Raw genomic sequence first — 229,081 nt, forward strand, 5'->3', positions numbered from 1 at the left:
AAACGCTTGTAGCGCAGCGAATGCTCGCTGACGCCGTGATTGATGTGGACGATTGTGCGGGCTGGCCCAGCCGCTGGTGAAAAACGCAAAGCGAGCGCTGCGCCTGCGGCTGTCTTTACCAGTTCTACGTCGTCAAATGGCATCCGGTGCCTCCCGTTGCAATTGAAAGGGTGACGCACGATTAGTCAATGCGGAAAAAATTCGGTTTGAATCCGCCTAAATTGTTCTGGCTCTGCACAATAAATAATCATGTAGCCATCAATGCAATTTTATTTTGCAAAACCTCTTGCAAACGGCAAAAACATGCCGCAGAACTTCATTCCGAAAGAGATTGGATGCTGGTGCTCCTACCCCAATTGCCACAACTGTGTACGCGTGACGCGAGCGTTTGATGCAGAGGATGTAGCAAGGGAACTGACCGCGTGTATCCAGACCTTGCCAGTTACATGGCCGTTCAAGGGAGAAGAGGACGCTCCCCCAATGCGGCACCAGAGGGGAAACCGGGTGACGGAAATATCCGCGCCCGGTTTCGCTCGTTTTGGGGGCCAAGTGCCAGAAATCGCAAGAGAGGGATCGTTTCGCGATGATCTCGCCGTGGTTGAAAAGCACCTTCCTCTTCGTCATCCTCGGGCTTGACCCCAGGACCCACGGCCGAGAAGGACTGAGATATCACGGCACGCAACGCATTCCAGCAAAGTGAAATTCCCAATGGCCGTTTGCGTTGACGGTTTCGTTCCCTGGATCGCGTCGGGATGGTGGATAAATTCTCGCCCTTTGCTTGGGTCCTCGGGTCAAGCCGGAGAGGGAGCCACCCTGCGATTATTGGAGAAGAAGGTGCCTGTCGACCCTTGCACGATCTCACCGCGCGCAAAATAATGCTGCCAACTTATCCAACACCTGCAAACCTCGTTTATCCTAACCCCGTCCTTTCCATGGGGAGCTGCTTCCGGAGCCGTTCGAAAGTGGGGGAGGACGGCGTGTCGATGTGCGGGCAACGGACCCGGGCAGCGGCCGACCTGTTCGTCTTCGGAGGTCAATCTGCCTGACACACAGATATTGCCTGCGTTGTTGATGCCGACGCCAATTGTGCGGACACTGCACCGACGGCGACGATGGGCCCGGACTCCAGGCGCTCATCCACTCGCCCCGCGGAACAGGCAGAAGCCGGCCGGCAGGGGGAAACGTCAGCGGGCGGTCTTCGGATCGCATATACCTTCTACCAAGACGCGCTTCGGCGACCGCCCGTCTTCCCTAACCACTCAATGGCCAGACTCAGAGAATGAGGGCGTGGCGGGGGGAGCGCTCACCGTGCGGAATGTCCGAAATAACCAGCTATGCATTGCCACCTGCGCCCCTTTCGCCTACATACGGCGCAAATTTATGTCCCTAAAATCCCGAACATCGGAGTGACGCGCGTTATGGCACGCCAATTCATTTATCATATGGCCGGCCTGAACAAGGCATACGGAACCAAGAAGGTTCTTGAAAATATTCACCTTTCCTTCTACCCCGACGCCAAGATCGGTATCCTCGGGCCGAACGGTGCCGGTAAGTCGACGATCCTCAAGATCATGGCTGGCATGGACAAGGAATATACCGGTGAGGCCTGGCTCGCCGATGGTGCGACCGTTGGTTACCTCGCGCAGGAGCCTGTTCTCGATCCGACCAAGGACGTGATGGGCAACGTCATGGATGGAGTTGCCGACAAGAAGGCAATCCTCGACCGCTACAATGAACTGATGATGAATTATTCCGACGAAACCGCCGATGAAGGCGCCAAGTTGCAGGATATCATCGACCACAAGAACCTGTGGGATCTGGAATCCCAGGTCGAAATGGCGATGGAAGCGCTTCGCTGTCCTCCAGGTGACAGCGAAGTGACCAATCTCTCCGGTGGTGAGCGCCGCCGTGTGGCGCTGTGCCGTCTGTTGCTGTCGCAGCCCGATCTTTTGCTTCTCGATGAGCCGACCAACCACCTTGATGCGGAAACCACAGCGTGGCTGGAAAAGCACCTGCGCGAATATCCGGGCTCTGTCCTCCTGATCACGCACGATCGATACTTCCTCGACAATGTGACGGGCTGGATTCTCGAGCTCGATCGCGGCCGCGGCATTCCATATGAAGGCAACTATTCAGCCTATCTCGGCGCCAAGGCCAAGCGCATGCTGCAGGAGGGCCGCGAGGATGACTCGCGCCAGAAGGCACTTGAACGCGAGCGCGAGTGGATTTCCGCCAGCCCCAAGGCCCGCCAGGCAAAGTCGAAGGCGCGCATCAAGGCCTATGACGCGCTGGTCGATGCCGCTAACGATCAGCGTCCGGGCGATGCTCAGATACTCATTCCGGCGGGCGAGCGCCTTGGTCAGGTCGTGATCGAGGCAGAGAACCTTACCAAATCCTTTGGCGATCGCGTTCTTATCGAAAACCTCACCTTCAAACTGCCCCCCGGCGGCATTGTCGGCATTATCGGCCCTAACGGTGCCGGTAAGACTACCCTGTTCAAGATGATCACCGGTCAGGAAAAGCCTGATTCCGGCTCCATTCGCGTCGGTGACACGGTGCATCTCGGCTATGTCGACCAGAGCCGGGATCATCTGAAGGCTGACAAGAACGTCTGGGAAGAAATTTCCGGCGGCAATGAAATCATCAAGCTCGGCAAGCACGAAATGAATTCGCGTGCCTATGTCTCGGCGTTCAACTTCAAGGGCGGCGACCAGCAGCAGAAGGTCGGCAACCTCTCGGGCGGTCAGCGCAATCGCGTGCATCTCGCCAAAATGTTGCAGGCCGGCGGCAATGTTCTGCTGCTCGACGAACCGACTAACGATCTCGACACCGAAACATTGGCGGCGCTTGAAGATGCCTTGGAAAAATATGCGGGCTGCGCCGTGATCATCAGCCACGATCGCATGTTCCTCGACCGTCTGGCGACGCACATCCTCGCATTCGAAGGCGACAGTCACGTCGAGTGGTTCGAAGGCAATTTCGAAGACTACGAGAATGACAAGATCCGCCGCCTCGGACCGGACAGCGTCAATCCAAAGCGTCCGACATACAAGCCTTTGACGCGCTGATCTTCCTGGGAGGGTGGAAACGCCCTCCCATCATCATTTTTGACGGATCCATCAGTCATATTTGCTGGTTTTCGCGGTCGATTTTTTTAAAGTACGGCGAGTTTCACGGAGCGCGCAATGACCGACCTGTTTGCAACAAAGACCGGGATTCTACCCTCCCGCAAGATCGGTGGACGGGTTAGCGGCCTGTTCGAGGCGCTTGCAGGAGATTTCGTCACGACGCCGGCAAGCTCGCTCGAACTGACTTTTGACGGGATTGTAGGCGATTACCACGCCGGTGCCACCCGTAAGTCCGGCGGGCGTGAACCCTGGTATCCGCGCGGCACGGAGATGCGTAATGAACGCCAGCTTTCCATTCTCGCATCGGATGAGTTGAGGGAAGTCGCCAACGGCATGGGGTTGGCGGAACTCAGGCCGGAATGGATCGGTGGCAATATGGTTATCGACGGTGTTCCATCGCTGTCGATGCTGCCACCACGCACCCTGCTGTTCTTCGAAGGCGGCGTGACCCTGAGGGTTGACGGTCAAAATGCGCCTTGCAAGGTGGCTGGGCGCTCCATCGGCGAGCATGCCGCTACGGCGGACCATACCACCACGGCGCTGGATTTTGTCCGGGTGTCGCGGCGTTTGCGAGGGATCGTGGCCTGGGTGGAGAAGCCCGGCACCGTTCGCGCTGGCGAAAAGGTCGATGTGCGTGTGCCCGAGCAATGGATTTATCAGCCCTGAGGCTTGCGCCAGAGAGTTTTCTGTGGCGAATGGTTTGAAGGTCCGGTGCCTGCCGATTGAACAGATCGCGGGAGAATCGGGAAGCCGGTGAAAGTCCGGCACGTGCCCAACGCTGTAAAGGGGATGGGCCGCGCAAATGCCACGGATGTGTCCGGAAGGCGCGCGGTTCAGATGAACCTCAGTCAGAAGACCGGCCGGACCTTATAGCCCAAACCGCGCGGACGGCGGGAAGGGTTTTCAAGCGTTGTTGGGAGCAAACAATGCACGACATATCCTGTGGTCCAGTCACCGCGGCCGGCTTTTCCGATGAGGAGCGCGCCGCGGTCTACAAAGCCATCTATACCCGCCGCGATGTGCGCGACCAATTTCTGTCGCGGCCGATCCATGACGAAGTGCTGACGCGGCTCTTGGATGCCGCTCACCATGCGCCGTCGGTCGGCTTCATGCAGCCGTGGAACTTCATCGTCATTCGAGACGAAGCGCGAAAAGCGGAGGTGCACCGTGCCTTCACCCGCGCCAATGAGGAAGCGAAAGCGCTGTTCGCCGATGAACGGCAGGCGCTCTACGCGTCGTTGAAGCTCGAAGGCATCCTGAAAGCGCCGATCAATCTTTGCATCACCTGCGACCGGACGCGCGGTGGCAAGGTAGTGCTTGGCCGCACGCATAACCGGCAGATGGACATTTACAGCACCGTCTGCGCCGTACAGAACCTCTGGCTTGCGGCTCGTGCTGAAGGCATCGGTATCGGCTGGGTCAGCATCTATCACGATCGGGACCTCCGTAACATTCTAGGCATTCCAGACCATGTTGAGATCGTTGCCTATCTGTGCATGGGCTACGCCGATGAGCTTTATGATGCGCCGGAACTGGAAAAACGCGGGTGGCGGCGAAGGGTGCCGCTGGAAGACCTGATTTTCGACGAAGAATGGCAGGGGGAACCCACTATCAACTCGGGTCTTCTTCGTCCGGATCCAGCAAGCGGGTCGCGCGCCACTCGGTCAGCTTCCGATTGATCGCATCAAGTACGAAGTAGCGGGCAGAATCCTTGTCATAGCCCTCGTCACGCAAGGCGTCATAATCCGTGTGCTGGTGGCGGACATGGGCCACCGCCGCCAGCCATACAGCGATTGGCGGTGGCAGCGTCCTCATATGCGGCGCGCCTGCCGCAGCGCGTATCGGCTCTGAATCCGAATAGGGAACAGCCGGGAGAAGCAGCGTCAGCGCCTTGTTGATGGCGCGCTGGCGATTTGTTCCTGTGCTCATGCGTCTTCCTTTGCGGCGATTCTCGCGGCTATTTCAGACGCGGCAAATTTTGTCGTCAATGGCAAAAACTAACTTGCCAAAACCTTATTTCTCACATAAACATATCTTTATGTCTTTTGAGGTGAATGATGGACAAGCGTAATCTCAATCTTGATCTGATGGTCGATACGCTGAAAGCAGCGGCGGAGCCAAGCCGGCTGCGGATCCTGGCGCTGTTGTCGCGGGGCGATCTGACCGTTTCGGACCTCACTTCCATTCTCGGCCAATCGCAGCCGCGCGTTTCGCGCCACCTCAAGCTGCTGTTTGAAGCAAGCCTGATCAATCGGTATCAGGAAGGTTCGTGGGCCTATTTCCGTCTGGCAGATTCCCTTATCGTCGGCGATATAGCCCGTTCGCTGCTGGATCGCCTTGATTACGCTGATCCTCTGCTGGAACGCGACCTTGAGCGCCTCTCCTCGGTGAAATTGCAGCGTCGCGAGCGGGCTGCCGCTTACTTCAGCGCCAATGCGACAAGCTGGGATGTGATCCGCTCTTTGCATGTACCAGATGGCGCCGTGGAAGACGCTCTTTTGAAGATTGTCGGCCGCAAGCCATTCCAGGCCATGCTTGATGTCGGCACGGGCACAGGACGCCTGCTCGAGCTGTTCTCGCCGCTTTATGTGCGCGGCGTCGGTATCGACATCAATCGCGACATGCTGACCATTGCCCGCTCCAATCTGGACAAGGATGGCATTACCAATGCGCAAGTGCGCCATGGCGACGTTTATTCACTGCCGGTTGATCGTGAATCCTTCGATTTAGTGACCATTCACCAGGTCCTCCATTTCCTTGATAATCCGGCCGAAGCAATTCGCGAGGCGGCACGTGCACTGCGCGCAGGAGGGCGAATGTTGATTGTCGATTTCGCCCCGCACGAACTTGAGTTTCTGCGCGACAGCCATGCGCATGTGCGTCTGGGCTTCAGCGATACGCATATGCGTGACTGGCTTACCGAAGCCGGTCTGATGCTCGAGGAAAGTCTGGAACTTGAGCCGAAAGACAAAGACAAACTGACTGTCAAATTGTGGCTGGCACGCGACCCGCGCTTGCTGATTGCCGATCCCGCTTTAACCTCCCGCGTCACGGAGAGCGTATAATGAGTTTTTTCCGCCAGTCCCGCCGTCCCGATCTCGGAACCAATATCCGGGTTTCCTTTGAATTTTTTCCGCCCAAGACCGAGGTCATGGAAGAGCGGCTTTGGGAAACAGTGACGCGCCTTGCGCCACTCACCCCGGAATTCGTCTCGGTAACTTACGGCGCGGGTGGCTCAACGCGTGAACGCACTGCCCGCACGATCAAACGCATATTGACGGAAACCGACGTCAATGCCGCAGCACACCTCACTTGTGTCGATGCGACGAAGGAAGAAGTGGATACGGTCGTGCGCGAGTTTGCCGCCATGGGCGTGAAACGTTTTGTCGCGCTGCGCGGGGATCCCGCAAACGGTGTCGGTGCCAATTACAAGCCAACGCCCGGTGGGTATGAAAATGGTGCCGATCTGGTCGCTGGTCTGAAGGCTTTCGCCGATTTTGACATCTCCGTTTCCGCCTATCCGGAAAAGCACCCTGAGAGCCCGGACTTTGCCACTGACATCGATATGTTGAAGCGAAAAGTAGATAATGGCGCCACGCGGGCGATTACGCAGTTCTTCTTCGAGAACGATCTCTATGAGCGGTACGTCGAGAAAGTACGTCGCGCCGGCATCTATATTCCCATTCTCCCGGGAATCCTTCCGATCCACAATTTTACGCAAGTGACGAATTTCTGCTCGCGGGCGGGCACGCATATTCCAGGCTGGCTTACGGAACGATTTGACGGGCTGGAAAACGATCCGCAGACCCACCAGCTGGTTGCTTCGGCCGTTGCCGCCGAACAGGTGCTCGACCTGGTTGAGCGGGGCGTGCAGGATTTCCATTTCTACACGATGAACCGCGCCGATCTTGCTTTTGCAATCTGCCATCTGATCGGCATACGTCCAGGGAGCGGCGCGTTAGAGGGCGCCTTGGCTGGGGCCGCCGCTTGAGGTGAGGGATAAAACGGGAAGCGGCCCGGTTGCTATAACCGGGCCGTTCCATTTTGTTTCACTTTACTAACGGTCAGAGACCATCTCCGTCGCGCTCTTGTTTGACCTTAGGGTATCAGTCCTACGACCATTGCACCAATAAATGCGAACGCTGCACAGATCATAAGGACATTCATCGATCGAGTTAGTCCCATCGTTTGTCTCCTGCAGTTAACCGATTTAACATAGCGCAAATTTGCCACAGAAAAAGCCTAATTATTGCGAACTCGTGACAATGCGTGTAGAATTTTTTTGCCTAGGAACCATAAGTTTTTGAAATAAAACAGATTTATAGTAGCAAAAAAATTCTAAATTCACGATAAAATGTTCCAGAAACGGGTATATTTTTGCACTGCACAAGAATCTGCCATGGCTGCGGAATTTACCATATTTTGCCGCAATCCTGCCAGGATTAAGCCACGCATTTTGAGCTGTGCGATAAGAGGTTTATTGAAAACTTTAGGCTTTTTGCTGTTTTTGCCAAGCAGTCTGAAGCCGTCCATCGATAATCAGCAGACCTGATGCGATCAGCGCCATGCCAAGGAAATCGTGAGCCGCGAGACGCTCTCCGAGAAAAATTGTTCCAAGCAATATCGCGCTGACCGGGACGATCAATGTCACGAGCGACGCATTTGTGGCGCCTGCCGCCCGCACAATAGAGAAATACAGAATGTAGGCGAAGGCGGTTGAGAGAAGGCCGAGGCCGAGAATGGCCAGCCAGACGCCGGTGTCTATTCTTGCCACATCGGGAACGCCATCATACGCAAGCACGACGGGGAATCATGATTAGCGTCGAAGCGGTCATTTGCCCGGTCGACGTGATTGTTGGTGGCACCCCCTTGAAGCGCTTGGCGAGAATGCCAGCAAATGCATAGGAGAGGGTTGCCCCAATTACAGCTATCTCCGCCCAAAGTGGTCCGCCCAAGCCGGTCAGAACGCCGGGTCCTATCATGACAACAAGTCCGAATATGCCCAGAAGAATCCCCGCCAGTTTGTTCACCGTGACCTTTTCGTCCACCGTCAAGACCGCAGCGACGACGACCGTCCAGATTGGTGTGGTGGCATTGAGGATGGATTCGACACCGGCGCCGAGCACCGTCTGGCCAATGAAGAGCAGCGAGAAGGGGATGACGTTCATGAGCAGTCCCAACCCGGCAAATTCAAGCGCATGCTGTTTGTAGTCCCAAAATCGGACGCCGCGGCTGAGCAGGTAGAGGTGCAGCGCCAATGCCGCTACCAATACGCGAAACAGAACGAGGGTCAGCGGCGGAACGACCTGGACCGCGACACGCGCAAAGAAGAAGGATCCACCCCAGATGGCGCCAAGCAAAAGCAATTGCAGCCAGGCAAAACCGGTCATGGCGAGGGGATTCGATGTCGTCGTTTCGGCCGTAGACACAATCACAATCCTTTAGGAAAAAAATGCGGCTCAACAACCTCTTACCGTCTGAAAGATATAAAGCCACCCGATTCCTGCCGAAAGAAACCGACTTTCGTCTGTCATCCGTCCTTGATAAGAGTTTTCCATGACGCAGAACAAAACGATGCAACGATTCGCCTCGGCCCGTGAAGCAGCGCTCACCCTGCGGCCGGATCAGCCCGTTTATTGCTTTCGACCGCAAGTCCTGGTTGAGGACGCGCACCAGTTCAGACAAATGTTTCCGGGCGAGACGGCCTATGCGGTCAAGACCAACGGTGAACACCTCGTACTCGATACGCTGGCGCGCAATGGCATCAACATATTCGATGTTGCATCACCAGGGGAATTCGAAGCGGTGCGCAAGGTCGCTCCGAAAGCGCAGATGCTCTATATGCATCCGATCAAGGCGCAGTCCGATATACGCCTCGCTCTAGAAACCTATGGCATTCGCGTGATGGCCGTCGACCATGAGGACGAGATCGCCAAGGTGACACGCATCGTGCGGGCGCTGGACATCGATCCTGCCAGCGTTACCCTCTATGTACGGTTGCAAACCAAGGGGCATGCAGCCTACGAATTGTCCAAGAAGTTTGGTGCAGCTCCCGCTCACGCGGTCGAGCTTCTGCAGCGCGCGCATAAGATTGGCTACAACGTTGGCCTGTGTTTTCATGTGGGCAGCCAGATCGAGGACCCCGACACCTATGAGCGTGCGCTGAGTTCGGCAGACTGGGTGCGCAATCGTGCGGGTGTACCGCTGGCCGGCCTTGATGTCGGTGGTGGTTTTCCCGCCGAGTATGGGCATGACCCCAAGCGCAAGCATGTGGAAATGCCTTCGCTGGGTCAGCTGATGTCGCGGTTGCGCGGCGACATCAAGGAGTACGGCTTTGGCGATTTGCCGCTGGTGGCGGAGCCAGGGCGCGTCATCGTCGCCAGAGCCTTCTCGCTTATCGTGCGCGTCCTGTTGCGCAAGGGCAGGCGGCTTTACATCAATGACGGTATCTGGGCCTCATTGTCCGATTCGTGGACCGGCAAGATAACGCTGCCTGCCCGGTTCATCCCGGATCCTGCCAAGAAGCACCGCAATGGCGATCCAAAGGCGATTGTGCCGTTCAAGGTTTGCGGGGCGACGTGCGACTCCGTCGATATCCTGTCGCGCCCGTTCTGGCTGCCGGAAACGGTCGACACGGGGGACTGGATCGAGATCGGTCATATAGGTGCCTATTCGCTATCGTTGCGCACCCGCTTTAACGGTTTCTATCCCGACACTTTTGTCGAGGTAGAGACACCATTCGACGCGGGCGATCGGCCCGAGGGTTTTGCCTCGCTCGAGACGATGGCCTACACAGAGCTTTAGAGCCTTTCATCAAAATGCGCCGTCGTGAATAGTGGCGAAATATATCTGTCACAAAAGGATTGTATCGACATCAATATTCTGAATTGAGAGATATATTGATGAGAATTGTTATTAATACTTTAGTCTTACTTATCTTTGCGGCAATGATTTCCGCATGTAACGGCAGTGATCCAGCCGCGCCAAAGAATGATGGATCCGACAGTACGTTTTCCGGCAAGAGCGAATTGCCGAAGGTGACAGTCCTCCCACCAGCGGTTGCACCGTCAAACGAGACAGTCGTATTGCCGCCGCAGACCACCACTGCACTGAAAGACCTCGGGCCAATCGTGTGGCCCTTGCCCTTGCCCGAAGCGCAGCCCACCGCCGCGCCACAGGCCGTACAGGTCGGTACCAGGCCTTACTATCTGGTCGATAGCATGAGCGATGGGCCATTGAAGACCAAGCTCAAATCCTGCGCTAACGGGCCTTTCAAACGGACGGATTTCGCCATCGCCCACCGCGGCGCGCCTTTGGAATTTCCCGAACACACAAAGGAAGGCTATGAGGCGGCCATCCGCATGGGTGCGGGCATCCTTGAGTGCGATGTGACCCTTACCAAGGACAAGCAGCTCGTTTGCCGTCATAGTCAATGTGATCTTGCTCAAACGACAGATGTCCTGTCCAACAAGGAGCTGGCGGCAAAATGCTCTGTGCCTTTCAAGCCTGCGGATGGCTCGAAAAAGGCTTCTGTTTCCTGCTGCACATATGATTTTACCTTGGCTGAGTTCGAGACACTGAAGGGAAAACTGGCAGGGTCCAACCCCGATGCGACGAAACCAGGCGAATATCTGAAGAACGTAGCTGATTGGCGCACTGGCCTCTACACACGCGGCACCGTGATGAGCCACGCCCAATCGATTGCCTTGTTCGACGCGGCTGGTGTCAAGATGGCCCCCGAGCTTAAGAAAATCACCCTGCCCCCAGGTTACACCCGCGACAATTTCAGGCAGCAGCTTGTTGACGAGTACAAGGCCGCCAAGATCGAACCGTCCAGGGTGAGCATACAATCGGACAATCTTGACGATTTGCTGTATCTGATCGCGCATGAACCGGAGTTCGGCAAGGGCGCGTCTTATCTCTGGTCACCATCGTCTACAGTTTCCGACGACAGGCTGGCAACCCTATACAGTCAAGGTATCAGGACCATATCGTCAGCCGTGGGAAATCTTTACGATACCGAGAAAACCACCAATAAGCTTATCCCATCAGCGGCAGCTACCAAGGCAAAGAAAGCCGGATTTGAGCTTGTCGGCTGGACGATGGAGCATGACGACGATGTCCCCGGTGAAAATGGTGATGATGTCTACGGTTTGATGGATGTGCTTGCCAAGGACGTTGGCGTGAAGGGCGTGTTTTCAGATTGGGTGCGGACCACGAGCTATTATGCGAGCTGCATGGGTTTGAAGTAGGCCAGAAATGATTGTCGGCGGGGCCGTCGAGCCGAGGGTTTTTTTCCTCGTTCAAAATCAATGCCCCTTGGAGCATTGCCGACGAAATATATCTGTCACAAAAGGATTGTATCGACATCAATATTCTGAATTGAGAGATATGTTGATGAGAATTGTTATTAATACTTTAGTCTTACTTATCTTTGCGGTAATGATTACCGCGTGTAACGGAAGTGATCCAGCCGCGCCAAAGAATGATGGATCCGACAGTACGTTTTCCGGCAAGAACGAATTGCCGAAGGTGACAGTCCTCCCACCAGCGGTTGCACCGTCAAACGAGACAGTCGTATTGCCGCCGCAGGCAACTACTGCACCAAAAGACCTTGGACCGATCGTGTGGCCTCTGCCATTGCCCGAAGCCCAGTCGGCCGCTACGCCTCAGGCCGTGCAGGTGGGCGTCAGGCCCTACTTTCTGGTCGATGACATGAGCGAGGGGGAGTTGAAGACCAAGCTCAAATCCTGTGCCGATGGTCCGTTCAAACGGACGGATTTTGCCATCGCCCATCGCGGCGCGCCTTTGCAGTTTCCCGAACATACCAAGGAGGGTTACCTGGCTGCGATCCGCATGGGTGCCGGCATTCTCGAATGCGATGTTACTTTCACCAAGGACAAACAACTCGTCTGCCGCCACGCGCAATGCGATCTTAATGATACAACGAATATTCAGGCCACAGCGCTCAAAGGCAAATGCACAGGCGGTAGATGCTGCACATCGGACATTACCCTTGCCGAATTCAAGACGCTTCGGGGAATGATGGAGGCACCTACAAAGGATTGGCGCACCGATCTTTATGCCAACCGGAGCGGCACCTTGATGTCCCATGCGGAGTCGATTGCGCTGTTCGATGCGGCGGGCGTCAAAATGACGCCGGAGCTGAAGAATATGGACAGGTCAATAGCAGGCTATAGTCTCGATGATTACAGACAGCAGGTTGTCGATGAGTACAAAGCGGCCAAGATCGATCCGTCCAGCGTGAGCATACAATCCTTCAATCTTCCTGACATACTCTATTGGATCAAGAATGAGCCGGAATTCGGCAAGGGCGCGTCTTATCTTATCAAGTTTCTTCCAGATCCGACCAGTCTTGCCGGCCTTTATGCACAAGGCGTCAGGACGATATCGTCCAGCCTGGATGGTCTTGCGCCATTAGTGGGTGAAAAATATGTCCCGACGGCAGCTGCTCTTGCCGCAAAGAAAGCCGGATTTGAGCTTGTCGGCTATACCATGGAGCGCGATGGAATGCCCGGCAATACGGGTGATATGACTTATGGAAGGATGGATGTGCTTGCCAAGGAGGTTGGCGTGAAAGGCGTGTTTTCCGATTGGGTGGGGACGACAAGCTATTATGCCAGCTGCATGGGTTTGAAATAATATTAGTCAATAACTTCGCAGTGACGGAGGATCGTTGATCCTCCGTCATCACAAGATCGGGATCAAAGCTTGCCAAGGAGTTCCGGCGTTGGCCATGAATCGGCAGGCAGCCCAAGCCGAATCTGCTCCTCACGGACCGCATCACGCGTGAGAATGCCGAAAACGCCATCGATCTTGGGGCCCATATCGTGGCCGCGCGCCACAAGCTTGTTCTGCAATTCCTTCATCTGTTCCGGATTGAGACCAGGTTCAGGATTGGTCGGCTCCAGCGGACCGGCACCTGCCAGCCGCGTGGCGAAATAGGCTGCGGTGGTTGCGTAAATGATGGACTTGTTCCACTCGACGAAGATGTCGAAGTTCGCGTAGGACAGGAATGCCGGCCCCTTGCGGCCCATCGGCAGCAGCAGCGATGCATCGCCATCGTCGGGACCGAGCGGTCCCTTCATGCCGGTCACGCCCCATTCGGCCCATTTGGAGTGGGGCAGGCGATTGGTGCGGATGGCGTTTTCCCAAGGCAGTTCCTGTGTGAGCTTTACTTCCTCAAGCCATGGCTGGCCTTTGCGCCAGCCAAGATCGCGCATGACGCGTGCAGCGGTCATGATCGCGTCGGGGGCGCTGTGTTTCAGGTCGACCTTTTCATCGCCATCGCCATCGACACCGCGCTCCAGATAGTCTGAGGGCAGCATCTGCATCTGGCCGATCTCGCCGGCCCAGGCACCGGTCGTCTTGGCGTCCACGACACCGCTGTCGAAAAGCTTCAAGAGAGCAATCAACTGCGGCCGGAAGAGCTCCGGCCTGCGGCAATCGAAAGACAGGGTGAGGAGAGCATTGAGCGTGTCAAAATCGCCCTGGACCGCGCCGAAATCGGTTTCCAGCCCCCAGAAAGCGGCGATAACAGGGCCGGGAATGCCATATTCGGCTTCGGCCCGGGCAAAGGTGTCGGCATATTTCTTGAGGTTTGCGGCGCCCTGCTTCAAGCGGTAGTCGGATACCATGCGCGATGAGAACGTCAGGAAGGTCTGGTTGAAAACGCCTTGGGCGCGGTCGCGCTCAAGCACCTTGTCGTCCATCGACGCTTTGAACAGTTCGCTAATGCCCTTGTCGGTGACCCCAGCGGCCTTTGCCTCATTGATCAGACCGTTGAACCATGGTTCAAGTTCCCCACCGCAAGCAGGCTTTGCGACTACCGGCTGCGGAGGTGCCACCTGATCAAGCGCATTGGCGGCGCTGGATATGACTAAAAGGCTGGCGGCAATGGCAATCGATACTTTGTTCATCAGGGAATCTCGTTAATACGAGCGTACTTCAAGGTACGCGAAACTTTCCCTGCTAATGCACGAATATGCGAGGGAGGTGAAGTCAAAGAATTGAGAGAAAGGCAGGACGCCAACCTTTATCGCACTTTGTTGCGGACCAGCCACTGTTTCCAGGCGCTTTCGTTGCCCGCAAAAACATTAATATCCGCATCGCCGCGAATTCCGGGGACTGCCCCGGTTCCGGTATATTGCCAGAACGTCCAGGGATGGGGGCCATACCTCTCGTCGGGATGACCGGCGACGGAGCGCAGCCAGAACGGATAACCGTCAAGTTGCCGCAGATCATTGTCATCGAAGAAATCGATGGTGGTATAGATGATCGGGCGTTTGCCGTAGTGGCGCTCCAGAATATCCATGAAGGTGCGCATCTCACTGCGGACAATCGCGGCATTAGGTCTGAGCTTGCATGTAGGAGAGGCCGCGTTCCACTCCATGTCGAGAACCGGCGGCAGCGCCCCCGGGTCGTTCGGCACGTGACTTATAAACCAGCGGGCCTGATCCTTTGCGCTCCGGCAGAAATAGTAAAAATGATATGCACCGCGTGGTATGCCAGCGGCCCGGGCAGCTGACCAGTTTGCGGCGAAGCGGTCATCAAAGCGATCGCCGCCCTCCGTCGCCTTGATGAAGACAAAGGAAATTCGGTTTTGGCGAAGAGTCTGCCAATCGATTGTCGATTGATACTTTGAAACGTCGGTTCCATGGATCGGATAACGCCAGGGCGTCCTGCCATTCCATTCGTGCGGGTCACGGTCGCCAAAGCGCGGCGCGCTAACGTTGCCAGATGGCGCTGCCATCTGCTGGAGGGAAGAGGGCCGTTTCGCTTCCGAAAAGTCGTAATCAACTGTCGTGCAGCCGCAAAGTAGAAGAGTGAGCAAACCTGCTGCAAGACGTTTCATGAATTGTGGTCCGTATTTTTAATCGTGGCGGGGCATTGGGTGCATGCATACTGATGCGTCATTATGCTTAATAAATTGCGTGTGCTAGCTCATGGCTACAAACTTTTGTCCCAGATTTGTATCCATATGTATGTGCTACCAACATCGGTTATTCTTCACCAGCTTTACCAGACAGGGGAGGAATGACGATGAAGACGATCATCCTAGCGGCGTTGTCCCTGGCAGGCTTGCCGTTCATGACGCCGTTGCATGCGCTCGACCTGAATGCGCCGATTGATCCTGCGCGCTGCCAGCACGCATTGGACCGCTTCGAACGAGCTCGGCATAACTTTGCTGCAGCGAAGTTCGCCCTGGACAGGGCGATTCAGCTGCTCGGTTCGGCGCGCTTTGCCAGCCGAGTCGGGATGAACATCGATCTGGCAAGCAGGCAAACCGATGTCGACGCCGCGCTTTCCCCATATATCGAATCGATTGGCCCGGCATATGGCGCCATTGAGCTTCTGAACGCCAATTGCAATGCCGATGCGGTCAAGCAGATGGTGCGAGTTCCGTCCAGTGCAAAATTCAAGGACAAAGTGGACGAGAATATCTCGAACCTCTTTGGTGCCGGCGCCGACAAACTCGCCGACGATCAAATGACCGACATCAAGCGATTGTTCGACTCCATGAAGGCGGAACGGAAATGAGTAGTCTCAACGTTTGCTGACCGACGGCTCCTTGGCTCGCTGCGATTTTTTGTTAGCTGCACGAATTCGTGACCCGTGTTAAGCGTGCGGATGTGATCGATCGGGGGAAACGGAATGATCCGAAGACTTGGCCTGCTGGTTCTGTTCGTTGGCTTGATCGGTCTGGCAAATGCTTTTCTCGCTTCCTGGGTGACAATCAATCGGGACGACCTCGGCATATCAGTCAGCCAATCGGGAAATTGCGTGCGGCCGGCAATTCCGAGCTTCTGGCGGAACTATCGCGGCTTTCCCGATTATGACAATGAGCTGATTGCCGATTATTTTGGCGTTTATGCAGCTTACGCGTCGAATGCTTACCGCCCCATTCCGCGTGAGCGATTCAATCTCAAGCCGGATTATTTCGGCTGGGTGCCGCAAGGCGAACCAATCGCAAAGCCAGGCGGTTTCTATGCCGAACTCTACTACCGGAAAAACTCCGATCGCCTGTCGGTGATGATGGTCTTCAGGGGGAAGGATAAATTCACAAGCATCACCGATCTCATGAGTGAAAGCACCTATTTCACACAAATGATCAATCCCTGGGATCAATACCGGACGGCGCGCAAGGAATTTGCAAAGGTGCGAAAGGAAACTCAGGCTAGCGCGGGAGGGTTACCGATCGAATATATCATGGTCGGCCATGGACTGGGCGGCGGACTTGCCCGCCACATGGCAGCGTCGTTTCCATGCACGGCCGCAATCACCTTCAACTCGACCTTTGTGTCCAATAACCGGCGTCTCGCGGAACCCTATGACGGACAGGTGGTGGATCTCTTCGCCGACAACGATCTGACTTCAAGAATTGCGATCTTGCCCAATCCGCGCGCTTTTTTCCGCATTTCGCGCCAGCATCAGTGGTATCGCGTTCGCAATGCCGGTAATTTTGCCGGTCAACAAGGCATGCTCCGGGCGGCTGTTGCTACGGCCCGTATACCTGTTATGTGCCTGCTTCGCGCCGATTGCGAATTGAATAAGAGTGTCAGCGGCGACACGGCCGAGCCCAATCCGCAACGCATGCGATCGGCGGCGGACATGTCAACGCTCTATTGCCTCGCAGGTCCAAACTCTGAGGGTTCCAAGAACGATCTGTGTAAATAGTGGTTCCGGTCAATGCGGCGAATGACAGAAATCCATGCGAACCCACGATAAAGACGATGAGCCTCAGTTTCGGTTTCAGTCTCGACCGCAATCGCATCGGCCACGTCGAACAGATCATTGCGCGGCGCCACGTGGTACCACGCCAGCCATTTGTAGAGCGCGGTTCTCGTGAAGCCCGGCAGGTCTTTCAAGTCGCCGAAATCGACTACGTGCAGGGCTCCGCCGGGCGTGAGATGGCTCACGGCTTCACGCATCACTGCTTGCCATTGCGGGATCATCGACACTGCATAGGAGATGAAAATCCGGTCGAACTGGCGTCGTCCGAAAAGTGCTGCGGGACTAAAGTCAGCGGCATCGGCATAGGCAAGGTTCGTCCGCTGACCAAGGCCCGCCGCGCCGATCTTCTTGCGCGCGGTGGCGAGCATTTCATTCGATATGTCAATGCCGTAAAGCGAAGTCTTGGGATAAGCCTCTCCGGCTAGAACAAGATTGCGGCCGGTGCCACAGCCGATCTCCAGAATGCTGCCTCTTTCCGGCGGATTGAGGCCCGCGATCATCGGATCGCGGCCGAGGAGATAATACTTGCGGGTGGCATCGTAGAAGTGCCGTTGATGCCGGTAGACCCGATCCATCAATGGTCCGTGTTCAATCTTGGCAAACATTAGATCAGTCCTTAAGCGAATACAGATGAAACCCGCCATAGATCGACGACCGGTCGCGCGCGTGCAGTGCCAGCGATTGTTCTTCGTCGTAGGACCAGCGATCCAGTACCGCATCGTCGATGCGGCCCGGAAGTATGGTTGGTTCGGCCGCGGTACGGAATATGACACGGGCGCCTGGGGCGGCGGTACGGCTGATTTCGCTCCAGAGTTCATTGAGCTGGGTATCGTTCATCCAGTCCTGCGCATCCAGAAGAACGTAGCGGTCGACCGATGCGTCCGGCTTGGCGGCAAGAAACTCCGTCAGGGAGGCATTAACGACGCTCATTCGCCCGGCGCGTGCACGCACGGTAGCAAAATTGCTGCGCGACAGGTAAGGGGGCAAGGGGCCAGTTTCGGCATTGTCGCTGTAGCCCCGGCCGAACGCTTGCCAGGCGAAATAGTTTTCCGAGAGCGGAAACCCGCAGGCAAGCTTCTCGAGCCGGCCGCGCAGAACTTGCGCCATGTTTCCATTTCCGGCGGTTGCCAAAGCATCATATTGCTGCGGCGGGATACCAAGGCCAAACAACGAGGATTTGCGCTTCGTTGCCCAACGGATCATTCGTTTGTCGAACAGCGGGGCAAGCGCGCGATCGAAATAGGCGCGCTGCTCTTCCATGGTCGATGCTTTTAGGATGTCGCGCGGATCGATGCCATAAAGTTTTGCCACGCGGTGCCCCATGCCTATAAAAACGCCGAGCAGGCCGTGACGATAAAGGTCGCGCGAGAAAATCGTGATGCGGCGCCGACCGGACAGCATGCGCTTTTCCCAATAGGCGCGGCTGCTCGCATCCAGATGTGGCTGGATGAAGCGCTCATACGCCGCAAGATTTGTCTTGTCGTCGGCCGTGCCATAGAAGCGATAGAAGGCATCGTAATTGGGCAGGTTGGCAATCGCCGCCAGTTTGAGCCGGTTGAAGGCGACATGGGCCGTATTGAGGTCGACGGCCTCGACGCTGGCCGGATCCGCAGTCAGATAAGACATGGCGTTGCAGCCGCCGGATGCTATGGTGACGACGCGGTGACCGGCCCGAATCTGCAGCGCTTCCATGTCCACTTCCGGGTCTTCCCAGATTTGGGGATAGACCAGTCCCTTGAAGACATGAGCGAAAAGCCGCTCGGACAACCCGGCCCGCGACAGAAGCCGGTTTTGACGAACCGCCCTGTTGAGCTTCTCGTTGCGCGGAAGAGGGGCACTTCTGGATTGTCTAGCAAGCGGCATCTAATCGAATCCCCTTCGTTGGAAATTCCTACCCGCCTAGCATTCTGATGTAACAAACCAGTGACGCTTTCACGACGCCCCGCCGAGTTCAGTTCTGACCACGACGGACATCCCAGGCGCCAGTGACTTTGCAAGTTGCTGATCCGGGTCCACTGCTATGCGTACTGAAATGCGTTGAGCTACCTTGGTGAAATTGCCGGTGGCGTTGTCCGGTTTCAGGACGCTGAATTCCGAACCTGCGGCAGGTGAAAAGCGTTCGACGTGACCCCGCAAGCTCTGGCGGTTCAACGCATCGACCGTGAAGGTCACCGGCTGACCGGGCGCGATGTTGCTGAGCTGGGTTTCCTTGAAATTGGCGATGACCCATACGTCCTGCGGTACGATGGCCATCAACTGCGTGCCAGCACTGACATACTGCCCAAGCTTCACACCAACTTCGCCAACAGTCCCATCGCGCGGCGCGACAATGCTGGTATTGGCCAGATCGATTTCCGCAAGCTTCACTGCAGCCTGCGCACCGGCAACGGCGGCTTCGAGCGACCCTCGGCTCACCTTTATCGTTTCCAGGTCCTGCCGGGATACTTCCAGTGCCGCCTTCGCCTGTGTGACTGAGGACTGCGCCTGTTGCAGCGTTGTCTCGCTTTGTTCTGCATCGCTTTTTGTCATCACACCCTGATGGGCGAGGGGCTCAATCCTGGACCAATTGGCCTGGGATCGTTTGAGGCCGGCGGCGGCGCTATCGAGCTGTGCCTGGCTCGAACCGATCCGTGCTTCCGCTACACGCTGCTGTTGCGTGGAATTGTCGAGCGCGGCCTGTGACGCCGCCAGCGTAGCCTTCGCCTGGTCGAGCTTCTGTGCAAAAATCCTGTCGTCAATCTTCGCCAGAAGCTGACCCGCCTTGACGTGGTTGTAGTCCTGAACCGGCACATCCACGATATAGCCGCTGAGTTGCGGGCTGATCAGAGTCACATAGCCTTTTACATAGGCGTTCTCGGTTGTCTCGATCTTGCTGTGAAAAGGCGGCAGCCTCCATGCGTAGAGTACCAGCACGAGGCCGGCAATACCGGCGAGGACTGCAACAAGGGTTGCGGAATGGCGAAGATATCTGGACATGATTTCAATCAACTTGCTTGGATAGCTGCAGGTATCGCGCGGGAGCGCAAATGCCCTCCGATGGCGACGTGCATGAGAAGGGCAATAAGTGCGCAGAGAGAGATGGCGGCGATAAGCAGGAAGGCATCATTATAGGCGAGTATATTGGCCTCGCGGGTTACCTGCGATGAGAGCAAGGCAACGCCCTCGGCGTTGAGCAACACCTTGTCGCCGATCACTCGGCCATAGGTATCCGCCAGTTGTGCCGTACGCTGGGCGACAAGCGGGTCGGACATGATGATGTGCTCGGCGAGAATATTGGAGTGGTATTTTTCGCGGATCGTGATGAACGAGCCGAATGCCGCCTGGCCGAGAAGGCCACCCAGACTCTGCGTCGACAGGAACACGATAATGAAACTCAATAAATAGTTCGGACCGCGCTTCAAGGCTGACGTCAGGCCGACAGCCATCGCCGGCGGCAGGAACAGTGCAGTTGCCCCGGCAATGAATGCTTGGCTGATATACATGTTCGAAGGACGGGTGAGGTTGGTCGACTGACTATCCATATATGAGCCGATGATCAGGAAAATCAAAGCAGTGGCGTGAATGGCGGGAACGCGCTCGGGTGACATGACAGCGGCGCAGCACAGGCCCGCGACGATCATCGACAGCATAACGATGATATACAGCAGCGATATCTGGTCGTTCTGAAGTCCGAGATTCTGAAAGAAGTTGTTGGCAACGGAAGATTGCTCAGAAACGGCAAGCCGGAAGAGGAGAATGGTCCCGGCGAAATGCACGATCTCTTTACTGGCAATCCATCGTATATCAAGGAGGGGTTTTTCGCGATTGAGCTCGATCACCACAGCTGTTGTCACGGTAACAATCGCAATGATCAGCAGAACGCCAAGCCAGGACGCTTCCCGCCACCAGTAGAGCCGGCCGGTCATCAGGACGATAGCTGTGCAGCCGAAACCAATGGCGATCAACAGGTAGCTTACAACGTCGAGTTTCTCGATCACCTTGACCCGCGGCATGGGTGTTAACGGCAGAACGTAGATGACACCAAAGGCAATCAGTGCGAGCGCCACTTCAAACATGTAAAGGCCCGGCCACTGGCCGATGTCGAGCAAAGCCGGTGAGAGCAATCGCGCCAGCGGGGAGGCAAGAGAGATATTGGTGAGGACGAGGCAGATGCCGATCGTCATCTTCCGCGCCGGGGTGAAGGCCTCCAGCATATATAGGAAGGCGAGGCTCGATAGCGGCGCTGCCGCCACGCCGGCGACGAAGCGTATCATGATGGCCGACTGCAGATCCGAGACAAACAAATGCAGGAGCGAGACCAATACGAATACGGCGATGCTCAGCTCGGCGAAATTGCGAAGACCATATTGGTTGCGGATCTTTATCAGCGCGATCGAAAGGCTGACATTTGGCGCCATATAGGCGGCTAGCAGCCACGTGGCTTCCGTGTTCGTGGCACCAAGATAGCCTTGAATTTGTGGGATGTTCGTCGCGATGAGGTTCATCCCGAGACCCTGCGTCATCGATAGCAGCGTCGAGGCAGCAATATAGGCGGCCGACCGGAGCGGGTGCATAGGTGAGGGCGCTGCCGCAGGAGCAGTGACCTGCTCTGGCACCGGCGCCTTTCCAGTGGGATCGTGGCCGACAAATTCTGCCTCGGGGATCATTGATCTATCCCCGCTCGATCAAGTCGCCGAGTTTGATATTGACTGCGCGCAAGACATCAATGGTCTTCGCCAGGTCCTTGTCGTCAATGTTGCTTAGGAATTCTGCACGCAGCTCCTGAGCCAGGTGATTGACGTCCGTGGCGAGATTGGCACCGTGCTTCGTCATGACGATCTGCTTCACACGCCGGTCGCCTTCCAGTGCGCGACGTTCGATAAAGCCTTGCTTTTCGAGGCCATCGAGCAATCGTACCATGGTTGGCGTTTCGATCTCGAGTTCTTCCGCCAGTTCTTTCTGGTTGAGAACGCCCCGCCGGTCGAGCAGCATGAGCGTTCTTGCTCGCGCAAGGGTCAGGCCGAGCTTCTTGACGCGGGCATCGAACAGCGTGCGAAGTTTGCGGCTGGCTTTGCTCAATTCATCGACAAATTGAAAATGTGGAGTTTGATGGGGCATCCGGTAGCCATATAATGAGTAGTGTACTAACTATTATCATGCGATATAACTTCAACCGGTCTGCTTTTCAAGATGCCGCCGATTATTTTTCGTTATTGATAGTCAGCGGAGGTCGAGCCGCAACAACTCATCGTCGTAAGATTGGCCGTTCACGCGCAACGAGTCTTTTTCGAAGCCGTAGACAGTAAAACCGAGGCCGAGGTAGAGCGTTCGAGCTGATACATTCGCGGCGGCAACTATCGCTTTCAGCGTGTCGACGTGAAGGCGGGCATAATCGATGACAGTCTGTGTCAGCCGTTTTCCGAGGTCATGACCGCGCCACTCAGGATCGACAAAAACGCCCCAGAGCGACCCCTTATGTCTTTCCTTGAGCGCGGTACTAACCGCGAATCCAGCCACGCCGACGAGCTTGCCTTCCACAAAAGCACCGAATACGGCGTTCGGCCGAGCCTCCAGCCGCTGCCGCACCTCCTCTATGCTACGATCCACTTCTTCTTCATGGCTTGAACCGAATGCCTCGGGGACCGTACGCAGGCCGAACAGACGGAATGCCTGGAAGGATTCGGCGTCGCTGGCCCGCAGCATTCGGATAGGAATGGTGGTTTTCATCTGATCGAGCTCTGGTGATATGCGATCCCGACCGTTGGGAAACTCCCAATCATATCGGTAAAGGTGCCGCGATCGATCCAGAAATCCCATTTGCCGTTCATATCCGTTTCCATTCTAAGCGATCGGGTGATTCGCAAACTTTGGCGCATAATTTCCTGTCGAGATTAAGCAGGACGCAAGACGAGGGCAATCAACGGAAGAATTCACGCCAGGTTATCCGCGAAGTTGTTGATATCCACCTGAAAATTAACCCAAAACAAAAACAAAACCCATCTCCGCCCCATATTGGGTAATGTGGATATTGAGGGGCCACTTTAATATTATGGAGAGGAAAACCATGAAAAATAAATTCGCTGTTTCCCTGGCAGCAGTCTCGCTTCTGGCGCTCGCTGCCTGTGGCGAAAGTGAGCAGAAATCGGAACAGGCTCCAGCAACCACGGAACAACCAGCTCCAGCAGCAACGCCTGCGCCAGCTCCGGCTCCGGCTGAACCAGCAAAAACAGAAGCGCCCGCAGCCCCGGCTGCACCCATGAATGCGCAGGACACGCTGAACAAGCTGAAAGAGCAGGCTGCAACAATGACAGCTGAACAGAAGCAGGCGGCTGTCGCAACTGCGCGCAAAGCCGCGGAGGATGCTGCAAAGGCCGCAGGCCAGACCGAAGACCAGATTAAGACCGCTGCTGATGCGGCGGAAAAGGCCATCAAGGACGCACTGGGCGTCCAGTAATGCTTTGATGTTTCGAAGAAACGGCCAGCCATCCGGCTGGCCGTTTCCTTTTGAACAACGGTGCGTCAACCGGTCCTTCCCGGCAGCTGCTTCCGCTCATTATCGCTCTCGCAATTGCGAAAGAATTTGAATAAAACGAATTCATGTCGATTTGGCGCCGCATCAGCGATTTCATCACCAGCACAGCGATCGATGCTTTTTCCAGCATCATCGAAGCGGTGCGTACCGCTTTCGAAGGAGATCCGGAAACGCGGCGTCGCGTTGCATTTTCGATCGCGATGATTGCGCTGTCGGCAAAGATGGCCAAGGCTGATGGCATCGTAACGCAAGCTGAGGTCAATGCCTTCCACGAGATTTTCCACGTGCCACCGCAATATCAGGATCAGGTGTCCCGTCTTTATAATCTCGCCAAGCAGGACGTGGCGGGCTACGAGGCCTACGCAACGCAACTGGCTTCGCTGTGCGGCACTGGAAAACCCAATTGCAAGATGCTGGAAGACATTCTCGACGGGCTGTTTCATATTGCCAAAGCGGATGGTGCCCTTCATGACCAGGAATTGATTTTCCTCGGCACCGTTGCGGAAATCTTTGCACTCGATGAGGATAAGTTTGATCGTATTCTGGCGCGGCACGTCAATCGCGGTCAAGCCGATCCTTTCCTCGTATTGGGGATTTCTCGAGACGCCAGCTTTGAAGAAGCGCGCAAGCAATATCGGGCGCTTGTTCGCGAGAATCATCCGGATATGCTGATTGCACGAGGTGTCCCGGAAGAATTCATCGCTATCGCCAATCAGCGTATCGCTGCAATCAACGCGGCCTGGGAAAAAGTCGAAAAAGACCTGAAGGCATATGAGAGCGTTTGAACCTGATCATTTGCGCGCCGATGTTCATTCCTCGCCGAATTCGGGACCACGCAAGGATGGCAAACGTGTGTCTTTCCTGGTCCTGCACTACACCGGCATGGAAACCGGTGAAGCGGCGGAAAGCTGGCTTACCAATCCGCAAAGTGAAGTCTCGGCACACTATATCGTTCATGAAGATGGCCGCATCGTTCAGATGGTACCTGAGAGCGAGCGAGCCTGGCATGCCGGCCAGAGCTCCTGGAAGGGTGAGACGGACATCAATTCAAGTTCGATTGGCATTGAGATTGTCAATGGCGGACCACTGTTCGATTTTCCTGGGTTTGCTGAACCGCAAATCGATGCGCTGATCGACCTGTGCAAGGGCATTGTCTCACGCCATGGCATCCGGCCCGAAGCCGTCCTGGCGCATTCGGATATCGCGCCTGCGCGCAAGATCGATCCAGGTGAGAAATTTCCTTGGCGGATACTCCATGATGCGGGCGTTGGCCATTGGGTCAGCCCCTCGCCGATACGGGGCGGGCGTTTTTTCTCCTTGGGCGATCAGGGCCAGCCAGTTGAAGCTCTCCAGTCCATGTTGGCGCTCTATGGCTATTGTGTCCCTATTGATGGTGTGTTTGGAACTACGACCGAATTGGGCATTTTGGCGTTCCAGCGCCACTTTCGTCCCGCCAAGGTCGATGGAGTCGCGGACATGTCAACTATCGAAACCCTGCATAGACTACTTTCTGCATTACCAGCGCTGACTGTGTAAGTTGTTGAGCTAGAAGGCCTTTTTCAGTCCTATTTGTGCGTCGCAGCATATATATTTCAATGGGTTACACAAAGTTATTTGGCCGATCAATATTCGGCTGCATTGGATCGTCACATCCTTGGCCAGTGTTCTGGCTCTGCTCCTTTGATTTTTGGGCGACGGAACGATCCCGGCGCGTACGCTCGTGCGGCCCAAGCATCTAGACGGAAAACGATGACAAAAAAATTTGGTATGATTTTCGCCCTTCTTGGGGCGATGGCCTTCTATGGCTCGAATTCAGCGCTCAGCAGCCCAGCGGAGACTACAAACCTCGCCGATTTCATCAAGGCGAAACGAGTCGAGGAAGCCAAAGAAAAGGTCAGCGGCAAATCCACGAAGGCTGTCCCATCAAAGGACAAGGGCAAACTGAGCGCTGCCAAGGCGCCCGTTGCTAAGAAAAGTGCAGCAAAGGCACCTGTCGTTAAGAAAAGTGCAGCAAGCGCAACTGTTGTTAAGAAAAGTGCAGCAAGAGCGGCTGCAGTCAAAAAAAGCGCTGGCACGCCGGAGCAGGTTACCAAGAAACCTGCTGCCTACAAGCGCCCTGCCGTACATGCCAGGGCTCGCATGAAGACGGTCGTGCGCAACGAAACGATCGACTCCGTGACGACCGGGAGCATCGCCACTACCCCCTCGACGGGTTCGACGAAATATTCGACGATCATCAATTCCTATGCGGCTTCGTACGGCGTGCCGGTGGCTTTGGCGAATGCGGTCATCCGCGTCGAAAGCAACTATCAACCCAATACGACGGGAAGTGCCGGCGAAATCGGTTTGATGCAGATCAAGTTCGAGACGGCCCGTGGTCTCGGCTATACCGGTTCGCGCCAGGCGCTTTACGATCCCGATACGAATATCCGCTGGGGTATGAAGTATCTCGCCGGTGCCCACAAGCTCGGCAACGGCACGACTTGCGGCACGATCCTTCGCTACAATGCCGGCCACGGTGCAACTCGCATGAATCCTGTCTCGGCCAATTACTGCGCCAAGGTGAAAGTGCAGATGGCTTCCATGTAAGCTTTTGCATGATCCTGGTTCGCATCAAGAAGCCGGTGGATCGCTCCACCGGCTTTTTCATTTGCGTTTTTCTTCCAGAACGCATTTATACGGATCGCCAGCTGGCCGGGCAGCCGCGCATGTCATAAGCCGAAAGGCGGCATGTGAGGAAAGTCCGGGCTCCAGGGAAACACGGTGCCGGATAACGTCCGGCGGGGGCGACCCCAGGGAAAGTGCCACAGAAAGGAAACCGCCCCGTCTTTCGTTGCGCCGGATCCGGATTGGATCAGACGCAAGGAATGACGGGGTAAGGGTGAAAGGGTGGGGTAAGAGCCCACCGCGCAACTGGTAACAGGGGCGGCATGGCAAACCCCACCGGGAGCAAAACCGAATAGGGACGGCGTGCCGGACGAAAGTCCGGCGATCAGTTTCCGGGTCAGTCGTCCGGGTAGGTTGCAGGAGGCGGGTGGTAACATCCGTCCAAGATGAATGGCTGCCGCGCCGGACGAAAGTCCGGCCATACAGAACCCGGCTTACAGGCCAGCTGGCATTTCAGTTTCTATCGCGGGAAGCGCGGGATTGTCGCTTCCTGAACGCGCGGTACCTCGCATGCCTTGCGTTCCTGCCAGAGTCCTAACCCTTCATTAAGCTTAATGAGCGATAAATTCAGAATCGCCGGAAGTGTGCCGGAATCACGGTTGATTCCCATCACGTGTCCTCTAGTCCCATTGACGCCCATAGTGCCCCATGATATCGATCGATCTCATCAGTAGCGTTCAGTCGACACGGTGTTTCCCGACAGATTTGGCATGCCGAGCATGGCATCCGGCCCACCTTGCCGGTGCCTGGACGACTGTTGATGGGGCTTACGCATCGAAGCGATCGATGGGTGTAGCAGGGGTTGAAATAATCGAGGCCCTCAGGGCGGAAACGGCGGAGTTGCGTTTTGAACCGGTTCCTCGGACATGTGACGAACAGGATCGATGCGAAGGGGCGGGTCTCCGTGCCGGCGCAGTTTCGTTCGATCATCCAGAAGGCCGGGCACATCGAACTCTATGCGCTGCGATCTCTGCATCTTCCTGCGCTCGATGTGGGTGGACCGGAACTGCTGATGCGGTTCGACCAGCGTCTGGAGCAGGAGGATCCCTTTGCGGAAACGGCGGACGATATGTCGTTCTATCTGCACGCGGACGGCGGTTTCCTGAAGCTGGATGGGGATGGGCGGATCACAGTTACGGACTTCATTCGCGAACATACGGGCATATCGGCAGATGTGACCTTTGCGGGCGCGAACACCCATTTTCAGATGTGGCATCCGGACAGGTTCGAAGCGCATCGGACAAGGGTGCGGGAGCGGCTGGCGGAAAAGCGCCGCCAGGAAAACCTGCGCATTCCCGTGGGGACCAGCTGATGCCCGGTTCCCGCAGCAATGCCACGGAGGCAGGCGAAGATGGCCGTCACGTCCCGGTTTTGCTTGACGAAGTGATTGCGGCGCTGCAGCCGGCAAAAAATCAGCTGATCATCGATGGCACGTTTGGAGCAGGTGGCTACACCAAACGCATTCTTGAAACTGGCGCTTCCGTTACCGCGGTCGATCGTGATCCGTCGGCCATCGAGGCTGGCCGCGCCATGGAAAAGGAATATGCTGGCCGTTTAACCCTCGTTCAAGGCACATTCTCCACACTCGATCAGGTGGCTATTCTCGGTGCTCCGGACGGCATCGTCCTCGACATTGGCGTTTCGTCGATGCAGATCGATGAGGCGGAGCGTGGGTTTTCCTTCCAGAAAGACGGACCGCTCGACATGCGAATGTCAAGTTCGGGTCCCAGTGCCGCTGATGTCGTCAATCGTTTGAAAACCGGTGACCTTGCCCGCATCTTCAACTTTCTCGGCGAGGAGCGCCATGCGGGCCGTATTGCCCGCATGATTGACAAGCGCCGTTCGATGGAACCTTTCACACGCACTCGAGACCTGGCCAATGCGATCGAGGCGCTCGTCGGCAGAAATCCAAAAGTGCCGATCCACCCGGCAACACGTGTGTTCCAGGCTCTGCGCATATTCGTCAATGACGAATTGGGTGAATTGGTGCGCGCACTTCACGCCGCCGAGCGCGTCCTGAAACCTGGCGGTCGCCTTGTCGTCGTAACATTCCATTCGTTGGAAGACCGCATCGTCAAGCGCTTCTTTTCCGACCGCTCGGGCGCCGGCGGCGGTTCGCGTCATCTGCCCCAACTGGAACAGCGTCTCGCCAGTTTCACACCGGTCGGCAAAGGTATTGTTACACCGTCTGTGGACGAAGCCGCACGCAACCCGAGGGCGCGTTCGGCCAAGCTGCGCGCCGGCATCCGCACAGAAAACCCGCCACTTGCCGAGGATCATTCGATCTACGGCTTGCCGAACCTGCCCACATTCCATGAAACAGCGAGGAGCTGATCCGTGCTGCGTACCTTCGACATCATTTTGATTGGACTGATGATCGCGGCGGCGTCCGTGACGTACAAGATCAAACACGACGCTGAAAAACAGATGGCGCAAGTGAACAAGCTGGAACGGATGATTACGGATGAGAAGGATACGATTGACCTGCTCAAGGCCGATTGGAGTCTGTTGACGCAGCCAAATCGGCTGCAGAAGCTGGTGGAATCTTTCCAGGGGCAACTCGATCTGCAGCAAGTCGAAGCGCAACAGATCGTCAATATCAATGAGCTGCCCCAGCCTAAGCCTGTTTCTGAAGGCTTCGATGATGTTGCCAATATCATCACGGAAGCAAATGCGGGGAAGACCGCAAAACCAGACACGACTACGACCGGCAGCATCGCCAGACCAAAGGCAGCTCCGAAGCCCGTCAAACGAATTGTTCAGAATGCAACGCCAAAGCCAGTGGGGCTCTATTAATGGCTGTGATGTGGATCAAACGGAAGAAGGCCGAGCTGGCGGCGGGTATTGCGCCCGCGTTCGAACTGGATTCCAAGAAAAAGAAGTCGGGTAACCGCGCACGTAATCGCATTGTCATGGCCATAGCCTGCTTCATGGGCATTTACGGGATTATCGGCGGCCGGCTCGTCTATTACGGCATGCAGGAAGACACCACGGGCTATAATGGCCCGACCGGAGCGGTACTTGCGGCACGTCCAGATATCCTGGACCGCAATGGGGAAGTGCTGGCAACCGATATCAAGACCGCTTCGCTTTATGCGGAGCCTCGCAAGATCATCGATCCAGACGAAGCGATCGAACTGCTTTCCACAGTGTTACCCGATCTCAATTTCGAACAAACGTATAGCCGCCTGAAGAGCGGCTCAGGCTTTGCATGGCTCAAGCGCGGACTGACGCCGCAGCAGAAAAGTCAAATCATGGCCCTTGGAATTCCGGGCATTGGCTTTCGAACGGAGAAATCCCGCTTCTATCCCGGTGGACCCACCGCATCGCACATCCTTGGCCTCGTCAATATCGACAACCAGGGAATTGCTGGCATGGAAAAATACATCGACGAACAAGGGTTGTCGGACCTGCGCGATGTCGGTCTTGCCGATAGCCGCTCTCTTGAGCCGGTGCGATTGTCAATCGACTTGCGTGTCCAGCACGTCGTGCGCGATGTGGTCGTCACCGCGATGCAACGTTATCGCGCTATTGCGGCAGGGGCGGTTGTGCTCAATGTTCGAACGGGTGAAGTGCTTGCCATGGCATCGGCACCCGATTTCGATCCGAACAATCCGTTCAATGCCCTGGATAAAGATCGCCTCAACCGCATGTCTGCGGGCACCTTTGAGATGGGCTCGACCATCAAGAGCTTTACGACCGCGATGGCGCTCGATTCCGGCAAGGTCAGTCTGAGCAGCACGTTCGACGCCAGCCGCCCGATCACCATCGGGCACCAGACGATCCGCGATTTTCACGGCAAGCACCGCGTATTGAGCTTGCCGGAGGTGTTTATCTACTCCTCCAATATCGGTTCGGCGAAGGAAGCTGATGTTGTCGGTATTGAGGGCCACCGCGAATTCCTGCATCGCCTGGGGCTTCTGGATCGAATGACCACGGAACTGCCGGAAGTCGCACGTCCGATGGAGCCAAAAGTGTGGAAGAAGGTTCACTCCATCACCATAGCCTTCGGTCACGGAATGGCGACGACGCCGCTGCAAACCGCCGTTGGTGCTGCTGCACTGATGAATGGCGGCAAACTCATAGAGCCGACCTTCCTGCCACGCACGATCGAAGAGGCCGACAAGGTGGCAAAGCAGGTGGTAAGTGAAAAGACCAGCGAGGACATGCGTTATCTTTATCGCCTGAACGCTGAGAAAGGCTCCGGTGGTTCTGGCAATAGGGCAACAGTTCCTGGCTATCGCGTCGGTGGCAAGACAGGTACCGCGGAAAAGGTCATCAATGGCCGTTATTCAAGCGATGTCCGGTTCAACGCCTTCGTTGCGGCCTTTCCTATCGACAATCCTGAATATGTTGTCTTGACGATCATCGACGAGCCGAAGGCCGAGGAAGGTAAGGTTGGTGCCACGGCTGGCTTCAATGCAGCTCCGATGGTAGCCGATATTATCCGCCGTTCCGCCTCTTTTCTCGGCGTGAAACCAGACTTCGGGGAAGAACAAGAATCTGCTCCAATGATGGTTACGTTTGAGTAGTGCCGCAGATTCGACTCAAAACGGTGCGCATTGCGAGCAGACTCGATGAGTTGATGAAGAATAACGTTTGAAAAATGGGTTCCAGTCCGGCCATGAAACTGAAAGATCTGAATGGCATTCCTGCCTTGGCTATCTCCGAACTCGGAGAGAAGACGATCAATGGCTTGACGTCAGACTCCCGGCAGGTGGAGCGCGGTTTTTTGTTCGCAGCACTCAAGGGCTCCAAGGCTGACGGCGTCGCTTATGCGACCGATGCCGTCGCACGAGGCGCGACCGTTATTATTACCTCCAAGGGGGCGAAACTCGGCAAGATCCCGGTTCCAATCATTTACGTCGATGATCCTCGCCGCACATTGGCATTGGTCGCCGCGAGCTTCTACAAGCTCCAGCCGGATGTCATGGTGGCCATCACCGGCACCAGTGGCAAGACATCGGTTGCTTCGTTTACACGCCAGATCTGGGCGCAGGCCGGTTTCGCTTCGGCGAGCATTGGTACCACCGGCGTCGTTTCGCCCAAGCGTGAGGATTACGGTTCACTGACCACGCCGGACCCGGTCGAGCTGCATAAATTGCTTGGCGAGCTCGTTGATGAAGGCGTGACTCATGCTGCTATGGAAGCCTCGTCCCATGGTCTCGACCAGCGCCGCCTCGACGGCGTCAGATTGTCTGCCGGTGCCTTCACCAATCTCGGCCGCGATCACATGGATTACCATGCAACCGTCGAAGAATATCACGCCGCCAAGCTGCGGCTCTTTACTGAATTGCTGCCGAAGGGCGCACCGGCGGTCATTTTCGCGGATGATCCATTCTCCAAGCCCACGATTGCTGCTGCCACCGAAGCCGGTTGCACGGTTCTGACTGTTGGCCGCAAGGGAGATTTCATTACACTGAAACGCGTTGAACACGAGCGGTTCCGCCAGCATGTGGAAGTGCATATTGCCGGTGAAATCTACGAAATTACCCTGCCACTGGCCGGTGATTTTCAGGTAGCGAACGGGCTCGTCGCCGCTGGCCTTGCCATTGCGACGGGCGTTCCGGCCGCTGCCGCGATGCGGGGTCTGGAGCGTTTGAAGGGTGCGCCCGGTCGGCTTGACCTTGTCGGCGCGACAGAGGACGGCGCACCCGCCTATGTCGACTACGCCCACAAACCTGATGCCCTGGAAAATGTCCTCGCCTCGGTTCGGCCATTCACAACGGGTCGGGTTATCGTGGTTTTCGGTTGCGGTGGTGATCGTGACAAGGGCAAACGCCCGATGATGGGCGAAATCGCTACCCGACTTGCTGACGTCGTCATAGTGACCGACGACAATCCCCGTTCAGAAGTTGCTGCGACGATTCGGTCCGAGATTCTCGCCGCAGCGCCAGGTGCCCGCGAGATCCCGGACCGGCGGGAGGCGATCCGCGAAGCTGTCGCGATGATGAAATCGGGTGATACGCTGATCGTCGCTGGTAAAGGTCATGAAGAAGGCCAGACCGTGGGTGACGTGGTATTGCCGTTCTCCGACCACGTCGAGGTCGGACAAGCGCTCAAGGACCGGCTCGCGCGCCAGGGCACTCGGGAGACCGGTGCATGAGCCTGCTTTGGACTTCTGATGCGATGATCGAAGCCATGAACGGCCGGCCCGTCGGCAAACTGCCGGATGGAATTACCGGCATTTCGATCGACACGCGCACCTTGCGCAAGGGGGAGGCGTTCTTTGCCATCAAGGGCGATGCGCTGGACGGCCACGATTATGCGACAGCAGCTGTTGCAGCTGGCGCAGCGCTTCTTGTTGTGGCGGAAGCAAAATTGCCCGCGCTCGGTAAGTTGAAAGCACCGATGATTGTCGTTGATGACGTGCTGGCGGCGATGACACGGCTGGGCCTCGCATCGCGACAACGTTCACACGCCCAAATCATCGCAGTTACCGGCTCAGTCGGCAAGACAACGACCAAGGAAGCGTTGCGGCACGTACTTGCCGAAGCGGGTAAGGTTCATGCATCGGTTGCGTCGTTCAACAATCATTGGGGTGTGCCGCTGACCCTTGCCCGCATGCCTGCGGACACCGACTACGGTGTGTTTGAAATCGGCATGAACCACGTCGATGAAATTCGCCCTCTGGTCAAAATGGTCAGGCCGCATGTTGCGCTGGTTACCCTGATTGCGCCGGCGCATCTCGGCCACTTCAAGAATCTCCAGGAAATAGCTGCCGCCAAGGCAGAAATTTTCGAAGGGTTGCTGCCAGGCGGGTATGCCCTGCTCAACCGTGACGACAAGCATTTCAAATTGCTCGAAAAGCTGGCACGAGAGGCCGGCGTCGAGCACATCAAGACCTTTGGCGAAAATGCGCGAGCGGATTACCGTTTGATCAAGCTCAAGCTGCACGGTGAATGCTCCTGCATGACAGCGCGTCTCGCCGGCGAAGAAGTCGTTGCCAAGATCGGTGCACCAGGCAGGCATATCGTTCAGAATGTTCTCGCAGTCCTCGGCGCCGCGCATCTGACGGGTGCGGACATGGCCAAGGTGACTTTGGCGCTTGCCTCATTGCGGCCGGAAAGTGGCCGCGGTGCCCGCCATATTCTCGAAGTAGCCAACGGTACAATCACGCTGATTGATGAGAGTTATAATGCCAACCCGGCATCGATGCGCGCTGCGATAGAACTCCTGGCTGCAGCCACACCTTCCGGTAAGGGGCGCAGGATCGCGGTTCTCGGCGACATGCTGGAACTCGGAAAGCAGGCTCCGAAGCTGCATGCAGACCTGTCGTCAGTGATTGTCGCCAATCATATCAACATGGTTTTTCTCGGCGGACCGGAGATGGCAGCGCTCAAAGCGGCCATGCCGGTTGAATTTCACGCCGAATACAGGCAGAGCGTAGACGAATTGCAACCGCAATTGCTGAACACGATCAGGGCCGGTGACGTGATTATGATCAAGTCATCCAAGGGGACTGGGTTCTCTCAGATCGTGAAAACGCTCTTGCAAAAATACAACACCGTGGAACCTCTCGGCCCTGCCGAGTAATCCTGCGGTTATGGGGAAATAGCTGATGCTTTACTATCTCGCCGGTCTGGCGGAACATATCCAGTTTCTAAACGTGTTCCGCTACATCACGTTCCGGACCGGCGGTGCGCTGATCACATCTGCGTTGATTGTCTTCCTTTTTGGTCCGCGCATCATAGACTCGCTGCGCATTCGCCAAGGCCGCGGCCAGCCCATCCGGGCTGACGGCCCCCAGACCCACTTCAAGAAAGCCGGTACACCGACGATGGGCGGCCTGATGATCATGACGGGAATCCTGCTCTCGTCTCTGCTCTGGGCAAATTGGTCGAATGTCTATGTCTGGATCGTACTGCTGGTGGCCCTGTTCTTTGGTGCCATCGGTTTTTATGATGACTATCTGAAAGTGAGCAAGCAGACGTTCAAGGGCTTTTCTGCCCGAGCGCGCCTTGGTATTGAATTTCTGGTCGCTGCCATAGCGGGCATTGCCATTATGTGGGCAGGGCAGGAACCCTTTTCCTCGTCACTGACTTTCCCGTTCGCCAAGCAACTCATTCTCAATCTGGGCATATTTTTCATTCCGTTTGCCGCCTTCGTCATGGTTGGCGCCGGCAATGCTGTGAATTTCACCGATGGCCTGGATGGCCTGGCGACGGTTCCAGTCATGATTGCGGCGGCTTCGTTTGGTGTCATTGCCTACCTTTCGGGTAATGCGATCTTCGCCGATTACCTGCAGATCCACTTTACACCGGGCACGGGTGAACTCGCTGTCGTGCTCGGTTCGGTTATCGGTGCCGGACTGGGCTTTCTCTGGTTCAATGCACCGCCTGCGGCCATTTTCATGGGCGATACGGGATCACTCGCGCTCGGCGGGCTCATAGGCGCTGTAGCTGTTGCCACGAAACACGAAATCGTCCTCGCCATCATCGGCGGCGTCTTCGTCATGGAAGCCATGTCTGTCATTATCCAGGTGGCATCGTTCAAGATGACCGGCAAACGCGTGTTCCTCATGGCGCCGATCCATCATCATTTCGAAAAGAAGGGCTGGACGGAGAGCCAGGTCGTGATCCGCTTCTGGATCATCGCCGTGATCCTCGCACTGATCGGCCTTTCTACACTCAAGCTCAGATAAGGCTTCTTGCATGATTGCTGCCCGCTCCATGAAGGACATGACCGTCGCGCTCTTTGGCCTCGGCGGTTCGGGCATTGCAACGGCGCAAGCTATTCTTGCGGGTGGCGCCACGATCATCGCCTGGGACGACAATCCCGATAGCGTTGCGCGGGCGCAACGCGCGGGGATCGAGACTGGTGATTTACGGCGAGCAGACTGGAAACGGTTTTCTTCTTTCGTACTGTCGCCGGGCGTGCCCCTGACGCATCCGCGACCACACTGGACGGTGGATCTCGCGAGAGCCGCCGGAGTGGAGATCGTCGGCGATGTTGAGCTGTTCGTGCGCGAGCGCAATCTTGCATGCAAGAACGCCCCCTTCATCGCAATCACCGGCACCAACGGTAAATCGACGACGACGGCACTGATCGCGCACATGATCAACGCTTCCGGTCGCGACATGCAGCTTGGCGGCAACATCGGAACCGCCGTAATGACCCTGCAGCCGCCGGCTGACGAACGCTACTATGTCGTCGAGTGTTCTTCCTACCAGATTGACCTGGCGCCTTCGCTCAACCCCACGGCGGGCATCCTCTTGAACCTGACGCCCGATCACCTCGACCGGCATGGAACGATGCAACACTACGCCGAAATCAAGGAACGCCTTGTTGCTGGCAGTGATACGGCGATTGTCGGTGTCGATGACAGCTATTGCGCTGCGATTGCCGATCGGCTGGAACGCACCGGCAAAGCCGTAATTCGCATTTCCAAGCGCATGCCCATCCGTGATGGATATTTCGCGGAAGACGCAAATCTCATTCATGCCAAGGACGGTGAGCGAAATGTCGTCGCGTCACTCGCAGGCATCGGCTCTTTGCGCGGCGAACACAACGCGCAGAATGCGTTGGCTGCATTCGCCGCCTGCCGCGCCGTTGGTCTTTCAGTGGAGGAGATCAACACCGGATTGAAGACCTTTCCCGGTCTCGCCCATCGCATGGAACAGGTCGCACGGCTCGGAAGGACGCTTTTCGTCAATGATTCCAAGGCAACAAATGCGGAAGCCGCGGCACCTGCACTGTCCTCGTTCCCTCGCATTTACTGGATTGCCGGAGGGCTGCCCAAAGAGGGCGGCATCGCTTCGCTATCCGGGTTTTTCTCGCGCATCGCCAAAGCTTACCTGATTGGGGAAGCCGCGCCGCAATTTGCAGCAACGCTCGGCGAGGCCGCCCCTTACGAGATATCCGGCACGATAGAAGCTGCAGTGGAACACGCTGCAAGCGACGCGGCCAAGGATGGTTCTACGGAACCCGTGGTCCTGCTGTCGCCTGCCTGTGCCAGTTTCGATCAGTTCCAGAATTTCGAGAAACGCGGCGAGGCATTCCGCTCCGCCGTCCTTGCGCTTGAAGGCGCAGCACCTATCATGGGAGCTAGAAGCTAATGGTTAGTCGTGTTGACCGTGGTCCCGTAGCCGACTGGTGGTGGACAATCGATCGTTTTCTCCTGGCAGCCTGTCTTGCCCTGATGGGCCTTGGAATTCTGCTGTCCTTCGCGGCTAGCCCCGCCGTTGCCGAGCGCATCGGGCTCGACAGTTTTCATTTTGTCAAACGGCAGGCGTTGTTCATGGTGCCTGCGGTCATCGTCATGTTTGCTGTATCTTTCATGGCGCCTCGGACTATTCGCCGTTTCGCCATGATCATGCTCGGTATATCGCTCGTAGCGATGGTCGGTGCCTTGTTCTTCGGTATCGAAGTCAAGGGCGCGCGGCGCTGGGTTTCGCTTGCGGGTGTTTCGATTCAGCCGTCGGAATTCATGAAGCCGGCCTTCGTCATTGTGTGCGCCTGGCTGTTTGCGGAGAATGAGCGGCGCAAGGATATTCCGGGAAACTTCTTCTCGATGGTGCTGTTCTGTGTGGTTGCAGCGCTGCTCGTCGCCCAGCCCGATCTCGGCCAGACCATACTGACCGCGGTCACCTGGGGCGCAATGTTCTTCATGGCTGGGGTGCCGTGGCTTTGGATCATCGGGCTCGGCATTCTGGCGGTGGGCGGCTTCTTTGGTGCCTATACGGTGTTTCCGCACGTGGCGGGCCGTATCGACCGGTTTCTTACGGGCGAGGGCGACACATTCCAGGTGGACACCGGGCGTGAAGCGATTATCCGCGGCGGCTGGTTGGGCCAGGGACCGGGAGAGGGCACGATCAAGCGAATTATTCCTGATAGTCACACCGACTTCATCTTTTCGGTAACGGCGGAAGAATACGGCATTGCGCTTTGCCTGCTAATTGTCCTGATATTCGCTTTTATCGTTATTCGCGGCTTGTCGATCGCGCTGAAGGAACGTGACGATTTCACCCGGCTATCAGTCTCGGGGCTGGTGATCCTTTTCGGGTTCCAGTCCATCATCAATATGTCGGTCAATCTGCATTTGATGCCTGCCAAGGGTATGACTCTTCCGTTCATTTCCTACGGCGGTTCGTCGCTCATTGCGGTTGCAATCTCGACGGGGCTCCTGCTCGCGCTGACGCGGCGCCGGCCCGAAGCGCGCCGTTCGGCGACGCTGGCCGATTCGAAGACGCGTTCGATGGTAGGCGCAGTCTGAGTGGCCATGTCGAAAGGTGTCATATTTCTGGCCGCCGGCGGTACCGGCGGTCACCTTTTTCCGGCCGAGGCGCTGGCACACGAATTGATGGCGCGCGATTGGGAAATCCACCTCGCCACCGACGATCGCGCCCAGCGCTTCACGGGTGCATTTCCTGCCCGGCAGATACATATAGTGCGATCCGCCACGATTGCCGGACGCAATCCATTTTCCTTGGCGAAAACCTTCTGGACGCTTTGGCAGGGAAATCTCGATTCTCGCAAACTCTTCCGACAGACGAAACCAAAACTCGTCGCTGGATTTGGCGGCTACCCCACGCTGCCGCCGCTCTACGCCGCGAGCGGCATGAAAATACCAACGCTTGTCCATGAGCAGAATGCCGTTATGGGCCGTGCCAACAAGGCTTTGGCGACCCGTGTCAACGCGATCGCCGGCGGATTTTTGCCGAACATTGGCGGACCCTTTACGGACAAGACCATCGTCACTGGCAATCCGGTTCGCCCAGCAGTTCTCGCTGAAGTCGGCAAGCCCTACCACCCCTCGCAACCACATCAACCCTTCCATTTCCTCGTGTTTGGCGGCAGTCAGGGCGCGCAATATTTTTCATCCGCCATTCCCGCTGCGATCAAGCTGCTTGCCCAGGAAGATCAGGATCGGCTCATCTTGACGCAGCAGGCACGTGCCGAGGACGAGGCCCAAGTGCGTTCCGCCTACCAATCGCTCGGGATCAAGGCAGAGGTCGCGCCGTTCTTCAAGGATATGCCACGGCGCATCGCCGACGCACATTTCATTTTTTCGCGATCCGGAGCGTCGACCGTTTCAGAGATCGCCGCCATCGGGCGGCCCGCCATCCTCGTGCCGTTTCCGCATGCGCTCGACCATGACCAGGCAGCGAATGCTGCGGCATTGCAAGCGGCTGGCGGTGCAGATGTTATCAAACAGCCCGAGCTTTCGCCCGAACGTATAGCAAAGATCTTGACGAGCGCGATGAATGAGCCCTCCCGGCTGGCATTTGTTGCGGAAAAAGCCCGCAGCACTGGCAAGCCTGACGCTGCAAGGTTGCTTGCGGACCTCGCAGAGGCTATTGCGTCCGGTCAAACCATCACGGAATTCAAAAAAGGAGTGCGTCCATGAAGATGCCGCTCAACATTGGCCTTGTTCATTTTATCGGTATCGGCGGTATTGGCATGAGCGGCATTGCCGAAGTCCTGCACAACCTCGGCTACAAGGTACAGGGCTCCGACCAGGCAGACAGCGCCAATGTGCAGCGACTGCGGGAAAAGGGCATTGAGATATTCGTTGGCCACAAGGCCGAAAACGTCGGTGATGCCGAAGTCGTTGTTGTTTCGACCGCCATCAAGAAGTCCAATCCGGAACTGATTGCCGCGCGGGAAAAGTTACTGCCGGTCGTCCGCCGTGCGGAAATGCTGGCCGAACTGATGCGCTTCCGCAAAGCTGTCGCCATTGGCGGGACGCATGGGAAGACGACAACGACATCGATGGTCGCCACATTGCTCGACGCCGGCAATCTCGATCCTACAGTGATCAATGGCGGGATCATTAATGCTTATGGCACCAACGCACGCATGGGTGAGGGCGACTGGATGGTCGTGGAAGCGGATGAGAGCGACGGTACGTTTCTCAAGCTCCCTGCCGATGTGGCGGTGATCACCAATATCGATCCGGAGCATCTCGATCACTACGGCACATTCGACCGTGTTCGCGAAGCATTCCGGCAATTCGTTGAGAACGTTCCGTTCTATGGCTTTGGCGTCATGTGCCTGGACCATCCCGAGGTGCAGTCGCTGGTATCGCGCATAGAGGATCGCCGGGTTATCACCTACGGCGAGAACCCCCAGGCGGATGTGCGCTTCATCAATCTTGTGGTCGATGGCGCGAGTTCCCGCTTTGATGTGCAGATTGCAAAACGCAAGACTGGCGAAATAACCGAGATCACTGGCCTTCGCCTGCCGATGCCCGGCCGCCATAATGTCTCCAATGCCACTGCGGCAATTGCGGTTGCACTTGAGCTCGGCATTTCCGCTGAAGACATCAAGAAGGGGCTATCCTCCTTCGGTGGGGTCAAGCGACGGTTCACACACACCGGAACGTGGAACGGTGTCGAGATTTTCGACGATTACGGCCACCATCCTGTTGAGATCAAGGCTGTGTTGAAGGCGGCGCGCGATTCCGCCAAGGGCCGCGTCATCGCCATCGTCCAGCCGCATCGTTTCACGCGCCTTGCCAGCCTGTTCGACGAATTTGCTGCCTGCTTCAACGATGCCGACACGGTTATTATCGCTCCGGTATATACGGCGGGCGAGGATCCGATTGAGGGTGTTACGTCGGAGGCTCTGGTTTCACGCATCCGGACTGCCGCGCACCGCGATGCCCGCTACATTGGCGGGCCGCAAGAGGTTGCGCCTCTGGTCGCTGAAATCGCCAAGCCGGAAGATTTCGTGATTTTTCTGGGCGCAGGCAGCATTACCGGGTGGGCCTACGCCTTGCCAAAGGAACTCGCGGCGCTCTAGATTTGGCGGTTGCCCCGACAATTGCCGACGGGGGCGAAACTGCTGGAAGGATAATATGTCTTCACTGATTGATGGCGAAGCCCTGCTGAAAAAGCTGGGGAACCGATTTTCGGGGTTGCGAGGGCGTTTGACGCCCAATATGGGAATGGAAAAAGTTACGTGGTTTCGTGCGGGTGGCCCTGCCGAGGTCATGTTTCAGCCGGCTGATGAGGAAGACCTGTCAGCCTTCCTGAAGGCTGTTCCAGACGAATATCCGATTCTCCCGGTCGGCATCGGTTCCAACCTTCTGGTGCGCGACGGCGGCATTCCAGGGTTTGTCGTGCGCTTGTCCGCCAAGGGATTTGGCGAGGTAGAGCGCGTCGGGGATTCGCAGCTTCGGGCAGGTGCCGCGACGCCCGACAAGCGCGTAGCAGCGGTGGCGCTGGAGGCAGGCATAGCCGGCTTTCATTTCTATCATGGTATCCCCGGTGGCATCGGTGGCGCTTTGCGCATGAACGCCGGCGCCAATGGTGTCGAAACCCGGGAGCGGGTGGTCGAAGTGCGAGCCCTCGATCGCAAGGGAAAGCTGCATGTGCTCTCCAATGCCGATATGGGCTATGCCTATCGCCATTCTGGGGCCGCGCATGACCTGATCTTCACCTCGGCGCTCTTCGAAGGAACGCACGGTGACAAACGCGACATCCAGGAGGCGATGGACGCGGTGCAGCAGCATCGCGAGACTGTGCAGCCCATTCGCGAGAAAACCGGCGGTTCAACCTTCAAGAACCCGGAAGGCTCATCTGCATGGAAGGAAATCGACAAGGCCGGCGGGCGAGGCCTGATGATCGGCGGCGCTCAAATGTCGCCCATGCATTGCAACTTCATGATCAACACGGGCACTGCCTCCGGATACGACCTTGAAACGCTGGGCGAGACCATAAGGTCCCGCGTGCTGGAAAAATCCGGCATCAGGCTGCATTGGGAAATAAAGCGCCTCGGGTTGTTCCGAGCCAATCATGAAGTGCACGAGTTCATGGGGCAGTTGCTCTAGCACGTCGAAAGCTGTGATCCTGCACGACGCCGCTTTCGACCCGGAAGCACATTTTTTTACACGAAATTTCATTGTTGAATCATTGGGGACTTGTCAGCGAATCAACTCTCTGATTCTTTAGGGGTAAGCGTTAACTGATTTGAGTCGGCTGGTTTTCACCAGTCTCGGGTGTCTGCGGTCCCTGGCCGCCGGATGTGCGCCGACTCATGCCTTTTTTCGCTTCTGATGGGGAAGTGTTCGAGGGGTTGCCTTGATGGCGAAAAAGCATGTTGCGGTGCTAATGGGTGGCTTTTCATCGGAGCGTCCGGTGAGTTTGTCCTCCGGCAATTCTTGCGCCGATGCTTTGGAGGCGGAGGGTTACCCGGTCACCCGGGTTGACGTCACCCGCGACATTGCCAGTGTGCTTCGTGAGTTGAAGCCCGATGTGGCGTTCAATGCGTTGCATGGTCCGTTCGGCGAGGACGGGACCATCCAGGGCATCCTCGAATATCTTGAAATTCCCTATACCCATTCCGGCGTTCTCGCCTCCGCTCTGGCCATGAACAAGGAGCAGGCGAAGATCGTTGCCAAGGCGGCCGGCATTCCGGTGGCCGAGGCGAAAGTCATGAACCGGATGAGCTTTTCTTCGAAGCATCCGATGAAGCCGCCCTATGTCGTCAAGCCGGTGAATGAGGGGTCCAGTTTCGGCGTCGTGATCGTCAAGGAGGATCAGTCGCATCCGCCGCAGGTCATCACCTCGGGTGATTGGAAATATGGTGATATCGTCATGGTCGAGCGCTACATTCACGGGCGCGAATTGACCTGCGCAGTGATGGGGGATGTCGCCATCGGCGTGTGCGAAATCATCCCCGTGGGCCATCAGTTCTACGATTATGATTCAAAATATGTTGCAGGTGGATCAAATCATGTGGTTCCCGCTAAAATTTCACTAAAAATTTACCAAAAAATACAAACACTGTCACTCAAGGCGCATCAGGCAATTGGATGTAAAGGGATTACCCGGTCGGACTTCCGTTACGATGACCGTTTTTCCGAGGATGGCGAGCTTATCTGGCTGGAAGTTAACACTCAGCCGGGCATGACTCCCACCTCTCTCGTGCCTGATATCGCCAAAGCTGCGGGGCATACCTTCGGTGAATTGTTGAGTTGGATGGTGGAGGACGCATCGTGTTTGCGTTGAAGGGCAAAAATGCGCACCCGCGGGGTGTCAAGCCGGTGTCTTCGGGCAGCGCGGCTGTTTTGGGCCGTTTCCGCATCGTCCTGCCGAAATTCCTGCGTAAACCGGTGCGCGTGTTTTCGCGTATGGTTGAGGGCGAAGTTTCGATCCCCAACCATGTGGGCACAATCGGTGCCGTTGCCTTTCTGGCTTTAACCGGTGCGTATGGCGCAATTCTGGGTGGTCACGCGCCGGAAGTGGTTAAGGTCACGACCTCAACTTTCGGTTTCGCCATTGAAGACGTGAAGGTCGTCGGTAACAAGGAAACCTCTGAGATCGATGTGCTGGGTGCGCTCGGTCTTGATGGTGAAACCTCTTTGGTTGGTTTGAGTGCTGCCGATGCGCAGAAGGCTGTCGCAGGGCTGCCCTGGGTCGAAACCGTCGATGTGTTCAAGGTCTATCCGAACACGATCCAGATTTCGATTCATGAGCGGACAGCCGTCGCCGTTTGGCAAAATGGCAGCGAACTTTCGGTAATCGACGCAGATGGTCGCGTCATCGTTCCGTTCTCTGGCGGTCGCAGTGCTGCGTTGCCGCTGATCATCGGTGCAGGGGCTGACAAGCAGGCGAAACTGCTTTTGGCGCAAATGGCAGCCTTTCCGCAAATAGCAGGTGAGGTGAAGGCGTATGCGCGGGTCGGTGACCGGCGCTGGGACCTCCTTCTGAAAAATGGCGTGACCCTGATGCTGCCGGAATACAGGATCGACGAGGCGCTTGCTGACATTGCCGGCATGGACCGCAAGGCGGGGCTTCTGTCGCGCGATATCGCATCGGTCGATATGCGTCTGACAGATCGCGTGGTCGTCAAGCTGACACCAGATGCGATGGTACAGCGCGTTGAGTATTTGAAGGCGCGGGACAAGGCGCCAAAGCGTTCGGAGAAGCGTATATGAGTATTCTGAACGGAAAGGGCACGTCGAATGGAGCGCCATCCGCAAAACGGACGCGCTCCTTGACAGTTCTTGACATTGGTTCGAGCAAGGTATGCTGCATCATTGCGCGGCTGCGTCCGCGCGAGGAAAGTGCGCACCTGCCGGGCCGCACCCATCGCATCGAGGTGCTTGGTATCGGGCATCAGAAGTCGCGTGGCATCAAGTCCGGCGTGATCGTCAATCTGGACGCTGCCGAGCAGGCGATCCGCCTGGCAGTCGATGCGGCCGAGCGGATGGCTGGGCTGACCGTCGACTCGATGATCGTCAATATTTCCGCGGGTCGCCTCAAGAGCGAGAGCTTCTCGGCCAGCATCAATCTTGGCGGGCATGAGGTCGATCAGGCGGATATTCGCCGTGTGCTTGCAGCCGGAGCCAAGCAGGCACTGGCAACGGAGCGCCATCTCGTTCATTCGCTGCCCATCGCCTATGGTCTCGACGGCGAGCGCGGCATTCGCGATCCGCTGGGCATGATCGGCGATACGCTCGGCGTTGAAATGCATGTGCTGACAGCCGATGCCGCGCCGCTGCGCAACCTCGAGCTTTGCGTCAACCGTTGCCACCTGTCGGTCGAAGCGATGATTGCCACACCCTATGCCAGCGGTCTGTCTGCGCTTGTCGACGACGAGGCCGAGATGGGCGCTGCCTGCATCGACATGGGTGGCGGTACGACGACGATTTCGGTTTTCTCCGAAGGAAAGTTCATTCATGCGGATGCGATCGCCATTGGCGGCAATCACGTGACGATGGATGTTGCGCGCGGCCTCTCTGCCCACATGGACGATGCGGAGCGGCTCAAGGTCATGCATGGCTCGGCACTGCCCAGCGCTGCCGATGATCGCGACCTGATCAGTGTCTCACCTCTTGGCAATGACGGGCGTGATGTCCCCAACCAATATCCGCGTGCCGTCCTGACGCGCATTATTCGTGCTCGCGTCGAGGAGACGCTGGAACTGGCGCGCGATCGGCTCAATCAGTCCGGCTATGGCCAGATTGTTGGCAAGCGGGTCGTCCTGACAGGCGGAGCCAGTCAGTTGGCAGGGCTGCCCGAAGTGGCCCGCCGCATCCTGGCGCGCAATGTGCGAATCGGCCGTCCCCTTGGTGTTACGGGGCTTCCCGAAGCAGCCAAGGGACCGGCTTTCTCTGCAGCGGTTGGTCTTCTGATCTATCCGCAAGTCGCAGGAATTGAGGAGCGTTCTGTAAAGGCCGGTTCATCATCGCTGATGACAGGTACGGGTGGGCGTTTTCAGCGTATCGGCCAGTGGCTGAGAGAGAGTTTTTGATCAATCGGGGAAACCCAAAAAAATACCGCAGCGGCGAGGCGGTAAAGACGAAAAGGAACGGAACACATGAGCATCAATCTGCAAAAGCCGGATATTACCGAGCTTAAGCCCCGGATCACCGTTTTCGGTGTTGGCGGTGGCGGTGGCAATGCGGTCAATAACATGATCAATGCCGGTTTGCGCGGTGTTGAATTTGTTGTGGCCAATACCGACGCGCAAGCGCTGTCGCAATCCAAGGCTGAACGTCTGATTCAGCTCGGTGCCGCAGTGACGGAGGGCCTCGGTGCAGGTTCGCAGCCGGAAGTTGGCCGCGCAGCTGCTGAGGAATGCATCGACGAGATCAACGATCACCTGTCGGGCACGCACATGTGCTTCGTCACCGCTGGCATGGGCGGCGGCACCGGCACTGGCGCCGCTCCTGTTGTCGCCCGCGCGGCGCGCGAAAAGGGCATCCTCACCGTTGGCGTCGTGACCAAGCCTTTCCATTTCGAGGGTCAGCGCCGCATGCGCACCGCCGATATGGGAATTACCGATCTGCAGAAGAACGTCGATACTCTTATCGTCATTCCGAACCAGAACCTCTTCCGCATTGCCAATGACAAGACGACCTTTGCCGATGCATTCGCAATGGCCGATCAGGTTCTCTACTCGGGTGTTGCCTGCATCACCGACTTGATGGTGAAGGAAGGTCTGATCAATCTCGATTTCGCTGACGTTCGTTCGGTCATGCGCGAGATGGGCAAGGCGATGATGGGCACCGGCGAAGCGTCCGGTGATGGCCGCGCAATGGCTGCCGCCGAGGCCGCGATTGCCAATCCTCTGCTCGATGAAACCTCCATGCGTGGCGCCAAGGGCCTGCTGATCTCGATCACTGGCGGCCGCGACATGACGCTGTTTGAAGTTGACGAGGCTGCGACGCGTATTCGTGAAGAAGTAGACCAGGATGCCAATATCATCCTCGGCGCAACCTTCGACGAAAGCCTCGAAGGCATCATCCGCGTTTCCGTCGTTGCAACTGGCATTGACAAGCAGATTGGGGAGTCGGCGCCTGCGCCGATCGAATTTCGCCAGCCTCTGAAGCCAATTGCCAAACCTGCTCCGCAGGTCGCGGCAAGGGTTGAGACAGTTGCCCGTCCGGTTGTCCAACAGCCGGCCGCTCGCGTGGCAGATCCGGTAGCGGACGCTATTCGCGCTGCCGAGCAGGACATGCCGCAGCGTGCGCCGCAGCCTGCTGAACAGGAATTCCGTCCACAGAGCCGCATTTTCCAGGCTCCGGCACCGGAAGTCTTCGACGCGCCCGTTGCCGCCGCTCCGCAACAGCCTGTTCAGCCAGCACCTCAGCCGCAAATGCAGGCAGCACCTGCACCGCAGCCGGCTGCCCCGCGCATGCCGAACGTGGCTGATTTCCCACCGGTCGTGCAGGCGGAGCTCAATGCCCGCGACATGGGAACGCGTGACAACGGTCGTGATCAGGCTGCCTATGAAAGCCACGAGGATCGTGGCCCTATGGGACTGCTGAAGCGTCTCACCGCTGGCCTGACCCGCCGCGAAGATGAGACGGCCCGGCTGGAACCGGCGCAGCCGCGGGAACCCGCCATGCGTCCGGCCGAACCGCGCCGCCCGCTTTCACAGGATGCGTCAATCTATGCGCCGCGTCGCGGACAGCTTGACGAACAGGGCCGGGTCCAGCCGCAGACACGCCAGCCTTCCGAGGATGATCAGCTCGAAATCCCGGCGTTCCTTCGCCGGCAGGCAAACTGATCCGGTCACGGAATATTAACGAACATGAATTCCGCCATTGTATCAGTGGCGGAATTTTTCTTTCAAACTATTGAAATGACATGGGAACGACTTAGCTGGTGGTATAGCGCTTTCGTTACAAACGTCTCGAAAGCGTGATTTTGCATCATGCAGTGCCAACTGTATCTTGCGCTGCAACATGAGCGCGATGTTGATTCTGACGCATACGTCGTTGCGAGGTTAAGTATCAGATGCCGGATAAAGCTATCTGGCTCGCGGTTCACGGGCACGAGGTTTCAATTGCACGATTTCCAGACAACGATTGCAGAGCGTATCTCGCTTTCCGGCGCAGGCGTGCACAGTGGTGCGCCAGTGACGATATCGTTTGTGCCCGCCGACCCGGATACCGGTATTGTTTTCCACAGGCTCGATGGATCTGGCGATAGCCACGAAATTCGAGCGCTCGTGTCCGAAGTCGGTACGACAGATCTGTCAACGACGCTTGCCAGCCGGGCGGGGATTAGCATCAGCACTGTCGAGCATGTCATGGCGGCGATTGCCGGTGCTGGTATCGACAACATGATTATCGAGATCGATGGTCCGGAAGTGCCTATCCTTGACGGGACATCATCCGCGTTTTTGGACGCCTTCGAACAAGCCTGTTTTGTGCACCAGGCGGCGAAGCGCCGGTTTATCCGAGTGCTCAAGACGTCGCGTATCGAGGCGGGAGCTTCATGGGCGGAATTTTGTCCCTATGAAGGCACGCGCTATGAGGTAGAGATTGATTTCGAGACGCCGGTCATTGGCCGGCAGAAATTCGCCAGCGATATGAACGCGGCAATCTTCCGTAAGGAAATTTCGCGGGCGCGTACCTTCGGCTTCATGCGCGACGTGGAAAAACTCTGGGCCGCCGGCTTGGCGCTTGGCTCATCGCTCGACAATTCCCTGGTCATCGGCGACGACAATTCCGTCATCAATCCTGGCGGCCTGCGCTACGAGGATGAGTTCGTGCGCCACAAGACTCTTGATGCCATTGGCGACCTGGCGCTAGCCGGAGCTCCATTCATTGGCTGTTTCCGCTCCTATCGTGGCGGCCACCGTCTCAACGCTGCCGCCCTGCGTGCACTTCTTTCAGATCATACCGCATTCGAGATTGTGGAAATGGCGGGCAAACGCGGACAGTCGCGAGGCGCGTCGCTCGTTGCTGTAAACGCTCCTGTCTTTGCGCCTTGGGCCATCTGACAACGGTCAGAAGCCTGGTATCTCCTTGTGCACCGCCTGCAGCATGATTGCTGCCAGGCGCGCCGTCGCGGGTTCGGATTGCGCTTCCGCGCGATGAAGGACCAATCCGAGAGACGGCAGGGCGGGTAATCCACCATCCGCTGGAACCAGAGGTTGTACGCTAGCAGGAAGTCCAATCGGGGTACGGATCGTGACTCCCAGCCCTGCTGCGGTTGCCGCCCACAAGCCCGCCAGACTTGGGCTGGTAAATGCCAGCCGCCATGGAATTCCCGCGCGGTCGAGCGCGTTCGTTGCCGCGGTTCGCAAGAGGCACGGCGCTTCCAATGCGGCCAGCGGCAGCGATTCGTCTGCCGACGCCATCCAATCCTTTGGCTCCCTGGCCGGGCCAACCCAGCACATCGGTACATCCATGACGCGTTGGCAGTGGGGGGTAACCGCTCCAGCGCTCCAGGCGAGAGCCAGATCGAGACGCCCGGATGTAACGCGATCGATCAGTTCCGCATTGCGAGCCACGCGCGCCTCAATCCTCACCTTTGGATGAGCACGCGCAAATTGCCCAAGCACTTCCGGAAGAATGGTCTCGCCAAAATCCTCCTGCAGGCCGAGCCTTACCCAGCCCTCAAGCCCGGTTCCGTGGATCGCCGTGGCAGCTTCATCGTTGAGATCGAGTAGACGGCGTGCGTAGGCAAGCATGGTTTCCCCTGCATCGGTGAGTGCCAAGCCGCGTCCTGCTTTTATAAAAATCGGAGTTTCCGCCTGCTGTTCCAGTTTCTTTAATTGTGCGCTTACCGCCGAGGTGGAGCGCCCTAGCCTGTCAGCTGCCTTGGCAAAGCTGCCAAGCTCCATGCCGGTGGCAAAGGTTCTCAACACATCGAGATCGAAAGTGATCCGTCGCATTTTAATTATCCTGTTTTTCAGGATCATAAGTCCTGTATTTTCTGATTTTCAGGATGAATATGCCCGTCTATGAATCCAGCGTCAAGTTTATCGAGTTGCTACTCAGGCTGTATAGAAAGGATCAATTCCATGCCTTTTACCCGAATCTCGCTTCTTGAGGGTAAATCACCCGAATACCTGAAAGCGCTCTCAGACAGCCTTCATCAGGCGATGGTGGAGACTTTCAACGTACCCGCGGATGACCGTTTCCAGGCCATCCATCAGCATCGCCCCGGAGAACTGATCTTCGATCGCAATTACTTCGGCGGACCGCGCTCGGATGAATTTGTTGTTTTCTCCATTACCACGGGCAAACCGCGCGACACGGCGACAAAAAAGGCGTTCTACAAGCGGCTGGTCGCGTTGCTGGAAGATGCGCCCGGTATCAGGCCGGAGGATGTCATGATCATTATCAGCACATCGAGCCGGGATGAGTGGTCCTTCAGTAATGGCGAAGCACAGATGCTGGACGCCGTATGACCTGATTGCATGGAAAGGAATCGTGGCCATGATTGCCATGCAGTACAGTTTTTCTTTGCCGGCCGACTACGACATGTCGGTCATCGACCGGCGTATCGCGGAAAAAGGGCATCTGCTCGACAATTTTCCCAACCTGAAATTGAAGGCCTATCTGACGGCGCGACGGGACGATGAAACCCGAAGCCAGGAGAATCTCTATGCGCCGTTTTACCTCTGGAACCACGAGGAGGGTCTGAATGATTTTCTTTGCGGGGAAGGTTTTGTCGGGCTCACGCGGTCGTTCGGCTGGCCGCAGGTCAAGACCTGGTTCGTCTGGCAGGCGCACATGTCACCGGCGATCCGCGAGGCAACGTTTGCTACGCGCGAAATCCTGGTAACGCCAGGTCATGTTTCGCTCGCTGAATTGCGCAAGCGTGAAAGCGAGGAAGCCTTCCATGACGTCGAGAAAGGTGGTGCACTTGCCGCTATTTCTGCATTCGAACCCACAAACTGGACGCGGATTCGCATTCAACTATGGGGCGAGCCACAGTATATAGTTCCGCAAGATGGCACCCAGGCCTATAAAATCGGGCATCTTTCGCTGCCAAAATCGGATTAACGGGGGTCTTTGCCACTCATTTTCCGGTCCGCCACAAAATTGGACGATTACATGGCAATAAGATTGCTGATTCTCGTCGCTTGTGGTTTATGAACGCCCAACCGACGGTAAGATTGACTATGCCTAGAGCATGAGCCGCAAACGTGATATCGGGTTTGCGATCAATGCTCTTAAATTATTATGTGGGGCCGGAGACAGCATGGCGAATTGCAGAATGTCGATGAAAACAGGGTTTGGCAACAAGGCCCGGATGGCCCTTCTGCTCGTTCCAATTGCCAGCGCTATAGCCATTTCCGGTTGCGCCTCGAAAGACGACGATCTGGATCTGAATGCCTATGTCGACACGATCGAACCTGCTGACGTTCTCTACAACCAGGCGCTTGCCAACCTGAATTCCGGTCGCCTCGACGAGGCTGCCAAGAAGTTCGACGCTGTTGACCGGCAGCATCCCTATTCGGAATTTGCCCGCAAGTCACTGGTGATGGGCGCATTTGCCAACTATCGTGCCGGCAAGTATGACGATGCGCTTGCCATGACCAAGCGTTACGTTGCCCTCTATCCGACGCAGCCAGAAGCTGCCTACGCTTATTACATCACTGGCCTTTGCTACTACCGCCAGATTCCGGATGTCACGCGTGAACAGAGCATGACACGACGCTCTATTGCCGCCTTCAGTGAAGTGGTCGAACGCTATCCTGATTCCGAATATGTTGAAGATTCCAAGGCGAAGATCCGTTTCGGCCGCGACCAGCTCGCCGGCAAGGAAATGCAGGTCGGCCGTTACTATCTTGAGCGCAAGGACTATGTCGCAGCGATCAAACGCTTCCGCGGCGTTGTCGAACAGTATTCGAACACGCGTCATGTCGAAGAGGCCTTGGCCCGGCTCACGGAAGCCTATTACGCCATGGGCATCACCAATGAGGCACAGGCTGCGGCGGCAGTTCTTGGTCAGAACTATCCGGACAGCGAATGGTACAAGGATAGCTACAAACTTCTGCAGAGCGGTGGCCTGGAGCCGCGTGAAAGCACGGGTTCATGGCTGTCCAAGGCCGCATCGGCTATCACTGGTGGCAAAGACGGCGTCTAGTTTAAACACCCTAACCTGAGCGATCATGCTTTCGCATCTGTCGATCCGCGATATTGTTCTGATTGAACGGCTCGACATCGAGTTTCGCGAAGGCTTGTCGGTGCTGACCGGCGAGACCGGTGCCGGTAAATCCATCCTGCTTGACGCGTTGTCGCTTGCCCTCGGAGCACGCGGCGACGCCTCCCTCGTGCGCCATGGCGCGGAGCAGGGGCAGGTTACGGCAGTCTTTGATGTGGTGGGCAGCCACCCGGCCCGCACGCTGTTGCGTGAAAACGATATCGACGACGACGGCGATATCATCCTGCGCCGGGTGCAAACCGCCGATGGCCGCAGCCGTGTCTTCATCAACGATCAGGCGGCTAGCGTCACGCTGCTCAAGGAGCTTGGCCGCAGGCTCGTCGAAATCCACGGCCAGCATGATGACCGCGCATTGATAGACATCGATATCCACCGCACACTGCTGGACGCTTTCGGCGCTTTGGAAACCAAGGCTGCACTGGTCCGGGCACTGCACAAGACGTGGCGCGATACGGAGCACGCGCTGGTTCGCCACCGGGCCAAGGTGGAAGCGGCAACACGCGAAGCCGATTACCTGCGCGCCTCGGTCGAGGAGCTTGCCAAGCTCGATCCAGAACCGCAGGAAGAGGAGACGCTGGCAATCAAGCGCACGGACATGATGCGCTCCGAAAAGATCGCAGGCGATGTCAACGATGCCAACGAGGTCCTGTCCGGCAATGCGTCGCCCGTGCCCTCGCTCGCCAGCCTGGTTCGGAGGCTTGAGCGCAAGGTGCCGGAAGCGCCGCAATTGCTGGAGCCGGTCGTCAAGGCGATCGACGAAGCCCTGAACGCACTGGCCGAGGCGCAAAATGGTATCGAACAGGCCATTCGCGCCATCGACTTCGACCCGCGTGTGCTCGAACAGACGGAAGAACGGCTGTTCGCACTTCGCGCCGCCGCGCGGAAGTACTCGGTTGCGGTCGATGATCTTCCAGCTCTACGCGACAGGATGGACGCCGACCTTGCCGATATCGACGCCGGTGCAGAACGCCTTGCTGCATTGGAAAAGGAAGCCGTGGCGGCGCGCGAGGCCTATGATCAGGCAGCCATGGCACTTTCGGTGGACCGCCGCGAAACCGCCGGCCATCTGAAACAGGCCGTCATGGCCGAGCTTCCCGCACTGAAACTCGAGCGGGCGGAATTCATTGTCGAGATGGCAACCGATCCGCAGAACCGCACATCCGATGGTATCGATACGGTCGAGTATTGGGTGCGGACCAATCCCGGCACCCGTGCCGGCCCCATGATGAAAGTCGCGTCCGGCGGCGAGCTTTCACGTTTCCTGCTGGCGCTGAAAGTGGCGCTTGCCGATCGCGGCTCAGCGCCGACGCTGGTGTTCGACGAAATCGATACGGGGGTAGGCGGCGCCGTTGCCGATGCCATTGGCCAGCGGCTGCGGCGTCTCGCCGGACAGGTCCAGGTGCTATCGGTAACCCATGCGCCGCAGGTTGCCGCACGGGCGCAGACGCATTTCCTCATTGCGAAGGCTGCCGCCGGGAATGACCGTGTGGCGACGTCGATCCGCGCTATGGAAACGGGCGACCGGCAGGAGGAAATCGCCCGCATGCTCGCCGGTGCCAGTGTCACTGACGAAGCGCGCGCCGCGGCTGTGCGCCTTTTACGCGAAAACGCTGCCGCCGTTTCCTGAGCGACCGGGTCCCGTGAACGCGCGGTATTGACGGTATTCCCGGCGTCTCTATCAGCTAACTTATCCACGCTCTCTTTCACCGCCGTATCCTTGTCTCAACGCAACGGGACGAGACACGATGAACGTTCTCAATTCACTGGAATACCGCAAGGCCTTTGGTAACTATCTGCGCCGGGGAACTCCCATACACCTGTCGCTCAAGGCGGAAGATCTCGGTTATCCAACGACTCATTATATCTGGCGCACACGCGGCGACCCACAGGTCCGCCCTTCTCACATTGAAAATAACGGCAAGGTATTTGCCTGGGATAATCCGCCGGAAACCGGCCATCCGGGAGGAGACTATAATTGCCGCTGCACAGCCGAACCCTATGAACGAGGGGACAGCGAATATGCCTATCAGACTGTTATCAGCGACATCAAGGACAATCCAAAACAGTGGAATACGTGGAACTTTATCGATCATTTCAGAAATGGTGGTGGTAGGCCCGTTACACTGTCTGAGACAGGCAATTTGGCGGGCCTGATTTTCCAATATTTTTATCCCGCTTTGGTGATCGATCGCATTAACGCGCAGATCATCGACGCTGCCAGGAGGGTGAAATCTGGTCCGGTCTCCTACGATTTCGACGGATCGTATCAATTTATCAACTATGTTATTGCGTTCGGGGGCGGTGTCGTCGGCGGGCAATTTACAGGATCGGTCAAAACCGAAAACGGCATGATGTATATAGAAGGTGAAATCGTCTACCAATACTCGGACACATTTACGGATACTGCAGACTTGCGGGAAATCGCGACTGGTTCCTCTGCCTTGACACCGGATTCGTGGCAATGGACAGAATTCGGAGGAACAGCGTACTCGATTACAGCTACATGGACCACACGTTTCACAAGCGAAGCGAAAATCAATGCGGAAGATAGCATGTACCGATGGCCGGAATGAGTGTCTATTTCCCATAAACGACGCGATGCGTCAAAAGTATGTAGTCCCCAAACGCATAGAAAAAAAACATAAGCGATAGAACGAGCAATGCGGCAACAAGTGGAGAAGTTAAGAGGATAAACATATTGCTTATCAAGTTCTTCCTGCAAAATATCGGCCTTTTGGGATGAAGCCAGATGCGCCGGATAATTTCGAAGGCCGCAGCATATCCGACACTTGTTGTCCAGAAAAAATAAAAATACAGGTCGCGGACTTCCACCGCACGGTACTTTTGCGTGGTGCAATCGAAACGCATGGCTTCAAGTTCACCGGAGGGGATGCGGGCGAGGCATTCGGCATAGACTTCGGTTGCAACCCGTTCATCGAATGCGGCCACCAGTTTGCCAAGCAAGACGGCCAGGGCAACAGCGCCGACCAATCGCGCCATCGTGAGCCAGTCATTTTCCTGTGGTCTTGCGCTAAGTACCAAGGCTGGAGGTACAACAACAAAAAGCCAGAACCAAAAATTCATGAGGGCGCTTGGGCCACTTTCTCTTTCACAACGGGCTCGCTAACGTTACACACATGACGAAGCACAACAATTAGACGATAGTTATGGCAGACATTCCCGTAGAACACTTGAGCGAGGCGGAAGCCGCCGAGGAACTTGGCCGCCTCGCAGCCGAGATTGCCCAGCACGACTACCGCTACAATACCGAAGATGCACCGATCATCTCAGACGCGGCATATGACGCGCTGCGGCGGCGGAACCTCGCCATCGAGCAGCGTTTCCCGCATTTGAGGCGCGAGGATTCGCCCTCGAACAAGGTGGGCGCCAGCGTCTCGGAAAAGTTCGGCAAGGTCACTCACGTCGTGCCGATGCTCTCACTGGACAATGCATTCCACGATAGTGACGTCGAGGACTTCGTCGGCCGTATCCGCCGATTTCTCAAACTTGCTTCGGATGCGAAAATCGGAATCACGGCGGAACCCAAGATCGATGGCCTGTCGCTCTCACTGCGCTATGAACTGGGGCGGCTGGTAACGGCCGCGACGCGCGGCGATGGCACGACCGGCGAGAACGTCACGCTTAACGCCCGCACGGTGGCGAGCATCCCCAATGTGCTGGGTGACAATCCGCCCGATGTGCTCGAGGTACGCGGCGAGGTCTATATGAGCCATGCGGATTTTGCCGCGCTCAATGAGCGGCAAGCCAAAGAGGGCAAGCAGATATTCGCCAATCCGCGCAACGCGGCGGCGGGCTCGCTGCGCCAGCTCGATGCAACGATCACCGCCTCGCGCCCGCTGCAATTCTTCGCCTACGCCTGGGGTGAGGTCAGCGAGATGCCGGCCAAGACGCAGATGGGCATGGTCGAAGCATTCCGATCCTATGGCTTCCGCGTCAATCCGCTGATGCAGCGTTTCGAAACGGTGGAAGCTCTGGTGAAGCATTATCACCAGATTGAAGAACAGCGTGCCTTGCTCGGCTACGACATCGATGGTGTGGTCTATAAGGTCGATGATCTGGCACTGCAGCAGCGGCTCGGTTTTGTCTCGCGCAGTCCGCGCTGGGCGATTGCGCACAAGTTCCCGGCCGAACAGGCGATGACGATCCTCAGGGGCATCGATATTCAGGTTGGCCGCACCGGCGCGCTGACGCCGGTGGCGCGGCTTGAGCCGGTCACGGTCGGGGGCGTCGTCGTCACCAACGTGACGCTGCACAATGAGGACTACATCAAGGGCATCGGCCAAAATGGCCAGCCGATCCGCGAGGGCCGGGACCTCCGCGTTGGCGATACGGTCGTGGTGCAGCGCGCCGGCGATGTCATTCCGCAGATCGTCGACATCGTTGCGGACAAGCCGCGCGGGCCGTCGGCCTATGTCTTCCCGGACATGTGCCCGGCCTGCGGTTCGCACGCGGTGCGCGAGGAAGGCGAGGCGGTGCGCCGCTGCACCGGCGGGCTGATCTGCCCGGCGCAGGCGGTGGAGCGCATCCGCCATTTTGTTTCGCGCAATGCCTTCGACATCGAGGGCCTTGGCGAGAAACAGGTCGAATTCTTCTTCAAGTCCGATGATCCGGCGCTGCACATAGGCACGCCCGCCGATATATTCACGTTGAAGAAGCGCCAGGCCAACTCCCTCACCAAGCTTGAAAACATTGATGGTTTTGGTGCGACTTCGGTGAAGAAGCTTTATGACGCGATCGACGACCGGCGCGAAATCACGCTCAGCCGCTTCATTTATGCTCTCGGCATCCGCCACGTTGGCGAGGTCAATGCCAAGCGGCTGGCAAGAGCCTATCGCTCCTATGAAGCACTTGCCAATGCTGCAATGGCGGCGGTGCCGCCCAAGGACAGGGCCGACAAGGGCAATGATGCATGGCGCGAGCTGAACGAGGTCGAAGGCATCGGCAGCATTGTCGCCGAAGCATTGGTCGACTTCTATGCGGAAGAACACAATCGCGAGGCACTTGCAGCGCTTCTGGCGGAGGTGACGCCTCTCGATGAGGAAGTGAAAACGGTGGGTAACTCGCCGGTTGCCGGCAAGACCATTGTCTTCACCGGTTCGCTTGAACGCATGTCGCGCGACGAGGCCAAGGCCATGGCCGAGCGTTACGGCGCCAAGACGGCTGGTTCCGTTTCCAAGAAAACCGACCTTGTCGTGGCCGGTCCTGGCGCTGGATCAAAGCTGACGCAGGCGCAAAGTCTTGGCATCGAAGTCATCGATGAGGATGGCTGGTTCACACTGGTGGGCGCATGAGCGAGATTGTATTTAAAGGCTTTGGTGACAAGGCGCTGCCGTTTCTGAAGGCACTGGATTTCCATCAGAACCGCGAATGGTTTCTGGAAAACAAGGATTTGTTCGAAGCGCATCTTTATGAACCGCTCGGCGATCTGGTTGAGGATCTGCTGGTGCGTTTCGAGAAGGCAGGCCTGCCTTTCCGGGGCGACAGGAAGAAATCGCAATTCCGCATTAAACGCGATACGCGCTTTTCCAAGGACAAGAGCCCCTATAACCGGCATCTGTCCGCGCTGTTGTCGCCCGACGGCAATAAATGGGTGGAGAGCGGCTGCTTCTATGTCTGTATCGGCCTTGAGGATTATCGTGGGTGCTATGCCGCCATCGCCTGGTGGCAACCGAAGCCGGAACTTCTGCTGGCCATGCGCAAGGCTATCGTCGAGAAGCCGGAAAAGTACCGTGCAATGGTCAAGGCGCTTGCCAAGAACGGGCTCGAACTGAACGACACCAATCGTTTGAAGCGAACGCCGCGCGGGTTTGAAACTGTCACTGATCCAGATCTCATTGAAGCGCTGCGCAACCGGAACTTCGTCGTCCGCTTCCCGATTGACCCCTCCGGCATCACCTCGCCAGGGCTTGCCGACGATCTTCTCGACTTTGCCGTGCGCGCAAAGCCGTTAATTGACTGGGGCAGGGCGATTGAAGGGACGCTGGTCGTCTGAGCGCAGCTACTCGAGCCACTCCGTCACGAAAACATCGTTGGCGTGAATATCGATCGTCTCGAGCGTGCCGGGGCCCAGATTCTCGAATTTATGCGGTGTATCGGCGGGTGAGACGACGATCTGACCCTCATGGGCGTCGATGATTTCGCCACCCACCGTAAAGCGGGCATGGCCCTTACGGATGATGAATGTCTCGGTGTAGGGATGTTTGTGCAGGCGCGGACCGGCGCCGATGCGTTCCTGGCAATTAAAGATGATCGATACATTGGTGCCATAGGGCTTGCCGGTGACTTCTCCCCGCCAAAGCTCCGGATGATGCGCCCAGACGTCGCGATCGATGACATGCGCCATGGTTTTTCTCCCTTTGAACGCTCTCGAGCCGAACCTACCTACAGGGCAATGCGGTGACAAGAAGGGGCGGCAGTCCCTTATTGCAGCAACATTGATGGTATCGATCAACAAATCTCACGTGACAGCCTGACCATCCTGGCCTAGAGCAGACCCATGGACGAGCAAATATATCAACGGGACACCGCCACGGCCGAACCCACGAGTTCCCGGTCGCAATTCTGGGAGGGCTTCGCCAAGGGCTTGCCCATCATGATCGCCTCGGCCCCGTTCGGCCTGTTGTTTGGCGCACTTGCTGTCGATAACGGCTTTAGCGTGTCCGAAGCGGTGCTGATGAGCGCCGCGATCTACGGCGGTGCCAGCCAGATGGTTGGTATCGAGCTCTTCGGCCACAACATACCTGCTTGGCTGATCGTCTTTTCGATTTTCGCGGTCAATTTCCGCCACGTCCTCTATTCGGCCGCCGTGGGCCGGCGCATCGGCCATTTCAAGGCGGTGCAGAGCGCGCTCAGCTATTTCCTGTTGACCGACCCGCAATATGCGGAAACTGAGAAGCGAGCGGAATCCGGGAAACCGGTGACATTTATCTGGTATCTCGGCGTGGCCACGCCGATCTATGTGATGTGGGTATTCGAAGCGTGGATCGGCGGTCTGTTCGGCAACCTCATTTCCGATCCGCATGCACTCGGTATCGACATGCTGTTGCCGATCTATTTCCTCGGACTGGTCATGGGCTTTCGCAAGCGCGACAACTGGGCTCCGATCGTCATTGCCAGCGCCATAGCCTCGATCATTGCATACAAGACAGTCGGTTCGCCATGGCATGTCAGTATCGGCGCCTTGGCCGGTATTCTGGTGGCCGTGATCGTTGCCAAGCCGGAAAAAGCACAAGGGAAACGCTGATGTCTTCGATATTCTGGATCATTGTCGCCGGCGCAATCCTGACATTCCTGACGCGTATTGGCGGTCACCTGGTATTGTCACGCTTTGAACGCATTCATCCGCGTGTCGAAGTGGCGTTGAATGCGGTGCCGGCTGCAGTCCTGACGACGCTGGTCGCGCCCGCGGCTGCTACCGCCGATTGGCGCGGTCTGGTGGCGCTGGCCTTTGCCGGGCTGATTTCACTGCGCTTCAATGCCCTGACAATGTTTCTTGCCGGCGCAGCAATGATTATCCTGCTGCGCCAGCTCTCCTGATCAACCTTTCAGTTCGTGGCCGAACGGCTCGGTCGCCGCGATAAGCCATTCGCGTGCCGGGCCGGTCGTGTGCGGGAGCAGAGCCTCGCGAACGCGCGCATGATAGGCATCAAGCCAGATCAGTTCTTCCCGCACCAGCAGGCTGGTGTCGATCAAACGCTTGTCGATGGGGCAGAGTGTGATCGTCTCAAAGCCCATCATCGGAATGTCTCCGCCTTCCGGCACTTCCGGTTCGGTGACGATCAGCAGGTTCTCCGTGCGGATACCATAGCCACCAGGACCGGGTTTGTAGTAGCCGGGCTCGTTGGAAAGGATCATGCCCGGCAGCAGTTCCTGCACGCCCCGCTTCGAGATGCTTTGCGGCCCTTCATGCACCGAGAGAAAAGAGCCGACGCCGTGGCCAGTTCCATGCCCGTAATCATAACCCTGCTTCCACAGCGCAATGCGGGCGAGAGCGTCGATATCCATGCCACGCGTGCCCTTGGGGAAGCGTGCGGTCGTGATGGCGATCATACCTTTCAGCACCAGTGTGAACTTGCGCTTCATATCGTCGGTCGGCTTACCCACCGGCAGCGTGCGGGTGATGTCGGTCGTGCCGTCGCGGTACTGGCCGCCGCTGTCGATCAGGTAGAGTTCGCCGTCTCCCAACGTGCGGTTCGACGCGGTACTGACCCGGTAGTGCGCGAAGGCGCCATTTGGCCCCGCACCGGAGATGCTGTCGAAGGAAAGGTTTTCGAGCGGCATCTGAAAACCCTCTGCCACCGTACGGCGCGTTTCTTCCAGTTTCGTCGCGGCGATGATCTCGTCGATGGTCCCGGGCGCTTGTTCATCGATCCACGATAGGAAAGATACCATGGCCACGCCATCGCGCTCGTGTGATTTGCGCGCGCCTTGAAGCTCGGCGGCGTTTTTGACGGCGCGTGGCAAGCGGGCCGGATCAAGGCCGTCGGCGACCTTTCCGCCAGCCTGTTCAATGATCAGTCGAAGCTTCTCGGCTGCCAGCGCTGGATCGAGCATCACCGTCTTGCCTTCGGCGGCGAAAGCCGAAATATCTCCCTCCAATGCCGAGGGCGGGCGCAATGTCGAAAGCTGTGTAAGGTACGCCTCGGCTTCGATTGGCAGTTTGCGCTTGTCTATAAAGAGTAGCGGCTCTCCCGATGCGGGAAGCAGCGCGAAAGCCAACGGCAGAGGTGTGTTGCTGACGTCATTGCCGCGAATATTGAACGCCCAGGCAATTGACGAAGGATCCGTCAGGATCGTCGCATCGGCTTTTGCCTTGGCAACTGTCTCGGCCAGTTCGTGCAACTTCTCGCTGGCAAGCTTGCCCGCATATTTTTCCGGCTGGATGGTGACGGCTTCGAGCGGCGGGGCTGGCTGATCGTCCCATATCATGTCAACCAGATTGTCTTTGACTGCAACGAGACTGCCACCGTTCTTTTCGAGTGCCTCCCGCAGGGCCTTGGTTTCGCTGATCGTGTGCAGCCAGGGATCAAAGCCGATGGTGAATTTCTTTTCGGCATTGCGCAGCCATACCGGTGGCGGAGTATCGACCAGACTTTCAATCGTGAAGATTTCTGGATCCGTCTGTTCGGCGGCCTGCAACGTATAGCGACCGTCAACGAACAGATAGGCTTTGCTTTTCAGGATCAAGGCAACGCCGGCCGAGCCGGTAAACCCGGTCAACCAGGCCAGACGGCGGGCGCGGGCGGGTACATATTCGCCCTGGTGCTCATCGGCGCGCGGGACGAGAAAACCGTCAAGGCCAAGGGTCTCGAGTTCGGCACGCAGCCTGGCGACGCGCGGCGCGGCGGTGGCTGGATTGCTTGCGACCTCAAACGACTGAAACATGATGATTGGAACCTCTGCTTTGTTAGAGGTCGAAACCTATCTCCCTGCCTTCACGCGTGCAATGGAGGAGTGGACTTAGCAACGGGATTCTGCCGTTAAAGCCTCAGTCAATCACAGTTGCATTGCACAATTATATCCTCGCAGTGCACAATATACATGGCTGCCATGCGCACACGGCGCTGGTTCGGAGCCACCCAAATCAACTACCCTTTGCAATGGGAGGATCGGTTGCCACCATATGATCATGGAGATGAGAGATGGCATACAAGATCCGTGGATTTTTCAAGACAGCGCTCGAAAATCTGATCGCCTGTCGTACAGCCCAGATGCAAAGGTATGTGGTGCGGTCAATCGACGGGACACGCGAAAGAACAAGACACCGCAACTATTACGTCTAAGCCGCTTTGCGTGCCGCGTTGGCCTTGAGGTGCAAGGTCACCCAGCCCTCCCGGCGCAGTGTTTTTTGATGGAATAATCCCTGCACGCGGTAAGCGGCGAGGACTTTGTCGCGCTGTGTTTCCAGAATGCCTGAAAGGATGAGCGAACCGCCCCAGGCGAGGTGTCTGCGCATCTCGGGTGCCAGCTGCATGAGCGGCCGTGCCAGAATATTGGCAACGATCAGATCGAACGGCGCGGCGAAGCGCATTGCCGGATGGTGAAACCCTGTCGCGGTTTCAGTCCGCACCCGTGCGGCAACGCCGTTCTTCACGACGTTTTCCTGCGCCACCGCAACGGCGACCGGATCGATGTCCGTCGCCAGGACGGGGATGGGGGCGAGCTTGGCAATGCCGATGGCGAGCACTGCACTGCCGGTGCCGAGATCGAGCGCATTGCGCGGATGTTCTCGCCGGATGACCTCGCCGATCATGTCGAGGCAGCCGGATGTAGTTCCGTGATGACCGGTGCCGAAAGCTTGTCCTGCATCGATCTCGATGCCGAGGTCATTGACTCGCCGCTTGTCACGGTCATGCGAGCCGTGCACGAAGAACCGCCCGGCGCGCACAGGCGTCAGCCCTTCCAGCGAATGCGCGACCCAATCGATATCTGGTACCTCTTCGCGCTTGAGTTCCAGGCCAAAGGCATCGCTGCCGAGAACATCCCTGATACGAGGCTCGATCTCGTCCGGCTCGAATGTATAAACGGAAACCTCGAATATCTCGCGATCCTCATCGACTTCGCAGGTCGAGATCGGCAAGCCATCCTCCTCGAATGCGCGTTCAAGCATGGAGAAGACGCGGTCGGCTTCGATCTTGCCGGCAGTGAGGAAAAGTCGGGTCTGGGTGGTCATCAGGAAACAGGCTTTCGGATATTCGGTCAGCTCTTGGCGAGACGTTTCAATTTCTCGACAGCCGTATCAGGATTTTCGCCATAGGCAATGGTGCCAAAAAAACCGCCCTTGCTGTCCAGAAGAAAGATCGAGGCGGTATGGTCCATGCTGTAGTCATTGCCTTCCCCGGGAACCTTGCGCGCGTAAACACTGTAACCCTTCAGCATCGCCGCCATCTTGTCTGGCTCGCCGGTGACGCCAACGATCCGGGTGGATACATTGCTGACATAGGCCTTCAGCGTCTCAGCGTTATCGCGCTCAGGGTCCACTGTGACGAAATAGGCGTTAATGTCCTTTCCTTCCGGTCCGAGCTTCTTGAGCCAGCCGTCGAGCTCGAACAGGGTGGTCGGGCAAACGTCCGGGCAATGGGTAAAGCCGAAAAATATGGCTGAAGGCTTCTGACGGAAAGCAGCTTCCGTGATGGGCTCACCATTCATCGTTGTAAGCTGGAACGCCGTGCCGAACGGTCCTTGATTGCCGCTGGCCGACTGGCGCGAGGTCTGGAACGTGATCCATCCGGCCGCGGCAGCAAGAAGCGTGATCGCTACGATCAAAAGTGGCAACAGGCGTTTGTTCATGGATAATGACTCTGGAACTGCGACGCGATTACATGCACCACGCCAGTCCCGCATTGATGAGGGAAAGGAAAATGGAATCGCCCTGATTGAACCATGCGGCGAAAGTCAGCCCGGATGCTGCTGCGGCGCCGAGTGCGAGCACTGCATAAAGCACAATTCTCGGTGCGCTGATGGAGGATGACGTTCTCATGGTGCGAATATAGGATTTCGGCGCCATTTATGCAAAGCAAAGATGGAGACCGATACTCCATACAACAACCCCTGTCCTGACCTGGAGATTTGGAGCTGGCTGCGAATCCGGCTCCCGCATATTTCCTGAAAGCACAAGCGCGGATAAACATTTTAAATCTGGCATGATATACTTGTTCCGACTTCAATCGGGGGGAAGCGGAAATGAGAAACATTACCTTGGCGGTTGTTACCGCCACGATTGCACTTGGCGGCTGTGTATTACCCAAAGTATCCGGAACGCCGTTGGTTGCGCCGGACACGATCTACGAGGCACCACCTGTTCGACTAACTGAAAAAGGTGCGTTCTTGCGGAAAGACAACAGGTCGGCCTATTGCCGTTCCGAGGCCGCCGGACTGTATGGGACGCGTTCGCAATACGTCAAAACCATGCCTCTGGCCGTTGGGACTGATGGCTCGATGACGATCGACGGAAGCGTTGATAAAGGCAGCGAGGGGACCAAGAAGTTCCAGTGCCGGTACAATTCCAAGGGCGCATTAATTGGTGCCAAAGCGCTGTAGATTGTGGTGCCCATCCGATGGCGTTTCTGATCGTCCGCGCCGGCAGGCGTGACGTGTCGCATGATCGATATCATTTTAATTGGACCTTGTTTTCATTGGGGCAAATTGCCATTCCATTAGTTTCTATGCAAAGGAATTGCCCAAACATCATTTGAGAAAATTCATGGCCGGCACAGACGATCCACGCTTCCAGAACGACCAGCCGCGCATTCATCCAAGCGCGCAGCTGAAGGGTGTAAAGCTCGGCAAATATACCGAGGTCGGCGAGCGAGTCGTTTTGCGTGATGTGACGGCTGGTGATTTTACCTACTTCGAGCGCCATAGCGAGGGCATCTATGCCGATATCGGGCGCTTCTGTTCGATTGCAGCGAATGTCCGCATCAATGCGCTCGAACATCCGATGGAACGGCTGACGACGCATAAAATCAGTTACCGGCCAAATGAATTCTTCCGCTATCAGGGAATTGACGGCGCATTCCGTGCCCGCCGTCAGGCCAAGCGAGTAGCCATCGGCCATGACGTGTGGATGGGCCACGGCGCGGTGATCATGCCCGCTGTCAAGATAGGCCACGGTGCGGTCATTGGCGCGAATGCTGTGGTCACCAAGGACGTGGCGTCCTATACGATTGTTGCGGGCAACCCCGCGCGGCTGATCCGCCCTCGCTTTCAGGAAGAAATTGCCAACCGCTTGCTGCAGCTTGCGTGGTGGGATTGGCCCTCAGGGACAATCTTCGAAGCCATTCCCGATATACAATCGCTCAGCATTGAGGATTTTCTGGCCAAATGGGAACGTTAGTTGCCACTGCCATTCCGCTTGCAATCTTCCAGCCCAGTATCCAACTGTGTCTGGAACCTGTTCGCAACTTCAGGAGATTTTCGATGAGACGCACACTCGCTGCACTGGCCATTCTCGGCGCCGCAATCCTGCCTGCCCAGGCTGAAGAAGTCGGCAAGGTCGGCGTCGACTGGTTCGGCAATGACATTGTCATCGATGCGGTCAGTGATCCGAAAGTCCAGGGGGTTACCTGTCATCTTGCCTCATTTTCGCGGGGCATGATCGACCGGCTGCAGAAGGGGAACTGGTTCGAGGATCCTTCCAACGCCTCGATCTCCTGTCAGCAAACCGGCCCGATCACTATTGACGATATCAAGCTGGGCGAGGGGGGCGAGCGCGTGTTTTCCGAACGCACCAGTCTCATCTGGAAGAAACTCATTATCACGCGGATCTATGACAGCGCGAATAACTCGCTCATTTATCTGGCCCACGCCAGTCAGGTCCAGGATGGTTCCGCCAAGACATCGATCTCGACAATCCCGCTCTTCGCAGGGAACGTGACCTGGACAAAGGGCAAACCGGAATAATTTCGACGGACACGATGCCGCCGGTTTATCCGGCGGTATTTCATACTATTTGCCAATATCATTTCGATTTTTCATGATGCAGAATAATCAAGCTTTTTCAAAGGTTTGATGATGAATTTTCGCATAAAGAATCATAGGCTCGGTGCCGCTTCCACGTCCAATGTGAGTTTTGTCCGCTCGCCCAATACCGGCGGCGAGCTGAAACCCAAATTCCTGATCATTCACTACACGGCAAGCGGACCTGACGCCGATATTGCCAGATACTTCTCGCAGAAATCCACCCTTGTCTCGGCCCACCTTGTCATCCGCCGTGATGGGTCCATCACCCAGTGCGTCCCATTCAACCTGGTTGCCTGGCACGCGGGTAAGAGCCAGTGGATCGGCAAGGATGGCGCGTATTCGGGCCTGAACAGCAATGCCATCGGCATCGAGATCGAAAATTGGGGACCGCTCGCCAAGAGTTCGGCGGGCTGGGTGTCATGGACCGGCGCCCCGGTGGATGGTTTGAAGGTCATCGAAGCCCGCCATAAATTCGGCGTGCCCGATTGCGGATGGGAAGTGTTTGCGGCAGCTCAGATCGAGACCGCGATCGCCGCCGCACGGGCCATCTGCAGCGAATATCCGATCGAGGACATCATGGGCCACGACGATATTGCGCCCGGCCGAAAATCCGATCCCGGTCCTGCCTGGGACATGGCGACGTTCAAGGCAAAGGTCAGGGGCGAGGCAGAAAATGGCGGCGCCGTCATGGTGGTTCGCTCCAGCAGCGGGCTGAATATCCGTGCAGGCGCTGGAGCTTCCTACCCCACGGTCAAGCCAGCAGCCTTGCCTGACGGGACGAGAGTGCTGGTGCACGAAGCCAGTGGAAAATGGCGTTATGTCTCGGTGTTGACGCGGGCGGGCCAGCCGGATTTTTCCGGCTGGGTGCATGGCGATTGGTTGTTTGAGGGGTAGGCAGAACGGGCCGGAGAGAGCCGCTCAAATCCCTTTGACGAAACTGTCCAGCACCCGCTTTTGCCCGGCCTTGTCGAAATCGATCGTCAGTTTGTTGCCTTCGATTGACGAGACGTTGCCATTGCCGAACTTGATGTGGAACACGCGATCGCCGACATCGAAATTCGAAGGCGTTTCGCTGACGGATTTCGCCACCAGTTCGCCATCGATGGTGCGGCCCTTGACAGAGCCGCGACCGGCGCCATGGCCGGAATCCGTCTCGCCATAGCCGATGCGCTCGACCCGCGCGCCGGAACGTGAGCCCCAATTGTTGCGTGTCGCGTCGGAGCGGTTCGCTTGCGCCCTTTGCCAGCCCGGCGTTGAATAGGTGTTCTCGAACGGATCGGCACGATCGAAACGCGATTGGCCGTAGCCACCCCCGCCACCATAACCGCCGTAGGAATTGCCGGTCGCTACCACTTCCACATGCGCTTCCGGCAATTCTTCCAGGAAGCGGGAAGGAATCGTCGATTGCCATAAGCCATGGATACGCCGGTTGGAAACGAACCAGATGTGCAGGTTTTTCTTGGCGCGCGTCAGACCGACATAAGCGAGGCGGCGTTCTTCTTCGAGGCCGGAACGGCCGCCTTCGTCGAGCGCACGCTGGTGCGGGAAGAGCCCTTCCTCCCAGCCGGGCAGGAACACCGTCTCGAATTCGAGGCCCTTTGCCGAGTGCAGCGTCATGATGTTGACGGCATCGAGATTTTCGTTCTGCTCGGCGTCCATAACCAGCGCGACATGTTCGAGGAAAGAGCGCAATGACTCATATTCCTCCATGGAACGGATTAACTCTTTCAGGTTTTCCAGCCGGCCCGGCGCTTCGGCTGAGCGATCCGCCTGCCACATCGCCGTATATCCGGATTCGTCGAGGATTTTCTCGGCGAGCTCCGTATGCGGTGTGGAATCGATCGATAATTGCCAGCGTTTGACGTTCTCCACCACCTCGCGCATGGCCGAGCGTGGCTTGGGCTTCAACTCTTCCGTCTCGATGAGGTCCATTGCCGCGTCGAGCATGCTGATATCGCGTGCCCGCGCATAATCATGCACCTGGCGGATCGCTGCCTCGCCGAGGCCACGCTTCGGCGTGTTGATGATCCGTTCCAGCGCCAGATCGTCCGAGCCTTGCGCGACAACGCGGAAATAGGCGAGCGCATCGCGGATTTCGAGGCGCTCATAGAACCGCGGACCACCAAATACCCGATAGTTCAGGCCGAGCATTGCAAAGCGGTCTTCGAATTCACGCATCTGGAACGAGGCGCGCACCATTATCGCCATATCATTGAGATTATGGCCCTTGCGCTGTGCCTGCTCGATTTCCTCGCCGACGGCGCGCGCTTCCTCTTCGGAATCCCAGGCGGCGTGCACATTGACCTTGGCGTCTTCCGGGGTCGCGGCATCGGTGAACAGCGTTTTGCCGAGGCGGCCTTCATTGTGCGAGATGAGGAAGGAGGCGGTGCCGAGAATATGCGCTGTCGAGCGATAATTGCGCTCGAGGCGAATCACGACCGCGCCGGGAAAATCCTTCTCGAACCGCAGGATGTTGTCCACTTCCGCGCCGCGCCAGCCATAGATCGACTGGTCGTCATCACCAACGCAGCAAACATTCTTCGAGCCCTGCGCGATCAGGCGCAGCCACATGTATTGGGCGGTATTGGTGTCCTGATACTCGTCAACCAGGATATAGCGGAACTTGGCGTGATACTCCTTCAGCACATCCGGATAGGCGCGGAACATGCGGATTGGATGGCAGAGAAGATCACCAAAATCGCAGGCATTGAGCGTCTTCAGCCGGTTCTGGTAGGCGGTGTAGAGCTCGCGCCCCTTGCCATTGGCGAAGGAACGCGCATCGCCCTCAGCGATCTCCGACGGGCCGAGTCCCTTGTTTTTCCAGCCGTCTATCATCAGCGCGAACTGCTTCGCGGGCCAGCGCTTGTCGTCCAAACCTTCGGCCTGGATGATCTGCTTGATCAGGCGGATGACGTCATCCGTATCGAGGATGGTGAAATCGGACTTGAGACCGACCAGTTCCGCATGACGCCGCAAGAGCTTGACGCCGATGGAGTGGAACGTCCCGAGCCAGGGCATGCCTTCCACGGCGCCGCCAACCAGAACGCCAATGCGCTCCTTCATTTCGCGGGCCGCTTTATTGGTGAAGGTCACAGCCAGGATCTGGCTCGGATAGGCCTTGCCGAGCGACAGGATATGGGCGATGCGGGAGGTCAGGACGCGGGTCTTGCCAGTACCGGCACCTGCAAGAACCAGAACCGGGCCTTCCGTCGTTTCAACTGCAAGGCGTTGCTCGGGATTGAGGCCATTAAGATAGGGCGGTGCACCACGCGCTTGCATGGCACGCGCGGCGATACCCGAAGGCTGCCGAGGCAGATCAGGTTCGTCGAAAAATGGAATATCGTCAGGCAATCCGGACATTTGACCCCAATGTAGTGATTCGGCACCGAAAAACCAGATAAATGCGATACAAAAAGAGAACGGCCAATCTTGGGCGGGCGCCTTTCCCCCGAAACCTGCAGTTGAAATATTCAAGCGCCGATATTGCGTCGTCCTGTTTTAAGGCTTACCCATTTTGATCAGAGAAGATTGTGGCAACCGCCGGCGCGTTCGCAGCCGCATGCCAGCGCATTCGATCCTGATTGAGCTTGGAAAAGGACTCCTACCCCATGGCAATCACTCTGACGGCTCTCATAATTTTCCTTGTCGGTGCGGCGCTTGGTGTTGGTGGTGTCTGGCTCGCCGTACTTGGCGGCAGTTGGTACTACATCTTCGCCGCACTCGCTTTCCTGATTACCGCCGCTCTTCTCTTTCGGAAGCGGCCTTCTTCCTTGCTCGTCTATGCGCTCCTGGTAATTGGCACGCTTGGCTGGGCAATCTGGGAAATTGGCTTCGACTGGTGGCAGCTCGCGCCACGTGGCGGCGTCATCATGCTGTTTGGGCTCTGGCTGCTCACACCATGGATACGAGGTGGGCTTAACGAGGAAGAAGGGCGCTCGCGTTCAGCGTGGGGCCCGGCAATTCCGCTGGCGATCACGGTACTCGCGGCCCTCGGCATTGCCGGCTATTCGATGACGCAGGATCCGCAACAGATCGCCGGAGAACTCAGCAAGGAAGTTATTATCCCGACGCCCGATCTTGGCGGTAACATGCCAGAAGGCGACTGGCATCAGTATGGCCGGACGCCCTATGGCCAGCGCTATTCGCCGCTGAAACAGATCACGCCGGAAAATGTGGGAACGTTGCAGCTTGCCTGGCAGTACCAGACCGGCGACGTGAAGCTGCCAGAAGATATCGGGGAAACCACTTATCAGGTGACCCCGCTGAAGGTGCGTGACACGCTCTATCTTTGCACGCCGCACAATTGGGCGATCGCGCTCGATGCGGCAACCGGCAAGGAAAAGTGGAAGTACGATCCGAATGTCGGCCTCAATCCGGATCGCCAGCATCAGACCTGCCGCGGCGTCTCCTACTACGCCGACCCAACATTGACTGCAGGGCAACCATGCGCGGAGCGGGTCTACCTGCCGACTTCTGACGCGCGCCTGATCGCGCTCGACGCAGCCAACGGTCAGATTTGTCCATCCTTTGCCGACAAGGGCACGCTTCATCTCGAAAAAGGCATGCCCTATAACCCGGCGGGCTATTATTATTCGACATCGCCGCCCGTTATTGCCGCGGGCAAGATCATTGTCGGCGGCGCGGTCAATGACAACTACTCAATCCATGAACAGTCGGGTGTCATCCGCGCCTTCGATATCAACACCGGTGCGCTGGTGTGGAACTGGGATTCGGGCAATCCCGATGTAACGACGCCGCTGCCGGAAGGGCAGACTTACACGCATAATTCACCCAATAGCTGGTCTGTCTCCAGTGCCGACGAAAAGCTTGGTCTGCTCTACGTGCCGCTTGGCAACCAGACACCGGACCAGCTCGGGGCAGGGCGCAGCGCCAATGTCGAAAAATTCTCGTCGTCGATCGTCGCGCTTGATCTGAACTCCGGCCAGGTGCGCTGGGTTCGCCAGACCGTCCATCACGACCTTTGGGACATGGATGTGCCTGCACAACCGACCCTTGTGGATATCAACACTGCCACCGGCGCGGTTCCAGCACTCGTCGGACCAACCAAGCAAGGCGATATCTATGTCCTCAACCGGCTTACCGGCGAGCCGATCCTTCCAATCGAGGAAGTGCCGGCGCCGGCGGGCGCTATCGAAGGTGATTTCACCTCACCGACCCAGCCGGTTTCGGGTCTGACCTTCATGCCAAAGCCGTTGACCGGCAAGGACATGTGGGGCGTTTCGATGTTCGATCAGCTGGCTTGCCGCATCGAGTTCCTCAAGTTGCGTTATGAGGGACGCTACACGCCGCCGTCCCTCCAGGGATCGTTGATCTATCCGGGTAATTTTGGCGTATTCAATTGGGGCAGCGTCGCAGTGGACCCGGCGCGTCAGATCATGTTCGGTATGCCGACCTATCTGGCGTTCACGTCAAGGCTTGTTCCTCGAGCTGACGTTCCCCCGCCTGGCGCTGGCACAAAGGGCAGCGAACAGGGCCTCAATCGCAATGAGGGGGCACCCTATGCGGTCATCTTGGCACCGTTCGTATCGCCGCTTGGCCTGCCCTGCCAGGCGCCGCCATGGGGCTATGTGGCGGGCGCTGACCTGCGCACCGGCAAGATTACATGGATGCATCGAAACGGCACCGTCCGCGATTCCTCGCCCTTGCCCTTACCATTCAAAGTTGGCGTTCCCGGCATTGGCGGTCCGATCATCACCGCCGGTGGTGTGGCATTTCTGGGTGCTGCGGTAGACGATTATCTTCGCGCGTATGACGTGACCAGTGGTAAGCAGCTGTGGGAAGCACGGCTCCCTGCTGGCGGTCAATCGACGCCGATGTCTTTCGCCTTGGCTGATGGCAAGCAATATGTGGTCATCGTCGCCGGTGGTCACGGGTCAGTCGGGACGAAACCCGGCGACTACGTCCTCGCCTATACCTTGCCGAAATAGGAATGGAAGAAAATCATTTTCCCGGTCTCGCCCCCGGGAGGTTTTCTTGAGTGCTTTTCTCCAGTTGACGATCGCTTGAACTGCGAATATCCATGGCAGCGGCAGATACAGCCGGCCGCTCGCGGGCCTTTGGCCGAGGTGAATGTATCGATTGAAGCTTCGTTTCATCCTTTGAATGATGAACGGGTCGGCAATGCGGGCACTGACTTTCCTCGTTCATCAGACGCGAAGGATTGACCATGCGCACATTCAATGACGCCAAGGCGATTGCCAAATCGCTGCGCCAGGCGCTCAAGCAAAAGAACATCGAAATCTCCCACAGCGAGGGTCTGGAACTCGTTGCTGCCGGTTTCGGTTTCGACGATTGGAACGTGCTTTCAGCGAAAATCGAAACCGTAGAGCATGCAAGGCAAGGAGCAGTTTCATTTGGACCGGCCAACCCGATCCTGCGAATTTTCGACGTTGCGAAGGCGAAGGAATTCTATCTCGATTATCTCGGTTTCACGCTCGACTGGGAACATCGTTTCGGCGACAATTTCCCGCTTTATTGCCAGGTATCCCGCTCTGGCCTGACGCTGCATCTCAGCGAGCATTCCGGCGATGCCAGCCCGGGCGCTCGGGTTTTCGTGCGTATCCAGGGCATCGACGCGCTACACAAAGAACTCCACGCCAAAGACTATCGCTTCATGAAACCGGGGATCGAGGTGCAGCCTTGGGGTCGAGAGGTGATGGTCATTGATCCGTTCAGCAATCGCATCTCGTTCTGCGAGCAATGATGGAGCGCGCCGGGTCTCTCCGCTCTAACGTTGCGGCAATTTCAGCGGAGCCCCCGTTTTCACGGCCCGGATAGCAAAATTGGAGCGTATATCCGCGACTCCGGGTAGCATGAGAAGCTTTTCTGTCAGAAACCGCTCATAGGCGCTGAGATCCTCGACGACCACCTCCGCAAGGAAATCCGCTGTCCCCGAGATCATGAAACAAGCTGTTATTTCCGGAAGGGCAAGCAGCGCCGTGTGCTGCGCCTCGGCATTCTCGCGGCTGTGCTGTCCAACTTTGATTTCCACGAACACGGTCAGACCGAGGCCAACCTCCTTGCGGTCGATATCCACCCTATAGCCACGAATGACTCCGGATTTTTCCAGATTTCGGATACGGCGCAGACAGGGTGAGGGAGACAGGTTGACCCGCTCGGCAATCTCCACATTGGTTGCCCTTGCATCCTCTTGGAGCGCTTCGAGGATGCCGATATCGAATTTATCGAGATTTGGCATAAATCACCTGTTTGAAAATTTAATCTTCTCGGAAATTGCTGAAATGATATCTGGAATGGCATTAACTTGCAAGGACATGCTCATGCCATCGGAGATATGATTGTCTCAACCGAAATCATTCGGGCAGATTTGAGAGGAAACTCCGATGGTTGCTCTTGCTCAGGACTACAAGAAGTCAAATTCGCTCGGCGCAGGATATGCCGGCGCGCTGGTTACCGTCTTCATCTGGGCCACATGGATCATAGCCACTCGTCACAGCAGCGGCACGCATCTCGGCACAATCGATCTCGGCCTTATCCGCTATGGCGTTCCAGCGCTGGTGCTGGCTCCGGTCTGGCTCAGGACCGGCCTGTTCCCACGGGATGTTCCGCTCGCCTTGCTGGCAATCATGGTCTGTGGTGCCGGTGCGGTGTTTTTCCAGTTCACGACCTTCGCCATTCATTCGACGCCCGCCTCGGCCGTCGGCGTACTCCTCGGTGGCTCCATGCCGCTTGCCGCCACGCTGATCGGTGTGTTGGTATTTGGCGAGCGCCCCGATCTTGCCCGCTGCCTTGGTCTTGCAGCGATCGTCGCGGGTCTTGCCATTCTGCTGGTGCTGGCGCTGGGCAATCATGCGATCTCCTGGATCAGCTTCGTCTTCCTGCCGCTCGGTGCACTGCTTTGGGCTGGCTATACCCATGCCTTCAAGCGTTCCGGTCTGACTGCACTGCAGGGCGGCGCGCTCATTGCCATCTGGTCATTCCTCATCCATGTTGGCCTTGCACTCACCTTTGGTACGACGATCTTCGAAGTTTCGCTGCCCGAGATCGGCTTGCAATTCCTCAGCCAGGGCATTCTTTCCGGATTGGCTGCCATGTTGGCCTATGGCATCGCCGTCCGTTCACTTGGTGGCAGCCAGGCCGCAGCATTCAGTGCGCTTACTCCGGTACTTGCTGCCTTTGGCGGCGCCTTCTTCCTTGACGAGCCGGTCGGCGTCTGGGAAATTGCAGCAGCAGTGATCACCGGACTTGGCGTTGCCCTTTCCACCGGTATCCTTTCCCATCGCCTCAAAGGGTGATGCGAACGGTCCAGCGCCTCGTCAATCCACGGGATCAAAGGAGGCAATGATGAACGAGCAGAAAATTACTCCGAGAATCACTCAGGCAATGGTCGAAGCCTATGATGAATATACCCATCTGACACTTGACCGCCGCTCATTCATGGACAAGTTGACCAAACTGGCGGGCTCTGGTGCTGCTGCCGCAATGATCGCACCGATGCTCGCGGCAAATTCGGCACGGGCCGCGATTGTTGCAGCGGACGACAAGAGGCTTCGCACCAAGGATGTCGTCTACCCGGGAGCGACGGGTGAGATCAAAGGCTACAGGGCAAGTCCCGCTGAAGCATCCGGCAGGCTTCCAGCGGTTATCGTCATTCATGAAAATCGCGGTTTGAACGACCATATTCGCGATGTTGCGCGGCGCATGGCCCTTGAAGGCTTTGTCGCCCTTGCGCCCGATCTGCTGTCTGTGGCCGGCGGTACCCCGTCCGATGAGGAAAAGGCGCGTGAAATGATCGGCGCACTTGACTCAAAAACGGCGATTGCCGAGGGGGTGGCAACGATAGAATACCTCCGGAACGACAAGGCAACCAATGGCAAGGTTGGGGTCGTAGGCTTTTGCTGGGGCGGTGGCCTCGTTAATGATCTGGCAGTCAACGCGCCTGATCTTGGTGCAGGGGTCGCCTATTACGGGCGCCAGGCCAAGGCTGACGACGTGGCGAAGATCAAGGCGCCATTGTTGTTGCAATATGCCGGATTGGATACGCGCATAAATGCAGGCATCGACGCCTACAAGAAGGCGCTGGAGGAGAATGGGAAAACGTTCGAGATCCATGTCTATGAGGGCGCGAACCACGCTTTCAATAACGATACGTCGGAGGCCCGCTACGACAAGAAGGCCGCGGACCTTGCCTGGAGCCGGACAGTAGAGTTTTTCAAGAAGAACCTGAGCTAAGGCCCGCGTCGCAAAAACGAAATACAAAACCAATCGCTTGCCGGATCGTGCTGCGGCTACTACCTCTTGTGCTTCAGAATGCGACAAGGAAAGCACCAATGCGATTTGTCACCCTCTACCTGAGTGTTTTGCTGTTCATGCTCGTTGGCATCCAGTCGGGTTCTGCTCAAGAAAAAGTCTTCCCCGGCGGGTCAGGGGTGGGCCTTGTGCCTCCTTCCGGATTGGTTCTTTCCACCAGTTTCAGCGGATTTGAGGATGCCGCCAAGGGTACCTCCATCGTCGTGACGGAATTGCCCGTCGAGGCCTATGCGCCGATCGCGGCGAAATTCAACCCTGAAGGATTGCGCGAAACCGGTATCGAGGCTGCCGGACCTCCCCAAGACTGGCCCGTCGAAGGTGCTGTCGTGTCTAAGCTTATTCGCGGTAGTCAGACAGCCGCGGGCATCAAGTACCGCAAATGGATCGTTCTGGTCGGTGCAAAAGCCACCACTGCTATGGTGACGGTACAAATTCCGGATGGCGTGGCGGGGGGCTTGTCGGACGCAGATGTGGAGAACGCTTTGCGCACTATCGCGGTCCGTACGCCGCCCAGTCTGGAGGAGCAGATCGCGGCGCTGCCGTTCAAACTCGCCGATACGGCCGGCTTCCGGCCCGTTCGTGTAATTGCGGGCGCAACGTATCTCCTGACCGAGGGACCGAATGATGTTGCGGCCAATTCATCCCAGCCCATGGTCATCATCGCCTCAAACCTCAACACTGCCCCGGAACCCGCGGCGCGGATGGATTTTGCCAAGCAGGCCTTCGCTTCGTTGACGGGGATCAAGGACGTGCGATCCGACAATGAGACGAGCTCGCAGGCGGATGGGGCGGAATGGGTGGAGATTGATGGCAGTGCGAAGGATTCTGCAAGCGATGATCCGCTCTACGTCGCACAGATTGCGCGTTTCGAAACCAGCCGGTATGTCCGGGCGATCCTGATTGTGCGGGACAGCGAGAAGGACAAATTTTCGGACCGTTTCCGAAAACTAGCCAAATCCATGACGATCAATTAAAATTGGCTATGGAGAAAAGCTACCGACTCACCGAGAGCGAGATACGGCCACTGATCCGCAACTATGGTGGCTGCATTGCAACGGATACGATCACGATCGATGGTTATCCGGTACGCTTCATGTACCGTGAGGATCCTGACAACGAGTTTGACAGTGGCTGGCGCTTTCTTTCCGGCTTCGAAAGCGACGATTATATGGAAGATCCGGAAAACAGCGGCATATTTGAAGTCAACACCATAGCCAACTACGATCCCAGCATCATTCCGCTTCTCGATTCTCCCGTCGGCAGCGTTTTTGAAAAGACCGGCGAACAGGAACGCTTCGTTGCCGTCACTGATTGGCAGCCCGGCGAGGACGATGACGAAGACGAAGATTGAGCCTGCGCTTTCTTCGCCTTGAGCCTGTCAAACTTCACACAGAGTTACAACTGGACAAGTCGCGTGCATTCTCCGAAAATGCATTCGTAAAAGACGATCTTGAGTAGAAGGTGGATACGGGAATGGCATTGGCAGACGCAGGAGCATTGCTGCGCAACGAGAATGGAATCGCGACCGTTGTTTCCATTCTTAAAAAACGCTTCGGTGATAACGCGCAGACCGGCAAATCTATCCGCGAGCAGCATGCTCATACAACCAGTTATGTGCCGAACCAGGCGCCGGATCTGGTCGTCTTCGCTGAATCGGCAGAAGACGTTCAGGAAGTTGTGCGGCTTTGCGGTGAATGGCAGGTGCCGGTTATTCCATTCGGAACGGGTACGTCCCTGGAAGGACAGGTGAATGCACCTGCAGGTGGTGTGTCCATTGACCTTTCACGCATGAACCGCATTCTCAAGGTCTATAGCGAAGATCTGAATGTTGTCATCGAACCAGGTGTTACCCGCAAGGAGCTCAACGAATATCTGCGTGATACCGGGCTGTTTTTCCCCATCGATCCAGGCGCCAATGCGAGCTTGGGTGGAATGGCGGCCACGCGCGCTTCAGGCACGAATGCCGTGCGCTATGGCACGATGCGTGAAAACGTGCTGGCGTTGAAATCCGTCATGCCGGATGGCCGCCTGATCACCACCTCGAAGCGGGTGAAGAAAACCTCCGCCGGTTATGACCTGACGCGCCTGCTGATCGGTTCAGAAGGGACGCTCGGCATCATTACGGAATTGACGCTGAAACTCTATGGCATACCGCAGGCGATTTCTGGCGGTATCTGCGCGTTCCCTGATCTTGAGAGCGCCTGCAATGCGGTGATCGAAACGATCCAGATGGGTATTCCCGTCGCGCGTATCGAACTGGTCAATCAGCTGGAAATGCAGGCGATGATCGCCTATTCGAAACTTGATTACGAACCGGCACCCTATCTCTTCCTGGAGTTCCACGGCAGCGAGACCAGCGTTGCGGAACAGGCGGAGCTTTTTGGCGAAATCGCAGCCGCCAATGGCGGTGGCGAATTCAAGTGGACGGCCAATGCCGAAGAGCGGGAAAAGCTCTGGTCGGCGCGGCACAATTCCTATTTTGCCTGCATGACGCTGGCACCTGGAAAGCAGTCGCTATCAACGGATGTATGCGTGCCGATTTCGCGGCTTGCCGAATGCATCGTCGCAACCGAGAAGGACATCGAGAAGAGCGGCCTCATCGCGCCCATCGTGGGTCATGCCGGTGACGGGAATTTTCACGTGCTGGTGCTGTTCGATGAGAAGGACGCAAACGAAATCGAGAAGGTGGAGGCTTTTGTTGAGCGCCTCAATCTCCGGGCGATCGCGATGGACGGAACCTGCACCGGTGAACATGGCATAGGCCAGGGCAAGATAAAGTTTCTGCGGGCCGAGCTCGGCGGTGCTGTTGATGTGATGGAAGCGATCAAACGTGCCATTGATCCGGGAAATATCATGAATCCCGGCAAGATCTTACGGCTATAGGTTCGCAGAATGATTCCAGGCGCTAAACCATTGTCTAAGCGTTGCAAATCAATGAGAAAGACTATCATGTCATTTCGCCGCCCAAAACCGGTCGTTGTGGTACCCGGCGCGAATTGATTGGAGCAAGATACTGGCACGCCTGTTTGTTTTCATCGGTGGATTACTGGTACTGGTGCTGACGGCGGCGCTGGTTGTGCCGTATTTTGTCGATTGGGCAGGCTATCGATCCTCTTTCGAGCGCGAAGCCTCGGCTCTGCTCGGCCGTCCCGTCACAGTCGCTGGCAGTGCCAGTGCGCGGCTCCTCCCATTCCCATCGGTGACATTTTCCGATGTGAAGGTTGGCGATCCTGGTTCCGAACCGGTAATGACGATCGAAAAGTTTTCGATGGATGCGGAACTTGCGCCGTTCATACGTGGTGAGATCCTGATCTTCGACATGCGGCTCGAAAAGCCGAGGGCGACAGTCCGGATCGACAGAGATGGTGTCGTCGATTGGGCCATCCGCCCGCGTACGCCGTTTCATTCGGCGCAAGTCAGACTTGAGAACATGCTGATCACCGATGGTGCTGTGATCATCCGCGACGCATCAACATCGACCACGCGTAACATCTCGAACCTTGATGCCAAACTCTCGGCGACGGACCTTTCCGGGCCGTGGAGCTTTGATGGCACGCTGTTCTTCAATGGCCAGAAAACGGCACTGTCGGCCTCGACCGGCGCACTGAAGCCGGATGGCACGCTGAATTTGCGTGCGCGCATTATCCCGGATGGCGTCCCGGCCGCGTTCGAGACCGACGGCCAGTTGACCTTGAGCGAGGGGGCCCTGAAATACGCTGGCGGGATTGCCATCCGTTCGGCAGACGAGGTTGCGGCCGCTGGCGGTACCATGGTTACCGCAAAATCCGAGAAGCCGCTGCTTTCAAGTGTACGCATGACAGGACGCTTCGAAGCGGACCATGCAAAGATCACCATTCCCGAATTTCGTATGGAGCAGGGTACCGCCGACGACCCCTATATCGTCAACGGCAATGCGCTGTTCGATTACGGCAGCAATCCACGTTTTGAAATCAAGGCGGACGGGCAGCAAGTCACTTTCGACAGTCAGAGTGAACCTGCCAAGGGCGTGACCCCCAAGCCGGTGACCGCGGCCGAGCGGATGGGTGTGTTTCGCCGCCTCATGGATCAGTTGCCGATACCGACCGTTCCCGGCACGATCGATCTGAAGCTGCCTGCAATTGTCGCCGGCGATACGACGATCCGTTCCGTGACGATTGATGCTGCACCTTCCGGCAATGGCTGGGCTATAAACCAGCTTAAGGCGGAGCTGCCCGGCCGTACCCAATTTGAAGCCAAGGGCATATTGCAAGTTGGCGAGAGTTTCGGTTTCGACGGCAAGCTGCTTGTGGCATCGCGGCAACCATCAGGTCTGGCTGCATGGCTGACCGATTCGGTCGACGAAGCAATCCGGCGCTTACCCGGCGCAGGCTTCTCAGGTGATGTAAGCCTGCATGATGACCTGCAGAAGGTCGACAATCTCGAAGTGGCCTTGGGAGGTGCCTCACTGAAGGGTTCCTTGGTGCGGAGCGCCAAGGGTGAATCCCTGCCGCTGACACAGTTGGTGCTGGAGGGTGGGGCGCTCGATGCCGATGCGCTGGAAGCTTTCATGGCGGTCCTTGGCAACAATGAGAAGGCTTCAGTGGACGGTGCATCGCAACTGCGCGGGCAGGATCTCGACGTGCATTTGAAGGCGGGGCCCGTTACGCATGACGGGCTCGTGGCCGAAACGCTGGATACCGCCTTCCGCTTGCGTGGTGGTGTTTTCGATATCGACCGGCTGACGATCGGCAATGTGGCGGGTGCGACCATCACTGCGACCGGCAAACTCGAGCCTTTCAAGACAGAACCCGCCGGCTCGATCGATTCGACTGTTCTCTCGGATAATCTTGGACCCTTTGTTGCGGCCATCGCCGAACGATTTCCTGATTTTCCCTTCATCAAGGCATTGAGTGAACGTGCTGCAAGATATCCAGGGCTCTTTGAAGAAACCCAGCTCAGCATCCTTGCCAACACACTGCACGGCAAGAGCGGGGCCGAGGAGTTTTCATTGAGTGCTGCCGGAAAAACCGGCGGAATGGATGTGACGCTTTCTGGAACAACAACAGAAAATTCTGAAAAGCGGCGCACGCTCGAATTAACTTTGGATGCACGCAGCGGTCAGGCCGAAACGCTCATGGCACTGATAGGATTGCCAGCCTTACCGCTCGGTTTGGCAGGCGAACTGGAAGCCGATCTCGCGATGAAAGGCAACGAGCAAGACGGTCTTCAGACACAGTTGTCGCTGAAGTCGTCAAACGGACAGGCACTTCTCGACGGCAGTTTCCGCAATGCCGCAGGCGAGCTCAGCGGCGAGGGCCGGGCATCCATCAAGGCGACGGATATTGAAGCTTATATCGCCACCGCCGGCTATTCCTTGCCCGGATTTGGCAATGGCATGCCGACCGATGTGGCAAGCAGTTTCCAGCTCGCCAAGGGCAAGCTAACTCTGCCGGACCTGAGCGGCCAGGTAAGCAACACGAAAATCAGCGGACGGCTCGGGCTCGATCTTGTGGACAGTATACCTGGAGTTCAAGGAGATCTGTCGCTTGCACGGCTCGATCTGCCAGCGGTGACGCAATTCATGCTCGGAACTGATGCTATCGATGGCGACGGCAGAGGCGTCTGGCCGAAATCGACATTTGCAGGCGCACCGCTGTTTCCAATCAATTTCAATCTGAAGATCAAGGCAGACGAAGCGGATGCCGGCATTCTCGGGCCTATCGGGAAACTCGAGGCAAATGCAGCGCTAAAAGATGGGTCGCTCCGCTTTGACGACGCGAAGGGTGAACTCCTTGGCGGCCGTTTCGACGGTATGTTCGAGTTGCGAAACACCAGCGGCACAGGTCTTGCAACGGGACAATTCACGCTGGACCAGACGGATCTGGATGCGCTCTACAAGCCTGTCGAAGACGACGGGCCGCTCAAGGGGAAGACAAGGATCTCTGCGTCGGTCAATGCAACTGGCACGTCCGTAGCCGAGATGATGCAGTCTGTCGCTGGTTCGGGTGTCGTTTCGGTCAATGATCTGGTAATCGATGCCTTCAACCCGGCGGCACTGAAACCTATCCTGGCGGACGCCGACGCGGCGGATGGACCGGTTACTTCGGCCTCGATCAATGCCACGATCGGTAAATACTTCAACACCGGTGAGTTCAAGGCAGGGGATGCGGAAGTTGCCTTCACCATTGCTGGTGGCATGGCGCGGACATCGACATTCCAGTTGCAAAACGAAGGTGCCACCCTCGCTGCCGACCTGCGGCTGAATTTCCCGGATCTGAGTATCGCGTCGCAAGGCCGGTTTGCCTTCGATCCAGGCACAGCCATCGTTGCAGGCGCGGATCCTGTCGTCGAGTTTACTCTGTACGGCCCATGGGCCAATCCAAAATTGACGTTAAACCGCCAGCCGTTGGAACAATTCCTTACCCAACGAGCGCTCGAACGCGAGCAGCAACGCGTCGAGACGTTGCAGGCAGCTCTCGTCGAAAAGCAGCGCCTGCGCCGTGAAGTGCAACTCTATCAGGCGCGTGCGGACGAACGCGCTCGTCTTGCCGAGGAGGCCCGGCTCAAGGCCGAGCGGGAAGCACGCGAAGCCGCGGAACGAGCGGCCGCGGAGAAGCGGGCAGCAGAAGAGCGAGCCGCAGAAGAAGCGGCGCAAAAGGCGCTCCAATCTCTACCTGCGCCACCATCCGATAGAGGGGAGACTTCCGCCCCACCCCAAGGCGCCGGTGCGCTTGACAAACAGTCAGTCGATGAATTCCTGAAAACGCTCGAGCCCAAATCCCTGGAGCCAAAGATTCAGTAACGCTGGTAGTGGCTGCATCGACATCGCTATTGCTGGTTGTACGCGTCCTTGAGCTTCTGGATATCGATTTTATACATCTGCATCATTGCGGCCATGACGCGGTCAGCTTTTTTCTGATCCTTGTCGCGCAGCATTTCGGGAAGAATGGAAGGAACGATTTGCCATGACAGGCCAAATTTGTCCTTTACCCAACTGCAGGGGCGAATTTCCCCGCCACCGGCCGTCAGCTTTTCGGTCAGGCTATCCACTTCTTCCTGGGTACTGCAATCGATGGAGAGCGATATTGCCTCGGTAAATTTGAACTGCGGCCCGCCATTCAGGGCGATATATTCCTGGCCTGCAAGCTGGAAAGTGGCGACGAGCAGCGAGCCTTCCCTGGTTCCCCCCTCTTTGCCCCAGTTGGTCTTATTGAGAATTTTGCTGTCCTTGAAGATGGACATGTAAAAATCCATTGCTTCTTCGGCGTTTCCATCGAACCAAAGGCATGGGGTGATCTTTTGCTTGGCTGGCATCGGGTTTCCCTTTTTCATCGTGATTTGCACTAGGGTCAGGACCCTGATTAACAGTCCTGACCTACCTTAAGACGAATGAGGCGTTGTTGATCCGACACGGTGCGGTGAAATATTTCAAGTGCTTTCGAACCGATTGAATCCCGGAGCACGCGATGCCGCATCAGCAGGCGGGGGGATGCATGAATTAATGAGTCAAAACCAACGTTTACTGGTGACTGCTGCAGTTCTTTCTCACCCAATCGAGCGCGTAGATCCGCAGTGCGGAAGATAGATTGGAATCGCGATCGCGACTCTCGTCAATCTCGGCAATGAGGCTTGCCAACGTGACCTCGCGCTCCGCGGCTATCGACAAGATGATGTCGTAAAAGGCATTTTCGAGTGAGAAACTCGTGCGATGTCCACGAATGCTGACAGAGCGTTTGCGGACGAGGCTCACTTGCCGTCCGGGTCCGATACTTCGGCCTCCGGAACGGCGCGCTTCTCTAGCCGGTGATCGTCAAGAAATCGCGTTGTCTTGCAGTTTGCTTCGCGCTCATATTGCTTCTCGACCTTCGTGCGACCGTACAGAATCCGGTTTTCGGCCGCAGCCTTGTCGTTGGCTTCTTTGGCCTTGCGCTTTTTTACCAGCCGAAGGTTGACGATCTCAGCCACAGCAACAGCTATTTTTTCTTGCGGAATGAATCCAGCGACACGACAGAAGCGGATGATTTTTCACCGTTTTCATCAGAACCGGCCTCCGTCTTCTCGCCACCCGCTTTTGCTGGTTTCTTGGCCGTTTTTACCGGCGGTTTGGGCTTGGCGGTTGTCGCAGCCACTTTGGGCTTCTCCACTGGCTGGGGCGGAGCAATGCTGGTGATACCCTGGTCGTTATCGCCAACGGTTTCTTCGACCTCGACGTCGAACTCCAGCTCGAAGTTCACCGAGGGGTCATAAAAGCCGCGAATAGCGGAGAAAGGAACAACCAGACGTTCAGGCACATCACCAAAGGAGAGTCCGACTTCGAACAGTACATCGGTAACCTGAAGATCCCAGAACTGGTGCTGAAGGACGATGGTCATCTGTTCGGGATATTTCTCATGCAGACGCGTCGAAATGCGCACGCCCGGGGCACCCGTGAGAAAAGTGACAAAGAAATGATGGTTGCCGGGCAATCCTGCCTTGGCAACTTCGCCTAGCACTTTACGGATAACGCCACGTAGCGCTTCCTGGGCAAGTATATCGTAGCGGATCATATCTTGTGGCATTCATTCTTATCCCATGGATTCACCCCTCTCTGTCAAGCGGAGATGGCGACCGTATTTCGACCATTATGGCGCATGGCTAACGGAATTGCGACCGCTTGTCAGCCGCACAAATAAATTTAACCCATCATGCCAAAATTGGCGGATGCAAAACACGCCATGGAACTTCGTTTGCTGCAAATTTCATGATGGTGGAACAGGGCATGTTTAGCCAACGACAGCAATCATTGGAGACGCGGAGGGATTCTCGCGCGGGGGTTTCGCATAGGCGCGCAGAAAGGTACTTACGGCGTTGCGCGCCGCACTTTCGAGTTGTTCGCTCGAAGGCGTTTCGCCAAACAGCGTGAGCATTTGCAGGTCTGCGTTGACCAGCGCGAGGAACTGGCGAGCCGCTAGATCGAAGTCGTCAATCTGCAGGGCGCCCTTGTGGCATAGCCGCGAGAACAGTGCGCCCAATGCCGTGCTGATCTTGCCCGGCCCGCGCTGACGCCATGCTTCAAAAAGATGCGGATAGCGCCCGCCCTCCGATTGCACCAGCTTGCGCAGGAACTTTCCATCCTGATTGCACAAGCAATTCTTGGTGAGGCGAATGGCGAATGCGGTCAGGTCGTCTTCGAGATTGTCGGACTTGTCCGGAAAAGTGGCCAATATGGAAAAGAGCATGGCATTGGCACGATCCATGACGTCCTCGACCACGGCAGTGAAGAGTGTTTCCTTTTCACGATAATGATTGTATATGGTCTGACGCGACACGCAGGCCTCCACGGCAATTTCATCGATACTCGCTCCGGAAAATCCCTCACGGCAAAATACGTGCGCTGCTGCGTCGAGTATGGAGATACGTTTTGAGCATTGACCACGCTGGGTGTGGCCGGTTGTCTTAAGCGGGTGATCGTCGCGACTTTTCATGAAGTGAAGATAATGCGTGTTGACGTGTTAGACAATGGTGTCTAAATTTACAGGTGTGTCCAAAATATTTGACACCCGTTGTAAGACTCTGAGAGCACCGTCCTCCCAAGCCCGTGCCCTCCCACCGAAGACCCGAACCAATTCGAACTCTCCTGAGAGCAATGCGTCGCTGAAGCAACCAGGTTTCGCGCCGCAGTTTTCTGAAAGACAATCATCATGACGAGCTCCTTCTTTCGTACGGCACTCATCCTTGGTCTCTTGACCGCCATCGGCCCCTTTGCAATTGACATGTACCTGCCGGCCATGCCCTCCATTGGCAAGGAACTCGGCGCGGATAATAGCGCGGTGCAGATGAGTCTTCTGGCTTTCTTCATCTCGTTCGCCATCTTTCAGCTTTTCTATGGTCCCCTATCCGACATGTGGGGCCGCAAGGCACCGCTTTATATTGGTATAGGCCTGTTCGCAGTGGCCAGTATCGGCTGCGCGCTCGCAAGCGATGTCGAGACTTTGATCGCTTTCCGCTTTCTCCAGGGTATCGGCGGTGCCGCGGGCATGGTTATTCCGCGTGCTATTGTTCGCGACATGCATACCGGCGTGCAGGCGGCGCGGTTGATGTCGCTTCTGATGCTCGTTTTCAGCATCTCGCCAATTCTTGCACCGCTGACGGGTAGTGCCGTCATCGAATTCTATGGTTGGCGGGGTGTGTTCTGGGCGGTGATGATCGCTGCGTTTATCGGATTGATTCTGCTCTCTACCCAGCTGAATGAAACCCGGCCGAAAGCGGCACGCGCCGAAAGCGGCCTTGGAAGCGCCATGGCAGCCTATCGCCTGCTGCTGGGTGATCGCAACTTTCTGACGCTCACCTTCATTGGTGGCCTCGGTATTTCCAGCTTCCTGGTTTATCTGGCGAACTCACCCTTCGTGTTGATCGATCATTATGGGCTGACACCGACCCAGTACAGCATGGCTTTCTCGATCAATGCGGTCTCATTCTTTGCCGTATCGCAGTTTACCGGCTGGCTCGGCGATCGGTTCGGGCTGGTCCGGGTGATGCGCTTGGCTGTAACGGCTTTCTCGTTGACGATGGCGGCAATGGTCGTTGTCATGAGCTTGGGCTTCAATCAGCTGCCGGTGCTGGCTATCTTCCTCTTCGTTGGCTACGGTTTCCTGGGGCTGGTCATTCCGACGTCATCCGTGCTCGCCCTTGAGGACCATGGCGAGATTGCCGGTACTGCTTCCGCATTGATGGGTACGCTGCATTTCGTGACCTCGGCCGTAGCCATGGTTATCGCCGGCCTGTTCTTCGACGGAACCGCTTTGCCAATGGCCGCCGGCATCGCCCTGTGTGCGGTCGGTGCGTTCTTCCTCACACAGGCAACAATCGGCCGCCGCCGCGTGGTCGAGGCGGAAGCGGCCGCCGAATAGCGTTCTGATCCTCCATCAGATATGAAGAGAAGAGCCCGGGACATCGTCCCGGGTTTTTTATTTTTGCCGGTTGCCGCTGCAGATCGGCTGGGCCAGTATCTCGGCGAGTACACCTCTTTCGTTTGCCTGGGCGCGGGCGACGTAGTGTGAGAAATGCTGCGCTGCCAGTGCCCAACCCGCGATCAACGCGATAGCAGTTGTGGCAAGGGTCACTGCCAACCGGGCGCGCGGCCACCAGCCAAGCATGGCTCCGAACCTGGTTCTCCATGCTGTGACCAAGGCGATAAGCAAGGCTCCGAGTGCGCAGCACATCGTGCCGGCTCACTCGTGCAGGGAACAAGCGCAATCGGGCTCGTGGTACCGGCCATTGTTACCAACCATGCCACCCTTGCCATACATGTTCTTCGGCCGTGCCCAATCAACCAGATTGTAGTGTGGCCCGGTCTCGTTGCGTCCCTTCGGCATGACGTCGAGATAGCCGTAAATACCGAGAAACTGCTCGCCGCCGCGGCTGAAAGCTGAATAGGTGTGGAAGATCTGACCGTCATCGTCCTTGTAGAAGACGCTCTCGCCCGAGAGGTCTTCCAGCCCGGGGTCGGTCTGCCGGTAATTGTAGTAAGCGTTCTTTTCCGCAACTTCCCTGGGGATAAAGGACACGTTGAAGTCGTAGTTGAAATCGCTGTGAAACGATGAAACCCATGGGAAGTGCCAGCCCATGGCCTTGCGCAAAGTCTCGATCTCGGAGATCGGTGCGCGCGCCACGGCCACGTAGGAGACATCGTGGTTCTCGAGATGCGCCATGAGGCCTTCGATGTGATCGACTTCCAGCGAGCAGCCGACGCATTGCTGTCCCTGGCCGGGTCCTTTCATGAAATGCTTGAGGAAAAGCTGGCTGCGCCCGCCGAAAAGGTCGGCGAGTGTCACTTTCCCCGAGCGGCTGTCGAAGACATATTCCTTGTCAATCTTCACCCAGGGCAATGCCCGGCGCTGCGCGCTCATTTCCTCCTGCGCCCTGGTGAAGGCTTTCTCCTTGGCGAGAAGCGCCACACGCGCTTTCAGCCATTCGTCCCGGGATGCGATCTCATGTTGCATTGCTTCCTCCTGTTGCTGATTGCCTCAATGGGAATGCTGCAGATATCTCGGCTACTCTTGTGAAAGCAGCTCCTCGAGGCGATCGAAGGCGCTGTTCCAGCCATGCTCATGGCCACGGCAATTTTCGGGTGTATCGAAGACGCTTTGACGGAATGTCATCATTGTCTTCTCATCTTGCGGTTCGAAGGTAATGTTGACGAGCGTCTCCAGTCCGGGTCTGCCGTCCTCCTGATCCCAGGCGAAGGTGAATACAAGTCGTTTACCCGGCACGATGTCCCGGTAGACACCGCCGTGCCAGAGCTTTTCGCCGCTCGCGGCGGAGTCGAGGCAGGCGCGCCATTTACCGCCGATCCGCAGGTCTGCTTCGACATATGTTGCCGGATAGTCACGCGGCCCCATCCACTGCAGCATGCGCTTGGGATCGGCGAAAGCATCGAAGACGAGGGCAGGCGGGGCATTGAATACGCGCTTGATGGTCAGGACGCGGCCAGCCGTTTCATTTGTCACGTGAGCTGTGGTTGTGTCAGACATCTTCCTCTCCATTTTTCTGAACATCCTGCAGATATTCCTCCAGCCGATCGAAGCTGCCTTCCCAGAAGCGCCGGTAATGCTCCAGCCAGTCCGTTGCCTCCTTGAGCGGGGCCGCATCAAGGCTGCACGGCCGCCACTGGGCTTCGCGGCCGCGGATGACGAGGCCGGCTCGTTCCAGCACCTTGAGGTGTTTCGTGACCGCGGGGCCGGACATCGCGAAAGGCTCAGCCAGTTCAGTCACCGAAGTGGTGCCGAGCGCCAGACGCGCCAGGATTGCCCTGCGCGTCGGGTCAGCAAGCGCCGAGAAGATATGGTCAAGTCGATCGGGTGTCATTTGTTTATTAAACCATAAGGTTATTTAACTATATGGTTTGATACGCGATGTGATCGGTCACGTCAAGCCGTGATTTTGAATCGGACGAAGCCCGGTTCAAAACCGCTGACATTGTGCTGAAATGAGGAGAGGGAGTAGTGGAGGTTTCTGTTGCCAGGTACCTCCGAACCCCGCCTAGAAGTGCGAACCCCTAGGACTTAATTTGAAGCGATCACACCGCAATTAAGCAGCGAGACGTGCTTCCGCATAGTTGTCGTTTGCAACTACTGAGTTAGCCCGATAACGGTGGTACAATGCCGGGCAAAAGTTCGATCTTTACACCCTTGTCGATCCTATTTCGCCCCCGCCACAAGGCAGCGAAATCAGCTGCATTGTGGTGGAGGCGCCGGGTACCGCCCCCGGGTCCAATGGGCTTATTGCATCGTCCGTTTATCGCCATAGCTGGCCAAAGCCAGCAGGGCTTATATAGGGCCTGTTTTATTGAATTGAAAGAGTGGATTGACTTGGAAACGATGCTGGGGAATGTTTCAAGGCGTCTAAACAGTCATCGCCTCATGCATCTGCCAGTTTGTGCGGTGTCTTCATTCTCAGGGAGGTTGCAATGCCGGGCATTGAACCTAGCAATCAGGGGATTTTTCCATGAGTGATTATCTAAAGGATGTACGTCACTACGATGCGGCTGCTGATGAGGCGACAGTTGCAAAAATCGTCAAACATCTCGGAATTGCCCTGCGCAATAGGGATTCATCACTGGTTTCCTGCACAGATCCGGAAGAATTGAAGCGGGTTCGCACCAATTGGGTCGAAAAGAAGCTCGGAATTACCGACGCTGCCAAAGCCGATGCTGTGATTGAATCGGTCTGCACAGCCATGAAGGCGGACAACAGCAAGAGCCGTGTGACCTTTTACTACCTGACCGCAAAGGGGCTCGGCGCGCTCGGCAGTCTCTGATCAAATCCTGCCCGTCAAACGAATCATCCCTGGCGGTACGCCGGGGATTTTTCATTTGATGCGCGGGTTTCACCGGCGCAGCGCTGTGGATCACAGACAAGTTTTAGTGCTTCGTTGGCCGAATCTGCTAAAGATAGCACATGCGTACTTATCTCGATCTCCTTCAACACGTTCTCGATACGGGCATTGACCGCGGTGACCGGACCGGCACCGGTACGCGCTCTGTTTTCGGCTATCAGATGCGTTTCGATCTCGCGGCAGGCTTTCCTGTGCTGACGACGAAAAAGCTGCATCTGAAATCCATCATCCATGAGCTGCTATGGTTCCTGCAGGGTGATACGAATATCGCCTATCTGAAGGAAAATGGGGTTACGATATGGGATGAATGGGCTGACGAGAATGGCGATCTCGGACCGGTCTACGGCTATCAGTGGCGGTCCTGGCCAGCCCCTGACGGCCGGCATATCGACCAGATTGCCGGGCTTTTGAGCGCTATACGCAAAAACCCCAATTCAAGACGTTTGATCGTTTCGGCGTGGAATCCCGCGCTTGTCGACGAGATGGCGCTGCCGCCCTGCCACTGCCTGTTCCAGTTCTATGTCGCCGATGGCAAACTGTCGTGCCAGCTTTATCAGCGTTCAGCCGATATCTTCCTCGGCGTCCCATTCAATATCGCCTCTTACGCATTGCTGACAATGATGGTGGCGCAGGTCACGGGGTTGCAACCTGGCGAATTCGTTCATACCCTTGGCGATGCGCACCTCTATGCCAATCATTTCGAGCAGGCGAGGCTGCAGCTGAGCAGAACGCCAGGACCGCTGCCACAGATGCTCATCAATCCGGAAGTCACCGATCTCTTCGCCTTCAAATATGACGATTTCCGTCTTGTCGATTATGTCGCCGAATCCAGCATCAAGGCACCGATCGCGGTCTGAAGCCGCCGTTCTGACCTTGAAGACGAATGTTCATTTGAAACGGATGTTGCCTGCATGATCAGTTTTGTTGTTGCAATAGCCGAGAATGGCGTGATCGGGCGGGAAAATGGCCTGCCTTGGCGGTTGTCGTCCGATCTCAAGCGCTTCAAGGCCACCACGATGGGCAAGCCGATCATCATGGGCCGGAAGACCTGGGATTCGCTCGGGCGCCCGCTACCTGGCCGGACCAACATTGTCATCACGCGCGATCCTGCATTTGCCGTCGATGGAGTTATCGCGGCGCGTTCGGTCGATGAGGCACTGATGATCGCCGGAAGCCATGCCAGTGCGGACAAGGTCAATGAGATATGCATCATTGGTGGTGGAGATATCTTTCGCCAGACATTGAACCGGGTCGACCGGCTCTATGTAACGTGGGTACTTGCCGAGGTAGAAGGCGACGTCCATTTCCCTCCGATCGATCCGAAAATCTGGGTAGAAATCTCCAGTGAAGATTTCTCCGCCGGCGAAAAAGACAATTACGCAACACGCTTTGTCGTTTATGAGCGCCGCTGATACGCTGAGGCAATCGCATGCGGTATGAAAATTTCGTGATAAACAGTCATAATCGTTCGACTTTTTACCAAATCCGCTTGAAAAGCGACCGCGTGCGTTGAAAGCGCGCCCCGCCATCCCTATAAACGGGATGTTGCGTTAGCGGGAGGACGCCACGGGGTGGTACTTTCCGTTCAAATTAAGAGGTAGGAATGCCCTGGAGTAATCAGAACGGCGGCGGCGGCCCATGGGGTGGCGGCGGTAACAATAGTGGCGGCGGTGGCCCTTGGGGTCAAAAGCCGCAAGGGGGCGGGGGTGGAAACCCACCGGACCTCGAAGACATACTTCGCCGCGGTCAGGATCGTTTGCGTCAAGCTCTTCCGGGTGGTTCCGGCGGCAGCCCCGCGATCTGGGGGCTGATTGCTCTTGCGCTCGTCGCCTTCTGGCTTTTCCAGTCGATTTATACGGTCCAGCCGGACGAACGAGCCGTCGAATTGCGCTTCGGCAAGCCCAAGCCGGATATTGCCGAGCCGGGACTGCATTTTCACTTCTGGCCGATTGAATCCTATGAGAAGGTCGAGATCGTCGAGAAGCAGAAGAACATTGGCGGCCAGGGCGCTCGCGGCGCCAAGGAAGGCTTGATGCTTTCCGGGGACCAGAACATCGTCGATGTGCAGTTCTCTGTGCTTTACCGCGTGGCCGATCCCGTCTCCTATCTCTTCCACGTCGAAAATCCGGAAAATCTGGTCCAGCAGGTGTCGGAAAGCGCCATGCGCGAGATCGTCGGACGCAGCCCGGCCCAGGATATTTTCCGTGACAACCGTGCTGGCATCGCCAACGACGTTCGCGGGATTATCCAGAAGACACTCGATGAATATGGCGCTGGCGTTGCGATCAATGCCGTGTCGATCGAGGATGCGGCGCCACCGCGTGAAGTGGCCGATGCGTTTGACGAAGTCCAGCGTGCCGAGCAGGACGAGGATCGTTTCGTCGAGGAATCCAACCAGTATTCCAACCAGAAGCTCGGTCAGGCGCGCGGTGAAGGCGCGCAGATCCGGGAAGACGCTGCTGCCTACAAGAATCGTATCGTTCAGGAAGCTGCCGGTGAGGCGCAGCGCTTTACTTCCGTCTATGACGAATATGTCAAAGCCCCGGAAGTCACGCGTAAGCGTCTTTTCCTCGAAACAATGGAGCGTGTGCTGAAGGACTCAAACAAGGTGATTGTTGATCAGAGCGGACAGGGCGTCGTGCCTTATCTGCCACTGCAGGAACTGACCAGGCAACGCCCCGCGGCCGAGGGAGCAAAGCAATGAACCAGAACCGTTTTCCTCTTCTCGCGGGTCTGATCGCATTCATTGCCCTGTTGGCCTATTCGTCAATCTTTGTCGTCCGGGCCGGCCAGCAGGCCATCGTCCTGCGTTTCGGTGAGATCGTCGAGGTCAAATCCGATCCTGGTATCTATTTCAAACTGCCGTTCGGCTTTCTGGAAGCAGACAACGTACAGATGATCGAAGATCGTCTGCTAAGCTTCGAGCTGGACAATATCCGTGTTCAGGTTTCGGGCGGTAAGTTCTACGAAGTGGATGCGTTCCTCGTCTACCGGATCACCGACCCGCGCAAGTTCCGGCAAACTGTTTCCGGTGACGTGACGCTGGCTGAAGCGCGTCTGCGTACACGTCTCGATGCGTCGTTGCGCGGCGTTTACGGTTTGCGTGGCTTTGAGGCCGCTCTCTCTGACGAGCGCACCGGCATGATGCAGGAAGTGCGCGAGCAACTGCGTCCGGATTCTGAAACGCTCGGGCTCCAGATTACTGACGTGCGTATTCGCCGGACCGATCTGACGCAGGAAGTCTCGCAGCAGACCTTCGACCGCATGAAGGCCGAACGTCTGGCGGAAGCCGAACGTCTGCGTGCGCGTGGCCGCGAAGCAGCGCAGCGAATCAAGGCTATTGCCGACCGCCAAGTGGTCGAAATCATCGCAGAAGCCCGCAAGGAATCGGAAATTGCCCGAGGTCAGGGCGAAGGCGAGCGCAGCCGTATCTTTGCTGAAGTCTTCTCCAAAGATCCGGACTTCTTCGCGTTCTACCGGTCTATGACAGCTTATGGCACGGCTTTGGATAATACGGGAACAACGATGGTGCTTTCACCCAATTCCGAGTTTTTCCGTTATTTCCAGGACTCCCAGGGTACGTTGCCTCCGGTAAGCGGTGCAACGCCTCCGGTCGCTCCAAAACCTGCCCCACAATAGGGGCAGGTGTAGACGATGGTCGATTTTCTGGATGCGGTAGGGCTGTTCCTCGTCTTCGAGGGGCTGCTCTACGGCTGTTTTCCGTTGATTGCAAAACGCGTTGCGCGTGATGTCAGCGAACAGCCTGACGGGTTCCTGCGCATTGCCGGCGTCGCTTCGATTGCGATCGGCGTGGCGGTCGTGTGGCTGGCTCGCGGATAACGACAAAAGGACCGTCGCAATCAAACCTTTGTGTCGGCGGTCATATTTTTGTCTACTCTCGCCGTTCTGTTGTATTCTATTGTCCTGACCTTACCGATGAAGGCCTGAACGCATGTTTTTAAACACTGGTCGCCCTGTTTCACGTCCTGCTACCGCGGTGCTGGCGCTGCTTGCGATGACGGCAACAAGCATCACACCGGCTTTCGTGCCCATAGCGTCGGCACAGACGCAAGCGCCTGCAGTGCCCAACAGCATGCAGCCCAGGGCGCAGGGCCCGGCTTCCGTGGCTGATCTCGCCGACGGGCTGATCGACGCTGTCGTCAACATCTCCACGTCCCAGACCGTCAAGGGACAAGACGGGGAATCGGGCCCGGTGCCCATGCCGAAAGTTCCCGAAGGTTCACCGTTTCAGGAATTTTTCGATGAGTATTTCGGAAAGCAGGAACCGGGGAGGAACAACCCGTCACACCAGGTCCAGTCCCTTGGTTCTGGCTTCGTGGTAGATGCCGAGCAGGGTATAGTCGTCACAAATAATCACGTGATCGCCGACGCGGATGAGATCGAGGTCAATTTCAACGATGGTTCGAAATTGAAGGCGGAACTCATCGGCAAAGATACCAAAACCGATCTCGCGGTGCTCAAGGTCGATCCGAAGAAGCACAAGCTGGTCGCCGTCAAGTTTGGAGATTCGTCCAAAACCCGCATCGGTGACTGGGTCATGGCGATCGGCAATCCATTCGGACTTGGCGGCACTGTGACCGTGGGCATCGTCTCGGCGCGCAACCGGGATATCAATTCGGGTCCCTACGACAATTTCATCCAGACCGACGCTGCAATCAATCGCGGCAATTCGGGCGGACCGCTCTTCGACATGTATGGACAGGTCATTGGCATCAACACGGCCATCATCTCGCCGACGGGCGGATCGATCGGAATCGGGTTCGCCATCCCGGCGGAACTGGCCTCCGGAGTGATCGCGCAGTTGCGCCAATTTGGCGAAACACGCCGCGGCTGGCTTGGCGTGCGCATTCAGCCTGTCACGGATGACATCGCCGAAAGCCTCGGCATGACATCGAGCAGGGGGGCACTGGTTGCGGGGATAATCGACGGCGGCCCTGTCGCCAATGGCTCGATTCTTGCGGGCGACGTCATTACGCGCTTTGACGGCAAGGACGTCAACAACGTCAAGGATCTGCCACGTGTTGTCGCCGAGAGCCCGGTCGGCAAGGAAGTCGATGTCGTCGTGATTCGCAAGGGCAAGGAGCAGACCGTAAAGGTTACGCTCGGCCGGCTTGAAGATAGTGACCAGCAGGCCAAGAAGGACGATCAGACCGGGCAAGGCGAGGATGGCGCGGTCCAGGGCGTCGACGTGCTCGGGATGACGCTGGGTGCACTTGATGATGATGGCCGCAAAACCTTTGGCATCTCGAAGGAAGTTCAAGGTGTCCTGGTTACCGAGGTCCAGAAAGATTCGGTTGCAGCCAACAAACGCATCGAAGCCGGCGACGTGATCGTCGACATCGCGCAGGAGACCGTTTCGACGCCGGAAGATGTGGCCGCGCGGATCGAAAAATTGCGTGATGAGGGCCGCAAGAATGCCTTGCTTATGCTCGCGTCCAAAACCGGCGAGTTGCGGTTCGTGACACTCCAGATGGATTGATGGAGACGATAATCGTCAACGGGCGGTACCTGCAGGGTATGGCCCGTGCAATATTGATTCATGACAGGCGGGATCGCCAAACGATTTGCGCAAGAACTGTCGATTCTTGCCCCGGCCCCACCGAATCTCGCTCAAGATATGGTAGTTCTGGCTCAGTTTTTTCAACTATGGCGTGAATAACTGGTGTAGCGACGCGAAACAGAGTCAGACAACGAAATCGGTCTTCCGGTAGCCCTGAATGTAAAGGAGCGCCGTGAGGTCGCCGTGATCGATCCGCATCCTGGCTTGTGCTGCAACTGAAGGTTTTGCATGCAGTGCCACGCCGGCACCGGCCAGTTGCAACATGCCAAGGTCGTTTGCTCCATCGCCGACGGCAATTGCTTCTTGGGGAGAGAGGTTGAAGCGGTCGCAGATCGAGCGCAGCGCCGCGACCTTGGCCTCGCGGCCAAGTATGGGCTCCTTGACCAGACCGGTCAGGGTTTCTCCATTATCTATCAACGTGTTAGCGCTATTCTCGTGAAAGCCGATCATGTCGGCGATGCGCTGCGTGAAAGCTGTGAACCCACCAGAAACGAGCGCGGTATATGCTCCATGTTTCTTCATCGTGCGCACCAGTTCCGGTCCGCCGGGCATCAATGTGATACGGCTGGCAATGACCTTGTCGATGACCGCGAAGGGAAGGCCCTTCAGAAGCGCCACGCGTTCGCGCAGCGCGGGTTCAAAGGCGACTTCGCCATTCATCGCTCGCGCCGTGATCGCCGCGACCTTGTCTCGAAAACCAGCTTCGTCAGCCAGTTCATCAATGCATTCCTGCTGGATCATGGTCGAATCCATATCCGCGATCAGGATTTTTTTACGTCTACTATCTTGATTTTGCACAATAATATCAATGGGTGCGCCATCGAGTGCGTCCGCCAGTTCAGCATGGACGCGGGCAGCATCCGTGCCATCCTTGAGGGCAATGTCGCAGGCAATTCCATCCGCCAGCCAATAAAGACCTGTTGCATTGATGGCCGCCGAGGCTTTAATCCCAAGCGAAGGTGTCAGGCTTGATGTGACGGGATTGGCGATGAGCGTGGCCATCAAGGGCATTGGATAATTTCCGATTGGATGGTTGATGTGACAACAAGACAGACAATCCTGATAGCCGGACCGACGGCCAGCGGCAAGTCGGCACTTGCGCTTCGTCTGTCCGGTGAAACCGGTGGTGTGATTATCAACACCGATTCCATGCAGGTCTACGATGTGTTGAGCCTCTTGACAGCGCGCCCAGGACCCGACGATCTGAACGCGGCACCGCACTATCTTTACGGCCACGTGGCACCTTCGGTTGCCTATTCGACGGGCAGGTGGTTCGCCGATGTCGAGAGTGTGCTCGGCATGCCAGAACTATCTGATAGGCCAGTAATTTTTGTCGGCGGAACAGGTTTGTATTTTCGGGCGCTGCTCGGCGGACTATCAGTAATGCCTGATATTCCGGCCGATATCCGCGTGCACTGGCGCCAGCAGGAGGCGGTTCATGGCGCCGAGAAACTGCACGCTATCCTCACCGAAAAAGACCCTGTTGCTGCCTCGACCCTGCGACCGACTGACAGCCAAAGGGTCGTTCGGGCACTCGAAGTGTTCGACGCGTCGGGCCGTTCAATCATCGAATGGCAAAAGGAGAGCGGCAGGCCGCTGATCGACGGTGAAGCAGCGCGGAAGGTTGTCATCGAACCTGATCGGAAATGGCTCGGTGAGCGTATCGCACGGCGGTTCAAAATGATGATGGGGGCCGGTGCAATCGAGGAAGTCAAGACCTTGTTATCATTAGGTCTTCCCAATGCACTTCCTGCCATGCGAGCGATCGGCGTAAGCGAGATAGCGGAGATGCTGGCGGGACGATTGAGCGTGGAAGAAGCAGCTGAGCTAGCAACAATTGCCACGCGACAATACGCAAAGCGGCAGATGACGTGGTTTCGCAACCAGCTTACCGGCGACTGGGAGAGATTGTCTTATCCCTGAGACATTAACTCTTGTCGCTGCGAAAGCTACGAATGAGATCGCTGGCGCGGAATCGGTCGGTGCTCTCCTGTTGCGGCTTCGGCACTTCTTCTTCCTTTCGAGTTCCGGTATCGAAATTACGCCAATGCGACCTTGCCGGCTCTTGAGACGGGAGGGCAGATGTCCGCTGGCTCGCTACCGGTGTGCTGACGATGTTTTCGAAACTATCGATAATATCGTCATTGTTGGTACTCTCCGCAGCATTGAGTTGGCGCATCCGCATTAATATTGTGTCGAGAGATATATGGGTATCGCCAAGACGAACCGATTCCTGCGTCTTCGTTATGTGCGCTGCAGGAAGCTGTTCGGGAGCGATCGTCTCGAACATCATTCGCATAGGTGTTGGGACCGCTTCACCAAAGGCGATGGCTTCGCGGTTGGCTATCGAGGACAGAAAGCCGATTGTGCTTTGCGATGCGCCGGTAATCGCGCCGCGAATGATCTCTTGGTCCCGCTCATTGCCAAGTCGCATGGCAAAAACCGTGCTGCATTGGGAGAGAATCGTTGGGTCGAGTTCGCCGGGACGCTGCGTAATAACCGCGAGATAGACACCGTATTTCCGGCCCTCCTTGGCGATACGCGCGATAGCTTGGCGTGTTGGCCAGAAGCCGGCGGTGGCGTCGGCAGGAATGTAGCGATGAGCTTCCTCACAAACAACGAGCGTCTGCACGCGCCCATCGCTTGATACGGCAAGATCGAAAGCCATACGGCAAAGCACGGAGGCAACCGAATTCACCACCTCCGAGGGTAGTCCCGCCAATTGGAAGACACAAATGGGGCGATCATTCTTCGGAACGCGAAAGATATGACCGATGGTCTGGCGCATCGTGTCGAGTGTCGTCGGTGCTGAAAACATAAAGCGATAACGCGGATCAGCAACCAGCGCTTGCAATCGCTGCTTGAGAGCCTTCATGGTCGGGCGGTCCGGTTTGCCATCCAATTGGCCAATGCGCTCTTCAATCAACTTGATCAGATCGGCAATTCGGTAGGGCGCCGGCGTATCAGCGGTCATCGACGAGTAGTCACGGTCTTTTTTCAGAAGTGATGAGGTCGCCGCTGCTTCGGCACTTGCAAAACGTTCTTTGGCGATCGGAATCATGTCACGCAGGGCATCGACTTCCGCGGGTACTGTTGGCCTTCCACGAAAAACCGCCTCGGCAAATTCATCCAATCTGAACAACCAGTAGGGCAGATCGAACGTCGTGTAGTCGATTGAAATTGAATGTTCGGGAAAGGCGCTGGCAAATTCATTGTGCGGGTCGAGGATCAGCACCCGCAAATCCGGGCGCTGTCTGATAATCTTGCGCAAGAGCAAGGATACGGCGCTGGATTTGCCGACACCTGTGCTGCCCAGGACTGCAAAGTGCCGAGAAATAAGACTGTCGATTGAAATAAGAGCAGGGATATCGGCATTCTGTGACAGATGGCCAACCGAGACGGTGTTCTTGAGCGTCGTCGTGTAGATCGCCGCCAGGTCCGCTGCGCGGATGCGGTGAGCAATCGCGCCCATATGCGGGTAAGTCGCGATACCCGACGAAAATCGCAACGTGCCGTCGGTTTGCGTGTCAACCTGGCCGACAAGCTCAACATGGATATGAATGCTTTGATCGATACCCTGTTCCCATTGCGCACCCGGAAGATCAACTTTGTAAACGAGGCCAACGACGCGACTTTCGGCGACTTGAATGGAGATGAGCTGGCCGACTGCCCAATAATCTTCCGACGCAGACACCGATGGCCCGGTTTTCGCATGGATGATGGCCTTTTCGCCATTGCACTCGATGACATGCCCATCAGTCCGATTGCGGACGAAGGGTCTGGCTTGTCCAGCAGGCAATGCTTCAGTGTTCATGTTGGCGACTGTTCTCGAACCAGTATTGCACGTTGAGGCATCCTAAGGTTGAGGCGTTGAGATTATCTTAGCAACGCAGCGGTAATTGTCTTTATCGTTCTGGCGAACAAAGCTTTTGAATTGATCGCATTTAGCCGTTGACGGATAGAATTTGCTAAATTATCGTCCGCGACCATGAAAACAGTTCTTATCGTCGTGGGATCGCGCATGGGCAGGGTGTTGTAAGCACCCGGCGAAAGCTCCCATGCGCGAAACACAGGCTCCTTCGGGGGCCTTTTTTATTTCCAACATCTCAGCTAAACGAAAACACCCTCTGAAGGGCCGAGTGCCGCAGAATTTACGGGAAGAGATCAATGACCGCAGAAAAACAGGATAGTGACAGCCATACATCGCAACGCCGCGAGATGACCGGTGCCGAAATGGTCGTGCAGGCCCTCATTGATCAGGGCGTAACGGATATTTTCGGTTACCCGGGCGGTGCTGTCCTTCCGATTTATGATGAACTGTTCCAGCAGGACAAGATCAATCACATTCTGGTTCGCCACGAACAGGGCGCTGGTCATGCCGCCGAAGGTTATGCCCGTTCCACAGGCAAAGTTGGCGTTATGCTGGTTACGTCGGGGCCCGGTGCCACCAATGCGGTGACGCCGCTTCAGGATGCGTTGATGGATTCCATCCCGCTGGTTTGCATCAGTGGTCAGGTTCCGACCAGCCTGATTGGCTCGGATGCTTTCCAGGAATGCGATACCGTCGGCATCACCCGCCCTTGCACCAAGCACAATTGGCTGGTTAAGGACGTCAATGATTTGGCGCGTGTTCTGCACGAGGCTTTCCATGTTGCGAAGACCGGACGCCCGGGTCCGGTTCTGGTTGATGTTCCGAAAGATGTTCAGTTTGCAACTGGCATGTACACGCCGCCAGAAACCGCACCGCGTACGAGCTACAATCCCAAAATCCAGGGCGACATCGAAGCAATCAAGCAAGCTGTTGCGCTGCTCGTATCGGCAAAACGTCCCGTTATCTATTCCGGTGGCGGTGTCATCAATTCCGGCAATGAAGCCAGCAAGCTTTTGCGGGAACTGGTTGAACTCACAAATTTCCCAATCACTTCGACATTGATGGGGCTGGGTGCTTACCCGGCGTCGGGCAAGAACTGGCTCGGCATGCTTGGCATGCACGGGACCTATGAGGCCAATATGACAATGCATGACTGCGATGTCATGCTGAACATCGGCGCTCGCTTTGATGACCGCATCACTGGCCGCATCAGCGGTTTTTCTCCGAATTCGAAGAAAATTCATGTCGATATCGATCCTTCCTCTATAAATAAGGCGGTGCGGGTCGACGTTCCGGTCATTGGCGATGTTGCGAATGTACTTGAAGACATGGTGCGGCTGCTGCGCGCGTCGTCTATGCAACCCGACAAAAAAGCGCTCGGCGAATGGTGGTCGCAGATTGACCTGTGGCGGTCGCGCAAGTCCCTGTCCTATACGCGCAACAAGGACGTGATCATGCCGCAATATGCGCTGGAACGTCTCTATGCGCTGACCAAGGATCGCGATACCTACATCACGACCGAAGTCGGTCAGCATCAGATGTGGGCGGCCCAGTTCTACGGTTTTGAAAAACCCAACCGCTGGATGACATCAGGTGGTCTCGGCACCATGGGTTACGGACTGCCTGCGGCGTTGGGCGTGCAGATTGCCCATCCGAATTCGCTCGTCATCGACATTGCCGGCGATGCGTCAGTTCAGATGACGATGCAGGAGATGAGCGCTGCGGTCCAATATGAGGCTCCGATCAAGATTTTCATCCTGAACAACCAGTATATGGGCATGGTTCGTCAATGGCAGCAATTGCTGCACGGCAACCGTCTGTCGCATTCCTATACGGAAGCCTTGCCGGACTTCGTCAAGCTGGCCGAAGCCTATGGTGGGCATGGTATTCGCTGCGAGAAGCCCGGCGATCTCGATGATGCCATTCAGGAAATGATCGATGTCAAGAAGCCGGTCCTGTTCGATTGCCGTGTGGCCAATTTGGCAAACTGCTTCCCGATGATCCCTTCCGGCAAGGCACACAATGAAATGCTTTTGCCCGATGAGGCGACCGATGAGGCAGTAGCCAATGCCATCGACGCCAAGGGCAGGCAGCTCGTTTAAGTAACCGGAGAGGACGAACAACATGAACGCTCAAAACCTGGCCTCCGGCTCGGCATATTTTATCGCAAAGGAAACGGAGCTACCGGTCACCACGGTTCTTTCGGTCCTTGTCGACAACGAACCGGGCGTACTGGCCCGGGTCATCGGCCTGTTTTCCGGGCGAGGCTACAACATTGAAAGCCTTACTGTTTCTGAAACCGAACATGAACAACATCTGTCACGCATCACCATAGTAACGCGTGGCACGCCGCATGTCCTCGATCAGATCCGCCATCAGCTGGAGCGCATTGTGCCCGTTCACCGGGTGGTCGATCTCTCCGTTCGGGCAGATGAACTGGGCCATGAAAAACCGATCCAGCGCGAACTTGCCTTGGTGAAGGTGGCGGGTCTTGGCGAGCACCGCAACGAGGCTCTGCGCCTTGCCGATGCCTTTCATGCCAAGGTGACAGACGCAACGACGGAGCATTTCATCTTTGAGATTACCGGCAAGGGATCGAAGATTGATCAGTTCATCGCCATCATGAAGCCACTCGGTCTTGTCGAGATCTGCCGGACGGGCGTTGCTGCGATGAATCGTGGCCCGCTCGGCATGTAGTCGAGCCTTCAACTGAAGCTTGTCAGGGATCCGATTGTATCCCTGACAAGATTGTCATTGAGCCAAATCGCGTTCGATTCTAGCTTCCACCCGCTTCATAGGATTGGATTTAAAGGATGACGCTTGAGATTTTTTTGACGCTGCTCGTTTTCGCCTTTGTAACCTCCATCACCCCGGGACCGAACAATTTCATGCTCTTGGCATCGGGTGTCAATTTCGGTTTCAAACGCACTATCCCCCATATGTTCGGGATTGGCAGTGGCTTCTTCACATTGCTACTCGGCGTCGGTCTGGGGCTGGGCGCATTGATCGAAACGTTTCCGCTCGTCTATACCATCCTCAAGTTTGCGGGCGGCGCGTACCTCATTTACCTCGCCTACCAGATTGCCATGTCCCGTTCGCTCAATGCCGTTGATGGCAAGGCACGGCCCATGACGTTTATCGAAGCCGCAGCATTCCAATGGATCAACCCGAAAGCCTGGGTCATGGCCATTACTGCGATGGCCACTTACACGTCGCCCGAAGCCTATCTTGCCACTGTTTTGATCGTCGGTGTTGCCTTTGCCCTCGTCAACATACCGTCTGTGTCAAGCTGGGCCGCCTTTGGTCAAATGATGCGTGGCTGGCTCGCTGATCCGGTTCGCCTCAAATGGTTCAACATCGCCATGGCGATCCTGCTTGTCGTCAGCTTATGGCCAATGCTGAAGTAAGCTTGCACCAGCGATAAGAGGCGAATAAGATTTTCCCATGCCAAACGATCACGATCATCATCACGACAATGAACTCGATCCTATGGCCGCGCGAGTGCGGGCGCTGGAGACCATTCTAACTGAAAAGGGTCTTATCGATCCATTGGCCATCGATGCCATCGTTGAAACCTATGAAACGAAGGTAGGGCCACGAAATGGAGCCAGGGTCGTGGCAAAAGCCTGGTCTGATCCCGAATATGCTGATTGGTTACAACGCGATGCAACGGCCGCTATCGCTTCGCTGAGCATCACCGGGCGGCAGGGTGAGCACATGCAGGCAGTGTTTAACACAGCCGACACGCACAATCTTGTCGTTTGCACACTCTGCTCCTGTTATCCGTGGTCGGTGCTCGGCCTGCCTCCTGTCTGGTATAAATCACCGCCATACCGGTCAAGAGCCGTCATTGATCCGCGGGGAGTGCTGGCTGAGTTCGGCGTTGTCCTTCCGGAAACGACCAAAATTCGTGTGTGGGATTCGACCGCTGAGTTGCGCTATCTTGTGATACCACTCCGGCCGGAAGGTACGGACGGTTTGGATGAAGCACAGCTTGCGGAATTCGTGACGCGCGACTCGATGATTGGCACCGGACTGGCCAGCGCACCGGAGGCCGCATGAACGGCCCGCAGGATCTTGGCGGGCAGATGGGCTTCGGCCCCATTGTGCCGGAATTGGACGAGCCGCTGTTCCATGCGAACTGGGAAAAACGCGCACTTGGGCTGACAATTGCTGCCGGTGCCATGGGGCACTGGAATATTGATGAGAGCCGCCACGCGCGCGAATGTCTTCATCCGGCGGATTATTACTCCTCCACCTACTACGAAATCTGGATCAAGGCGCTGGAGGTGCTGCTCAAGCGGCACGGATTTGTCTCGCCGCAAGAGCTGGCGACAGGTCAGTCCCTGGGCAAAGGTACAGAGCCCAAGCGCATTCTGAAAGCTGACAACGTGGCCGCAGCACTCGCAAAAGGTGGTCCCTGTGATCGACCTGTTGCACAAGAGCCCCGCTTCGAGGCAGGGGATCGCGTGCGGACGCATAATTTCAACCCGGAGACGCACACGCGATTGCCGCGTTATGCGCGTGGCAAGTTCGGGCGGATTGACGCTGTCCGCGATGGGTTTGTTTTCCCCGATAGCAATGCCCATGGCAAAGGCGAAAACCCGCAATATGTCTATACGGTTGTCTTTACCGGGCCTGAGATATGGGGTGATGCAGCAGATCCTACTTTGACGATTAGCATCGATGCCTGGGAGAGCTACCTTGAGCCTGCGTGAGCTGATTACGCATTCGCGGGGAATAAAGGCAAACGGCGACACACCCGTGTTTGCCGAACCTTGGCAAGCGGAAGCCTTCGCGATGGTAATCGCGCTGCATCAAAAGGGGTTGTTCACTTGGAACGAATGGGCGAACGCCCTCTCGGGACAGTTGAAGCGTCCCGGTGCACTGGATGATGCCAGCGACTACTATCAATGCTGGCTGCTGGCGTTGGAGTCTCTCATTACGTTGAAGAATATCGCGGGCAAAGAGGATATTGACCAACTGACTGCCGCCTGGCAGCGCGCCGCCCATGCGACACCGCACGGGCAACCCATCAAACTCGAAAATGATCCGGACCGGCATTAAGATGCAAATATCGTCGAGAATTCGCCGGATGGCGTTGTGCGTCGTGATTTTCTGGCCGGCGCTCGTTGCGAGCCATGCCATAGCACAAGATACTTCCTGGCCGGCAACGACGGAAGAGGATCTGCGCAAGGTCATTACCGGGGCCACGCTCACGGGAGAGGTTAAAGCTGAACCGCCGTTCAATTTCACCGAATTCCTCGGCCCTGACGGAAAGTCTCGGGGTAAGATGATCGAATGTTGCAAGCTGGATCAAGTCCTGACGAATGGGATGTCTTACTCGGGCGACTGGACGCTGGAGAAGGACAGTCTTTGCCTGACCTATGAGGGCGAAGAGCAGAAGATTTGCTGGAGGCTGCAGGTCAAGGGTGATCGTTTTCGTATGGTTGACCACCAATTCGGCCGAGTAGGCGAGGGCCAGATACGTCCCGGTAACCCGGATAACTTATAGTATTAGAACCGGCACGCCCATTTTCCTTGCCCTTTGACAGCGAATCCTGTCACTCAGGACCATGCAATTATCACCGCAACAGGATGAAGCGCTTCGAGCCGTTTCAAAATGGCTGAAAGACGGACGCAGTCCGATCTTCCGGCTTTTTGGTTATGCCGGTACAGGCAAGACGACACTTGCCCGCTATTTCGCCGAGCATATCGAGGGAGATGTCCAGTTCGCGGCCTTCACTGGCAAGGCCGCCCAAGTGCTTCGGTCCAAGGGCGCCGTGAATGCTCGTACACTGCACTCTCTCATCTACCGGCCGCGCGGTGAAGAGGCTGTCGAGAATGAAACCACGGGCAAGACCAGCATAGCCCCGACATTTTCTCTGAACCGCCAAAGCCCGGTGTCCAAAGCCAAGCTCATCGTCGTTGATGAATGCTCCATGGTGGACGAGCAACTGGGGCGCGACCTCATGAGTTTCGGTACGCCCATACTCGTATTGGGTGACCCTGGTCAGTTGCCGCCAATTTCGGGCGGCGGCTTCTTTACGGAGCATGACCCTGATTTCCTCTTGAGCGAAATTCATCGGCAGGCGCGCGACAACCCCATTATCCGCCTCGCGCTCGACGTCCGGGAGGGACGCGAATTCAATTACGGCGATTTCGGTGCGGCAAAAGTGATCGCCAAAACTGACGTGACACAGGATCTTGTGCTCGGCGCCGACCAGGTGCTGGTCGGCACCAACCGGACACGCCGGCGCTACAATCAGCGTCTGCGTGAACTGAAAGGTTATTCGGCGTCATTTCCTCAGGCTGGTGACAAACTGGTCTGCTTGCGCAACGACCCGGCCAAGGGCTTGCTCAACGGTTCATTGTGGAAAGTCATGACCTCGTCACGGGAAACGGTAAAACCCGGTATTAACCTTCTGGTCGCTCCAGAGGATGAAGAGCCAGGCAGAGGCGTTGCCAAGATCAAGCTCCTGAAGGCGCAGTTCGATGATCCCGACGCGGAAATTCCGTGGCAAACCAAGAAGCGCTTCGACGATTTCGATTATGGCTATGCACTGACAACGCATAAGGCGCAGGGTTCGCAATGGGATGAGGTCGTGCTCTTCGACGAAAGCTATGCATTCCGCGATACGCGCGAACGGTGGCTCTATACGGCCATAACACGGGCCGCGGAACGTTTGACGGTTGTGCGTTAAGCTGGCTTTCAAGAAAATTTAACGTTCCGTCAAAAGTCTTTGCTCGTGTCAGCTCGCCTTATGGGTTTCAATCGGTAAGCCGAGGAGTGACGCTTTGAGATGATTGGCAACGCGAACAAGATTGTCTGGGACCTGCCCCATGTATTCCGTTTCAGGGGCCAATCCGTTCGCTTCGGGACGTTTGGTAGCGGCCAGGCGCTGGTGTTTGTGCATGGAACACCATTCTCGTCTGCTGTGTGGCGTAAGATCGCTCCGCACTTTGCCTCGAACCGCAGCGTTTATCTCTTTGACCTGCTCGGTTACGGCCAGTCCGAGATGCGAGATGGACAAGACGTCTCGCTTGGCGTCCAGAATGATCTGTTCGCTGCGCTGCTCATGCATCGGCAAATCGAAGCCCCGGACGTGGTTGCCCATGATATTGGCGGTGCGACCGCTCTTCGTACCCATCTTCTCAACGGAGCGGATTTCACTTCGCTGACACTGATTGATCCGGTCGCGATTGCGCCTTGGGGTTCTCCCTTCGTCCAGCATGTGCGCAGGTTTGAAGAAGCCTTTGGCAGCCTTCCTGCATACATTCATGAAGCCATTCTTGCTGCTTATATCGGCGGTGCCGCCTTTCAACCATTGTCACGGGAAAGCCTTGAGCTTTATTGTGCCCCTTGGCAAAACGAAATAGGGAAAGCTGCGTTCTATCGGCAAATTGCACAGATGGATCAACGCTTTACCGACGAAATTGCAGACAGGATCCCAGCCATTCGTTGCCCAGTCTCGCTTCTCTGGGGGCAGGAGGATCAATGGATACCGATCGAGCGCGGACGTAAGCTTGCGTCACTGGTTCCCCATGCAAGGTTTCACACGGTTCCAAGAGCGGGCCACCTTGTTCAAGATGATGCCCCCGAGGCGATCGTTGCAGAGCTGAAGAATTTTTTGAGCTGAATGCCTGGACTGTTCGCTGGTTCACAAAATGATGGTTCAGGACCGGTTTCTTGGGCGTATGGATATTTGGATTTGGCGAAATAACGATGTTTAATGTCGCACATCTCCTGTAAAAGACTGGGCAGTAATCCCCCTGCCGGACATTAATCATGACAGCCACACTCTCCGTTAATCTTAATGCAGTTGCGATGCTGCGAAATCGGCGCGATCTGCCCTGGCCGAATGTTATTAGCCTCGGACGCGTCGCTCTGGCGGCGGGAGCGTCCGGACTGACCGTCCATCCGCGTCCGGATGAGAGGCATATCCGGTTTTCAGATTTGCCCGCGATCCGCGCTTTGATCGATGATGAGTTTCCCCAAGCTGAGTTCAATATCGAAGGCTATCCAACAGCGCAATTCCTCGACCTCATTGCAGGGAATGAACCAGAGCAGGTGACGTTGGTTCCCGATGACCCAGCACAGTCCACATCGGATCATGGCTGGAACATGAGGCAGGACGGTGAATTTTTGCAGCCTATCATTGCGGACCTGAAACATCGGGGCATTAGGGTTTCATTGTTCGTTGATCCGGATCCGGAGGCTCCGGCGGTGGCCAAGGCGCTGGGCGCTGATCGTGTCGAGCTTTATACCGGGCCCTATGGCGGTGCTTACGACGATCCGCGTCGCGAAACCGAGGAACTGGCAAAGCTTGGCGCTACTGGTGTCGCGGCGGCCGAAGCTGGGATTGCGGTTAATGCCGGGCACGATCTGACTGTCGCCAATCTTCCGGCACTGGTCAAAAGAGTGCCAAATCTTGTCGAAGTTTCGATTGGTCATGGCCTCACGGCGGAGGCTTTGATGCACGGAATGTCTGGGGCTGTAGAAAGATTTCTCAATGCGCTCAAGGCCTAGCCCCTTGATTTGGGCGCAGGATTTGATTTGTCATGCGTTTTTGCATACCGTGAGCAAAGAGCTATGAGAAAATGGCGATTGATATTGCGTTGCAACACGACTAACTCGTCCGCCCACGCTGTCAGAGCGAGGAAAAATCTATATGAGTGACGAGCAATTGGCTGACGAGGGCTATTATAAAGATCCCGTCGCCCATGAACCGGAAATGCATCATAAAGAAGCCTTTCCGGTGCTTGTGCTAGGTGCACTTGGCGTCGTCTATGGCGATATTGGCACGAGTCCGATTTATGCTTTCCGCGAAGCCCTTCACGCTGCGTCGCTCGACGGCTCGTTGAGCCGCACCGACGTGCTTGGCGTCGTTTCGATGATCTTCTGGGCACTGACAGTCATCGTGACAATCAAATACGTTCTATTTGTTCTGCGTGCCGACAATGACGGCGAAGGTGGGATTCTTTCGCTGATGGCGTTGGCACGCGCGAGTTTCAAGACTCGCCCGCAACTTATTCTGGCTCTGGGGATTGTCGGTGCATCGCTATTCTACGGTGATGCGGTAATTACTCCCGCGATCTCAGTGCTTTCGGCTGTCGAGGGCCTGGAAATAGTGACTCCAGCCCTTGAACCATTCATCGTTCCGATTACCTTGGTCATTCTACTGACTTTGTTCTCGGTGCAGCGGTTTGGTACAGCCCGAGTTGCAACGATCTTCGGGCCGATTACCTTGCTTTGGTTTCTGGCCATCGGTTTCTTTGGTCTCTGGCATCTCGCGGATGATCTCAGCGTTTTTGCAGCGGTCAACCCGGTGTATGCATTCGAGTATATCATCGACAATCCCGCCACTGCTTTCCCTACGATCGGGACGGTGTTTCTGGCTGTCACGGGGGCAGAGGCGCTCTATGCCGATTTAGGCCATTTCGGGCGCAAACCCATCGCTACCGCATGGATGTGGATCGTTTTTCCTTGCCTCTTGCTCAATTATTTCGGGCAGGGCGCATTCATTCTGGCCCATGGCGAAGCCGCCAAGAATCCATTTTTTGAAATGTTTCCGCACTGGGCGCTTTTGCCAATGGTCTTGCTTGCCACCATGGCGACGGTTATTGCCAGCCAGGCTGTCATCTCTGGTGCCTATTCGCTATCGCGACAAGCGGTCCAGCTCAATCTTCTGCCTCGCCTTAACATTGAACATACATCGGAAAAGCAGTCGGGACAGGTCTATCTGCCCCGGGTGAACGTGCTTCTCGGTCTTGTCGTCATACTGCTGGTGCTGGGCTTCGAACGCTCATCCAACCTTGCGTCGGCTTATGGTATTGCTGTTACCGGCAACATGCTTGTCACCACGACGCTACTTTTCATCGTCATGAGCCGGATCTGGAAGTGGCGCCTGTGGGTTGCGGTATCGTTGACGCTTTGCTTCCTGATCATAGATTTGACGTTCGTTTCCGCAAATCTGATCAAGGTAGTCGACGGTGGCTGGGCATCCCTGGTGGTTGCATTCCTGATCGTCCTGGTAATGGCTACCTGGGTTCGTGGTAGCCGTCAGCTCTTCGAGAAAACACGCAAGGGCGAAGTCCCGCTTGATTTGATCTCCAAGAAAATGGCTGAAAATCCGCCGACTCTTGTGCCCGGCACTGCCGTGTTCCTGACTGGCGATCCCAAAAGCACACCAACCGCGCTCATGCACAGTCTCAAGCATTACAAGGTCTTGCATCAGAGCAATGTGATATTGACCGTGGTTACCGCTCCAACGCCGCTAGTGAAAAAGAGCGACCGTGTGCGGATCGAGCCAATCAACGACCTGTTTATGCGGGTCACGCTAACGTTCGGCTATATGGAGCGTCCCAACATCCCCCGGACATTGGCAATTTGCCGCAAGCAAGGCTGGAAGTTCGACATCATGACGACTTCCTTCTTCCTGTCGCGCCGGTCGTTGAAGGCATCTGCGCGGTCCGAAATGCCTCGCTGGCAGGACCGCCTGTTCATTGCCCTGGCACGGACAGCGAGTGATGCCACGGAATATTTCCAGATACCCACAGGCCGTGTGGTCGAGATCGGGACGCAGGTCAACATCTAGGCAAGCGGGAACGCAACTCAACACATCAAATATTTAACTCGCGGTTGAGAATCTTGAGCCAGAATCGGACTTTCCTGGTCCATATTCGGGTAAAGACGGGCGGATTTGCCACGAGACGCGTATAAGAATTGGCGGACGCCTCAAAAGTTTTTCATTGCGCTTGTCAAAACACCTCCAGCATACTAAAACGCTGCCGTAACGTACGGTACGGTACGCAAGGAGATGAGGCGTGCAGTCAACAGTGGAAGTCAGCGAGACCGCATTGACGGAACGTCAGAAAGACGTTCTCGATGCAGCGCTGACTCTGCTGGTCGAGGCGGGGGATACGCTGACCATGACGAGCGTCGCGCGCCGCGCGAGCTGCTCCAAGGAAAGCCTGTACAAGTGGTTCGGCGATCGCGACGGGCTGCTGACGGCGACCGTACAGTGGCAGGCCTCAAAGGTGAGGGGCGTGCCAGTTGATCCCGAGGCGTTCGGCTTGACTTCCCTGACCACAGGTCTCGAGCGCTTTGCGTCTGACTGGCTGCGCGTCCTGTCCGGTACGATATCAGTTGCGCTCAACCGGGTTGCCGTTGGCCATGCCGGCAGCGACAAGCACGATCTCGGGGCCATTGTTCTCGAGAATGGGCCATTCGCCATGGCACGCCGCCTGAAGCCGCTGCTTCGGCTTGGGCGTGACACGGGCCTGCTGCATTTTCAGGATACGGATGAAGCATTCCGCACCTTCTTCGGACTGGTCGTCCGCGACGTACAAATCCGGTTGCTTCTCGGCGACCGGTTCGAATTGACTGAGGCGGCGATCGACCGGGATGCCCGGCGGGCGACACAACAGTTTCTGGCTCTTTACGGGGCTGACACGAAAGCGGCCGGGGACGGCCACTAAATCCTAACACGGGAAGGAATAGAACAATGCGCGTATATTATGACCGCGATGCGGACATCAACCTGATCAAGTCGAAGAAGGTCGCCATCATCGGCTACGGTTCGCAGGGCCGCGCCCATGCGCTCAACCTCAAGGATTCCGGCGCCAAGGACGTGCGCATCGCGCTTCGTCAAGGCTCCGCGACTGCCAAGAAGGCAGAAACCGACGGCTTCCAGGTCGTCAGCGTTGCCGAGGCCGCAAAGTGGGCCGACCTGATGATGATGGCAACGCCGGACGAACTCCAGGCCGACATCTACAAGGATCACATTGCCGACAATATCCGCGACGGCGCCGCAATCGCCTTCGCCCATGGCCTCAACGTGCATTTCGGCCTGATCGAGCCGAAGAAGTCCGTTGACGTCGTCATGATCGCGCCCAAGGGCCCGGGCCATACGGTTCGCGGCGAATACCAGAAGGGCGGCGGTGTTCCTTGCCTCATTGCCATTCATCAGGACGCTTCAGGCAATGCCCATGACCTCGCGCTGTCCTATGCCTGCGGCGTTGGTGGCGGCCGTTCGGGCGTCATCGAAACCAACTTCAGAGAAGAGTGCGAAACCGATCTCTTCGGCGAGCAGGTTGTTCTGTGCGGCGGTCTGGTCGAACTGATCCGCGCCGGTTTCGAGACCCTGGTCGAAGCTGGCTATGCGCCAGAGATGGCTTATTTCGAATGCCTGCACGAAGTGAAGTTGATCGTCGATCTGATCTACGAAGGCGGTATCGCCAACATGAACTACTCGATCTCCAACACGGCCGAGTGGGGCGAATATGTCACCGGTCCACGTATCATCACCGCCGAGACCAAGGCCGAGATGAAGCGTGTCCTGAACGACATCCAGACTGGCAAATTCACCTCCGACTGGATGCAGGAATACAAGGCCGGGGCATCGCGCTTCAAGGCTATCCGCCGCAACAACGACAAACACCAGATCGAAGAAGTCGGTGAAAAGCTGCGCGGCATGATGCCGTGGATCGGCAGCAACAAGCTGGTCGACAAGGCAAAGAATTAAGCTTCGCTTTATGGGAACAACAAAGGCCGGTGGAACACTCCACCGGCCTTTTGTCTGGTTCAGAAACTGTCCGTCAAGTCTGCCCGCGTTGCCGCGAGCTCGCAACCATGCATGCGCCGGATCATTCCATAAACTGGATGGTCTCGACCAGCGTCGTATTTACTCCCGGATTGCTGGCGACGAGCGCAGCGCCTGGCTTATCTGAATTGTCGATGTCCAATGACCAGATGCGCACATTAACATCATTCATCTTGTCCTTGATCTCCGGGATGCCAGCCATGGGCGAGGCTATCGGGAGTTTCAGTTTTTGGTCAAAGACAGAGACCACGCCATTTTTTGTATCGATTTCCTTCTTGGCATCGAGTGGCACCAGAGTTGTGAAAGTAGGCGAGCCCGTGGGTTGATGGTTCAATTTCCAGATAGTGCTGAATAGTGGGTTACTCTCACTGGAACTCACAATACCGTCATTGTGGATCGCATATTGTACATGTTTCGTCTTGAGGTAAGTCGCGGTGTCCAAACTCATCCCGGCAGCAATAACGAAATCCAGTTTGAAAGTCTGATCTTCGAGTTGGGCCATGCGAAAGGTGTCCTTTTGCACGCTGGCCATAGCGTAATCCAGGCAAATATCAATGCCGAAGGGCAGGCCATCGATGATGTCGTTATGAAATTTTTTTGCTGGTGCATTGCCTTCCGGTAATTTGGGAAAAGGCTGGTCGTGCGCATCGAAGGATTGCCCGACTGTCGAGGTTACGAACTTGATATAGATCGTCAGATCGCCCTTATCGCTCAGGAGGCATTTCTCTACGCTGTCAGTTAAATGCGTATTGACCGGATTTTTAGGCAGTGCGGCAACCGAATATGTACAGTTGCGTCCATCAATGAAGTCGATCGATGACACGACCCGTTTGGGCCAGATCATATAGGCGGGGCGCGGATAATCCGAATCGTCCAATGGCAGATTGTGCGTGCAGGTAAGATAATTGAACGCCTCATACACAACCTTGATCTTGCTCGCTCCGCTGCCGGTCGGCTTGATGTTGGGGTTTGGTTTCAGTGCTGCGACCGTGCCCGGCAACAGGACGATGTGACCGTACAGGCTCGCCGGAAACTTGGATATCAGTGTTCTTACATTTGCCTTGACCGTATCCAGAAACAAATCCGCTGAATTTTTCAATTCGTCTTCGGTCAGGAAATCCCCCCAGGGCACGTTCCAGTAAAATTCCGGAGCGGTGAAAAAGCTGACCTCGAACTCCTTGGGCGGATGTTTCTCAAAAGCTTTCACCATGGCCCGGTAGAAAAGCGCAAACCTGTTATCAAGCGAGCGCTTCAGATAGGTCCCCATATCTTCCTTCGCACCACGCGCGGAAACCTGCGAGAACGAATTATACTCAAGATTGTAGATACCGACCTTTTTCGGCCATGATGGCGCGGGTGGCCGCCAGGTCTTCCCTTCCATTGACCCCGGGTTTGCTAGCCCGGACGGCGCCATGCCAATTGGCCCGGGCGTAAAGTCCGTTTGTTGGAAAGCTGCGTCTATTCCTCCCAGCGCGGCGTCGTTTTCCCCTGGCGGCGTGGCTGTTGACCCGGTCGGCACGGCTGTTGACCCGGGCAGCGGGTCAGTTGTCTTGTATGGTGGCAGCGGTATCGACAGCCCTTGTGTCGCGGGCACGTCCGACGGTGGCGGCGGCGGAATGTTGAATGTCGTTGAAGTGGTTACCGCTTCCTGGGTCCCGTTGCCGCCCTCGTTGCATCCACCCAACATTGTCAGGAGCGGTACGGCAGGCAAATAGGCACAGCCCATCAGAAGCGCGCGCCGCAGCTGCGAGACCTGATTGGCGTCCGAAGAGGACTGCTTCTTATGGTTGATTCCGAAATTTATTTTCACTTCATACCCCACAAAAATTGCTGAAAATATCTTTGTATCCCGCTGCGAATGCGGGCTTTTCAATCAATAAAGCGGCTAAATATCGAACCGCTGCATTCGTAAAGCAGGTTTCGTGCCAAATACTTCACCAAGACGGAAAAGTGCGCGCGTGGGACGATTTGCAGCCCTGGAGCGATACATTGGACAGGCGGAACGCATCAATTATCCTCGCCCGAGGCTCTAATCGCTGAGTTGATTGAAACTGTGCATCGGCTCTCCGGCGGGCTGCCTAATATTTGGAGAGGTGTAGGCTCATATCGAAGCAGTCTGCCGGAGGGAATGTGTGGGCAATGTCGAGGGTTTGGCGGGGCCGATAGCGGCGTCCCTGAGCGGTCATCCTCGCGGATTGCCCCAAGTGGACTTCGCAACGTGTTTTTGGAGGATCCTACAAATCGCAGCGGCGGCGCGGGCCAACGAACGGCTGGTAGGTGTTGTCGAAAGCCCGATAGGATTGGTATTGGGCCCGGCAGCGCTCCGTTTGCGTCGGTCCGGATGGGCCAACCGGGCGGCGCACGCGGAAGTCAACGCAACGGGATGATCCGGTGCAATCGCGTGACGCCGGATTGATCGGAGAACCGTTGCGAAGAATAAGCGGCTTGATCGGTACCACGTCGAGACCGCGCGGTGCCGGCCGATAAGTCTCGACTCCCTGAGCGGAAGCGCTGACAAGTTGCGTTGCCAACAGGAGGCCGAGCGCCGCGGGCAGGATTTTCAAAGCTGTCATTATCGTTCCGCCATGATCCGTCATCCATCTCATATAGGCGCATCTTGCGATGATCGCTACTGGTGGCAATCCGTCAATAAGGATAGGTTCAATCTGGAGGAACGCAGTTGCTCCACAGATTGTTTCAAACGCTCGAGTCTTGCATGGTTGTCCGCATCGCTACGTTCAATGTCGAAAATCTCATGAACCGTTTCGACTTCTCGGGTTTCAAAAACAATCTCAACAAGGACCGGACATTGCAACTCTTCCAGATTCAGGATGAGGAACAATACCGGCAGTTGGAGCAGGCACGGACCATCGCCCATGCCGACGATACCCGCCAACTGACTGCACTGGCCATTGCCGAGACCCACGCGGACATTCTCTGCCTGCAGGAGGTGGACAATATCGGCGCGCTGAATGCATTCGAATTCGGCTATCTTTTCAAGATGGTGGGAGAGGGCTACCGGCACAAGTACATGATCGAGGGCAATGACAGCCGCGGCATCGACGTGGCGGTGCTGATGCGGGAGACCACCCGCTATGGGGAACCGATCGAATTCGTCAAAATGACCAGTCATGCCCACAACACCTATAATGATTTGGGCATCCATGGCCCGGAGCTGGCGCTGCTCGGCATCGAACCGCATGAGCGCATCTTCAAGCGCGATTGTCTCGAGATCGATTTGTTCATCGGTGGCATGCCCCTGACGCTATTTGTCAGCCACTTCAAATCAATGGGTTCGCCGCGCAACGGGCTGGACGGGCGTGCATCGACCATGCCGGTGCGGATTGCGGAAGCGCAGGCGGTGCGCCGGATCATTGAAGACAAATATGCGTCAAGTGGCGGTTCGGCAGACAAGCGCTGGGTGATTTGCGGCGATTTCAATGACTATCGCGAAAGGATCATCATCGGCGGCGATTCGCTTGCCGGATATACGTTCGAGCCCGTCAGCGAACCTTCAAGCAGCGTTGACATCCTGCTGGAAGGCGGTTTTTGCGAAAATCTGGTGGAACGCCGCCCCGTCATGGATCGATGGACGCTCTACCATACGCGTGGGCCGCAAGAGCGCCACCTGTGTCAGCTTGACTATATCCTGGCGTCGCCGGCCCTGGCACGCAGCAATACCAGTGCGGTCCCCGATATTATCCGGCGCGGTCAACCATACCGGACCATATTTCCACCGAATCAGGAGGTAGAACGGTTTCCCCGCGTAGGCTGGGACCGACCGAAAGCCAGCGACCATTGCCCGGTCGCAGTCTCTCTCAACATGGTTTGATTTATGATAGGTATTCCCGAAAAGACTGTCATCCCGATCAAGAGCGCAATTGTGCGCATAGACAGTGCACCGCTGCGCTATGAGTTGCAGCACAACGCGGCAATCGCCTCCAACTGGCAAAGGGCCACAACCGCCAATCCTGCCCTGTTCAATGGCTCGTTCTTCATGGCCGAGGAGGCACATCTGTCAGTCGAAGCATTCGAGGCGAGGTATCATCGCACTCGCTTTGCCACGATGATGCATTGGAAGGCAAATACATCGAATGACAAGCCCTGGCACATCTATGGCGTCGGGGTCATTGTTTCCAACGACAACAAATTGATCGCGGGCCGGATGGCTCCTTCGACTTCAGCAGCTGGCCGGATCTATTTCCCTGCCGGTTCCTTTGATGACGATGATGTGGTGGGTGAATACATCGATATCGAAGGCAACATGCACCGGGAAGTCGAGGAAGAAACCGGCATCGTCCTCCCGGAAGCCGGGAAGCGCGACGGAAACATTCATCTGGTCACCGCCAACCGGAACATAGCGCTGTTCCTGCGTCATTATTTTGATCTCAGCGCAGATGATTTGCTCGAACGTATCCGGGCACATATCTCGTCCCAGGTTGATTCCGAACTCGACGATATTACGGCTATTTCAGCTGCGGGTGAAATGGGTGAAGCGACGCCGCTGACGTTTCGAACCTTTGCCGATTGGCATTTCGGACATCGCTGAATGTTACCGTCACAAGGTTTGACTTGAACACCCCACGCCTTGGTCTATTTTCTCCGGACAATGCCCGGGAGAAATTCAAATGAGCGGTCGCAATTATGAGGTTTTTGACGTTTTCACCGACAAGGTGCTGACCGGAAATCCGTTAGCCATCGTGCATGACGCGGAAGGTCTGGACGACCTCACCATGCAGCGCATCGCGAGAGAGTTCAACCTTTCAGAGACTGTCTTTATCCTGCCCGCGAAAAACCCGGCCCATACCGCATGGGCCCGCATTTTCACACCCGACTACGAAATGCCGTTTGCGGGGCATCCGACAGTTGGAACTGCTGTGGCGCTGGCTCAGCGCCGTTTTGGCGATGGCAAGGAGGGGCAGCAGGATGCATTGATCATTCTGGAAGAACAGGTTGGACCTGTACGCTGCGGGGTGAAGCTGAGTGCAGGCGGTGCGTTTGCCGAGTTCGACCTTCCACGCTTGCCCCAAGCGATACCCTATAAATATGACAAGATCGCCATCGCCAATGCGATGCGGCTTGAGCCGCGGGAGATTGGGTTCGAGAACCATGTTCCGAGCATATGGGACGCTGGCGTGCCATTTCTGCTGGTGCCGATCCATGGCCTCGAAGCGGCGGGACGCATCAGAATCAACCAGACCGCCATGAAGGATGTCGCGCCCACGATTGGCCATCGCCAGCTGCCGGTCTATGCCTATTGCCGCGAGACGATCCTGCATGGCAGCCATTTTCATTCGCGCATGTTTGTCAGTGATGACGGCACCTATGAAGATCCGGCGACAGGGTCAGCGACGGCTGCCTTCGCAGGAGCCATCCATGCCTTTGATGAGCCGCTCGATGGTGTGTTGCGGCTGTCGATAGAGCAGGGGCACGAAATGGGGCGGCCGTCTCACCTGCGTCTTGAACTCGACATCGTCGACCAGAAGCTGACAGGCGGGCGTATCGGCGGCTCCGCGATCAAGATTGCGGAGGGGCAGCTTTTTGTGTGAGGTTCGACTTTGCGCTGTTACTGTCCGCCGCCGTCATAAAGTTTTCAAGAAGGGCTGGACAGGCAGAATTTGCGCCGTTATAGAGCCCTCACCTTCGGTCGTCAAAGCGGCTGACGGGCACATAGCTCAGTTGGTAGAGCAGCTGACTCTTAATCAGCGGGTCGTAGGTTCGATCCCTACTGTGCCCACCATTCTTTCGAAAAAAGGGCCGCACGGCCCTTTTTTCATGCATGCAAGGCAGGCGCCTGCCTGCTCGCAAATCGCTAGAGGAGAGTTTCCATGAGCATTCGTCGCATTGAAGTTGGTCCGCGCATGAGCCAGGCCGTTATCCATGGCAACACTGTCTATCTCGCCGGTCAGGTTGGCGGGCCAGGCAAGAGCGTCACCGAGCAGACCAAGGACGTTCTGGCGGCAGTCGATCGCCTCCTCAAGGAAGCGGGTACCGACAAGTCCAAGCTGCTGCAGGCCATTATCTGGCTCGATGACATGAAAGACTTCGGCGAGATGAATGCAGTTTGGGATTCGTGGGTCGAGCCGGCCAATACACCGGCACGGGCAACCGGCGAAGCCAAGCTCGCGACCCCGGAATACAAGGTCGAGATCATCATCACCGCAGCCATTTGATTCGTCCGCGGGACCCAAATCGGGCTGCCGCGTCCCGGAATACAAAAGGTACCCGCCGGGCTGATCGGAATAACTGGCGGGAAATAAAGGAAAGCCCGAGTAAATTGCTCGGGCGCACTGGATTTTTGGCGCGGAAATGCATAAAGTCCGCGCTTCTCCGGATTGCCGTAGTGGCAATTCTTCAAACGCTTGTCTGATTGCGGTCAATTGTGGTTCTGCAAGACGAGGCAAGCATGGGTAAGGAAAACGATTGCAAGTTCTCGTCCGTGACAACAATGTCGAACAGGCCCTGAGGGTCCTGAAGAAGAAGATGCAACGGGAGGGTCTCTTCCGTGAAATGAAGGCGCGTCAGGCATTCGAAAAGCCGTCCGAGCGCCGTGTCCGCGAAAAGGCAGAAGCCGTGAGCCGTGCCCGCAAGGCTGCACGCAAACAGGCACAGCGCGAGGGCCTGTTGCCCGGTCCGAAGAAAAAGGAACGCGTCGCCCGTCCGGCTGCCAACAATGGCAGCGATTTCAACAGATAATCCTTGACCGGCCCGACCGGTCATTTGCTGAGACGACAGAACCCGCACAGCCTTTGCTGTAGCGGGTTTCGTTTTTCATGAAGGCTTTTGACAGAATTATCCGGTTTCCAAAAAGTGCCTTCTTGTGAAGCGAGACGTGGCATTCCTATTCATAGGCGACATGATTCAACCGTCCTATGGAGTTACAATGGCGCTCAGGCTCAACATCATCATCGCCAGCACACGGCCCGGCCGTGGCGGGCCGGCAGTTGCAAAATGGTTCAATGAATTTGCCAGGCAAGATGGCCGGTTTGAACCTGTTCTGATCGATCTTGCCGAAATCAATCTGCCGATCTTTGACGAACCCAATCATCCGCGCCTGAAAAAATACGAACACGCGCACACCCGCAAATGGAGCGAGATCATCGATTCGGGTGATGCCTATGTTTTCGTTACCCCGGAATATGATTGCTTCGCGCCGCCGTCGCTGACCAATGCGATGATCTATCTCTGGCAGGAGTGGAACTACAAGCCCGCGGGTTTTGTCAGCTATGGCGGTGTCTCGGGAGGCTTGCGCTCGGTCGAATCAGTCAAGGGACTGATGGCCGGATTGCGCATGGTTCCCATTCCGGAAGGCGTTCCGGTGTCTTCGTATCAGCAGTATATCAACGATGAAGGCGTATTCCAGCCGAGTGAAAGCATCGTGACAAGTACAATGACCATGCTCGGCGAGCTAACCAAATGGGCTGGCGCATTGAAACAGCTTCGCGCATAGCAAGACATTCACCCGCTTGACAACGAAGTCGCGAGCGGGTCAGTTAGGGTTATTCACCAGGGGAGTCCCGACAAGGGGCTGAGATACTGCTGGCTTTTGCAGCGCAGTGACCCGTTGAACCTGATCCAGTTCATACTGGCGTAGGGACGGTGCAAAAGTCTTCGCGTTTGGTGCTTCGGCTCGACTTGTATTTCGGACTCGCGAACTCCTTTCATCCTTCCGGCACAGAACTGGGTTTCCACGCAAATAAACTGCAAAGGAACCTGATGATGACCGCTATAGCAAAAATCACCGAGGCCCCGAAGGTTTCGACCGGGCCGCTGCCTGCCTCCACCAAAATCTATAAACCGGGTCGCATTCATACCGGGATTCGCGTGCCCATGCGCGAGATCGCTGTTCATCCAACTGCCGGTGAACCCAACCTCACGGTTTACGATTCGTCGGGCCGATACACAGATCCATCCGTTGAGATTGACATCGCCAAGGGTCTGCCGCGTATCCGCGAGCCGTGGCTCGCCGCCCAAGGTGACACCCATTCCTATGAGGGCCGGCACATCATTCCCGCCGACAATGGTTTTGCCACCGGCGAGCGCCTGACGCCGGAATTTCCGATCCGCAATCAGCCGCAGAAGGCAGCGGGCAGCAAGGCCGTTACCCAGCTCGCCTATGCACGAGCCGGTATTATCACGCCGGAAATGGAATATGTCGCGATCCGTGAAAATCTTGGCCGTGAGGCGGCGAGAACGGCCGCTGTGCGCGACGGCGAGTCATTTGGCGCTTCCGTGCCGGACTATGTGACCCCGGAATTCGTTCGCGAGGAAATAGCCCGCGGCAGGGCCATCATTCCGGCCAATATCAACCATCCAGAACTTGAGCCGATGATCATCGGCCGCAACTTCCTGGTCAAAATTAACGCCAATATCGGCAATTCCGCCGTCACGTCCTCCATGGCGGAGGAAGTGGAGAAGATGGTCTGGGCGATCCGCTGGGGTGCGGATACGGTGATGGATCTCTCCACCGGGCGCAACATCCACAATATTCGCGAATGGATCATCAGGAATTCTCCGGTGCCGATCGGGACCGTGCCGCTGTATCAGGCGCTGGAGAAGGTTGGCGGCATCGCCGAGGACCTCACCTGGGAGATCTACCGCGATACGCTGATCGAGCAAGCAGAGCAGGGGGTGGACTATTTCACCATCCATGCCGGCGTGCGCCTGCATTACATCCCCCTGACGGTGAACCGCGTGACAGGCATCGTGTCGCGTGGCGGTTCGATCATGGCCAAGTGGTGCCTCCATCACCACCGCGAGAGCTTCCTTTACGAGCATTTCGAGGAGATCTGCGATATCTGCCGTGCCTATGATGTGAGCTTTTCTCTGGGGGACGGCCTTCGGCCGGGCTCGATCGCCGATGCCAATGATGCGGCGCAATTTGCCGAACTTGAAACGCTCGGCGAACTCACGCAGATCGCCTGGGCCAAGGACTGCCAGGTGATGATCGAGGGGCCGGGTCACGTCCCGATGCACAAGATCAAGGAAAACATGGACAAGCAGCTTGCCGTTTGCGGCGAGGCGCCATTCTATACGCTTGGACCGCTCACCACAGATATCGCCCCGGGCTACGACCACATCACGTCGGGTATTGGTGCCGCGATGATCGGCTGGTTCGGCACGGCGATGTTATGCTATGTGACGCCGAAGGAGCATCTTGGCCTGCCCAACCGCGACGACGTAAAAGTCGGCGTGATCACTTACAAGATCGCAGCCCATGCGGCGGATCTCGCCAAGGGGCATCCGGCGGCGAAGCTGCGTGATGACGCCCTGTCGCGGGCGCGCTTCGAGTTCCGTTGGGAAGACCAGTTCAACCTTTCGCTCGATCCCGAAACGGCACGGCTCTATCACGATGAAACCTTGCCCAAGGAAGCGCACAAGGTGGCGCATTTCTGTTCCATGTGCGGACCGAAGTTCTGCTCCATGCGCATTTCCCACGACATCCGCGCCGAAGCGCAGAAGGAGGGCATGGCAGCCATGGCGGAGAAATTCCGCGAGGGCGGCGATCTCTACATGCCGCTCAACAGCGAGGCCTGACATCGTGGACGTTCTGGTCAGAGGCGCCGGCGTCGCGGGGCTCGCCGCTGCCCACGAACTCGCGTCGCGCGGGGCGCATGTAACGGTCTTAGATCCTCTCACCAGCGGGCGAGCCTCCTGGTATGCAGGGGGCATGCTTGCCCCCTATTGCGAGCGGGAAAGCGCCGACCAGGTGGTTGTGGATCTCGGTTTGCGAGCAGCGGACTGGTGGGACGCCGCGCTGCCCGGCTCCGTCATTCGCAACGGTACGCTGGTCCTTGCCCCGGCGCGCGACGTCAGGGAAGTTGACCGGTTCGGGTCGCGGACATCCGGCTATGAAGTGGTCAAGGAAGAGGCCATTGCAGCGCTTGAGCCTGATCTGGCCGGGCGCTTTCGCAGAGGTTTGTTCTTTGAAGGGGAAGCACATCTCGACCCGAGACACGTACTGATAAGTCTGGCCGCAAGGCTTGCCACCGCGGGCGTTTCGTTTGAAACGGATCTATCGCATTCTGCAGCGGGCAGCTTTGATTGGATCATTGATTGCACCGGGTACTTTGCGGCCGATGAGGACATACGCGGTGTGCGCGGGGAAATGCTGATCTTGCGCACACCTGATATCTCGCTATCGCGTCCGGTCCGGCTCGTTCACCCGCGCTTCCCGGCCTATGTCGTGCCGCGTGAGGACAACACCTTCATGGTGGGCGCGACGATGATTGAAAGCGACTCGCATGGACCGATCACGGCGCGTTCGATGATGGAATTGCTCAACGCGGTCTATAGTCTGCATCCGGCATTTGGGGAGGCCGAAGTCATCGAGACGGGGGCTGGGGTACGCCCGGCCTACCCGGACAATCTGCCGCGTGTGGTACGCGAAGGACACACGATCAGCATCAATGGACTTTATCGGCACGGATTTCTGCTTGCACCGGCGATGGCTATGCGGGCCGCCGACATGATTTTTCAAACCCGGAGCGAAAGCCCATGAAACTTTTCGTCAATGGTGAACCGCACGACGTTGCCGCGCAATCTCTTGACGCTTTGCTCAGGGAGCTGGAGTTCGAGGGCGAGTGGCTGGCGACAGCAGTGAACGGCGAATTGGTACGGTCACCCGATCGTTGGGCCTGCCGCTTGAATGACGGCGATCGGGTTGAAATTCTCACTCCGCGGCAGGGGGGCTAAACATGCTGAGACTCTACAAGACCGAACTTTCCTCCCGGCTTTTGTTGGGGACGGCGCAATATCCTTCGCCTGCCATCCTGGCGGATTCGATCAAAGCTTCCGGCACGGAAATCATCACCGTATCGCTCCGCCGTGAAATGGCCGGTCGTAAATCCGGTGACAGGTTCTGGTCACTTGTCCGGTCACTGGGAACGCACATTCTGCCGAATACGGCTGGATGCCATACGCTCAAGGAGGCTGTCCTCACAGCGCAAATGGCGCGGGATGTGTTTGCGACCGACTGGATCAAGCTCGAGGTTATCGGTAATCATGATACGCTGCAGCCTGACGTATTTGCGCTGGTCGAGGCTGCCCGTATCTTGTCCGATGACGGGTTCAAGGTCTTTCCCTATACGACAGATGATCTTGTAGTCGCCGAGCGCCTGCTGGACGTTGGATGCGAAGTGTTGATGCCATGGTGCGCGCCAATAGGTTCGGCGCTCGGTCCGCTCAATTTGTATGCATTACGGTCATTGCGGGGACATTTTCCTGAAGTGCCAATGATCATCGATGCCGGTCTGGGACGTCCTTCGCATGCGGCTATGGTTATGGAGCTTGGGTTTGACGCGGTCCTGCTCAACACTGCGGTGGCAAAGGCGGCTGATCCGGTGGCGATGGCGGGCGCATTCGCACTAGCAACGCAGGCAGGCCGGGCTGCTTATCGCGCCGGCATGCTGGAGCCGCGCGATGTGGCCGTGCCGTCAACGCCGGTGATCGGCAAGGCGGTGTTTGCGCAATAGCTGGGTCTGCAAGCTCAAGGCCCGAGGCTCTAGCTGTCGAGCATCTCGGCTATCTTACCGTCCTCGCCATAGACGAGACAATCGGCGATGGTCGTCCTGTCGAGAACGCCGCGCGTGACATTGGCAACCTCGTTGAAAACATGACGGATTTCGCATGTCTCCTCGCTCTGGCAATCCTCGCAGCGGCGATAGGCGATCTTGCTCAGGCAAGGCAGAGGTGCGATCGGGCCATCAATGAGGCGGAGCACTTCGCCGAAGGTGATGTCTTCGGCTGGCTTGAGCAGCAGATAGCCGCCCATCTTGCCACGACGGCTCATGACAATGCCCTGATGCTTCAGATCAAGCAGAATCTGTTCAAGAAACTTCTTTGGAATGTTCTGTTCTTCCGCGATATCCGAGATGAAGAGAGCCTTCTCGGCATCTGCCCTGGCGAGAACGACGAGCGCCCGCAGAGCATATTTGGCTTTTTGCGATATCATTTTTCTTGCCTGACTACCGTTGTGGTGCAGTCATAGTCCCTCGCACCGCATTTTCTAGTGTAAAAATGTTAAAAAAATGAGTTTTTCTGCGGCCGATAAATGTCTCAAAAATAATGTGTAAGACCCTGAAAAATAATAATTCATTAAGATTTCAACGAAGATCGCTTCAAAATCCATACACGATTAACCCGGTAGAGATTGTTGACAAATGATTTCAAGCAGTCATCATCGGCTATCGGTTGACCGCAAAAGGCAACTCCACTCTGCAACCGAATTGTTTATGGAGGTCGCAATGTACAGTGAAGTATCAGGCATTTTTAATCGGGCGGAACGCTTGTGGCGGGGCGTTTTTGCTGCTGAAACTCTTGATCGGAATGCAGGCGATCTGAAGCAACGCGACAGCGAGGAAGCTTCGGCCAAGAAGCACCGCAACTGGACCGAGGAAGATTTCCTCTGGTGCTGGCAGCATCGCGGTTTTTGGTGAGTCTTTTCCAATATTCAGGCAAGAATTCCCTCCGGCAGAACGATTCTAAATAGACAAAACTTGCTCTAGAGCAGGCAGCGCCGCGGATTGCAGGCTGCTTGCTCTGTTTTGTTTCATTCGCAGTATTTGATTTCAGTTCAGTCCAGGACATTGGAACATAAATTCTTCCGCAGCGCTGGTTTTACCGGCATCCTCGCAAAAATTGTCCGCGTTTCAATCAGGTCGCGCGGATCGGGTGGCGAATGCAATGCGGCGGTGCAAGTGCGCCGGCGAGCTTGGGAGAATTCAATGAAAAGACTGTTCGTATATGCCGCGGTGGCGCTGAGCCTGAGCCTCACTCCGGTCAAGGCCGCCGACGAGCCGAGCGAAATCCTCAATGTTTCCTACGATATTTCTCGTGAGCTTTATGAGCAGATCGACAAGGCCTTCACCGCCGCTTACAAACAAGAAGCTGGCAAGGATATAACCGTCAACCAGTCGCATGCCGGTTCTTCGAAGCAAGCGCGCTCCATCCTTGAGGGGCTCGAAGCCGATGTCGTTACCTTCAATCAGGTGACCGATGTTCAGGTTCTGCACGACAAGGGTGACTTCATTCCTGCCGATTGGCAGTCGCGTCTCCCGAACAATTCATCGCCCTATTATTCACTGCCTGCCTTTCTCGTCCGGGCAGGGAATCCAAAACAAATCAAGAACTGGGATGATCTGGTTCGTGGCGACGTCAAGGTAATCTTCCCCAACCCCAAGACGTCTGGCAATGCGCGCTATACTTATCTTGCGGCCTATGCCTACGCGCTCGAGGCGAACAACAAGGACGAAGCCAAGGCACAGGAATTCGTGAAGAAGCTGTTCGCCAATGTGCCGGTATTCGATACGGGCGGCCGTGCGGCCACGACCACATTTGCAGAACGCGGCATCGGCGATGTGCTGATCACGTTCGAGGCGGAAGTATTGGGGACGCGCAAGCAGCTTGGCGAAGACAAATACGAAGCGGTCGTCCCGCCGGTAAGTCTCCTGGCCGAATTTCCGGTAACCGTCGTTGACAAGGTTGTCGACAAACGGGGATCGCGTGCCATTGCTGAAAGCTATCTGAAGTTCCTCTATTCGCCGGAAGGGCAGGACATTCTCGCGCAGAATTTCAACCGGGTGAACGACGAAACGGTGAAGGAAAAATACGCCGCGCAATTTCCCGAGACGCGCCTGATCACGGTCGATGATGCCTTTGGCGGATGGAACAAGCTAACGAAGGACCATTTCTCCGAAGGGGGTATCCTCGACAAGGTTTTCACCAAGCGGTGATTTTCTTTGGCTAAAATCCATGTTCGCGGCGCGGTCTGTTGACCGCGCCGCTTCATTTTCAACCTTCGCTTGCGTTAACTACAACTTCCTCTAGAAAACTGCTCATGTCGTTGCTTTCAAAATCGAGTACGCGTGGAATATTGCCGGGTTTTGGTCTCACGATGGGTGTGACCCTGCTATACTTTGCCGTCATCGTTGCCCTGCCGCTTCTGGCCATGCTGTATAAATCAGTCAATTTGGGCTGGGCGGATTTCTGGACCATCATTTCGTCGGAGCGAGCGCTCGCGACCTATCGCATTACGGTTGGCGCGGCAGCATTGGCGACAGTTTTCAACGCCGTGTTTGGCGTGCTTCTGGCCTGGGTGCTGGTACGCTACGAATTTCCCGGCCGGCGCCTTCTCGATGCAGTGATCGACCTGCCGTTTGCGCTGCCGACAGCCGTGGCCGGTCTCGCACTCGTCACTGTCTTTTCTACAAATGGCTGGTTCGGCCAATATCTTGAGCCACTTGGCATCAAGGTCGCCTATGCGCCGCTCGGCATTGCGCTGGCCATGATGTTCACCAGTATTCCTTTTGTCATCCGGACGGTGCAGCCGGTGCTGGAAGACGTCGCGACCGACGCCGAGGAGGCCGCGCGGTCTTTGGGCGCTACCAATTGGCAGATATTCGCGCGGGTTATCTGGCCGGCCATTTTCCCTGCATTCATAGCGGGTTGCAGCCTTTCCTTCGCACGCAGCCTGGGTGAGTTCGGCGCCATTGTCTTCATATCAGGCAATTTGCCATTCGAGACGGAAGTCATGTCGCTGCTCGTGTTCATCCGGCTGGATGAGTATGACTATCCGGCGGCGGCCGCCCTGGCGACCGTCATGCTTGTCACGGCCTTCGTCATGCTCTTCGTCACCAATTCCATTCAGGCCTGGCAGCTTCGATATGCAGAACGCAGCTGATCTCGTTGTCCCGGCCATCGCGGTCCAACCGTCGCGGCGGCATGGCGCCAGGCCCTCACGGCCGTCGCACTGGCTGCTGATCATTTCGGCGATCCTACTGTCGGTCCTGTTCATCGGCGTGCCCATGCTGGTGATTTTTACCTATGCCTTCCGCGAGGGGATCGCCGTCTATTTCTCGCAGATCGCGCAACCCGCGACCCTCCATGCAGTGTGGCTAACGGTTTTGACCGCGATCGTCGTTGTGCCGATCAATATGGTGTTCGGCATTTGCGTGGCCTGGCTCGTCACGCGCTTCCGTTTTCCCGGGCGGCGGCTGCTTATTACATTCGTCGAGATTCCGTTCTCTGTCTCACCCATCGTTGCAGGCGTGACCTATCTGTTTCTCTATGGCAGTCAGGGTCTGCTCGGACCGCTACTCGACAGCTATGACATCAAGATCATGTTCACCGTGCCGGCCATCATTCTCGTCAGCCTGTTCGTGACAAGCCCATTCGTAGCGCGCGAACTTATTCCCCTGATGCAGGCGCAGGGCAGCGAGGACGAAGAGGCGGCGATCACCCTCGGGGCGACGGGTCTGCAGACATTTTTCTACATAACACTGCCCAATATTCGCTGGGCGCTGCTCTACGGAGCGGTGCTTTGCAACGCCCGTGTGATGGGTGAGTTTGGTGCTGTTTCGGTCGTTTCCGGCGCTATTCGGGGCCAGACGAACACGTTGCCGTTGCAGATCGAACTGTTGTTCAATGATTACAACGTCACCGGCGCCTTTGCTGCTTCGTCTACGCTGGCACTGATCGCGGTGGTGACGCTGGTACTGAAATATCTGCTTGAGCGGAAGCAGACCAGTTAGGCCCTTGATTCTGGCCGCATGGCGCTTCAGGCGGCGCGCTGTGTGCGAAACCTCTCCTGAGGCCGCCGCATGGAATCGGCGAGAATGTAGGCCTCGGGCCATGATCCGAAACCGCTCTCGATGTTGATGTGCCCGGCATATTGCATATCGACAAAGCCAGCGCCCCAGATATCGGCAAGTGCCCGCGCTTTGTTGAAGGATATATAAGGATCGTCCCGGCTAGCGACGACGATCGAGGGAAAACCGAGATTGTGACGCGGCAGCGGTGCAAAGCTGCGAAACTTCGAATCGTGTACGGCCATGCGTTCGGCATCAGCCGGCGCAACCAACAAAGCACCCGCTACATGGGCCGCCGATGGGCGTCTGGCCAGGTGTGAGACGAGAACGCACCCGAGGCTATGAGCCACCAGAATCGCGCCGGGCGTCTCCGCAAGTGCTGCCTCCAGCACATGCAGCCATTGTGACAGCACCGGGTTCTCCCAGTCATCCTGCTCAACGAGGCGTGCGGTCTCATCCTCAGCCAGCCATTGACGTTGCCAATGTCCCTTTTCGGAACCGCGATATCCTGGAATGATCAATGTCGTCATCGGTGCTACCTTCAAACAAATTTTCTTAAGGGGAAAATCTGACGTGGCTTCAGAATAGGCCGGCGACACACATCCTTGAAGGAACAGCACACTAAACTCTGCGAAATCTTGAAAATATTCCTGCATAAATATCGATGATCGTAAAATGGCCCCGACGTTCACGGTCAGGCTTCACCATCCTTCTTGTACCAGCGCAGCAGCAGTTGCGAGCGCTCGAAAAAGAGCACCACAAGCAGCGAGAGCGCAAAGGGGATCAGAAGATAGAACAACCGGAAAATGATGAGCGCTGCCAGCACATCTGCCTGATCCATGTCAGGCAAACCAGTGAGGAAGACCAGCTCCAATACGCCGAGGCCACCTGGCGCATGAGAGATCAACGCGGCAGAAAATGAAACCAGAAATATGCCGAGAATGATGAGGAAGCCGGGATTCCCAGCAGCTGGGAGAGTGAAATAAATGATGGCGGCGGCACCGATGAGCTCCAAAGGCCCGACGACGAGTTGTTGAGCCACAACCGATAGACGTGGATACTCGAGTGTGAAGCGGCGAATACGCAACGGCTTGAAATGCAGCCAGCTGCCAAAAACATACAACGATACGACTGCCAGCGAGCCAAAACCAAGGACGTAGCTCAAGGAGAGCAGATCGGTGTTGAAACGCTGCAAAAGTTCCGGTTCGACCAGCAGCACAACGGCGCTGAGCGTCAATACTCCCAGCAAGAAGGTAAACGAACAGAATGCAATCAGCAGTGCAATTTCGGGTCCGCTCATACCTTGTGAGGAATAGGCACGGTAGCGGACGACCGCGCCGGACAGTACCGACGCGCCGATATTGTGCGAGAGCGCATAGGTTGTGAATGAGCAAAGGGCAATGAACACCCAGGAAATCTTGCGGCGAAGATGCAAAAGCGCAATGCGGTCGTAGCCGGCAAGTGCTGCATAGGCGACGAGGGATGAAACGCCCGCCAGAATCCAGCGATGCACGGGAATGGCGTAGAGGCTGTGGATCACGTCGTCGAGCGAGATGCTCCGCAGTTCCCGGTAAAGGAGCCATACGGAAATGCCGACGGCAGCCAGTCCGATGACCGGCCATACATAATCCTTCAACTTCATGCTTTTTCCTGCCGAGCTGTCATTATAGGCTTCTTTTTATCATTGTCCGGTCAATGGTCCCTCCGGCTTCGGCTCGTCAAGGTTGAGAATATGGGCAACGATGCCGCGTGCGATCTCGCGTTCGCCCATAATGACTGCATCGGCACCAAGGTCCTGTAAATGTTGTACTTCGGCATCCGAATGGGCACGAGCCAGAATGTTGATGACCGGATTTGCAGCACGTGCCTTGACGACGACTTGCCCCGCCTCGAATGCGTTCGGAATGGCAAGTATCAACTGGCGCGCGCCGGCCAGGTTGGCGGCCGCCAGAATATCTCCATTGGCAGCATTGCCGACGATCGTTTCGATGTCGTCGTCACGCAGCTTAGCCACCGTTTTGTCTGCGTCTTCAATAACCAGAAAAGGCTTGCCGGCTTCCTTCAAGGCATCGCCAACGAGACTGCCCACACGGCCATAGCCAATCAGAACTGCATGATCGGTAAGCGTGGTGGGGCGGATTTCTTCAACGTCGGACTCCTCCACGGGGGTCGCCTCAGGATCAGCAACAGGCTCAGCTGTGGCGGGGAGGCGCTTCTCGAGCTTCGGTTTCAGATAGCTGACCCCGGCAAACACGAGCGGGTTGAGTAGAATGGAGAGGATAGCTCCGCCAAGGATCAGATCACGGCCTTCTTCTGGCAGCATGCCCAGCCCCACGCCAAGCTCGGCAAGAATGAAGGAAAATTCGCCAATTTGCGCGAGACTGGCAGAAATAATGAGGGCTGTTCCCATCGGATAGCCGAAGGCAAGGACTATGAAAAATGCCGCCAGCGACTTGCCAATGACAATGATCGCAAGGGTCGCGAGAAGCGGCAGCGGGTCGTTGACGATCGTCATCGGGTCGAACAGCATGCCGACAGATACGAAGAACAGCACCGCGAAAGCGTCGCGCAAAGGCAGGGATTCTTCTGCTGCCCGGTGGCTGAGTTCGGATTCGCTCATGATCATGCCGGCGAAAAAGGCACCGAGCGCCAAGGATACTCCAAAGAGCTTCGATGCGCCGAAGGCAACGCCAAGCGCAATTGCGAGAACCGCGAGACGAAAGAGTTCGCGTGAGCCGGTATGCGCGATCGCGTGCAAGGTCCATGGAATGACCCGGCGGCCGACGATGAGCATGACCGCAACAAATGCTGCAACCTTGCCGAACGTCAGTGTGATGACGCCGCCTATGCCGAGATTAAAATAGGATGCGATCGGGTCGCTTGCGGCGTGGATTGCCCCGTCCGCTGTGCCGCCGCCATTGATGGCGCCGGCGATGGCGGGCAGCAATACCAATGCAAGGACCATCGCAAGATCTTCGACGATCAGCCAGCCAACTGCGATGCGGCCGCGTTCAGTCTCGATGAGACGGCGTTCCTGCATGGCGCGCAGGAGAACGACCGTACTTGCTACCGACAGAGCCAGACCAAAAACCAACCCGGCTTGCATGTTCCAGCCAAGGATCCAGGCGAGACCTGCACCAAGCAGGGTTGCCGCCACGATTTGCACGATGGCACCGGGGATAGCGATCGCGCGGACCGACAGAAGGTCTTTCAGGGAGAAATGCAGCCCGACGCCAAACATGAGCAGGATGACGCCGATTTCCGCGAGTTCGGCCGCCAGGTCCTGATCGGCAACAAATCCGGGAGTGTGGGAGCCGGCCAAGACGCCGGCGACAAGATAACCGACAAGGGGTGGAATACGCAGGCGGTTGGCAATCGCACCGAAAATGAAGGCCAGTACAAGACCTATGACGATTGTCGCAATCAGCGGCGTTTCATGAGGCATATGTCGGCGTCTCCCCCTTGTGAGCTATTGAAAGAATGAAAAATCACGGTCCTGCAGCAGGGACCCGTCCAGCAGTATTGCGTACCGGGGAGGGCTTGCAAACCGATTTCGTCGATATGCGGTGCAGGAAGGTGATTTTTTCCCTGCACCGCAAATAGTTAGCGTCGATCGCTAACAAGGATTTCCGGTCAGCCCTGAGCTACCGGTTTTTCACTGGAACCAATGCGGTGAGCGTGGTTCTTTTCCCACCAGGTTCCCAGCAGCAGCAAGATCGGCGCTGCAATGAAGAGCGAGGAACTCGTTGCAATGACAACGCCGAAGAGCATCGGCAGAGCAAAGTTTTCCACTGCCTTGCCGCCCCAGATCGCCATTGGAAGCATGGCAAGGAAGACGGTCAGTGAGGTGTAGATACAGCGCGCCAACGTCTGATTGATACTCAGATCGATGATCTGACGCAGGGGCATTTTCTTGTGGATGCGCAAATTCTCACGCATGCGATCGTAAACCACAACCTTGTCATTGACGGAGTAGCCAATGATTGTCAGCAGGGCCGCAATCGCCGTCAGATTGAAGTCGAGTCCCATCAGCGCGAAGAAGCCAACCGTTTTGGTGGTGTCGAGGATCAATGTAGCGATCGCACCAAGCGCGAAATGCCATTCGAATCGCCACCAGATGTAAAGCAGCATGGCCAAGCTGGCGAGAACGACCGCGAGGATACCCGACCGAGCCAGTTCTTGACTTACCTTTGGTCCGACGACTTCCGAACTTTCAATCTTCACACCCGGATCAAGCTGCTCGACCGCCGCCTTGACTTTGGTGACAGCTTCAGTCTGCGCGATCTCGCCACCCTCTTGCCGCTGCACGCGGATAAGAACCCTGTTGTCACCACCAGCTTGTTGCAGGGCGACTTCTCCGAGACCAAGACCCTCCAGTGTTGAACGCATGGAGGCGAGATCAGCCGGCTTTGAGGTTGTGACGTCGACCTGGATACCACCCTTGAAATCGATGCCATAGTTCAGGCCAGGGTGGATGAACAGAACGATCGATGCGATCGACAGGAAGATGGAAACGCCGATACCGAAGAAGCGCGCGTTCATGAACGATATGTTCGTGTTTTCCGGAACGAGCTTGAACAGGTGTTCGATACGGATTGTTTTCATTTTCCGGCGGCGGACAATGGCGGTCATCATGACGCGGACGACGGTGACAGCAGTGAACATCGAAACGAGCGCGCCGATGATCATGGTGATGGCAAAGCCGCGGATCGGTCCGGTACCGAAAAGGAATAGCAGGAGCGTCGCGATAAGGTGTGTGGCCTGCGAGTCTATGATCGTCGAATAGGCCAGCTTAAAGCCGCGATCGACCGCAGCCATGGCGCCGATGCCCTTGCGCGCTTCTTCGCGAATACGTTCATTGATTAGAATGTTCGCGTCCACGGCAAAGCCAATACCCAAAATGATAGCCGCTATGCCGGGCAGTGTCAGTGTCGCGCCAAGCAGGCTCAATATGCCGAACGTCAGCACGACATTCAGTGCGAGAGCAAGATTGGCGATCAGACCCCAGCCGCTATAAAGGACGAAGATAAAGCCGACGACGAGCGCAAAGCCGATCAGACCTGTCAGCAGGCCCATCTTGATGACGTCGCCGCCAAGGTCGGGACCTACCGTGCGTTCTTCAATCACGGTAAGGGGCGCGGGTAGCGCACCAGCGCGCAGAAGCGCCGCAGTCGTGACCGTGTCCTGGACTGTAAAATTGCCCGTGATCTGACCAGAACCGCCAGTGATCGGTACCTGGATTACAGGCGCCGTCAGAACCTTGCCGTCGAGAACGATGGCGAAAGGCCGGCCGACATTCTGGCTGGTAATGTCCGCAAATTGACGCGCGCCGACGTTGTCAAAGCGGAAGGTTATGATCGGCTGGTTGGTCTGCTGATCGAATGCTGCACGAGCATCGGTCAAGCGCTCACCGCTAATGGCCACCCGGTCTTCGACCGGATAGGTTATGGCGGGATCCTTCACATCCGGCAGGGTCGTGACGCCTGGTTGCGGCGTTTCACCCGCATTGCGGTCTGCGACCATGTGGAAAGTCATCTTGGCGGTGCTACCAAGCAAAGCGCGGAGCTGGCTTGGATCTTGCAGGCCCGGAAGCTGGACAACGATGCGATCCGAGCCCACGCGCTGGATGGAGGGTTCCGCTACGCCGACCTGGTCGACACGGCGACGGACGATTTCAAGGCTCTGCTGCAGTGCATTGTCGAGCTTGTCCTTCATCCCCGCTTCGGTCAGCGTCAGGCGGATCTGATTGTCGTTGGTAGTGATGTCAATGTCACTGACAGGTGCCGCAAATCCAACCTGCGCAACCTGGGTGGTCAACTCACGCAAGGCAGTGACCGCAGCGTCGCGTTGGGCAGCATCGGCGAGGGTAACGACAACGCCGTCGCCAGCAACGCGAATGGATTGCGGCTGGATTTTGGCTGTACGCAAATGGCCGCGTGCGTCATCCAGCATGGACCTGATGCGGTCTTTCTTGAGGGCCGCCGCATCGACTTCGAGAACCAGATAGGACCCGCCGCGAAGGTCAAGACCCAATGCTACCTGTTTCTTGGGGAACCAGCTGGGCATGGCATCGAGCTGCGCCTTGGTAAACATGTTGGGGAGAGCGAGGACGATGCCTGCAAGAATGATAATAATATAGGTCCATAGAACCCATCTCGAAGTACGCATATCTGTGTTCCGTTGTGAGGTGCGGGCATGCTGCCGAGAACTGGATTACGAGTCTGCTTGGCGGCAGGCGGAGTTTGTTTTCGTCGTATCCTAAGCGGAAACGGTGATGTCAGGCCGCGGTCAAAGGAGGCGCGCGGGCGCTGAAAACTGAATTGTGGCCCAGTGTAAAACTTGAACTGACCTGAACGGAAAGTACATTCTTCCGGTTTGCGATAACCAGTCTTGAACCCGTGGGCAGCAATGTGTCCTGGGGACCGCTATCGGATTGCAGGCCACTCTTGATCTTCAAATGCAGCGCTTCCAGCGCCACGACGCGCATTGGCCGCTGCACCGGAGTCGATTGATCGCCGGCCTCGTGGGCGAGGCGCGTTTCGTTCTTGTTCGGTGTGCCGAATTCGCTGCTCGCGATACCGGCGTCGAGGCCTGTCAAGTAGACAGTCCCCAAGGCGGCCCCGATTGTCGAAACGAGCCAGAAAATAGAAATCAGGAGCGGCGCAGCGCTGCGCTTTCCTGTTTTGCTATTTCCATGAATGCCCATTCTCTTATCCAATATTCAATTATCGCGGTGCTGAGCACCTCGCTGCGACTCTATTTATGAACTCTGGCAGGCTGAGTCACCTAAAATCGTCGTGTTATGGCCAGGATGGCCCGAAAATATGTCGTTTTGCAGGAAACGGGTGGAACGAAACAGCCAGGATGGCACTCTTGTTCAACAACGGAGAAGTCATGATGGCAGATACAATCAGAAATGCAGCAGCAATCCCGTGGCGCACGATCGAGACGGAGCTGGACAATTTCGGCTGCGCCATTTTGAAGAATGTGCTGTCCAGGGCGGATTGCGAAGAGCTTGCGACGGGTTATCCCGATGACAGTCAGTTTCGCAAACGCATCGTCATGGCGCGGCATGGATTTGGGCGCGGCGAATACAAATACTTCAGCTATCCGCTTCCCGGCCTTGTGAGCGATCTGCGCCAGTCGCTTTATCCGCCGCTGGCCGGCATCGCCAACCGCTGGAATGAGTTGATGGGCATTGATGTCCATTATCCGGACCAGCATGAAGCTTTTATCGAGCGATGCCACGAAGCAGGGCAGGACCGGCCAACGCCGTTGCTGCTGGAATATGGCGAAGGCGATTATAACTGCCTGCACCAGGATATATACGGCGTACACGTCTTTCCGCTCCAGGTCGCGTTTCTGCTGTCCAGACCCCAGGAGGATTTCACGGGTGGCGAGTTTGTCCTGACAGAGCAGCGACCGCGCATGCAGTCACGTGCCGAGATCGTGCCGTTACAGCAGGGCGACGCAGTGATCTTTCCGGTAAGCCAGCGTCCGGTTAAAGGAACGCGTGGCCACTACCGGGTGAATATGCGCCACGGTGTCAGCCGCCTGCGCAGTGGCAAGCGCCATACGCTCGGCATTATCTTCCACGATTCGAAGTAGGGTCTGTTGATATTGACGCCATGGCCGCCTGCAAATGGCACGTTTCTGCGCTTCCGGTGCTCATGTACGACGATGTGCATTGCACTCCGGTGCTTGAAAGCACCATTTTCGGCACACGCTGACCTGAATCTCAACGGCCCTCGTTGCATCGACCCGCGAAGAACCGCATTGTGACGCGGTAAACCGCGTGCATGGGGCCTCGATGGATTATCTGATTTTCTGGGACTGGCTGAATTTTGCGGCGCGCTGGCTGCACGTGATCACGGCAATCGCCTGGATCGGATCATCTTTCTATTTCATTGCGCTCGACCTCGGATTGCGCCGCCATGCGAACCTTCCGCAAGGTGTGAATGGCGAGGAATGGCAGGTCCATGGTGGCGGCTTCTACCACATTCAAAAATATATGGTCGCGCCGGCGCATATGCCTGAACATCTCATCTGGTTCAAATGGGAGTCCTACTTCACATGGCTGTCCGGTTTCGTACTCCTGTGCATCGTCTACTATGCGGGTGCCGATCTCTATCTGATCGACCGCAATGTTCTTGATGTTTCGACGCCGGTCGCGATTCTGATCTCGCTCGCATCGATTTCAATCGGATGGCTGATCTACGACCTCTTGTGCAAATCGCCGCTTGCCGCAAACGATACTGCGCTGATGATCATTCTTTACGCCGTGATCGTCTTCATGGCTTGGGGTTACACGCACCTTTTCACTGGGCGAGCCGCGTTCCTGCATCTTGGCGCATTCACCGCGACGATCATGTCGGGGAACGTATTCCTGCTGATCATTCCAAACCAGAAGAAGGTTGTTGCCGACCTCATTGCTGGGAAGGTGCCGGATCCCAAGCTCGGGAAGCAGGCCAAGCAGCGTTCGACACACAACAATTACCTGACCCTTCCGGTTATCTTCCTGATGCTGTCGAACCACTATCCGCTCGCTACTTCCACGCAATTCAACTGGGTCATCGCAGCGCTGATATTCATCATCGGCGTGCTCATCCGCCATTACTTCAACTCGCGGCATGCGGGGACGGGCAATCCGCACTGGACCTGGCTGGCCAGCACCATTCTGTTCATTATCATTATCTGGCTTTCGACTGTTCCCCAGGCCTTGACGGGCGAGCGAAAAGCTTCGCGCGCCGCTGAACCCTTCCTGGACGCAGCGAATTTCGAGCAGGTGCGGGATACGGTTATGGGACGTTGCTCCATGTGCCATGCGGCGGACCCTTCCTGGGAAGGGATCATGATGCCGCCAAAAGGTATTCGCCTCGATACGGACGAATTGATTGCGACCCATGCGAGCGAGATCTACATTCAGGCGGGCGCCAGTCATGCCATGCCCCCTGGCAATCTCACACAAATGACTGACGGCGAGCGTGCGCAGATTGTCTCGTGGTATCGTGGGGCAGTAGCGGGAAAATCAATGCAATGACGGAACTATTATTGCGTGGCCGTATCCTGACCTTTCATGACGAACCGCTGGCCGGCGAGACAAGCCCGGAAGCGTTCATTTATCTCGAAGATGGCGCCTTGCTCGTACGCGATGGAAAGGTCGTCGCACTCGATGACTATGCGCGGCTGCGGGGAGGGGAAGGCCGCAATGTCGAGGTCATCGACCATCACCCGCATCTGATCATGCCGGGCTTCATCGACACCCATATCCATTATCCGCAGATGCAGGTCGTTGGTTCCTATGCCGGCGCGCTGATGGAGTGGCTCAATAAGTATACCTTTGTCGAGGAGCAGAAGTTTTCAAATCAGGGACATCCGGAGCGTATCGCCTCGGCTCTGTTCGATGAACTGATCCGGCATGGCACTACGACAGCCGCGGCTTACTGTTCGGTACACAAGGCATCGGTCCAGGCGTTCTTTACCGAGGCGCACCGGCGTAACATGCGTATGATTGCCGGTAAGGTCATGATGGACCGCAACGCCCCGCCGAGCCTGCTCGATACGGCGCAATCCGGCTACGACGACAGCAAGGCACTGATCGACGAATGGCATGGCAAAGGCCGCCAGCTCTATGCGATCACGCCGCGCTTTGCGCCGACATCGACACCGGAACAACTTGAGATGAGCGGTACTCTGGTTCGCGAACATCCGGAACTGCATGTGCAGACGCATCTATGCGAAAACAATGCGGAAATCGCCTTTGTTGCGGAGCTGTTTCCGTGGAGCCGGGACTATACGCACGTCTATGAACATTACGGACTGCTCGGGCCGAAGACGCTGCTGGGGCACTGCATTCATTTGACGGACGCGGAAATCGGGGCAATCGCAAACAGTGCTTCAGTGGCAGTGTTCTGTCCGACCTCCAATCTGTTCATCGGCAGCGGACTGTTTGATCTTGCACGGCTGCGCGCGTCGGATCCACAGGTTCGGACGGCAATTGCAACGGACATCGGCGGTGGCACTTCCTATTCCATGCTGCGCACGCTGGATGAGGGTTACAAAATCCTCAATATTCAAGGCCAGAGATATCATCCCCTGCGCTCGTTCTATCAGGTGACACTTGGCAACGCACGGGCACTGTCATTGGAGGGCAATATCGGCTCGTTCGTACTTGGCGCCGAGGCTGACTGTGTCGTGCTAAATGCGCGTGCAACGCCTGCCATGCGCATTCGTATGGAGACCGTGGAAACGCTTGTGGAAGAGCTCTTCCTGATGCAGACAATGGGCGATGACAGGACGATCGCCGAGGTTTACGTGGCGGGCAGGGCGGCCAAAAGCACTTTGACAAGCTGAGGATGTAAGGAACCAAAGGACAGGCTTGGCCGTTCGACACCGTCAACTGCCTCCGACTTCGGGACCTTTCATGATAACACAGCATCGGGACTTAAGGAGCGGCCGACCTGTTTGGCTCGGTCGACCGGCCTCCCGTGTCAAGATTGACCTGCTCTCTGATGATATCGAAACCGATATCGCAATTGTTGGCGCCGGGATAAGCGGCGCGCTGATGGCTGAAAGCTTGAGCGAGGCCGGATTCAGGGTTTCGATCTTCGATCGCCGCGAGCCAGTCACAGGATCGACACCGGCCAGCACCGCCCTCCTGCAGTTCGAAATCGACACACCTTTACATCAGCTTGCACGACAAATTGGTCTCAAGGATGCTGAGCGAGCGTGGCGCCGCTCGAAGCTTGCTGTGGATGCACTGCGCGAGCGGACGCGTGAGCTGAAGATCGCCTGCGAGATGAGAAACAGGAATTCGCTTTACCTTGCCGGCGACCTTCTCGACGAGAAAGGCTTGCAGAAAGAATTTCTGGCGCGCCGCCGGGCGGGCTTCGAAACGAAGTTTCTAGATCAAGACGAACTGAAGACCAGATTCCGCATCGATCGCGAGGCGGCTCTGATGAGCTTCGGCAATATCGAGGCAAACCCGCGTAAACTGGCCCTTGGATATCTGCGCGCGGCGATAGAACGCGACGCGAAAATTTATTCGCCTGTCGATGTCATATCGATCGAGCCAAGGTCTCGCGACGTGCTCGCCACGACCCGGGAAGGGCGGAAAATCCGCTGCAAGTATCTCGTGTCTGCAACGGGGTATGAAATTCCCAAGCAGGTGCCGCAAGAAGGACACGAGATCATCTCCACGTGGGCTCTTGCAACACCACCGCAGAAAGAATGGCTTTGGCCGGAAGGCTGTCTGATCTGGGAAGCGTCCGATCCATATCTCTATATGCGCACTACAGGCGACGGGCGCATTATTGCTGGCGGTGAAGATGAGGAATTCGAGGACGAAGGCGAGCGCGACGCGAAACTCCCCGCAAAGACCAGGGCCATTCTGGAAAAGCTTAAAAAGCTGTTTCCCAAAGTGACTGCGGAAGCGGACTACGCGTGGACAGGTAGTTTCGGTTCCGGTTCCACCGGTCTGCCGACGATAGGATCGATCCCCGGCATGGACCGCTGCTATGCTGTGCTTGGTTATGGCGGAAATGGCATTACATTTTCGATGGTCGCGGCACAGCTCATCCGTGGCCTGATCAACGGAACAGGCGATCCGGACGAGGACTTGTTTGCTTTCAAATAGGTCTATTCGACGCGGTAGCCTACCTCGGCGGCCGCGTGACCCAAGGTCTGCCAGAACGAGCGAGCGAAGGTGCGGAATACATAGATATCGAATGTTTCGTCGTCGATCCGCTGGATGTTGGCGTGAATATCGTGGTGCAGCGTTGCGCGCCCATATGCGATGGGAAATGCATGTTCGGAAAAGTCGATCGCAAAGAGCTTCGACAAAACCCACTCCGAACCTGGTCCGCCGATGCGGATGACGGTGCGGCCATGGGTGAGATCGATCATCGTTCCCAAATCAGATGAAATGGCGGACCGTAGTCGCAATTCAAGATCGGGTGTTGCTCCGACCACAAAATAGCGGCCGGGAGCAAATCCGAAGACCGACTTTTCGCCCGCGACGCGGCCAAGACCAGGTTTATTCTGAAGTACAAGACCGGTGGCGCTGCCTATTGCCGTGAGCACTGCAGGTATCGTATCGATCCACGCAGTGACCTGAACGATCGACAGGTTCTTGCGCTCTCGCAAGGTCACGCCAACGCCTGCAGCGGCATTGCCGTGATCGCCGGGGACGAAGAATGCTCCGAGCGGGGATTGTCGTTCAGCCATGCATCCGGCTCCCTTCTGGATCGAACATGTGGTGGCTGACGATCTCCACCGCGCAATGCTTGTCACGGAGCAAATCCGTGGCGAAGGCGCGGTTGCCGATCATGGATGTTCCGTGTTTGACCAGCGCCAATGCAATATATTTGCCGAGGGCAGGCGAATAGCAAGCTGCCGTGACATGGCCGAAGCTATCGGCTGGTTCGCGGGGAACTGGATCGGTTACGATGTGACTGCCGCCAGTAATCGATTGATTATCCATCGAAATCAAACCGACAAGGGTAAGCCGGTTTTCGTCCTTGAGCCCCTCGCGGTTAATCATGGCGGAACCGATATAGGGCTTCTTTTTTGACAGCATCCAATCGAGATGCAGATCATGGGCGGTCGTTCTGCCGTCGATTTCAGCACCCGTTACGTGGCCTTTCTCGATGCGCAACGTGCCAAGTGCCTCAAGTCCGTATGGCATTATGTCAAAAGGCTTGCCGGCGGCGAGCAACGCTTCCCACACCCGGGTACCAAATCCGGCACCGCAATAGACTTCGTAGGCAAGTTCGCCAGAAAAGGAGAGGCGGCAAATCATGATGGGAATGCCCTCGATTTTTCCATGGACGATGCCCATGAAGGGCAAGGTCATGTTGTCGACCTTGGTGCCCGTTACACAAGCCTCTAGCACGGCGCGCGCGTTCGGACCGGAAACGGCCGATCCGGCCCAGACATCCGTGACTGAAGTCAGATGGACCCGCAAATCCGGCCATATGCAATCGAGGTAGTATTCCAGATGCTGCATGACCGTTCCGGCGTTGGCCGTGGTCGTGGTCATCAGAAACTGTGTCTCGCCAAGGCGCCAAGTCGTGCCGTCGTCAAAGGCGATGCCATCCTCCCGCAGCATCAGTCCATAGCGAGCCTTTCCGACGGGCAGGGTAGAAAACATGTTGGTATAGACCCGGTCGAGAAGTTCGGCAGCATCCGGGCCCTGGATATCGATCTTGCCAAGCGTGGAAACGTCGACAATGCCAACGCTCTGCCGAACGGCCCGCGCTTCGCGGATATAGGCCTGCTCGACAGTTTCTCCATGACTGCCGTAGATCATCGGGCGATGCCAAAGCCCCGCCTCATAAGTTTTTGCGCCATTTGCCAGATGCCAGTCGTGCATGGGTGTCAATCGGTGCGGACGCAGATCGCCGTAACGCTCGCCCGCAAGGACGCCGAGGGAGACCGGGGTGAAAGGAGGACGAAATCGCGTCGTGCCCGCCTCTGGGATCGATATACCACGCACGTCCGCCATGATGGCGAGGCCGGGAACATTCGAGGTCTTGCCCTGATCAGTAGCCATGCCGAGCGTGGTGTAACGCTTCAGATGCTCCACTGAATGGAAACCCTCGCGATAGGCGAGGCGGATATCGTCAGCGGTGACATCATGCTGAAAATCGACAAACGCTTTTTGCGATTTGACGGAAGGTTCGATCTCGAAGACCGGGGCGGGTGAGGCATCCAGCATCGGCGCTTCGACCTGAGGAAGGACAAGCCGGCTTTTGGCGGAACCCTTGGTCGCAGCATCGGACAGCACGCTGATCGTGTCCATATATCCGGCAGCCGAGCCTGTGGTTACCCAGTTCTGGTTTGGCTCCGGCGGCAGAAAGGCTTGCAAATCCTCATCCCATTCGGGTTTGCCGCCTGCCTGGCTCGCCAAATGGATGGCAGGAGACCAGCCACCCGAGACACCAAGGCAGTCAGTCCTGATCTCGCGGGGGGCGCCCGAAACCCGGCCAGTCCCGGCGTTGAAATGCTGAACCGTGATTGAGCTGAGTGCCTTGCCCGCATGCGTACCCGTGACGGCATGCCCAAGGAGCAGTTCGGCCCCGGCGACGCTGGCGATATCACGGCACGCACCAGACACATCGGCGCGCACGTCTACGATCGCCGCAATATTGACGCCAGCAAGCGACAGCGCGCGCGCAGCATCGTAAGCGCTATCGTTATTGGTAAAGAGCGTGACATTGTTGCCAGCGGCAACGCCGTATTCGGTTGCATAGCGACGCACCGCATCGGCAAGCATTACACCCGGACAATCATTGCCGGGGAAGACGATCGGGCGCTCGAACGCGCCGGTTGCCAGAATGGTCTTGCCGGCGCGAATGATCCAATGGCGCTGACGCGGTTGGCCTTTCGTCCGGTTCGGCTTGAAATCGGATACACGTTCGACGGCGGTGAGGACGTTGCCGTCATAATAGCCCCAGACTGAGGTACGCGTCAGAAACCTGACGTTCGGCAGGTCCGCAAGGCCCGCAGCCTTTTCACGTGCCCAAACGGCAGGGTTGCGCCCATCGATCAATTCGCCGGATGCGAGCAGGGACCCTCCGGCGATGGGCCTTTCTTCCGCGATGATGACCCTTGCCCCTGTTGTGGCAGCCGCTTCAGCCGCGATCAGACCCGCAGGACCGCTGCCGACGACAAGAACGTCGCAGAAAGCATTCATTCGTTCATAACGATCCGGATCAGGCGCGGTGCCAGCCTTACCCAGACCGGCCGCTCTGCGAATGAATTTTTCGCAGAACATCCAGAATGCGGTGTTCTTAAAGGGACCGATCGCCGGCCCCATGAAGGTCTTGTAGTAGAACCCCGCCGAGAAAAGCGGCCCCGCGAGCTGGTTTGCTGCCATGAAGTCATGTTCCAGCGACGGAAAGCGATTTTGGCTCAGCGCTACCAGACCGTCGTAAATCTCCAGTTCTGTTGCGCGCATATTGGGCTCGCGCACATCGCCTGACATCACGGTAACGAGTGCATTCGGTTCATCGCTACCCGCGGCGAACACACCTCGAGGCCGATGATATTTGAATGAACGTCCGAAAAGAGTAATGCCATTGGCCAGCAGTGCCGACGCAAGCGTATCTCCCTGATGGCCGCCGTAAGCCTTGCCATCGAATGAAAACCTGACCGATTTGGAACGATCGATGCGTCCGCCCCTGGATAGCCGCGAGCCCGTCATGCCCGCCCACCGTCGTTGATAGAGGCGGCTACGTCCCGTGCCAAAGCAACCGACGAAATCGCATGGGAAGACATGTCGCGCGTGACGACGAGATGCTGACGGCAGCCGCCCCCGTGCAGCCAGAACTCGCGGTGGGAGCCGCCCGTGTTGGTCCGGTCATAGACGTAAGCGTTCCAGGCAGCCTGGTCGGTCGATGCCGGTTCGGGCCGTTTTCGTGTTGCATCGCCCTGATAGATGAATTCTATGACGTCGCGTGGTCCGCAATAGGGGCATTTGATGATCATGGTCTCATTATCTCAAGGCGAATCGGTTCACTGGCTATACGGTATATTCGACGTTCTGTTTTCTGGAGAGCCAGTGAACAGATTGTGCTGGAATTGGTCAAGACAGGTGCAGATCGACGGCGGGCAGTCTGTTCTTTCAAAAGCTGTCCATCCCCATGAATCATGATAACCCTTCTACCATGCTATTGTCAGAACACTGGCGCGATCACCAGGAAAGCGGCGATCAGTATCATTGGGCCGACTTGTACCGGCACCGAAAGTAAAAAGTGCCTTGATTGTGCCGACATGAACGGGCAAGTCGAGAGATGAAAACTATTCGTACATGGATTTGAACCTGTGATTTCTCCTTTCCTCCGGCAGATATTGCTTACGATTGCAGCCGTGTTGATTCTGGCTGCCCCCGTTCGCATGGCGGCCGCGCAAACTCCGGCACCCGGGCAAGTGCAGGCTCCGGTATCGGGTATTGTCGCTGAACAGCGCCCCGCGATCGATGCCTTGAAAAAGCAGATCGCCGATTATGAACAGAAGAAGGACCAGGCCGATACCGACGCAGCGTTGGCTGATCTGCGCCTCAATCTGGAAGGCACTGCAAAGAAACTGCTGGAGATCGGCGTCTCGTTCAGGCCGCGTATCACCGAAATCAATTCGCGCCTCGAGCAACTGGGACCTCCACCGGCGCAGGGACAGCCGCCCGAAGCGCAGGTCGTAACCGATGAGCGGATGCGGCTGACAACTGAAAAAGCCGAAATCAATGCCGTCCTTGGCGAGACGGAAGATCAGTTGATCGAAGTCAACAAGATGATCGATTCCATTGTCGATGCGCGGCGCGAACTTTTTGCCGACACGCTTTCACAGCGAGTGGACATCAACTACTCGCTCGGAACTGAAATCATCACCGCCTATGGTCAAGAACTGCAGTCGATGAATCAGCTGATTTCGTCGTGGTGGCGTTTCGTTGTGTCGTTCAAATGGCAATCAATGCTGGCGGCAACTTTCTTCGCGGTCATTGCCGCGCTTGTGCTGCTGATCGGCGGGCAACGGACGCTGGGCCACCTCTATCTGCGAGACGCGAAGATTGAATCGCCGTCCTATTTGAGCCGTTTGGCGGTGGCCTTTTGGTCGACGCTTATGCGGTCGCTGACCGTCGTTGTCTTTCTCGCGACAACCTATCTGTTTCTCGGCTATTTTAACGTGTTGCGTCCGGATATCGCTTCCCTGTTCTACATGCTCTTTTGCGTGATCGGCATAGTCTATTTCGTTCACGCGCTGGCCCAGGCGGTAATCTGCCCCGGAGCGCCCAACTGGCGCCTGGTGCGCGTCGCGCCAAGACCCGGACGTATCCTGATGGTTTTGATTACGGCCACGGCAACCATGACCGGGCTGGATTACATCGCGGATACGATCAACCAGATTGCCGCGTCGCCATTGTCGTTGACCGTGGCCAAGAGCCTCGTCGCTACTGTCCTGGTCGGGCTGCTCATTATCGCGATGGCTTTCCTCAAACCGCTGGAAGATGAGGAGACAGGGAAGACCAAGCCGTGGCCAAGGGCCATGCGGATATTCCTCTTCACCATTGGGTTTGTTCCCATCATTGGAGCGCTGTTCGGCTATATTGGCTTTGCGCGTTTTGTATCTCAGCAAATCGTCATCAATGGCGCCGTCGTTGTCACGATGTATCTGGGTTTTCTCACTGCCCGGGCCGTATCTGATGAGAATGCACTTGCAGGGACCAAACTCGGACGGGCCGTGCAGACGCGCTTCGGCATGGATGAAACAACGCTGGACCAACTCGGGCTGGTGGCCAGCATTGTCATCAATGTATTTGTCGTTCTCTTTGGTATTCCGATCATACTGCTTCTCTGGGGATTCCAGTGGAGCGAGATGTCGGCATGGTTCCTGACGATCGCTACAGGCTTTCAGATCGGCTCCGTCAATATTTCTCTGGTCGCCATCGCGATCGGTATTCTGCTGTTCGCCCTGTTCTATTTCTTTACCCGTTGGTTCCAGGGATGGCTCGACAACAGAGTCATGGCCCGGGGCAAGCTTGATTCAGGCGTGCGTAATTCTATTCGCACAGCCGTTGGATATCTGGGTTTAGGCATTGCCGGCGTCATAGGTGTTTCGGCCGCGGGGATTAATCTTTCCAGTCTGGCGCTCGTTGCCGGTGGTCTTTCGCTCGGTATCGGCTTTGGCATGCAAGCGATTGTATCGAACTTTGTTTCCGGTCTTATCTTGCTTGCGGAGCGTCCTTTCAAGGTAGGGGACTGGATAGAGACAGGTGGCGTCGGCGGTATCGTCAAGAAAATCAGTGTCCGCGCCACCGAAGTGGAAACATTTCAGCGGCAGTCCCTTATCATTCCGAATTCGTCATTCATCAATGGCAGCGTCGGGAACTGGACTCATCGCAACAAGCTGGGACGTGTCGACATTCCGATCGGCGTGTCGCACAAAGTGGACCCACGCCGTGTTCACGCGATCCTGATGGATATCGCCCGAGGTCACCCGCTCGTATTGAAGAATCCAGAACCTTTTGTGGCTTTTAAATCTATAGTCAATGCAGCAATGGAATTCGAAATACGCGTCCATCTCGCAGATCTTTCCAACTCCGGTACCGTTCAAAATGAAATCCGCTTCACCCTGATTGACCGCTTTGCCGAAGAAGGGATCGAAATGCCCCATCCGCAACAGGACGTGAATCTTCAAATTGACGATGCAGAGGCAGTTATCGAACTGCTGACCAACCGGGTGAAGTCCGAACTGGCCGCGGAAACGAAGAAGTTGAGATCCTGATATAGACTGAGGGAAAACAACGAGGCGTTCAGTTGCTGTTCAGTTTGATGCCGCTATAACTGTTATTGAAAAGGGCGGTTGGGCTCTTGTTAACAGGGGCGGTGGAGACACCGGGTAAGAAATGAACAAGTTTGCTGTTGCGGTTCTTCTGAGCGTCATCTTTGCTGGACCGGCATTTGCTGCCAGCGTCAAGAACGATGAAGCGAGTGCCCAGACCCTTGTTGTCACCGAGGGTTCGAGCAAGACTGAATTGCAGGTTGGCGCCGGTGAAACGGTTGAGTTCTGCAATAGCGGTTGCTTTGTTACATTTCCCAATGGGGACCGCGAAGCGTTGACGGGCGGTGAAACTGTTGAAATCAAGGGCGGGAAAGTCTCGATCAAATAATCTACCTGTTTGCCCCGGCGAAAAGTTCACGAGCCGGCTGAATTCATTTCAGCCGGTTTTTAATTATTCATTCACTGTCGATACTCTTTTCCAAACTATTAATCGCGGCACGCATTGAGGTTCACCCTTCATTTTTACTTTCCCGGTAAGTCATCCGCTGATAGGCAATTAATATTGCTGGCGTCGAGTGGGAAAATGACTTCAGGGACATGTTGTGGTGGATGCTCAGTCAGAAAACAAGGCAATCGATCTCGTAGTAGATCTTGATGGCACACTGATTGCCACTGATCTTCTATGGGAAAGTACCTTCCAACTGCTCAAACAGAATATGCTGTATCTTTTCCTTTTGCCGATATGGGCTCTGACAGGAAAAGGATATCTCAAGCATCAGATATCGCTTCGTGTGGCAATCGATCCGACCGTGCTTCCATATAGGGGAGATTTCATTGCCTACCTGCGCGAGGAACACGGAAAGGGGCGCCGCCTGGTGCTCGCGACGGGAGCGGCCCGCAGGTTTGCCGAAAGCATAGCTGCGCATCTTGGTTTTTTTGATGCAGTCTATGCAACCGATGGAACCCGCAATCTGACATCCGCCCACAAGACCAAATTTCTACTTGAAACCTTTGGCAACGTTAAGTTCGCCTATGCGGGAAACAGCAAGGCAGACGTCCCCGTGTTCAACGCGGCGAGCGAAGCTGTCGTTGTTGCGCCGGACCGAGCCGCGGCAAAGTGGCAGCGTGCGCATTCGGCCCGGCTGTTCGAGGCGCCGAAAACCAATTGGAAGACTTTTTTCAAGATGCTGCGTGCGCATCAATGGATGAAGAATACCCTGATCTTCGTTCCGGTCATACTCGATCATGAGATCATGAACTGGAGCATTTTGCGCGATGCAGTCGTTGCATTCCTTGCATTTTCTGCAGCAGCGTCGGCAATCTATATCGTCAACGATCTGTTTGACCTCCCGCTGGATCGCCAGCATGCCCGCAAGAGAAACCGGGCGTTTGCCAGCGGAGCATTTTCCATCGCCTTTGGTCTGAAAGTGTCCGTCGGGCTGCTCATTCTGGCCGGACTGCTTGCTGCTCAACTGCATTGGATATTTGCTGCGGTGCTGGGGGCATATCTCATTACCACCACGGCCTATTCATTGTCATTGAAGCGAATGTTGCTCATCGACGTTTTGACGCTCGCGGGCCTTTATACACTGCGCATCCTGGCTGGAGCCGCCGCCACCCAGATTGAAGGGTCATTCTGGCTATTGGCCTTCTCGTCGTTCTTCTTTCTATCGCTGGCTCTCGTCAAGCGTTACGTCGAACTGCAAAATACGGCTCTGGTTGAAAAGAGCCGCATCGCAGGCAGAGGATACCGCCAAGCCGATCGGGAAGTGGTCGCCCAATGTGGCGTCGCATCAGCTTTTGCCGCTGCGACAGTTCTCGCGCTCTATGTCAACAGCGATGCGGTGGTCAGTCTTTATTCCTACCCATGGATGATCTGGCCACTGTGTCCTATCGTGCTCTATCTAAATATCCGCATCTGGATCCTGGCACATCGGAACGAGATGCATGACGATCCCGTCGTCTTCATCATTTCCGACTGGCGCAGCCAAATGGTGATCGCTATTGGCGCCGCATTGCTGCTCTATGGCGGCATGCGTTCGTGATCAGTACTTACGACAGTTTCGGGCTGATCGACCGGCGCTCGCGTGCCTCGATTTCGCTTGACGCCGCGCGACAGGTCTTCGAGCATGGAAATCCACAGCCGGGCAGCTTCTTGCCATTCGGCAATGGCAAGTCTTATGGCGACAGCTGCCATAATGATCATGGTACGCTGGTTGACATGCGAGGCAGCGATGGACTCGTTTCGTTCGATCCGCAGACCGGTCTGCTGGTGGCGGAAGCCGGTATCCTGCTTTCAGAAATCCTCACGATAGCCGCGCCGCTTGGGTACTTCCTGCCGGTAACGCCCGGTACGCGTTTCGTTACGCTCGGTGGTGCCATTGCCAATGACGTTCATGGCAAGAACCACCATCGCCGTGGCACATTCGGCCATCATGTCGAGCGGTTCGATTTATTGAAATCCGATGGTTCGGTCGTGCCGTGCTCCGCAGCGATGAATTCCGGATTATTTGCCGCGACCATCGGCGGCCTTGGCCTTACCGGTATTATCCTGTCCGCCAGTATCCGGTTGATGAAAGTCACGTCGCTGGATGTGATGGAACGGATACAAGCCTTCGCCTCACTTGATGAGTATTTCGATCTCGCGCCCCAGGCCGACATTGATAATGAATATGCTGTCGCCTGGGTAGATCAGCTTCAGGCAGGAGTCAGCGCAGGACGCGGTGTCCTGATTACGGGAAACCACGCGGATAACGGAAATTTCAAGGTCGGGACAAAGGCATCGAGGCTTGGTGTGCCGTTCGATCTTCCTGTCTCGGCGTTGAACCGTCCGAGCCTGAGGCTTTTCAATGGCGCCTACTATCACTTGAAGGGCCGAAAACACGAGCCGCATCTTTGCGACTATCAGACGTTTTTTTACCCGCTTGATCAGATTTCCAATTGGAACAGACTTTATGGACGCAGGGGCCTCTACCAGCATCAGAGCGTGATCCCTGAAGCACAGGCTCGACTCGTCATACCGCAAATGCTTGCTGCAACACGCGAGGCTGGGCAAAATTCGTTCCTGACCGTGCTCAAACGCTTCGGCGCGATCACCTCACCGGGTTTCATGTCGTTTCCGCGGCCCGGCTATACTTTGACCGTGGACTTCCCCAACCGCGGCACCCGCACCCTGGCATTGCTGCAACGTCTCGATCAGATGACGGTCCAAGCCGGAGGGCGGGTGAACCCCTACAAGGATCAGCGGATGGGTGCTGCAGTTTTCAAGGCTGGCTTCCCGGCATGGAGAAGGCTGGAAAAGGAGCGTGATCCGGCATTCATTTCCAATTTCTGGGCGCGAACTGCGTTATCGCAGGAGAATTAGGCGAATGCGTCAGGTGCTTCAAATTTTAGCAATGTGCTTGGTGTCTTTTCAACGCTGGGTTGTTATTGGGTCAATGAGCTAAAGGACCGATCTGACATGACAAAGTATATTCCATTCATCCTGTTTACGGTCATGACCAATGCGGCGGCGCAAGTCATGCTCAAGTACGGCATGATCACACTGGGACCGGTCAGTTTCAGTATGGACACCATCATCCAGCGGATATTCCAGATCATTTTCAATCCGTGGGTTTTTGCTGGATTGGTTATGTTCGTGATCTCCATGGCGTCGCACCTCTACGTGCTCTCCAAGGTCGATCTCTCCTTCGCCTATCCTTTCCTGAGCCTAGCTTATGTTGCAGTCGCTCTGTTTGCATGGCTGGTCTTCAAGGAAGAACTGGGGGCGTACAAAATTGCGGGTATTGCCTTCATCATGGTTGGAACAGTCCTGATCGCTCAAAGTGGCCGCCATGCAACGGCAGGGCCGAGTGAACAGGCACCGCCAGCAACCACAACATCGTCATGAGTGAGTCTAATCGATGAGACATATTATATTTGGTGGCGATGGTTTTGTGGGGCGGCATCTAGCGCCAAAACTCGTCGCGGATGGTGAAGAGGTTATCGTCGCCGATATCGTGAAAAGCGATCTGGCTCACTATGGCGACGTGAATTTCGTCAGATGCGATGTCACGGAGCCAGCGTCCATCGCTGCTGTCGGCATCACGGCCGATGACGTGGTATACAACCTGTCAGCCAAGATGCTCTCGCCTCTGCAAGTGCGGTCGAAGCGGCATGATTTCTTCTTTCCAGTCAACTACTTCGGTACCGAAAACATCATCAAGGCAATGGATGGGGCCGGTGCCAGGAAGCTGGTCCATTACACGACCGACATGATCTACGGCCACACCTTTGTCTGGCCACAAACCGAAGAACACCCTGCTGCACCGCTTGGTGAGTACGGTTTGTCGAAACTCAAGACCGAGGAATTGGCGGCAGAGTGGCGCGAACGCGGGATGAATATTTCACTGTTCCGTCCCCGGTTGATCATAGGACCCGGTCGCCTCGGAATTCTCGAAAAGCTGTTCAAGCTCATTGATTTCAACCTGCCGGTGCCAATGATCGGCTCGGGCAAGAATCCCTATCAGTTTATTTCCGTCTTCGACTGTGCCGAGGCCGCGCGTGCCGCCTGGAAAGCCGGTGTGCCGAATGAGGCATACAACCTGGGTTCGCTCAACCCTCCGCCTGTCCGTAAACTGCTCGGCGATCTGGTGAAGTTTGCTGGATCAAAATCGATCCTGCTGCCGACGCCGGCATGGGCGGTGAAGCGGACACTGGACTTCTTCGATTGGGCGAACATGCCGATCATGGATCCGGAGCAATACCTGATTGCGGACGAGATGTGCGTGCTGGATGTGTCGAAGGCGGAACGTCAGCTTGGCTGGAGACCGCAATATCGCGACGAAGACATGCTGATCGCGGCATACAAGGAATATCGCAACAAGAAAGACGGCAATACCGTACAGCAACCATCGTCCATAGCGGCGGAATAACGGGGAATGGCGATGAATAAGGTGACAACGGCGATGCAGCACCAGACGGTGCAGGGACTGATCAGCAAGCCGGATCTGCTTACGGTCGAAGATGCAAAGGTGATGTCGCTGCCGCGCATGACCGAGATTTTCACCAAGCATCTCAATCCGGGCCAGCTGCATTTCATGAAGCTGCTTGGTTTTCACAAGGTGAAGATCGAGCGCGCCGATGGCATGTATTATTATGACCAGAACGGCCGCGCCATCCTTGATTTCTTCGGCGGTTTTGGTTCGCTCGCTTTTGGCCACAATCATCCGCGGATCGTTGAAGCACGCAAGAAATTCCAGGATGAGAAGCGTCAGGAGATCGCCATCGCCTTCATGTCGCAATATGCGAGCGCCCTTGCGTACAATCTGGCAGCCTGTTCACCGGGCGATCTCGACATGGTGTTCCTGGGCTCTTCCGGCTCGGAAGCAATGGAAGCGGCGATCAAGGTTGCGGAGCGCGCCGCGGGACCGAAGAAGCCGAAGATCGTCTATGCCGAGAATTCCTTTCACGGCAAAACCAAGGGTGTGTTGTCGATCACCGACGGCCAGCTCTATCGCGGCGATTTCAAGCTCGTCGACAATACCGTTCGTGTTCCATTCGGCGATATTGACGCTATTGAAAATGCCTTCCGCTCCGATCCTGAAATCGGTGTGATCGTGCTGGAAACCATCCAGGGCGGCGGCGGCATTATCCAGGCGCCGAACGAATTTTGGCAGAAGTTGCGGGCGCTGTGCGATCAGTACGGCGTGTTGTGGGTAGCTGACGAGGTCCAATGCGGTTTTGGCCGGTCTGGCAGATTCTATGCCTTCGAACATGCCGGTGTGGTCCCCGATGTGACCGCTTTGGCTAAATCGCTTGGTGGCGGCAAGGCTGCTGTCGGTGCGATGATCGCCCGGCGTGAGGTTTATATGAAGGCCTATGGCACGCCGAAGACGGCGATGATCCATGCCATGGCCACTTTCGGCGGTATTGGCGAAGCCTGTGCAACGTCCATAGAAGCGATCAATATCCTTTACGACGATCATCTGATCGACAACGCCGCTACGACAGGTGACTACCTGTTGCAAAGGCTGGAAGAGCTTAAAGCCAAGTATCCGGCCATGATCAAGGATGTACGCGGCAAGGGCCTGATGGTTGGCCTGGAATTCCATGACTTTTCCAAGACCGTGCCGGTCGTGCTGCGTCCGGTTCTGGCTGTGCTCGACGACAAGCTGAAAGGCTCGCTGCCTGGCTTTATCGGCAGCCATCTCCTGCGCGACCATGGTGTGCTAGTCGCCTTCACCGAGTATAATCGCAATGTGGTGCGCCTTGAACCACCGCTCATTTGCGGACGGGACCATGTCGACGACTTCATCAAGGCGCTGAACGAGGTGCTTTCGCGTGGGATCGTGCGCATTGTCAAGGACTTCGTCAAGGCGCAGGTGAAGTAGGCCGGGACACTTGCGTTTTATTGTCGGGCAAGCTTGATGTCTGACCGGATTAGCAGATCCCAACAGTCGTCGAGCTTGACCACCTTCCGGTCGGAAAGCGCTTTCTCGTAGATGCGCTGCAGAGAAAGACGCGCGCTTGTCGTCGGGCAGGAGGGGCGCAAAACGCCATCGGTAGCGCGAAAAGATGCTTCCTCTCCAGCTGTCAGACTACCGACCGTGCGAAAAGGATCAGCACCGATCTGGATGTTCCTTGGTGCATCCCGATCCAGAATCCAGGGAAACGGGTTGACGAAGTCCAGCGTCATCAGTGTGTTCAGCCGGACGCCGTTTTCGCTTTCGAACTGCTTGACGGCTTTCACTACACGGTCTGCCGAGATGACCCAGTACATTTGATAGTCGAGTTCGGAATAAAGCTGCCAGCTCGGCAATTGATCCTGTTGCGCAAGTTGGCGGTAGGCGCCCGGGTTTTGCGCATAGTGTAATTCCAGCAGCTCGGCACGATCCATTAGGTCCCGGCGGGTTGAAACGAGGGCCATGGTTTTGACGTCGGTCACCGGGGCGGCCACATAGGTTGGCGCGACGGCAATAAAGCGCAGCGTGCCGTGCAGAACTTTGGTGACCGTCGGGATCGCCGTGAAGGCGACGAGACAATAGACTATCAACCGGTGCTTTTCGGTCAGCACGGAAGTCTTGAGCAACATTGCCAGCAGCACGGGCCAAAGGAAGATGAACTCCTGACTGCCGGTATTCTGGGTTTCGAGGAAAATGCCCGCGACGAGTACAACGCCGATCCAAAGCCAATCCCGATCGAAACCCGATGCGAAGCCCTTTGATGTTTCGCTCTGACGTGAGCTGTTCAGGTTTTTCAGAAGAGTGCCTCGATCCAACCAGAACAGGAGCAGGATGAGGGCCCCGGCAGCCAGGATAACGTCGAGCTTGATTGAGAACACCGTCAAAAAGCGGGAAAGAAGAAGGCCTTCATTCATGCCGATCAGCGCCGCGATGCTTTTGAGATAGGCCGATATCATCCCGTGGTTCAGTTCGAGTCCCAAAAGCACCAGGGCAAAAAAGCAGGCCGCAAGCAAGACATGGCGCCACATGAACCGGCCCGCGAGGATTGCGAAAAGGCCGATAAGCCCGCCCGCGAAAAAACCGGTAATCTTGGTCAGGAAAAGCGCGAGCATGGCCAGCGCGGCGACAACGGCAAGCTTGCGACCGCTTGGCAGAAAGACGAGGGCGCTTGTCAGCACGTAGAGCAGCACCGAGGTGTGCCGATTATAAATGCCAAAACCGTTCACGCCGGGGTAGGAGTGAAAGCTCTGGGTGTTGATCGGACAGAGGGCAAAGATAAGAAAAGGCACGAGGATCGCAAATGCAATCTTGCGGCTCCGCCTGTCGATGTCGGCAATGATCACCGCCATCAACGGGGCTGCAGAGATCAGTCCTGACCACTGTGCGAGAAGGGTGGGCTGACCGCCGGGAAACAGCCTCTGCAGCCAATAGAACTGATAGTATTCCAGTGCGCCAACCGGAGCGTGGAAATCCACTGCGGGGATTTGCCCAAGCTTTATGCGCTGGGCCGCGTCAAGATAGATGTAAGTGTCCCAATACATCGGGCCGATTGGCAGGATCAGCGGCAGCGATAACAGCACGCATATCGTGACCAGAACGAGAGCGAGCAAAGCCAGCGGCGAACAAATCAGGGCGTAAGGTCTGGTGATGCCGCTGGAAAGAACTGACATGCTTCTTCGTTTCGATTTCTACGACGTATGAAGACTATCTTTAAGGCCTCAATCCTCCACATTGCGTTAAACTGCCGCTGGGATTTGCTGCGGCTTTGCAGCAAAACACTGTCGTTTTGCCGCGCGTCGCGGCGTGTTTTGGCCATGTCGCAAACAGGCCTTAGCGATAGACACGAGGAACGGCATAGTGCACAAAATCGGCAAGGGCCGTTCCGACCATCGATCGATACCAGAGGATAGAGTGAAATGAAGACTGAGGCGCGTGTTGTCGTTATCGGCGGTGGTGTGGTGGGTGTCTCGACACTCTATCATTTAGCCAAGAAGGGCTGGAGCGATGTTGTTCTGATCGAGCGCAAGGAACTGACATCCGGATCGACCTGGCATGCAGCCGGCCTTTTGCCATTGTTCAACATGAGCTATTCGGTTGGCCAGATACACAAGTATTCGGTCAAGTTCTATCAGGAGCTGCAACAGGAAACTGGCATGAATGTCGGTTTCACCAATTGCAGCAATATCCGCCTCGCCCGTACCAAGGACCGCTGGGACGAATATATGTATTATGCCGGTGTTGCGGAGACCATCGGCGTGCCGGTCAAGTTGTTGACACCGGAACAGGTCAAGGAAATCTGGCCGCTTGCGGAAATGGACGGCATTCTCGGGGCAATCCAGCATCCCGAGGATGGCTACATCCAGCCTGCGGACTTGACGCAGGCCCTGGCAAAGGGTGCGCGCGACCGCGGCGCAACGATCTATCGCTACACGGCCGTCCTTGGCATCGAGCAGTTGCCTTCGGGCCAGTGGCTGGTGAAGACCGACAAGGGCGACATCACTGCCGAACACGTCGTGTCGGCAACGGGTAACTTTGCCCGCAAGACCGGCAGGATGGTTGGTCTGGATGTACCCGTCATTCCGGTTGAGCACCAGTATATCGTGACTGAACCGCATCCGGCTATTCTTGAGCGCAAGGCCAAGGGTCTACCGGAAATGGGCGTCCTGCGCGAAAGCGACTCGTCATGGTATATGCGTGAGGAGAATGGTGGCTTGCTGCTCGGACCTTACGAAAAGGGCGCGCCGGTCTGCTATGTCGACGGACCCTCGGATGAGAGCGAGTACGAACTTTTCCAGGAAGATCTCGATCGCCTTGAAATTCATATCGAAACTGCGATAGCTCGTGTTCCGGCATTCGGCGAAGTCGGTATCAAGAAAGTCTACAATGGCGCAATCGCGTACACGCCTGACGGTTCGCCGATCATCGGACCTGCTCCGCGCCTGAAGAATTTCTGGCTGAATGAAGGTCATTCCTTTGGCGTCACCGCAGCCGGCGGTGCCGGCTGGCAGCTGGCGGAATGGATCGTCGAGGGCGAACCGTCCATCGACATGATGGGCGTCGACCCGCGCCGGTTCGGCCCCTACGCGACCGAAGGTTATCTGAAGGAAAAGAATGAGGAAGCTTACGCCGAGGTTTTCTCCGTGCATTATCCCGACGAGGAACGCGGCGCGGCGCGCCCGTTGAAGCGTTCCCCATCCTATGATCGTCAGAAGGCACTCGGCGCCGTCTTTGGCACGGTCTATGGCTGGGAACGGGCCAACTGGTTTGCACCTCAGGGCTATGGCCTCGATGTCGCCAAGCTCGACAAGCCAGACGTGATTATGAACCACAATCATCCCAAGCCCGATGCCGATGGCAAGGTCAAGGAACTGTGGTCATTCCGCCGGTCCAACTATTTCGAACATGTTGGCCATGAGATAAAAAACGTGACGAACAATGTCGGTCTTCTCGACATGTCGGCCTTTGCCAAGATGGAAGTTTCCGGTCCGGGTGCTCGCGGCTGGCTGGATTCGATCCTCGCGAATCGCATCCCGAAGAAACAGGGTCGCATCGCCCTGTGCCACCTTCTGACGCCGCTGGGTGGCGTCCGTTCGGAGTTCACTGTCTACGAATGGGCTCCGGGCAAATTCTACCTCGTGTCTGCGGGTGCCTACGAGAACCACGACCACGACTATCTGCACAAGCTTTTGCCAGCGGATGGTTCGGTAACACTGCGTCCGATCACACAGATGTATGGCGTTCTGGTCCTGGCAGGACCCAAGAGCCGTCAGGTCCTCGAGAAGCTTACCCGCGCGGATCTTTCCAACGAGGCATTCCCTTGGCTCTCTGGCAAGGAAATCAGCGTGGGCACAGCAACTGCACATGCGCTGCGTGTCAACTTCGTTGGCGAGTTGGGCTGGGAGCTGCATCATCCGATCGAACAGCAGAATACCCTCTATGACCTGCTGCTCGAGGCCGGCGCAGAATTCGGCATCAAGCCATTCGGCATCCGCGCGATGACAGCGATGGCCGTTGAAAAATCCTATCGTCTGATCCCTCGAGAATTGTCGATTGAATACAATGCGTTCGAAAGCGGTCTTGATCGTTTCGTTCATCCGAACAAGGGCGAGTTCATCGGCCGGGATGCGGTGGTCAAGGCGCGCGAAGAGGGCTTGAAGTGGAATTTCGTGACCTTGGAGGTGCATGTTCCTGGCGTCTCCGATGTCGATGCGCGCGGAAGTGAGCCGATCTACTTCAAGGGAGAACTGATTGGCCGCGCTACCCATGGCGGCTATGGCTGGCGCCTTGGCAAGAGCCTCGCCCTGGCCATGGTAAAGCCCGACTATTCCGCACTCGGTACTGAACTTGAGATCAAAATCCTCGGCAAGACACACAAGGCAACCGTTATTCCTGAGTCGCCATTCGATACCGAAAACGAGCGCTTGAAAGCTTAAAGCGCCGCGCTCATTCAAACTTGATGAAAATGGCGCGCCGAAAGGGGCGCCATTTTCTTTGAGCGGGACTCGTTCAACTGAATGTGAACGAGTCCAAAGTCGCTTTGCGTTCTCACGTTTTGCGGTACACTTCAGGCATGTCATCGCGAAAGAGAGCTCTGAGCAGTTTTCTGTCACTGGCGGCTTTGTTGGCCAGTTTTTCTGCGCGTGCCCAAACAGCCGAGACCGATGTTGATGTTGAACTGGTACTCGCGGTAGACGCATCGCGGTCCATGGAACCTTTCGAACAGAAAATTCAGCGCGATGGTTATATTGCCGCCTTCCGCCGCAAGGAGGTAATCGATGCCATTCGCGAGGGCGTTCATGGACGCGTCGCGATCACCTATGTGGAGTGGGCAGGGTCGACAGTACAACGGACGATTGTCCCTTGGACATTGATTGATAGCACTGAGTCTGCCGAACGGCTCGCGGCCGCACTTGGTCAGCCTATCCCGTCGACACAGAGCAGGACTTCAATTTCCGGTGCGATCGATTACAGCAGCACGCTGTTCGACAATAACGGTTTCAAAGGGATGCGAAAGGTCATCGATATATCAGGTGATGGCGCCAATAATAATGGCCGGCCGGTCGCGGAGGCACGAGAGGAGGCAGTGGCCAAAGGGATCACTGTCAATGGCTTGCCCCTAATGACGCGTGGTGATTTCTATTCCGACTGGGCAGTTGCTGATCTTGATATCTATTATAGTAACTGCGTCATCGGCGGGCCTGGTGCATTCATGATCCCGGTCAATTCGTGGGACCAATTTCCCGAGGCCGTTCGCCGTAAGCTCGTGCTGGAACTTGCCGGGAAGGAGACGCTTCCCACAATCCTTATTGCCCAAAACAGACCAGAATATGATTGCCTGTCCGGCGAGCGCATATGGCAACGGCGCATGCAGGACTGGGAATCGCGATAGAGACTTCTGTTTCTTCGCTCTAGGCGGCCATCAATTGCTTGCGGTCAGCGCGTTCCTGCTGTGGCGAGCGGCCGTAAAGTTCGCGATAGCACTTCGAAAAATGCGATGCTGAAACAAACCCGCACGCCACTGCCACTTCGACGATCGGCATGGATGACTGAATCAGCAGGTGCCGCGCGCGATCAAGTCGAATCTCGAGATAGTAGCGGGCAGGGGAGCGCCCCATTTCCTGGCGGAACAGCCGCTCGATTTGACGGCGTGACAGCCCGACGTGATCGGCGATCTCGATCAACGAAAGCGGTTCGGAGAGACGTGCCTCCATCAACTCGATGATAGTCAGCACCTTGGAGTTCTGTACCCCAAGCCGGGCCCGCAGCGGCAAACGCTGCCGGTCGTGGGGGCTGCGGACACGGTCGGTCAGAGCTTGTTCGCAAACGCGGTTGACGATGTTGTCGCCAAAGTCGTCCCCGATAAGTTTTAACATCATGTCCAGCGCTGCCGTGCCACCGGCACAGGTGTAAATATTGCCATCCACCTCGAAGAGGTCGGCATAGACATCAGCCTTTGGAAAAGATTCAGCGAAGCCCGGCAAATTCTCCCAGTGAATGGCGCAGCGCTTGCCCGAAAGCAGGCCAGCTGCGGCGAGAATATGGGCGCCGGTGCACAGACCGCCGACGGCAACGCCGCGGTTGAATTCTTCACGGAGCCAGGCAAAGACCGACTTGTTCTGGAATTTTTCGACATGCACACCGGAACAAACGAAAACCATGGAGGGACGCTCTTCACCGGTCAGATACCGGCGCTCGTCCTCGAGTGATGAAGTGGTGGCGCATTCAACGCCATTGGATGCCGTGACCGGTTTCGCGTCCACGGACGCAAGACGCCAGCGATAGGCTTCGTAACCGAGCATGCGATTTGCAATGCGCAGCGGTTCAATCGCCGTCGCAAAGGCGATCATCGAAAAGCTCGGTACCAGGAAAAAAACGAAAGATCGTTTCGTGAGGCCAACTTGATCCATGATGATTCTATGTTCCCGTATCTGGCTTTCGAGCCATGTCGCAGCTGAAGTAGCAACTTCAATTCCTGGACGCGGTCTCTAGAGCTTTTTTACAGATAGAACCATAGAATTATTCTAAATGGAAGGGATCTAACCTGTGTCGCAAAAGCGCAGGTATCACATATGATAAAGGGAGCAGACAGGCTGTTATCTGCTCCCTTTGTTTGTCTGTTTCATGGCTAGCGCCGGAACTTCAACTTGTTGAATTCGCTGACCTGCCGTTCGTATAGATCTGGCCAGCCGATGTCGCATCGAATGTCGTCTGGCAATCCATCAAGCGCCATTTCGGTTGCCCGCAACCGGCGCTCGCGAATGAAGACCTCGTGGGCGCGCGTAATGGCCCGGGTAAGACGATTCGCTTGATCAACAACAGAGGTAGTTGCGCGTTCTGCAAGACTACGTGTGTGGCTGTGATAGAGTTCATCGCAAGTGGTCATTTTCATACTCCTCTTGATTATCGGCATTTTCCGATGCCGTCCGCTTCCTGATCTTGACTATCGTCTCGAGTTGATGTTCAATCAAACGAAATTATAGAACAGTATGTTTCAGAAAAATTGATGGAGGATACGACGTCATGTCAGCACCCATGCATCATCCCATCCCGATCCTGGATCTCGATGTATTGCGTACGTTCGCAATGATTGCCGAGACCGGGAGTTTCTCGAGCGCTGCCAACGCGGTATTTCGCACGCCGTCGGCGGTTTCCATGCAGATCAAGAAGCTTGAAGAAACATTGGGCCACGTGCTGCTCGAGCGTGATGCGCGCTCCGTGAAATTGACGCCGAGCGGCGAGATTCTTCTGGGCTATGCCCGGCGCATGCTGGCGCTCAACCGCGAGACGGTCGCCAAATTCATAGCGCCGACAGTCTCGGGCATTGTGAGGCTCGGTGCTCCAGATGATATCGGCGAGCGCGTATTGCCGTTCGTACTCAAGCGGTTCTCGGAATCACATCCCGACGTAACGGTCGATGTCGTGATCGATCAGAGCAATAGCCTGCGCAAACGACTGGACGAGCAACGACTTGATGTCACGCTCGTCAATGTGAACGAGACGCTGGCCAAGGTCGATGAGATCGAAATTCTGATGACCGAGGACATTATCTGGGCGGGCGCCAAATGTGGCACGGCCCATGAGCGCAATCCCCTGCCACTTTCCATGTGGGAAGAGGGATGCATCTGGCGTGCCGATGCGATCAACGCGCTGGAAAGTGCCGGCAGGGAATATCGCGTTGCCTATATGAGTGCCCATACAATGGGACAGCGCGCCGCTATTATAGCCGACCTTGCCGTTGCGCCGTTTTCGAAGTTCCTGCTGGACGACCACATGGTTCAGCTTGGCCCTGAGCATGGTCTGCCGCCGCTAGGCGAATCCAAACTCGGTATGCTTGTCGCCAAGAATGCGGGCGCGCACGTCAAAGCGGTTGCCCAGCATTTGCGGGTTTATTTTGAAGGTTATGAGAGGACGGGGAAACTGTAAGTTTACCTGCTCCGGCAATATGCCTTCAACGCCCTGACGGCATCCACGCTCGTCTGCTTGCGCGAGGCGGTTTCGAAACCAAGCCGCCTTGCCGCTTCGCTGACCGGGGCTGTCAGGACTGCGCAGGATGAGTGTATCTCGTCAAACGGCACGCGATCCATCAAGAGGTATGCATTGCCGATATTGATCCCGGAGCCGGGCATGATCTTGATCCTGCCCATGGCGAGCTCATACGTCGCTTCCAGATCGCTGATGCCGGCAAGGGCGTCCAATGACCGGCCCGACGTCAAAATGCGTTCAAATCCGAGTTCGACGGCCATGGTGACGGCTTCGTCGAGGTCCGGGACGAGGTCGAATGCACGGTGCAGTGTGACGCCGAGCCCCTGGCACTGGCGCATCAGCCGCTCCAGGGTTGAATAGTCGAGCTCACCGTTGGCGAGATTTGCGCCAAACACCACACCGGCCAATCCCGCAGAGCGAACGGCATCAATCTCGCGCAGCATTGCATCGATATCAGCCTCGGCGAAAACAAAATTGCCTGGCCGGGGCCGGATCATGGCGTAGATGGGGATCGGCGAAACGGTTGCCTGTCCAATCAGGCCAGGGGTTGGTGTCAGCCCGCCCAGTTCGAGCGCCGAGCAGAGTTCGACCCGGTCCGCACCACCGCAAATGGCCGCCGCCAATCCTTCGGAACTGTCGACGCAAACCTCCAGCAAGACGCTCATTTCGTGACTTCCATCAATCCGAGCACGCCGGCGCCGATCAGACCGGGCTCGATCTTGAGCTCGCCGGGGATGACCAATGGTTTGTCGGTCCTGCGCAAGATGCGTGCGCGAACGGCCTCATCCAAGCGTTGGATGAGAGGGACTGAATTGGCAAGCCCGCCGCCAACAGGCACGATGGATGCGCCGATAACATTGATTGTCATCGCGAGCGGACCGCTGACTATGTCGATGTAGCAATCGATTGTTTGCTCTGCCGCAGGGTGGCCAGCATTCCATGCGGCAATAATCTCGGTGCTTGGCAAATTCACGCCGTGCAGGTGGGCGTGCAGCCTCTCCATGCCACGTGCAGCACCAACCGCATCGACACAGCCGACCTGTCCGCAGCCACAGGCATAGCGCGGAATGGCCACTGGCGGATTGCCGGCGAGCGTCGCTGAAACGGGTCCGTGACCCCATTCGCCGGCGAAACCGCCGGCGCCTTCGTGAATCTTGCCGTTGATGACAATACCACCGCCTACACCTGTACCGAGAATAATGCCGAAGACGATGCGATGACCGCGTCCCGCACCAACCACGGCTTCAGAAAGCGCAAAGCAGTCGGCATCATTGGCGACGAGAACAGGTCTTTGCAGCTTTTCGCTGAGATCGGCGACAAGCGTTCTGCCATGAATGCACGGAATATTGGCGCACGTAATCTTGCCGGTATCGGAATCGACGACGCCGGCAATCGAGATGGAGACAGGGTTTGCCGGATCAACGCCGCCATCCGCAGCGATCTTTTCAATGGCCGCCGCAAATGCGTCGAAGTCATGCAGCGGCGTCGGTACTTTCGGCAGCGGCCTTATATCTTCGGGCGAATAGGCAATCGCGCCCTTGATGGCAGAACCGCCAATGTCAAAGCAGGCTATCATGGCAAGCTAATTCCGGAATCAAATGATCGTGGATGCTTGATAGCGGAAATTGACTGCTGGACAAAGCTATTCGCGGTTGCGCCGTGCTGCACGATCCTCTCGCGAGCGGCGTCGCGGCGTTGCATCGCCAGCAATACCATCCTCGCTGACATTCTTGCGTGGCGGCAGGGTCACAGCCAAAGATAGCTTCGGGAATGGATCGATCTTGTTCGGCATGGCCATGGCATAAACGAAATGTTGCTGGAATTTTGGTTCCAGCGCCGTCTCGATCTTCTCGATGCGGGTAACTGTGTCTTCAATCTCGCGGCGATAGTTGCGATTAAGCAGGGCCATACGCGCGCCCGTACCGGCGGCGTTGCCCACGGCCAGGACCTTATCCAGATCGCAATCCGGGATCAGACCCAGGACCATGGCGTATTTGGGGTCGATGAAGGAACCAAACGCACCTGCAAACCGGATCTGGTCGACATGATCGATACCGAGCTTGTCCATCAAAAGCTTCACACCGGCATAAAGTGCCGCCTTGGCAAGCTGGATTGCGCGAACGTCGTTCTGCGTGATGATGATTGTCGGCGAACCTTCATGCAGAAGGTACGAAAAGGTCCGTCCGGTGGCCCTGACACGGGGGGATTTTGCAGCCAGGGCGCCGTCGACAACGCCATCTTCGGAGATGATTCCGGAAAGGTACATCTCGGCAATGACTTCAATGATGGCCGATCCACAAATACCCGTGATACCGCTGGCCTGCACGGCTTCGGCAAAGCCTGCCTCGTCGGACCATTGTTCCGTGCCAATGACGCGGAAACGCGGCTCCAGCGTCACGGGGTCAATGCGCACGCGTTCAATTGCGCCAGGCGCGGCGCGCTGGCCGCCGGAGATCTCCGCGCCTTCGAAGGCGGGACCAGTCGGAGATGAGGCAGCGACAGTGCGGTGCCTGTTGCCCAGGACGATTTCGGCGTTGGTCCCGACATCCACGAGCAGCATCATTTCGTCCTGGCGATGCGGGCCTTCGGCCAACGTCGCAGCGGCGGCATCGGCGCCGACGTGCCCCGCAATACAGGGCAGCATATAGACCCGTGTTCCGGCGTTCATTGCCAAGCCGATGTCCGTCGCCTTCAGATGAACCGCGCCAGAAACAGCAAGCGCAAAAGGCGCCCCGCCGAGCTCTGTCGGATCAATGCCAAGGAACAAGTGATGCATAATCGGATTGCCGACGAAGACGGCATCAAGAATGTCTTCGCGCGCAACGCCGCCCTCGGCGCAAACCTTGTCGATCAGTCCATTTATGGCCTCGCGCACAGCCTGCGTCATGCCTTCCCGGCCGTCCGGGTTCATCATGACGTAGGAGACGCGGCTCATCAGATCTTCGCCGAAGCGGATTTGCGGATTGGACGTGCCAGCGGATGCGATGGTGCGGACTGAGAGCAGCGACGACAGATGCATGGCGATGGTCGTCGAGCCGATATCGCAGGCGATGCCATAGGCTTCGTTCTTCAGGCCGGGCCATAGGCCAATCATGGTCGGCCGCGATGTCTCCTCGTCCTGGTATATGGCGGCTGTAACGCCCCACTCACCCTTGCGCAAAATCTTCTGGACGTTCGGCAGGATGTGGGCATCGACTTCAAGATTGCGGACGCCCCATTCCTTTTCGAGGGCAGCTTTCAGGCGATCGAGATCACCGAGCGGCTTGTGCATGTCGGGCTCTTCCACCTCGACGTAGCACATATGAACCGCGGGGTTGCGCTCGATGATGCGCGTATCGGCATCCTTGCGCACAACCTGCGCGTTGACCTGAACATCGTGAGGAACGTCAACGACCAAATCGCCGAGAATTGTCGCCGAGCATGACAGACGCCGGCCTTCCTTCAGGTCGCGCTTTTCCGCATAGCGCTGTTCCTTCGGCCCGAACTCTGAAATGTGTTCATTGGAGGAAGTAATGCCGTGTTTGGCAAACTGCCCCTCCTGCACTTCGACCTGGCAGCGTCCACAAATACCGCGACCACCGCAGACACTTTCGACATACACCCCGAGGGTGCGCGCAGCGTCCAGTACAGGAGTGCCTACAGGAAAGCGTCCACGCTTACCCGACGGCATGAAGAGAACAAGCGCTTCCTTTGCCGATGCCTCTGGTGCTTTGACGGGTGCGTTCACAATCGATGCTCCAAACTTTCAAGGCGAGGGGCAGTTTAACCGCCCGCCGCCTTTGTATGCTGGTCAGTTTGCGTAACGCAAACCGTCAGCCTGCGGCGCCGCGCCGCGCCTCGCGACCGCCACGACGGCGACCGCCACCGGCGGAATCGGCCGGCACGGATACAGAGGGCGCTGCTCCTGCCGCTGCTGGCTGGTGATCGCGATATTTCTTGATCCAATAGGTGCAATTGGCGTCCGTTCCGTTGAGAACGTTGGCCGCATGAACGGCTTCCATTTCCTGCGGACGGCAGGGGTTCATGATCGCCGACGTCATGCCGGCGCCGATTACCATCGGAATGAAGCCGGCATTGATGCCATGGCGATGCGGCAGGCCGAAGGATATGTTGGAAAGACCGCAGGTCGTGTTAACCTTCAGCTCCTCGCGCAAGCGGCGCAGCAGCGCGAAGACCTGGCGGCCAGCGTCGCCAAGCGCGCCAATAGGCATAACCAGCGGATCGACCACGATGTCATGCGCTGGAATGCCGAAATCGGCGGCACGCTGCACGATTTTCTTGGCCACGGCGAAACGAACGTCGGGGTCCATAGAAATGCCGGTCTCGTCGTTGGAGATCGCAACGACAGGCACATTGTATTTCTTGATCAGCGGCAGGATGGCTTCGAGCTTCTCCTCTTCGCCGGTCACGGAGTTGACGAGGGGACGGCCCTTGGCAACCTTCAGTGCAGCTTCGATGGCAGCGGTAACCGAACTGTCGATAGACAGCGGCACATCGACCAGGTTCTGGACGATTTCCAAGGTCTGAACCAATAGACCCGGCTCTGTTGCATTTGGATCAACCGCCGTAACACCCGCATTGACATCCAGCATGGTTGCGCCGGCAGCCACCTGCTCCAGCGCATCCTTGATGACGGTGTCGAAATTGCCGGATATCATTTCCGCCGCGAGTTTTTTGCGGCCTGTCGGATTGATCCTCTCGCCGATCACGCAGAAGGGCTGATCAAATCCGATGATGATTTCTTTGGTCGCCGAGGCAACGATCGTGCGGGTCATAAGTGCCTTTCCTGGCCGTGCTGGCCGTTCCTCAGCTGGCTGCTGCGTTTGCGGATGTGTGGGAAGCGTTGTGTACTTTCCACGAGCCACGATCGACGAGCCATTCGGACGATTTTTTCAGGCCGCCGAAGGGGAAGATGTGGATCTGTTTGATCGCGGAAGCCGGATTTGCAATGGCATGCTGTTCGATCGGGCCAACAACACCCTCGGGTGAGTGGCTCGTGGCGAGCGCCGTCAGGGAGAGGGCATTCTTCTTCAGGAAGCTGATGGAATTGCCAACACCGCACATGGCGGCATATTTGATCAAAGTGGTGATCTTGGCAGGACCGGCAACGCCAAGGTGCACAGGCAGATCAACGCCGTGTTCGCGCAGTGATTCCGAATATCGGATGAAGCGATCGGCGTCGAAGCCGAACTGGGTAACAACGCGCAGCTTGGCGCCAGTGCGCTCGCCGAAATTCTTCTTCAGGCGCAATGCCTCGATTGCGACAGCTTCAGAGAACTCAGGGCTGCCTTCAGGATGACCGGCCACACCCATCTCGGTGATGCCGTATTTGTCGAAGAAGCCTGTCTCCAGCACTTCCATCGTCGATGAGAATTCCCCGGCCTGACGCTCAAGGCCGCCGCCGATAACGAGAACGTCGGTAACGCCAGCCTCCTGAGCGGCGCGGCGGATACGGGTTTCGAGGGCTGCCTTGGTCGACAGCCGCCGTGACGCAAAGTGCGGCACCGGCTTGTAACCAAGATCATGAATGCGCTTGGCCGCAGACGTCAGCGTATCCACGCTGTCGGTGCCCATGTCGGTAATATAGACGCGGGTACCCGCTGGAAACAGACCAGGCAGGTCCTGCGATTCAATGGCCTGGCGTGCTGCCACTTCGATGGATGCTGCGATCTTTGTCATTGGCTTCGCTCTCAATTCATGAATTGTCATGTCCACCTGCCTTTACAAGCGCCACAAGGCGTTCCCGATCATATTCGTTTTCAATTCGCGCCAAGGCTGCATCAGCCTCAGTATCCAGATCATCACTTACAGGCACCGGAGTGCCGCGACGCCATTCCGCCAGATAGGCGTCCGAATCTTTGGCGCCAATCCGCATGGCACACATGTCGATGGCTTCGGTAAAACGAAGGGGAAGCTCGCGCTTTGCTGCCTGACGGCCCTTCTTGACGGTCACTTGAGCAGGAATGTCCCGCCAATAAACGACAATGAGATCAGCCATGCAATCAATCCTCCGATGAGGACCCTTTTGCCGGAATATCAGGGGTTAAGCTTGCTATCTCACGACGCGCGCGCACTCAAATGCGACGTGCTTCATTAGTGTTTTTGCGACAGGCGATTCAGAAAGGCCAAAAGCTTGCGGCGTAAGCAACCACACTCGCGGCAATGAAGGCAAAGCCGAAGACAATACTGATAGAGACGACGCCGAGAATGAGTCCTGCGAGCATCAGTCTGCCGTCCCGCTCGCAGAGCGCAATGCCTATGATTGCGGTAGCCAAGGCAGGAAGCCAATTGGAAAGGGGCATAGGAAGCACGACGGACATGCCAAGAATAGTGGTGAACACACCCAACCAGCGATCACCTTGTTTGCGTCCGAATGGCCAGTTGCGCGGCCGGATGAACCGCTCCAGCCATTGCAACCAGGGAACGACCTTGTCCGATATTTGCCGAAAGCGCTCGGGAGAGATCGTTTTGTCGCGCATAAAGGCAGGAAGCCAGACTGACTCGCGGCCCATAACCATCTGCACGGAAACAAGAACGAGGGGAATTCCCGTGACGACACCGGTCCCTGGTGGCAGTGGCAAGAGATTCAAAATGGCAAAAAATGTGAGGAGTGCCGCAAAACTTCGATCGGTAAAGGCGTCTTCAAGCTCGGTGAACGATACCGGCACGACGGCGGTAAGCGACAGATCCTCGAAGACCTGCGAAAGAGAGCGCGGGTCATTGTCCGCTGTTGAATGTATGGTCGCCTCATCGGGCTTTATTTCATGATCTGCGTCGATAGCGGCCATCGTCTCGTCTTTGTTCGTATTTTGACGCATATGGAGCGATAATGGTGACATTGCAATGACGAAAGCAATTCAGCGCTTCAATTCAAGAATATCCATGAGCGATTCGAGGGCAGGGGCGGGAAACTCGATCCGGAATTCATTGCTGCCGGTACGATAGGCATAACCCACCTGGTCATTGTCCGGTCCCGCGCTATACGCCTTCGGCTTCTGGCCGGCAATATAACCGACTCCGAGATAGGTGAGGCGGTTATCGCTGTCGGTGTAAAAACGTCCCTTCGTCCGCTGTGAACCGCTTGTCTTTTCCAGCACCCAGCCTGACCCATCGTCGATGACACGGCAATCGAACCAGTCATAGACGGTCAACGGTGGTTCGTTGCCAAGTTTTGTCGTCCGGCATTTCCAGTCGCCGGTCATATTGAAGTCTTCACTGAAAGTGAGGTTGGCTTTGGCAAGCGTGGCGTTCAACACCTGCACATCCGCTGCAGCGCCGCCCTTTCGCGCCTCATCGAGCGCCTTATTCCTGGTTTCCTCGTATTTGTCGAGCCGGGCCTGATCGGACTTGGTAATCAGCCGAGTGATCGCCCCGTCGGCGTGAGCATAATTTGCACAAGAAAGGCACAAAATGGTTGCGATAGCGGCGCGAAACATCGTGGGATTACTCCTGTTTTGGTCCGGTTTTGTGCAAATGAACAAAGAAACGGTTCATTTGATGGCGCCCGACGCGAGCTAATGACCTGTCACAGATATCAGGGCGGGAACCAGATCGCCATAACCGGTGAGGCGGCGCTCATAGGTCAGACCAAGAAAAGCGGCAGCCTCTTCGGCTTTGGCAGTCAACTCAGCATCATCTGTTTGCGCCAGATAGATCATTTTCGTGTAGTTGCCGAAGTACATATCACGTAATTCGGGATGACGATCCAACCCAAGGGGCTTCACCAGAAATGCGTCGAAATGGCGGGCGAGAAAATCCGTCATGAAAAACGAGGTCATGTCGTCGTCCCACTGCGTGGCGAACGTTTCATTCCCGACATAGAATGAAAAGCAATGCGGTCCGGCGATGCGTTCGACGCCATGTTTTTCACAGACGCGATCGAGCATTCCGCCTGTGCCGCAATCGGCATAACCGACAAAAATGCGTTTGATACCCTCAGCTTTTGCCTTGATAATCGCGCGATCCACGGATGGTGCAATCTTGTCGGGGTAGTGATGATAGATCGCAGGCAGGCATTTCAGGTCTATATGATCGAGGCCAAATTGTTCGCGTATCGCCAGGATTTCACGGGCGATCATCCCGCAGGCAATAACCCTCACGGTCTCTGCGGATCTCGTTGACTTTCGGCTTACATTCATGGAACTGATTTTGCTCCATCGCGTTATGCGAGCGTTGGATTTATTTTACCAAAACGGGAGATATCGTCCATGAGACTATCACACATCGCTCCGATTGCCGCCATTCTTGCCGTTGTCGCTCTTGCAGGCTGCGCAAATACCATTCGCGGCATGGGTGCGGACGCGGCCAATACGGTCAACGCGACCCAGAGCGCTGGTCAAAGGGTGGCAAGATCTGCCAATTAACTAACGATGTCGAGCCCGCGAGGTGTTTCTCATTGGCTCCAGCCAGCATTTCAAGAGCGGCCGCATTTGCGGCCGCTTTTGTAATGTTCAGGCACCCGAGAGTTGGTTGTGCTTGCGCTTCATGAACGCCTTGGCCGTCTCCACCGCTACCGCCGCATCGCGGCAGTAAGCGTCGGCGCCGACAGCCTTGCCGAACTCTTCATTCAGCGGCGCACCACCAACCAGCACGACATAGTCGTCACGAATGCCCTTTTCCTTCATCGTGTCGATCACGACTTTCATATAGGGCATCGTTGTCGTGAGTAGTGCCGACATGCCCAGAATGTCAGGCTGATGCTCTTCGATGGCGGCGAGATAGTTTTCGACGGGGTTGTTGATGCCAAGGTCGATCACGTCGAAGCCGGCACCTTCCATCATCATCCCGACGAGGTTTTTGCCAATGTCGTGAATATCGCCTTTGACCGTTCCAATTACGAGCTTGCCCTGTTTGGGGGCGCCGGTGGCGGCGAGAAGGGGACGCAGAATAAACATGCCGGCTTTCATCGCATTGGCTGAAAGCAGAACTTCCGGCACGAAAAGAATGCCGTCGCGGAAATCCTCGCCGACGATGCGCATTCCCTCGACCAGAGCTTCGGTAAGGACCTTGTAGGGTGCCCAGCCGCGCTCAAGAAGAATTTGAGTGCCTTCCTCGATTTCTTCCTTCAATCCGTCATACAGATCATCGTGCATTTGCTCGACGAGTTCATCGTCCGAAAGCTCCGAAAGAATGATTTCATCATCGGCCATGGGTATGCGTCCTTTCAAGCGTTATGCACAGGTCAGTATCATAACTGGCGTTCTATTAACATATCGGGCAAGTTGCTGAAAACGCATCGCTTAAATGCGACCTAGTAAATGACGAAAACGACTGGGTGTTTGTCTTCGATGCGCCATTGCGTGCCGCACACGGAAACGCCATTACAAGCGTCGGCGTTAGGATTTGGTCTGGTTAAGAAGCAGTCCGCGCTTCGAGCGCTTGGAGAAAGATAATGATTGAGGAAACGCCAATCGATGCACCCGCTGAAGCGGAGACAAGCAGTGGACGGCGCGGCCGCGGCGCTGGTGCAGGTGCTGCCGCGCGTCGAGCAGCCCGTTCCGGTGGTGGTCCCGGCAAGTCTCTCACCTATATCACGCGCAAGATTCGCACCTATGAAGTGCTGGACGAAGAGGGCCTGGCGCTGATCGAGGCGAATGCGGATACCATTCTCGAAGAGATTGGCATCGAATTTCGCGATGATGCCGAAGCTCTTGCTTTGTGGAAGGAAGCTGGTGCTGACGTTAAAGGCGAACGCGTGCATTTCCCCAAGGGGCTTCCACGGTCCCTGCTAAAGACAGCCCCTTCAATTTATACGCAACATGCCCGCAATCCCGAGCGCGCTGTGCAAATCGGCGGCAATGCTACCGTTTTTGCGCCGGTGTACGGCCCGCCCTTTGTGCGTGACCTTGATGGCAATCGCCGCTATGCAACGATTGAAGACTTCAACAATTTCGTCAAACTTGCCTATATGGCGCCATCCATACATCACTCCGGTGGTACCGTATGCGAACCGGTCGATGTACCGGTCAACAAGCGCCACCTTGATATGGTCTATGCTCATATCAAATATTCTGACAAGCCCTTCATGGGGTCTGTAACCGCACCGGAGCGTGCGGAAGATACTATTTCAATGTGCAAGCTGGTATTTGGCGAAGATTATCTCGATCAGAACACCGTTTTGACCAGTCTTATCAATGCAAATTCGCCGATGGTATTCGATGAAACCATGGTCGGTGCGTTGAAGGTGTATGCACGCAACAACCAGGCATGCATCGTCACGCCGTTCATTCTCGCAGGTGCGATGAGTCCAGTGACGGTGGCAGGTACGCTGACGCAGGTTCTGGCGGAAGTTCTCGCGGGTGCATCGTTCACACAGCTGATACGACCAGGCGCACCGGTTATCTTCGGCACGTTCGCTTCATCGATCTCAATGCAGTCGGGCGCGCCGACCTTCGGTACACCGGAACCGTCGCTGGTTTCCTATGGCGCGGCGCAATTGGCGCGCCGTCTCGGATTGCCTTTCCGTACGGGCGGCTCGCTGTGCGCTTCGAAAGTACCCGATGCGCAGGCTGCTTACGAGAGTGCCAATACATTGAATTCCACGCTGCTTGCCGGCACGAACTTCGTTCTGCATTCGGCGGGTTGGCTCGAAGGCGGTCTGGTCTCGTCCTATGAGAAGTTCATGATGGATATCGACCAGCTCGGCATGGCGCAGAAGATCGCCGAAGGCGTGGACCTTTCCGAGAATGGTCAGGCAATGGACGCCATTCGGCAGGTTGGGCCAGGAAGCCACTATCTTGGTTGCGACCACACCCAGGCGAATTTCCAGACGGCTTTCTATCGCTCGAATATCGCAGACAACAATTCCTACGAGCAGTGGCTGGCCGAGGGCGAGAAGCGTGCGGACCAGCGTGCCAACGAACTCGCGCGCCGCTGGCTTGAGACTTACGAAGCGCCTTATCTCGATCCGGCAATCGACGAATCCCTGAAAGAGTTCATTGCCAAGAAGAAGGCTTCGATGCCCGACGCCTTCACTTGAAAGAAGCCCGAGGACGGCCGGGCTAAAGTGGCCAATTTGATCCACAAGGAAGTCTGGGCCTCTGCTGTAAAGGGCTCAGATGCCGGATGACCGTTACTCATCCGATCCTCGATCAAATCGCCGCCGCGCTGGAGCCATATGGTTTGGTCCAGCGCGGCGGTATTGTTTTTGATGAAGTTAACGTTCCTTCGCCCTTGATCCGGGGATCGCATTTTCGAAGCGTCGTCCTGGTGGGGCACTTCGGCTCATCGATTTGGCCGCATTTCGTACGATGGCGAGAAGATCATCCGGGCGCGCAAGATCCGCTCGATACCTGGTCCAGGGAAGTGTTGACTGCGGTGGCCGCAAGATTTGGCGCAACGGCGGTGTTTCCGTCCGACCAGCCCTATCTGCCGTTTCAGCAATGGGCGATGTGCGCCGAAGGACTGAATACTTCTCCGCTCGGAATATTGATTCATCCGCAATATGGGCTATGGCACGCATTTCGTGGGGCACTTCTGTTTGATCATGTGCTCGACTTGTCCAGCGGTGGTCCGCAACGTCATCCCTGTGACGATTGCCGGGACAGGCCGTGCCTTTCAGCCTGCCCAGTGAATGCTTTCTCCATTGACGGATATGATGTCGTTCGTTGCCGTGGCCATCTTGCTTCCGGAGAAGGGGACACGTGCATAACCGGCGGTTGCCTGGCGCGCCGCGCCTGTCCTGTCGGACACGAGCATGCCTACTCTGCACAACAGATGCGGTTTCATATGCATGCATTCGCGAAAGCCTGAGGCCGGGCAGACCTGCGCGCAAGAAAACTTATGCTATTTCAAATGCTTAGCCGAGTTTCCCAACAAAAGATATATCGTTGGCTTGATAAAAGATATATCTTTGTATAGATATTACTTATGAAAGATATAACTAGGAGACATCATTCCATGTATGGTCATTGCAGAAAACACCACGGCCACGGCGGCGATCATTGGTCGCGCGTTGAAACAATGTCAGGTTCGCACGAGGGCGGGGGCCGCTTTGGCGGACGCGGACGCGGCGGTCCATTCGGGCGGCATAGAGACGGTCCGTTTGGCGGGCGTGGTCCCCGTATGTTCGATCCAGGTGCATTGCGCCTTGTCGTCCTCGGTTTGATCGCGGAAGAGCCACGTCACGGCTACGACGTCATCAAGGCGCTGGAGGCAAGGTTCCAGGGCGCCTACAGCCCGAGTGCAGGTGCGATTTACCCGATGCTGCAGATGATGGAGGAGGCCGATCTTGTCACTTCCACCACAACTGGCAACAAGCGGCTCTATACGATCACGGAACAGGGGCTTGCCTATCTCGAAGAGAATCGCGCGGAGCTGGACAAGATCAACGCCCAACTCGACAATGCTTCTGGCGAGATACGTGGTGCCGCTTTGGGCGAGGAAATGCATGCGTTGAGCTTCGCGCTTCGCTCGAAGCTTCGCAGCGGTTCGCTGACTGCCGAAAAGGCGGATCAGCTGCGCGAAATCCTGAAAAGGGTCCGCCGCGAGATCGAGGACCTTTGACGGCCCCAGAATAAAATAGAACCAGCGGATGAACCGCTGGTTCCTATGTCTAGCCGCGGCGCCCGCGACGCTCGCGCTTTGGTGTGTCGTCCGCGTGGGCGGCGAGCTTGTTGCGCATCGGTCCAATAGTTTCGACGATCGTCTCAACAGTAGGGCGTGGCCCATGAACATGGCTGTCGAGCGCCTTGCGCATCGCTGCCAGATGCTCAAATGACGTACCGCAGCAGCCGCCGATGATCCTAGCGCCGCCATCAATGGCAAGGCGAGCGTAATTAGCCATCAAATCGGGTGTTCCGGAATAGAAAATCTCGGATCCACGAAATTCGGGAATGCCGCAATTCCCCTTGATGACAATAGTCGCAGACGGATCGGCCTCGCTCATGTCAAGCAGGGACGCGAGAATGTCTGAAGCGCCGACGCCGCAATTAGCACCAACGGCAACCGGCTTTTCGCCGAGACCATCGACAACGCCATGAATTTCTTTCGGTGGCAGGCCCATCATCGTCTTGCCCGCCGTATCGAACGAACCCGTATAGACGTAGGGGAGGCCGACCTTGACCGCAGCTTCGGCAGCGGCGCGGATTTCGCCGGGCGCCGACATGGTTTCAATCCAGGCGACATCGACGCCGCCGGCCTTCAAGCCTTCCAGTTGCTCTGTGAAGGCTGCGACTGCGTCTGCCTCGGTCAAGGCACCAAGCGGCACAAGCAATTCGCCCGTTGGACCGACCGATCCAGCAACGATGACCTTTCGATCCGCCTTGTCGGCGACACCGCGGGCAAGTTCCGCCGCTTTCTTGTTGAGCTCAAACACTCGATCCTGTGCATGATGCAGCTTCAGTCGATGCCTCGTGCCGCCAAAGGAATTGGTCAGGATGATATCTGCACCGGCATCCACAAAACCCTGATGCAGCGCGGTGATCTTTTCCGGCTGGGCATCGTTCCAGAGTTCTGGCGCTTCGCCTGCTTCGAGGCCAGTCGCAAACAGGTTCGTACCGGTTGCGCCATCAGCCAGCAAAACGCCTTTTTCGGCGATGAGTTCAGCGAGTGGATTTGCAATGGTCATGACGGATATTCCTTTAGGATCGAATAGATAACGATATAAGGAAGTCTTTATATGTGGTCAATCGTCATTTGCGACAAGGTTTGCGCAAATTAGACCACCTTCAAGGAGGGAATGTACGCCGCCACTTCGTGCGCATTGATCTTGGCGACACGGATCAGGCCGTCAAAATGCCGCTGCAAGGTAAGTACCGCCTCGGTCGTGTTTAAAACCAGATACATTTCGCCGACAAAGATAGCCGCGCGATAGGGTCCGAAAACCGTGTAGGGGACCGAATACCGCTCCCTCCCGTCGAATAGGTAGAGGCGGAAGGAGGGGTAAAGCTCATCCAACAGCACTGCCATATGTTCGAGCTGCTGGAGGCGGACACTGCGGGGAAGGTCGCTCCATATGCCGCAGCCGGCAGCGAAATCCTGCAGTCTCTGGAACGGCATACAGACCTCCATATCCGTACCTGGTTGCCGGTTATAGTCCAGGCGAAATGCGGTTTCGCTTATCTGTGTCGCCGGGTCGCGGTGAACCATTGAGGTTTCATAGGCGATAACCGCCCGGGTGCGCAGGAGGTCGGGGAAGCGGGCAGGCACATAGCGTATCTTGCTGCCTGTGGCTTCCGCATGCCAGCGAACCAGCAGCGTCTGTTCGAAACCGTCCACGCCCTCTTCGATTTCGAGACTTGGTCGCAGTTCACCAATGATGCCTTCATCCTGGCTGAGACCCAACAGCCAATCAAGGGACACCCCATAGCGCTCCGCGATGTTGAGCAGCGTTTCGACGCGGGGGAGTCGCGTGGACTGTCCGGACAGAAGTTGTGAAAGCGCCGACCGATCGATTCCGACCGATGCGGCAAATGACGACTGGTTGTCACCGCTGCGTAAGAGAAGGCTTTTCACACGCTCCTGGAACAGGCGAGAAAGATCGCGTTTATCCATTTCTTCTCCGCATTGTTTACTAAGTACAACATATGCTTCATTTGGTGCGCATAATCAACACTTTCTCACAATAATCGCATTGCTGACAACTCCTGACAATGAGACCATGAAAAACATGGAATCAGAAAGACATACGGAAACAACTGCATACCAGCCCCGGCGAAAGCGCCTTGGCATTGAATGGCCAACCATCGGTCTCATGATCGTCTGCTACGGGCTTTGGTTAACCGCCGGCTATTACATTTATCCCGTCATGCCGATCCTGGCTTTGGCCCTGATGGCGGTTTCAGTGGCATTCCATTCGTCCTTGCAACATGAAGTATTGCACGGCCATCCGACACGTAACGGCATGATCAATGAAATTCTTGTCTCGCTGCCGATAGGCCTTGTCTTTCCCTATCGGCGTTACAAGCACTTGCATCTGAAACACCATGCGGACGAACGGCTGACAGATCCCTATGACGACCCTGAGAGCTATTATCGGGCTTTGGGTGATTGGGAGAAGCTGCCTTCGTTCGTCAGGGCATTGCTCGGCTGGAACAATTCCCTTGTGGGCCGGATCGTTATTGGACCGGCGCTGATGGTCGTCGGCTTTGTTGTCAACGAGACAAGATTGGTTGTTGGGGGCGATGACAAGACCCGCACCGCCTGGGTGCTGCATGGACTGGGTCTTGTTCCGATGCTGGCGACGGTGTGGTTCGTATTCGGCATCCCGCTCTGGCTCTATGCGCTGACGGCTGTTTATTGGGGGTTGTCGATCATCTCGATCCGCAGCTATTGTGAGCATCAATGGTCGGAACGTCCGGACGGGCGGACCGTCATTGTCGAAAAATCGCCTTTGGCGCTTATATTCCTCAACAACAATCTGCATTTCGTCCATCACAAGCGTCCAACGGCGCCGTGGTATGATCTGCCACAACTTTACCGCGAGCAGCGCGAGGAGTGGCAGCGCATGAATGGCGGCTATGTCTTCCGCAACTATTTCGAGATCTTGCGGGCTTACGCTTTCCGCAAGAAGCAGGAAGTGGTTCACCCCGTTCTGCGGCGCGAACCGGCACCTGGACGCGCTTTCCGTCCGCGCCGCCACGGCATCAGTTTGCAGGGCGGCTCTACACTTCCCATTCCCGCCGAGCCGCCTAAAGAGTAGGACACTCAGGTCGAGGCGGCCTGCAAATGGCGTTTTTCTACGCTTCCGATGCTCACGTACTCAATGTACGCTGCGCTCCGGTGCTCGAAAACCACCATTTTCGGCTCGCCCTCATCTGAGTCCACTAGACCTTAAGTGTAGAACATGACCTTTGTTGCGGCTCTGCCGATGTACGATCTGCCCGAACGGCGCGCCGAAGTGGACGCGCAGTGGATAAGCATGCGCGCTATCCTTCGCTCAAACGGATATGACGCACCTGAATATCTGATACGGCGCAATGCCGATCTTCCGGCGGTCCCCGGCGGTATCAAGGATGCTGCGGGCAATGTCATCGCGCCTGACCCGGCGACGCTTCCCCCCGACGAGCTCGATCTGCCGACGATGTGGCGCCATCCGGATTTGCTGATAACGCAAAGCTGTTGGGGCCCGATGGAACTGGGTCTCGACCGGCATGTCCATCTCGCCGGGCAGGACGACTATTCAGGCATAGAGGGCGGCGATGGTGAACTTTACTCCAGCGCGCTGGTCATGCGGCGAGGCGAGGGAGAGCCGGTCGCGGCCCCGGCGGACGGGAGAGCGAGACTCCCGATCGATCTCATGCGGCACAAGCGGCTGGCCTTCAACAGCCGCGACTCGATGTCCGGCTACCTTGCGCTTCATCGTGATTTGAAAGCGCAGGACAAAACGTTTGGCCTGTTCGGCGGTCTTGTCGAGACCGGCGGGCACCGCGCCTCGATTGAGACGGTTGCCACGGGCCGCGCCGATATCGCCGCCATTGATTGCAAATCATGGGAGCTGGCGCAGCGGTATGACGAGGCGGCGAGTGCGTTGATTGTCGTTGGCTGGACGGGCAGGCGCAAGGGCCTGCCCTTTATCTCTTCTCGAAAGCTACCCGCGCATCTTTTCGCCTGACGGATCAAACGGCGGCTCGACAGTGATGCGGGCGGCACGGCGGATACCGAGGATCTCCACCTCGAACATCCCCTGATCTTCATGGGTTGCAAGCTCTGCGGGCACGTAGCCCTGTGCCATGGAATGGCCGACGAAGTGAGCGTAGCCGCCGGACGTGACCCACCCGACAACGCGCCACTCACCTTGGATGGCACCCTTGTCGCCCGCGTTGGCGACGACCTCTCCGGTCGCGTCAAAGCGCGGCGCGCCGACGCCATGACCGGCCTGCACGACGCCGTAATCCTTTGAAGTTTTTGCCCAGATCGGCTCATCGCCCATCACATCGGCAGCGCCATCGCCATGCGGCACGTCAATCAGGAAAGAAACACGGCGCAGTCTTGTACTGGTTCCTGCGTCGAATTCCGCCTTTTCCTTGGCGGCTGCTTCGCGGCCGATAAAATCATTCTTGGATAGTTTGATGAAACGGTCCATCGAGCCTTCGTATGGCCCGTAGATCGGTCGCAGCTCACGGAACCAAGTCGGAAAGTTCTTCTCAAGCCGCATGGCGAGCAGGGCGCGCATGCCGAAATCGACGATGTTGTATTCGGCTCCAGCTTCCTTGATCCTCTTGTAGACGAGGCGCTGGTAAGCTGGCTCCATCCAGATTTCATAACCCAGGTCGCCCGTATAGGAGATGCGGTTGACCTTGCATGGAGCGCCGCCAACGGCCATCTCGCGGAAATCCATGAAGCGGAATGCGGCGTTAGACACATCTTCATCGACGAGTTTGGCAAGGAGGTCGCGGGCTTTCGGACCGGCAATTGCAAGGCCCACGAGCGTCTGGTCGAAGCGGTGAATGCGGACTGAGCCATCCTTCGGTTGATGCTTCTGAAACCAGCGCATGTGATAGCGCTGGGCGGCGGACGACCCCCAGATCAGAAAGCGATCATCAGCGGCCTTGGCAATGGTGAAGTCGCCGATCAGTTTCCCCTTTTCATTGAGCATTGGGGTAAGGACGAGGCGTCCCGTCTTCGGCATTGTATTGGTCATCAGGTGCGAGAGGTAGGCTTCAGCGCCGCTGCCCGTCACTTCATATTTGGCGAAGTTGGCGATTTCCGTAATGCCGACACTTGTCCGTGTGGCGCGGACCTCATTGCCGACATGCTCGAAGTCGTTGGAACGATGGTAGGATACGATGTCGCGCGCTTCAGTGCCCTCGGGTGCGAACCAAAGCGGCGTTTCGAGGCCCCAGGAATCGCCCATCACAGCATTCTGGCCGAGCATCGTATCGTAGAGGGGCGTGGTCTGTTGCGGACGCCCTGCCGGCAGTTCCTCGTTGGGGAAGCGGATGGAGAAACGCCGCGAATAGTTCTCACGCACCTTGGCGTTGGTGTAGCGCAGGGTCGCCCATTCGCCGAAGCGGGCAACATCCATGCCCCAGACGTCGAAGCCCGGTTCGCCATGCACCATCCAGTTGGAGAGAGCGAGGCCTACGCCGCCGCCCTGGCTGAACCCGGCCATGACGGCGCAGGCAGTCCAATAATTGGTGAGGCCCGGTACCGGACCTACCAGCGGGTTGCCGTCGGGTGCGAAGGTGAACGGACCGTTGATGATCTGCTTGATCCCGGCCCTTTCGATGCCGGGAAAATGCTTGAAGCCGACTTCGAGGGAAGGCGCGATACGATCGATGTCCGGCGGCAAAAGCTCATGGCCGAAATCCCACGGCGTATTGACCGGAGACCATGGCTTGGCAGCCTTTTCATAGGTGCCGAGGAGGATGCCGTTGCGTTCCTGGCGCGTGTAGATCTCACCCTTGAAGTCCATGACGCCGATAAGTTCACGCCCTGTCGATTTGTTGAACTCCATGACTTCCGGCACGTCCTCTGTCAGGAGATACATGTGTTCCATGGCGAGAACCGGCAGTTCCAAACCGACCATGCGGCCGACTTCGCGCGCCCACAGCCCGCCGCAATTGACAACGTGCTCGGCCTTCACGGTGCCTTGCTCCGTGACGACGTTCCAGGTGCCATCGGTTTCCTGCGTCAGTTCGACGACACGATTGCGCAGGGAAATTTCGGCACCAAGCTTTCGAGCGGCCTTGGCATAGGCGTGGGTTGTGCCCGACGGATCAAGGTGGCCCTCGACCGGATCCCACATGGCACCGACGAAATTGGTCTCGTCCATGAGGGGGAACATGGCCTTCGCCTCGGATGGCGTTATCAGTTCGGTGTCCATGCCGAGATAGCGGCCGCGAGCATGGGCAAGCCGAAGAAAATCCATACGCTCCGGTGAATCCGCCATCATGACCCCACCGGTCAGATGCAGACCACAGGACTGGCCCGAAAGCTCCTCGATCTCCTTGTAGAGGCTGACCGTATAGGCCTGCAGCTTGGCAACATTCGGATCGCCATTAAGCGTATGGAAACCGCCGGCCGCATGCCAGGAAGAGCCGGATGTCAGTTCCGATCGCTCGATCAGCATCACGTCGGTCCAGCCGGCGCGTGCAAGGTGATAGAGGACCGAGCATCCGACAACGCCACCGCCAATGACCACTGCTTTAACGTGCGATTTCATAGTCTTATGCCTCATGTATGGGAATGTGATTCAATTCGTTGAGAATGCGATTCAACTGGTCAGAAATCAGTTGGCGCGCCACCTTCGGCCTTGCGCTTCGCGACAAAGGCATTGATTTCCTCCTCGATCCCGGGGTCGATTTCCGGTTTCTGGTAGGTCGCCAGACGCTCTTTCCAGACCCGGTTGGCGCGTTCGATGGCCGTGGGCGAACCGGCCTCCTGCCAGGTTTCATAATTGCGCCAGTCTGAAATAATCGGCGCGTAGAAGGCAGTCTTGTAACGTGATTGCGTATGGGCCGTGCCGAAGAAATGGCCGCCCGGACCTACATCGCGCATCGCATCGATGCCGAGTGCGTCTTCAGACAGATCAAGCGGCGTCAGGAATTCCGCCACCATTTGCAACAGGTCGAAATCCAGGATCATCTTTTCATAGGAGCAGCAGAGTCCGCCTTCGAGCCAACCGGCGGAATGCAGCATGAAATTGGCGCCCCCCTGGATCGCGCCCCAGAGCGAGAACACCGATTCGTAGGCAGCCTGGGCATCGACGGTGTTCGCGGCGCAGACATTCGAGGTGCGGTAGGGGATGCCGTACCGGCGGGCGAGCTGGCCGCCGACCATCTGGGCTTTCATGTATTCAGGCGTACCGAAGGCCGGGGCTCCGGATTTCATATCGACATTGGACGTGAAGCCGCCATAGCCGACGGGCGCACCCTTCTTGACCATCTGGGTGAAGGAGATACCAGCGAGAGCCTCTGCATTCTGCTGGACCAGCGCACCAGCGATCGTTACCGGGGCCATGGCGCCGGCGAGCGTGAAAGGCGTCACAATGACGACCTGGCCGTTGCCCGACATCTGTATGATGCCTTCCATCATCGGAATGTCGAGCTTCAGCGGAGAATTGGTATTGATGATCGTGTAGCAGGATGCCTCGCTCTGCAGCTGTTCATGGCTGACGCCACGGGCGAGGCGGGCAATCTCAATGCCGTCCTGATTGCGTTCTTTACCGAGCGAATAGATATGGAACGGTTTGTCGGTCAACGTTGCCAGATCGCGGATACATTCCAGATGACGAACCGATGGGTGAATGTCGATTGGCTCGACGGGATAGCCACCGGTCGCATTTATGATGTTGTGCATCTGCGCCAGTTTCAGGAAATTGCGGAAATCCGCCTGGTTGCCCGAACGTCTGCCATTGTCGGTATCCGAACAATTGGGCGCCGATCCCATCTGCGCAAGAATCAAATTGTTACCGCCAAAGCGGACATTGTGTGCCGGATTGCGGGCACGCAGCGTGAATTCGGATGGTGCATGGCTGACATATTCGAGGATCATGTCCTTGTCGAAATGTACGCGCATCGTGCCAGGGGTGACATCGGCACCAGCCCTTTTCATGATTTCACGCGCACCGTCATGCAGAACGTCGACGCCGATTTCCTCCAACACTCTCAGCGAACCGTTGTGAATGGATTCCAGTTCATCGTCGGAAACGATTTTTGTCGGCGCGAATGGAATTTTCAGCTGGCGGAATGGTGGCTGGTCGAAGGCTCCGCTTTCCACGCTGCGGGGCCGGGACCGACCACCACGCCGGCCATGATCCCGCGATGATGTGTTCGTGTCGATCTCAACTGCAGGTTCATTCATTGCTCATGCCCTTTGCTTACACCCATGGCGGGCGATCTTGCCACTATCGCCAGAGGCGCAATCAGCGTGCGCGGCGTGAGCGACGCCGAGCGCAAGGGAAGCGACATGCTATAGTGGCGCCTATCTTTCTTGTGGGGGAGAAAGCGATTTCAGCATCTTGAGCCCTTCGCTCAAGTGCTGAAAATCGCAGGTGATGGGATTGCAGTCAGTAGCTTGGATCTTCCAAGAATTCAGCAAAGAGGCAAATTCAAGAACATCCTATCCCTCCCTCAATGGGAGAGATCAAAGGCCCTTGGCTTACTCCGCCGCGGCCCGGGAGGTCAGGTGGCTGATCGGTGTCACCATGGCCTGGATCAGGCTGTTCATGCTGATCACGCCGGTCGGCTTGCCACTATCGTCGACAACCGTCGCATATTGCTGGTTGGCGTCGGTCATGGTTTTGGCAGCTTCTTCCAGGATGGTCCCGCTCTTGACCGTAACGCCTCCCGTTGCAGCCGGAGCACCCGAATGAGTCGCGATGGTATCGACCATGATGACGCGGCCGCGGTTGACTTCCTTGACAAAGCTCGAGATGTACTCGTCCGCGGGCTTCAGAACGATGTCCTGGCCAGTCCCTTGCTGGACGACTTCGCCATCGCGCAGGATTGCGATGCGGTCTCCAAGCCGCAGTGCTTCGTCGAGATCGTGGGTGATAAAAACGACGGTCTTCTTGATTTCCTTCTGCAGATCGAGAAGCACTGATTGCATATCCATGCGGATCAGCGGGTCGAGCGCGGAAAACGCTTCGTCCATCAGCAGGATAGGAGCGTCATTCGTCAGCGCGCGGGCGAGGCCGACACGCTGCTGCATACCACCGGAAAGCTGATTTGGATAATGGTCCTCAAAGCCTTTCAACCCGACTCTTGCGATCCAGCGGCGCGCCTGTTCTTCCTGTTTTTCCCGGGAAAGCCCCTGGATTTCCAGACCGTAAACGGTGTTGTCGAGCACCGTGCGATGGGGAAGCAGGGCGAACTTCTGGAAAACCATCGCTGTCTTGTGCCGGCGGAACTGGCGCAGATCGTTCTGGTTCATCTTGCAGACGTCGGCGTTGTCAATGATGACCTCGCCCGCCGTCGGGTCGATCAAACGATTGATGTGGCGGATCAGCGTGGATTTTCCCGAACCGGAAAGGCCCATGACCACCTGAATGCAACCAGCCGGCATGTCGATATTGATATCGCGTAGGCCAAGGACATGACCGTGTTTTTCATTCAGTTCCGTCTTGGACATACCCTTCTTGACGGCTTCGACATAGGCGTCCGGTCTTTGACCAAAAATCTTGTATAGATTCTTGATCTTGATACCGGCGCCTTGAACGTTGCGATCAGCCATGGACCACCTCCTGGTGCTTCTGAAGACGCTTGCCATAGGCCTGACTAACGCGATCGAAAATGATGGCAATGCCAACGATGGCAAGGCCGTTGAAAAGTCCGAGAGAGAAGAACTGGCCATTGACGGAACGCAGCACCGGCTGGCCAAGACCCTGAACGCCGATCATCGAGGCGATGACCACCATGGCAAGAGCCATCATGATGGTCTGGTTGATGCCAGCCATGATCGTGGGAAGGGCGAGAGGTATCTGCACATTCTTCAAACGCTGCCAGCTGGAGGACCCGAAAGCATCCGCTGCTTCCAGCACGTCCTTGTCGACAAGCCTGATGCCCAGATTTGTCAGGCGGATCATCGGCGGAATGGCATAGATGACTACAGCGATCAGCCCCGGCACCTTGCCGATACCCAAAAGCATGACGACGGGGATCAGGTAGACGAAACTCGGCATGGTTTGCATCACGTCGAGAATGGGATTGACAAGACGCTGGAAACTATCCGAACGCGCCATGACGATGCCTATGGGAATGCCGACGACAATGGAGACGACCGTTCCGACGAAAATCATGGCGATGGTCTTCATCGCATCGCTCCACATGTCGAAATAGCCAATGAGGAGCAGGGTGATGACGGTTCCTGCAACGATCTTCCAGTTGCGGCTGGCGATCCAGGCGATGCCACCGATCAGGAGGATCATGATGGGCCAGGGCGTCGCCGTCATAAAGCGCTCGGCCTGGATAAGAAAATACTGCAGCGGCTCGAAAAAGGATTCGATGACATCGCCATATTGACGGGTGAAAGCCTTGAAGCCCTCATCCAATGTCTTTTTCAGATTGCGCAGCGTGTCGTCATTCATATTTGGGAATGAGTAGAACCAATCCATGTCAGTACCCTTCTATAGCCATCCCCAGCGCTACGCCCTTGAATGACTGAAGCGGTTGAAAGCGATGGCGTTCAACCTATCGAGAGTGGAGTACGGCGAAGCCCTGTTTCGCCGTACTTGACTGTCGTTATTGTATGGCCGCTTTAACTTTATCTGCGGCTTCCGGAGAAACCCACTTTGTCCAAACGGCCTCATTGTTCTTGAGGTAGTATTTAGCGCCATCTTCGCCTGTCGCCTGATTGTCGACCATCCAGGCAAGCAGCTTGTTGAATTCGTCAGTCGAAAGCTGCCGCTTTTTCAGATAGTCGAACGCTGGACCCGAAGAGTCGGCGAACTTCTTTGTAACAACCGTATAAATATCAGAGATTGCCCAACCATTGGGTTTTGGATCCGGGCAGTCGGCAACGACAGTGCATCGTTTCCATTCCGCTTCGTCAAACGGTACGCCGTTCTCGAGCTTGACCATGGGATACTTGCCGAGAATGGCCGTGGGACCCCAATAATAGCCCAGCCAGGGATCCTTGCGCTCATACGCCTTTGCAATCGAACCATCGAGGCCGGCAGCAGATCCTGTGTCGACGAGTGTGAAGCCATTTTTTTCGCCTTCATAGGCTTTGAAAAAATTGGTCGTCGTAATCTGGCAGGCCCAACCCGATGGACAGTTAAAGACCGCGCCCTTCTTCGGATCTTCCGGCGAGGGAAACAGCTCCGGATGTTTCATGGCATCGGCGATCGTCTTGATTTCAGGATGCTCATCAGCGAAATATTTGGGAATCCACCAGCTTTCCGTACCGCCTTCGGTGATCGCAGGCGCGGCATAGACTAGCTTTTCTTCCTTGACCGCCTTTTCCAGCTGGTCGCGAACGGTGTTGAGCCAGCCCTCCGGCGCGATGTCCGGCTGACCTTTCTCAATCATTGATGTAAACGTCGGGACTGTATCACCCGCAACGAGTTCGGCATCGCAACCATAGCCTTCGCTAAGGATGATCTTGTCGAGATTGGCAAGGGCTTCTGCCGACTGCCAGTTCATGTTGGCGATTGTAACTGTACCGCATTCAGCCGCTGATGCCGATCCGGCATAACCGAACAGACCAGCGGCCAATATAGTTGAAGCGAGCAGCTTCTTCATGTTCTTTATCTCCCACTCATTTGACAGTTCACCCGAAAACGAATTCTAACTTGGTACTGCCTTACCCAGTCGTTCGCCTATGTGCCATTTGGCATCTTTATCCCGGCAGAATGCAATGGTTTCATTGAATAAATGCGGTATATCGCGACAACGCCTATCGATATAACGACGCCGGGAATATGAATGCGATGTCAGACGGTACATTGTCATCGACGCATCGTAACAAACGAACAAACGAAAGATCAACGTTTTAGGCAATTTTTCCTGTCGTACATGGTGGCAGCGGCGCTGAATATGGCTTTTCCATTAGCGTCACGCCAAGGCGAGCATACTTTTTTAGCCAAACTGCCCAAGGTGTTAAGGCAGACAAGTGGCTTTGGCATACCTGCCATGCAAATTTGCATGCGTGATTACTGTAAATGCGACACGCTGTGGCGAAATTTCCTGATCAAACATTAGGCAAAGAGCGCATTTGAGTGGCAACAACAGTTTACTCATCGAGGTGCAGAAATGCTCTATATTTTTAACCGCAACAACCGCGTACACATTTCGTGGAATGCCACCGAAAAGCGTAACGCGCCTTCCGGCAACGCGAAGAGCGGCATTGGCTCTGCGCTGTCCTTCATCTGGACCCGTTCGGCCGGCTGATTTACGGCTAAGGCCGTTCAACTCGAGAACCGCTGCCTTCAAAAAAGGTAGCGGTTTTTCTATGCAGGCTGATCTATAGCGTCCATATCAAAAAACCGCCCTGTCCGTGATGGAACAGTGCGGTTTTTTGCCAAATTACGCATGGCTTTCCGCCGAACGATACCCTGGCAGAAATAACGACTCCGGTACGCAGTACCTGATCCGGAGCAGGGAGCAGGGTCTTGGTCTGCTCACCTGTAAAGTTTTAACCGGACATCGTTACCGCGAGGTTATCGAGAACTTAATCAAATCTAAATTCTGGAACTTTCCGGGCGTTTCTTTGTGATAATCAGCCTTGGCGCTTTGCATCACGCAAATAATTGATGATGCCTGAAAAATCAGAACCTTCATTACCCGCCGCACCAAACTGCGCATAAATCTCCTCGGCATGCGCACCAAGCGGTGTCGCTGCGCCAACACTGTTGGCGGCTTCCTGCGAAAGTTTCAGATCTTTCAACATCAGCGCCGCGGCAAAACCGGGCTTGTAGCCATTGTTGGCAGGGGAGGCCGGTACAGGTCCAGGTACCGGGCAATAGGTGGTCAGCGACCAGCATTGACCGGAGGAGGTGGAGGCAACATCGAAGAGGGCCTGATGCGAAAGGCCAAGCTTTTCCGCGAGTGCGAAAGCCTCGCTGACCCCGATCATCGAAATGCCGAGGATCATGTTGTTGCAGATTTTCGCTGCCTGACCGTTGCCCGCTTCGCCGCAGTGGACAATTCTGGCTCCCATCTGCTTCAGGACGGGTTCGGCCTTGACGAATGCCTCTGTGCTGCCGCCGACCATGAAGGTCAAGGTACCGGCCGCGGCGCCGCCAATGCCGCCGGATACGGGGGCATCTACCGACAGCAAGCCATTCTTTTGCGCGATATCATGAGCCTTGCGCGCCGAATCGACGTCAATTGTCGAGGAATCGATGAAAAGCGCGCCATTTTTCGCGGTCTTGACAACGGATTCATAAACCGACAGCACGTGTTTTCCCGCCGGTAGCATGGTAATGACGACCTCGGCGTCGGCGACAGCAGCCTCGGCGTTGGCGGCGATTGTTACGCCGTTGCCTTTGGCCGTATCCAGGTTTTCTGGCAACAGGTCAAAGCCAAGAACCGTGTGTCCGGCTTTCACAAGATTGGCGGCCATTGGATTGCCCATATGTCCAAGACCGATAAAAGCGACTGTTGTCATCGCAACGTTTCTCCCTGATATAATTTTGTTTAACGGCCCGTCATATGCCGGGCGATGATGACCCGCATTATTTCGTTGGTGCCTTCCAGAATCTGGTGAACACGCAGATCGCGGACGATTTTTTCGATGCCATAGTCGTGCAGGTAGCCATAGCCTCCATGGATTTGCAGTGCGTCATTGGCGACGTTGAACCCGGTATCGGTGACAAATCGCTTGGCCATTGCCGACCATTTCGAGGCGTCATGTGTCTTGTGGTCGAGCTTCGACGCGGCGGTATAGAGCAGCATCCGCGCGGCGGAAAGCTCGGTCTCCATGTCGGCGAGCTTGAACTGCAAGGCCTGGAACTGGTTGATCGCCTTGCCGAATGCCTTGCGCTCAGCCGCATAAGTAATCGCCTTGTCGAGTGCGGACTGCGCGCCACCGAGCGAACAGGCGGCGATATTCAAGCGTCCGCCATCGAGCCCGCCCATTGCTATGCGGAAACCGTCGCCTTCCTCGCCAAGCCGGTTTGCTACCGGAACGCGACAATTGTCGAAGATGACCTGCCTGGTCGATTGCATGTTCCAGCCCATCTTGTATTCGTTGGCGCCAAATGACAGGCCGGGCGAGTCCTTTGGAACAACCAATGCGGAGATTCCCTTCGGTCCATCCTCGCCGGTCCGTACCATAGTGACGTAAACGTCCGAATCGCCCGCGCCGGAAATAAACTGCTTGGCGCCGTTCAGCACATAATGATCGCCGTCACGCACGGCGCGTGTCTTGAGTGCGGCAGCGTCGGAACCTGAATTTGGCTCGGTCAGGCAGTAACTCGCCAGCCATTCCATGGATGTCAATCGCGGCACGAAGCGCTGACGCTGCTCTTCATTGCCGAAAAGATCGATCATCCATGTTCCCATATTGTGAATCGATATGAACGCCGAGAATGCCGGGCATGCGGCTGATAGCGCCTCGAAGATCAGCACTGCATCCAGTCGTTTCAGCCCGGAGCCACCCACATCCTCGCGCACATAAATGCCACCCATGCCGAGCGGCCCGGTTTCCCGAATGACATCTGCCGGAAAATGCTTGTCACGATCCCAGGCGAGTGCATTGGGCGCTACGCGGTCTGCTGCAAAAGCCCGTGCCATGTCCTGGATAGCCAATTGATCCTCGTTGAGTTCAAACTGGCCCGACGCGGATTCCACGCTGCTATCCATGGCTAACCTCCCTTTATTCTTAGTTGTTCCCCACTCTATCCCATGCTCCAAGCCGTGCAACGTCTTCGGTGGGGCTAGGAAGAGAAAGACATATCCGCTACTCAAAGCGCATGACACGCGCAATCATGTTGCAAGGAACCGGCTCTGACGTTGGTAAATCCGTCCTGGTGGCCGGGCTTTGCCGGCTTGCGCGCAATCGCGGGCTGAACGTGCGTCCGTTCAAACCGCAGAATATGTCGAACAATGCTGCTGTCAGCGACGACGGCGGCGAGATCGGCCGGGCGCAGTGGCTGCAGGCACTTGCCTGTGGCGTGCCATCCTCGGTGCACATGAATCCGGTGCTGCTGAAACCGCAATCGGAAACCGGCAGTCAGATCATCGTTCAGGGCAAGGTCTGGGGACAGGCCAAGGGCAGGGATTATCAGAAATTCAAGGCGCAGCTGCTCGATGCGGTGATGGCGTCGTGGAATGTTGTTTGCGATGGCGCCGATCTGGTAATCGTGGAGGGGGCGGGCTCACCTGCGGAAATCAACCTGCGTGCCGGTGATATTGCCAATATGGGCTTCGCCACGCGGGCCAACGTGCCAGTCGTTCTGGTTGGCGATATCGACCGGGGTGGCGTGATCGCGTCGATCGTTGGCACGCACGCGATCCTTCAGCCTGAAGATCGCGATATGATCATCGGCTACATCATCAACAAGTTTCGCGGCGACGTTTCCCTTTTCGACGAGGGGCTGAAATCGATAACCCAATTCACCGGCTGGCCGTCATTCGGCGTTGTCCCGTGGTTAAGGGATGCCTCCCATTTGCCTGCGGAAGACTCTGTCGTCCTGGAGCGGCTGGTCAAGGGTGAGGGGCGGGCGCTGAGGATCGCAGTCCCCGTTCTCGATCGCATTGCCAATTTTGACGATCTGGATCCGCTGATGGCGGAACCGCAGGTGGACGTCGTGATGGTCCGCAGCGGCGAAAGGTTGCCAGCGGACGCAGGACTGGTAATCATACCGGGTTCAAAGTCGACGATTGGCGATCTGTTGCGCTTCCGGGAAAATGGCTGGGACCGCGATCTCGACATGCACAGGCGGCGCGGCGGCCACATCATCGGCATTTGCGGTGGCTATCAGATGCTCGGCCGGACCGTTCGCGATCCCGAGGGAATCGAAGGCGGTGTCACGGAAGCCGAAGGGCTGGGCCATCTTGATATCGACACGGTGATGGAACCGGAAAAGACTGTGCGCAACGTCGAGGCGCATTCATTGCAATTCGATCTTCCCTTGCAGGGCTATGAAATCCATCTCGGTAGAACGACGGGCCCGGACTGCGAGCGTCCGACAGCGCGCATCAATGGCACTGCAGACGGTGCTGCGTCCGTGGACGGCAAAGTCTTTGGTACTTATCTGCATGGGATATTCGGGGCGGATGACTTCAGAGCGGCATTGTTACGATCCATGGGAATTGCGGCCGAGTCATTTGACTATCGCGCCAGAGTGGATGCGGCCCTCGATTCGATAGCCGGCCAACTGGCTGAAGTTCTCGATATTGACGCATTGTTGAAGGCAAAATCGCAGCGATGACGCGGCAGGCGGCGTTGATGTCGCAGATTCGTTTGACATTTCTGGCGCTTGATGAATAACGTTCAACCCATGATTGGTTCCCGCATCGGCCAAAGGCCAAGGGATCAAAAGGGAATGTGACGGCCGTACCCATCAGGGCGGCCTAACCGCAGCCGACCCCGCGACTGTAGAGCGGCGAGGGTCAATGTCAGTGCCAGAAGCGAAAGCCGACGGCAGCCACTGGGAAACCGGGAAGGCGGCATTGATCTTGCGACCCGCGAGCCAGGAGACCTGCCAGTCATAGGGCAATAGTGCCGAAAACCGAAGGGGATTGTCCCTTCAAGGCCCTACACGGAGGTTGTTATGGCTGCTGCACGTACTTCGACTACGATTTCGCTCCCCCTCGCTACGCGTCTGACAACGGCGGTTTTTTCGCTGATGCTCGGCGTGTTCATAATTTATGGCGTCGGCCTGTCCCATTCCGAAACGCTGCATGACACAGCGCATGACACGCGCCATTCATACGGATTCCCTTGCCACTAAGGCTGATAACGGCTGGATAGACTGATTCAGCCGCCAGCGCTTACGCATTGAAAAATACGGTTTGTTTGCCCGGGACGTTTTTGCGTACCCGGCATCTTGCTTTAGGGATTGGGAGCAGATCTCATGTTGGTAAAATATCTTCTGGCTACGATCGTAGCTGGTTTGTTGGCTGGTATCCTTTTGACGCCGGCCATGTATGTGCGGGTTGTTCCGCTCATTCTTCACGCCGAGGAATATGAAAATGCCGGCGGACACGAACATAGCCATGACACTGCTGCGGCGACCACGGCGGAAAGCGCACCGGCTGCCGTCGCTCCGCATGCGCACGAAGAAGAGGAGGCGGGACCTGAGCTTCCATTTGGACGACTCGGCAATACACTGCTGATCAACCTGGTTGCCGGTGCAGGCTTTGCGCTCGTCACAGGTGCTGCAGCGCTTATTCTTGGCAGGAAGATTACACTGCAGAACGGGATTTACTGGGGTCTCGCAGGCTTCTTCATCTTCAATTTCGCACCCGCATTCAGCCTTGCGCCGGAATTGCCGGCAATGCCTGCCCCCGATCTCGCCGCGCGGCAGGCCTGGTGGCTTGTCACCGTCTTTCTCACAGCAGGCGGCGTCTATCTCCTCGTCCTTCGCGAGGAGGTTTGGGCCAAGGTCCTGGGTGTTGCGCTGATCGTTGCGCCGCATGTCTATGGTGCACCGGAAGCAGAAGATCTTTCGTCACCCGTGCCACCTACGCTCGCGTCGGAATTTGCTGTATCAACGCTGGCGACCAACCTGTTTTTCTGGGTTGTGCTTGGAACGGCGCTGGGCTGGGCCATTCAGCACTATGCGGCATCGGAGCTGGATGCCTGATGATAATTCCACCCCCAAAAGGCCCCCGGCAATGTTAGGACATGGGGTCACCTTTATCCTTGGCGGTGCGCGTTCCGGTAAATCTTCTTTTGCCGAGGGTTTGATTGAAGCATCCGGTTTGGAAGCTGTCTATCTGGCCACCGGCAAAGCGTGGGACGATGAAATGTCTGCGCGGATAGGGCTGCACAAAGCGCGGCGCGGGTCCGCCTGGACGACGATTGAAGAGCCACTCGATCTGGTCGGCCTTTTGCAAAGCGAATCCGCTGGCAACAGAGCGGTCCTTGTCGATTGTCTCACACTTTGGCTCACCAATCTGATGATGGCGGAGCGCGATATAGAGGCGGAGACGGCGGAGCTTGTGGCCGTGCTGCCACGACTCAAGGGGCCCCTGGTGTTCGTATCGAATGAGGTGGGTCTCGGAATCGTTCCGGAAAACCGCATGGCGCGCGAGTTTCGCGATCATGCGGGGCGCCTCCATCAAGCCGTGGCCGGGGCCGCGGCAACTGTCTATTTCGTGGCAGCAGGACTGCCGCTCAAAATGAAGGGATAAGAACATGCAGGGTCAAAAGATGCTTGATCAAAAGATTCCGGCAACGGTCATCACCGGCTTCCTCGGCTCGGGCAAGACGACGATGATCCGCAACCTGCTCGAGAATGCCAATGGCAAGCGCATCGCACTGATCATCAATGAATTTGGCGATCTGGGCGTCGATGGCGGTCTGCTCAAAGGCTGCGGTATCGAGGCATGCCGCGATGAGGATGTGATCGAGCTCAACAATGGCTGCATCTGCTGCACTGTGGCCGATGACTTCATCCCGACGATGACCAAATTGCTTGACCGTCCCGACCGTCCGGATCACATCGTGATCGAGACCTCCGGCCTCGCATTGCCGCAGCCGCTGGTTGCGGCCTTCAACTGGCCGGAAATCAAGACGCAGGTGACCGTCGATGGTGTCGTCACGGTCATCGACGCTGCCGCCGTTTCGGAAGGCCGCTTTGCCGACGACCACGATAAAGTCGACGCGCAGCGTGTCCAGGATGAATCGCTCGACCACGACAGCCCGCTTGAGGAACTGTTCGAGGACCAAATACGGGCCGCCGATCTCATCATTTTGAACAAAACCGACCTCATCAGCGGCGCTCAGCTCGACGCGGTCAAAAACGATGTACAGAGCCGGTCAATACGCGCGCTCAACATGGTTCCGGCGAGTTTCGGTAAACTCAGCAATCAGTTGCTGCTCGGACTTGGCGTGGGCACCGAGGACGATATCGCCAACCGCAAATCGCATCATGAGATGGAACACGAAGCGGGCGAAGAACATGACCACGACGAATTCGAAAGCTTCGTCGTCGGGCTTGGTCCGGTGGCCGAGCCGAAATCATTTGTCGAGAAGCTGAAGAGCGTGATTGCCGACCATGATGTTCTGCGGCTCAAGGGCTTCGTCAACGTACCTGGCAAGCCGATGCGCCTTGTCGTGCAAGCGGTGGGTTCGCGGATTGAACACTACTTCGACCGCAGCTGGCATCCCGGTGAAGAGCGCCAGACGCGACTGGTTGTTATCGGTCTGCACGATATCGACACGGCGGCCATCTCAAGTGCAATGAATGCCGCAGCGGCCTGATTAGAGGAAACCGAATGCATCTCCTGCTTGCCCAGAAAGGCACCATAGCCGAAGGCACCGAGGCGGTTGATCTCGGCCAGACGCCGGGGGATGTGCTGTTTCTCTCCGCCGCAGATACGGAGTTGGCGAGTCTCGCATCTGCCCGGCGGCAGGCCGGTGATGGGGTGTCTCTGCGCCTCGCCAATATGATGTCGCTGGCGCATCCGATGTCCGTCGATGCTTATGTCGAGCGGACCGCGCGCCACGCCAAGCTCATTGTCGTGCGGATTATCGGCGGCGAGAGCTATTGGCCCTATGGGCTGGAAGCTCTGCATGCCTGCGCCGTCAATCACAAGGTCATGCTTGCCGTTCTGTCCGGCGACGACAAGCCGGATCCAGGACTCGACCGGTTCTCGACGATTGCGCGGCAGGATCGGGATGCGCTGTGGCACTATCTGCTTGAAGGGGGAGCGCAAAACGCCCAGCGCTTCCTCGACTATTGCGCTGCGTTGATCGACGGCAAGGACAAGCCGCAGGAAGCAGCGCCACTGCTTAAAGCCGGACTGTGGTGGCCGGGGAGTAGCGCTCCCTCGCTTGATGAAATGCGGAGGCACTGGCGGGAAGATTCTCCGGTTGCCGCGATTTGCTTCTACCGCGCGTTGGTGCAGAGCGGACAGACGCAACCGGTAGAGGCATTGATCGAGGCGCTGAAGGCGAAGGGCCTGAATCCGATGCCGCTATTTGTCTCGAGCCTGAAAGACCCAGTCTCGGTGGCGACACTGGAGGCCATTTTCGGAGAGGCCCCGCCGGCAGTCGTCCTCAACGCAACTGGGTTCGCGGTATCCGCACCCGGCGCTGCGCGCAAACCCACCGTGCTCGAGCATGATGGCGCGGTGGTGCTGCAGGTGATCTTTTCCGGATCGAGCGCCGAGCAATGGCGCAATTCCGGCCAGGGCCTCTCGGCTCGCGATCTGGCCATGAATGTGGCGCTGCCGGAGGTGGACGGACGCGTACTTTCTCGCGCGGTGTCGTTCAAATCGGCACGGCAATACGATGAGGCGGTCGAAGCCAATATCGTCACGCATGAACCGCTGGCCGATCGCGTTGAATTCGTTGCCGCGCTGGCGGCGAACTGGGCGAGGCTGCGGGCAGCAAAACCCGAGGCGCGGCGTGTTGCCTTGATCATGGCCAATTATCCCAACCGCGATGGGCGGCTTGGCAATGGAGTGGGCCTCGATACCCCGGCAGGCACGTGGCACATGCTGAATTCGATGCGCGATCATGGCTATCGCATTGCCGATATTCCCGCCGATGGCGACGCGCTGATCCACCATATGATGGCGGGGCCGACCAACGCAGCGAGCGATGGCAGGGAAATCCGCGAAACCATTTCCCTTAAACAATACAAGAGCTTCTACGGGAAGCTTCCACAATCGATTCAGCAGGCGATTGCTGCACGTTGGGGCGAACCCGCCACTGATCCATACTTCATGGCGCAGGCAGAGATGTTTGCGCTGCCGCTCGCGCGCTTCGGCGAAACGCTGCTCGGTATTCAACCGGCACGCGGCTACAATATCGATCCGAAGGAGACATACCATTCGCCGGACCTCGTACCGCCGCATGGTTATCTCGCCTTCTATGCCTATCTGCGAGAGGTCTATGGAGCGCACGCCATCGTGCATGTCGGCAAGCATGGCAATCTCGAATGGCTTCCGGGCAAATCTCTCGCACTGTCGGAAACCTGCTATCCGGAAGCCGTGCTTGGCCCGATACCTCATATCTATCCGTTCATCGTCAACGACCCGGGCGAGGGAACCCAGGCAAAGCGCCGCTCGGCTGCTGTCATTATCGACCATCTTACACCGCCGCTGACGCGCGCCGAGAGTTATGGACCGCTGAAGGACCTCGAAGCGCTGGTGGATGAGTATTACGAAGCCTCGGGTGTCGATCCACGCCGCTTGGTGCGGTTGAAAGTCCAGATCCTTGATCTGGTACGCGACATCGGGCTCGACAGCGATGCGGGTATTCATGACCATGATCCCGACGATCTCGCCTTGCAAAAGCTGGACGCCTATCTTTGTGATCTGAAGGAAATGCAGATCCGTGACGGCCTGCATATCTTCGGACGCTCACCGGAAGGGCGTCTGATGACTGACCTTGTTGTTGCCTTGGCACGTGTTCCGCGTGGTTCCGGCCATGGTGCAGATCAAAGTCTGCAGCGGGCGATCGCGTTCGATCTTGGACTTGATGGCTTCGATCCGCTTGACAGCGAGATGGCCGCGCCATGGAACGGGGCCCGGCCCGATATCCTGCAGGCGGTTTCGGATGATCCATGGCGTATCGCGGGCGATACGGTGGAACGTGTCGAACTTCTGGCAGCGAGGCTGGTGTCGGCGGAAGTCGAATGCCCTTCAACGTGGACGGCGACTGCCGAAGTGATTGAGGGCATCCGCACGAATCTGCATCCTGCTGTGATTGCCTGCGGCGACGCGGAGATGAAAGCCCTGTTGATGGCGCTGGACGGCCGGTTCATCGCCCCCGGTCCTTCAGGAGCGCCAACGCGTGGCCGCCCCGACGTGCTGCCGACCGGGCGTAATTTCTTTTCGGTCGATACGCGGGCCGTGCCAACGCCCGCGGCATGGGAACTCGGGCAGAAATCCGCCGAGCTTTTGATCCGCCGTTACACGCAGGATCATGGCGAATGGCCGACTTCGTTTGGACTGACTGCCTGGGGCACGTCCAATATGCGCACCGGTGGTGATGATATTGCCCAGGCGCTGGCTCTGATCGGCGTCAAGCCGATATGGGACATGGCCTCACGCCGGGTCACCGGCTACGAAATTATCCCGATTGCCGTGCTCGGTCGTCCGCGCGTTGACGTCACCCTGCGCATTTCCGGCTTCTTCCGCGATGCCTTTCCCGAGCAGATCGCCTTGTTCGATACGGCAGTGCGGGCGGTCGGTGCTCTCGATGAGGATACTCAGGACAATCCGGTCGCAGCCAGAATGCGCAGCGAGCAGGCGCGGCTTATTACGGAAGGTGTAGAGGAAAAGCTGGCCAGGCAGCGCGCCGGTTTCCGCGTCTTTGGCTCCAAACTGGGGGCCTATGGCGCTGGATTGCAGGCGCTCATGGACGAAAATGCCTGGGCAAAGCGGGACGATCTGGCTGAAGCATGGCTCGTATGGGGTGGCTATGCCTATGGCGCGGGCGAAGAAGGCAAGGCGGAGCGCGGGCTACTGGAAGAACGGCTGCGCACGTTGAACGCAGTCGTGCAAAATCAGGACAATCGCGAACACGATCTTCTTGATTCCGATGACTACTACCAGTTCGAAGGCGGCATGTCGGCAGCGGTGGAACTCGTATCCGGCGAGCGGCCCACGATCTACCACAATGACCATTCGCGTCCCGAAAAGCCGGTTATCCGCACGCTTGAGGAGGAGATTGCTCGCACGGTGCGCGGGCGTGTGACCAACCCAAAGTGGATCGCAGGTGTCATGCGCCATGGATATAAGGGCGCCTTTGAGATGGCAGCGACGGTCGATTACCTCTTTGCCTTCGCGGCAACGACGGGAGCCGTCGGTAATCACCATTTTGAAGCCGTGTATCAGGCATTCCTGGTGGATGAGGATGTGCGGGCTTTCCTGCGGGAGAAAAACCCGCACGCTTTGCGCGATATGGCGGAGAAGCTCGAAGGGGCGGTGACACGCGGTTTCTGGACCCCCCGCTCCAACTCGGCACGGTATGAACTCAGCAAGCTCGCTGCCTGATAATTTGATTCGGAAGGAAACGCCAAATGGCTGAAAAATCACAAAAATTGCAGAATCTGACCGAAGCGGAAATAAACGAGCGCCACGCCGACAAGATGCGCAAGAAGAAGGCGGTGCGTGACAAGATTCTGGCGACCAAGACTGATGAAAAAGGTCTCGTGATCGTCAATACCGGCAAAGGCAAGGGCAAATCCACAGCCGGCTTTGGCGTCGTCTTCCGCGCGCTCGGCCATGGGATGAAGATCGGCGTCGTGCAGTTTGTAAAGGGCTCATGGGATACGGGTGAACGCTGGGTTCTGGAAAAATTTCCGGAACAGGTGACTATCTCAGCAATGGGCGAGGGGTTTACCTGGGAGACGCAGGATCGCGCACGCGACATCGCCATGGCGCGCAATGCCTGGGAGCAGGCGAAGGCAATGATCCTCGACGACGAAACGGAACTGGTGCTCTGCGACGAATTGAATATCGCCTTGCGCTATGACTATCTGCCCGTAGAAGAAATCATCGAGGTTTTGAAGCAGAAGCCGCACATGAAACATGTGATCATCACGGGACGAAACGCCAAAGACGAACTTATCGAGTTTGCCGACCTCGTCACTGAGATGGAAATGATCAAACATCCGTTCCGTTCCGGCATCAAGGCCCAGAAGGGAATTGAGTTCTGATGGCCGACAGCTGGCAATTCTGGGCGGTCGTTTCTGCGATGTTTGCAGCCCTGACCGCCATATTTGCCAAGGTTGGTATCGAGAACATCAACTCCGATTTTGCAACGCTGATCCGGACCTTTGTTATTATCGGAGCGCTATGCGTGTTCCTGACAGTCAGCGGCCAATGGCAGGGCTTGTCGGCAATTTCCACCAAGACGTGGACATTTCTTATTCTGTCAGGGCTGGCGACAGGGGCTTCCTGGCTTGCATATTTTCGTGCGCTCAAAATCGGTGATGCGGCGCGGGTGGCCCCTATCGACAAGCTTTCCATCGTCATGGTGGCGATCTTTGGCGTCGCTTTTCTCGGAGAGAAGCTTTCCGGACTCAACTGGCTCGGCGTTTTGTTGATCGCCGGAGGCGTTATCCTACTGAGCCTGCGGTTCTGAAGAGCGCAGCGAGCCATGTTCCCCAGGGATTGTCGGCATAGAGAAGTTTGGTGGCCAGCGCCAAGCAGACGACGATCAATAACGGCTTTATGATTGCTGCGCCGGATTTCATTGCCAGACTGGCACCAACGCGGGCTCCGGCGAACTGAGCGATGCCCATCAGCAAACCGATCTTCCAGTTGATCACGCCAAGAAATGCAAACGTAAGAAAGCCGCCAAGATTGGATGCGAAATTCAGAAGCTTGGTATGGGCCGTAGCCTTGAGCAGGCCGTAACCGGCAAGCGAGACAAAACTCAGCATGAAAAAAGAGCCGGTTCCCGGACCAAACAGCCCATCATAGAAGCCTATGAGCGGCACGATGGTAAGTCCGAACAGGAATGGCGTGACACGGCGCGCACGATCCACGTCGTCCATATTGGGTTTGACCGCAAAATAGATGGCAATCGCGATCAGCAGGACCGGCAGGAAGGCACGTAGCACATCCCCAGGCAAGAAGCCTGCCAACAGAGCTCCGCCAATGGCTCCAAGCGCGGACATGAGCGCAGACGGTAGTTGGCTCTTGAGGTCGACATGTCCCTTTTGCGCATAGGCGATTGTGGCCGAGGCCGAGCCAAACAGCGACTGCAGCTTGTTCGTCCCAAGGGATTCGACGGGCGAAAGACCAGCCAAAAGCAAGGCCGGCACTGTTACGAGGCCTCCGCCTCCAGCAATCGAGTCGATGAAGCCTGCGACGAACGCAGCGAATATCAGGAGTGGTGGTACGTTTTCGAGGAAGGCGGACATGGGGAGGGTCTCTGTGCAACGCGGCGGACCATAGCCAGATTTTTGCGTTTGGCGAGCAGTTTTGGCGTACGGATGCCTCGCAGTATGCGAATCGCCGCCAGGTGTGCTGTTTCGGCACTTGAATTTGCGGGTCCGCGCTGCAATCAATCTTAAAGGACAGTTGGGGGTACAATGAGCGAAAGCATTTTTGATCGGATTACCGCTTATCTTGGAGCAAAAAGTGCGGTGCAAAAGGTCGCCGATGATCCGGTGTTGACGGCAGAGCTTTTGCTTTTGCTGCATGTGGCATTGGCGGACGGCAAGACGGACAAGACCGAATATGCTGCTATTCTGGGTATCGCGGAGAGTGATTTCGGTATTCCGCGCGACGAATTTGCTGAGGTGGCAGAATATCTCAAGGACTTCGGTTACGAGACGACGAGCAAGCAAGCTGCGCTGGCCTTTGCCGATGTGCCGTTTGATCGCAAGGTGTCGCTGCTGCGTCACCTTCTGGTGATTGCAAATGCAGACAATGATCTTGATCCCCAAGAGGCCAATCTGATTCGCACCACCGCGGATCTCCTGGGCGTGACACCCGAAGAATTGCACAAGAAGCACTGATGCCCCGGCCAATTTACGCGCTTGGTATTGGCTGCGAGCGCGGATGCGATCCGCAAGAGGTTTTATCCCTGATCGAACGTATTCTGAAAGTCGCCGGCGTCAAGGCCAGCGATGTGATTGGAATATATTCAATCGATCAACGCCGGAGCGAACCGGCCCTTTTGCAAGCCGCGGAATACTTCGGCTTGCCGTTGACATTCTTCAGTGCTGAAAGCCTGGAGGAACAGACGCCCCGACTGCTCAATCCATCGGAACGGGTTTTTGCTCTGGTCGGCTGCCATGGTGTGGCGGAAGCGGCTGCGCTTGCGGCCGCGCGTTCGGATGGCGTACTGGTGGTCGGAAAGACCAAATCCGCTCACGCCACCGGCGCATTGGCAGAGATAGGCGAGTTGAGACAATGAAAGTTCACTTTATCGGCGCAGGTCCCGGCGCACCGGATCTTATCACCGTGCGCGGCCTGAAACTTATCCAGTCCTGTCCAGTCTGCCTCTATGCCGGGTCGCTGGTTCCACCGGAAATGGTGGCGGAGGTACCTGATGGCGCGAGGGTGATCGACACCTCATCGCTCACGCTGGACGAGATCATCGGTGAGATCGAGCGGGCGCACGCCGAAGGCAAGGAAGTGGCGCGGGTACATTCGGGTGATCCGTCGATCTACGGGGCGGTCGCTGAACAAATGCGACGCCTCGATGCGCTCGGCATCGCCTATGATGTGACACCGGGCGTTCCGGCATTCGCAGCCGCTGCTGCTGCCTTGAAGAAGGAACTGACGGTCCCGGAAGTGTGCCAGACAATCATCTTGACGCGCACATCAATGAAATCGTCGGCCATGCCGGAGGGGGAAGATCTGGCCACACTCGGGAAATCCGGCGCGACACTGGTCATTCACCTGTCGATCCGCAATCTGGCGCGCATAGAAACCGAGCTCACGCCGCTCTATGGTGCAGATTGCCCTGTGATCGTTGCCTATCGCGTTGGGTGGCCTGACGAACAGTTCATCCATGGGACGCTTGGCGATATTGCGGACAAGGTAAAGGCATCCGGCCTCAGCCGGTCTGCCATGATCTTTGTCGGGCGCGGTTTGTCGGCCGACGCGTTTCGGGACTCAGCGCTCTACCACAAGGATCACAGCCACACGTTACGTTCGCGCCCGGAGTGAACCCAAAATCTCGTCGACGAACTGACTTACACTTTCGATATCTATCAGTGTGTGTGTGCCGGGGCGGTGTGGCCGGTCGATCATGATGACGGGCAGGCCGAGATCACGAGCGGCTTTGATCTTCGTATAGGAGGCAGAGCCACCGGAGTTGCGGCAGACGATAAGTGTTAGACGCTTCTTCGTCAGGAAAGCTGTCTCATCTTCCACTTTGCCGGGCCTTGAGAGCTCCAACTCGAAATCGACGAGATCGAGCGGTGTTTCTGGCGGGTCGATCATGCGGACCACGAAATGCACATCACCGCGACGGGAGAAGGAGGCAATGTGCTGGCGTCCCAGGGCGAGCAGTACGCGAGCCCTCGTAGGGATGGCAGCGACTGCCTCCTCAAGCGATGCAACGCTTGTCCATCGGTCACCGGGCTTTGGGTGCCATGCCGGCCGTTCCAAGCGGACGAACGGAACTTGGGTCGAAGCCACTGCCACGAGTGCATTGTCAGAGATTTGCGTTGCGAAGGGATGGGTGGCATCGATGAGCAGCGATACATTCTCGCGCGCAATGTAGCCCGTGAGCCCTCTTGCGCCGCCAAACCCGCCAGTGCGAACTTCACCCTCGAGTTTTGCTGGATCGCGTGTGCGCCCTGCGAGCGATGAAATTACGCGGCGGCCTTGCGCTACGAGCAGAGTGGCGAGTTTCGAAGCCTCCGCGGTGCCGCCAAGAATGAGGATCGGACGATCAGACACGGGAGAGCACTGTGCCTTTGCGATCAGTGACGATCACTTCCACCTCGACCGGCGCTCCCTTGAGAGTGGCAAGTGCTGTTTGCCTGGCCTTCGCAGCGATCGGGCTGGCGAGATCGATCCCGAGACTTTGAGTCAATTCAAGCACTTCCTGAGCAGTGTTGGCATTCAGAATCCGCTCTCTCATATTTGGGTCGAGACCAAGCTTTTCCGCTTCATCGGCCAGAAACGTCATACTGACCTGGCTGCGTCCCGAATGAAGATCGAGCGCACCTTGCGCCAGTTTCGTCAGTTTGGCAAAGCCTCCAGCGATAGTCAGCCGGTCAATGGGATGTACGCGCAAATATTTCAGGAGCCCGCCGGCAAAATCACCCATATCGAGCAGCGCGATTTCCGGAAGGTTGTAGATGGCTTGCGCTGCATCTTCGGAAGTGGAGCCAGTCGCGGCAAGGACATGCGTCAATCCCGACGCGCGCGACACGTCTATGCCGCGATGGATCGAATGGATCCAGGCAGCGCAGGAAAAAGGATGAACGATGCCAGTGGTGCCCAGGATCGAAATGCCGCCGACAATGCCGAGACGAGGGTTCCAGGTATTCTTGGCGATTTCCTCGCCCTCGGGCACGGAGATCGTGATGATGATATCGGCGGGCAAGTCATACTGCGCACAAATCTCTTCACAGATTTTGGTCATCATTTGCCGCGGTACGGGGTTGATGGCTGCTTCGCCTGGTGCGATCGGCAGGCCCGGCAAGGTGACAGTACCGACGCCTTCGCCTGCGACAAACTGGATGCCGCTTCCGGGCGGTGCGGGGAATACGGTCGAGATTATGGTTGCGCCATGTGTGACATCGGGATCATCACCAGCATCTTTGACGATGCCTGCCATGGCGTAACCGTCGCCGATCGATTCGATCGCCAGCTGGAAATGCGGGACCTCACCCTTGGGCAGGATAATGGCCACCGGATCGGGAAATTCACCAGTGATCAAACCAATAAGCGCAGCTTTCGTCGCTGCGGTTGCGCACGCACCCGTCGTCCAGCCCCTGCGCAAAGGCCGGTCGATCGTTTCGTCTGGTTTACGCAATCCGGCATCCGGTTCATCACTCATACGGATCTTATAGACCAGCTTCTCCGCCCGTTGCATGATTTTTCCGATAAGTTCATGCTTGCGGTCAGAAAAATTGTGCTATGCGCAAAAAGGACCAGTGAGCGATGGGCGCAATGAAATCAAAACTGCCAAAGTTTGAAGCGGGACATGTTTGGCTTGTCGGGGCAGGGCCGGGGGATCCTGGTCTTCTGACGTTGCATGCGGTCAATGCGCTCGAACAGGCTGATGTGGTGGTCTACGACGCGCTGGTCAATAAAGATTGCCTGTCGTTCGCCCGTCCTGACTCAACCTTGGAATATGCCGGCAAGCGCGGCGGCAAACCGTCGCCTCAGCAGCGGGACATTTCGCTGCGGCTGGTTGAGCTGGCGCATTCGGGCAAACGCGTCCTGCGGCTGAAGGGCGGCGATCCTTTCGTGTTCGGGCGCGGAGGCGAGGAAGCGCTTACCCTGGTTGAACATGGCGTACCGTTCCGGATTGTCCCCGGCATCACTGCTGGGATCGGTGGACTTGCCTATGCGGGCATTCCGGTGACGCACCGTGAAACCAACCAGAGCGTCACCTTCTTGACCGGGCACGATGCAACCGGTCTGGTGCCTGATTCGATGGACTGGAGTAGTATCGCCAAGGGCTCTTCGGTGATCGTGATGTACATGGCCATGAAACACATTGGCCTGATTGCCTCGCGGTTGATCGGCGCCGGACGTTCGAAGGATGAACCAATTGCCTTTGTCTGTAACGCGACAACCGGTGAACAAAAGGTGCTGGAGACGACTTTGGAGAAAGCCGAGGCGGAAGTGAGCCAGTCCGGTCTTCGGCCGCCTGCCATTGTCGTCGTCGGCGAAGTTGTGCGCTTGCGCGCCGCTCTCGACTGGCTCGGTGCGGTGGAGGGCCGCGTGCTCAAGCAGGATCCTCTCGGCACCCGCCGGGAAAAGGATGCAGGATGAAAGGCGTCATCGTCGCCGCGCCAGCTTCCGGCAGCGGCAAGACTACAGTAACACTGGGGCTGCTGAGGGCACTGCACGATCTTGGAGTCGCTATCGCCCCGGCGAAAGCCGGTCCCGACTATATCGATCCCGCCTACCACACGCTCGCAAGCGGCGTTCCTTGCGTCAATCTCGATCCATGGGCTATGCGGCCAGATCTGATCAGCGCCCTTGCATCCCGCCATATCGAAGGCGGCAAGATGCTTGTCGTCGAGGGTATGATGGGGCTGTTCGACGGGGCGATGGACGGAAGAGGGTCGGCGGCGGACCTGGCGACACGCCTTGCTCTACCGGTCATTCTCGTTCTGGACTGTGCCCGGCAATCGCACTCAGTTGCTGCGCTCGTCAGCGGATTTCGTGATTTTCGCCGCAATGTAATGATAGCAGGGCTGATCCTCAACCGCATCGGCAGCACGCGTCATGATGCCATGCTAAGGTCGGCGCTCGAGCCCGTGGGCATACCGGTCCTGGGCTCAGTGCCGCGCGACGAGAAGCTGCAACTGCCAGAACGGCACCTCGGCCTTGTTCAGGCAGGCGAACACGTGGACCTCGACAATTTCATTGCTTACGCCGCTTCCGTCATCGTCGAACGGATCGCTCTTGATCGCATTCAGCAAATCGCTGGCCGCTATGGTCCCACGGCGTCCATGGCAAATATCGCGCGAATTCCGCCGCTAGGACAGCGCATTGCGGTTGCCCGCGACAATGCCTTTGCCTTCTCTTATTTGCACCTGCTGGATGGCTGGCGCAGGCGGGGCGCGGAGATCAGCTTCTTTTCGCCCCTTGCCAATGAAGCGCCTTCCGAGACCTGCGACGCAATTTATCTCCCCGGCGGCTACCCTGAACTGTACGCGGGACAGCTCGCGCAGGCTGCAAATTTTGCATCTGGGATGAGGCAGGCAGCAGCCAAGGGCGTTTCCATCTATGGCGAATGCGGCGGGTATATGGTTCTGGGCGAAAGCATCGAGGATGCTGCGGGCGAAAAGCATCAAATGCTGGGGCTGTTGCCGGTCGAAACAAGCTTTGCAAAGCGCCGACTGCATCTTGGCTATCGGCGGCTCGCACCACTCGCCGCTTCACCATTCCAAGTTCCGCTGACAGCGCACGAGTTTCACTATGCCAGCATAATTCGCGAGGGCGATGCCTTGCGGCTCTTCCAGGTCAAGGATGCGCTCGGCGAGGATTTGGATGAGGCGGGTCTGCGCGTCGGATCGGTCTGTGGCTCCTACATGCACGTAATTGATTTGGCGGGATGATGCAGGTTGAACATGGAGGGGCGCTCGACCGCGCCATGGAGCGTTTCGGCGGCGGGATCGACGACTGGTTTGATCTTTCGACAGGTATCAATCCGGAAGTTTTCCCTTTGCCGCCGATCGGGCCCGAGATATGGAATCGGTTGCCCGACGAGAAGCTGCTGGCATCGGCACTGCGTGCAGCAAGCAGCTACTATGGCATGCGAAGCGATGCCGGAATTTCAGCGGCGCCGGGAACGCAGGCGCTGATCCAGATAATGCCCGAACTGATGATCAAGGGTGAGATTGCCATTGTTGGTCCCACCTATCAGGAACATGAGCAGTCGTTCCGGCAAGCGGGCTGGACTGTTGCGAATTGCCGGAGCGTTGATGACATTCCCCAGTCTGCAAAGGCTGCGGTCATCGTCAATCCGAACAATCCAGATGGGCGCGTGATTGCGGTGGATCTTCTGCTAGATTTGGCGAGACGACTGGATGGCAGGGGCGGCTTTCTCATCGTCGATGAAGCCTTTGCCGATCCGCATCCTGAGGTGAGCATCGCCGCGCATGCGGGAATGAATGGGCTGATTGTCCTCAAATCCTTCGGCAAGGTCTTTGGTCTTGGAGGGCTGCGTCTTGGCTTTGCGCTTTCGACGAGCGCTATTGCGCAGGCTCTCAAATCGCGCTTGGGCCCTTGGCCGGTATCCGGTCCCGCGCTGGCGATTGCAACGCATGCGTTTTCAGAGAAGCAACTGCTTGCAGACTATATGGCGCGGCTGAGCGTACGCCGTACACTGCTTGCGAACGTTCTCGCTGAGGCAGGCGTTGTCGAGATTGGTGGAACGATGCTGTTTTCACTGGTAGAGTTCAGGCAGGCGCATCTGCTTCACGAAGAACTTTGCAAGCAGCATGTTCTCACGCGAAAATTCGGTTATGCGCCACAATGGCTACGTTTTGGTCTGCCATTGGATGAAAACGCGGCTGACATCTTGCATCAGCGCCTGGGGAAGGCCCTGAGCACAGTTTCAAGCTGATATTCTGATTCAGAGGGATCGAATTATTCATGGTAATCAATTTCTTGATTCTGTTTCTTGCCTTGCTTGCTGATCGTTATTTCGGCGATCCGGACTGGTTGTGGGAAAGAATTCCACATCCGGTCGTCCTCTTCGGCAAGGCTATCAGCTTCGTAGACCAAAGGTTCAACAAGCCGACCAATTCAGACTATGAAAGGCGACGCGACGGCTTTCTTGCGATGCTGGGCTTGCTTGTGCTGGCAGCCGCGGTCGGCTGGCTGGTGCATGTGGCGCTGCGAACCATCTCTCCTCTTGGCGAGTTGATCGAAGCTCTTATCGTTGCGGTGTTCCTCGCGCAGCGAAGCCTTGCTGATCACGTCTCCCGTGTTGCCAATGCGCTGCGCGACGAGGGAATTATAGGGGCCCGGCGGGCTGTCTCGATGATTGTTGGACGAGATCCGGAAGTGCTCGATGACGCAGGCGTCAGCCGTGCTGCCATCGAAAGCCTCGCGGAGAATACGTCCGATGGGATCATCGCGCCGGCATTCTGGTATGCCTTGCTGGGGCTTCCGGGACTCCTTGCCTACAAGCTGCTGAACACCTCGGACTCAATGATTGGTCACCTGAACGATCGCCATCGCGATTTTGGACGCTTTGCCGCCAAGCTCGATGACGTGGCCAATTGGGTTCCTGCGCGACTGACGGGGCTGCTGATTTCCGGCGCGGCCTGGATCGTGCACGGATATGATGCTGCGCTTCGATCGTTCAATGTGATGATGCGCGATGCGCGTCTGCACCGCTCGCCCAATGCAGGTTGGCCGGAGGCCGCGATGGCTGGCGCTATCGAGGTAGCGCTGGCGGGCCCGCGCGTTTACGGCGGCGTTACCGCCAATGAGCCTATGCTGAATGGCGCGGGCCGGCGTGATGTCGGAGCCGAAAACATCGAGGATGCACTCAACATCTTCAGCGTCGCGACTGCGACCTTCACTGTCGCCATCCTCGTCCTTTTCCTCGTGGGGCTGCTGCTCTAACCCTGTTCGCCAATACGTCGCGCCAGGGCTTTGTGCAGATCGGGTGAGGCCTGGACAAGCGCTCGCCCGGCGTCGGATTGCGGATTGCGCAAGACTTCGCCGGTATTCCCGCGCTCGACGATCTTGCCGTTGGACATGATCATGACCGTATCCGTGATGGCGCGAGCCACCGCGAGATCATGGGTGATGAACAGATAGGCGATGCCGAGCCGGCCATTGAGATCGGCGAAAAGGTCAAGGATCTGCGCGCGGATCGACACATCGAGCGCCGACACTGGCTCATCGGCAACGATCAGCTTCGGTTCTGTGATGATGGCGCGGGCGATGGCGAGGCGTTGACGCTGGCCACCGGAAAATTCATGCGGATATTTGTCCCGGTCCTTTCGCGGTATGCCAACCCGCTCCAGTGCCGCATCGATACGATCGCGTTTTTCGGAAGATGAGAGCGGGCGATCCAGCAGGTAGAGGGGTTCTGCCACGAGGCGGTCTGCCTTGTGTCGCGGATTGAACGACCCATATGGATCCTGAAATACCACCTGCATGTTTTGGCGGACAGGACGTAGCGCATCTTCTTTCAGGTGGTCGATGCGTTGATTTCCAAATTTTATCTCACCGGCGGTGGGCCGATCGAGCGCAAGAATCATGCGTGCCAAGGTGGATTTGCCACAACCGGAGCGGCCAACCAGTGCCATGGATTGACCCTGCTGGAGATCGAAGCTGACATCGTCAACTGCTTTCGTGTCTTCGCTCCGGGCAAATAAGCCGCTGCGACTTCCACGGTAGCTGCGCTCAAGATTGCGGGCTGAAAGCAGAGAACCCTGGCTTCGAACATGCTGGTGGCTCGTCCGATCCGGAACATGCATCGAGGCCTGCGCCAGCTGGCGTGTGTAGGGATGGGTCTGCTCCGTCAGGATCTGCGTGGTCTCACCATTATCCATCACCTCGCCATGGCGGAGAATGGTTATCGAATGGGCCGTGTCGGCCACTACCGCCAGATCGTGACTGATGAGCAGCAGCCCCATTTTTTGTTCGTCGACGAGACTTTGCAATAGCTCCAGGATTTGGGCTTGCAGGACGACATCCAGCGCGGTGGTCGGTTCGTCGGCGATCAACAGTTTCGGTTTCAGTGCACAGGCGATGGCAATGACGACGCGCTGGCGTTGGCCACCGGAGAGTTCATGCGGATAGCGGCGAAGCGGAAACTTTGAAGTCGGCAGGCCAACCCTGTCGAGAATGGCGCATGTCTGCTCTTCTGCAACGGCGCGGCTCGCTCGTGTGTGTTGCCGGATCCCTTCTGCGACCTGTTCACCGATGGTTTTCACCGGATTGAGCGCCGTCATCGGTTCCTGAAACACCATGCCGATGTCGTCGCCACGCAACTGGCACATATCGGCTTCGCTTGCCGCCAAAATGTCCTTGCCGTTGAAGCGAATTTGCCCTTCTGCCTTGGCACCGCTTGGCAGCAGTTTCATAATGCTGAGCGCAGTCATGGATTTGCCTGAGCCGGATTCGCCCACCAATGCGCGGATTTCACCCGGATCAATGGCGAGATCGACGCGCTTCAAAGCCTGAAAGGCTCCGATCTTCAATGACAGGTTCTTGATTTCGAGCAAAGCCATTAACGTTCCCGCCACAGCTTCGGGTCAAGGACATCGCGCAGGCCATCGCCAAGCAAATTGAGACCAAGAACGGTGGTGACGATGGCGAGACCGGGAAACAGGGCCATGTGCGGGGCGATGCTGATCATCGTCTGCGCCTCGAATAGCATGCGGCCCCAGCTGGGCATCGGCGGCTGGGATCCAAGGCCAACATAGGAGAGACCCGCTTCGGCAAGGATACCGAGCGAGAACTGCATGGTTGCCTGCACGACGAGGAGGTTCGCCATGTTGGGCAGAATATGCTCGACCGTGATGCGCGCCGCCCCTTTGCCCGACGCACGGGCAGCCAGAATATATTCACGCGGCCAGAGCGACAGCGCCGCGCCGCGGGCGACACGGGCGAAGACCGGAATATTGAATATGCCAATCGCGATGATGGCGTTGACAGCGCCCGGTCCGAAGACAGCCGTGATCATGACCGCCGAAAGGAGCGCGGGGAAAGCAAAGATCAGATCGTTGAAGCGCATGAGCACCTCGTCAATGACACCGGCGCGCGCTGCAGCCCAAAGGCCGAGCGGAATGCCGACGCCTGCGCCGATCACCACGGAGACGAAGGCGACGGCGATCGAATTGCGGCTGCCAACCATGATCATCGAGAGAATATCCCTGCCAAAGTGGTCGGTGCCGAGCCAGTGGGCCGCGGATGGCGGTTTCAGCTTGCCCACGATGTCGAACGTGCCGACCGCATAGGGTGTCCAGACAAAGGACAGTGCCGCAATCAACGCAAGCAGACCCGTAATGATCAATCCGATGGCAAATGACCTGTTGGAGAGAGCCTTGGCGATATTCTCACGCCATATGGTGGAGGTATTCATGCGCGGCTCCGAAGGCGCGGGTCGACGACGGCATAAGACAGATCAACCAGAAGATTGACCAGGATCACGGTGGCCACAAGCACCATGACCACGCCTTCGACAACAATCAGGTCGCGCTGGGTGATCGCCTGGAACACAAGACGGCCGAGGCCAGGCAGGTAGAAGACGTTCTCGATGATGATCGTCCCGGCGAGCAGGAAGGCAAATTGCAAGCCGAGAATGGTCAGAACCGGGATGAGGGCATTGCGCAGCGCATGACGGTAAAGCACCTTGCGGCGGCTTAGTCCCTTGGCGCGGGCCGTGCGGATGTAGTCTTCGCCGAGCACGTCCAGTAGGGCTGAACGGGTGATGCGTGCCAGGATGGCGGCCTGCGGCAAGGCAAGAGCGATCGACGGCAGGATCAGGGACTTGAGGCCAGGCCATAGACCGGCATGCCAGCCGGGAAAGCCGCCTGCCGGAACAAGCCGAAGCGTCACTGCGAAAACATAGACAAGGAGGAGGGCGAACCAGAAATTGGGAATGGCGACACCCACCTGGGCAACGCCCATGGTCGCGGTATCGGAAAGCGAACCGCGTCGCGCTGCGGAAAACAGGCCGACCGGGATGGCAATCAGGGTGGACAGAGCCAAGGAGATCAGGGCAAGCGGCAACGAAACCGCGACGCGTTCGGTGATCAGATCGATGACCGGGACTGAGTAGGTATAAGACCTACCCAGGTCGCCTGAAAGGAGGCCACCTAGCCAGCTGAGATAACGGGTGATCAATGGTTGATTGAGCCCCATCTGCTCTTGAAGGGTACGGACGGCATCTTCGGTCGCATTCATGCCGAGCATCAGGCGGGCCGGATCGCCTGGCACGACTTCAAGCACCGCAAACACAACGACAGATGCTGCCAGCAGCGTAAGGAATCCGATCAGAACGCGCTTTGACGCGTAGCTCAGCATGAATCAGCCTCGATTTTGGCGACGCTGGCGAACATCACTCCGCCCACTTCACCGCGGTCAGATCGTTGGCTTGAATCGGACCGTTTTCCCACAGCCCCTCGATCTTTGCGTCCCATACGCCGGTTTTGGGTAGCTGGAACAGGAAGGCCGCGGGAACATCGGTTGCCAGAACCTTCTGGGCCTGCTGGTAGAGTTCCGTACGCTTTTCTGCGTCGGAAGTTGCTTCGATCTGCTTGATCAAATCCCTGAACGCCGGATTGTCATAGTTGAAGTAGTAATCATCGCGGGCGAAAATGTTGAGATCGTTGGGCTCGGTGTGGGAGACGATCGTCATGTCGTAATCCTTGCCCTTGAAAACCTGTTCGAGCCACTGGGCCCACTCCAACGGTATGATCTCGGCTTCGATGCCGATTTCGCGGAGCTCAGCCGCAATGATCTCGCCGCCGCGTCTTGCATAGGTGGGTGGCGGCAATTTCAGCGTCGTCTTAAAGCCATCAGCGTGGCCGGCCTCGGCAAGTAGCTTCTTTGACAGCTCGGGATCATAGGCGGTTTCCGATGTCAGATCGAGATAGGCTGGGTGATGCGGCGGAAAGAATGAGCCGATAGGCGTTCCGAGGCCGAACATCGCGCCGTCGATCAGCGCCTTGCGATCGATGGCGTGGGCAATGGCTTGACGCACCTTCAGATTGTCGAAGGGTGGCTTCTTGTTGTTCATGCCGAGGACCGTTTCGCCTTCGGTGGTACCTATAACCACCTTGAAGCGAGGGTCGGCCTGAAACTGCGCGATAGTTTCATAGCTCGGGAAAACCGGAAAGGCCTGCACATCGCCGGCCATGAGTGCCGCTGTGGCCGCTGCCGGATCCGGAATGACACGGAATGTGGCCTTTTCCAATGCTGCCGGCGTACCCCAGTATTCGGGGTTCTTCGAGATGACGATCTGCGAGCCCTTGGCCCAGGAATCGAACTTGAACGGGCCGGTTCCGATCGGCTTTTCCTTGTTGGTCCCGGCGCTTTCCGGCGCGACGATCACCGCATCACCCCAGCCCATATTATAGAGAAAATCGCCATTCGGCTGTTTCAGGGTGACCTTGACGGTCAATGGATCCACAACCTCCACCGTGTCGATGGCGGCAAACAGACCCTTTTGCGCATTTGTGGATTTGTCGGCGTGAGCGCGATCGAGCGAAAACTTGACGTCCTCGGCATCGAATGCCGTGCCGTCGTGGAATTTTACGTCCTTGTGCAGCTTGAAGGTGTAGATCTTGCCGTCGCCGGAGATCGTCCAGCTCTCGGCGAGGGCAGGGAGAACGTCGCCTTTCGCTCCGATCCGCGTCAGGCCCTCGAAAATATTGGCGTAGACGACCTCATCAATCGCAGCAGCGGCACCTGCTGTCGGATCGAGGTGCGGCGGTTCCAGCACGATGCCAAGCACCAGATCGGTTTTTGCCGCAAAGGAAGCGGTGGACGAGAGTAGCGCGATAGCAGCACCTGCGAGGACTGACTTCCAGAATTTCATCATTCAACGTCTCCCGAACACTTTGCCGCAACTGGAATGGACATTTATCTCGTCTAGATCGACCCGGTTAATAACACCTTCAAACCGAGTGCCATGACTTTAGCCGACTCGATCATGTCTTCGATACCGACATATTCATCGGGCCGATGCGCGAGGTCGAGGATGCCGGGCCCATAGGCGATGCAGTCATGCAGCAATCCAATGCGCGCGATATGCTTCTGATCGTAGGTGCCGGGAGAAATTACATAGTCGGGCTCTTTGTTGAAGACGGCGCGAATGCCTTCGGCAATGGCTGTCACGACCGGCGCGTCGCGCTCGGTCATCAACGGTTGTACCTCCATGATGTCGCGAATGTTGTAGTGAAATTTCGGCCGCTCCCATTGCAGCCGGTCGAGGATTGAACTCACCTCGCGCTTTACCTCGGCAATGTCCTCTTCGAGCAAGAAGCGGCGATCGATGGTCAACAGGCAGGAGTCCGGCACATTGGGAGAAGGCAATCCGGAATAATCATCGGTCTGGCCGCCATGGATCGAATTGATGTTCATCGTCGACCGGCGCGCGCCCTCCGGCACCACGGGCATACGCGTCTGTTTCTGTTCGAGCGCCGGAAATAGTTCCTTTTCGAAGGCTTCAAGTACTGCGCCCATGTGGCGGACCGCGCAATCGCCAAGAAATGGCATTGAGCCGTGCGCGATCTCACCCTTGGTCTCGATCTCTGCCCACCAGACACCGCGATGGCCAAGACAGATGCGATCTTTGTTGAGCGGTTCGGGAATGATGACGTGATCGACGCGCGGCTTGGAGAAGAAACCTTTACTGGCGAGATAGGCGACGCCGCCGAAACCGCCTGATTCCTCGTCCACAGTGCCGGAAATCTCGATAGCACCGGAAAAATCGGGATAGACTTCGAGAAAAGCTTCCGCAGCGATGATCGAGGCCGCAAGTCCGCCCTTCATGTCGCAGGCGCCGCGCCCATAGACCTTGCCGTCCTTGACGACACCTTCAAACGGGTCGACCGTCCAACCTTCGCCGGTATCAACGACATCGATGTGCGAATTGAAATGCACGGTCTGGCCGTGAGTGCGGCCGTCAAAACGGGCAACGACATTGGTGCGGGGATAGCGGTCAGTGTCGCCGGGTGTGCCTTCCCCGCGAATCAACTGGGTTTCGAAGCCGAACTTTTGCAACCGCTGCGCGAGATACTCAGCGCAAGGTGTGTAGGCCTCGCCAGGCGGGTTGATCGTGGGAAAGCGGATGAGTTCACGCGTCAGCGTGATCAGGTCATCACGTCGTTTCTCGATGGCGCGGGAGAGCTTGTCGTCCATGCTCATATCAAATCAGGACCGCTCCCGATTTGGCAAGAGGCAACTTGTTGCCCGTAGCAAATGCCGTTTTCCTGATGAGATGTCGTTTGTGTGTTTGGCGGTTTGGAATTGTTCTTATAAAACAAGCCACGAAGCATGTGACGAGCGGGGCCCATCAAAAATGAACGCAGAACCACACCTTGCCCTGTCGGAGCCGGTTGGTGATGAAATCCGCAAGACCACTTGCTACATGTGCGCCTGCCGTTGCGGCATCGATGTGCACATCAAGGACGGCAAGGTCCGTTACATCGAAGGCAACCGGGACCATCCTATCAACAAGGGTGTTCTGTGTGCCAAGGGATCCGCGGGGATCATGCAGCATTATTCGCCGGCGCGCTTGCGTGCACCGCTGCTGCGAACCGGGCCGCGCGGCTCCGGCGAGTTCAAGGAAATCAGCTGGGAAGAAGCCCTGTCGCTGGCTGTCGATTGGCTGCAACCTGTGCGCGAGACCGCGCCGCAGAAGCTGGCATTTTTTACCGGCCGGGACCAAAGCCAGGCACTGACCAGTTTCTGGGCGCAGAATTTCGGAACGCCCAACTATGCTGCGCATGGAGGTTTCTGCTCCGTCAATATGGCGGCGGCGGGGATCTACACGATTGGCGGGGCATTCTGGGAGTTCGGTGCTCCCGATTGGGATAAGACGAAGCTCTTCGTGCTGTTCGGCGTCGCGGAAGACCACGATTCCAATCCGATCAAGATTGGCATCTCCAAACTGAAGAAGCGCGGTGCGCGATTTGTCTCGGTCAATCCGGTTCGCACTGGCTATTCCGCGGTCGCCGACAACTGGATTGGAATCAGGCCGGGCACGGACGGGTTGCTGATCCTCAGCGTCATTCACGAGCTCTTCAGGACTGGCAAGATCGATCTCGATTATCTGCAGCGCTACACCAATGCGCCGTGGCTGGTGATCGATGACGAAGCCAAGGAGGATCATGGCCTCTTTCTGCGCGACGACCTCGGCAAGGCGCTGGTGCGCGACCGCAAGACGGGTGCGCTGGCGCGATTTGACGAGCCAGGTCACGTGGCCGATCTCAATGCAGATTTCGTCACCTCGGACGGCCGGAACGTGCGCAGTGTGCTGCGGCTGATGGCAGAAAAATATCTCGATCCGAAATATGCGCCGGAAGCGATTGCCGCTGAAACCGGAATTGCGGCGGCAACGATCCGGGGATTGGCTTCAGAAATTGCTCGCGTGGCGTTCGAAGAAGAGATTGTGGTGGAACAGCCCTGGACCGACATGAAGGGCGAGCAACACGAGGTCATGATCGGCCGGCCGGTGAGCTTTCACGCCATGCGCGGCATCTCCGCCCATTCCAATGGTTTCCAGTCGGCGCGAGCCTTGCATGTGCTGCAGACAATCATCGGCTCCATCGATTGCCCTGGCGGTTATCGTTACAAGCCGCCCTATCCGAAGCCTGCCACCGCGCATCCGCGGCCGCATGGCAGGGCCGAACATGTAAAGCCCGGCCAACCGCTCGCAGGTCCGCACCTGGGTTATCCACTCGGACCTGAAGACCTGCTGGTGGACAGCGACGGCAAACCGCAGCGCATCGACAAGGCGTTTTCCTGGGAAGCGCCATTATCAGCGCATGGCATGATGCACATGGTCATTGCCAATGCCACTGCAGGCGATCCCTATCCGGTGGACGTGCTGTTTCTCTATATGGCGAACATGGCGTGGAATTCGTCGATGAACACGCGCGGCACTATCAAGATGCTTGAAGCGCGCGACGAGACGACGGGCGAATATATAATCCCGAAAATCATCTACTCGGACGCCTATTCATCGGAGATGGTCGCCTATGCCGATCTGATCCTGCCCGACACGACCTATCTGGAGCGGCACGACTGCATTTCGCTGCTTGACCGGCCGATCTCCGAACCGGAGGCCGCATGCGATGCGATCCGCTGGCCGGTCTTGGAGCCGGACCGCGATGTGCGTGGCTTCCAATCCGTGCTGATCGATCTTGGCGCGCGGTTGAAGCTTCCCGGCTTTGTCGATGGCGAGGGCAATGCCCTTTACAAGGACTATGCCGACTATATCGTCAATCACCAGCGTAAACCGGGAATCGGCCCGCTGTCCGGCTGGCGTGGCGCGGATGCGCAGGGCGAGGGCCGTGGTGCACCCAACGCGGACCAGCTGAAGAACTATATCGACCATGGCGCCTTCTGGATGAAGCCCATTCCCGAAGAGGCGCTATATTTCAAGCATCACAACGCCGCGTATCAGCAATTTGCCATCGATATGGGCTTCTTCGATGCGCCCCAGCCGGTCACTATCCAGCTCTACGTTGAGACACTGCAGAAATTCCGGTTGTCGGCGCTTGGTGTCCGGAAACCCGTTGCGCCCGAGCAATACAGACAGCGCTTGCTCGACTGTTTCGATCCGCTGCCTGACTGGTACCGGCCCTTCGAGGAGCAAGGTGTCGATACCGCTGAATTTCCGTTTCATGCGATCACGCAGCGGCCCATGGCGATGTATCACTCCTGGGGCTCGCAGAACGCCTGGTTGCGGCAAATCCATACCAGAAACCCTCTCTATGTCCCCAGCAATATCTGCGATGAGCTGGGCTTGAAGGATGGCGATTGGGCCTGGGTCACATCCCATCATGGACGCATCAAGTGCGAGATCGCGCGGACTGACGCCGTGAATGGGAAAACCATGTGGACTTGGAATGCGATCGGCAAGCGCAAGGGTGCCTGGGCGCTTGATCCGAATTCACCTGAAGCAACGAAGGGCTTCCTGCTGAACCATCTCATTCACGAACTCCTGCCCCCCAAAGGCGATGGCATGCGCTGGTCCAATTCCGATCCGATCACCGGGCAGGCGGCCTGGTACGATTTGCGCGTGCGCATCGAAAAAGCCGAATCAGGAGCAGAGATCAGCGAGCCGCATTTCGGTACGATCAAGCGGCCCGGCAGCCAGAGGCAGCCGGTGGACGAGTTGCGCTATGGGGAGGAGTGGACAAGCAAATGACCAGCCTGCCGCAAAACCGCACCGCCAAAAGGCTCGGGCTGGTCATCGACCTTGATGTCTGCGTCGGTTGCCATGCCTGTGTGATCAGCTGCAAGGAATGGAATACCGGTGGCTATGGCAATGCGCTATCGGACCAAGATCCTTACGGAGGAGACGTTTCGGGGACGTTTCTCAACCGCATCCACAGTTTCGAGGTGGTCCCGGAGGGCGGGCAAATTATTGGCGAAGCTGGCGATGCGCGTGTGGTGCATTTTCCGAAGTCCTGCCTGCACTGCGAAGATGCGCCATGTGTGACGGTGTGCCCAACCGGCGCTTCCTACAAACGCGCCGAGGACGGCATCGTGCTGGTTGACGAGGACAAGTGCATCGGTTGCGGGCTTTGTGCCTGGGCCTGCGCCTATGGCGCGCGGGAGATGGATTTGGCCGCCGGCGTGATGAAGAAATGCACGCTGTGTGTGGACCGCATCTATAACGAGACCTTGAAGCAGGAAGACCGCGTGCCATCCTGTGTCAGGACCTGTCCGGTAAACGCTCGGCATTTTGGCGATCTTGGCGATCCTAATTCCGACGTCTCGATCATGGTGGCTGAAAGAGGCGGGTTTGACCTGATGCCGGAGCAAGAAACGCGGCCGACAAACAAGTATCTGCCACCCCGCCCACGGACTTGCCTGAGCGACAGCGCGCCGATCATCCCGCTTGCCGAAAACACCGAAGGCGCGCGTGGGTTTTTCGCATGGCTCGACAAGACGCTGGACCGGATTTAGTTCATGCATCCAGCCTTTTCGATCATCCTGTTCACTACCTTGTCAGGTCTGGGTTATGGGCTTGCCGTTGTGCTTGGACTTGGTTTTCTTGATCCGTCACTGTTGTCGACCAAGCTCGCTTATCTCGCATCGCTTGCGCTGATCGGCATCGGGCTCCTGTCCTCGCTTCTGCATCTCGGCAATCCGCAGCGTGCATGGCGGGCGTTGAGCCAATGGCGCTCCAGCTGGTTGTCGCGGGAGGGCGTGATGGCCATCGCGACGTTCGTTCCGCTGACTTTGAATGCGACGCTGGTGATATTCACTGACAGGTACGATGCAATTCTGGGTCTGATTGGCGTTCTCGGCGCGCTCGTTACCGTCTATTGCACATCGATGATCTATGCATCGCTCCGGACCGTTGGATCATGGCATACGAGACTGACGCCACTGTGCTTTATCCTGATTTCACTGGCGGGCGGGCTTCTGCTTGCCGGTGCCTTCGCGGGTGGAAACGCGTTGATGGTTGAGTTGCTGGCGCTAGCAGTGATTTTGCTGGCATTGATTGCCAAAATGGTCTGGCGCAACCGGGCCACGACATTGGTGCCGGTCTCGACGCCTGAAAGCGCAACGGGCCTCGGGTTCATCGGCAAGGTGCGGTTGTTCGAGCGACCGCATGCGCTCGACAATTATCTCACACGGGAAATGGGCTTCCGCGTCGCACGCAAGCATGCCGCCAAGCTATGGGTGGTCGCATTCTTTTTTGGCGCGATCCTGCCAATTCTGACACTGCTCATTGCCATGGCGGCAGGCAGCGGACCAACCGCGCAACTTGTTCTTGTTGCCGGCGTCGTTGCGCATTTTCTTGGCGTTTTCGTCGAGCGTTGGCTGTTCTTCGCTGAAGCCAAGCACGCCGTGATGAACTACTACTAGGTCAGTTCCAGCGCTTGTGGAACCACATCCATTGGCCGGGATATTCGCGGACCCAGGTCTCGACCTTGTCGTTCAATACCTGCACGGTTGCGGCGAGGTCGATTGCGCCTTTTTCATCGCGAGGCAGTTCCATCTTCTCTTCCAATTCAAGCCGGAACCGGCCACCCGGCAATCGCACACAGCGCGCGGGGTAGACATCGCACTCATATTGTCGCGCGAGCTTCGCCAGCAGCGGATTGGTCTTGCATGGCCGATTGAAAAAGGTCGAGGGAATGCCTCGACGAAATTTCTGATCAACCAGCATGCCGACATTGCCATTGATGTTGAGCACGCTGGCGAGCGACCACGCTGCACCGGCTTTCGATGGCACCAGATGTCCCATATTGGTGCGCCGGGCACCCAGGATTCTTTTGGCGACGTATGGATTGTTCGGCGGGCGGAAGAGGGCGGTGACATTCAAGTCGAACGTTGCAGCGCAAATGGGCAGCAGTTCGAAATTGCCGGTATGACCAGTGAAGAAAATGTGCGGGCGGTCCTTCTCCTCAAGTAGACGTTCAAAGATTTCGCGGCCATGCACCTCGATAAGCCCCGTTTTGTCGCTATGCGGATCGTAATCGAATATCGCGTCGAGAAAGACGTATTCGGCGGTGAGGCGAGCCATGTTGCCCCACATGTCCCGTGCGATCTCCTGCAACTCTGCTTCGGGTTTTTCGGGATAAGCCTTGCGCAGATTGCCCATCGCCACGCGGTGGCGGCCCATCAGAGGACCGATCTTGCGGGCAGCCGCATCCATGAAATCCATGGCAGCTTTCGCTGGCAGGCGCCGCAGGAGCCACAGAATGCCAAAGATGACATGCGCCGACAGCCAGTAGTTGAATGACTTCAACTTCTGGCTCCAACGGTACAGAGCTAGTTTTGTATCAAGTTTCATGAAGGGTCAGTTGACGCGCAGGATGATCTTGCCGAAGACATCCCGGCCTTCCATCCGCTTCAACGCCGTATCGATGTCGTCGAAGCCGACTTCCGTATCAATGACAGGATGGACCAGACCGCGCGCCATTTTCTGCATGGCGTCAGCCATGTTTTCCATGCGGCAACCGAACGAACCGAGCAGTTTCAACTGCTGCTGGAACAGCATCATCAGATTCATGCTGGTTGAGACGCCCGATGTCGAACCGCAGGTCACAAGACGTCCGCCGCGCCGCAATGACAGCATGGAGCCGGCCCAGGTGTCGGCGCCGACATGCTCAAAGACGACGTCCACGCCCTTTTTCTTGGTCAGCTTGCGGACGACACCCTCGAAGCGGTCTTCGCGGTAATTGATGACGTGATCGGCGCCGAGCGCCTTGGCTTTTTCGATCTTGTTGTCGGAGCCGACGGTGGTGATGACGGTGCAACCTATCTTCTTGGCAAGCTGGATGGCTGCTGAACCGATACCCGAGCCGCCGGCGTGAACGAGAATGGTTTCGCCTGGCTCGAGTTTGGCATTGTCGAATAGCATGTGCTCGACCGTACCGAATGTGACCGGAGCAACCGCCGCGCCGATCTCATCGACGCCGGGAGGTGCGGGAACAAGCAGCCGGGCTTTGAGGTTTACTTTTTCCTGAGCAAAGCCATCGAGATGAAAACCATGCACGCCAGAGACATGCTCGCAAAGGTTGTCGCGACCTTCACGGCAGGGTCGGCAGAGGCCGCAGGTCTGGGCGCCATAGATGGAAACCAGCTGACCCGGGAGCAGGCTGACGCCCTGGCCGATCGCATCGATGACGCCAGAGGCTTCCGCGCCGATCGTCAATGGCATCTTGCGCTTGGCGAATGCCATGCCGCGCCAACCCCAGACATCGATGTGATTGAGCGCGACGGCCTTGATGTTGACCGTGACTTCACCCGGACCGGGTGGGGGCGGAGGGGCAATGTCGACGATCTCGAGCTTGCGGTCTTCAATCAGCTGTAGTGCACGCATATCAATTTCCGTTTCCTATTCAGGCCACGGATTAGTTCGGTTCTGCCGTCATGACAAGACACGTATTTTGTCCACCGAAGCCGAACGAGCTGGAAAGGACCGAAGAGACACTTGCTTCACGCTTCACATTCGGCACGACGTCCATGACAATTGCCGGGTCCGGATTATCATAGTTGATCGTCGGAGGGATCGTACCCGTCTGAATGGTCAGCACCGAGAACACGGCTTCGATAGCGCCGGCTGCGGTCAGCGTATGGCCGATCATGGACTTGTTCGACGACACAGGAAGCGACGAGATGCGCTCGCCGAAAACGGTCGATAGCGCTAGATATTCCATCTTGTCGTTTTCCGGCGTCGAGGTGCCGTGAGCGTTGATATAATCGATCGCATCTTCCTTGATTCCGGCATCGTCCAGCGCGGCACGAACCGCGCCGATGGCCGGTGAGCCGTCGGGCTTCGAGCGGGTTCTGTGGAAGTCATCGGCCTTCTCGCCGCAACCGCGCATGATGCCGAGAATATTCGCCCCGCGCGCGATGGCCGATTCCAGGGATTCCAGCACCAGCGCGCCGGAGCCTTCGGCCATGACGAAACCGTCGCGATCCTTGGAGAATGGCTTGGCTGCCTTGTGAGCGGGCTCGTTTTGTGTGGAAAGCGCCGAGAGCAGGGAGAATCGGATCAGAGCTTCGGCCGAAACAGAACCATCCGTGCCGATCGACAGCACGCGATCACTCTCGCCGCGCCGGATTGCCTCGACGCCAAGCTGAATGGCAGTCGCTCCCGATGCACAGGCCGTAGAAAGTGTGACGGGCAGGCCACGTGTGCCGAAGGTGTCGGCCAGGCATTCGGCTATGTAGCCAAATTCAACGGTGTTGAACATATCGACCTGCGGGCCACGGCGGCATGCTGCAAGGAGCAGGTCGTAACCCGGTTCGCCTTCGGACTTAACCAGCGCATCGAGGGCAAAGCGGTTGCGCCATTCAAGTTCGACCGGCGGCGCTGCCAGGAACAGCGGTCCGCCAAAATCATCGACAGGGAAACCGGCCTGGGCGATTGCTTCTTCGGCTGCGAGCGAGGCCAGTTTCTGCGACAACGCAGATGCGCCCTTGCTGCTTTCCTCAAGGAAATCAACAGTGCCGGCGATTTGCGTACGCAGATTATCCAGCTCAAACCGCGTAATCGTATGAATGCCGGAAGTTCCGGACGTCAGTGCAGCCCAGTTCTCTTCCTTGCCTTGTCCGAGCGATGAAACGACGCCAAGACCGGTGATGGCGACGAGGGGGCGGCCAAGATGATCAGTATATTTGGACATGGGAATATCCTTCAAGCTTTGACCAGGCGGGCAACGCCTTCGCCACGGGTTCCGCCAATGGAGGTCGCCAGCGCTGTGTCGATGCTGGCCGGTCCCGCTTTTTCGTTCTCAGCATCGATTGGCGGGAAGGCGGAGCCCTTGAAAAGGCTCAGGGCTGCAAGCCCCACGACAAGTGAGAACTGCGCCTCGCGCAGATGGCCAAGTTTGCCCGCAACGCCGCGCACTACGGAACTCGAGAAGGTATCGAGCGCAGACTTTTCCGCCGCTGTTATGCCCTTCGCGCCGGATGCGCCTGAGATGATCAGATCGGCGGCTTTGTCGGCACTGGCGGCACCGACGAGTTTTGCGACAGTTTCAGTCAAGTCGTCCCGGCCACGGCGGATTTGTGTGCTGTACACACCCTCGATTGCAGCGTAGGCGCGTGCGCCACGCTTCTTCGCGTGATCCGCACTCTCCAGTACGAGAAACGCACCGCCAGAGCCGGTCACAATGCCACCGCCGGCAGTGGCTTCCCGTTGCCAGAGAGGCGCCCAGCCATCCGTTTTCAGCATGCCATTCAACTCGTAACCGAGCAGCATATCGGGATGTTCTGAATTGTAAGCTCCACCGACAAGTGCATGTGTGCTTTGGCCCGAGCGAATGCGCGCAACCGCGGTATCGATCGCCGAAATACCTGCACCTTCTTCGCCCATGAAGGTACGCGAAGAACCGGTCACCTTGTGAACGATGGAGATGTTGCCAGCGAGCAAATTCGAAAGCTGTGCCAGGAACAGCGTTGGACGCAATTCCGTTGACAGTTTTTCATTCAGCATGGTGCCGAGATCATTACGAACCCGCGCCTCGGCCAGAATCTGCTTGTCGACGGTGACATCGCGTTCACCTCCGCCTGCTGCCACCACCATATCCATCGTCGAGCAGAGCGCTTCGTCGTCCTTGATACCAGCGTCCTGGAGCGCGAGACCGGCGGTATAGGTGCCGATGCGCTGCCAGGTCTCCATCTGCCGCTGGTCGCCGCGCTTTGGAATCTGGTTGTTCCAGTCAACCTCACCCAGCGGGTGGACGGTATAGGGCCTGAACGTCTCACTGTCGGTGCGAGGCTCGGCTTGGCCGTTGAACGCTTCCCAATGGGCATCGGCGCCTTCGCCGAGCGATGAAATCAGTCCGATGCCAGTGATAACGACGGTGTTGTTCTGCATTGTCTCGCAACACCGTTGTAACGGTGCACCCGGTTAGGTGGATAGAAGGAGCCTTTCCGAAATCGTGATCGGAAATCAGGCGTTTTTTGCGGCGACGAGTTCGTCGATTTTGGCGCAAAGGTTCTTCAACACGAAGTACTCTTCGGTCGGGACCTTGCCGTCATTGACTTCCTGAGTCCACTGTTCGAGCGGGATCTTGATACCGAAGGCCTTGTCGATCGCAAAAACGATGTCGAGAAAATCAAGGCTATCGATGCCGAGATCGTCAATCGTATGGCTTTCCGGCGTGATGGACTCGCGGTCGATTTCACTGGTTTCGGCAATGATATCGGCGACCTTGTCGAATGTTTCGGACAATTGATTTTCCTTTGCTTACCGTGCCTTTTGCGAGGCACTGATGTCTGATGAGCCGGTATCTAGCGTTTTTCACGGCTTAGGGAAAGACCAAAGCTTGCATGCTGATTAGTCGAATATGATTCTTCCGGCGATATGAATTGTTTCACCTTCTTCGGCTGGACCGACCACGACAGCCTCAGTCGGGCGGGGGGTAATCCCCGTCAGCGACATTATATTGGCACGATCCGTCATCATTACCAGATTGCCGGAACTCTTGAACTTGATGATCACCGCGCGAATCTCGTCAATCTGGGATTGCTTCGCCGCGTCGTCATTAGCTATTGGATCAAGGGGTTTGAAGACCTCGGCAGGGACCGAACCAAAGGAAAGGCGGGCGGTTTCTCGTGCATTGCACGTCGAACTGGTGAGGATCTTGTCGATTCGCACGCCTCGCGCGGCAAATCGTGCCCCAAGTTTCTGGGCGAGTTGGCGTCCGCGATCCGACAGCGTTTGGGTTGCTGAACAATCGACCGAGTTATCCACCGTGGGGCTCAATGTTCCGGATGCGTCGGCACCCTGAATGAGGATCGTGTATCCACCCCGCGCCACGCGCGCCCAAGCGGCATCCGTCGCAACCGCATGCGGAATCGCTCCGAAGGCGCTCAGCGCGAACGTTGCTGCAACGAGTATAAAGGTCTGTAGCCGCTTCAACATTAGTCTCCTTATCAGCCGAAATGGTGATTTGGTGAAGAAAAATAAAGTGAAGGCTTTGGAACAGCTTGCGTGACAGTTCCTGCAGGCCTATTCCGGACGGCGATGGGTCTGATTCAAACAATCATCGTCGTCTTCGGTGTGATTGCCATCGCTTATGCTGCGGCGCATTTCAAGCTGTTGGATGAGCGGGTTGGCGATGGCCTGTCTGACTTTGTCTTCATGATCGCCGCGCCCTTGCTGCTTTTCAGGACCATGGTGACCGCCGATTTTCATGGAGCGGCGCCGTGGCAATTGTGGATTGCCTATTTCACCGGTGTGATTGTCGCATGGGCAGCGTCAGATCTGGCAATCAAACTTTTTTTTGGACGCGATAATCGCGCGGGCGTCGTCGCCGGTGTCTCAGGTGCGTTTTCCAATCTCGTCTTTCTCGGCATGCCTCTCATGCTTGGTGTTTTCGGCCAGGAAGGGTTTGCCATCCTGTCGCTGATTGTCGCCATCCACATGCCCATTATGATGGCCGCTTCCATCACCCTGCATGAAATCGCGATGCGCCGGGACGGCGTTTTCGAAGGTGAGGGGAACTTTGCTTCGGTTGTGCTGTCGTTCTTCAAAAGCCTGCTGCGTAATCCCTTCGTACTTGGCATCCTCGCGGGCTGGACCTGGCGTCTCACCGGATTGCCGATGCCAATCATAGCCGATTCACTTATCCAGACATTGGCAAGCGTTGCTGGACCTGTTGCGTTGTTCGCCATGGGGATGGGGCTGAGGAAATTTGGCATTTCCGGCCATGTTACCGCTTCGCTGGTCATGTCAGCGATCAAGCTCGTTGTCATGCCCGCCGTCGTCCTGGCCGCAGCATGGTTCATCGGCCTGCCGCCCTTTACCGCAAAAATTGCGGTGGCTTCGGCGGCGTTGCCAGCGGGTGTCAACTCTTATCTGATCGCGACGCGCTTCGGCACGGGGCAGGCGTTGGCTTCCAATTCCATGGTCATGGCAACGGCCCTGTCGGCAATCACGATGGCTTTCTGGATTTCGGTCGTTACGCATATATTTGGCTAGCCGAAGCCTGTTGCAGCTTTTGCCAAAAAGGAGCAGGGTAACGCCATCGCCTTGACCAAGGCGCACATTGCCGCGCGCAGTGCAGGGTTATCCTTCACGGAACTCACCGAACAACAATAACCCTTCGAACACAGGGAGAAACATGATGTTGCAGAAATCCAGCCAGTTCATGAAGCAGGCGAATCTCATCAATGGTGAGTGGGTGGCCGCCGATTCGGGCAAGACGATCGACGTCATCAACCCTGCGACCGGTTTGAAAATCGGTACTGTACCCAATTCGGGCAAGGCGGAGACACAACGTGCAATCAGTGCCGCTGCTGAAGCGTTCAAGACGTGGCGCAAGACATCGGTGCTTGAGCGTTCGAAACTGATGCGCAAGCTGCACGATGCCATTCTCGACAATCAGGAAGCGCTCGCCGAACTCCTTACATTGGAACAGGGCAAGTCGCTGGCGGAGTCGAGGGGTGAGGTCGGCATGTCAGCTGCCTATATTCTCTGGTATGCGGAAGAGGCGCGCCGGACCTATGGCGATGTCGTCCCATCGCCCTGGGCGGATCGCCGCATCCTCGTTACCAAGGAGCCGGTTGGTGTTATCGGTGCCATTACGCCATGGAATTTCCCGTCATCCATGCTGGCCCGCAAGATTGGTCCGGCGCTTGCGGCCGGCTGCACAGCGGTGGTCAAACCCGCAACCCAAACGCCCTATTCAGGTTTGGTCTGGGGCGCGCTCTGCGAAGAAGTCGGTATCCCGAAAGGCGTCGTCAATATTCTGACCGGCTCCGCTTCCGAAATCGGTGGCGAGATCACCAGCAATCCGCTGGTGCGCAAGATTACCTTCACGGGGTCAACCGAGATCGGCAAAATCCTGATCAAGCAGGCAGCCGATACGGTGAAGAAAGTATCCATGGAGCTTGGCGGCAATGCGCCGTTCATCGTATTCGATGATGCAGATGTGGATCGTGCGGTCGATGGTGCGGTCATGGCAAAATTCCGCAACTCCGGTCAGACGTGCGTTTGCACCAACAGGTTTCTTGTCCAGTCCGGGATCTACGACACATTCGTGGAAAAGTTTGCGGCTGCAACGCAAAAGCTGAAGGTCGGTGATGGCCTGGAAGCAGGAACCCAGCAGGGCCCCCTGATCGACGAAAAGGCCGTCGAGAAGGTCGAGGAGTTCATTGCCGATGCACAACAAAAGGGCGGCAAGGTGATCACGGGTGGCAAGCGTCACGCGCTGGGCGGCAGTTTCTTTGAGCCGACCGTGATCGGTGATGCGAAGCCGGACATGCTGTTCACCAAGGAAGAAATCTTTGGCCCGGTCGCTCCTGTCTACAAGTTCGGGACAGAACAGGAAGCGATCGATCTGGCCAACGACACCCAGTTCGGCCTTGCCAGCTATTTCTACACCCAGGATCTCGGCCGGGTATTCCGGGTTTCCGAGGGCCTGAAATATGGCATGGTCGGCGTCAACGAAGGCATGATCACAACTGTGGAAGCGCCCTTCGGCGGCGTGAAGGAATCCGGCCTCGGCAAGGAAGGCGGGCACCAGGGCATCGAAGATTACCTCGATACCAAATATGTTTGCGTTGGCGGTCTGGGGCTCTAAAATAAATGAACACAGAAATCTTCGGCCACACGTCTGATGGCGAGGCAGTCCACCGCATTACGATTTCCGGCGGCGGGCTGACCGCCAAAGTCCTTACCTGGGGCGCCGTTATTCAGGACCTGCGGCTCAAAGGTCACGAGCACCCACTGGTTCTCGGCTATCGGGAATTTGCCGATTATCCGGTCCATTCGCCCTATCTGGGGGCGACGGTCGGCCGCTCCATCAACCGTATTCGCAATGGTGAACTGACGATCGATGGCAAGACCTATGCGCTTGAGCGAAATTTTCGCGATCTGCACAATATCCATGGCGGCAGCGAGGGCGCGGGCAATCGTAACTGGGAGGTTGTAGCAGTTGGTCCGGATTATGTGACGCTAACTATCCAGTTGGGTGACGGCGAGATGGGCTTTCCAGGCAATCTGAGCATCACCTGTACTTACATGCTGGAATCGAAGGGAATGCTGGCCATTCGCATGGATGCCGTTACGGACAAGCCGACGATCTGCAACCTAGCTCATCACAGCTACTTCAATCTCGACGATGGCGGTGCAACCGGCGCGCTTGACCATCAGGTCCGGATCGACGCGCAGGCCTACCTTCCGGTCGATGCCGACCTCATTCCGGATGGACGGGTTTTGCCGGTCGCCGGAACAACTCATGATTTTCGGGAGTACCGGACGATCCGCCGTGAGGAAAACGGCCAGCAGATTGTCTATGACAACAATTTCTGCCTTGCCAGTCAGCGCCAGCCGCTGCGTCTCGTTGCCTCCGCCAAGGGTCCCCAATCAGGTATCGAGTTGAATGTGCTGACTACGGAACCCGGTGTCCAATTCTATGCCGGGAATACGCTTGGTGGACGCCCGCCAATCGGTTTGACCGGCAATACTTATGGGAATTATGCCGGTTTTTGCTTTGAAGCGCAGATATGGCCCGATTCCACGCATTTTCCCTATTTCCCTCAGGCAATCTTGCGGCCTGACGAAACCTACAGCCAGATGACAAAATACAGCTTCAAGAAGGCCTAGGCCTCGAACGCCTTGCGTGCCGCGTCCATGGGGGCGAGCGCTCCATGGAACTCCACGATGCGCGCAGCAACTCTGTGCGCGTGGGCCGCTGCTGTCACGGGATCCAGATTGGCGAGGCGGGCGGCGATGTAGCCGCCATTGAAACTATCTCCCGCGCCCGTTGTATCCACTGCCTTGGCGCGCGAGGCCGGAACCTCCTGGCGTATGTCGCCGGCAACGACCAATGCCGGTTCGGTGCCGTCTTTTACGACAATCTCGCGCACGCCGTAGGAAGCGATACGATTGGCGGTGTCTGCCGGGGTCGCATCGCCAAAGAGCGCATTCTCATCCGGGAACGTCGGCAGGGCAATGTCGGCAACGTGAAAGGCATTGCTCAAGACCTGCTTGGCTGTCTCGGTGTTTTCCCACAGGCGTGGACGATAATTGGCATCAAAGACGATACGCGAGCCCTGGCGGCGTGCGTTGCTAACCGCATTCAGGACGTTCTGACGGCTTTTCGGGCTCAAAATGCCCATGGTAATACCGGAAAAATAAATGATCTCGCGGCCATCGAGACTTTTCGCCAATGCTTCCGGATCATCGGCAAGGTGACGGGCGGCGGCATCGTTGCGCCAATAGGTGAAGGAACGCTCCACCCCCGTCAGTGTGATGGCATAAAGACCGGGGCGCGCGCCCGGGATAATCGGGCTGTTGGCCGTGTTGATGCCATTGTCGCGCAGGAATGTACGCTGTTTCACCGAAAAGGGATCGTCGCCAAAGGCGGTCACGTAATCGACTGCGAATTGCGGCGCGGTGAGGGCGCGGACATACCAGGTGGTGTTCAGTGTATCGCCGGCAAAACCCATGCGCCACTGCTCGCCATTGGCGCCGGACAATTCGATCATGCACTCGCCAATCGCCGCAAATCCGCTCATGAAATCCTCCACAACTCCGGTCGGCTGCGACTGATATACGAGTGTGCCGCCGCTGTCATTTCCTAAAACCAAGGGCTGTCATATTCAATTCGTCATGCCATGTTAGTCGGCGAATGCGTTTTCAAGGTGAACGGAGGTGGTGATGTCGCGGATCACGACGATTGAACAGCTCGAAGCCATATATAGCGGCATTGCCGACGCATCGACCGCCAAGGTGACGGATCGAATCACTGCGGAATACCGGCTGTTGATCGAGGGCTCGCCTTTCGTGGCTCTGGCAACCGGCGGTCCTGAAGGGCTCGACTGTTCACCGCGCGGCGACCTTGCCGGCTTCGTGCGGATACACAACGAACAGACGCTTATGCTGCCGGATCGCCGCGGCAACAATCGAATTGATTCGCTGCGCAATATCATCCGCGATCCGCGCATTGCCCTGCTCTTCCTCATTCCCGGACTCACCACGACATTCCGGGTGAATGGCAGGGCATTTATCGATACCGACCAAGCACTGCTCGAAAGCTTCATCATTGATGGCAAGGCGCCGCGTTCGGTTATCGTCGTTGACGTTGAGGAAGCCTATTTCCAGTGCGCGCGTGCGCTCATCCGCTCCGACTTGTGGAATCCGGCGAAGCACCGCTCGCCCAAGGAATTTCCAACGCCCGGGCAGATTTTGGCTGCACTCAGCGAAGATCGTGTGGGTGGCGAGACCTATGATCGCGAATGGCCCGAGCGCGCCGCGAAAACCATGTGGTGAATTGGCCGGTTCATCTATTGTCGATGGCAATTTCCATCCGGTCGGCGGCAAAGCGGGTCTTGGCATATTCGACGGGATAACCTTCCATGTCGACGTTGATGGCGGTGGCGACAAGAACGATCGCGCCGGGCGAGAGCCGCAGATGCCGCAGATCCTCCGCATCCGCGTGGCGGGCGGCAATGATCGTCGACTTGCGCAAATAATCGTCTATTCCTGCAGCTTTAAGTGCAAATGTTATCGATCCGGATGAACGGTAATCTTCGACGATATTCGGAACGCGCGCTGCATCAAACCATGCCGTGGCGCAGGACACCGGACTGCCATCTGCCGTATGCATCGTGTCTATTCTGATGACCTGTCCCGCTCCCATATTCAACGCTTCAGCGACTTCAGGTGTCGCGTCTTCTACACGGTGCGCAAGCAGAATGCCTTTGGTTTCGCGCACTTGCGTCGCCAGAATTTGCGAGAAGCGGGTCCGCTCGCCAATGCGGTAGATCAGTTTCTTGCTGTTGGCAACGAAGGTGCCGCGCCCCTGTTCGGCCCGCAGGACACCTTCCTTGGTCAGGGCGGCTATGGCGCTGCGAATCGTGTGGCGATTGACGTCGAAACGAGTAGCCAATTCAACTTCCGGTGGCATTCGCGCCCCGCTGGTCATTTTCCCCGCCGTGATGTCGCCCCTGATCTGATCGGCGATCTGGCGCCAGATGGCCACGCCACTGTTGCGGGTGATGAATCGTTCTGAAGGCACGCTCTGTCATGCTCCTGTCATTGACGGGATCTATAGCTAGGTTTATTGTCTAGTTGTATAGATGAATAGACAAATAGCAGTGAGGTGTCAATGAGCAACGAACATTCTGGGGCCACCCCAGCCGCTGGCGAAACTGATTTCGGGCGCAAAGCCGCCATGGCTTTGCTGGCGCAGGCGACCGTGCAGGAGCTGACGCAGTTCTGGGGGCAGTGGGCTGACAAGCCGCGGGTTGAAACGCTGCGCGGGCCGGAAACCGGACTTGTGATGGTGCGCGGACGGATCGGCGGCGGCGGCGCTCCCTTCAATCTGGGCGAAGCGACTGTGACACGCGCGACCGTACGGCTCGGCAGCGGCGCAGTTGGCCATGCCTATGCGCTCGGACGGCAGGGCGAGAAGGTGCGCCTTGCGGCTGTCTTTGACGCGATTTGGCAGGAACCGGTTCATCGCAGGGCTGTTGAGGATGCGATCCTTACTCCCATTGCGCAACGCCTTGATGACAATCTCGAACACAGACGAGCCGAAACGGCAGCGACGAAGGTCGATTTTTTCACAATGGTGCGGGGGGACGACTGATGCGTGCAACGACACAGGTTTTTGAGGGCGGCTTCAGGGATACGGTGCGCAATTCGCAGGAAATTTTCCGGGCGCTCATGGACGCTATGGCCAACCCTGGTCGCGTCATGCCCGTGCGCGATCTTGTCAACGCCCCCGCGCCACTCGCGCCGGTTGCCGCATCGATTGCAGCGACACTGTTCGACCATGACGCAACCGTTTGGTCCGACAAGGCAATCGCCGGTTCAGAAGCTGCAATTGGTTGGCTGAAGTTTCACACGGGGCTTGAATTGACAACGAATCCATCCGACGCGCAGTTTGCCCTCATTAGCGACGCCGAAACCATGCCTTCGTTCGAAGCATTCGCCAAAGGAACCTCGGAATACCCGGATCGCTCGACGACCCTTATCTTGCAGATCGACGGTTTCGATGGTGCCGGGGAACTAAGGCTCGAGGGTCCCGGGATCAAGGACATCCAGACCTTTGCGCCAAGTCAGTTGCCGAAAATGTTCATCGATCAATGGGCCGCCAATCGCGGTGCCTTTCCGCGCGGTATTGATCTGATCTTTGCTGGCAAGGGCGCGCTCGCCGCTTTGCCGCGCACGACACGCATTTCGAAAAGGGAGGCTTGAGCCATGTATGTTGCCGTCAAGGGCGGTGAAGCCGCCATTCGCAATGCGCACAAACTGCTGGCTGACCGCCGCCGTGGTGATCGCTCCGTGCCTGCGATCGGGCTTGAGCAAATCGTCGAGCAGCTGGCGCTGGCGGTAGACCGCGTGATGGCGGAAGGTTCGCTGTACGACACGGAACTCGCGGCGCTGGCGGTAAAGCAGGCGCGGGGAGACATGATCGAGGCGATCTTTCTCGTCCGGGCCTATCGCACGACGCTGCCGCGTTTTGGCTATACCAAACCTGTCGAGACTTCGCTGATGGCGATCGAACGCCGCATCTCGGCAACGTTCAAGGACCTGCCAGGCGGCCAGTTACTGGGACCGACATTTGACTATACCCATCGCCTGTTGGATCCGGAGCTGGCAGGGGATGTCGCGGTAGAAGTCCCTGAACGCCGGGTTGAATCGCATGAACAGACACCGCGCGTCACCGACATTCTTGGTCATGACGGCATGATCGAATCTGACGGCGATATGCCAGAGGGGGCCGATACCGGCGATCTCACGCGTGAACCTTTGTCGTTTCCGCTGGAGCGCGACTTGCGACTACAGGCGCTGGCGCGCGGCGATGAAGGTTTTCTTCTCGGGCTCGCCTATTCGACGCAACGCGGCTATGCGCGCAGCCACCCCTTTGCCGGCGAAATCCGCATTGGCGAAGTCGAAGTCGAGCTTGAGGTTGCTGAACTCGATTTTCCGCTGACGCTTGGCCGCATTCGGGTGACCGAGTGCCAGATGGTCAATCAGTTCAAGGGTTCATCGAGCGAGCCCCCGCAATTTACGCGCGGCTATGGCCTTGTCTTTGGGCAGAGCGAGCGGAAATCGATGTCGATGGCGTTGTGCGATCGGGCTTTGCGGGCGCGGGAACTAGGCGAAGACATTACTGCTGCAGCACAGGACGAGGAATTCGTCATTTCCCATAGCGACAATGTGCAGTCGACCGGTTTCGTCGAACATCTGAAACTGCCGCATTACGTCGATTTCCAGGCGGAACTCGACCTGATTCGCCGCATGCGCTCCGAGCATGAGCGCCGCCACACCGAAAACAATGGTACTCAAGAGGCAGCAGAATGACAGAGCTTGCGACGTACAATTTCGCCTATCTTGACGAACAGACGAAGCGGATGATCCGCCGTGCAATTCTCAAGGCCATAGCCATTCCGGGTTATCAGGTGCCTTTCGCCTCTCGCGAAATGCCGATGCCCTATGGCTGGGGGACAGGCGGCGTCCAGGTGACTGCCGCAGTCATTGGCCCTGACGACACGCTGAAGGTGATCGATCAAGGCGCCGACGACACCACCAATGCCGTATCGATCCGGGCCTTTTTCCAGAAGACCGCCAACGTTCGCGTAACCACGAAAACGACGGAAGCGACGATCATCCAGACGCGCCATCGCATTCCAGAGGCTGCGCTGCAAGCGGGGCAAACGCTTGTGTATCAGGTGCCAATTCCGGAGCCGCTGCGTTTCCTCGAGCCGCGCGAAACCGAAACGCGAAAGATGCACGCGCTTGAAGAGTATGGGCTGATGCACGTGAAGCTCTACGAAGACATCGCCCGGCATGGTCATATCGCCACCACCTACGCCTATCCTGTGAAGGTCGAAGGCCGGTATGTGATGGATCCTTCGCCCACCCCAAAGTTCGATAATCCGAAGATGCACAATTCACCGGCGCTGCAATTGTTCGGGGCAGGGCGCGAAAAGCGTATCTATGCCATTCCGCCTTATACGGAGGTGGTTAGCCTCGACTTCGAAGATCATCCATTCGAGATCCAGACATTTTCGCAGCCCTGCGCGCTGTGCGGCGCCAAGGGAAGCTATCTCGACGAGGTCATCCTCGACGACAAGGGCGGCAGCATGTTCGTCTGTTCCGATACGGATTTTTGTGAAGACCGGCAGGCAGAAGGCCAGCTTTCGGCCAACCCAGCGGAGGCAGCAGAATGAGCGAGACACCACTCCTTAAAGTCAGTTCGCTTTCGAAATTCTACGGGAGCCGGATCGGCTGCCAGAACGTCACATTCGAGTTATGGCCGGGTGAGGTCCTTGCTGTCGTGGGCGAATCCGGTTCGGGCAAGACGACGCTGCTTAATTGCCTGGCGACGCGGCTTGCGCCATCTGCCGGGTCGGTGGAATACCGGATGCGTGACGGTCAATTCCGCGACCTCTACCGCATGAGCGAGGCCGAACGGCGTTTCCTGATGCGCACCGATTGGGGGTTTGTCCACCAGAATCCTGCCGATGGATTGCGGATGACTGTCTCTGCCGGCGCCAATGTTGGCGAACGGTTGATGGCAGTCGGCGACCGGCACTATGGCAAGATCCGCGCCACCGCGACCGATTGGCTGGGCCGGGTGGAGATTGCCGAGGACCGTATCGACGATCAGCCGCGCGCTTTCTCCGGCGGCATGCGCCAGCGCCTGCAAATTGCCCGCAACCTTGTGACCAGCCCACGTCTTGTCTTCATGGACGAGCCAACCGGAGGTCTCGATGTATCGGTGCAGGCAAGGCTGCTCGATCTTCTGCGCGGCCTCGTCAATGATCTCGGTCTCGCAGCAATCGTCGTTACGCATGATCTTGCGGTGGCACGTCTTCTCTCGCACCGCATAATGGTGATGAAGGATGGCCATATCGTCGAAACAGGTCTCACCGA

213 protein-coding genes, 1 tRNA gene, 2 other RNA genes, 2 pseudogenes and 3 riboswitches (2 of these 221 only partly in view) are annotated in these 229,081 nt (G+C 56.9%); of the genes and pseudogenes, 138 read left to right on the forward strand and 80 right to left on the reverse strand.

Annotated elements, in window-relative coordinates; all coding sequences use genetic code 11:
- Nucleotides 1-143, reverse strand: partial view of an alpha/beta fold hydrolase gene (locus CU103_RS04205; protein ID WP_106662698.1) — the 5' portion only. The gene continues 814 nt to the left of window position 1, outside the view; 143 of the gene's 957 nt are visible here — the first part of the coding sequence; its start codon is at nt 141-143; its stop codon lies beyond the left edge, outside the window.
- Between the two features lie 1,275 nt (nt 144-1,418).
- On the opposite strand from CU103_RS04205, the gene ettA reads away from it, so the two are divergent.
- The 3 genes from ettA to bluB all read left to right on the forward strand — a co-directional run bounded on the left by ettA (nt 1,419) and on the right by bluB (nt 4,807).
- A complete protein-coding gene (ettA, locus tag CU103_RS04210) occupies nt 1,419-3,068 on the forward strand; it encodes an energy-dependent translational throttle protein EttA (RefSeq protein ID WP_106662699.1) in 1,650 nt (549 codons plus the stop codon).
- Between the two features lie 117 nt (nt 3,069-3,185).
- A complete protein-coding gene (locus tag CU103_RS04215) occupies nt 3,186-3,794 on the forward strand; it encodes an MOSC domain-containing protein (protein ID WP_106662700.1) in 609 nt (202 codons plus the stop codon).
- 26 nt (nt 3,795-3,820) lie between these two features.
- A riboswitch (cobalamin riboswitch) is annotated at nt 3,821-4,007 on the forward strand.
- Between the two features lie 47 nt (nt 4,008-4,054).
- Nucleotides 4,055-4,807: a 5,6-dimethylbenzimidazole synthase gene (gene bluB, locus CU103_RS04220; protein ID WP_106662701.1), complete on the forward strand. Its 753-nt coding sequence runs from the start codon at nt 4,055-4,057 to the stop codon at nt 4,805-4,807.
- Here bluB and CU103_RS04225 read toward each other — a convergent pair.
- Nucleotides 4,740-5,057, reverse strand: a complete 318-nt coding sequence (locus CU103_RS04225) for a DUF2293 domain-containing protein (protein WP_106662702.1) — start codon at nt 5,055-5,057, stop codon at nt 4,740-4,742. The two genes, bluB and CU103_RS04225, sit on opposite strands and share 68 nt — an antisense overlap.
- A gap of 128 nt (nt 5,058-5,185) precedes the next feature.
- Here CU103_RS04225 and CU103_RS04230 point away from each other — a divergent pair, with 128 nt between their 5' ends.
- Nucleotides 5,186-6,193 carry an ArsR/SmtB family transcription factor gene (locus CU103_RS04230; RefSeq protein ID WP_106662703.1) on the forward strand — a complete coding sequence of 336 codons (1,008 nt, stop codon included), beginning with the start codon at nt 5,186-5,188 and terminating at the stop codon, nt 6,191-6,193.
- Nucleotides 6,193-7,119, forward strand: coding sequence for a methylenetetrahydrofolate reductase [NAD(P)H] (gene metF / locus CU103_RS04235; RefSeq protein WP_106662704.1), 927 nt, complete (start codon nt 6,193-6,195; stop codon nt 7,117-7,119). Before CU103_RS04230 ends, metF begins: the two co-directional genes overlap by 1 nt.
- Before the next feature lie 498 nt (nt 7,120-7,617).
- Here the strand turns inward: metF and CU103_RS04240 are convergent.
- Nucleotides 7,618-8,518, reverse strand: a pseudogene (locus tag CU103_RS04240) (DMT family transporter).
- A 184-nt stretch (nt 8,519-8,702) separates the two neighbouring features.
- Between CU103_RS04240 and CU103_RS04245 the strand changes: the two are divergent.
- The 3 genes from CU103_RS04245 (at nt 8,703) to CU103_RS04255 (ending at nt 12,791) form a co-directional block, all read left to right on the forward strand.
- The gene (locus CU103_RS04245; RefSeq protein WP_106663289.1) at nt 8,703-9,932 is read left to right on the forward strand and encodes an alanine racemase; all 1,230 of its coding nucleotides are present in this window, start codon (nt 8,703-8,705) and stop codon (nt 9,930-9,932) included.
- Between the two features lie 98 nt (nt 9,933-10,030).
- The gene (locus CU103_RS04250; protein ID WP_210203709.1) at nt 10,031-11,380 is read left to right on the forward strand and encodes a glycerophosphodiester phosphodiesterase family protein; all 1,350 of its coding nucleotides are present in this window, start codon (nt 10,031-10,033) and stop codon (nt 11,378-11,380) included.
- A gap of 145 nt (nt 11,381-11,525) precedes the next feature.
- On the forward strand, nt 11,526-12,791 hold the full coding sequence (locus CU103_RS04255; RefSeq protein WP_245448596.1) for a glycerophosphodiester phosphodiesterase family protein: 1,266 nt from the start codon (nt 11,526-11,528) through the stop codon (nt 12,789-12,791).
- 62 nt (nt 12,792-12,853) lie between these two features.
- Here CU103_RS04255 and CU103_RS04260 read toward each other — a convergent pair whose 3' ends face one another.
- Both CU103_RS04260 and CU103_RS04265 read right to left on the reverse strand, forming a co-directional pair.
- Complete coding sequence (locus CU103_RS04260; RefSeq protein ID WP_106662706.1) at nt 12,854-14,068, reverse strand: lytic murein transglycosylase; 1,215 nt, start codon at nt 14,066-14,068, stop codon at nt 12,854-12,856.
- Nucleotides 14,069-14,184: 116 nt separating this feature from the next.
- Complete coding sequence (locus CU103_RS04265; protein WP_106662707.1) at nt 14,185-15,003, reverse strand: glycoside hydrolase family 25 protein; 819 nt, start codon at nt 15,001-15,003, stop codon at nt 14,185-14,187.
- Between the two features lie 188 nt (nt 15,004-15,191).
- Between CU103_RS04265 and CU103_RS04270 the strand changes: the two genes are divergently transcribed.
- The gene (locus tag CU103_RS04270; protein WP_106662708.1) at nt 15,192-15,689 is read left to right on the forward strand and encodes a hypothetical protein; all 498 of its coding nucleotides are present in this window, start codon (nt 15,192-15,194) and stop codon (nt 15,687-15,689) included.
- Nucleotides 15,690-15,803: 114 nt separating this feature from the next.
- Nucleotides 15,804-16,826 carry a Tle-like phospholipase domain-containing protein gene (locus CU103_RS04275; RefSeq protein ID WP_106662709.1) on the forward strand — a complete coding sequence of 341 codons (1,023 nt, stop codon included), beginning with the start codon at nt 15,804-15,806 and terminating at the stop codon, nt 16,824-16,826.
- Here the strand turns inward: CU103_RS04275 and CU103_RS04280 are convergent.
- The 6 genes from CU103_RS04280 to CU103_RS04305 all read right to left on the reverse strand — a co-directional run bounded on the left by CU103_RS04280 (nt 16,772) and on the right by CU103_RS04305 (nt 22,589).
- Nucleotides 16,772-17,488: a class I SAM-dependent methyltransferase gene (locus tag CU103_RS04280; RefSeq protein ID WP_106662710.1), complete on the reverse strand. Its 717-nt coding sequence runs from the start codon at nt 17,486-17,488 to the stop codon at nt 16,772-16,774. The genes CU103_RS04275 and CU103_RS04280 overlap by 55 nt on opposite strands.
- Nucleotides 17,489-17,492: 4 nt before the next feature.
- On the reverse strand, nt 17,493-18,746 hold the full coding sequence (locus CU103_RS04285; RefSeq protein WP_106662711.1) for a BtaA family protein: 1,254 nt from the start codon (nt 18,744-18,746) through the stop codon (nt 17,493-17,495).
- A 69-nt stretch (nt 18,747-18,815) separates the two neighbouring features.
- Nucleotides 18,816-19,859 carry an HlyD family secretion protein gene (locus CU103_RS04290; protein ID WP_106662712.1) on the reverse strand — a complete coding sequence of 348 codons (1,044 nt, stop codon included), beginning with the start codon at nt 19,857-19,859 and terminating at the stop codon, nt 18,816-18,818.
- An 8-nt stretch (nt 19,860-19,867) separates the two neighbouring features.
- Nucleotides 19,868-21,436 carry an MFS transporter gene (locus CU103_RS04295; RefSeq protein ID WP_162707064.1) on the reverse strand — a complete coding sequence of 523 codons (1,569 nt, stop codon included), beginning with the start codon at nt 21,434-21,436 and terminating at the stop codon, nt 19,868-19,870.
- Between the two features lie 97 nt (nt 21,437-21,533).
- Nucleotides 21,534-21,980 (reverse strand): MarR family winged helix-turn-helix transcriptional regulator, encoded by a 447-nt coding sequence (locus CU103_RS04300; protein ID WP_106662714.1) that lies wholly within the window; start codon nt 21,978-21,980, stop codon nt 21,534-21,536.
- A 102-nt stretch (nt 21,981-22,082) separates the two neighbouring features.
- Nucleotides 22,083-22,589 (reverse strand): GNAT family N-acetyltransferase, encoded by a 507-nt coding sequence (locus CU103_RS04305; RefSeq protein ID WP_162707042.1) that lies wholly within the window; start codon nt 22,587-22,589, stop codon nt 22,083-22,085.
- 337 nt (nt 22,590-22,926) lie between these two features.
- Here CU103_RS04305 and CU103_RS04310 point away from each other — a divergent pair, with 337 nt between their 5' ends.
- The 22 genes and pseudogenes from CU103_RS04310 to lpxC all read left to right on the forward strand — a co-directional run bounded on the left by CU103_RS04310 (nt 22,927) and on the right by lpxC (nt 47,247).
- Nucleotides 22,927-23,316, forward strand: coding sequence for a hypothetical protein (locus tag CU103_RS04310; RefSeq protein WP_162707043.1), 390 nt, complete (start codon nt 22,927-22,929; stop codon nt 23,314-23,316).
- 143 nt (nt 23,317-23,459) lie between these two features.
- Nucleotides 23,460-24,179, forward strand: coding sequence for a J domain-containing protein (locus CU103_RS04315; protein WP_106662716.1), 720 nt, complete (start codon nt 23,460-23,462; stop codon nt 24,177-24,179).
- Entirely contained in the window at nt 24,166-24,930 is a 765-nt protein-coding gene (locus CU103_RS04320; protein ID WP_106662717.1) for a peptidoglycan recognition protein family protein, read from the forward strand. Before CU103_RS04315 ends, CU103_RS04320 begins: the two co-directional genes overlap by 14 nt.
- Before the next feature lie 213 nt (nt 24,931-25,143).
- Nucleotides 25,144-25,983, forward strand: coding sequence for a lytic transglycosylase domain-containing protein (locus CU103_RS04325; RefSeq protein ID WP_106662718.1), 840 nt, complete (start codon nt 25,144-25,146; stop codon nt 25,981-25,983).
- Between the two features lie 97 nt (nt 25,984-26,080).
- Nucleotides 26,081-26,514, forward strand: an RNA gene (gene rnpB / locus CU103_RS04330) — RNase P RNA component class A.
- 394 nt (nt 26,515-26,908) lie between these two features.
- Nucleotides 26,909-27,373: a division/cell wall cluster transcriptional repressor MraZ gene (mraZ, locus tag CU103_RS04335; RefSeq protein WP_106662719.1), complete on the forward strand. Its 465-nt coding sequence runs from the start codon at nt 26,909-26,911 to the stop codon at nt 27,371-27,373.
- The gene (rsmH, locus tag CU103_RS04340; RefSeq protein WP_106662720.1) at nt 27,373-28,395 is read left to right on the forward strand and encodes a 16S rRNA (cytosine(1402)-N(4))-methyltransferase RsmH; all 1,023 of its coding nucleotides are present in this window, start codon (nt 27,373-27,375) and stop codon (nt 28,393-28,395) included. Before mraZ ends, rsmH begins: the two co-directional genes overlap by 1 nt.
- A gap of 3 nt (nt 28,396-28,398) precedes the next feature.
- Nucleotides 28,399-28,857, forward strand: a complete 459-nt coding sequence (gene ftsL / locus CU103_RS04345) for a cell division protein FtsL (protein WP_106662721.1) — start codon at nt 28,399-28,401, stop codon at nt 28,855-28,857.
- A 77-nt stretch (nt 28,858-28,934) separates the two neighbouring features.
- Nucleotides 28,935-30,593 (forward strand): annotated as a pseudogene (locus CU103_RS04350) (peptidoglycan D,D-transpeptidase FtsI family protein); the annotation flags it as partial.
- 92 nt (nt 30,594-30,685) lie between these two features.
- Nucleotides 30,686-32,167 (forward strand): UDP-N-acetylmuramoyl-L-alanyl-D-glutamate--2,6-diaminopimelate ligase, encoded by a 1,482-nt coding sequence (locus CU103_RS04355; protein ID WP_106663291.1) that lies wholly within the window; start codon nt 30,686-30,688, stop codon nt 32,165-32,167.
- Nucleotides 32,164-33,597 carry a UDP-N-acetylmuramoylalanyl-D-glutamyl-2,6-diaminopimelate--D-alanyl-D-alanine ligase gene (locus CU103_RS04360; RefSeq protein WP_106662723.1) on the forward strand — a complete coding sequence of 478 codons (1,434 nt, stop codon included), beginning with the start codon at nt 32,164-32,166 and terminating at the stop codon, nt 33,595-33,597. The genes CU103_RS04355 and CU103_RS04360 overlap by 4 nt, the downstream gene beginning before the upstream one ends.
- A gap of 25 nt (nt 33,598-33,622) precedes the next feature.
- Nucleotides 33,623-34,705, forward strand: a complete 1,083-nt coding sequence (mraY, locus tag CU103_RS04365) for a phospho-N-acetylmuramoyl-pentapeptide-transferase (protein ID WP_106662724.1) — start codon at nt 33,623-33,625, stop codon at nt 34,703-34,705.
- A gap of 10 nt (nt 34,706-34,715) precedes the next feature.
- Entirely contained in the window at nt 34,716-36,119 is a 1,404-nt protein-coding gene (gene murD / locus CU103_RS04370) for a UDP-N-acetylmuramoyl-L-alanine--D-glutamate ligase (RefSeq protein ID WP_106662725.1), read from the forward strand.
- A complete protein-coding gene (gene ftsW, locus CU103_RS04375; protein ID WP_106662726.1) occupies nt 36,119-37,276 on the forward strand; it encodes a putative lipid II flippase FtsW in 1,158 nt (385 codons plus the stop codon). The genes murD and ftsW overlap by 1 nt, the downstream gene beginning before the upstream one ends.
- Nucleotides 37,277-37,282: 6 nt before the next feature.
- Complete coding sequence (gene murG / locus CU103_RS04380; RefSeq protein ID WP_106662727.1) at nt 37,283-38,410, forward strand: undecaprenyldiphospho-muramoylpentapeptide beta-N-acetylglucosaminyltransferase; 1,128 nt, start codon at nt 37,283-37,285, stop codon at nt 38,408-38,410.
- Nucleotides 38,407-39,807 (forward strand): UDP-N-acetylmuramate--L-alanine ligase, encoded by a 1,401-nt coding sequence (gene murC, locus CU103_RS04385; RefSeq protein WP_106662728.1) that lies wholly within the window; start codon nt 38,407-38,409, stop codon nt 39,805-39,807. Before murG ends, murC begins: the two co-directional genes overlap by 4 nt.
- 55 nt (nt 39,808-39,862) lie before the next feature.
- Nucleotides 39,863-40,837: a UDP-N-acetylmuramate dehydrogenase gene (gene murB / locus CU103_RS04390; protein WP_170116987.1), complete on the forward strand. Its 975-nt coding sequence runs from the start codon at nt 39,863-39,865 to the stop codon at nt 40,835-40,837.
- A gap of 253 nt (nt 40,838-41,090) precedes the next feature.
- Nucleotides 41,091-42,017: a D-alanine--D-alanine ligase gene (locus CU103_RS04395; protein WP_106662729.1), complete on the forward strand. Its 927-nt coding sequence runs from the start codon at nt 41,091-41,093 to the stop codon at nt 42,015-42,017.
- Complete coding sequence (locus tag CU103_RS04400) at nt 42,005-42,946, forward strand: cell division protein FtsQ/DivIB (protein ID WP_106662730.1); 942 nt, start codon at nt 42,005-42,007, stop codon at nt 42,944-42,946. The genes CU103_RS04395 and CU103_RS04400 overlap by 13 nt, the downstream gene beginning before the upstream one ends.
- Nucleotides 42,943-44,265, forward strand: a complete 1,323-nt coding sequence (ftsA, locus tag CU103_RS04405; protein WP_106662731.1) for a cell division protein FtsA — start codon at nt 42,943-42,945, stop codon at nt 44,263-44,265. The genes CU103_RS04400 and ftsA overlap by 4 nt, the downstream gene beginning before the upstream one ends.
- 66 nt (nt 44,266-44,331) lie before the next feature.
- Entirely contained in the window at nt 44,332-46,026 is a 1,695-nt protein-coding gene (gene ftsZ, locus CU103_RS04410) for a cell division protein FtsZ (protein WP_106662732.1), read from the forward strand.
- 279 nt (nt 46,027-46,305) lie between these two features.
- A complete protein-coding gene (gene lpxC, locus CU103_RS04415) occupies nt 46,306-47,247 on the forward strand; it encodes a UDP-3-O-acyl-N-acetylglucosamine deacetylase (protein WP_245448598.1) in 942 nt (313 codons plus the stop codon).
- A 6-nt stretch (nt 47,248-47,253) separates the two neighbouring features.
- Here lpxC and CU103_RS04420 read toward each other — a convergent pair whose 3' ends face one another.
- Entirely contained in the window at nt 47,254-48,144 is an 891-nt protein-coding gene (locus CU103_RS04420; RefSeq protein WP_106662734.1) for a LysR substrate-binding domain-containing protein, read from the reverse strand.
- Between the two features lie 129 nt (nt 48,145-48,273).
- Here CU103_RS04420 and CU103_RS04425 point away from each other — a divergent pair, with 129 nt between their 5' ends.
- The 5 genes from CU103_RS04425 (at nt 48,274) to CU103_RS04445 (ending at nt 52,999) form a co-directional block, all read left to right on the forward strand.
- The gene (locus CU103_RS04425) at nt 48,274-48,663 is read left to right on the forward strand and encodes a tautomerase family protein (protein WP_106662735.1); all 390 of its coding nucleotides are present in this window, start codon (nt 48,274-48,276) and stop codon (nt 48,661-48,663) included.
- A 28-nt stretch (nt 48,664-48,691) separates the two neighbouring features.
- A complete protein-coding gene (locus CU103_RS04430) occupies nt 48,692-49,261 on the forward strand; it encodes a DUF4865 family protein (protein WP_106662736.1) in 570 nt (189 codons plus the stop codon).
- Between the two features lie 220 nt (nt 49,262-49,481).
- Nucleotides 49,482-50,348 (forward strand): outer membrane protein assembly factor BamD, encoded by an 867-nt coding sequence (locus tag CU103_RS04435; protein WP_106662737.1) that lies wholly within the window; start codon nt 49,482-49,484, stop codon nt 50,346-50,348.
- Between the two features lie 25 nt (nt 50,349-50,373).
- Nucleotides 50,374-52,053 carry a DNA repair protein RecN gene (gene recN / locus CU103_RS04440; RefSeq protein ID WP_106662738.1) on the forward strand — a complete coding sequence of 560 codons (1,680 nt, stop codon included), beginning with the start codon at nt 50,374-50,376 and terminating at the stop codon, nt 52,051-52,053.
- Nucleotides 52,054-52,171: 118 nt separating this feature from the next.
- Nucleotides 52,172-52,999, forward strand: a complete 828-nt coding sequence (locus CU103_RS04445) for a phage minor head protein (protein WP_106662739.1) — start codon at nt 52,172-52,174, stop codon at nt 52,997-52,999.
- 4 nt (nt 53,000-53,003) lie between these two features.
- On the opposite strand, the gene CU103_RS04450 is transcribed toward CU103_RS04445, so the two are convergent.
- Complete coding sequence (locus CU103_RS04450) at nt 53,004-53,510, reverse strand: hypothetical protein (RefSeq protein WP_146147745.1); 507 nt, start codon at nt 53,508-53,510, stop codon at nt 53,004-53,006.
- Between the two features lie 83 nt (nt 53,511-53,593).
- On the opposite strand from CU103_RS04450, the gene ligA reads away from it, so the two are divergent.
- Nucleotides 53,594-55,738 carry an NAD-dependent DNA ligase LigA gene (ligA, locus tag CU103_RS04455; RefSeq protein WP_106662741.1) on the forward strand — a complete coding sequence of 715 codons (2,145 nt, stop codon included), beginning with the start codon at nt 53,594-53,596 and terminating at the stop codon, nt 55,736-55,738.
- Nucleotides 55,735-56,439: a DUF2461 domain-containing protein gene (locus CU103_RS04460; protein WP_106662742.1), complete on the forward strand. Its 705-nt coding sequence runs from the start codon at nt 55,735-55,737 to the stop codon at nt 56,437-56,439. The genes ligA and CU103_RS04460 overlap by 4 nt, the downstream gene beginning before the upstream one ends.
- A gap of 6 nt (nt 56,440-56,445) precedes the next feature.
- On the opposite strand, the gene CU103_RS04465 is transcribed toward CU103_RS04460, so the two are convergent.
- Nucleotides 56,446-56,790 (reverse strand): cupin domain-containing protein, encoded by a 345-nt coding sequence (locus tag CU103_RS04465; protein ID WP_106662743.1) that lies wholly within the window; start codon nt 56,788-56,790, stop codon nt 56,446-56,448.
- A gap of 153 nt (nt 56,791-56,943) precedes the next feature.
- Here CU103_RS04465 and CU103_RS04470 point away from each other — a divergent pair, with 153 nt between their 5' ends.
- Together CU103_RS04470 and CU103_RS04475 are read left to right on the forward strand one after the other, a co-directional pair.
- Entirely contained in the window at nt 56,944-57,690 is a 747-nt protein-coding gene (locus CU103_RS04470) for an AzlC family ABC transporter permease (RefSeq protein ID WP_106662744.1), read from the forward strand.
- Complete coding sequence (locus CU103_RS04475) at nt 57,690-57,983, forward strand: AzlD family protein (protein ID WP_106662745.1); 294 nt, start codon at nt 57,690-57,692, stop codon at nt 57,981-57,983. Before CU103_RS04470 ends, CU103_RS04475 begins: the two co-directional genes overlap by 1 nt.
- On the opposite strand, the gene CU103_RS04480 is transcribed toward CU103_RS04475, so the two are convergent.
- From CU103_RS04480 to CU103_RS04490, 3 genes are all read right to left on the reverse strand, one after another.
- A complete protein-coding gene (locus CU103_RS04480) occupies nt 57,984-59,834 on the reverse strand; it encodes an aminopeptidase P family protein (RefSeq protein WP_106662746.1) in 1,851 nt (616 codons plus the stop codon).
- A gap of 391 nt (nt 59,835-60,225) precedes the next feature.
- On the reverse strand, nt 60,226-61,119 hold the full coding sequence (locus CU103_RS04485) for a 50S ribosomal protein L11 methyltransferase (RefSeq protein WP_106662747.1): 894 nt from the start codon (nt 61,117-61,119) through the stop codon (nt 60,226-60,228).
- A gap of 26 nt (nt 61,120-61,145) precedes the next feature.
- The gene (locus tag CU103_RS04490) at nt 61,146-61,736 is read right to left on the reverse strand and encodes an SCO family protein (RefSeq protein ID WP_106662748.1); all 591 of its coding nucleotides are present in this window, start codon (nt 61,734-61,736) and stop codon (nt 61,146-61,148) included.
- Nucleotides 61,737-62,129: 393 nt separating this feature from the next.
- On the opposite strand from CU103_RS04490, the gene CU103_RS04500 reads away from it, so the two are divergent.
- The 4 genes from CU103_RS04500 (at nt 62,130) to CU103_RS04515 (ending at nt 64,802) form a co-directional block, all read left to right on the forward strand.
- Nucleotides 62,130-62,486 carry a hypothetical protein gene (locus CU103_RS04500; protein WP_106662750.1) on the forward strand — a complete coding sequence of 119 codons (357 nt, stop codon included), beginning with the start codon at nt 62,130-62,132 and terminating at the stop codon, nt 62,484-62,486.
- A 163-nt stretch (nt 62,487-62,649) separates the two neighbouring features.
- A complete protein-coding gene (locus CU103_RS04505; RefSeq protein WP_106662751.1) occupies nt 62,650-63,282 on the forward strand; it encodes an LbetaH domain-containing protein in 633 nt (210 codons plus the stop codon).
- An 83-nt stretch (nt 63,283-63,365) separates the two neighbouring features.
- On the forward strand, nt 63,366-63,848 hold the full coding sequence (locus CU103_RS04510; protein WP_106662752.1) for a CreA family protein: 483 nt from the start codon (nt 63,366-63,368) through the stop codon (nt 63,846-63,848).
- A gap of 108 nt (nt 63,849-63,956) precedes the next feature.
- Complete coding sequence (locus CU103_RS04515) at nt 63,957-64,802, forward strand: N-acetylmuramoyl-L-alanine amidase (RefSeq protein ID WP_106662753.1); 846 nt, start codon at nt 63,957-63,959, stop codon at nt 64,800-64,802.
- 24 nt (nt 64,803-64,826) lie between these two features.
- On the opposite strand, the gene CU103_RS04520 is transcribed toward CU103_RS04515, so the two are convergent.
- A complete protein-coding gene (locus CU103_RS04520) occupies nt 64,827-67,268 on the reverse strand; it encodes an ATP-dependent helicase (protein ID WP_106663293.1) in 2,442 nt (813 codons plus the stop codon).
- Between the two features lie 248 nt (nt 67,269-67,516).
- Between CU103_RS04520 and CU103_RS04525 the strand changes: the two genes are divergently transcribed.
- Entirely contained in the window at nt 67,517-69,856 is a 2,340-nt protein-coding gene (locus CU103_RS04525; protein WP_106662754.1) for a glucose/quinate/shikimate family membrane-bound PQQ-dependent dehydrogenase, read from the forward strand.
- Nucleotides 69,857-70,095: 239 nt separating this feature from the next.
- Nucleotides 70,096-70,632, forward strand: coding sequence for a glyoxalase superfamily protein (locus CU103_RS04530; protein ID WP_106662755.1), 537 nt, complete (start codon nt 70,096-70,098; stop codon nt 70,630-70,632).
- 24 nt (nt 70,633-70,656) lie between these two features.
- On the opposite strand, the gene CU103_RS04535 is transcribed toward CU103_RS04530, so the two are convergent.
- Nucleotides 70,657-71,127, reverse strand: coding sequence for an Lrp/AsnC family transcriptional regulator (locus CU103_RS04535; RefSeq protein ID WP_099998376.1), 471 nt, complete (start codon nt 71,125-71,127; stop codon nt 70,657-70,659).
- A gap of 145 nt (nt 71,128-71,272) precedes the next feature.
- On the opposite strand from CU103_RS04535, the gene CU103_RS04540 reads away from it, so the two are divergent.
- From CU103_RS04540 to CU103_RS04565, 6 genes are all read left to right on the forward strand, one after another.
- Nucleotides 71,273-72,184, forward strand: a complete 912-nt coding sequence (locus CU103_RS04540; RefSeq protein WP_106662756.1) for a DMT family transporter — start codon at nt 71,273-71,275, stop codon at nt 72,182-72,184.
- Nucleotides 72,185-72,233: 49 nt separating this feature from the next.
- Nucleotides 72,234-73,121: a dienelactone hydrolase family protein gene (locus CU103_RS04545; protein WP_106662757.1), complete on the forward strand. Its 888-nt coding sequence runs from the start codon at nt 72,234-72,236 to the stop codon at nt 73,119-73,121.
- Nucleotides 73,122-73,219: 98 nt separating this feature from the next.
- Nucleotides 73,220-74,173 carry a hypothetical protein gene (locus CU103_RS04550; RefSeq protein WP_106662758.1) on the forward strand — a complete coding sequence of 318 codons (954 nt, stop codon included), beginning with the start codon at nt 73,220-73,222 and terminating at the stop codon, nt 74,171-74,173.
- A gap of 8 nt (nt 74,174-74,181) precedes the next feature.
- A complete protein-coding gene (locus tag CU103_RS04555; RefSeq protein WP_106662759.1) occupies nt 74,182-74,550 on the forward strand; it encodes a DUF2185 domain-containing protein in 369 nt (122 codons plus the stop codon).
- A 122-nt stretch (nt 74,551-74,672) separates the two neighbouring features.
- The gene (locus tag CU103_RS04560; RefSeq protein ID WP_106662760.1) at nt 74,673-76,082 is read left to right on the forward strand and encodes an FAD-binding oxidoreductase; all 1,410 of its coding nucleotides are present in this window, start codon (nt 74,673-74,675) and stop codon (nt 76,080-76,082) included.
- A 94-nt stretch (nt 76,083-76,176) separates the two neighbouring features.
- Nucleotides 76,177-79,980, forward strand: coding sequence for an AsmA family protein (locus CU103_RS04565; RefSeq protein WP_106662761.1), 3,804 nt, complete (start codon nt 76,177-76,179; stop codon nt 79,978-79,980).
- Nucleotides 79,981-80,006: 26 nt separating this feature from the next.
- Here the strand turns inward: CU103_RS04565 and CU103_RS04570 are convergent, their stop codons facing one another.
- From CU103_RS04570 to CU103_RS04590, 5 genes are all read right to left on the reverse strand, one after another.
- Nucleotides 80,007-80,492, reverse strand: a complete 486-nt coding sequence (locus CU103_RS04570) for a VOC family protein (protein ID WP_106663294.1) — start codon at nt 80,490-80,492, stop codon at nt 80,007-80,009.
- Between the two features lie 205 nt (nt 80,493-80,697).
- A complete protein-coding gene (locus CU103_RS04575) occupies nt 80,698-80,928 on the reverse strand; it encodes a ribbon-helix-helix domain-containing protein (RefSeq protein ID WP_106662762.1) in 231 nt (76 codons plus the stop codon).
- Nucleotides 80,925-81,143 (reverse strand): DUF4169 family protein, encoded by a 219-nt coding sequence (locus CU103_RS04580; RefSeq protein WP_106662763.1) that lies wholly within the window; start codon nt 81,141-81,143, stop codon nt 80,925-80,927. The genes CU103_RS04575 and CU103_RS04580 overlap by 4 nt, the downstream gene beginning before the upstream one ends.
- A gap of 8 nt (nt 81,144-81,151) precedes the next feature.
- Nucleotides 81,152-81,736 carry an SspB family protein gene (locus tag CU103_RS04585; protein ID WP_106662764.1) on the reverse strand — a complete coding sequence of 195 codons (585 nt, stop codon included), beginning with the start codon at nt 81,734-81,736 and terminating at the stop codon, nt 81,152-81,154.
- 204 nt (nt 81,737-81,940) lie between these two features.
- On the reverse strand, nt 81,941-82,642 hold the full coding sequence (locus tag CU103_RS04590; RefSeq protein ID WP_106662765.1) for a TetR/AcrR family transcriptional regulator: 702 nt from the start codon (nt 82,640-82,642) through the stop codon (nt 81,941-81,943).
- A gap of 216 nt (nt 82,643-82,858) precedes the next feature.
- Between CU103_RS04590 and CU103_RS04595 the strand changes: the two genes are divergently transcribed.
- On the forward strand, nt 82,859-84,067 hold the full coding sequence (locus CU103_RS04595; RefSeq protein ID WP_106662766.1) for a multidrug effflux MFS transporter: 1,209 nt from the start codon (nt 82,859-82,861) through the stop codon (nt 84,065-84,067).
- A gap of 57 nt (nt 84,068-84,124) precedes the next feature.
- Here CU103_RS04595 and CU103_RS04600 read toward each other — a convergent pair whose 3' ends face one another.
- From CU103_RS04600 to ssrA, 5 genes are all read right to left on the reverse strand, one after another.
- Nucleotides 84,125-84,313: a hypothetical protein gene (locus tag CU103_RS04600; RefSeq protein ID WP_106662767.1), complete on the reverse strand. Its 189-nt coding sequence runs from the start codon at nt 84,311-84,313 to the stop codon at nt 84,125-84,127.
- A 75-nt stretch (nt 84,314-84,388) separates the two neighbouring features.
- Nucleotides 84,389-85,159, reverse strand: a complete 771-nt coding sequence (locus tag CU103_RS04605; RefSeq protein WP_106662768.1) for a DUF899 domain-containing protein — start codon at nt 85,157-85,159, stop codon at nt 84,389-84,391.
- 51 nt (nt 85,160-85,210) lie between these two features.
- Entirely contained in the window at nt 85,211-85,690 is a 480-nt protein-coding gene (locus tag CU103_RS04610) for an SRPBCC family protein (protein WP_106662769.1), read from the reverse strand.
- Nucleotides 85,683-86,024, reverse strand: a complete 342-nt coding sequence (locus CU103_RS04615) for an ArsR/SmtB family transcription factor (RefSeq protein ID WP_106662770.1) — start codon at nt 86,022-86,024, stop codon at nt 85,683-85,685. The genes CU103_RS04610 and CU103_RS04615 overlap by 8 nt, the downstream gene beginning before the upstream one ends.
- A 136-nt stretch (nt 86,025-86,160) precedes the next feature.
- Nucleotides 86,161-86,519: a transfer-messenger RNA gene (ssrA, locus tag CU103_RS04620) on the reverse strand.
- A gap of 144 nt (nt 86,520-86,663) precedes the next feature.
- On the opposite strand from ssrA, the gene CU103_RS04625 reads away from it, so the two are divergent.
- The 7 genes from CU103_RS04625 to CU103_RS04655 all read left to right on the forward strand — a co-directional run bounded on the left by CU103_RS04625 (nt 86,664) and on the right by CU103_RS04655 (nt 92,553).
- Nucleotides 86,664-86,975: a DUF2853 family protein gene (locus tag CU103_RS04625; RefSeq protein WP_106662771.1), complete on the forward strand. Its 312-nt coding sequence runs from the start codon at nt 86,664-86,666 to the stop codon at nt 86,973-86,975.
- Nucleotides 86,976-87,115: 140 nt separating this feature from the next.
- The gene (locus CU103_RS04630) at nt 87,116-87,910 is read left to right on the forward strand and encodes a thymidylate synthase (protein WP_106662772.1); all 795 of its coding nucleotides are present in this window, start codon (nt 87,116-87,118) and stop codon (nt 87,908-87,910) included.
- Between the two features lie 54 nt (nt 87,911-87,964).
- Nucleotides 87,965-88,465 (forward strand): dihydrofolate reductase, encoded by a 501-nt coding sequence (locus CU103_RS04635; RefSeq protein ID WP_106662773.1) that lies wholly within the window; start codon nt 87,965-87,967, stop codon nt 88,463-88,465.
- Between the two features lie 191 nt (nt 88,466-88,656).
- Nucleotides 88,657-89,757, forward strand: a complete 1,101-nt coding sequence (gene hflK / locus CU103_RS04640) for an FtsH protease activity modulator HflK (RefSeq protein ID WP_106662774.1) — start codon at nt 88,657-88,659, stop codon at nt 89,755-89,757.
- The gene (hflC, locus tag CU103_RS04645; RefSeq protein ID WP_106662775.1) at nt 89,754-90,692 is read left to right on the forward strand and encodes a protease modulator HflC; all 939 of its coding nucleotides are present in this window, start codon (nt 89,754-89,756) and stop codon (nt 90,690-90,692) included. The genes hflK and hflC overlap by 4 nt, the downstream gene beginning before the upstream one ends.
- A gap of 15 nt (nt 90,693-90,707) precedes the next feature.
- Entirely contained in the window at nt 90,708-90,893 is a 186-nt protein-coding gene (locus CU103_RS04650) for a DUF2065 domain-containing protein (RefSeq protein WP_106662776.1), read from the forward strand.
- Between the two features lie 253 nt (nt 90,894-91,146).
- Nucleotides 91,147-92,553, forward strand: a complete 1,407-nt coding sequence (locus CU103_RS04655; protein WP_245448647.1) for a DegQ family serine endoprotease — start codon at nt 91,147-91,149, stop codon at nt 92,551-92,553.
- A gap of 204 nt (nt 92,554-92,757) precedes the next feature.
- Here CU103_RS04655 and serB read toward each other — a convergent pair whose 3' ends face one another.
- Nucleotides 92,758-93,645: a phosphoserine phosphatase SerB gene (serB, locus tag CU103_RS04660; RefSeq protein WP_106662778.1), complete on the reverse strand. Its 888-nt coding sequence runs from the start codon at nt 93,643-93,645 to the stop codon at nt 92,758-92,760.
- An 18-nt stretch (nt 93,646-93,663) separates the two neighbouring features.
- Here serB and miaA point away from each other — a divergent pair, with 18 nt between their 5' ends.
- A complete protein-coding gene (gene miaA, locus CU103_RS04665; RefSeq protein WP_106662779.1) occupies nt 93,664-94,557 on the forward strand; it encodes a tRNA (adenosine(37)-N6)-dimethylallyltransferase MiaA in 894 nt (297 codons plus the stop codon).
- A 4-nt stretch (nt 94,558-94,561) separates the two neighbouring features.
- Here the strand turns inward: miaA and CU103_RS04670 are convergent, their stop codons facing one another.
- The gene (locus CU103_RS04670) at nt 94,562-96,448 is read right to left on the reverse strand and encodes an ATP-binding protein (RefSeq protein ID WP_106662780.1); all 1,887 of its coding nucleotides are present in this window, start codon (nt 96,446-96,448) and stop codon (nt 94,562-94,564) included.
- Between the two features lie 353 nt (nt 96,449-96,801).
- Between CU103_RS04670 and CU103_RS04675 the strand changes: the two genes are divergently transcribed.
- The 13 genes from CU103_RS04675 to ilvC all read left to right on the forward strand — a co-directional run bounded on the left by CU103_RS04675 (nt 96,802) and on the right by ilvC (nt 109,032).
- Entirely contained in the window at nt 96,802-98,607 is a 1,806-nt protein-coding gene (locus CU103_RS04675) for an acetolactate synthase 3 large subunit (protein ID WP_106662781.1), read from the forward strand.
- Nucleotides 98,608-98,629: 22 nt separating this feature from the next.
- Complete coding sequence (gene ilvN / locus CU103_RS04680) at nt 98,630-99,202, forward strand: acetolactate synthase small subunit (protein ID WP_106662782.1); 573 nt, start codon at nt 98,630-98,632, stop codon at nt 99,200-99,202.
- A gap of 116 nt (nt 99,203-99,318) precedes the next feature.
- Nucleotides 99,319-99,912 carry a LysE family translocator gene (locus tag CU103_RS04685; RefSeq protein WP_106662783.1) on the forward strand — a complete coding sequence of 198 codons (594 nt, stop codon included), beginning with the start codon at nt 99,319-99,321 and terminating at the stop codon, nt 99,910-99,912.
- A gap of 37 nt (nt 99,913-99,949) precedes the next feature.
- Complete coding sequence (nthA, locus tag CU103_RS04690) at nt 99,950-100,567, forward strand: nitrile hydratase subunit alpha (RefSeq protein WP_106662784.1); 618 nt, start codon at nt 99,950-99,952, stop codon at nt 100,565-100,567.
- Nucleotides 100,564-101,223 carry a nitrile hydratase subunit beta gene (gene nthB, locus CU103_RS04695; protein ID WP_106662785.1) on the forward strand — a complete coding sequence of 220 codons (660 nt, stop codon included), beginning with the start codon at nt 100,564-100,566 and terminating at the stop codon, nt 101,221-101,223. The genes nthA and nthB overlap by 4 nt, the downstream gene beginning before the upstream one ends.
- The gene (locus CU103_RS04700) at nt 101,210-101,572 is read left to right on the forward strand and encodes a nitrile hydratase accessory protein (RefSeq protein ID WP_280954579.1); all 363 of its coding nucleotides are present in this window, start codon (nt 101,210-101,212) and stop codon (nt 101,570-101,572) included. The genes nthB and CU103_RS04700 overlap by 14 nt, the downstream gene beginning before the upstream one ends.
- A 28-nt stretch (nt 101,573-101,600) precedes the next feature.
- A complete protein-coding gene (locus CU103_RS04705; RefSeq protein WP_113172060.1) occupies nt 101,601-102,020 on the forward strand; it encodes a hypothetical protein in 420 nt (139 codons plus the stop codon).
- 61 nt (nt 102,021-102,081) lie between these two features.
- Nucleotides 102,082-103,209: an ATP-dependent DNA helicase gene (locus CU103_RS04710; RefSeq protein ID WP_106662788.1), complete on the forward strand. Its 1,128-nt coding sequence runs from the start codon at nt 102,082-102,084 to the stop codon at nt 103,207-103,209.
- A gap of 99 nt (nt 103,210-103,308) precedes the next feature.
- Nucleotides 103,309-104,145: an alpha/beta fold hydrolase gene (locus tag CU103_RS04715; RefSeq protein ID WP_106662789.1), complete on the forward strand. Its 837-nt coding sequence runs from the start codon at nt 103,309-103,311 to the stop codon at nt 104,143-104,145.
- 149 nt (nt 104,146-104,294) lie between these two features.
- Entirely contained in the window at nt 104,295-105,035 is a 741-nt protein-coding gene (locus tag CU103_RS04720; protein WP_106662790.1) for a pyridoxine 5'-phosphate synthase, read from the forward strand.
- A 205-nt stretch (nt 105,036-105,240) separates the two neighbouring features.
- A complete protein-coding gene (locus CU103_RS04725) occupies nt 105,241-107,103 on the forward strand; it encodes a potassium transporter Kup (protein WP_245448649.1) in 1,863 nt (620 codons plus the stop codon).
- A 229-nt stretch (nt 107,104-107,332) separates the two neighbouring features.
- The gene (locus CU103_RS04730; RefSeq protein ID WP_106662792.1) at nt 107,333-107,986 is read left to right on the forward strand and encodes a TetR/AcrR family transcriptional regulator C-terminal domain-containing protein; all 654 of its coding nucleotides are present in this window, start codon (nt 107,333-107,335) and stop codon (nt 107,984-107,986) included.
- Between the two features lie 26 nt (nt 107,987-108,012).
- A complete protein-coding gene (gene ilvC / locus CU103_RS04735; RefSeq protein WP_106662793.1) occupies nt 108,013-109,032 on the forward strand; it encodes a ketol-acid reductoisomerase in 1,020 nt (339 codons plus the stop codon).
- A gap of 121 nt (nt 109,033-109,153) precedes the next feature.
- On the opposite strand, the gene CU103_RS31005 is transcribed toward ilvC, so the two are convergent.
- Both CU103_RS31005 and CU103_RS04745 read right to left on the reverse strand, forming a co-directional pair.
- Nucleotides 109,154-110,320, reverse strand: coding sequence for a hypothetical protein (locus CU103_RS31005; RefSeq protein ID WP_146147746.1), 1,167 nt, complete (start codon nt 110,318-110,320; stop codon nt 109,154-109,156).
- Between the two features lie 1,024 nt (nt 110,321-111,344).
- Nucleotides 111,345-111,683, reverse strand: a complete 339-nt coding sequence (locus CU103_RS04745) for a BA14K family protein (protein ID WP_245448602.1) — start codon at nt 111,681-111,683, stop codon at nt 111,345-111,347.
- A gap of 143 nt (nt 111,684-111,826) precedes the next feature.
- Here CU103_RS04745 and CU103_RS04750 point away from each other — a divergent pair, with 143 nt between their 5' ends.
- From CU103_RS04750 to CU103_RS04800, 11 genes are all read left to right on the forward strand, one after another.
- Entirely contained in the window at nt 111,827-112,942 is a 1,116-nt protein-coding gene (locus tag CU103_RS04750; protein ID WP_106662796.1) for an endonuclease/exonuclease/phosphatase family protein, read from the forward strand.
- Nucleotides 112,943-112,945: 3 nt separating this feature from the next.
- The gene (locus CU103_RS04755) at nt 112,946-113,659 is read left to right on the forward strand and encodes an NUDIX hydrolase (protein WP_106662797.1); all 714 of its coding nucleotides are present in this window, start codon (nt 112,946-112,948) and stop codon (nt 113,657-113,659) included.
- 79 nt (nt 113,660-113,738) lie between these two features.
- The gene (locus tag CU103_RS04760) at nt 113,739-114,659 is read left to right on the forward strand and encodes a PhzF family phenazine biosynthesis protein (RefSeq protein ID WP_106662798.1); all 921 of its coding nucleotides are present in this window, start codon (nt 113,739-113,741) and stop codon (nt 114,657-114,659) included.
- 115 nt (nt 114,660-114,774) lie between these two features.
- Nucleotides 114,775-114,850: transfer RNA gene (locus CU103_RS04765), tRNA-Lys, on the forward strand.
- An 88-nt stretch (nt 114,851-114,938) separates the two neighbouring features.
- Nucleotides 114,939-115,283 (forward strand): RidA family protein, encoded by a 345-nt coding sequence (locus CU103_RS04770; RefSeq protein WP_106662799.1) that lies wholly within the window; start codon nt 114,939-114,941, stop codon nt 115,281-115,283.
- 250 nt (nt 115,284-115,533) lie between these two features.
- Entirely contained in the window at nt 115,534-115,806 is a 273-nt protein-coding gene (gene rpsU / locus CU103_RS04775; RefSeq protein ID WP_106662800.1) for a 30S ribosomal protein S21, read from the forward strand.
- Nucleotides 115,807-115,993: 187 nt separating this feature from the next.
- Nucleotides 115,994-116,560 carry an NADPH-dependent FMN reductase gene (locus CU103_RS04780; protein ID WP_106662801.1) on the forward strand — a complete coding sequence of 189 codons (567 nt, stop codon included), beginning with the start codon at nt 115,994-115,996 and terminating at the stop codon, nt 116,558-116,560.
- A gap of 48 nt (nt 116,561-116,608) precedes the next feature.
- A riboswitch (TPP riboswitch) is annotated at nt 116,609-116,725 on the forward strand.
- Between the two features lie 104 nt (nt 116,726-116,829).
- Complete coding sequence (thiC, locus tag CU103_RS04785) at nt 116,830-118,647, forward strand: phosphomethylpyrimidine synthase ThiC (protein ID WP_106663295.1); 1,818 nt, start codon at nt 116,830-116,832, stop codon at nt 118,645-118,647.
- A 4-nt stretch (nt 118,648-118,651) separates the two neighbouring features.
- On the forward strand, nt 118,652-119,611 hold the full coding sequence (gene thiO, locus CU103_RS04790; protein WP_106662802.1) for a glycine oxidase ThiO: 960 nt from the start codon (nt 118,652-118,654) through the stop codon (nt 119,609-119,611).
- Nucleotides 119,608-119,805: a sulfur carrier protein ThiS gene (thiS, locus tag CU103_RS04795; RefSeq protein ID WP_106662803.1), complete on the forward strand. Its 198-nt coding sequence runs from the start codon at nt 119,608-119,610 to the stop codon at nt 119,803-119,805. Before thiO ends, thiS begins: the two co-directional genes overlap by 4 nt.
- Nucleotides 119,806-119,807: 2 nt before the next feature.
- Complete coding sequence (locus CU103_RS04800; RefSeq protein WP_106662804.1) at nt 119,808-120,584, forward strand: thiazole synthase; 777 nt, start codon at nt 119,808-119,810, stop codon at nt 120,582-120,584.
- A 29-nt stretch (nt 120,585-120,613) separates the two neighbouring features.
- Here the strand turns inward: CU103_RS04800 and CU103_RS04805 are convergent, their stop codons facing one another.
- Complete coding sequence (locus CU103_RS04805) at nt 120,614-121,063, reverse strand: RrF2 family transcriptional regulator (protein WP_106662805.1); 450 nt, start codon at nt 121,061-121,063, stop codon at nt 120,614-120,616.
- Nucleotides 121,064-121,271: 208 nt separating this feature from the next.
- On the opposite strand from CU103_RS04805, the gene CU103_RS04810 reads away from it, so the two are divergent.
- From CU103_RS04810 to cysW, 4 genes are all read left to right on the forward strand, one after another.
- Nucleotides 121,272-121,547: a hypothetical protein gene (locus CU103_RS04810; protein ID WP_146147747.1), complete on the forward strand. Its 276-nt coding sequence runs from the start codon at nt 121,272-121,274 to the stop codon at nt 121,545-121,547.
- A gap of 288 nt (nt 121,548-121,835) precedes the next feature.
- Nucleotides 121,836-122,843 (forward strand): sulfate ABC transporter substrate-binding protein, encoded by a 1,008-nt coding sequence (locus CU103_RS04815; protein WP_106663296.1) that lies wholly within the window; start codon nt 121,836-121,838, stop codon nt 122,841-122,843.
- Between the two features lie 104 nt (nt 122,844-122,947).
- Nucleotides 122,948-123,790 carry a sulfate ABC transporter permease subunit CysT gene (cysT, locus tag CU103_RS04820; protein ID WP_106662807.1) on the forward strand — a complete coding sequence of 281 codons (843 nt, stop codon included), beginning with the start codon at nt 122,948-122,950 and terminating at the stop codon, nt 123,788-123,790.
- Nucleotides 123,774-124,640, forward strand: a complete 867-nt coding sequence (gene cysW, locus CU103_RS04825; protein ID WP_106662808.1) for a sulfate ABC transporter permease subunit CysW — start codon at nt 123,774-123,776, stop codon at nt 124,638-124,640. Before cysT ends, cysW begins: the two co-directional genes overlap by 17 nt.
- Before the next feature lie 26 nt (nt 124,641-124,666).
- Here the strand turns inward: cysW and CU103_RS04830 are convergent, their stop codons facing one another.
- From CU103_RS04830 to CU103_RS04850, 5 genes are all read right to left on the reverse strand, one after another.
- The gene (locus tag CU103_RS04830; protein WP_106662809.1) at nt 124,667-125,227 is read right to left on the reverse strand and encodes an alpha/beta hydrolase; all 561 of its coding nucleotides are present in this window, start codon (nt 125,225-125,227) and stop codon (nt 124,667-124,669) included.
- Between the two features lie 164 nt (nt 125,228-125,391).
- Nucleotides 125,392-126,339, reverse strand: a complete 948-nt coding sequence (locus CU103_RS04835; RefSeq protein ID WP_106662810.1) for a lysylphosphatidylglycerol synthase domain-containing protein — start codon at nt 126,337-126,339, stop codon at nt 125,392-125,394.
- 39 nt (nt 126,340-126,378) lie between these two features.
- The gene (ybaL, locus tag CU103_RS04840) at nt 126,379-128,142 is read right to left on the reverse strand and encodes a YbaL family putative K(+) efflux transporter (protein ID WP_106662811.1); all 1,764 of its coding nucleotides are present in this window, start codon (nt 128,140-128,142) and stop codon (nt 126,379-126,381) included.
- Between the two features lie 188 nt (nt 128,143-128,330).
- Complete coding sequence (gene secD, locus CU103_RS04845) at nt 128,331-130,865, reverse strand: protein translocase subunit SecD (protein WP_106662812.1); 2,535 nt, start codon at nt 130,863-130,865, stop codon at nt 128,331-128,333.
- Nucleotides 130,866-130,974: 109 nt separating this feature from the next.
- A complete protein-coding gene (locus CU103_RS04850; protein WP_106662813.1) occupies nt 130,975-131,403 on the reverse strand; it encodes a hypothetical protein in 429 nt (142 codons plus the stop codon).
- 188 nt (nt 131,404-131,591) lie between these two features.
- Between CU103_RS04850 and CU103_RS04855 the strand changes: the two genes are divergently transcribed.
- The 4 genes from CU103_RS04855 to CU103_RS04870 all read left to right on the forward strand — a co-directional run bounded on the left by CU103_RS04855 (nt 131,592) and on the right by CU103_RS04870 (nt 136,332).
- The gene (locus tag CU103_RS04855; protein WP_245448604.1) at nt 131,592-132,305 is read left to right on the forward strand and encodes a 2OG-Fe(II) oxygenase; all 714 of its coding nucleotides are present in this window, start codon (nt 131,592-131,594) and stop codon (nt 132,303-132,305) included.
- 202 nt (nt 132,306-132,507) lie between these two features.
- On the forward strand, nt 132,508-133,737 hold the full coding sequence (locus CU103_RS04860) for a urate hydroxylase PuuD (RefSeq protein WP_106662815.1): 1,230 nt from the start codon (nt 132,508-132,510) through the stop codon (nt 133,735-133,737).
- Nucleotides 133,734-135,050, forward strand: a complete 1,317-nt coding sequence (gene guaD, locus CU103_RS04865) for a guanine deaminase (protein WP_106662816.1) — start codon at nt 133,734-133,736, stop codon at nt 135,048-135,050. Before CU103_RS04860 ends, guaD begins: the two co-directional genes overlap by 4 nt.
- Nucleotides 135,051-135,120: 70 nt before the next feature.
- The gene (locus CU103_RS04870; RefSeq protein WP_106662817.1) at nt 135,121-136,332 is read left to right on the forward strand and encodes an NAD(P)/FAD-dependent oxidoreductase; all 1,212 of its coding nucleotides are present in this window, start codon (nt 135,121-135,123) and stop codon (nt 136,330-136,332) included.
- Nucleotides 136,333-136,334: 2 nt separating this feature from the next.
- On the opposite strand, the gene CU103_RS04875 is transcribed toward CU103_RS04870, so the two are convergent.
- Genes CU103_RS04875 through CU103_RS04885 form a run of 3 tightly spaced genes read right to left on the reverse strand, consistent with a single transcriptional unit; the run spans nt 136,335 to nt 140,186 of the window.
- Nucleotides 136,335-136,922, reverse strand: coding sequence for a sarcosine oxidase subunit gamma (locus tag CU103_RS04875; protein ID WP_106662818.1), 588 nt, complete (start codon nt 136,920-136,922; stop codon nt 136,335-136,337).
- Complete coding sequence (locus CU103_RS04880; RefSeq protein ID WP_106662819.1) at nt 136,915-139,902, reverse strand: sarcosine oxidase subunit alpha family protein; 2,988 nt, start codon at nt 139,900-139,902, stop codon at nt 136,915-136,917. Before CU103_RS04880 ends, CU103_RS04875 begins: the two co-directional genes overlap by 8 nt.
- Nucleotides 139,899-140,186, reverse strand: coding sequence for a sarcosine oxidase subunit delta (locus tag CU103_RS04885; RefSeq protein WP_106662820.1), 288 nt, complete (start codon nt 140,184-140,186; stop codon nt 139,899-139,901). The genes CU103_RS04880 and CU103_RS04885 overlap by 4 nt, the downstream gene beginning before the upstream one ends.
- Nucleotides 140,187-140,567: 381 nt before the next feature.
- On the opposite strand from CU103_RS04885, the gene CU103_RS04890 reads away from it, so the two are divergent.
- The 7 genes from CU103_RS04890 (at nt 140,568) to CU103_RS04920 (ending at nt 149,344) form a co-directional block, all read left to right on the forward strand.
- Nucleotides 140,568-142,976, forward strand: a complete 2,409-nt coding sequence (locus tag CU103_RS04890) for a mechanosensitive ion channel family protein (protein WP_245448606.1) — start codon at nt 140,568-140,570, stop codon at nt 142,974-142,976.
- A 121-nt stretch (nt 142,977-143,097) separates the two neighbouring features.
- Complete coding sequence (locus tag CU103_RS04895; protein ID WP_106662821.1) at nt 143,098-143,361, forward strand: hypothetical protein; 264 nt, start codon at nt 143,098-143,100, stop codon at nt 143,359-143,361.
- 217 nt (nt 143,362-143,578) lie between these two features.
- The gene (locus tag CU103_RS04900) at nt 143,579-145,018 is read left to right on the forward strand and encodes a UbiA family prenyltransferase (protein WP_162707057.1); all 1,440 of its coding nucleotides are present in this window, start codon (nt 143,579-143,581) and stop codon (nt 145,016-145,018) included.
- Nucleotides 145,015-146,337, forward strand: a complete 1,323-nt coding sequence (locus CU103_RS04905) for an FAD-binding oxidoreductase (RefSeq protein ID WP_106662823.1) — start codon at nt 145,015-145,017, stop codon at nt 146,335-146,337. Before CU103_RS04900 ends, CU103_RS04905 begins: the two co-directional genes overlap by 4 nt.
- 96 nt (nt 146,338-146,433) lie before the next feature.
- On the forward strand, nt 146,434-146,862 hold the full coding sequence (locus tag CU103_RS04910) for an EamA family transporter (RefSeq protein ID WP_106662824.1): 429 nt from the start codon (nt 146,434-146,436) through the stop codon (nt 146,860-146,862).
- A 13-nt stretch (nt 146,863-146,875) separates the two neighbouring features.
- Entirely contained in the window at nt 146,876-147,886 is a 1,011-nt protein-coding gene (locus CU103_RS04915) for an NAD-dependent epimerase/dehydratase family protein (protein WP_106662825.1), read from the forward strand.
- A gap of 12 nt (nt 147,887-147,898) precedes the next feature.
- A complete protein-coding gene (locus CU103_RS04920) occupies nt 147,899-149,344 on the forward strand; it encodes an aspartate aminotransferase family protein (RefSeq protein ID WP_245448609.1) in 1,446 nt (481 codons plus the stop codon).
- 17 nt (nt 149,345-149,361) lie between these two features.
- On the opposite strand, the gene CU103_RS04925 is transcribed toward CU103_RS04920, so the two are convergent.
- Nucleotides 149,362-151,086, reverse strand: a complete 1,725-nt coding sequence (locus CU103_RS04925) for a hypothetical protein (RefSeq protein WP_245448611.1) — start codon at nt 151,084-151,086, stop codon at nt 149,362-149,364.
- Between the two features lie 246 nt (nt 151,087-151,332).
- Between CU103_RS04925 and CU103_RS04930 the strand changes: the two genes are divergently transcribed.
- Together CU103_RS04930 and CU103_RS04935 are read left to right on the forward strand one after the other, a co-directional pair.
- Complete coding sequence (locus tag CU103_RS04930; protein ID WP_106662826.1) at nt 151,333-153,849, forward strand: GcvT family protein; 2,517 nt, start codon at nt 151,333-151,335, stop codon at nt 153,847-153,849.
- 137 nt (nt 153,850-153,986) lie between these two features.
- Complete coding sequence (locus CU103_RS04935) at nt 153,987-154,805, forward strand: DUF1194 domain-containing protein (protein WP_106662827.1); 819 nt, start codon at nt 153,987-153,989, stop codon at nt 154,803-154,805.
- Nucleotides 154,806-154,824: 19 nt separating this feature from the next.
- Here the strand turns inward: CU103_RS04935 and CU103_RS04940 are convergent, their stop codons facing one another.
- Together CU103_RS04940 and CU103_RS04945 are read right to left on the reverse strand one after the other, a co-directional pair.
- Nucleotides 154,825-155,823 (reverse strand): GlxA family transcriptional regulator, encoded by a 999-nt coding sequence (locus CU103_RS04940; RefSeq protein ID WP_106662828.1) that lies wholly within the window; start codon nt 155,821-155,823, stop codon nt 154,825-154,827.
- 218 nt (nt 155,824-156,041) lie between these two features.
- On the reverse strand, nt 156,042-156,299 hold the full coding sequence (locus CU103_RS04945; protein WP_146147748.1) for a hypothetical protein: 258 nt from the start codon (nt 156,297-156,299) through the stop codon (nt 156,042-156,044).
- 137 nt (nt 156,300-156,436) lie between these two features.
- Between CU103_RS04945 and CU103_RS04950 the strand changes: the two genes are divergently transcribed.
- Complete coding sequence (locus tag CU103_RS04950; protein WP_106662830.1) at nt 156,437-157,339, forward strand: LysR family transcriptional regulator; 903 nt, start codon at nt 156,437-156,439, stop codon at nt 157,337-157,339.
- A 2-nt stretch (nt 157,340-157,341) separates the two neighbouring features.
- On the opposite strand, the gene CU103_RS04955 is transcribed toward CU103_RS04950, so the two are convergent.
- From CU103_RS04955 to CU103_RS04995, 9 genes are all read right to left on the reverse strand, one after another.
- Nucleotides 157,342-158,064: a copper homeostasis protein CutC gene (locus CU103_RS04955; protein WP_106662831.1), complete on the reverse strand. Its 723-nt coding sequence runs from the start codon at nt 158,062-158,064 to the stop codon at nt 157,342-157,344.
- Complete coding sequence (locus CU103_RS04960; RefSeq protein WP_106662832.1) at nt 158,061-158,975, reverse strand: ROK family protein; 915 nt, start codon at nt 158,973-158,975, stop codon at nt 158,061-158,063. Before CU103_RS04960 ends, CU103_RS04955 begins: the two co-directional genes overlap by 4 nt.
- A gap of 66 nt (nt 158,976-159,041) precedes the next feature.
- Nucleotides 159,042-161,069: an ASKHA domain-containing protein gene (locus tag CU103_RS04965; RefSeq protein WP_245448650.1), complete on the reverse strand. Its 2,028-nt coding sequence runs from the start codon at nt 161,067-161,069 to the stop codon at nt 159,042-159,044.
- Between the two features lie 142 nt (nt 161,070-161,211).
- On the reverse strand, nt 161,212-162,174 hold the full coding sequence (locus CU103_RS04970) for a methyltetrahydrofolate cobalamin methyltransferase (RefSeq protein WP_106662834.1): 963 nt from the start codon (nt 162,172-162,174) through the stop codon (nt 161,212-161,214).
- A gap of 31 nt (nt 162,175-162,205) precedes the next feature.
- Complete coding sequence (locus CU103_RS04975; RefSeq protein WP_106662835.1) at nt 162,206-163,078, reverse strand: methylenetetrahydrofolate reductase; 873 nt, start codon at nt 163,076-163,078, stop codon at nt 162,206-162,208.
- Nucleotides 163,079-163,094: 16 nt separating this feature from the next.
- Complete coding sequence (locus CU103_RS04980; protein WP_106662836.1) at nt 163,095-163,397, reverse strand: virulence factor; 303 nt, start codon at nt 163,395-163,397, stop codon at nt 163,095-163,097.
- Between the two features lie 118 nt (nt 163,398-163,515).
- Nucleotides 163,516-164,187, reverse strand: a complete 672-nt coding sequence (locus CU103_RS04985; RefSeq protein WP_245448613.1) for an exopolysaccharide biosynthesis protein — start codon at nt 164,185-164,187, stop codon at nt 163,516-163,518.
- 69 nt (nt 164,188-164,256) lie between these two features.
- Entirely contained in the window at nt 164,257-164,835 is a 579-nt protein-coding gene (locus CU103_RS04990) for a DUF4893 domain-containing protein (protein WP_106662838.1), read from the reverse strand.
- Between the two features lie 78 nt (nt 164,836-164,913).
- On the reverse strand, nt 164,914-165,537 hold the full coding sequence (locus CU103_RS04995; RefSeq protein ID WP_106662839.1) for a DUF1638 domain-containing protein: 624 nt from the start codon (nt 165,535-165,537) through the stop codon (nt 164,914-164,916).
- 69 nt (nt 165,538-165,606) lie between these two features.
- Between CU103_RS04995 and CU103_RS05000 the strand changes: the two genes are divergently transcribed.
- A complete protein-coding gene (locus tag CU103_RS05000) occupies nt 165,607-165,762 on the forward strand; it encodes an entericidin domain-containing protein (RefSeq protein ID WP_106662840.1) in 156 nt (51 codons plus the stop codon).
- A gap of 87 nt (nt 165,763-165,849) precedes the next feature.
- Here the strand turns inward: CU103_RS05000 and CU103_RS05005 are convergent, their stop codons facing one another.
- Complete coding sequence (locus CU103_RS05005; protein ID WP_106662841.1) at nt 165,850-166,548, reverse strand: corrinoid protein; 699 nt, start codon at nt 166,546-166,548, stop codon at nt 165,850-165,852.
- A gap of 242 nt (nt 166,549-166,790) precedes the next feature.
- Here CU103_RS05005 and CU103_RS05010 point away from each other — a divergent pair, with 242 nt between their 5' ends.
- The 3 genes from CU103_RS05010 (at nt 166,791) to CU103_RS05020 (ending at nt 169,903) form a co-directional block, all read left to right on the forward strand.
- A complete protein-coding gene (locus CU103_RS05010) occupies nt 166,791-168,377 on the forward strand; it encodes a trimethylamine methyltransferase family protein (RefSeq protein WP_106662842.1) in 1,587 nt (528 codons plus the stop codon).
- An 86-nt stretch (nt 168,378-168,463) separates the two neighbouring features.
- Nucleotides 168,464-169,150, forward strand: coding sequence for a 4Fe-4S dicluster domain-containing protein (locus CU103_RS05015; protein WP_106662843.1), 687 nt, complete (start codon nt 168,464-168,466; stop codon nt 169,148-169,150).
- A 147-nt stretch (nt 169,151-169,297) separates the two neighbouring features.
- Nucleotides 169,298-169,903, forward strand: coding sequence for a PadR family transcriptional regulator (locus CU103_RS05020; protein WP_245448615.1), 606 nt, complete (start codon nt 169,298-169,300; stop codon nt 169,901-169,903).
- Nucleotides 169,904-169,952: 49 nt separating this feature from the next.
- Here the strand turns inward: CU103_RS05020 and bmt are convergent, their stop codons facing one another.
- Nucleotides 169,953-170,966, reverse strand: a complete 1,014-nt coding sequence (bmt, locus tag CU103_RS05025) for a betaine--homocysteine S-methyltransferase (RefSeq protein ID WP_106662844.1) — start codon at nt 170,964-170,966, stop codon at nt 169,953-169,955.
- An 89-nt stretch (nt 170,967-171,055) separates the two neighbouring features.
- Nucleotides 171,056-171,892: a helix-turn-helix domain-containing protein gene (locus CU103_RS05030; RefSeq protein ID WP_106662845.1), complete on the reverse strand. Its 837-nt coding sequence runs from the start codon at nt 171,890-171,892 to the stop codon at nt 171,056-171,058.
- A gap of 106 nt (nt 171,893-171,998) precedes the next feature.
- Here CU103_RS05030 and CU103_RS05035 point away from each other — a divergent pair, with 106 nt between their 5' ends.
- Both CU103_RS05035 and CU103_RS05040 read left to right on the forward strand, forming a co-directional pair.
- Complete coding sequence (locus CU103_RS05035) at nt 171,999-173,039, forward strand: fatty acid desaturase (RefSeq protein ID WP_162707058.1); 1,041 nt, start codon at nt 171,999-172,001, stop codon at nt 173,037-173,039.
- A 144-nt stretch (nt 173,040-173,183) separates the two neighbouring features.
- Nucleotides 173,184-173,951 carry a phosphate/phosphite/phosphonate ABC transporter substrate-binding protein gene (locus CU103_RS05040; protein ID WP_106662847.1) on the forward strand — a complete coding sequence of 256 codons (768 nt, stop codon included), beginning with the start codon at nt 173,184-173,186 and terminating at the stop codon, nt 173,949-173,951.
- Here the strand turns inward: CU103_RS05040 and CU103_RS05045 are convergent.
- From CU103_RS05045 to CU103_RS05065, 5 genes are all read right to left on the reverse strand, one after another.
- Entirely contained in the window at nt 173,928-176,504 is a 2,577-nt protein-coding gene (locus CU103_RS05045) for a GcvT family protein (protein ID WP_106662848.1), read from the reverse strand. The genes CU103_RS05040 and CU103_RS05045 overlap by 24 nt on opposite strands.
- A 59-nt stretch (nt 176,505-176,563) precedes the next feature.
- Complete coding sequence (locus tag CU103_RS05050) at nt 176,564-178,144, reverse strand: trimethylamine methyltransferase family protein (protein ID WP_106662849.1); 1,581 nt, start codon at nt 178,142-178,144, stop codon at nt 176,564-176,566.
- A 297-nt stretch (nt 178,145-178,441) separates the two neighbouring features.
- Nucleotides 178,442-179,515 (reverse strand): quaternary amine ABC transporter ATP-binding protein, encoded by a 1,074-nt coding sequence (locus CU103_RS05055; protein ID WP_106662850.1) that lies wholly within the window; start codon nt 179,513-179,515, stop codon nt 178,442-178,444.
- A complete protein-coding gene (locus CU103_RS05060; protein WP_106662851.1) occupies nt 179,508-180,395 on the reverse strand; it encodes an ABC transporter permease in 888 nt (295 codons plus the stop codon). The genes CU103_RS05055 and CU103_RS05060 overlap by 8 nt, the downstream gene beginning before the upstream one ends.
- Before the next feature lie 127 nt (nt 180,396-180,522).
- The gene (locus CU103_RS05065) at nt 180,523-181,524 is read right to left on the reverse strand and encodes an ABC transporter substrate-binding protein (protein WP_106662852.1); all 1,002 of its coding nucleotides are present in this window, start codon (nt 181,522-181,524) and stop codon (nt 180,523-180,525) included.
- A gap of 510 nt (nt 181,525-182,034) precedes the next feature.
- Between CU103_RS05065 and CU103_RS31295 the strand changes: the two genes are divergently transcribed.
- Entirely contained in the window at nt 182,035-182,172 is a 138-nt protein-coding gene (locus tag CU103_RS31295; protein ID WP_162707059.1) for a hypothetical protein, read from the forward strand.
- Between the two features lie 328 nt (nt 182,173-182,500).
- Here CU103_RS31295 and mmsB read toward each other — a convergent pair whose 3' ends face one another.
- Both mmsB and CU103_RS05075 read right to left on the reverse strand, forming a co-directional pair.
- Nucleotides 182,501-183,412 carry a 3-hydroxyisobutyrate dehydrogenase gene (gene mmsB, locus CU103_RS05070; RefSeq protein ID WP_342588893.1) on the reverse strand — a complete coding sequence of 304 codons (912 nt, stop codon included), beginning with the start codon at nt 183,410-183,412 and terminating at the stop codon, nt 182,501-182,503.
- Nucleotides 183,413-183,420: 8 nt separating this feature from the next.
- Nucleotides 183,421-184,587 carry an isobutyryl-CoA dehydrogenase gene (locus tag CU103_RS05075; RefSeq protein WP_106662854.1) on the reverse strand — a complete coding sequence of 389 codons (1,167 nt, stop codon included), beginning with the start codon at nt 184,585-184,587 and terminating at the stop codon, nt 183,421-183,423.
- A gap of 110 nt (nt 184,588-184,697) precedes the next feature.
- Between CU103_RS05075 and CU103_RS05080 the strand changes: the two genes are divergently transcribed.
- The 8 genes from CU103_RS05080 (at nt 184,698) to CU103_RS05115 (ending at nt 193,996) form a co-directional block, all read left to right on the forward strand.
- Nucleotides 184,698-186,158, forward strand: coding sequence for a cobyric acid synthase (locus CU103_RS05080; protein ID WP_106662855.1), 1,461 nt, complete (start codon nt 184,698-184,700; stop codon nt 186,156-186,158).
- Between the two features lie 57 nt (nt 186,159-186,215).
- Nucleotides 186,216-186,450: riboswitch (cobalamin riboswitch) on the forward strand.
- Between the two features lie 50 nt (nt 186,451-186,500).
- Nucleotides 186,501-186,680: a CbtB domain-containing protein gene (locus CU103_RS05085; protein WP_099998476.1), complete on the forward strand. Its 180-nt coding sequence runs from the start codon at nt 186,501-186,503 to the stop codon at nt 186,678-186,680.
- Between the two features lie 123 nt (nt 186,681-186,803).
- On the forward strand, nt 186,804-187,535 hold the full coding sequence (locus CU103_RS05090; RefSeq protein ID WP_106662856.1) for a CbtA family protein: 732 nt from the start codon (nt 186,804-186,806) through the stop codon (nt 187,533-187,535).
- A gap of 31 nt (nt 187,536-187,566) precedes the next feature.
- Complete coding sequence (gene cobU / locus CU103_RS05095; RefSeq protein WP_106662857.1) at nt 187,567-188,085, forward strand: bifunctional adenosylcobinamide kinase/adenosylcobinamide-phosphate guanylyltransferase; 519 nt, start codon at nt 187,567-187,569, stop codon at nt 188,083-188,085.
- Nucleotides 188,086-188,104: 19 nt separating this feature from the next.
- Complete coding sequence (gene cobW / locus CU103_RS05100; protein WP_106663301.1) at nt 188,105-189,157, forward strand: cobalamin biosynthesis protein CobW; 1,053 nt, start codon at nt 188,105-188,107, stop codon at nt 189,155-189,157.
- 14 nt (nt 189,158-189,171) lie between these two features.
- Nucleotides 189,172-192,903 (forward strand): cobaltochelatase subunit CobN, encoded by a 3,732-nt coding sequence (gene cobN, locus CU103_RS05105; protein WP_106662858.1) that lies wholly within the window; start codon nt 189,172-189,174, stop codon nt 192,901-192,903.
- A 26-nt stretch (nt 192,904-192,929) separates the two neighbouring features.
- Nucleotides 192,930-193,568: a cob(I)yrinic acid a,c-diamide adenosyltransferase gene (cobO, locus tag CU103_RS05110; RefSeq protein WP_106662859.1), complete on the forward strand. Its 639-nt coding sequence runs from the start codon at nt 192,930-192,932 to the stop codon at nt 193,566-193,568.
- Entirely contained in the window at nt 193,568-193,996 is a 429-nt protein-coding gene (locus CU103_RS05115; RefSeq protein WP_106662860.1) for an EamA family transporter, read from the forward strand. The genes cobO and CU103_RS05115 overlap by 1 nt, the downstream gene beginning before the upstream one ends.
- Here CU103_RS05115 and CU103_RS05120 read toward each other — a convergent pair.
- Entirely contained in the window at nt 193,971-194,780 is an 810-nt protein-coding gene (locus CU103_RS05120) for a TSUP family transporter (RefSeq protein WP_106662861.1), read from the reverse strand. The genes CU103_RS05115 and CU103_RS05120 overlap by 26 nt on opposite strands.
- A 171-nt stretch (nt 194,781-194,951) precedes the next feature.
- Here CU103_RS05120 and CU103_RS05125 point away from each other — a divergent pair, with 171 nt between their 5' ends.
- The 3 genes from CU103_RS05125 to cobM are packed head-to-tail and all read left to right on the forward strand — an operon-like array spanning nt 194,952 to nt 196,539.
- Nucleotides 194,952-195,380, forward strand: coding sequence for a tellurite resistance TerB family protein (locus CU103_RS05125; RefSeq protein ID WP_106662862.1), 429 nt, complete (start codon nt 194,952-194,954; stop codon nt 195,378-195,380).
- Nucleotides 195,380-195,781, forward strand: a complete 402-nt coding sequence (locus CU103_RS05130) for a cobalamin biosynthesis protein (RefSeq protein WP_106662863.1) — start codon at nt 195,380-195,382, stop codon at nt 195,779-195,781. Before CU103_RS05125 ends, CU103_RS05130 begins: the two co-directional genes overlap by 1 nt.
- Nucleotides 195,778-196,539: a precorrin-4 C(11)-methyltransferase gene (gene cobM / locus CU103_RS05135; RefSeq protein WP_106662864.1), complete on the forward strand. Its 762-nt coding sequence runs from the start codon at nt 195,778-195,780 to the stop codon at nt 196,537-196,539. Before CU103_RS05130 ends, cobM begins: the two co-directional genes overlap by 4 nt.
- On the opposite strand, the gene CU103_RS05140 is transcribed toward cobM, so the two are convergent.
- Nucleotides 196,519-197,277, reverse strand: a complete 759-nt coding sequence (locus tag CU103_RS05140) for a cobalt-precorrin-6A reductase (RefSeq protein ID WP_106662865.1) — start codon at nt 197,275-197,277, stop codon at nt 196,519-196,521. The two genes, cobM and CU103_RS05140, sit on opposite strands and share 21 nt — an antisense overlap.
- On the reverse strand, nt 197,270-198,385 hold the full coding sequence (locus tag CU103_RS05145) for a cobalt-precorrin-5B (C(1))-methyltransferase (protein WP_106663302.1): 1,116 nt from the start codon (nt 198,383-198,385) through the stop codon (nt 197,270-197,272). Before CU103_RS05145 ends, CU103_RS05140 begins: the two co-directional genes overlap by 8 nt.
- A gap of 104 nt (nt 198,386-198,489) precedes the next feature.
- Between CU103_RS05145 and cobA the strand changes: the two genes are divergently transcribed.
- From cobA to cbiB, 4 genes are read left to right on the forward strand one after another with little or no spacing between them, the layout of a single operon-like run.
- Nucleotides 198,490-199,329: a uroporphyrinogen-III C-methyltransferase gene (gene cobA / locus CU103_RS05150; RefSeq protein WP_106662866.1), complete on the forward strand. Its 840-nt coding sequence runs from the start codon at nt 198,490-198,492 to the stop codon at nt 199,327-199,329.
- On the forward strand, nt 199,326-200,624 hold the full coding sequence (locus CU103_RS05155; protein ID WP_106662867.1) for a cobyrinic acid a,c-diamide synthase CobB: 1,299 nt from the start codon (nt 199,326-199,328) through the stop codon (nt 200,622-200,624). The genes cobA and CU103_RS05155 overlap by 4 nt, the downstream gene beginning before the upstream one ends.
- Nucleotides 200,624-201,634: a threonine-phosphate decarboxylase CobD gene (gene cobD / locus CU103_RS05160; RefSeq protein WP_106662868.1), complete on the forward strand. Its 1,011-nt coding sequence runs from the start codon at nt 200,624-200,626 to the stop codon at nt 201,632-201,634. Before CU103_RS05155 ends, cobD begins: the two co-directional genes overlap by 1 nt.
- A 29-nt stretch (nt 201,635-201,663) precedes the next feature.
- A complete protein-coding gene (gene cbiB, locus CU103_RS05165; RefSeq protein ID WP_106662869.1) occupies nt 201,664-202,644 on the forward strand; it encodes an adenosylcobinamide-phosphate synthase CbiB in 981 nt (326 codons plus the stop codon).
- Here the strand turns inward: cbiB and CU103_RS05170 are convergent.
- From CU103_RS05170 to CU103_RS05190, 5 genes are read right to left on the reverse strand one after another with little or no spacing between them, the layout of a single operon-like run.
- Complete coding sequence (locus CU103_RS05170) at nt 202,641-204,263, reverse strand: ABC transporter ATP-binding protein (RefSeq protein ID WP_106662870.1); 1,623 nt, start codon at nt 204,261-204,263, stop codon at nt 202,641-202,643. The genes cbiB and CU103_RS05170 overlap by 4 nt on opposite strands.
- On the reverse strand, nt 204,263-205,117 hold the full coding sequence (locus CU103_RS05175) for an ABC transporter permease (protein ID WP_106662871.1): 855 nt from the start codon (nt 205,115-205,117) through the stop codon (nt 204,263-204,265). The genes CU103_RS05170 and CU103_RS05175 overlap by 1 nt, the downstream gene beginning before the upstream one ends.
- Complete coding sequence (locus CU103_RS05180; RefSeq protein ID WP_106662872.1) at nt 205,114-206,061, reverse strand: ABC transporter permease; 948 nt, start codon at nt 206,059-206,061, stop codon at nt 205,114-205,116. The genes CU103_RS05175 and CU103_RS05180 overlap by 4 nt, the downstream gene beginning before the upstream one ends.
- A 34-nt stretch (nt 206,062-206,095) precedes the next feature.
- The gene (locus tag CU103_RS05185; RefSeq protein WP_106663303.1) at nt 206,096-207,577 is read right to left on the reverse strand and encodes an ABC transporter substrate-binding protein; all 1,482 of its coding nucleotides are present in this window, start codon (nt 207,575-207,577) and stop codon (nt 206,096-206,098) included.
- Between the two features lie 53 nt (nt 207,578-207,630).
- Nucleotides 207,631-208,902: an acetylornithine deacetylase/succinyl-diaminopimelate desuccinylase family protein gene (locus CU103_RS05190; protein WP_106662873.1), complete on the reverse strand. Its 1,272-nt coding sequence runs from the start codon at nt 208,900-208,902 to the stop codon at nt 207,631-207,633.
- A 160-nt stretch (nt 208,903-209,062) separates the two neighbouring features.
- Here CU103_RS05190 and CU103_RS05195 point away from each other — a divergent pair, with 160 nt between their 5' ends.
- Genes CU103_RS05195 through CU103_RS05205 form a run of 3 tightly spaced genes read left to right on the forward strand, consistent with a single transcriptional unit; the run spans nt 209,063 to nt 213,591 of the window.
- Nucleotides 209,063-211,918 (forward strand): molybdopterin oxidoreductase family protein, encoded by a 2,856-nt coding sequence (locus CU103_RS05195; RefSeq protein WP_106662874.1) that lies wholly within the window; start codon nt 209,063-209,065, stop codon nt 211,916-211,918.
- On the forward strand, nt 211,915-212,682 hold the full coding sequence (locus CU103_RS05200; protein ID WP_106662875.1) for a 4Fe-4S dicluster domain-containing protein: 768 nt from the start codon (nt 211,915-211,917) through the stop codon (nt 212,680-212,682). Before CU103_RS05195 ends, CU103_RS05200 begins: the two co-directional genes overlap by 4 nt.
- Nucleotides 212,683-212,685: 3 nt before the next feature.
- The gene (locus CU103_RS05205; protein WP_106662876.1) at nt 212,686-213,591 is read left to right on the forward strand and encodes a dimethyl sulfoxide reductase anchor subunit family protein; all 906 of its coding nucleotides are present in this window, start codon (nt 212,686-212,688) and stop codon (nt 213,589-213,591) included.
- 1 nt (nt 213,592) lies between these two features.
- On the opposite strand, the gene CU103_RS05210 is transcribed toward CU103_RS05205, so the two are convergent.
- From CU103_RS05210 to CU103_RS05235, 6 genes are all read right to left on the reverse strand, one after another.
- The gene (locus CU103_RS05210; protein ID WP_106662877.1) at nt 213,593-214,522 is read right to left on the reverse strand and encodes a lipid A biosynthesis lauroyl acyltransferase; all 930 of its coding nucleotides are present in this window, start codon (nt 214,520-214,522) and stop codon (nt 213,593-213,595) included.
- A gap of 6 nt (nt 214,523-214,528) precedes the next feature.
- Nucleotides 214,529-215,554, reverse strand: a complete 1,026-nt coding sequence (locus CU103_RS05215) for a zinc-binding dehydrogenase (protein ID WP_106662878.1) — start codon at nt 215,552-215,554, stop codon at nt 214,529-214,531.
- A gap of 31 nt (nt 215,555-215,585) precedes the next feature.
- Complete coding sequence (locus CU103_RS05220; protein ID WP_106662879.1) at nt 215,586-216,863, reverse strand: beta-ketoacyl-ACP synthase; 1,278 nt, start codon at nt 216,861-216,863, stop codon at nt 215,586-215,588.
- An 11-nt stretch (nt 216,864-216,874) separates the two neighbouring features.
- Complete coding sequence (locus CU103_RS05225; protein ID WP_106662880.1) at nt 216,875-218,059, reverse strand: beta-ketoacyl-ACP synthase; 1,185 nt, start codon at nt 218,057-218,059, stop codon at nt 216,875-216,877.
- A 75-nt stretch (nt 218,060-218,134) separates the two neighbouring features.
- Nucleotides 218,135-218,416 (reverse strand): acyl carrier protein, encoded by a 282-nt coding sequence (locus tag CU103_RS05230; RefSeq protein ID WP_106662881.1) that lies wholly within the window; start codon nt 218,414-218,416, stop codon nt 218,135-218,137.
- Between the two features lie 105 nt (nt 218,417-218,521).
- Nucleotides 218,522-219,109 carry a histidine phosphatase family protein gene (locus CU103_RS05235; RefSeq protein ID WP_106662882.1) on the reverse strand — a complete coding sequence of 196 codons (588 nt, stop codon included), beginning with the start codon at nt 219,107-219,109 and terminating at the stop codon, nt 218,522-218,524.
- A gap of 102 nt (nt 219,110-219,211) precedes the next feature.
- Between CU103_RS05235 and CU103_RS05240 the strand changes: the two genes are divergently transcribed.
- The 3 genes from CU103_RS05240 (at nt 219,212) to CU103_RS05250 (ending at nt 222,796) form a co-directional block, all read left to right on the forward strand.
- Nucleotides 219,212-220,168 (forward strand): AEC family transporter, encoded by a 957-nt coding sequence (locus CU103_RS05240; RefSeq protein ID WP_106662883.1) that lies wholly within the window; start codon nt 219,212-219,214, stop codon nt 220,166-220,168.
- Nucleotides 220,169-220,313: 145 nt separating this feature from the next.
- Entirely contained in the window at nt 220,314-221,771 is a 1,458-nt protein-coding gene (locus CU103_RS05245) for an NAD-dependent succinate-semialdehyde dehydrogenase (protein WP_106662884.1), read from the forward strand.
- Nucleotides 221,772-221,776: 5 nt separating this feature from the next.
- Nucleotides 221,777-222,796 (forward strand): aldose epimerase family protein, encoded by a 1,020-nt coding sequence (locus tag CU103_RS05250; RefSeq protein ID WP_106662885.1) that lies wholly within the window; start codon nt 221,777-221,779, stop codon nt 222,794-222,796.
- On the opposite strand, the gene CU103_RS05255 is transcribed toward CU103_RS05250, so the two are convergent.
- Entirely contained in the window at nt 222,793-223,710 is a 918-nt protein-coding gene (locus tag CU103_RS05255) for a sugar kinase (RefSeq protein ID WP_106662886.1), read from the reverse strand. The genes CU103_RS05250 and CU103_RS05255 overlap by 4 nt on opposite strands.
- A 142-nt stretch (nt 223,711-223,852) precedes the next feature.
- On the opposite strand from CU103_RS05255, the gene CU103_RS05260 reads away from it, so the two are divergent.
- A complete protein-coding gene (locus tag CU103_RS05260; protein WP_106662887.1) occupies nt 223,853-224,464 on the forward strand; it encodes a pyridoxamine 5'-phosphate oxidase family protein in 612 nt (203 codons plus the stop codon).
- Nucleotides 224,465-224,474: 10 nt separating this feature from the next.
- Here the strand turns inward: CU103_RS05260 and phnF are convergent, their stop codons facing one another.
- Nucleotides 224,475-225,212: a phosphonate metabolism transcriptional regulator PhnF gene (gene phnF, locus CU103_RS05265; RefSeq protein ID WP_106662888.1), complete on the reverse strand. Its 738-nt coding sequence runs from the start codon at nt 225,210-225,212 to the stop codon at nt 224,475-224,477.
- 90 nt (nt 225,213-225,302) lie between these two features.
- On the opposite strand from phnF, the gene phnG reads away from it, so the two are divergent.
- The 5 genes in view from phnG to phnK are tightly spaced (at most 3 nt apart) and all read left to right on the forward strand, a layout consistent with a single transcriptional unit that may run on beyond the window.
- Nucleotides 225,303-225,785, forward strand: coding sequence for a phosphonate C-P lyase system protein PhnG (phnG, locus tag CU103_RS05270; RefSeq protein ID WP_106662889.1), 483 nt, complete (start codon nt 225,303-225,305; stop codon nt 225,783-225,785).
- On the forward strand, nt 225,785-226,396 hold the full coding sequence (gene phnH, locus CU103_RS05275) for a phosphonate C-P lyase system protein PhnH (protein WP_106662890.1): 612 nt from the start codon (nt 225,785-225,787) through the stop codon (nt 226,394-226,396). Before phnG ends, phnH begins: the two co-directional genes overlap by 1 nt.
- A 3-nt stretch (nt 226,397-226,399) precedes the next feature.
- Entirely contained in the window at nt 226,400-227,506 is a 1,107-nt protein-coding gene (locus CU103_RS05280; protein ID WP_106662891.1) for a carbon-phosphorus lyase complex subunit, read from the forward strand.
- Complete coding sequence (locus CU103_RS05285; protein WP_106662892.1) at nt 227,503-228,375, forward strand: alpha-D-ribose 1-methylphosphonate 5-phosphate C-P-lyase PhnJ; 873 nt, start codon at nt 227,503-227,505, stop codon at nt 228,373-228,375. Before CU103_RS05280 ends, CU103_RS05285 begins: the two co-directional genes overlap by 4 nt.
- A protein-coding gene (gene phnK / locus CU103_RS05290; RefSeq protein ID WP_106662893.1) for a phosphonate C-P lyase system protein PhnK crosses the window boundary here: on the forward strand, nt 228,372-229,081 show its 5' portion. It continues 67 nt past the right edge of the window; the window shows 710 of its 777 coding nt (coding positions 1-710); it begins with the start codon at nt 228,372-228,374; its stop codon lies off the right edge, out of view. Before CU103_RS05285 ends, phnK begins: the two co-directional genes overlap by 4 nt.

This window comes from Phyllobacterium sophorae (genome assembly GCF_003010965.1).
Lineage (GTDB): Bacteria > Pseudomonadota > Alphaproteobacteria > Rhizobiales > Rhizobiaceae > Phyllobacterium > Phyllobacterium sophorae.

Bases quoted from the DNA above. Each gene is read 5' to 3' on its own strand.
- cobM (WP_106662864.1), top strand. From the start codon at position 195,778: ATGAAAGTTCACTTTATCGGCGCAGGTCCCGGCGCACCGGATCTTATC.
- CU103_RS04995 (WP_106662839.1), bottom strand. From the start codon at position 165,537: ATGAATGTAAGCCGAAAGTCAACGAGATCCGCAGAGACCGTGAGGGTT.
- CU103_RS04815 (WP_106663296.1), top strand. From the start codon at position 121,836: ATGAAAAGACTGTTCGTATATGCCGCGGTGGCGCTGAGCCTGAGCCTC.
- CU103_RS04570 (WP_106663294.1), bottom strand. From the start codon at position 80,492: ATGCCAGCCAAGCAAAAGATCACCCCATGCCTTTGGTTCGATGGAAAC.
- CU103_RS04870 (WP_106662817.1), top strand. From the start codon at position 135,121: ATGATAACACAGCATCGGGACTTAAGGAGCGGCCGACCTGTTTGGCTC.
- CU103_RS05060 (WP_106662851.1), bottom strand. From the start codon at position 180,395: ATGGATTGGTTCTACTCATTCCCAAATATGAATGACGACACGCTGCGC.
- CU103_RS04290 (WP_106662712.1), bottom strand. From the start codon at position 19,859: ATGTCCAGATATCTTCGCCATTCCGCAACCCTTGTTGCAGTCCTCGCC.
- CU103_RS04800 (WP_106662804.1), top strand. From the start codon at position 119,808: ATGCTGAGACTCTACAAGACCGAACTTTCCTCCCGGCTTTTGTTGGGG.
- CU103_RS05250 (WP_106662885.1), top strand. From the start codon at position 221,777: ATGAACACAGAAATCTTCGGCCACACGTCTGATGGCGAGGCAGTCCAC.
- ftsA (WP_106662731.1), top strand. From the start codon at position 42,943: ATGAGTATTCTGAACGGAAAGGGCACGTCGAATGGAGCGCCATCCGCA.
- CU103_RS05235 (WP_106662882.1), bottom strand. From the start codon at position 219,109: ATGTTGAAGCGGCTACAGACCTTTATACTCGTTGCAGCAACGTTCGCG.
- CU103_RS04670 (WP_106662780.1), bottom strand. From the start codon at position 96,448: ATGAACACTGAAGCATTGCCTGCTGGACAAGCCAGACCCTTCGTCCGC.
- CU103_RS05210 (WP_106662877.1), bottom strand. From the start codon at position 214,522: ATGAAACTTGATACAAAACTAGCTCTGTACCGTTGGAGCCAGAAGTTG.
- thiC (WP_106663295.1), top strand. From the start codon at position 116,830: ATGACCGCTATAGCAAAAATCACCGAGGCCCCGAAGGTTTCGACCGGG.
- CU103_RS04910 (WP_106662824.1), top strand. From the start codon at position 146,434: ATGACAAAGTATATTCCATTCATCCTGTTTACGGTCATGACCAATGCG.
- CU103_RS04425 (WP_106662735.1), top strand. From the start codon at position 48,274: ATGCCTTTTACCCGAATCTCGCTTCTTGAGGGTAAATCACCCGAATAC.
- CU103_RS04280 (WP_106662710.1), bottom strand. From the start codon at position 17,488: ATGTTTGCCAAGATTGAACACGGACCATTGATGGATCGGGTCTACCGG.
- CU103_RS04720 (WP_106662790.1), top strand. From the start codon at position 104,295: ATGACAGCCACACTCTCCGTTAATCTTAATGCAGTTGCGATGCTGCGA.
- CU103_RS05225 (WP_106662880.1), bottom strand. From the start codon at position 218,059: ATGCAGAACAACACCGTCGTTATCACTGGCATCGGACTGATTTCATCG.
- CU103_RS04500 (WP_106662750.1), top strand. From the start codon at position 62,130: ATGAGAAACATTACCTTGGCGGTTGTTACCGCCACGATTGCACTTGGC.
- ilvC (WP_106662793.1), top strand. From the start codon at position 108,013: ATGCGCGTATATTATGACCGCGATGCGGACATCAACCTGATCAAGTCG.
- CU103_RS04215 (WP_106662700.1), top strand. From the start codon at position 3,186: ATGACCGACCTGTTTGCAACAAAGACCGGGATTCTACCCTCCCGCAAG.
- CU103_RS04930 (WP_106662826.1), top strand. From the start codon at position 151,333: ATGAAGACTGAGGCGCGTGTTGTCGTTATCGGCGGTGGTGTGGTGGGT.
- CU103_RS04250 (WP_210203709.1), top strand. From the start codon at position 10,031: ATGAGAATTGTTATTAATACTTTAGTCTTACTTATCTTTGCGGCAATG.
- CU103_RS04985 (WP_245448613.1), bottom strand. From the start codon at position 164,187: ATGGCCGCTATCGACGCAGATCATGAAATAAAGCCCGATGAGGCGACC.
- CU103_RS04560 (WP_106662760.1), top strand. From the start codon at position 74,673: ATGGCATTGGCAGACGCAGGAGCATTGCTGCGCAACGAGAATGGAATC.
- CU103_RS04760 (WP_106662798.1), top strand. From the start codon at position 113,739: ATGAGCGGTCGCAATTATGAGGTTTTTGACGTTTTCACCGACAAGGTG.
- CU103_RS04515 (WP_106662753.1), top strand. From the start codon at position 63,957: ATGATGAATTTTCGCATAAAGAATCATAGGCTCGGTGCCGCTTCCACG.
- CU103_RS05090 (WP_106662856.1), top strand. From the start codon at position 186,804: ATGTTGGTAAAATATCTTCTGGCTACGATCGTAGCTGGTTTGTTGGCT.
- CU103_RS04590 (WP_106662765.1), bottom strand. From the start codon at position 82,642: ATGAAAAGTCGCGACGATCACCCGCTTAAGACAACCGGCCACACCCAG.
- miaA (WP_106662779.1), top strand. From the start codon at position 93,664: ATGGTTGATGTGACAACAAGACAGACAATCCTGATAGCCGGACCGACG.
- CU103_RS05000 (WP_106662840.1), top strand. From the start codon at position 165,607: ATGAGACTATCACACATCGCTCCGATTGCCGCCATTCTTGCCGTTGTC.
- CU103_RS05130 (WP_106662863.1), top strand. From the start codon at position 195,380: ATGCCCCGGCCAATTTACGCGCTTGGTATTGGCTGCGAGCGCGGATGC.
- CU103_RS04595 (WP_106662766.1), top strand. From the start codon at position 82,859: ATGACGAGCTCCTTCTTTCGTACGGCACTCATCCTTGGTCTCTTGACC.
- CU103_RS04535 (WP_099998376.1), bottom strand. From the start codon at position 71,127: ATGCCAAATCTCGATAAATTCGATATCGGCATCCTCGAAGCGCTCCAA.
- ftsW (WP_106662726.1), top strand. From the start codon at position 36,119: ATGGTTAGTCGTGTTGACCGTGGTCCCGTAGCCGACTGGTGGTGGACA.
- CU103_RS04920 (WP_245448609.1), top strand. From the start codon at position 147,899: ATGAATAAGGTGACAACGGCGATGCAGCACCAGACGGTGCAGGGACTG.
- CU103_RS31005 (WP_146147746.1), bottom strand. From the start codon at position 110,320: ATGGTGAAAGCTTTTGAGAAACATCCGCCCAAGGAGTTCGAGGTCAGC.
- CU103_RS04655 (WP_245448647.1), top strand. From the start codon at position 91,147: ATGCAGCCCAGGGCGCAGGGCCCGGCTTCCGTGGCTGATCTCGCCGAC.
- CU103_RS04830 (WP_106662809.1), bottom strand. From the start codon at position 125,227: ATGACGACATTGATCATTCCAGGATATCGCGGTTCCGAAAAGGGACAT.
- bluB (WP_106662701.1), top strand. From the start codon at position 4,055: ATGCACGACATATCCTGTGGTCCAGTCACCGCGGCCGGCTTTTCCGAT.
- phnH (WP_106662890.1), top strand. From the start codon at position 225,785: ATGCGTGCAACGACACAGGTTTTTGAGGGCGGCTTCAGGGATACGGTG.
- CU103_RS05200 (WP_106662875.1), top strand. From the start codon at position 211,915: ATGACCAGCCTGCCGCAAAACCGCACCGCCAAAAGGCTCGGGCTGGTC.
- hflK (WP_106662774.1), top strand. From the start codon at position 88,657: ATGCCCTGGAGTAATCAGAACGGCGGCGGCGGCCCATGGGGTGGCGGC.
- CU103_RS04935 (WP_106662827.1), top strand. From the start codon at position 153,987: ATGTCATCGCGAAAGAGAGCTCTGAGCAGTTTTCTGTCACTGGCGGCT.
- CU103_RS04450 (WP_146147745.1), bottom strand. From the start codon at position 53,510: ATGAATTTTTGGTTCTGGCTTTTTGTTGTTGTACCTCCAGCCTTGGTA.
- CU103_RS04490 (WP_106662748.1), bottom strand. From the start codon at position 61,736: ATGAACAAACGCCTGTTGCCACTTTTGATCGTAGCGATCACGCTTCTT.
- CU103_RS04325 (WP_106662718.1), top strand. From the start codon at position 25,144: ATGACAAAAAAATTTGGTATGATTTTCGCCCTTCTTGGGGCGATGGCC.
- CU103_RS05285 (WP_106662892.1), top strand. From the start codon at position 227,503: ATGACAGAGCTTGCGACGTACAATTTCGCCTATCTTGACGAACAGACG.
- CU103_RS05065 (WP_106662852.1), bottom strand. From the start codon at position 181,524: ATGAAGAAGCTGCTCGCTTCAACTATATTGGCCGCTGGTCTGTTCGGT.
- CU103_RS05205 (WP_106662876.1), top strand. From the start codon at position 212,686: ATGCATCCAGCCTTTTCGATCATCCTGTTCACTACCTTGTCAGGTCTG.
- mraY (WP_106662724.1), top strand. From the start codon at position 33,623: ATGCTTTACTATCTCGCCGGTCTGGCGGAACATATCCAGTTTCTAAAC.
- CU103_RS04540 (WP_106662756.1), top strand. From the start codon at position 71,273: ATGGTTGCTCTTGCTCAGGACTACAAGAAGTCAAATTCGCTCGGCGCA.
- CU103_RS05245 (WP_106662884.1), top strand. From the start codon at position 220,314: ATGTTGCAGAAATCCAGCCAGTTCATGAAGCAGGCGAATCTCATCAAT.
- cobN (WP_106662858.1), top strand. From the start codon at position 189,172: ATGCATCTCCTGCTTGCCCAGAAAGGCACCATAGCCGAAGGCACCGAG.
- CU103_RS04635 (WP_106662773.1), top strand. From the start codon at position 87,965: ATGATCAGTTTTGTTGTTGCAATAGCCGAGAATGGCGTGATCGGGCGG.
- CU103_RS04470 (WP_106662744.1), top strand. From the start codon at position 56,944: ATGGACGAGCAAATATATCAACGGGACACCGCCACGGCCGAACCCACG.
- CU103_RS04860 (WP_106662815.1), top strand. From the start codon at position 132,508: ATGGATTATCTGATTTTCTGGGACTGGCTGAATTTTGCGGCGCGCTGG.
- CU103_RS04895 (WP_106662821.1), top strand. From the start codon at position 143,098: ATGAACAAGTTTGCTGTTGCGGTTCTTCTGAGCGTCATCTTTGCTGGA.
- CU103_RS04970 (WP_106662834.1), bottom strand. From the start codon at position 162,174: ATGACCCGCACGATCGTTGCCTCGGCGACCAAAGAAATCATCATCGGA.
- CU103_RS04525 (WP_106662754.1), top strand. From the start codon at position 67,517: ATGGCAATCACTCTGACGGCTCTCATAATTTTCCTTGTCGGTGCGGCG.
- CU103_RS04505 (WP_106662751.1), top strand. From the start codon at position 62,650: ATGGCCGGCACAGACGATCCACGCTTCCAGAACGACCAGCCGCGCATT.
- CU103_RS05055 (WP_106662850.1), bottom strand. From the start codon at position 179,515: ATGGCTGATCGCAACGTTCAAGGCGCCGGTATCAAGATCAAGAATCTA.
- CU103_RS04955 (WP_106662831.1), bottom strand. From the start codon at position 158,064: ATGAGCGTCTTGCTGGAGGTTTGCGTCGACAGTTCCGAAGGATTGGCG.
- CU103_RS04945 (WP_146147748.1), bottom strand. From the start codon at position 156,299: ATGACCACTTGCGATGAACTCTATCACAGCCACACACGTAGTCTTGCA.
- CU103_RS04475 (WP_106662745.1), top strand. From the start codon at position 57,690: ATGTCTTCGATATTCTGGATCATTGTCGCCGGCGCAATCCTGACATTC.
- CU103_RS04940 (WP_106662828.1), bottom strand. From the start codon at position 155,823: ATGGATCAAGTTGGCCTCACGAAACGATCTTTCGTTTTTTTCCTGGTA.
- CU103_RS04780 (WP_106662801.1), top strand. From the start codon at position 115,994: ATGGCGCTCAGGCTCAACATCATCATCGCCAGCACACGGCCCGGCCGT.
- CU103_RS05280 (WP_106662891.1), top strand. From the start codon at position 226,400: ATGTATGTTGCCGTCAAGGGCGGTGAAGCCGCCATTCGCAATGCGCAC.
- CU103_RS04715 (WP_106662789.1), top strand. From the start codon at position 103,309: ATGATTGGCAACGCGAACAAGATTGTCTGGGACCTGCCCCATGTATTC.
- CU103_RS05175 (WP_106662871.1), bottom strand. From the start codon at position 205,117: ATGAATACCTCCACCATATGGCGTGAGAATATCGCCAAGGCTCTCTCC.
- CU103_RS04950 (WP_106662830.1), top strand. From the start codon at position 156,437: ATGTCAGCACCCATGCATCATCCCATCCCGATCCTGGATCTCGATGTA.
- CU103_RS04285 (WP_106662711.1), bottom strand. From the start codon at position 18,746: ATGCCGCTTGCTAGACAATCCAGAAGTGCCCCTCTTCCGCGCAACGAG.
- metF (WP_106662704.1), top strand. From the start codon at position 6,193: ATGAGTTTTTTCCGCCAGTCCCGCCGTCCCGATCTCGGAACCAATATC.
- CU103_RS04805 (WP_106662805.1), bottom strand. From the start codon at position 121,063: ATGATATCGCAAAAAGCCAAATATGCTCTGCGGGCGCTCGTCGTTCTC.
- CU103_RS04630 (WP_106662772.1), top strand. From the start codon at position 87,116: ATGCGTACTTATCTCGATCTCCTTCAACACGTTCTCGATACGGGCATT.
- CU103_RS04710 (WP_106662788.1), top strand. From the start codon at position 102,082: ATGCAATTATCACCGCAACAGGATGAAGCGCTTCGAGCCGTTTCAAAA.
- phnG (WP_106662889.1), top strand. From the start codon at position 225,303: ATGAGCAACGAACATTCTGGGGCCACCCCAGCCGCTGGCGAAACTGAT.
- CU103_RS04510 (WP_106662752.1), top strand. From the start codon at position 63,366: ATGAGACGCACACTCGCTGCACTGGCCATTCTCGGCGCCGCAATCCTG.
- CU103_RS04915 (WP_106662825.1), top strand. From the start codon at position 146,876: ATGAGACATATTATATTTGGTGGCGATGGTTTTGTGGGGCGGCATCTA.
- CU103_RS05075 (WP_106662854.1), bottom strand. From the start codon at position 184,587: ATGGATAGCAGCGTGGAATCCGCGTCGGGCCAGTTTGAACTCAACGAG.
- guaD (WP_106662816.1), top strand. From the start codon at position 133,734: ATGACGGAACTATTATTGCGTGGCCGTATCCTGACCTTTCATGACGAA.
- murG (WP_106662727.1), top strand. From the start codon at position 37,283: ATGTCGAAAGGTGTCATATTTCTGGCCGCCGGCGGTACCGGCGGTCAC.
- CU103_RS04300 (WP_106662714.1), bottom strand. From the start codon at position 21,980: ATGCCCCATCAAACTCCACATTTTCAATTTGTCGATGAATTGAGCAAA.
- CU103_RS04975 (WP_106662835.1), bottom strand. From the start codon at position 163,078: ATGACAAAGATCGCAGCATCCATCGAAGTGGCAGCACGCCAGGCCATT.
- CU103_RS04555 (WP_106662759.1), top strand. From the start codon at position 74,182: ATGGAGAAAAGCTACCGACTCACCGAGAGCGAGATACGGCCACTGATC.
- CU103_RS05040 (WP_106662847.1), top strand. From the start codon at position 173,184: ATGACCTTTGTTGCGGCTCTGCCGATGTACGATCTGCCCGAACGGCGC.
- CU103_RS04755 (WP_106662797.1), top strand. From the start codon at position 112,946: ATGATAGGTATTCCCGAAAAGACTGTCATCCCGATCAAGAGCGCAATT.
- CU103_RS04625 (WP_106662771.1), top strand. From the start codon at position 86,664: ATGAGTGATTATCTAAAGGATGTACGTCACTACGATGCGGCTGCTGAT.
- serB (WP_106662778.1), bottom strand. From the start codon at position 93,645: ATGCCCTTGATGGCCACGCTCATCGCCAATCCCGTCACATCAAGCCTG.
- cobA (WP_106662866.1), top strand. From the start codon at position 198,490: ATGGGCGCAATGAAATCAAAACTGCCAAAGTTTGAAGCGGGACATGTT.
- recN (WP_106662738.1), top strand. From the start codon at position 50,374: ATGCTTTCGCATCTGTCGATCCGCGATATTGTTCTGATTGAACGGCTC.
- CU103_RS04230 (WP_106662703.1), top strand. From the start codon at position 5,186: ATGGACAAGCGTAATCTCAATCTTGATCTGATGGTCGATACGCTGAAA.
- CU103_RS04315 (WP_106662716.1), top strand. From the start codon at position 23,460: ATGTCGATTTGGCGCCGCATCAGCGATTTCATCACCAGCACAGCGATC.
- CU103_RS04225 (WP_106662702.1), bottom strand. From the start codon at position 5,057: ATGAGCACAGGAACAAATCGCCAGCGCGCCATCAACAAGGCGCTGACG.
- CU103_RS04600 (WP_106662767.1), bottom strand. From the start codon at position 84,313: ATGCTTGGCTGGTGGCCGCGCGCCCGGTTGGCAGTGACCCTTGCCACA.
- CU103_RS05035 (WP_162707058.1), top strand. From the start codon at position 171,999: ATGAAAAACATGGAATCAGAAAGACATACGGAAACAACTGCATACCAG.
- murD (WP_106662725.1), top strand. From the start codon at position 34,716: ATGATTGCTGCCCGCTCCATGAAGGACATGACCGTCGCGCTCTTTGGC.
- CU103_RS04275 (WP_106662709.1), top strand. From the start codon at position 15,804: ATGATCCGAAGACTTGGCCTGCTGGTTCTGTTCGTTGGCTTGATCGGT.
- CU103_RS04585 (WP_106662764.1), bottom strand. From the start codon at position 81,736: ATGCCACAAGATATGATCCGCTACGATATACTTGCCCAGGAAGCGCTA.
- CU103_RS05045 (WP_106662848.1), bottom strand. From the start codon at position 176,504: ATGAAATCGCACGTTAAAGCAGTGGTCATTGGCGGTGGCGTTGTCGGA.
- CU103_RS04445 (WP_106662739.1), top strand. From the start codon at position 52,172: ATGAACGTTCTCAATTCACTGGAATACCGCAAGGCCTTTGGTAACTAT.
- CU103_RS05015 (WP_106662843.1), top strand. From the start codon at position 168,464: ATGACCGTTACTCATCCGATCCTCGATCAAATCGCCGCCGCGCTGGAG.
- CU103_RS04310 (WP_162707043.1), top strand. From the start codon at position 22,927: ATGAAAAATAAATTCGCTGTTTCCCTGGCAGCAGTCTCGCTTCTGGCG.
- CU103_RS04960 (WP_106662832.1), bottom strand. From the start codon at position 158,975: ATGATAGCCTGCTTTGACATTGGCGGTTCTGCCATCAAGGGCGCGATT.
- CU103_RS05240 (WP_106662883.1), top strand. From the start codon at position 219,212: ATGGGTCTGATTCAAACAATCATCGTCGTCTTCGGTGTGATTGCCATC.
- CU103_RS04530 (WP_106662755.1), top strand. From the start codon at position 70,096: ATGCGCACATTCAATGACGCCAAGGCGATTGCCAAATCGCTGCGCCAG.
- hflC (WP_106662775.1), top strand. From the start codon at position 89,754: ATGAACCAGAACCGTTTTCCTCTTCTCGCGGGTCTGATCGCATTCATT.
- CU103_RS05085 (WP_099998476.1), top strand. From the start codon at position 186,501: ATGGCTGCTGCACGTACTTCGACTACGATTTCGCTCCCCCTCGCTACG.
- cysW (WP_106662808.1), top strand. From the start codon at position 123,774: ATGCAGAACGCAGCTGATCTCGTTGTCCCGGCCATCGCGGTCCAACCG.
- CU103_RS04965 (WP_245448650.1), bottom strand. From the start codon at position 161,069: ATGCCGTCGGGTAAGCGTGGACGCTTTCCTGTAGGCACTCCTGTACTG.
- CU103_RS04875 (WP_106662818.1), bottom strand. From the start codon at position 136,922: ATGGCTGAACGACAATCCCCGCTCGGAGCATTCTTCGTCCCCGGCGAT.
- CU103_RS05125 (WP_106662862.1), top strand. From the start codon at position 194,952: ATGAGCGAAAGCATTTTTGATCGGATTACCGCTTATCTTGGAGCAAAA.
- CU103_RS04320 (WP_106662717.1), top strand. From the start codon at position 24,166: ATGAGAGCGTTTGAACCTGATCATTTGCGCGCCGATGTTCATTCCTCG.
- CU103_RS05155 (WP_106662867.1), top strand. From the start codon at position 199,326: ATGAAAGGCGTCATCGTCGCCGCGCCAGCTTCCGGCAGCGGCAAGACT.
- CU103_RS04395 (WP_106662729.1), top strand. From the start codon at position 41,091: ATGGCGAAAAAGCATGTTGCGGTGCTAATGGGTGGCTTTTCATCGGAG.
- CU103_RS05030 (WP_106662845.1), bottom strand. From the start codon at position 171,892: ATGGATAAACGCGATCTTTCTCGCCTGTTCCAGGAGCGTGTGAAAAGC.
- CU103_RS04305 (WP_162707042.1), bottom strand. From the start codon at position 22,589: ATGAAAACCACCATTCCTATCCGAATGCTGCGGGCCAGCGACGCCGAA.
- CU103_RS04460 (WP_106662742.1), top strand. From the start codon at position 55,735: ATGAGCGAGATTGTATTTAAAGGCTTTGGTGACAAGGCGCTGCCGTTT.
- thiS (WP_106662803.1), top strand. From the start codon at position 119,608: ATGAAACTTTTCGTCAATGGTGAACCGCACGACGTTGCCGCGCAATCT.
- CU103_RS04885 (WP_106662820.1), bottom strand. From the start codon at position 140,186: ATGATCATCAAATGCCCCTATTGCGGACCACGCGACGTCATAGAATTC.
- CU103_RS04705 (WP_113172060.1), top strand. From the start codon at position 101,601: ATGGCGTTGTGCGTCGTGATTTTCTGGCCGGCGCTCGTTGCGAGCCAT.
- CU103_RS04520 (WP_106663293.1), bottom strand. From the start codon at position 67,268: ATGTCCGGATTGCCTGACGATATTCCATTTTTCGACGAACCTGATCTG.
- CU103_RS04430 (WP_106662736.1), top strand. From the start codon at position 48,692: ATGATTGCCATGCAGTACAGTTTTTCTTTGCCGGCCGACTACGACATG.
- cbiB (WP_106662869.1), top strand. From the start codon at position 201,664: ATGGTAATCAATTTCTTGATTCTGTTTCTTGCCTTGCTTGCTGATCGT.
- CU103_RS05080 (WP_106662855.1), top strand. From the start codon at position 184,698: ATGACACGCGCAATCATGTTGCAAGGAACCGGCTCTGACGTTGGTAAA.
- CU103_RS05260 (WP_106662887.1), top strand. From the start codon at position 223,853: ATGTCGCGGATCACGACGATTGAACAGCTCGAAGCCATATATAGCGGC.
- CU103_RS05115 (WP_106662860.1), top strand. From the start codon at position 193,568: ATGGCCGACAGCTGGCAATTCTGGGCGGTCGTTTCTGCGATGTTTGCA.
- CU103_RS04420 (WP_106662734.1), bottom strand. From the start codon at position 48,144: ATGCGACGGATCACTTTCGATCTCGATGTGTTGAGAACCTTTGCCACC.
- ligA (WP_106662741.1), top strand. From the start codon at position 53,594: ATGGCAGACATTCCCGTAGAACACTTGAGCGAGGCGGAAGCCGCCGAG.
- CU103_RS04610 (WP_106662769.1), bottom strand. From the start codon at position 85,690: ATGTCTGACACAACCACAGCTCACGTGACAAATGAAACGGCTGGCCGC.
- ybaL (WP_106662811.1), bottom strand. From the start codon at position 128,142: ATGCCTCATGAAACGCCGCTGATTGCGACAATCGTCATAGGTCTTGTA.
- CU103_RS31295 (WP_162707059.1), top strand. From the start codon at position 182,035: ATGCTCTATATTTTTAACCGCAACAACCGCGTACACATTTCGTGGAAT.
- CU103_RS04265 (WP_106662707.1), bottom strand. From the start codon at position 15,003: ATGAAACGTCTTGCAGCAGGTTTGCTCACTCTTCTACTTTGCGGCTGC.
- murB (WP_170116987.1), top strand. From the start codon at position 39,863: ATGTCTTCACTGATTGATGGCGAAGCCCTGCTGAAAAAGCTGGGGAAC.
- ftsZ (WP_106662732.1), top strand. From the start codon at position 44,332: ATGAGCATCAATCTGCAAAAGCCGGATATTACCGAGCTTAAGCCCCGG.
- ettA (WP_106662699.1), top strand. From the start codon at position 1,419: ATGGCACGCCAATTCATTTATCATATGGCCGGCCTGAACAAGGCATAC.
- CU103_RS04980 (WP_106662836.1), bottom strand. From the start codon at position 163,397: ATGGCTGATCTCATTGTCGTTTATTGGCGGGACATTCCTGCTCAAGTG.
- CU103_RS04295 (WP_162707064.1), bottom strand. From the start codon at position 21,436: ATGCACCCGCTCCGGTCGGCCGCCTATATTGCTGCCTCGACGCTGCTA.
- CU103_RS05020 (WP_245448615.1), top strand. From the start codon at position 169,298: ATGTATGGTCATTGCAGAAAACACCACGGCCACGGCGGCGATCATTGG.
- CU103_RS05220 (WP_106662879.1), bottom strand. From the start codon at position 216,863: ATGTCCAAATATACTGATCATCTTGGCCGCCCCCTCGTCGCCATCACC.
- CU103_RS04260 (WP_106662706.1), bottom strand. From the start codon at position 14,068: ATGAACAAAGTATCGATTGCCATTGCCGCCAGCCTTTTAGTCATATCC.
- CU103_RS04605 (WP_106662768.1), bottom strand. From the start codon at position 85,159: ATGCAACATGAGATCGCATCCCGGGACGAATGGCTGAAAGCGCGTGTG.
- CU103_RS05190 (WP_106662873.1), bottom strand. From the start codon at position 208,902: ATGGACGACAAGCTCTCCCGCGCCATCGAGAAACGACGTGATGACCTG.
- CU103_RS04485 (WP_106662747.1), bottom strand. From the start codon at position 61,119: ATGACCACCCAGACCCGACTTTTCCTCACTGCCGGCAAGATCGAAGCC.
- CU103_RS04360 (WP_106662723.1), top strand. From the start codon at position 32,164: ATGAGCCTGCTTTGGACTTCTGATGCGATGATCGAAGCCATGAACGGC.
- CU103_RS05050 (WP_106662849.1), bottom strand. From the start codon at position 178,144: ATGAATGAACCTGCAGTTGAGATCGACACGAACACATCATCGCGGGAT.
- CU103_RS04355 (WP_106663291.1), top strand. From the start codon at position 30,686: ATGAAACTGAAAGATCTGAATGGCATTCCTGCCTTGGCTATCTCCGAA.
- bmt (WP_106662844.1), bottom strand. From the start codon at position 170,966: ATGACCATTGCAAATCCACTCGCTGAACTCATCGCCGAAAAAGGCGTT.
- CU103_RS04850 (WP_106662813.1), bottom strand. From the start codon at position 131,403: ATGGGCATTCATGGAAATAGCAAAACAGGAAAGCGCAGCGCTGCGCCG.
- CU103_RS05195 (WP_106662874.1), top strand. From the start codon at position 209,063: ATGAACGCAGAACCACACCTTGCCCTGTCGGAGCCGGTTGGTGATGAA.
- CU103_RS05170 (WP_106662870.1), bottom strand. From the start codon at position 204,263: ATGGCTTTGCTCGAAATCAAGAACCTGTCATTGAAGATCGGAGCCTTT.
- CU103_RS04615 (WP_106662770.1), bottom strand. From the start codon at position 86,024: ATGACACCCGATCGACTTGACCATATCTTCTCGGCGCTTGCTGACCCG.
- CU103_RS04675 (WP_106662781.1), top strand. From the start codon at position 96,802: ATGACCGCAGAAAAACAGGATAGTGACAGCCATACATCGCAACGCCGC.
- CU103_RS05215 (WP_106662878.1), bottom strand. From the start codon at position 215,554: ATGCGTGCACTACAGCTGATTGAAGACCGCAAGCTCGAGATCGTCGAC.
- CU103_RS05255 (WP_106662886.1), bottom strand. From the start codon at position 223,710: ATGAGCGGATTTGCGGCGATTGGCGAGTGCATGATCGAATTGTCCGGC.
- CU103_RS04550 (WP_106662758.1), top strand. From the start codon at position 73,220: ATGCGATTTGTCACCCTCTACCTGAGTGTTTTGCTGTTCATGCTCGTT.
- CU103_RS04685 (WP_106662783.1), top strand. From the start codon at position 99,319: ATGACGCTTGAGATTTTTTTGACGCTGCTCGTTTTCGCCTTTGTAACC.
- cobD (WP_106662868.1), top strand. From the start codon at position 200,624: ATGCAGGTTGAACATGGAGGGGCGCTCGACCGCGCCATGGAGCGTTTC.
- CU103_RS04545 (WP_106662757.1), top strand. From the start codon at position 72,234: ATGAACGAGCAGAAAATTACTCCGAGAATCACTCAGGCAATGGTCGAA.
- CU103_RS05180 (WP_106662872.1), bottom strand. From the start codon at position 206,061: ATGCTGAGCTACGCGTCAAAGCGCGTTCTGATCGGATTCCTTACGCTG.
- CU103_RS04465 (WP_106662743.1), bottom strand. From the start codon at position 56,790: ATGGCGCATGTCATCGATCGCGACGTCTGGGCGCATCATCCGGAGCTT.
- CU103_RS04255 (WP_245448596.1), top strand. From the start codon at position 11,526: ATGAGAATTGTTATTAATACTTTAGTCTTACTTATCTTTGCGGTAATG.
- CU103_RS05005 (WP_106662841.1), bottom strand. From the start codon at position 166,548: ATGGCCGATGATGAAATCATTCTTTCGGAGCTTTCGGACGATGAACTC.
- CU103_RS05185 (WP_106663303.1), bottom strand. From the start codon at position 207,577: ATGAAATTCTGGAAGTCAGTCCTCGCAGGTGCTGCTATCGCGCTACTC.
- CU103_RS05010 (WP_106662842.1), top strand. From the start codon at position 166,791: ATGATTGAGGAAACGCCAATCGATGCACCCGCTGAAGCGGAGACAAGC.
- CU103_RS04880 (WP_106662819.1), bottom strand. From the start codon at position 139,902: ATGACGGGCTCGCGGCTATCCAGGGGCGGACGCATCGATCGTTCCAAA.
- nthB (WP_106662785.1), top strand. From the start codon at position 100,564: ATGAACGGCCCGCAGGATCTTGGCGGGCAGATGGGCTTCGGCCCCATT.
- rsmH (WP_106662720.1), top strand. From the start codon at position 27,373: ATGCCCGGTTCCCGCAGCAATGCCACGGAGGCAGGCGAAGATGGCCGT.
- CU103_RS04750 (WP_106662796.1), top strand. From the start codon at position 111,827: ATGGTTGTCCGCATCGCTACGTTCAATGTCGAAAATCTCATGAACCGT.
- cysT (WP_106662807.1), top strand. From the start codon at position 122,948: ATGTCGTTGCTTTCAAAATCGAGTACGCGTGGAATATTGCCGGGTTTT.
- CU103_RS04650 (WP_106662776.1), top strand. From the start codon at position 90,708: ATGGTCGATTTTCTGGATGCGGTAGGGCTGTTCCTCGTCTTCGAGGGG.
- CU103_RS04745 (WP_245448602.1), bottom strand. From the start codon at position 111,683: ATGACAGCTTTGAAAATCCTGCCCGCGGCGCTCGGCCTCCTGTTGGCA.
- CU103_RS04990 (WP_106662838.1), bottom strand. From the start codon at position 164,835: ATGTTTCGCGCCGCTATCGCAACCATTTTGTGCCTTTCTTGTGCAAAT.
- CU103_RS04435 (WP_106662737.1), top strand. From the start codon at position 49,482: ATGAAAACAGGGTTTGGCAACAAGGCCCGGATGGCCCTTCTGCTCGTT.
- CU103_RS04770 (WP_106662799.1), top strand. From the start codon at position 114,939: ATGAGCATTCGTCGCATTGAAGTTGGTCCGCGCATGAGCCAGGCCGTT.
- cobO (WP_106662859.1), top strand. From the start codon at position 192,930: ATGGCTGAAAAATCACAAAAATTGCAGAATCTGACCGAAGCGGAAATA.
- nthA (WP_106662784.1), top strand. From the start codon at position 99,950: ATGCCAAACGATCACGATCATCATCACGACAATGAACTCGATCCTATG.
- cobW (WP_106663301.1), top strand. From the start codon at position 188,105: ATGCTTGATCAAAAGATTCCGGCAACGGTCATCACCGGCTTCCTCGGC.
- CU103_RS05145 (WP_106663302.1), bottom strand. From the start codon at position 198,385: ATGAGTGATGAACCGGATGCCGGATTGCGTAAACCAGACGAAACGATC.
- CU103_RS05120 (WP_106662861.1), bottom strand. From the start codon at position 194,780: ATGTCCGCCTTCCTCGAAAACGTACCACCACTCCTGATATTCGCTGCG.
- CU103_RS04270 (WP_106662708.1), top strand. From the start codon at position 15,192: ATGAAGACGATCATCCTAGCGGCGTTGTCCCTGGCAGGCTTGCCGTTC.
- CU103_RS04810 (WP_146147747.1), top strand. From the start codon at position 121,272: ATGATTTCAAGCAGTCATCATCGGCTATCGGTTGACCGCAAAAGGCAA.
- CU103_RS04245 (WP_106663289.1), top strand. From the start codon at position 8,703: ATGCAACGATTCGCCTCGGCCCGTGAAGCAGCGCTCACCCTGCGGCCG.
- CU103_RS04925 (WP_245448611.1), bottom strand. From the start codon at position 151,086: ATGTCAGTTCTTTCCAGCGGCATCACCAGACCTTACGCCCTGATTTGT.
- secD (WP_106662812.1), bottom strand. From the start codon at position 130,865: ATGCGTACTTCGAGATGGGTTCTATGGACCTATATTATTATCATTCTT.
- ilvN (WP_106662782.1), top strand. From the start codon at position 98,630: ATGAACGCTCAAAACCTGGCCTCCGGCTCGGCATATTTTATCGCAAAG.
- CU103_RS04725 (WP_245448649.1), top strand. From the start codon at position 105,241: ATGCATCATAAAGAAGCCTTTCCGGTGCTTGTGCTAGGTGCACTTGGC.
- CU103_RS04835 (WP_106662810.1), bottom strand. From the start codon at position 126,339: ATGAAGTTGAAGGATTATGTATGGCCGGTCATCGGACTGGCTGCCGTC.
- CU103_RS04855 (WP_245448604.1), top strand. From the start codon at position 131,592: ATGATGGCAGATACAATCAGAAATGCAGCAGCAATCCCGTGGCGCACG.
- murC (WP_106662728.1), top strand. From the start codon at position 38,407: ATGAAGATGCCGCTCAACATTGGCCTTGTTCATTTTATCGGTATCGGC.
- cobU (WP_106662857.1), top strand. From the start codon at position 187,567: ATGTTAGGACATGGGGTCACCTTTATCCTTGGCGGTGCGCGTTCCGGT.